Below are 193,104 nucleotides of genomic sequence, written 5' to 3' on the forward strand. Positions count from 1 at the left end.
CAAGCAATACAAAAGTTTGTTACAGGGAAATCTTTTGTGATAACTACGAATTCTCAAGAATTGCTTAATTTGAGACAAAGGATGGATGAGACTTTAGGCAAGGGTAAATACAAAGTGATAAAAATAATACCACCTGCAGGACCAAAAGGAGCAGTTTTAGCGGGAAGTCGCCTTGAAAATGGTATAATGATTTCATCTAACGCATTAAAAGATCCTAACTTTCACCAGATGCTGAAATTTATAGATTGGCTGTGGTACAGTAAAGAGGGGCAAACTTTAACTAAATGGGGTGTGGAAGGAACAACGTATAAAGTCGTTAATGGAAAGATAGAATTAATGCCTGATGTCACAGCCGGTTTTTTAGGATTAAATCCTAATGGTACAAAAGATTTAAGAAAAGATTTTGGGTTTGGCAGTGGTGTATTTATGTTAATGTACGGCGGACCTAAAGAGTTGGCATATTCTTATATGAGAGACGAGGATAAAAAATTTACAGAAGAGGTAAATAAGACCAGGGAGCTACTTCCTCAAGCACCACCTATTTTGTATGATGAAAGTCAGAGAGAGCGGGCTAATATGATAAGCCAGCCATTAATGGATTATGTTCAGCAGATGACGTTGAAATTTATAATGGGTCAGGCATCACTGGATAAGGATTGGGATAAATTTGTGCAGCAGTGTAAGGCCAAAGGCAGTGACGAGCTTACAAAGCTTGCAAATCAAGTCTACAACAGCACTAAGAATCAACTTAAATAACCAGATTTTATATGATTATACCATTGGGTGGCTTTGCGCCACCCAATGGTATAAATGACGATATAGCATGGGATGTGGTAAATGAAGCGGTAGAGGATAAAGAAGATCATCTATCTGTTTAGGGATAACTTCCCGATTAAAAACAGGAAAGATTGGCCGTTGTTATTTGATGAAGAACAAAAGCCGATTTGTTAATTCTGAAAGCGAAAGTAATCAAAATATCGAATTTACTAAGTCCGATGAATATGAAATATTTTACCGCAGGCATTGTTTTAGAAGCGTAAAGGAATAATTATATGTTCATTGCCTATAAAAATTGGGAATTAAGTACATATTGTAAGGAATATCTGAATTTGACCGTTAGGAAGGGGATGCTTTATATGTTTTATGGAGTAGATTATTATCCTGAACATTGGTCGGAGGAAAGATGGGAAATTGATGCTAAATTAATGAGAGAAGCGAATATGAATATAGTTCGATTAGCAGAATTTGCGTGGGCAAAAATAGAGCCGGAAGAAGGAAAGTTTGATTTTTCGTGGCTAGACAAAGTTGTAGAAATTTTAGAAAAAAACGGAATAAAAGTTATACTAGGTACTCCAACAGCTGCACCGCCAAAATGGTTAATGGATAAGTGTCCTGACATATATCCAGTGGATTATATGGGACATACTTATGGGTTTGGATTAAGAAAACATACCTGTTATAATAGTGAGAATCTTTATAGATATACTGAAATTATTGTTTCAAAAATGGCTGAACACTATAAAGATTGTTCTGCTGTTTTTGGTTGGCAAATTGATAATGAATTTGGAGGTAGGTGCTACTGTGATAAATGTCAAAAAGCTTTTAGAAAATGGCTAAAGAAAAAATATATTACTATAGATCAATTGAATAAAGAATGGGGAACTATTTTTTGGAGCCAAGTATATCGCAATTGGGATGAAATAATAAGTCCACGTTACTCTATGTCAGCTGATATTACAACTCATAACCCTGGGCTTGTTTTAGATTATTACCGTTTTTATTCAGATACTATAGTGGCATTTCAGAAATTTCAAATAGATATTTTACGTAAAATAGTTCCTCATCATGTGATTACTCATAATTTTATGAAGCTTTATAATGGATTGAATTATTTTGATTTAGCAAAAGATTTGGATTTCGTTTCGTGGGATAATTATCCGGGGACTTCTGACAATATTATAGAGCCCGCGCTTGCTCATGATGTTGCTAGAGGATTAAAAAATACGACTTTCTGGGTAATGGAGCAGCAAAGTGGTCCTAGAGGTTGGCAAATTATCTCTGAAAATCCTGAGCCAGGACAAATGAGGCTTTTTGCTTACCAATCGATTGCTCATGGAGCAGACGCTATAATTTATTTTCGGTGGAGGACTTGTCCGTTCGGGACAGAGCAATATTGGCATGGGATTTTGGGACACGATGGTGTGCCAAGGAGAAGGTATTTTGAAGCTAAACAAATGGGGGAAGAGCTAAAGAGGATTTCTTCAATGTTTGAAAAGGGAAATATACCGGCACAAGTTGCTATAATCAGGTGTTATGACAATGAATGGGTATTTGAAATTCAGCCTCATGTCAAAAAGTTTCGTTATATAGATCATATTAGGCGGTATTATGAAGCTTTGTTTCGTAACAATATACAAGTAGATGTTGTTAGCCCTGTTGCTGATCTCGGTAAATATAAACTGGCTATAGCGCCTCAGTTAACATTAACTAATGAAAAAATAATAGAAAATCTTTATAAATATGTAAAAAATGGAGGTATACTTATATCTGGTTTTCGTACTGGAGCACGTGATTGGAACAATAGAATCATTATGGATGTGTTACCTGGAGAACTAAGGGAACTTTTCGGAATTGAAATAGAAGAATATGGGATAATACCAGAAAATAAATTTAATTTATTGAAGTTTGAAAAAGAAAATATGATTATAAATTGTGATACATGGTATGAAATCCTCAGTCCTATAACTGCTCAGGTTATAGCTAGATTTGGAGATAACTTTTTTGAAGGTAGTCCTGCGCTGACAATGAATAATTATGGAAATGGAAGAGCTTACTATATAGGTAGTGTTCCTAGTGAAAAAGATATAGATAAATTTGTGTATTGGCTTGTAAAAGAATCAGAAATACACCCACTTTATGATAAGCCTATTCCTGGTGTTGAATTTAGTTGTAGAGTAAAAGATGGGAAAGAAGTATTGTTTATTTTAAACCATAATTCGAAAGAAGTGAACATTGAACTTATAGGATCTTATGTTGATATTATAAAGAGCAAAAAATGGGAAAACCATATTGAAATACCTTCTAAAGATTTGGTTATATTGCAGAAGATATAAAGAAGGAAAGTTGATCGTGTGAATTACTTGTGCCAGGTACGAAGTGGCCATTTCTTTTTGATGTCGATTATAGGCCTAAAAGTGCTTTTTACAACATAGTCGATTTTTGATAACCAATACATTTCAGCAAAATCTAAAAATTTAAATTATAATGTTAGTTGGTTGATGGGGGATTTTATTATGATTAATGTAGCCATAGTCGGCGCTGGAAATATTTCTCCTGCTCATATAAAAGGTTTTTTAGAATTTCCACAAAGATGTAAGATCGTTGCGATATGTGATATCTACAAAGAAAAGGCGGCAGAGAAGAAGAAGCGGTTCGGCTTAAATGATGCTATTGTATATGAAAATTATAAAGAGATATTAAAAATGGAAGATGTCGACGTTGTGGATATATGTACACCGCCATATACCCACGCCAATATTGCAGTAGATAGTTTGAATGCTGGAAAGAATGTAATCGTGGAAAAGCCAATGGCAGCATCACTAGAAGAATGTGACAAAATGTTAGAAGCGTCAAGGAAAAACAAAAAACTCTTGTCGGTAATATCGCAAAACCGTTTTAGAACCCAATTTATGAAATTAAAAAAGGTAGTTGAGTCAGGTCTAGCCGGTGATATAGTACATGCACAAGTAGACTCATTTTGGTGGAGGGATCATTCCTACTACGATCTTTGGTGGAGAGGTACATGGGAAAAAGAAGGCGGGGGATGCACACTGAATCATGCGATACACCATATTGACATGCTTATATGGCTTTTAGGCATGCCTGAAGAAGTGCAGGCTGTTATGAACAACGTAGCCCACGACAACGCCGAAGTTGAAGATATATCGATAGCGATACTTAAGTATAAAAACGGTGCTCTAGCTCAGATAACTAGCTCAGTTGTGCATCACGGAGAAGAGCAACAGATAGTACTTCAGGGGAAAAAGGCGAGAATATCCGTTCCTTGGAGAGTGTATGCGTCTGTTGCATCAAATAATGGTTTTCCGGCAGGGAGAGACGAAAAATTAGAGAAAGAGATTCAAGATTATTATGATAGCATTGATGAGACCAGATATGAAGGACATACTCCCCAGCTTGATGATGTTCTAAAGGCGCTGGAATTAAACCGTGATGTCTTAGTAAAGGGTGAGGACGGGAGAAATGCTCTAGAGCTTATAACGGCCATTTACAAAGCAGCTTCCACAAGGCAAGTTGTTAAGCTTCCGATCGAGAAATATGACCCATTTTACACGGTTAGCGGCATAATGGCCTCCGTACCGCATTTTTATGAGAAAAAAACATTTGTTGAAAATTTTTCTGATGAGCGCATAACATTTGGAAGAGATATAAAGTAAATGGTGGGGGGATAGCAATGAACAAAGAAAGCGGCATGTACTATATGCCAGAAAGCAAGGCTAAAAAAGTTTGCAGTGAAGGAGATTTTGCATTTGCAGCCATTGGACTCGATCATGGCCATATATATGGCATGACAAAAGGACTAGTAGAAGCCGGCGGAGAAATAAAATGGGTTTACGATAAAGATCCGAAAAAAGTCGAAGCATTTTTAAAGGCATTCCCAAATGCCAAGAAAGCCCGCAGTGAAGATGAGATACTTATGGATAACTCAGTTAAACTAGTAGCAAGTGCAGCCATACCATCGGAAAGATGCAGCATAGGGCTAAAAGTTATGGATGCAGGAAAAGACTATTTTGCAGACAAGCCACCTATGACCACAAGAGAGCAACTAGAGCAAGCTAAAGACAAAGTAAAAAAGACAAAGAAGAAATATGCCGTCTATTATGGTGAAAGACTCCACAATGAAGCATCAGTGTATGCAGGGCAGCTAGTAGAAAATGGAGTAATAGGACGAGTAATACAAGTTATTGGAATGGGGCCACATAGAGTGGGAAAAGGAAGGCCAGATTGGTTCTATGAAAAGGACAAGTTTGGAGGAATATTGTGCGATATAGGAAGTCATCAGATAGAGCAGTTTTTATTTTTCACAGGTGCAAAAGATGCAAAGGTCCAATCAGCAAAAGTAGCAAATTACAACCATAAGCAGTATCCCACTTTTGAGGACTTCGGAGATGTGACACTAGTTGGTGACAATGGCGCAACGGGTTACTTTAGAGTAGATTGGTTTACCCCAGATGGCCTTAGAACATGGGGCGATGGAAGGCTATTCATATTAGGTACAGATGGATATATAGAACTTAGAAAGTACATCGATGTTGCTAGAGAAAATACGACAGATCATGTGTATCTAGCAAATAAAGATGGCGAGTTTTATATGGATGTAAAAGGCAAAGTAGGGTTTCCTTTCTTTGGTGAATTGATACTTGACTGCTTAAATAGAACAGAAAATGCCATGACACAAGAGCACATATTTAAAGCTATAGAGCTAGCGTTAGATGCCCAGTATAGTGCTACTAAAGTGGAATAAAAAGGAGAGGACCCATTATGTCAGAGGCTTATAATAGCATATTGTGATAAATTTCACTTAATATGAATTCGGAGGTATTGGCATGATAAAAATAAAAATACCAAAAAAATCCAATAGCATAAAGTTTAATAATAGATGGAGATATTGCGTTGGCACAGGGAGGTTAGGATTGGCTCTTCAAAAGGAGTATATTGATACATTAAAATACGTAAAGGAAAACATCGATTTTAAATACATCCGCGGGCATGGACTTTTGTGCGATGATATAGGCATTTATCGTGAAGATGCAATAGGCAATGATGTAAGGCCGTTTTACAATTTTACGTATATAGATAGAATCTTTGATTCATTTTTGGAATTGGGTATACGACCTTTTGTTGAAGTTGGTTTTATGCCGAAAAAGTTGGCGTCTGGAGATCAGACAGTATTTTATTGGGAAGGGAATGTAACCCCACCTAAAGATTATGATAAGTGGAGCAACCTTGTAAAAGCGGTTGTAGAGCACTTTATCTCTAGATATGGAATAGAGGAAGTTTTGAAGTGGCCGTTTGAGATATGGAATGAGCCAAACTTAAAAGAATTTTGGAAAGATGCTGATCAAAAGGAGTATTTTAAGCTTTACAAGGTTACTGCAAAGGCGATTAAAGAAGTAAATGAAAATATAAAGGTTGGAGGCCCCGCCATATGCGGTGGAGCTGATTACTGGATAGAAGACTTCTTAAATTTCTGTCATGAGGAAAATGTTCCTGTTGATTTTGTGTCGCGCCATGCATATACTTCTAAACAGGGTGAGTATACTCCGCATCTTATATATCAAGAGATCATGCCACCGACGCACATGCTGGATGAATTTAAGAAAGTAAGAGATATGATAAAGAATTCGCCTTTTCCAAATCTTCCGTTTCACATAACGGAGTACAATACATCTTATAGCCCATTAAATCCTGTACACGATACGCCTTTTAATGCAGCGTATCTTGCAAGGATTTTAAGCGAAGGAGGAGACTATGTTGATTCCTTTTCATATTGGACATTCAGCGATGTGTTTGAAGAGAAAGACGTACCAAGGTCGCAGTTTCATGGAGGGTTTGGACTAGTTGCGCTGAATAATATACCGAAGCCGACTTTTCATATGTTTACATTTTTCAATGCTATGGGAGAGGAAATTCTCTATAGAGACGATCATTTGCTTGTAACTAGAAGGGATGATGGATCAGTTGCGCTGATTGCGTGGAACGAAATAATGGAAAAGACAGAAAATCCAGATAAAGAATACGAACTGGAGATACCTGTGGATTTTAAAGATGTCTTAATAAAGATGAAGTTAATCGACGAAGAATACGGTAATCCTTGGGGTACATGGAGACATATGGGTAGACCTAGATTTCCAAGCAAAGAGCAAATTAATACTTTAAGAGATATTGCAAGGCCTAGAATCAAGACAGATAGAGTTACATCAAATAATGGATATGTTAATCTAAAATTTAAATTAGGTAAAAATGCAGTGGTATTGTTTGAACTGATTGAAGTAGTAGATGAGTCAAGCACTTATATTGGGCTTGATGATAGCAAAATGAATGGATATTGATTATAATTTGCGATTTAGGAGGATGAAAATGGGACTTTTTGACATGCCATTAGAAAAACTTCGGGAATACACTGGTACAAATCCGTGCCCGGAAGATTTTGATGAATACTGGGATAGAGCGCTAAAAGAAATGAGGTCAGTTGATCCGAAAGTTGAGCTTAAGCCCAGCAACTTTCAAGTGCCATTTGCAGAATGCTACGACTTGTACTTTACAGGCGTGCGTGGCGCAAGGATACATGCCAAGTATATAAGGCCTAAAATAGATAAGAAGCATCCTGCACTAATAAGGTTTCATGGGTATTCATCAAATTCAGGAGACTGGAGTGATAAATTAAATTATGTGGCGGCAGGCTTTACAGTTGTGGCTATGGACGCAAGAGGCCAAGGTGGTCTATCTGAAGATGTAGGCGGTGTAAAGGGAAATACGCTCAATGGCCACATTATAAGGGGATTAGACGACGATGTAGACAACTTGTTGTTCAGGCATATTTTTCTAGATACCGCACAATTGGCCGGAATAGTGATGAATATGCCTGAAGTAGATGAAAATAGAGTGGGAGTGATGGGACCTTCTCAGGGCGGAGGCTTAGCATTGGCCTGTGCTTCACTGGAGCCTCGCATACGTAAAGTGGTATCTGAATATCCTTTTTTATCTGATTATAAAAGGGTATGGGATTTAGACCTTGCAAAAAATGCCTACCAAGAGATTACAGATTATTTCAGGCTTTTTGATCCCAGGCACGAACGAGAAAATGAAGTGTTTACTAAGCTTGGTTATATAGATGTGAAAAATCTAGTAAAAAAGATAAAAGGCGATGTGCTTATGTGTGTTGGACTTATGGACCAAGTCTGTCCGCCATCGACTGTATTTGCAGCATACAACAATATAAGGTCAAAGAAGGATATAAAAGTATATCCTGATTACGGCCATGAGCCTATGAGAGGATTTAGCGATTTGGCTATGCAGTTTTTACTGGAGCTTTAAATGTACAGAGATGAGGAGATCTGACTACGTCAAATCTCCTCACACTTTGGTCAAATTTTTGATACCAAGAATTTACGAAGTTATTAAAAACTGCCGGTCTTGATAAACATATATAGAAATTGGAATCATGTTAGTTGTTTATATAAATGCTATTAACGATCAAAACCGGTTTTGCTACACGTTGAACCTAAAGACTATTACATCTCCGTCTTTGACTACATAGTCCTTTCCCTCCAGCCGCATTAGCCCTTTTTCCTTAGCGGCTGCCGGAGAGCCTGCTGATATGAGGTCTTCATATCCTATGACTTCAGCCCGTATAAACCCTTTTTCAAAATCTGAGTGGATTTTTCCTGCAGCCTCTGGGGCTTTTGTGCCGTTTTTTATAGTCCACGCGCGAACTTCCTTGGGACCTGCTGTGAAGTAATTAATCAGGCCGAGAATTCTATATCCGATTCTTATCAGCTTGTTTAGACTGGGCTCTGATAGCCCCAGCTCTTTGAGAAATTCCTGCTTTTCGTCGTCGGAGAGGTCGGCCAACTCAGCTTCGATTTTGGCGCATATAACTATGACCTCTGAGTTTTCACCTTTGGCGTATTCTCTAAGCCTCCTGACGTACTGATTTTCTTCTAGTAGATCCTCTTCTGATACATTGGCTACGTATATGACGGGTTTGCTGGTCAATAGCTGCAGTTGCTTGACGAAATCTTTCTCTTCTTCTTTAAAATTCATAGATCTAACGGGCTTTTCTGACTCTAACTGATCTTTTATCCTTTCTATAATTTCTACCTCTGCCGCGTATTGCTTGTCACCTGATTTAGACATTTTTTTAGCTTTTTCCAGGCGCCTTTCTATAACCTCTAAATCTGCCAGTATGAGCTCTAGATTTATCGTCTCTACGTCCCTGATGGGATCTATGCTTCCCTCTACGTGAACCACATCGGGATCTTCAAAGCACCTAACTACGTGGGCGATCGCTTCTACCTCTCTTATATGGGAAAGGAATTTATTGCCTAGTCCCTCTCCTTTGCTGGCACCTTTGACCAAACCGGCGATGTCTACAAATTCTACGGTAGCCGGAGTGATTTTAGCAGGATTAACCATTTTTGCCAGCTCATTTAACCGATTATCAGGTACTGCTACCACACCTACATTGGGCTCAATGGTACAAAAAGGATAATTGGCGCACTCAGCACCTGCTTTTGTTATGGCGTTAAAAAGCGTGCTTTTTCCAACATTAGGTAATCCTACAATTCCAATCTGCATGGCTTTCTTCCTTTCAATAGTATTTCCATCTCGTGCAAAAATCAGTATAGCACTTAGGCGTATAATATTCAATACCGTATAAATAGAAGTTAATAAGTTAAAATAAACTTGGAGGTGATTGATAAGTGAAAAAATTGAAAGTTCTCAGTGTCGTTTTAATTATATTGTTCGCGCTTACGGCTGTTTTTACAGGTTGTAAAGCGCCTGCTAGAAAACCCACCACACCTACAAAGACTACTAGGGTTGTGCCCAGAACTACTACACCCCGGACTACACCTTCCAGGATGGTGCCCACTCCTACCAGGACGGTACCCACGCCTACCAGGACTACCAATTCTCAGACAGCTAGGGCCAACAGGATAGCTGCAGCTGTAGCTAAGCTCCCTGATGTCAACAGGGCCACAGTGGTGATCAGCGGAAATACGGCTTTAGTGGGCATAGACATGAAAGGCAATGTGGAAAAGACAAAAGAGGCCAAAGTAAAGAAAAGCGTGGAAAAAACAGTGAGGTCTACGGATAAAGCCATAAATAATGTTAGCGTAACGGCAGATCCTGACCTTTATAACAGGATAAATAGCATAGCCGCTGATGTGGCAAGGGGTAAACCTATATCAGGTTTTGCCAGGGAAATTAGCGAGATATTAAAGCGCATAACTCCTTCTAGATAATAATCAAAAATCCTATCACTTCTGTGATAGGATTTTTGCAGCTTGAATTGTTTGAATTCGATGAAGCGTGGAAGGATGGGTATATGAGAACCATTCGATAAAAGACGGGGGGTCTACATCCAGCAGGTCTTTTTTAGATAGATCTACTTGTAGTTTGATCGCGGAATTTTTGTCGTGTAAGTAACTTACAGATAGTATATCGGCTTGTCGTTCCATCTGCCTGGATATGTAGTTTTGCAGTGGGCTTGCATCAAAGCTTATTAAAAACGCAAATAAATACACCACTGCCAGTGCGGCTATAGGTAAATTTTTTCCATAAGGCCATGTAATTGTGGTTTTTAAAAGCTGATGAAGTAAAAATAAAGCGATAAAAATACTCACCGATCCTAATAACAAGCTTTTTAGAACGTGATTTTCTTTCCAGTGAGCGGCTTCGTGGGCGATTACGGCTTTTATTTCGTCTTGTGGGTATTTTTTAAGCAATGTGTCGTACAGTACTATTTTATTGTTTTTGCCTATTCCATAAAAATATGCATTAGCTTGTGTTGTTCGCCTGCTGGCGTCCATTACCTGTACGTTGTCTATATGTATACCTGCGTTTTTCGAAATATCCTCTACCATTTGCAATATTGAAGGGTCTTCTACAGGAGTGAATTTATTGAATAAAGGCGCTATAAGGTAAGGCCAGATTAAATTTTGAACAAATAGCATAATAGATAAGAATATCCAGGCAGCCACCCACCACCAGTTTCGCCACCGATTTATCGCGTAAAAAAACAGTAGGGTACTTGCTCCTGATATTGCTATCTCTAACAGAGAGCTTTTTAAATAATCCTGCCACCACGATGTCATGTTCTGGATGGAGAAACCCCATTTTACATCGATAATATGGCTGTAAAGGGCAAAAGGCAGCGATAAGGCATTTAGCATAAGCCAGAAAAATATAAAAAACAATACGGCGCTTATGTAATACCGCCCTGATGAAATCTTTTCGGTAAAGCGGGACAGCTTGATGGCACCGCTGCCTAATGTAAACCATAAGAGAAAAAGACTGGTGGATAAAAACGAGGATATGTATATCAGTCTGCTAGTTCTATGGTATTCCCTTGATTTGTCGATTTCTGCAGGTGTAAAATATTTAAAAGCCTCAGGGGAAACTTTACCAGGGTATAGCGTGTAGTAAAGGTACAGAGCCGAAAACGCAAGAGCAATTCCCACAAGCAACAACCATATTTTGGAGAGTTTTATAAGGTTCATATATTATCACCTCTGTTTAAGCGTTGCAATGTAATATTATAGATATTATATCAAAATATGTAATGGGAATCAATTGTTTACTACTGGGAGGAGGATGGGTATGCAGGTAGAGATATTAAAAGCTATACAATCCATACATAATCCTTTTTTTGATATGCTGTTTATTTCAATTACCTATCTTGGAAGTGAATTTTTTTATTTTGTCTTTATTCCATATTTTTACTGGAATGTCGATAAAAGATTTGGCTTAAAGCTAAGTATTATGTTTCTTATCTCCGTATACTTAAACACCGCAATAAAGGAGCTTACGTCGATAAATAGGCCGATAGGATATCCGGGTATTCGCTCTCTGGCTTTGTCAACTGCAGGTGGGTATTCTTTTCCCAGCGGACACGCTCAGCATTCTACGGTTGTCTGGGGTATAGTTGCAAGCCGTTTTAGATCTGTGAAATGGTATGTAATAGCGGGAATTTTTATCGTATCGGTTTCTTTTTCACGATTATACCTGGGAGTTCATTGGCCGCTGGATGTTATAGGAGGTATTGTAGTGGGCTTTGCTCTGGTGTACCTTTCATCCAAGACAAAATGGCTATCTGCGTTGCGTCTTTCTCATGAGTGGTTGTTATGGCTGGGTTCTGTAGCTGTTTCGCTCTTGTTGCTCTTGATATTCCCCCAACACGACATATGGCGCGTCTCGGGCATGATGTCGGGTTTGCTTTTAGGGTATTTTATAGAAAGCAAACACGTAAAGTATGAGGTCGGTGTGAGCAAAGGGCATAAAAAAATCGCCCTGCACTTGATAGGAATTTCGGGCCTTTTGATTATATACATTGGGTTAGGCTACGTCTTGCCTGCGGAGTTGGCTTTTACATGGATAAAACACTTTGCGATGGGCGTGTATATAACCCTGATCGTGCCTTATTTCTATAAAGTTGTAGTATAAGTCTTAAGCAAAAGGTTAAATCCTCTTTGCTCAGACTTATACTATAGTGCAATGGCTTTATTGGTCCTCAAATCGCTTTTTGATTTCCATGAGGAATTGTTCTGTATTTACTACTTTTTTATCCGGCAGATCGCAGAGCAAGGCCAGGTCTTTGGTCATTGTGCCTTCTTCTATCGTCTGAATCGCTGCTTTCTCCATTTTATCGGCGAATTCCGTCAGGCCTTTAATGCCGTCCAGCTCTCCACGCTTTCTCAGCGCACCTGTCCAGGCGAACAATGTGGCCATGGAGTTGGTGGACGTCTCTTCGCCTTTTATGTACCTATAATAATGCCTTGTAACTGTTCCATGGGCAGCTTCGTACTCATAACAGCCGTCTGGCGATACCAGCACAGATGTCATCATGGCGAGGCTGCCGAAAGCTGTTGCTACCATGTCAGACATCACATCGCCGTCGTAGTTTTTGCACGCCCAGATCATGCCGCCTTCGGATCTTACCACGCGGGCTACAGCGTCGTCGATCAGCGTGTAAAAGTATTCAATCCCTGCATCTTGGAATTTTTCCCTGTATTCGCTATCGTATATCTCCTGAAATATGTCTTTAAACCTGTGGTCATAGGTTTTAGATATGGTGTCTTTTGTGGCAAACCAGAGGTCCTGTTTTAGATCCAGTGCGTAATTAAAGCAGGCCCTGGCAAAGCTTTTTATCGAGTCGTCCAGATTGTGCATAGCGGCTACCACACCTGGGGTTTCAAATTCGTGTATGGTTTGTCGCGCTTCGCTGCCGTCTTCAAAGGTAAATACCAGCTCAGCTTTTGCCGGTTTTTGAATGCGATACTCCACGTCTTTGTACACGTCGCCGTATGCATGCCTGGCCACGGTTATTGGCTTTTTCCACGTCTTCACAAGGGGCTTTATGCAATTTACGATAATAGGGGTGCGAAAAACCGTTCCGTCCAATATGGCTCTTATAGTACCATTAGGACTTTTCCACATGGATTTAAGGTTGTACTCCTCTACCCTCTGAGCGTTTGGAGTAATTGTGGCGCATTTAACCCCCACTTTGTACTTTTTAATGGCATTGGCGGCATCCACGGTTACACGGTCCTCTGTCTCATCTCTGTTTTTAAGCCCAAGGTCGTAGTACTCTGTTTTTAAATCTATGTACGGTTGCAGTAAAATCTCCTTTATGAGCTTCCAGAGTATTCTGGTCATTTCGTCTCCATCCATTTCCACTAAAGGGATGTTCATTTTTATTTTTTCTGCCATGGTTTTTCCTCTCCTTTTTTCAATTTGAGGTGTGATGCAAAAATATACATTGTTATTATAATGTATATTTATTGTATAGACAAGTGAAAAGATTGAGTCTGTTCTTACAAAGCCTTTAGCTTTATAAATATATTATAGGTGAAAAGACTATGGAGAGGTCTAAGTTAAAACTGGCAATAGGCAATCTGGGAGTTTCAATGGGAACCAATGCACTGGCTACTTATATGACCCCTTTTTTGCACTACAAGACTGGTAGCGCCGCACTGGGCGGTTTTATGTTGAGCCTTGGCATGCTGTCAGGGGTCATAATACAGCCTTTGATGGGAATGATCAGCGATGCCACGTCTACCCCCTGCGGAAGGCGAAAACCCTATGTGCTCCTTTTTGGAATGATGTGCTTTGCCTTCGCGTTGCTTTTAAGTGCCGCTAAAGGGATTAGAGACGTTCTTTTATGGTTTTTCTTATTTTTTATGTCGTTTCATGCGTACCAGATACCCCTTAATTCCATGATACCTGATAATGCCTGTAAAGGAGAAAGGGGGATTATCTCTGGTTACTGGAATTTACTAGGTGGTATTGGAGCCTTTTCGGTGCCCATGCTTGGAGGGATTTTATGGGATTCTAATAACTCCTTATTTTTTCAAATCGTGGGGTTAACCATAGCGTTAACATCGATTATCCCAGTGGTATCTGTGAAGGAGAAAAAGCAGATTAGGAGCAAGGTATCTGTGGAGTTAATCAAAAGGTACTTTAAAAGCGACGAGACTTTAAGGTTTTATGGAGCGAAAACCCTATGGTGGATGGCTGTGGCCTCTGAAATGCCTTATCTCGTCATGTACTTTAACCAGCACATGGCCATGGGCATGGACGTATCCAGCTTGATGGTCAGTGTACTCATGTTTTTTAACATCATATCATCGCCATTTCTGGGTAGGTTGGCTGACAGATATGATCGTAAGTACCTTTTAATTGCCTCTTTGGCGTGTTTTGTGTTGCTAAATGCCTTTTTGCAAAGGATTACGTATTTGCCTTTGCTGGTTTTGACGATGGCATTTATAGGAATTTGTTATGCGTCTTTGTCCGTTTTTCCTTTTGCCATACTTATAGATATCATGCAAAAGGGCCATGAAGGGTTTTACCTGGGCATGGATAATGTATTTTTGTATTTGCCTAGTGGAATTTCCACAGCAATAAGCGGATACATGATCGCAATGTACGGTTACAGCATAATATTTATAATCGCTGCTGCATTGGCTTTATGTGCTGCTGCGTTTATCATTTTGTTCTGGAGAGATTAATGTGGATTTGTTGAATGAAAATCCTGTTTGATGTAGAATATAGTACTACAGTTGATGTAAAAAAGGAGGGTTTTTGTTGAAAATAGCAGAAGGTGTTAACCTGTACGTAGATAGGATAAACAAGTTTAAGACCACGTCTATAAACGTGTACGTTCACGAAGAGCTAGGGGATAATGCTTCTAAATTTGCCCTTATTCCATCAGTGCTAAAAAGGGGTTGTAACGGATACCCTACGTATAGAGATATAACCAGATATCTGGAAGGGCTTTACGGTGCCAGCTTGAGGGTTGGCGTGGGCAAAAAAGGTGAGAGGCAATTTATACAGTTTAATATGGAAGTGGTAGACGGCCGATACGCAGGGGAAGACACGTTTACAAAAGCAGTGGATTTCATCTGCAGGATTTTGACGCAGCCTGTGCTGGAAAACGGACATTTTAAAAAGAGCTATGTGGATATAGAAAAGCAGAATCAAGTAAACCAGATAAAATCCAGGATAAATGATAAAACCGCTTACGCCGTAGAGAGATGCTTTGAGGAGATGTGTAAAGGTGAAAAATTTGCTATTGACCGCCTGGGTACCCAGGAAATGACACAAGCTATTGATGAAAAAAATCTATACGATTACTACAGAGATGTGCTGGCGTCAAACCCTATTGATATTATCGTAACAGGGGATGTGGGCGAAGACGAGGTGGAAGCTATCGTAAGGAACGCATTTAATTTTGCCAGGGAGGGCGTTAAACCTATTGCTCCAACCGCTGTGGTCCATTATGTAGATCGCGTAAAGGAAGTCGTAGACAGGTTAGATGTAACCCAGGGAAAACTTTCTTTAGGTTTTAGGACCAACGTGTTGCCGGACAGCCCTGATTATTTTAAGCTTGTCGTCTATACCGGCATATTAGGTGGTGGCCCTCATTCTAAATTGTTTGCCAATGTGAGGGAGAAGGCAAGCCTTGCGTATTATGCCTTTGCCAGGCTGGAACGGTACAAAGGGCTTATGGTCATTTCGTCAGGTATTGATGTGGATAATTACCACAAAGCCTTGGACATCATAAATCAGCAACTTGAGGACATAAAAGCTGGCAGGATATCAAATTACGAATACGAAAGCACTATAAAGGCCATAGAAAACAGTGTAAAATCTATGACAGATAGCGCTTTTCAGAGAGCCGATTTTGTATTAAGCGAATCCATTGTAGGTACTAATTATAGCTTTGACGAATACCTGCAAAGAGTGAGAAGCGTAACCATAAGCGATGTGGTTGATGTGGCTAGGAGAATTCAATTGGATACCATTTATTTCATGAGAAATAAGGAAGGGGCAAAGTGATATGCATGATATTATAAAGGATGCTGTTATAAAAGAAGAACTGGTGCACCATGTGACTCCCAGTGGTTTGAACGTGTTTGTAATGCCCAAAAAAGGCTACACAAAGCAGTACGCCATATACGCTACCCATTATGGATCTAATGACAGCGAGTTCGTCGTTCCAGGAGAAAGTCAGCCTACTAAGGTACCTGAAGGTATAGCCCATTTTCTAGAGCACAAGATGTTTGAAGAAGAGCATGGAAGCATATTTGACGAGTATAGCAAATTAGGGGCATCTGCTAATGCCTTTACCGAATTTAACATGACGGCCTATTTGTTTAGCAGTACTGATAAATTTTACGATTGCTTGAAAATCCTGCTGGGCTTTGTGCAGAGGCCGTATTTCACCGATGAAAATGTAGAAAAAGAAAAGGGCATAATAGCTCAGGAAATCAGGATGTACCAGGATGATCCCAATTGGAGAGTTTACTTTAACGCTCTGAATGGCCTCTACAGCGTGCACCCGGTTAGGTTGGATATAGCGGGGACTGTTGAAAGCATAACTAAAATAGATAAAGATTTGCTCTACAAATGTTATTATGCATTTTACACGCCTCAAAATATGGTGCTTTTTGTAGCAGGGGACGTGGACTGTAAGCAGGTGTTTAGCATAGCGGATGAAATGGTAAAACCGGGTAAGGTAAGCGGCAACGTGACTAGGATTTATCCCGTTGAGCCTAAAGGGATAAATAAGGCTCAGGTAGTACAGGAAATGATGGTCTCCATGCCCATGTTTGACATCGGCTATAAAGATGTGGATACAGGTTATGACGGTTACAGGCTGTTGAAAAAAGGAGTAGAGATGGAAATCGCATTAAGTGTGCTCGCCGGTAAGAGTTCAAGGCTTTACAACGACTTATATGATAGGGGTCTGATAGACAATGACTTTGGATTTGATTTTGAAGGTCAGAAGGACTACGGGCACTCTATTATAGGGGGCGAGTCAAAAGACCCCATGGCGGTTATGGAAGCTGTCACTAAAGAGGTGGAAAGAATAAAGAAGGAAGGGGTTGGCCAGGAAGACTTTGAAAGAATAAAAAGGTATATCAAGGGAAGGTACATAAGAATGTTCAATTCTGTAGAGAGTATTGCTCACGCCTTTATCTCATATTATATGAAGGGAATAAACATACTAGATGTCCACAAGGCCATAGATGAGGTAAAGGCAGAGGATGTCAACAGGAGGTTTGAAGAGCAATTCAATAACCCTGTCATTTCTATTGTAAAACCTATAAGTGCCAGATAAGGCACTTTTTTATTTTTATTGAAGGATTTTTGGATTTGGTATAGAATAATACTATAAAAGTGGTTTGAAGTGGTGTAAAGTGGGGCAAAGGTGAAGGGTTTGTGATGGTTTATGTTTTTTGGCGAGTATCAACACACCATGGACTCTAAAGGCCGCGTGATTATGCCGTCTAAGTTTAGAGAGGGACTGGGAGATACATTTATAATCACAAAAGGGCTTGATGAGTGCCTTTTTGTATACTCTTTGTCGGAGTGGGAGAGAATAGAACACAAGTTGAAAGAATTGCCCCTTAACAAAAAAGATGCTAGGGCTTTTATGAGGTTTTTCTTTGCAGGTGCTTCTCAATGTGAGGTGGATAAACAAGGAAGGGTGTTGATACCGCAGAATTTAAGGGAATATGCTTCTTTAAAGAAGGATTTAATGATAATAGGGGTTTCTACAAGGGTGGAGATATGGAGTCTGGACAAATGGCAGAAGTATGTAGATGATACTGATGTCTCGTTTGAAGAGATAGCAGAAAACCTTGAAAATTTGGAGATATAGGTGATCCCATGGAGTTTAAACACGTGCCTATAATGGTAAGAGAAGTCATAGATATGCTAAATCTAAAGCCAGGAGATGTGGTAGTAGATGCCACGATAGGCGGGGCTGGCCATTCGCTGGAGATGGTAAAGCGCATATTGCCTGGTGGTTTGCTTATAGGAATTGATCAGGACGATGAAGCGATTGAAGCGTCTAAGGTTAGGCTTGAACCGTTTGGAGAAAGTGTGATACTTAAGAGGACAAATTTTTCTTGTATAAAAGAGGTATTGAAGGACTCGGGTGTAAATGCGGTAGATGCAATACTGGCCGATATAGGCGTTTCATCTTATCAACTGGACGAAGCCCAGAGGGGTTTTTCTTATATGCACGATGCACCTCTGGATATGAGGATGGACAGGCGTTCGGAAATAACGGCAGAGTTTCTGGTTAACTCTCTGAGCAAAGATGAACTAGAAGAAATCATAAGGGACTATGGGGAAGAGCGCTGGGCGAGGAGAATCTCTGAGTTCATCGTCAGGGAAAGGCAAAAAAAGCCTATAAAGACCACTGCCCACTTGGTGGAGATAATAAAATCAGCCATTCCAGCGAGGAGCAGACGTGGAGGTCATCATCCTGCCAAGAGGACCTTTCAGGCGCTTAGAATAGCCGTAAACAATGAACTTGCCATTCTAGAGAAGGCCATAACCGATTTTATAGATGTGCTTAAACCTGGAGGAAGACTTGCTATAATAACATTTCATTCCCTGGAAGATAGGATTGTAAAAAACGCGTTTAAAAGGGAGGAAAATGCCTGTGGCTGCGATGGGAAGCCGCGTACCAGGATAATTACGAAAAAACCCTTGGTGCCATCCGCTGAAGAGCGTGAGCGCAATCCACGGTGTCGCAGTGCCAAGCTTCGCGTCGCAGAGAAGCTGTAATAATTCACATAAGAGGTGAATAGATTTGTTTATAGAACAGCGCTCTTATTACGAGCTTTTGGAGCAAGAAAGGCGAGAGAAGCGGCATAAAAGACTTAAACCGCGCAGAAAATTAAAGCAACTGGTTTGCATCTTTTTTGCTCTCTGCGCTGGTATAACCATAATATCCCGTTACGTAGTGATCGTGAGAATGAGCTATGCCAATGAAGAATTATCCAGGCAGTACAGCCAGATAGTATCTCAAAACAAGGAACTGGAGGCCAACCTGGCCAGAGCAAAAGATTTGCAGCGGATAGAATCTATAGCGGTAAATCGATTGGGTATGGTAAAGCCTGATGAAACACAGATCGTATACGTAAAGGTTCCTAAGGCTCGTAAAGGTAAATGAGGTGATATATTAGTGAAAGTCGGCATGTTAACCAGGAGACGCCTTTTGCTGATGCTGTTGGCCGTCATTTTTGCCACATCAGCATTGAGCGTAAGACTTGGTTACATACAGATGATAAAAGGGCCGACTTACATGAAGATGGCTGAGGATCAATGGACGCTGGATGTAATGGTGGCGCCCAAACGCGGGACCATATACGATAGAAACGGGCATGAACTGGCTGTTAGCGCTACAGCGGGCAAGGTATCGGCGATACCTAGAGAGGTAAAGAATCCTCGCCAGACTGCGAGGGTTTTGTCTCAGCTCCTGAATTTAGATGAAGGTGATGTATATAAAAAAATAACGCAAAACGTACAGGAGGTGCTTTTAAAGCGCAGGGTATCCGAGGATGTGGTAAAAAGATTGAGGGAGTTGAATATCGCGGGGGTAGAAATATCCAACGATACTAAAAGGTATTACCCAGAAGGCAACCTTTTGTCTCACGTATTGGGTTTTACGGGAACAGATAATCAGGGCCTTGATGGCATTGAATTGATGTACGATAAATACTTGAAAGGAGTTCCCGGGTATATTTTATCCCCTATCGATGCTTTGGGCAGAAAACTTGATAATCAATCCACGCAATACAATAAGCCTAAAAATGGCTTTAATGTGGTATTAACCATTGATGAGAACATACAAAAGTTCACAGAAAAAGCATTAGAAGATGCCTATGCCGTAAACAAACCAGAAAAGGGTGTAACGGCTATTGTCATGGATCCTCGTACAGGGGAGATATTGGCACTGGCCAACAAACCCGATTATGACCCCAATAATCCTTTTGAGGGCGATCAAAGTAGTTTGTTTAAAAAGTGGAGGAATAAGGCGATTTCAGATACATATGAGCCCGGTTCTGTTTTTAAAACTATAACCGCTGCTGCCGCTTTGGATTCAGGAAATGTAAGACCTGACGACAGATTTTACGATAGAGGGTTTGTTACTGTAGCGGGGCACCAGATAAAGTGCTGGGCATGGTACGATCCCCATGGTTCTGAGACTTTTGTGGAAGGGGTACAGAATTCCTGCAATGTGGTGTTTGTGGAGACTGCCCAAAAAATGGGTGCGTCGGTGTTTTACAAGTATATAGAATCCTTTGGATTTGGTGAACCTACGGGCATAGAATTGCCCGGTGAAGCCAGCGGTATAGTAACTCCCCTGTCAAAGGTTGGGCCTGTGGAGCTTGCTACCATTTCCTTTGGCCAGGGTATATCGGTTACGCCCCTTCAAATGATAGATGCGCTTTCCGCTATTGCCAATGGGGGAAACCTCATGGAACCGATGCTGGTCAAGTACATATTGGATCCTGATAATGGGAAAATTGTAAAAGAATTTAAACCAAAGGTCATAAGAAGGGTCATCTCGCCGCAGACCTCGAAGGAGATGAGGGACATACTGGAATCCGTGGTATCCAAGGGAACAGGTAAAAAGTCTTATATACCAGGTTATAGGATTGCGGGTAAAACGGGTACGACGGAAAAATACGCACCAGGCAAGTATGTGGCTTCCTTTGCAGGGTTTGCGCCGGCGGATGATCCCAGGATAGCTGTCATCGTGATGATAGATGAACCCACAGGTTCAGGACATATGGGAGGCGCTATAGCGGCACCGGTAGTTAAAAGCATTATGGAGGATTCGCTGAAATATCTGGGAGTCAAACCTATATATACGCCAGAGGAGAGCAAAGAGCTGGAAAAGAGAAATGTGATAACTCCCGACTTTACTGGCATGAAGGTAGATGATGCCAAGGTTAAGGTCATAGACTCAAAGCTCACGTATAATGTAGAGGGAAACGGCGATGTAGTGTTAGACCAGTCGCCTAAGCCTGGTGCTTCTGTAAAAGAAGGCTCAACCGTATTTCTGTACGCGTCAAAGGACGAAAGTTCGGTACTGGTATCAGTACCTGACCTTACAGGCAAGACACTTAGGGAAGCTATGGACCAACTTAATGCGTACGGAATAAAGGTCAGTATAAGCGGTGATGGCATTGTAATAGGCCAGACTCCACCTGCTGGCACCAAGGTAAAAAGGGGTACAGTGGTACATTTGATATTAAGTCAGCAGAGGCAGCCTGCTGGTCCTTGACGGCAAGTGACAAATTGTACCATGTATTTATACTCCGTAAAATATATGATATACTGTATGTAGCGGTTTTTAACGATGTCAATTGATAGAGGAGATAGTTATGTTGTTGAGGGATTTGCTCAATGGCGTTGACGTTGTATCTGATTGCGAAGGCAGCATTGATGTAAAAGGCATAAAGTACGATTCAAGGCAAGTCGTAGACGGAGATGCATTTTTATGTATTAAAGGGTTTAACACAGACGGCCATAGATACGCCCAAGAGGCTGTAGACAAGGGCGCCTTGGTGGTAATCGCCGAGGACGAGGTGAATGTAAAAGGCGCAGAAGTAGTGATAGTGAAAGATACCAGGGTGGCCATGGCCAGGATGGCGGCTAATTTTTACGGCCATCCGTCAAGGGATTTTACATTGATAGGCGTTACGGGCACCAATGGCAAGACCACTGTGGCCAGTGCGATTAGATGGGTTTTAAAGGATATGGGATACAAGACAGGCCTTATAGGCACTATTAATACGGTTATTGGGGAAAAGGAGACTCCATCCGCTCACACTACCCCGGAATCAGTGGATTTGCAGCGCATTTTCAAAGAGATGAGAGATCAAGGCGTTCAATACGCAGTTATGGAAGTATCATCTCATTCCCTGGCCCTTCACAGGGTGGACCAGTGTGAATTCGATGTAGGAGTATTTACCAATTTAACTCAAGACCACCTGGACTTTCATAAGACCATGGAAAACTACATGAAAGCCAAGTTGAAGCTGTTTAAGATGGCTAAGAAGAGCGTAATAAACGTTGACGACAGCTATAGCGAATTTTTTGTACAACAGGCCAATAGGCCTTTGTGTACGTACGGCATCAACGGCGGGGATTTTATGGCAAAGGATATCGTGCTGGGCGATAGCGCGAGATTTACTCTTTGCCATAATGGGCTTACCGTGCCGGTTAAGTTTCCGGTACCCGGAAGGTTTAGCGTCTATAATGCGCTAGCTGCTGTCGCAGCTATATGGTCACTAGGTTTTCCAGTGAAGTCTATAGTGGAATCGCTGGAAAAATTCCCTGGCGTAAAAGGCAGATGTGAACTGGTGGACTGCGCTGCACCTTATAAAGTTGTAATCGATTATGCCCATACTCCTGATGGGCTTGAAAATATACTGAGGTCTGTAAGGGAATTCACGGCCAACAGGCTTATATTGGTATTTGGCTGTGGAGGAAATAGGGACAGATCAAAAAGGCCTAAAATGGGTGAGATAGCGATTAAATACGCCGATTACGTTGTGGTTACTTCAGACAATCCTCGTTCCGAAGATCCTGAAGCTATTATATCTGACATACTTAAAGGCATAGACGGCGTAGCAGAAAATAGGTACGAGGTCATAGTGGATAGAAAAGAAGCTATAAGGCGTGCGCTGAGCATAGCGAGGAAAGGCGACGTGGTGTTGTTGGCGGGAAAAGGCCATGAGACATACCAGATTTTAGGAGACAGGACTATACCTTTTGACGAAAGAAAAATAGTAAAGGAGATACTTGGAGGAAAAGATGCTTAGTATTGAAGATATCATAATGGCTACTGGTGGAAAACTTATAAGTGGTACAGAAAAAGTGGATATAACCGGTGTAAGCACGGATTCGAGGACAGTGAAAAAAGGGGATTTGTTTGTGCCCTTAAAAGGCCAGACATTTGACGGCCACGATTTTATAGGGCATGCGTTAAACAGCGGGGCGGTAGCGGCTTTAACCGCCAAGGAATTGACTTTTCATACCGATAAAGCGATCGTGCTTGTAGACGATACACTTTCGGCCCTTCAAAATGTTGCCAAATATCACAGGGAGAGATTTGATCATTTAAAAGTTATAGGTGTTACGGGCAGTACAGGTAAGACCACTACGAAAGAGATGATATATGCGGTATTGCGCAAAAGGTTTAACGTCTTAAAGACCGTGGGCAATTTTAATAATCAGATAGGGTTGCCGTTGACCTTGCTGAACTTAAACGAATCTCACGATATAGCGGTTGTGGAAATGGGAATGAGTTCTTTCGGTGAAATAAGGGCGTTAAAAGACATCGCAAAACCTGATATAGCTGTGTACACCAACATAGGGATTTCTCACATTGAGAAATTGGGTTCCAGAGAAAACATATTAAAAGCCAAGCTGGAGATGGTGGAGGATTTTAACAAAGACAACTGGGTGGTGTTAAACGCTGATGACGATATGCTTTTCAATGCTTTGAAAGGTATACCCGGTACCATTGTAACCTATGGCGTAAACAGAGGGGATATAAAGGCGACGGATATTAAACAGGCGGATAAATTGTGCTTTAAGGTTGCGCATGGTAATGAATCTGTAAAAGATGTTGTAGTGGAGTTAAGCGCATACGGTATGCACAACGTGTACAATGCCCTGGCCGCTATAGCGGTGGGCCTCATTTTTGATATAAGCCTTTCTGAAATAGCCGCAGGTCTTAAAGACTACACTCCTGAAAAAATGAGATTAAATGTGGTAAAAGCCAATGGCATTGTGATAATAGACGATTGCTATAACGCCAGCCCCGACTCGATGAGAGCTGCTGTGGACGTTTTAAGTGGTATAAGCAAAGGGGATTTAAGGACTATTGCTGTACTGGGTGATATGAAGGAATTGGGGGACTATTCCGTTGCGGCCCATAGGGATGTGGGAGAATATGTACATAAAAAAGGTATTGATATTCTTTTATGCGTCGGAACATTGGCTGAGTATATAGGCCAGGGGGCGGTAACCAGCGGGATGGAGGTATCTAATATATACAAGGTTAGAGATAACAGGGAGGCTATAGGGCTTTTAAAGAGGTTGTTGAAAAGAGATGATGTGGTACTGGTAAAAGGGTCCAGGGCAATGAAGATGGAAGAGATTGTTAATTTTTTAAGGGGAGAAGAGATATGCAGCTATTTGTGCAGTTGATAGCAGCGACCATAGTATCGTTTATTATAAGCATGTTACTTGGACCTTTGATAATACCTACGCTAAGGGCGTTAAAGTTTGGGCAGACAGAAAGGTTAGACGGTCCGCGATCCCATTTATCCAAGAGCGGAACGCCTACCATGGGCGGTATTATATTCATGGTGAGCACGGTAATAACCGGCCTCATATTTATCCCTGCTGGCTCTGATAAACTGGTTTTATTGCTTGTCACCATAGGGTTTGGGATGATCGGCTTTATCGATGATTTGCTTAAAGTGGTGTTTAAGAGATCTTTAGGCTTAAAAGCGCGCTTAAAATTACTACTTCAATTTGTTGTAGCTGCGATTTTAGCGTATTACGCTTACAGTCAGCCTGGGATAGGTACAAAACTCTACCTTCCTTACGGAGGAACGACGATAGACTTAGGTAAGATGTTCATACCCTTCACGGTATTTGTGGTAGTGGGGACGGTGAACAGCGTTAATATAACCGATGGGCTTGATGGCCTAGCCAGTGGCATCACGTTTATAATATCTACATTCTTTGCGGTGGTATCCATGAGCATGGGCAATTTACCGGCGGCTCTTTTTTCAGGGAGTATAACAGGTGCTACGCTGGGTTTTCTGCGCTACAATTTATATCCTGCCCAGGTGTTTATGGGAGATACCGGTTCATTAATGCTGGGTGGTGCGCTCGCTGCTATAGCGGTTTTGACCAGGTTGCAGCTTATATTGCCTATAGTTGGTTTGATATTTGTAGTGGAAGCACTTTCAGTTATAATCCAAGTGGTCTGCTTCAGGCTGACGGGTAAAAGGGTGTTTAAGATGAGCCCTATTCATCATCACTTTGAGCTTTGCGGTTGGCCTGAGACCAGAGTAGTTCACGCATTTTGGCTGATTACGCTTTTGCTGGTGGTGTTATCTTTTGTGGTGGTGTCGCTGTGATATTTCAAAAGAGAAGGTGAAAAAATGAAAATAAAAGGTAAAAAGGTACTGGTGGTAGGCATGGCGAAGAGCGGCATTGCCGTTGCCAAGGTATTGTGTGGCCTGGGTGCCCATGTGATTGCAAATGATGTCAAATCCCATGAAAAACTAGGAGAGTCGTTGAAGCCGCTGGAAGGTCTGGACATAGAATATCAACTGGGCAAACCAGCGGAGGAATTGGTGGACGATGCGGACTTGATAGTGGTGAGCCCGGGGGTTCCTCTGGATCAGCCTTTTTACTACAGAGCCTTAGATTTGGGCAAGGAGTTAATCGGGGAGGTAGAACTGGCGTATAGGTTGAGCAGTTCGCCCTTTGTGGCTATAACGGGAACTAACGGAAAGACGACGACCACATCGTTGACTTACGAGATCTTCAAAACTGCGGGAGTTAAGGCTAGGTTGGCGGGTAATATAGGGTTTCCTATGATAGAGCAGGTGCTGGATGCCGGATGCGACACGGTTGTTGTTGCTGAAGTGAGTAGCTTTCAGTTAGAGACAATTGACAGCTTCAGACCCAGGGTATCCGCAATACTTAATATAACGCCAGACCACTTAAACAGGCATAAGAGTTTTGAGAATTATGTAAATGCAAAAGCGCGGGTATTTATGAATCAAAGAGATGGGGATTATGTGGTCTTAAACTACGACAACGATGTTACTAGAAGGCTGGCGGAAAAAGCCCCATGTGAGGTGGTATTTTTCAGCAGGAGTAGTATCCTGGGGAAAGGAGTATATGTCAAAGAAGATTGGATAGTGGAAAACATATACGGGGCAGAAAATAAGGTTATTCCGGTAAAAGATGTGTATATCCCTGGAAAGCACAATCTGGAAAATGCGCTGGCAGCTTGCGCTGTGGCCAGGTTGTGGGGTATAGAAACCGAGGTTATAGCTGATACGTTGAGGTCATTTAAAGGGGTGGAGCATCGTATCGAATACGTAGCTACCATCGATGGGGTAAGGTATTATAACGACTCCAAGGGAACTAATACGGATGCTGCCATAAAGGCCATTGAAGCGCTGGATTACCCTATTATCCTTATAGCAGGAGGGTATGATAAAGGAGAGGATTTTACACCTTTCGTCAGATCTTTTAACGGGAAAGTAAAAGCGCTTATATTGATGGGAGTAACTGCTGACAGGATTGAAAAGTGTGCCAGGGAACAGAATTTTCACAACGTGTATAGGGCAGCGGACATGAGAGAGGCGGTAATGAAAGCAAAGAACTTGGCAAAGGAAGGATACGCGGTTTTGCTGTCACCTGCATGTGCCAGCTGGGACATGTACGATAATTACGAACAAAGGGGGAAAATCTTTAAAGATGTTGTAATGTCATTAGGAGGATAAAAAGTATGAAAAACAGACCCGTTGATTTCAATCTTATGCTTTTTACCATGTTGCTGGTGGCTATTGGGCTGGTAATGGTTTTTAGCGCCAGTTCTGTTATAGCTATGTTCAGGATGAACGACTCTTACTATTTTCTGAAGAGACAATTCCTGTGGGCGGCAATCGGCTTTTTCGCTATGGTGTACATGATGAATTTTGACTACCATCGATTGGAAAAATACAAGAGGCACTTGTTTGTAATAAGCGTGGTATTGCTGGTGCTGGTTTTTGTCCCTGGGGTTGGCATAAATATAAAAGGTGCTAGCAGATGGATAGGATACGGCAATTTAAGTGTACAGCCATCGGAAATAGCTAAAATAGCTATGATAGTATATCTGTCCAGCAACATATCATCTAAACAGGATAGGATAAAGTCATTTTTCAGAGGGGTATTGCCAAATTTAATAATTATTGGGGTGTTTTTCATATTGATAGCGCTGGAACCAAATATGAGCACAGCTGGCATTATCGCTATAGTGGGGTTGATAATAATTTATATAGGAGGAGCAAAGCTTTTTGATATTCTGGGCTTAATAAGTTTAGGCGGTTTATTAGGAGTTGTGATGGTCTTAATGGAACCATATAGGATCAACAGGGTTCTGGCTTTTTTAGATCCCTGGAAGGATATGCAGGGTAAAGGGTATCAGGTCGTTCAATCATTGTATGCTTTAGGATCTGGAGGTATATTCGGAGTAGGTTTGGGTAGGAGCAGGCAAAAGCTCTTTTACATCCCTGAACCTCAAAACGACTTTATATTCTCTATATTAGGAGAGGAATTAGGTTTTATCGGAGCCCTTTTTGTCATCGTGCTTTTCCTGTTGTTCGTAATTAGGGGTTTAAGGATAGCAGCCAAAGCCCCTGACCTTTTCGGATGCCTTTTGGCTATAGGCATAACTTCATTGATAGGTGTGCAATTTTTGTTGAACTTGGCTGTGGTAACGGCCAGTATGCCTCCTACTGGTGTGCCCTTGCCTTTTATAAGTTATGGTGGATCGTCACTTATTTTTACCATGGCGCTGGTGGGTGTGCTTTTGAATATATCCAGATATACCAGCGATGCAAAAACTTAATCAGAGGTCAGGTGGCTGTCGATGCACAGAAGGGTATTAACGCTTTTAATTATTATCGCTCTGTTATCTTCACTAGCGTACGCTGTAGCTAATTCCGGCTATTTTAGAATAAGAGATGTGAAAGTGGCTGGAAATAAAGAAGTACCCACGGCGGAAATCATTAAGCTCTGCGGTGTTAAGGTTGGCGATTTGATTTTTAGGGTAGATAAAAAGGATATTATTGCAAGGCTAAAGAGCAATAGCTATATAAAAAGCGTCAATGTAAATGTAAAGATGCCCGATGAGTTGATACTGCGCGTTTATGAAAGGGTTCCTGTAGGGCTTGTTCCTTATTATGGGTCTTATCTCAAAATTGATGATGACGGTATTGTACTGGAGGAAGGAAAAGCTAAAGGCTCTAATTTACCTGTACTGTACGGTGTGGAATTGGGACAATGGTCTTTAGGGCATAGGTTAAAACCCAAGGATGAGGATCTATTTAAGCAGGCACTAATGGTATTAAAGGCTATCAACGATACCCACATGAACGGCGTGATAGAAGGGGTAGAAATCAACGGATCTGAATTGATTATGAAAGCTCTCCCCGATATAAAGGTCAAAGTGGGACAAGCAGGCGATTTTGAGTACAAGTTAAACTTTCTAAAGCTGATATTAAAAGACATAAAGGATAAAGGCTATAGCAGCGGTACTGTGGACTTAAGCGTGGCCAATCCTACATTTAGCCCTAGCTCTTAATTGTGATAAAGGAGTGGTTATTATGTTTAGAAAAGCTGCAGGACAGGTTTCGGTTGCTGTAGTATTGTTTCTTCTCGGACTAATGATATCGCTTCAGTACAAGACGATTCAATATGGTGGTAACAACGTAAATGTAAAAAGGGTTGAAGAACTTACCGCGCAGATAAAGAAATTGGAAAGCGACAAAGAAGGGCTTATAAACCAGGTGAATTCCCTTCAAAACAAGTTGACAGAATACGAAAATGCCGCTTCAAAGGTCAATGCTGTTACAGATGCGCTTAAAAAGGACAACGAGAAGTACAAGATCATGGCCGGTCTGGAGGCTGTGCGGGGCCCTGGAATTATAGTGACATTAAATGACAGCACAAAGGAAATACAGCCTGGAGACAATGCTAATAATTACATTATACACGATGACGATTTGCTGCAGGTGCTCAACGAGCTAAGAGCTGCAGGAGCAGAAGCTTTATCTTTAAATGGAGAACGGATAATAGCCACTTCTGAGGTGAGGTGCGTTGGTCCTACTGTTGTCGTCAACAACAACAGGTTTGCTGCTCCTTTTGTCATACAAGCTATAGGCGATCCTCAAACTTTGCAGGCAGCATTGGAATTAAAAGGTGGTATTGTAGATGCTTTACGATATTGGGGAATACATGTAAACATAAAGACATCCAACGACATCGATATCCCGGCGTACGGCGGAGTTGTACAGTTTAAGTACGCTAAACCGGTGCCAAGTGGTAAAGGGGGTGGCCAATGATGTGGGGCATAGTAGGAATATTGATAGGGATCATCGCAGGTGTATTCCTCCCGTACAAAATACCCGTGGCCTATTCATCGTATACCGCTGTGGCTATACTGGCTGCACTGGATACAGTTTTTGGAGGCCTGAGGGCGTATCTTGAGAGAAAATTCGACACAAAGGTATTTATTTCAGGTTTTTTTGGAAATGCACTTCTTGCAGGTTTTTTGGCGTATATAGGCGATTTACTGGGCGTGCCAATATACCTTGCGGCTATATTTGCTTTTGGCACCAGGTTGTTTAACAATTTTGCTACAATAAGAAGATATATTATCAGTAAGGGGCATTAAAAAAGAGGAAATCAGCTTTTCTTGTTGAATATTATTATTATAGCTTGGGGGGTAATAGCCATGCGTGAGAGTGATTCCAATGTAGTCCTGGGTTTAGACGTAGGAACGTCCAAGGTCTGTGCCGTTGCGGGTCAGAGGAATAAACACGGAGAGACGCGCATCATTGGCGTTGGCCTGAGTTCATGCAAGGGCATAAAAAGAGGTGTTGTCGTCGATATAGATTCCACTGTAAAAAGCATCCGCGAGGCTGTAGAACAGGTAAAACAGATGTCTAATTTAGATTTCGAAGATGTGACCATAAGTATTCCCGGTGGACATGCATCGTTAATGGACAGTAGAGGTGTAATCGCGGTCTCCAGAGAGGACAGGGAGATAACTGAAGAAGATGTAAATAGGGTGTTGCAAGCAGCCAGGGTGGTTGCATTGCCTTCAGATAGGGAAATAATAGATATAATTCCTCAACAGTATATAGTAGATGGTTACGACGGCATAAAAGACCCCGTAGGAATGATAGGCGTCAGATTGGAAGTAGAGGCTAAGATAATCACAGGCAATATAACCTCTGTGGAAAATCTCTTAAGGAGTATAAACAAAGCGGGTTTAAAGGTAAAAAAGATAATACTGGAGCCATTGGCCACTGCTGAGGTTTTGCTGGAACGCGACGAGAAAGAGCTGGGCGTTGCACTGGTAGACGTAGGTGCAGGTAAAACCAGCGTTTCAATTTTTAAAGAGGGGCATCTTGTAGACACGTATATGTTGCCTGTAGGTGGTGAACATATAACCAACGATATAGCGCAGGGTTTTAAGATATCAACCCAGGAAGCCGAGCAGTTGAAGATAAAATATGGATGCGCAGGCGTGTTTTGCGTAAGAGAAGATGATACAGTGAAACTGCCGTCTACAGGTAGCGGTGTCCAAAAGGATATATCTAGGGCTGACCTGGCTTACATAATGGAGGCTAGGATACAGGAAATACTTTTGATGATAAACAAGGTTATTACGGAGGCAGGTTACAGAGATCAACTCACCTCAGGTATGGTGTTGACAGGTGGCGGTATGGCGCCTATTCACGGTTGTGTGGAATACGCTGAAGAGATATTAAAAATGCCTGTGAGAGCCGATTACCCTAAAATAATAGGGGTTGCTTCCCCTATATATTCTGTAGCTACAGGTGTTGTAGAGTATGTTTTTAAAAACGCAAAACTAAAGGCAGAGCCTACAGAACAAGTTAGTAACAGGAATATCAGACGTAATTATTTTATAGACAAGCTCAAAGAAATACTCAGCGATTTCTTTTAATATTTAAGAGGAGAAAGGGGTTTTTTATGATAGAGTTTGATGTGGATATGGAACAATTTGCACATATAAAAGTGATAGGGGTAGGGGGTGGAGGGAATAACGCTGTAAACAGGATGATCTCCGAAGGGCTTAAAGGGGTTGAATTTATCGCGATTAACACAGATAAACAGGCTTTATACCTTTCAAAGGCAACCCATAAAATACAAATAGGAGAAAAATTGACAAAAGGTCTTGGAGCAGGTGCTAATCCTGAAATAGGTCGAAAAGCCGCTGAGGAGAGCTCTGAGGAGATCTCACAAGCTATTAAAGGCGCCGATATGGTCTTTGTAACGGCTGGCATGGGAGGAGGTACTGGCACAGGTGCTGCTCCCATCGTGGCGCAGATAGCCAAGGAAATGGGGATACTCACCGTAGGTGTGGTGACCAAACCCTTTACTTTTGAAGGCAGGAAGCGGATGAAGCACGCAGAAGAGGGAATAAACGCATTAAAGCAAAAAGTAGACACCTTGGTAACCATTCCTAATGATCGCCTGCTTCAAATCGTGGAAAAGAAAACCAGTATGATTGAGGCGTTTAAAATCGCTGACGATGTGTTGAGGCAAGGGGTGCAGGGTATTTCCGACTTGATAGCGGTGCCTGGTCTTGTAAATCTGGATTTTGCTGACGTGAAGACGATTATGATGGAAACAGGTTTGGCTCATATGGGCATAGGTATAGCTAATGGGGAAAACAGGGCTAAAGAAGCTGCAAAGCAAGCTATACAGAGTCCTTTGCTAGAGACGTCTATAGAGGGAGCTAAAGGAGTTCTTCTGAATATCACAGGAGGAGCCAACTTAAGCCTTTTTGAGGTCAATGAGGCCGCTGAATTTATATATGAAGCCGCGGATCCTGACGCCAATATCATATTTGGTGCGGTGATAGACGAAAATCTACAGGACGAGATAAAGATAACCGTTATAGCTACAGGCTTTGAAAAGAAAGAGTCGGAAAATGTAAACAGAAAAGTAGAAAACCAGCAAGGCATTGCTAATAAGCAGAATGTGCATTTGGACATAGAAAACATAGATCTAGACAGACTAGACATACCCGCGTTTTTGAGAACTCATAAAAAAAGGTAAGCAGTTTGCGTAGGGAAACTGCTATTTTTTTTAATCTCATTATGCCAATATTTTACAAAAATTTTAAGATAAATATGTTAAAATATCAGTAATAAAAGACAAAGCTGCGGCATAAATAAGAGTATGGGCTACTACTACATAAGGTGTTTGGAGGCATGGGATGTACGCCGATGTGCTGTTTATGGAAAATGTAATCTTAAATTACGTTATACTGTCGCTTACGGCGAGATGGGGTAAGTTTAGTTATAAATGGTACAAACTGTTATCAGCTTCTGCCGTGGGTTCGCTGTACGCCGTGGTGATGTACTTACCCTCCATGAGCTTTATGCGAGGTTTTACGCCCAAGATACTGCTTTCCATGTTAATCATAGTTGTCGCTTTTACGCCATCAAGGCTTATCGATTTTTTTCGGCAAATGACTGTATTTTATATGATTACCTTTGCTTTTGGAGGATGCTCAATCGCCCTATACTACCTGGCAGGCAATAACCAGGCGGTAGTCGATGGAGTGTATTATTCTATTGTAGGTGCGTTTTTCGCCGCTATAGTGGTTAAAGCAAGTTTAAACTATATAAATACTAAAATACACAAAGACAGGTTGAGCTTGATTCTGAAAATAGTGGTTGATGGAAAGTCCAATGAGATGACAGCGCTGGTGGACACAGGCAACAGCCTCTATGAGCCTTTGTCGCGCTGGCCTGTAGTGGTGGTGGAATTTAAGAGGGTAGAAAAGCTGTTACCCGAGAGCATAAAGGAATTATACCTAAAGGGGCTGGAAAAGGATTTGACTTCTCTTACTCTGGCATTGGCTGATACCGATTGGATGTCAAGGGTGAGGATCGTGCCTTTTTCTTCATTGGGCAGAGAAAACGGGGTGCTTTTAGGGTTTAAACCTGATAGCATTTTTATAAAGGGTCCTGAGGAAAAAGAGATAAAAAACGTGGTGGTGGCTATTTACAATAATACGCTGTCTAAAAACCAGGAGTACGGGGCACTTCTTCACCCTGATATATTATAGCAGGAGGTATTTTTTATGAAGAGCTGGTGCAAAATCAAATGGAGTGCGCGACTTTTTGTGATCAGGGTGCTGGAACGACTAAAAATAAGGGGAGAATCTGTATTCTACATAGGCGGCAGCGAAGCTCTTCCACCTCCCTTGAGTAGCGATGAAGAGGAATACCTCATGATGAAGTTGCAAAAAGGCGACAACACAGCGAGGACTGTTTTAATAGAACGCAATCTACGCCTTGTGGTATATATTGCTAGAAAATTTGAAAATACCGGAGTGGGAGTGGAAGACCTTATATCCATAGGTACTATAGGGCTTATCAAGGCTGTAAATACCTTTGATCCTTTTAAAAATATAAAATTGGCCACTTATGCTTCAAGGTGTATTGAGAATGAAATATTGATGTATCTCAGGAGGAATAATAAGACAAAAATGGAAGTATCTTTTGATGAGCCGTTAAACGTGGATTGGGATGGGAATGAATTGCTGCTATCAGATGTGTTGGGTACTGACAACGAGGTGGTTTCCAGGAACGTGGAAGAAGATGTGGATAGACAGCTATTGAATGTGGCGATAAAAAGGCTGTCGGATAGGGAAAAAAAGATTATAACGCTGAGGTTTGGCATTAACGGAGAAGTAGAGAGGACGCAAAAAGAGGTTGCAGATATGCTGGGTATATCGCAATCTTATATATCAAGGTTGGAAAAGCGCATAATAAAAAGGCTTAGAAAGGAAATGAATAAGATGGCATAACGGGAATAAATAAGCCCTCCCAAGGCAATAATTTTTTATAGATGAGACGGGAGGGAAACTATATGCTCAATAATAAAGTAGAGATATGCGGTGTTAACACGTCAAAACTTCCTGTGTTAAAGACCAGCGAGATGAAGGATTTGCTCATGAGGCTAAAAAACGGCGATAAAGAAGCCAGGGAAAAGTTTATATACGGCAATTTAAGGTTGGTGCTGAGCGTTATACAAAGGTTCAATAATAGAGGCGAACACGTAGATGACCTGTTTCAGGTGGGATGTATAGGCCTTATAAAAGCCATTGACAATTTTGACTTATCTCAGAACGTCAGGTTTTCTACTTATGCGGTGCCTATGATTATAGGAGAAATAAGGAGGTATCTGAGAGATAATAATTCCATAAGGGTGAGCAGGTCGTTAAGGGATATCGCTTACAGAGCACTACAGGCGAGAGATAAGCTCATCGCTGAAAACGGCAGAGAGCCTAATATTTCCGAGGTAGCTAAAGAATTAGATCTTCCCAGGGAAGAAGTCGTGTTTGCATTAGATGCCATTCAGGAACCTGTTTCCCTTTTTGAGCCCATATACCACGATGGCGGAGACGCCATTTACGTCATGGATCAGGTGGGCGATAGCAAAAACAACGATGAGATGTGGCTGGAGAGCATATCTTTAAGTGAGGCTTTGAATAAATTAAACGAAAGGGAAAGGCATATACTCAACCTGAGGTTTTTTCAAGGTAAAACCCAGATGGAAGTAGCTGAAGAGATAGGGATATCTCAGGCGCAGGTATCTAGGTTGGAGAAATCCGCGCTAGCTCACCTGAGAAAGTATATATAAGAGTGCGTTTAATGCTATAATAATATCGGGGGGAGATATGAGTGGTAAGTACTACTGATCTGGCACAAAAAGAGGTTATAAATGTTGTGGATGGCAGGCGATTGGGTTTTATAAGCGACATAGAAATAAATTTAGAAGAAGGGCGGGTAGAAGCCCTTATATTGCCAGGACAAGGAAAATTTTTGGGTATTTTTGGAAGAGAGAGCGAAAAGGTCATACCGTGGTCCCATGTTAAAAAAATAGGCCACGATGTGATATTGGTCCAGTATGAAGGTGTAGATATAATAGAAAAGGATAATGATTCAGAGCGTTAGTTGTGCTTAGCACGACTTTTATTATATAATTAAATAGGACAAGGGGGATGTAAAGTGAAGTGCCCATATTGCGGCTGTATAGATACAAAGGTAATTGACTCGCGGCCAGTGGAAGACAATACAGCGATAAGGAGAAGGCGTGAATGCGCCCGGTGCCAAAAGCGGTTTACCACCTACGAAAAAATTGAAGACATGCCTGTTATGGTCATTAAAAAAGACGGCTCGAGGCAGACTTTTGACAAAACCAAGATACTGGCAGGCATACTTAAAGCCTGTGAAAAGCGACCGGTATCCATTGAGACTTTAAGGGAATTCGTAGACGATGTGGAGAGGAGGGTATATGAGAGCGTAGATAAGGAGATAACCACCTCGCAGATAGGTGAGATGGTCATGGAAAAATTGATTGACTTAGACCAGGTGGCATATGTCAGGTTTGCGTCGGTTTACAAAGACTTTAAGGACATCCACAGTTTTATGAATGAGCTGCAAAAGCTCATGGATAAACGGGAAGGAGAAAGCCTTAATGCAACAAAAGATACTTGTGGTTGAAGATGAGGTGCACATAATAGAGCTTCTTAAGTACAACATAGAACTGGCCGGATATCAAATGATTTATGCGGATAATGGCAAAGAGGGCATAAACCTTTGCGTAGAGCAGCATCCTGACCTTGTAATACTGGACCTTATGCTACCCGATATAGACGGCTTTGATGTGTGCAAAATATTGAAAAAGGATGAGCGGACAAAGGATATACCTGTGATAATGTTGACAGCAAGAGGGGAAGAAGTGGATAAGGTATTGGGTTTAGAATTGGGAGCGGATGACTACATCACAAAGCCCTTTAGTATAAGGGAATTGATGGCCAGGATAAAAGTGGTTTTAAGGCGCTTTAGAGCCGAAGATAGAAAGGAGCAGAAGGGCGCTGATGAACCTATCGTCATAAGGGATATAACGATTTTACCTGATAAGTTTCAGGTACTCAAAGGTGGCGTACCTGTGGAGCTTACTTTAAAGGAGTTTGAGCTTTTAAAGCTTTTAGCGGAAAACAAGGACAAGGTAATGGCGAGAAACCTTTTGCTTGATAAAGTGTGGGGTTATGAATACATGGGTGAGACAAGGACGGTGGATGTTCACATACGGCATTTGAGAAAAAAGCTGGGAGATGAAAATACCTATCCACCGTATATAGAGACCGTAAGGGGAATTGGATATAAATTGAACAGCAAAGGTGAATAAAAATGCGCAAAAAGCTCTTTATAACTTATTCTGTATTGCTTCTCCTGGGCGTGAGTTGTACGAGCTTTTTTTTTCTCAGCGCCATATCAAAGGGCGATATAAAGCACATAATAATGTATATAACGCTATCTGTTCTCCTAGGCTCTTCTATAGCTGTTTTGCTAGGCATAAGGTTTTTAAAACACATAACTCAGCCGATTTATGAGATAACGAAAATCGCCGAGGACATCTCCAATGGCAAGTTAACACAGCCTATAAACGACGATTACGAAGACGAGATAGGCATGCTGGCCAGGGCCATTAAAAAAATGACAGAGAGGCTAAACCTCACGATCAGCGAGCTGTACGACAGAAATGCTAAATTAGAGGCGGTGTTGACTAGCATCGTCAATGGGGTTGTGGCTATAGATAATGAAGAGAAGGTATTGCTGATTAACAACGCTGCAGCGAAGATACTGGGGTTAAATGCAGATGATGTTATTGGCAGACACATATTGGAGTTGATGAGAAGCAGCAAAATGCATGACATCATAGAGGATATATTGAAGAATAAGAGGTATTATGAAAGCGAAATAGAATTGTTTTACCCTGAGTACAGGTATCTTAAGATTTACACCAATCCCATTAGGACACCTGTAGTATCCGGTTATCAACTTTATGGGGAAAATGCAGAAGCAGGTCTTGTCATAGTCCTGAACGATGTAACGGAGATAAAAAAACTGGAAAAGATGAGATCTGAATTTGCTGCAAATGTTTCCCACGAACTCAGAACCCCTTTGACATCTATAAAAGGCTTTGTAGAGACGCTGAGGGAGGGCGCTCTGGAAGACAAAAACACAGCCGATAAATTTTTAGAGATTATAGACCTGGAGACAGAGAGATTGACGAGGCTTATTAACGATATACTGACGTTATCAGAGATCGAAGGGCTAAAAGGTGATATTAAACTTGTGCCTGAAAAGGTAAAAGACATCGTGGAAGAGGTTATATATATGTTAAAAAATCAAGCTGAAGAGAAAAACATCACTGTAACCTATGATATTAAGCCGCCAGAATTGGTAATGAATACTAATAGAGACAGGATGAAACAAATGCTGCTTAACCTGGTTGAAAATGGTATAAAGTATACGGGTGTCAGGGGTCACGTGGACATTAAAGTCAATGCTGAAGGCGAGAAAGTGGTATTCTCTGTAAAAGACGACGGCATAGGGATACCTAAAGAGCATATTCCGCGATTGTTTGAAAGGTTTTATCGCGTGGACAAAAGCAGGTCAAGAAAATTAGGGGGGACAGGTCTTGGGCTAGCCATCGTAAAACACATCGTAAACTCCTTTAACGGAACTATAACTGTAAAAAGCGAGGTAAAAAAGGGTACGGAATTTATAATACAGTTGCCTCTGTCAAAGGCAGACAGTTAACATATATTTAACATATACTTAACTTTGATTTAACATAAAGGATGTTGAATACTGTTAATATTATTTGGGATGCAATATAAAAACAAAAAGGGGTAAAGTTATGAAAAGCGATAAGGTAAAAAACGTTTTGGGAAAGTATTTTACTTTTATCTGCGCCGGTCTCATGATTATTACTACGGTCTTTATAGTTTACTTTATAGCCTCTCAAGGGCTTATGACGTTTGTAAAGGACAAAGTATCTCTTTCGGAATTTTTATTTTCTTCCAAGTGGAATCCTGGTGCGCCTAAATCTGAAGGAGGTCCTTATGTGGGAGCGTTAGCCTTTATACTTGGCTCCCTGGCGGTGTCTTTATCCTCTCTGGTATTAAGCACTCCTTTAAGCATATCTGTGGCGATTTTTATGGTGGAGATATCTCCTCATTCTATGCGCAATTTTTTGCAGTCGGTAGTGGAGCTATTTGCAGGTATACCGTCAGTGGTATATGGGTGGATAGGCTTGAGCGTCTTGGTGCCTTTTATAAGGCATAGGATTGGGGGCATGGGTTTTAGCTTGCTGGCGGGCACTATAGTGTTGGCCATTATGATCTTTCCTACCATAACCACTGTATCAGTAGATAGCCTTAGGTCTTTGCGCAGTGAGCTCAAAGAAGCCTCGTACGCCTTGGGTGCTACGAGATGGCAGACCTTGAGAAAAGTGCTATTGCCTGCTGCGCTGCCAGGTATACTCACAGGGGTCGTCCTAGGGCTGGCCAGGGCTTTTGGTGAAGCTTTGGCGGTGCAGATGGTCATAGGGAACGCTGTGCGCATACCGACTTCTTACCTTGAACCCATACACACCATGACGAGCATCTTGACGATGGACATGGGTAATACCGTTGCTGGATCCTTGTGGAATAACGCTTTGTGGTCTATCGCGCTGCTGTTGCTCATGTTTTCTTTTACGTTTATCCTCATAATAAGGGTTATAGGGAAAAGGAGGCAATATAGATGAATGCCAAAATCGGCGATAAGGTGGCCACGGTCTTCTTCAGTGCGGTGGCGGCCTTTGTGATTTTGCTGTTATTTGCTATAATAGGTTATATACTGTTCAACGGCCTGGAGGTCGTCAATTGGCATTTTATATCCACTCCACCGACATTTATGAAAGCAGGGGGAGGTATTGCGCCACAGCTTTTTAATTCTATACTCCTTTTGGTAGTTTCCATGATTATAACCGTACCTATAGGGTTGGGAGCAGGCATCTACCTGTCGGAATTTGCTAAACCTGGTCCTTTAACCGATACCATAAGGGTGAGTATAGAGTCTCTGGCCTCATTGCCTTCTATAGTAGTAGGGCTTTTTGGCTTGATAGTGTTTGTGAAGGCGATGGGATGGGGATTTTCCATAGTAGCGGGAGCTATGGCTCTGGCGGTGTTAAATCTTCCTGTAATGACCAGGGTTTCGGAAGATGCTATAAGAAGTGTTAGCAACGAACTAAGAGAAGCCAGTTTTGCGCTGGGTGCCACCGAGTGGCAGACCATTACGAGAGTGCTTATAAAAGCAGCTCTTCCCTCACTCATCACAGGTATAATACTCACGGCAGCAAGGGTTTTTGGAGAAGCAGCAGCATTGCTTTACACTGCAGGTATGAGCACACCTATACTCGATTTCCAAAATTGGAATCCTGCTGCAGTTAACTCGCCTTTGAGGCTTTTTAGGCCTGGAGAGACGTTAGCTGTTTATATATGGAAAGTTAATTCAGAGGGGTTAGTTCCTGATGCTGCGCGGATCGCCAATGGCGCTTCAGCTGTTTTAGTCATTTGCGTTTTGCTCTTTAATCTGATATCTAGATGGCTGGGAAAAATCATATACAGAAAAATAACTGGTGATTAATTTGTAAATTTATGTTATAATGTATATATGTACTGAAAGGAGAAAACGGGTTGAATAAGGTACATGTAGAAAATCTAAATCTCTATTATGGAGATTTTCATGCTTTAAAAAACGTAAATATTGAAGTTAAGGCAAACACGGTTATGGCGCTTATAGGGCCTTCGGGATGCGGTAAGTCTACTTTTCTCCGGGTAATAAACAGGATGAACGACCTTATTCCAGGAGTGAAGATAACAGGTACCGTAAAATTAGATGGCGTAGATATATACAACGACTTTGATGTCTTGGAACTGAGAAAGCGCGTGGGTATGGTGTTCCAAAAACCTAATCCCTTTCCCATGTCGGTTTACGATAATGTGGCGTACGGTCCACGAATTCACGGAATAAAAAACAAGAAGAAATTAGACGAAATCGTTGAAAGAAGCCTAAAGGCAGCTGCATTATGGGATGAGGTTAAGGATAGGTTAGGCAGGTCTGCTATGGGGTTATCGGGGGGACAGCAACAGAGATTGTGCATTGCCCGCACGCTGGCTATTGAGCCGGATGTCATTTTGATGGATGAGCCTACGTCTGCATTGGATCCTATATCCACAGCGAAAATTGAGGACTTAATAGATATTTTAAAGAAAAAGTATACTATTATCATCGTGACCCATAATATGCAACAGGCAGGCAGGATTTCTGATTTTACATCTTTCTTTTTAAACGGAGAAGTAGTAGAAAGCGGTCCGACTGATGAGGTGTTCTACAGGCCCAAAGACAAGCGTACCGAGGACTATATAACAGGTCGATTTGGATGATGGCGATGGATCAAGGAGGGAAGGGCTTTGGCGGCGAGAACTCATTTTGATCAAGAATTGGAAAAAGTGCACTTACACATACTCAAAATGGGAAGTATGGTAGAAGAATCGATAGATAAAGCCATTGAAGCGTTAATAAAGCAGGACGGACAGATGGCTGATGCCGTTATAAACGGCGATGACAAGATAGACGACATGGAGGTTTTCATCGAAAACGAATGCGTCAGGTTGATTGCCACTCAACAACCTATGGCAAGGGATTTGAGAACTATCTTTACAGCGATAAAACTCATAACAGACCTGGAGCGCATAGCAGATCACGCGGTGGATATAGCCAAGAATACCAAAAGGCTTGTCAACGAAGTGTATATCAAGCCTTTGATAGATATACCCAGGATAGCCGATATAGTGAAGCGTATGTTAAGGGATGCGCTTACGTCTTACATCAATACTGATGTGGATCTGGCTGTGCGCACGTGTAAACTAGACGATGAAGTGGATGGCTTACATTCCCAGATTTACAGGGAACTAATAACCCTTATGCTGGAAGATCCCAAAAATATAAAGCAAGCTACCAGTTTTTTGTTTATAAGTAGTTACCTGGAGCGCGTTGCGGATCACGCTACAAATATATGCGAATGGGTTATATTTGTGGAAACAGGTGAGCATAAAGATTTAAACGATTGATTTTCACTGCAAAAAGAGCCCGCTATTACGGCAGGCTCTTTTTGCATATAATGAACTTTCCCAGGGCAACATATTCGTAGAAAAGAAAATGCGAGGTGTGTGCTAATGCCGCTGGGATACGTTCTGCTTATGATTGTAGGGGTTCTGGTGGTTTTCGGATTTGCCCATAGGGTTTTGGATCGCATGGGTTTATCCGACAAGATAGCTTTGGTAGTTATAATCGCTATGATTATAGGTTCGTTTATGCCAGATATATCTTTAGGTAGGTTGATAGCTTTAAATGTAGGAGGCGCCCTGATACCTTTAGCCTTATGTGTGTATTTGATCGTAAAGTGCGATACATCTGCTGAAAAGGTACGGGCTATAACGTCAGCGCTGTTGACAGGCATAGCGATTTTTGCCGTTGCAAAAATTATACCCAATGAGCCTGAAGCTATGATAATCGAGCCCATGTTGGTCTACGGCGTAACTGGGGGTATAATAGCGTATCTTTCAGGCCGATCCCGAAGATCTTCGTTTATCGGCGGCGTAATGGGTATAATCATAAATGACATTATTCAGATGGCAGTAAATGCGGCGCGAGGCGTGTCACAGCCTGTAGTGTTGGGAGGCGCTGGCTTTTTAGACGCGATAGTCTTATCAGGTATAATCGCCGTTATCCTTGCTGAATTTGTAGGAGAAATCAGGGAAAGACTGCAAGGAGGTACTGAAAAAAAAGAGTTGCATTATGAAAACGGTGCCTTTACCAGCAGCATAGGACTTAAAGATGAAAACAAAGCGACCATTCAGGGAAGAGGTGAGGGCGATGAACAAGAGCCAATGGCTAACAGCGATAAATAAGGCTTTTGCTTTTTTACTAATTGTTACATGCTTTATACCTTATGGAAAAGCTTTTGCAGATAACATGGAAAAAGAAGGCTATTACACCGTGTACGAAGAAGGCACCGACAAAGTTGTATTCAGGATATCATGGGATCTTACAAAAGGGGATAATTATTTAAGCAGCGATAATAGTTACTATGAGATAACGAGGGTCGATAAAAAGTCCAAAAAAGCGTTTGCAAAATTTATCAAAAAGGTGGATTTACCTCAAATAGAAGAAAAGTTATCCCAGGTCAATGTGGCTAATGTGCCTAGGGTGGTAGGGATATACTCAACTCACAGCGACGAATCATATATACCATCAGACGGTGCAGCTAGTATTTACGGCCACGGTGGGATTTACGATGTGGATGCGGCGTTGGCTTCTTCGCTGAGAAAGAAAGGTATAAAGGTTATATTCGATAGGACACTGCACCTTCCCCACGATGCCTATGCTTATGCCAGGTCTAGAAGGACGGCACTGAGGCTATTAAAAGAAGGGGCAGGGGCTATTTTAGATATACACAGGGACGCTGCTCCCAAAGAGGATTATATAAGGACAATAAACGGCACGCCTGCCACTGGCGTAAGACTTGTAGTGGGAAAGGCCAGTACCAATATGGCCGCCAACCAGCAGCTGGCCTATAAAATGAAAGCGATAGCTGATAAAAAAAGTCCTGGCCTAGTAAAAGACATTTTCTTTGGATCAGGAGATTACAACCAGGGCCTTACACCTCGATCTATATTGATAGAATTTGGCACAGATACCCATACAAAGGAGAGGGCCATTAAGGCTGCAGATATGTACGCTGATGTAATATCCGCTGTTTTTTTTGGAGATACTTCTAAAAAACCCACAGCTTTAGGGGGGATAACCAGAACCACTCCATCTGAGAGGCGGGCAGCAGGTACCGGTATATTTGCAGCAGTTATCGTAGCGGTTGTGGCCGTGGTAGGATTTGTGTTAATAAGTATGGGTTATGGAAAAGAGTTGGGCTCTAAATTGTCCAAATTTGTAAGAGAGGAATTTTCCAGCTATATGGGAAAAATTAAAAAAAGAGAAGGCAAGAGGAAGAACGACCATTGAAGATCGTGTATACAAGTTATTGGGGTACCTATTCAGCGCTGTTAAAAGCTATGATTCGAGTTTGCGCATGGACGTCTCTACCGCCATATGAAGACAAGCGAATTCCCATATCTCTCTTTTGCAAAGCGAGTTATGGGGATTTGCTGTATATAGGTGTTGATGAAAAATTAAATGAAGTCTATATACTAGGCCATAGGGGGTTGTCAGATGTTATCGAGAACGCGCTGTGGGGATTGCAAAAAATTTTTGACTTACGCGACGATGATGTAATATTTATAGATACCCAGGGCTATGAAGACCCGTGGGATAGCTTATTTATAAGGCTTATAAACCATGGTATATGCAGTGATATGTTAAAGCGCGCATTGTATAAAAAATTCCAAATAAAGTTAGAAAGAGGTGAAATACCCTGGTAATAATCTACACTTGTTACGGAGGCGCCCATAGCTCTGTGGTAGCTGCTGCTATTCACGTGGGAATGCTTCCTTCAGACAGGATTCCATCTTACATCGAAATTGCGTCAGTTCCTTATTACGACCGCACTGATTCAAAATTCATAGGTATTCCGCTTTTTATGGGTATGGACTTACAGGAAAATCGGGTGTATGCCATGGGCATGAAAAACGGTGAAGCAATGATAGAGCGTATTATGTACCAATATCTCAGCAGCTACGGCATAGCAAAAAGCGAATTGATATTTGCAGACGCCTTTAGCACTCTCAGCGTCATCACCAAGCTTGGAGGCTTTATATCTCGTAGATTGCAGCTTGTGAGCCTGGGGAGACCCCTGACAATATGGGGGATAATGAAAAATTATGGCAAACTTGTTAAATTGGTCGATGATACAAAAAATAAAGTCTTGACTTAATCGAATTAATACCTGATAATAATTGATAGGTGAGGTATATTGAGTGAAAAGCTGATCGTAGGGGTAGAGAGGGACAGCATTGCCGAAAGCCTGGGAATAAATCCCGGGGACAAGCTTGTGGCTATAAATGGTGTGTCTGTCCGCGACGTTTTAGATTATATTTTTTATACCACTGACGAAGATGTTGTAATTGATATAAAAAAAGCCGATGGCCACATCGCCAGGTACAGGGTGTCCAAGGAGTACGATGAAGACATAGGGCTGGTATTTGAGGATGGCCTTATGGACAAACCGCGGGTGTGCGCCAATAAATGTGTTTTTTGCTTTGTGGATCAGATGCCTAAAAACATGAGAAAAACCCTGTATTTTAAGGACGACGATTACAGGCTTTCTTTTTTGCATGGCAATTTCATCACATTGACCAATGTCGACTATAATGATATCCAGCGCATTGTGGAGATGAGATTAAGCCCGCTTTATATCTCGGTGCACGCTACAGATGACGACGTAAGGGCAACCCTTATGAGAAATCCTAAAGCAAGGGGCATTATGCAAAAATTGAGAGTGTTGGTCAGTGGAGGTATAAGCCTGCACTGCCAGCTGGTGATAGCAAGGGGTATTAACGACGGCGAAATACTGGATAAGAGCATAGGCGACCTTGCAAGCCTTCACCCTGGTGTCTTATCCATAGCTGTGGTACCGGTGGGGTTGACTGCACATAGGGAAAACCTGATGAATATAACGCCATGGGATAGTTCATCATCGCAAGAAATAGTCAAACAGGTAGAAAGATGGGGAAAGGAATTTAAAAAGAGATTGGGTACGCCTGTAGTATACGCAGCAGACGAATTTTACGTAATGGCTGGCGTAGATGTCCCGGAGGCTAGTTATTACTGTGGTTTTCCTCAGATTGAAAATGGCGTAGGTTTAATGGCCAAGTTTAAAAGTGAATTTCACGATGCATTAAAGCGTTACGCTCATAGGACTTCTAGGGTTAAAAAGGTATCTATAGCCACCGGAATTTCTGCTTGTGATTTTATAAAGAGGTTGTCGGAGGAATTGATGGAGTGCATTGATGTGGATGTGCAAGTTTACGGTATAAAAAATGATTTTTTTGGCCACAGCGTTACAGTGGCTGGCCTTGTTACGGGGAAAGATCTTATAGGTCAATTAAAAGGCAAAGGTCTGGGTCAAAGGCTTATAATTCCAGATGTCATGTTGAAATCAGGAGAAAAAGTTTTTTTGGATGACACCACTGTCGACGATGTAAAGAGGCAGTTGAACGTAGATGTGGTGGTATCGCCTGTTGACGGTGAAGAATTTATAAAAAATGTAATAGGGGAGATGTAAATGCCAGGTTCAATTGTCGCTATTGTAGGCAGACCCAATGTAGGTAAATCCACGTTGTTTAACAGGCTTGCAGGCAAGAGAATAGCTATAATAGAGGATAAACCGGGCGTTACCAGGGATAGGCTGTATCATACTTGCGAATGGGCCGGAAAGGTTTTTACCATTGTAGACACAGGCGGTATAGATGTGGGTTCGACGGATACATTGTTTCAGCAGATTAGGAAGCAAGCGCAAATAGCTATAGATACAGCAGACGTGGTGGTATTTGTGGTGGATGCTAAGGAAGGGCTTTTGCCTGCGGATTGGCAGATCGCGGATATCTTGAGAAAATCCAATAAGCCTGTTATTGTGGCGTGTAATAAAGTAGACAGCGCTAAGATGCGAGAGAGCTCCTATGAATTTTACGGGTTAGGATTTGATCACGTTCACATGATTTCTTCTGTAAACGGAACAGGTACAGGGGACCTACTGGATACTATAGTTAAACTTTTGCCTGATAGTCATCATGAAGAATATGATGAGGATACGGTTAAAGTAGCTGTTATAGGCAGGCCCAATGCAGGCAAATCTTCTATAATAAATAAGGTGTTAGGCGAAGAGAGGGTAATAGTCAGCGATATACCGGGTACTACCAGGGATGCTATAGATACTCCTTTTGAGATAGACGGAAAAAAGTATGTCTTTATAGACACAGCCGGGATAAGGCGAAAGAGCAAAATAGAGGAATCGGTGGAATACTACAGCGTGCTTAGGGCTATGTCGGCAATTGATAGGTCAGATGTATGCCTTATGGTGATTGACAGCTATGAAGGCATAGTGGAGCAGGATACAAAGATAGCTGGTTACGCTCATGAGCAAGGCAAAGGGATGATAATCCTCATGAATAAATGGGATAAAGTGGAGAAAGATACCAGGACCGCAATAGAGTATACCAAGATTATAAGGAACAGGCTGGATTTTATATCTTATGCGCCGATTTTGTTCGTATCAGCCAAAACCGGCCAGAGGATACCTCGCATAATCGAGACTATAGATGAAGTAGCAGCTGAGAGGTCCAAGAGGCTTGCCACAGGTGTGTTAAATGATATGTTAAATGAGGTCCTTGCTACCAACCCGTTGCCCTCTGCTGGCGGCAAACACGTCAAGTTGTATTACGGAACACAAGTAGCGGTAAAGCCTCCTACCTTTGTTTTCTTTTCCAATTATCCGGAGGAGGTACATTTTTCATATGTGCGCTTTCTGGAAAATCATATAAGAAAGTTATTTGGATTCGAGGGAACGCCTATAAGGATCAAAATAAAAAAGCGCGGAGAAGTGTAAAAGAGGGGAGAATTTATGCATATTTTGTGGTCGATTCTGGTTATTTTGGCATCTTATCTTATAGGGGGATTTAATTCTGCGTATTACATCGGAAGGCTATGGGGAGTAGACGATATAAGAAAATACGGCAGCGGCAATCCAGGGACTACTAATGTACTGAGGATCGTAGGTAAAAGAGCGGCTTTTTTTACGTTACTGTTTGATGTGGCAAAGGGTTTAGTGGCTGTATCGTTAGGTCTTCTTTTAGTTAAAAGCTCAGGAGTCGCTATTTTATGCGGGTTGGCTGTAATAATAGGGCATAATTACCCCGTGCAGCTAGGGTTTAAAGGAGGAAAAGGCATCGCCACGAGTATAGGAGTTATATTTCTTCTTAGCCCTCTAGCAGCGCTTTGCTCTCTTTTAATTGGCCTTGTAGTAATTGCTATAACTAAATACGTATCCCTGGGGTCCATTATAGGTTCTGTGCTCTTTCCTGTATTTGTAGCTGTATTCAATGGTTCATGGCAGTATATCCTTTTTGGCGTTGTTATGGCGTTGATGGCTGTATACAGGCATCGAGCAAACATCAGCCGATTGGCCAGTGGAACTGAGTCCAGAATAAAATTGTATTAATATAAGATGTAATAATTCCTGACCTCCTCTAATATATATGTATTGTTAGAATGTTGCGTATTATAGATGGGATATCATATATCGGGGAGGTCGGGTCGATGGAGTTTGACGTATACAAAGACATTGCTGAGCGCACCGAGGGAGATATATATATCGGCGTCATAGGGCCTATCAGGACAGGAAAGTCTACCTTTGTCAAAAGGTTTATGGAACAGCTAGTTATACCACATATAGATAATGCTTATAAGAGAGAAAGGGCGAAAGACGAATTGCCTCAAAGCGCTGCGGGTAAGACCGTTATGACGGTGGAACCCAAGTTCGTCCCTAATGAAGCTATAGAGATAAGTATAGCGGAAAATATAAGGTTTAGAGTGAGAATGATTGACAGCGTAGGTTACCTTGTGAGAGGAGCCTTGGGGTATACCGAGGGTGAAAAGCCCAGAATGGTAAAAACCCCTTGGTCTGACGAAGATATGCCTTTTGAAAAAGCAGCTGAATTGGGAACTCGAAAGATCATCACGGAGCACTCTACCATAGGAATCCTCGTTACCACCGATGGCAGTATCACCGATATACCCAGAGAAAATTACGTGGAAGCGGAAGAAAGGGTGGTAAAGGAGTTAAAAGAGATCAATAAACCTTTTATCATCGTCTTAAATACGGCAAAGCCTGACGAACAGGATACCAAAAACCTAAGGGATATACTGGAGGAAAAATACGATGTTCCTGTGATGATCCTCGATGTCATGAAAATGGATTCTGACGATATAAAAGATATTTTGCAGAAAGTTCTTTTTGAATTTCCAATAAGAGAAATAAACTTCAATATGCCCAAATGGGTTGATGTACTGGAAAGCGAACACTGGCTTAAAAGCGGAATAATCTCCGCAGTTAAAGATGCAGTTAAGGATATGTTTAAAATTCGAGATGTGGATGAATGCATCGGCGTATTGGGCGAATGCGAATACATTGAAAGCTGGGCTGTGGATAGGATAAATTTAGGCGAAGGGATAATCTCTGTTATAATAAAACCTGTGGAGAATCTGTATTTTAGGGTGCTAAGCGAAGTCTCAGGGTGTGAGATTAAAGGCGATTATCAGCTTATAAATCTCCTGAAAGAGCTGGCATATACCAAAAAAGAATACGACAGGCTGTCTAATGCCCTTGAAGAGGTTAGAAACAGGGGCTATGGCGTCGTGATGCCCTCTCCTGAGGAGATAAAGCTGGAAGAGCCTGAAATCATAAAGCAAGGAGGCAGGTTTGGGGTACGGTTAAAAGCCAGTGCTCCATCGCTGCACATCATGAGGGTTGATATACAGACGGAGGTATCTCCAATAGTAGGCACGGAAAGGCAAAGCGAGGAATTTGCTAACTACCTTATGCAGCAATTCGAGAGCGATCCTGCAAAGATATGGGAGGCAAACCTCTTCGGAAAATCCCTTGACGATCTGGTGAAAGAGGAGATGCAGAACAAGCTCACCAATATGCCTGAAGAGGTTCAGGAAAAGTTGAAAATGACGTTGCAGAGAATAGTAAACGATGGCGGCGGTGGGATACTTTTCGTGATATTGTAAAACAGGTATCGGAATCGTGAGTGGTGGGGAGCAAGAATACAAAGACCGGGCGGGAAAGCTCACGGGTTTACTAGTGGGATGAAAGCCCGGCTATTTTTGTCAATGCCGCAAACAGGGAGGAGGGAATACGCTTGAGTTATATAAGGTTAGCTAAAATTGAAGATGTAGCTAGTATGAGTAGAATACACGCTTTAACGTGGAAAGAAGCTTATAAAGGTTTGATACCGCAAGAATATCTAAATGGGATTTCGGAAGATAAATGGATCAAGCCATTTACCGATGCGTTATCTAATAAATTGCATGAAGCGGCGATAATAAATAATGGAGAAACTGATACTGGATGTGTTTGCTTTGGCAAATCGCGTGATGGAGAAACTGGATATGGAGAGATCATATCTATATATGTTTTACCGGCATATTGGTCAACTAAGCAAGGTTATGAGTTAATGAATTTTGCTTTAAATAGATTGAAAAAGCAAAATTTTGATTATTGTCACCTTTGGGTTTTGGAAGGTAAATTACAATTTTTTCCTTTAAAATAAACACTTGATTTTTTTTTATTTATGTTTTATAATACTTTCTGTAATTGTTCTGGGTGTAGCGCAGGTGGTAGCGCGCCATCTTGGGGTGGTGGAGGTCGCGAGTTCGAGTCTCGCCACTCAGACAGAAATAAAGAACTACCTTCGAAGTGAAGGTAGTTTTTTATTTTACATTTTCCCTTTTTTTTGTTAAAATGATATTGTGGTGTGGGGTATGAATAAAAAATTCTGGGCGTTTGCTTTGTGTGCCGTTGTTTCTGTGGCTTTTTACGGCGTATTAAGATTTCAGCTGAACGCTCCTGAGATTGCAGTGGTTACTTATGGGACATTGGAGGAACATTTTTATACTGAAGCTCGGGTATTTTACGATCAGCGAGTTATAAATTCGCCTATAAACGGAAGGCTTGTAAGAATTGCAGAAGAAGGCCAGAGGGTGAGCAAAGGAGATGTAATAGCCCGTATAGATGGCAGCGAAGCTAACGTGTATATGGAAAAATTGAAGGATATCGATGATCAGATCAGCAAAATCAAGGAGGCTGGCAATGGCATTTTTTCAAGAGACATAGCCAGCATTAACAAGATGATTGATGAAGACATGAAAAAACTCCAGGAAGCCGTAAACCGTGGAGATTCCGCCAGCGTGGAAAAATACCGCCAAGACATAAAAAAGCTCAATGACGAGAGAAAAAGGATAGCTAAGGTTTCGGGCTTTAATGTGGACGAGATAATCTCCCTATTAAAGCAAAGAAAAGAGATTTTATCTAAGTTAAGTAAAAACTCCATTCAGCTGATGGCACCACAACCAGGTCTTTTACATTATATATCCAACAAGCAAGCTGTTTCGGCAGGACAGGTGGTTGTCAGCCTTATAGATAATTATCAGTGGTATATACAGTTTCACACTGGTGTAGGCGATTTAAAACAAGGTCAGCTGGTTGATATAGAATTTTCCGATTACAGTGTTCCTGTTAAGTTTTACGTGTCCAGCGTTAAAAAAACCAATTCTGGTTACGATGTGGTGTTGTCCACTACGTATTATGTCAAAGACTTTTATAAAAAACGAAATGAAAAGGTCAAAGTGGTGTTAAAAAATGTAGAGGGATTGAAAATTCCTCGATCCGCGTTATCGAAAAAGGGCGATATTACGGGGGTTTACGTGTTAAAAGAGAAGCCGGTCTTTTACCCTGTTAAAGTGGTATCCGCTTATGGGAAATACGCTATAGTGGAGAACGAGAATGCGGGCGGTGGCATCAAAGTCTACGATGAAATCATTATAGATAGGCGAGGTGAGGGCGGTGGACGTAAGGACTAACATAGAGGCTATCAAGTCCAACATCCAGCGAGCGTGTAAAAAGGCAGGCAGAGATCCCTCTGAAGTAACTATTATGGCGGTTACTAAAACCATCCCAGTGGAAAGAATAAAGGAAGCAATAGCGTGTGGCATAAAAGTTATAGGAGAAAACAGGGTCCAGGAGCTGGTAAAGAAATATCCTCTTATTGGTGGCGATGTAAAGTGGCATATGATAGGGCACCTGCAAGTGAATAAGGTTAAGTACATAGTAGATAAGGTGGAGCTCATACATTCGTTGGATTCTGTAAAACTTGCTCAGGAGATAGACAAAAGGGCAAAGGCCATAGGTAAAAGACAAAATGTGCTTATAGAGATTAACATTGGCGGGGAAGATACTAAATACGGGATAAAACCAGAGGAACTGGGGGATTTTATAAAACAGATAGAGGGATTTGAAAATCTATGCGTTCAGGGGTTGATGACCGTTGCGCCTATAGTCACTGCACCTGAGGATGTGAGACCGTATTTTAAAAAGATGAAGCAGCTTTACGACGAATTAAAGGACATGAAATCCCGTATTATAGATGCAAGATATCTTTCCATGGGAATGACATCTGATTATGTGGTTGCGGTGGAGGAAGGTGCCAATATAGTGAGGATCGGCACCGGTATTTTCGGGCCGAGAAACTATGATAAGTGAAAAGGGGGATTAATGTGAACGTCATTGAGCGCATAATGTCGTATCTTGGCCTTGAAGAAGATGCAGAGGATGGAGAAGAAGGCTATGAGGTTTATCAGCCTGATAGGTATGGAAATCCGGCCAAGCAAAAGCCTAAAGTGGTGAATATACACGCTAATTCTCATGTGAAGATGATTGTAACAAAACCGGCAAGTTACGATGAAGTGACCAAGATATGCGATGAATTAAAATCCCGCAAACCTGTTATTTTAAACCTGCAGAACGTGGATGCAAAAGAAGCTGAGAGAATATTGGATTTTCTCGCGGGAGCGGTATATGCTGTTGAAGGTGTGATGCAGAAAGTTTCAAAGGGCGTATTTTTGATTGCACCAAACAATGTGGACATAGAAGGCATTTTAGAGGACGAAAATTAGGTGGTTTTGAACGTTATTAGGGATTTTGCAAGAATGGAGGAAGTGCTTTGGTTAACTGGGTATTATTGCAGACGATATCTATTTTTTTTGAAGTTTTAAATTGGGCTATTATTATAAGAGTATTTTTATCATGGGTGAGAGTGGATTATCGAAATCCTTTTGTGAGATTTATATACAATTTTACGGAACCTGTATTGGCACCTTTCAGAAATATGCTTATGCGCTCATCCATAGGCAGAAATATGATGGTGGACTTTTCGCCGATTATAGCCCTTCTTGTTATACAGTATATTGTAAGGCCTATTGTAATACATTTATTGCTGTTGATTTAAGGGGATAGCAGCCATGGATGAGATGAGGTTTTATGATATGATCCAATGGGTAAAGAGAAGAAAGAGGCCAAAATCCACTGACTTTTTGGAGCCTCCTGTGCTGAACAGGTTAAAGGCTATAGCTGACAAGGAAAGGGATATACTGTTCAAGGTATCAGGCGGATATGAAGGGGCGGAAAGACAGGTATTTGTGCTGTATCCTGATTTTATGCCAGAAAATGAAGTAGAGGTACCTGTGGGTGCCATTGAAATCACAGCAGGTAATGCTCAAGACAAGATCGGCCACAGGGACGTGCTAGGTGCTATAGTCGGGTTGGGTATAAAACGAGAAAAGATAGGGGACATTCTCATTGGCAGTAGTTGTCAGGTCATAGTGAAAAGCGACATATTAAATTTCCTGGAATATAACTTGACGAGGGTAGGAAAAGTTAACGTGCGAACTATCGGTATAGATTTAAAGCAGGTGATCAGCCCTGAGAGAAAACTTAAAGAAATACCGGCTGTGGTGGCTTCATTGAGATTGGACAGCGTGGCCAGTGCTGCTTTTTCTGTATCCAGGACAAAGATGCAGGATTATATAAAATCTGGTCTGGTTAAAGTAAATTGGGAAGAAGCGTTAAATCCTTCCCAGTCGTTAAAAGAAGGAGATGTAATATCTTTTAAGGGACACGGGAGAGCGGTGTTTGATAGCATCATGGGCTTTACAAAAAAGGATAGAATATCTATATTGCTAAAAAAATACATATGAGGACAGGAGGCAATGGGAGATATGCTGACCCCTATGGACATACATAACAAGGAGTTTAAAAGGTCTTTTAGAGGTTATAATGAACTGGAAGTCAATGAGTTTTTAGATGAAGTAATAGAGGATTACGAGAAGCTGTACAAAGAGAATACGGAGCTTAAAGACCGCATAAGCCTTTTAAACGATAAGTTGCAGAATTATGTTGGGTTAGAGCAAACGTTGAACAACACCTTGCTCATGGCTCAGAAGACAGCTGATGAGATGGTAGCTAGTGCGAAAGAAAAATCCGAAAATCTCATAAAAGAGGCAGAAGAAACAGCGAGAAGGATTATTGAGAAAGCCAATCAGGAAGTCATAGGGATCAAGAAAGAATACGAGAATGTGAGAAAGCAGGTACTGGAGTTTAAATTGAGGTTCAAGACGCTGCTGGAAGCGGAGCTCAAGGTATTGACAGATGAGATAAATTTTGATAAAAGTAATAGTGAAGAAGGTGGGGATGAAAATTCCCTTGAAGCCAATTTAGAATAGCGTTCAACGGCGATGAAGGAGAAGAGTAAGCTGTATTCGGCGCCTCAAGAGAAATGGCGGTAGGTGCGAGCCATTGCGGGGTATGGCTGAAAATCACTCCGGAGCTGAGGGCTGAAAAAAGAGTAAGCCTTTCCGGTTTTGCCGTTATTTCAGATGAGCGATCATTTTTATGGTAAAATGGGTGGTACCGCGAAACTTTCGCCCCAGGTGGCGAAAGTTTTTTTAGTATAAATATATACTGAGAAAGGAGAGCATTGATGGACTACAACAAGACGTTGAACCTTCCAATAACTGATTTTCCCATGAAGGCGAATTTATCAAAAAAAGAACCGGAAATACTTAAATACTGGGAAGAGATAGACCTCTATAGAAAGGTGCAGGAGAGGAGGGCAGGAGCAGAAAAGTTTATACTTCACGATGGACCTCCGTATGCCAATGGCGACATACATTTAGGACATACGCTGAACAAGGTCTTAAAAGACATTATAGTAAAATACATGACGATGAAAGGTTACGATTCACCGTATGTACCTGGGTGGGATACCCATGGATTGCCTATTGAACAGCAGGCTATAAAAAAATTGGGGATAAAAAGGCATGAGACGTCACCGGTGGAGTTTAGAAAGCTATGCAAGGATTACGCTTTGAGCCAGGTAGAAAAACAAAAGGGGCAATTTAAGAGATTGGGCGTAAGAGGCGATTGGGATCATCCTTATCTGACCCTAAACCATAAATTTGAAGCAGAACAGATAAGGGTATTTGGCGAAATGGCGAAAAGGGGTTATATATACAAGGGTTTAAAGCCTGTGTACTGGTGCCCTACCTGTGAAACAGCGTTGGCTGAAGCCGAGATAGAATATGCTGATCATAAGTCCGACGCTATTTACGTAAAATTCATGGTTGTTGACGATAAAGGCCTGTTTAAGCCCTATGTAGAAGATTTAAATAAGGTCTATTTTGTCATATGGACGACTACTACGTGGACGCTTCCCGCAAATCTGGCAATATGTTTAAACCCTGAGTTTGATTATTCCTTGACCAGGTTTGGAGACGAGGTCTACGTACTGGCTGCTGACATGATAGACATGGTGGTAAAAGATGCAAAATTACCTCAGCAATATCAAATACTGGCGAAATTTAAAGGTAGAGATTTAGAAGGTATACAGACAAAACATCCGTTGATTGACAGAACTTCGGTTATAATATTGGGCGAGCATGTTACCAACGACGCTGGTACAGGTTGCGTTCACACCGCACCAGGCCATGGCGAAGAGGACTTTATAGTGGGTATGAAGTATGGGCTGGAGGTGCTAAATCCCGTAGACGATAGAGGTTACTTTACCGAAAAAGCTGGCAAGTATAAGGGATTGTACTACGAAAAAGCTAATCCGGTTATCCAGGAAGACCTCAAAGAAAAAAATGCTCTTTTGGCGAAAAATACTTTAAAGCATTCGTACCCCCATTGCTGGAGGTGTAAGAATCCGATCATATTCAGGGCAACCGAACAGTGGTTTGCGTCGATAGATGGATTCCGAGAAAAAGCGCTAAAGGCCATAGACGAGGTAAAGTGGATACCCGAATGGGGCAAAGAGCGCATATCCAATATGGTAAGAGACAGGCGAGATTGGTGCATATCCAGACAGAGGATATGGGGTGTTCCTATCCCTATTTTCTACTGCAAAAACTGCGGCAAGCCCCTTATCAACGATCGCACCATAGAGTTGGTGGCAAAGTTGTTTGAAGAAAGAGGCTCTGATGCTTGGTTTGAAATGGAACCCGAGGACATCCTGCCCGGTGATATAAAGTGCGAGTGCGGCCATAGGGAATTTAAAAAAGAGACCGACATCATGGACGTATGGTTTGACTCAGGATCCAGCCATAGAGCGGTGCTGGAGCATACCTCGCAGCTCAAGTGGCCTGCTGATCTGTATCTAGAAGGCAGCGACCAACACAGGGGTTGGTTTCAGTCTTCTCTTTTGACGTCGGTGGCCACTAAAGGGGTAGCACCTTACAAAAGCGTGTTGACCCATGGCTTTGTGGTAGACGGGCAGGGGCGAAAAATGTCTAAATCCCTGGGCAACGGCATAGACCCGATGGAGATTGTGGATAAATACGGTGCCGATGTTTTAAGGCTGTGGACTGTATCTGCCGATTATACCGCGGACATGAGGATATCTGACAAAATATTAAAGCAGATGACCGAAGTCTATAGAAAAATTAGAAACACCGCCAGGTTTATACTGGGCAATCTGTACGATTTCAATTACGGCGAAAACAGAGTAGAGTATGATCACATGTACGAAATAGATAAATGGGCATTGTTAAGGGTGAATGAGCTGGTAAAAAAGGTTACGGCTTTTTACGACGACTACGAGTTTTACTCCATATTCCACGCGATTCACAATTTCTGCGTCGTAGACATGAGCAATTTTTACCTGGATGTGATAAAGGACCGCCTTTACACCTATAGGCCAAATTCCTTAGGCAGGCGGTCGGCTCAGACGGCAATGTACATCGTCTTGGATAGGCTGGTCAAGATGATAGCGCCTATACTCACGTTTACATCTGAGGAGATATGGAGTTATATGAAAGACAAAGGAGGAGAAAAATTCGAGAGCGTTCAAATGTGCGATTGGCCAGTCTACGAAGATAAATATTGCGATTCGGAGCTGGAAAAGAGATGGGATTTCCTTATAGGCTTTAGAGATGAGGTTACCAAAGCGCTAGAGGAGGCCAGGGTTAATAAGGTAATAGGGCATTCCCTTAACGCTCAGGTAGATATATACCCTGATGAAAGCGAATACGGGATATTAAAGCAATACGAAGACCAGCTTTCTACTATATTTATAGTGTCGAAGGTGGTGCTGCATCAGCCGTCAGAAAGCAGCGATAGAAAAGTGGTTGTATCCAGTGCTCCTGGTGAGAAATGTGAGAGGTGCTGGATGTACAGCGAGACGGTAGGGCAGGATCCCCAACATCCCACTTTATGCGCACGGTGTGTTGAGAATATAAGGTAGATATGTAGATATAAGGGGTGATTAACGTGATAGGGATTATAGGGGCCATGAGCGTTGAGGTTAAGTTGCTGATAAAACAGATGAGCGATGTAAAAAGGGTTTCAAAGGCGAAAATGACTTTTTATCAGGGCAAGCTGGAAGATAAAGATGTAGTTGTGGTCAGGTGTGGCGTTGGCAAAGTCAACGCCGCCATCTGTACCCAGCTTCTAATAGATCAATTCAATGTAAGTGCTGTTATAAACACTGGAGTAGCCGGAGGGCTTATGCCGGAGTTAGAGGTAGGGGATGTAGTGGTTTCCAGTGAGCTCATGGAGCACGACATGGATGTTACGGCATTAGGTTTTCGGTTTGGGCAAATCCCTGATATGGATAAAAGCGTGTTTAAGGCCGATAGGCAATTGATAGATCTTGCCGTGAAATGCAGCAAAGAGGTGCTGGAAGGTAAGAAAGTGGTGGTGGGGCCGATAGTGTCGGGAGACCAATTTATAAGCCGCACCGAAAAGGTTGAATTCTTAAAAAATGTATTTAACGGGTATGCTGTGGAAATGGAAGGGGCTGCTATTGCTCACTGTGCTTATCTCAACGGGGTACCTTTTGTGGTTATAAGGGGCATATCGGATAAGGCCGACGAAAAGTCCGGTATGTCTTTTGAGGAATTTACCCAAATGGCGGCTCGCAACTCCAGTGAAATTGTGCGTAGAATGTTGCGATACTGGAAATAATACTATAAGGTGGGACAAGTGGATAACGATGAACTGGCTAAATTCATTGAGAAGAAATTCAGCGATTTGGGGATAACCATGGAAAAGTTGAAATTAGTAGAATACATGGAATTGCTTCAAAATCCCTGGCGCCTTTTTTGGCTAAATTTTATAGGCGGCCTTTACAGAGGCCTTGGAATGGCCGTGGGATTTACCATTCTAGGGGCAATTGTCATATATTTCTTGCAGAGGCTTGTGGCGCTGAATATACCGGTGATAGGTAATATGATCGCTCAGATAGTAAAGATAGTACAACAAAACCTATAACCTTCAGCGTCCTTTTTTTGCTTAAAACTTTGTCAGGGGAGTATAATATAGCTTTTAAAAGACAATATAAAAACAGAGGTGATGTAGTTGAACTTGGAGTATTATAAGAATAAGCTTTTAAAAATAAAAAAAGACATTGAAGATAGAATAAATCGAATGGACGTTTACGATGTAAACAAAGGGCAAAGGGATGCTATAGAAGAGCTTTCACTATACGACAATCATCCTGCTGATATAGGTACGGAAACTTATGAGCAGGAAAAAAATTATGCGTTGCTGGCTCATGAAAATCGCATTTTAAAAGAAGTGAATGACGCATTAAAGAGAATAGAAGAAGGGAGTTACGGTATATGCAATCATTGCGGCAAGCCCATTGAGGAGGAGAGGCTTAAGGCTATACCTTACGCGTCTTTGTGCATTGAATGCGAAAAACAAAATGAGGTTCACTTAAATGAGCTGGATTTGTCGGGGAGGCCCGTAGAGGAATACGCCCTATCTCCTGGTTATGGCTTCAATGACAGGTCTAAGCAAAACAAAGTGGAGTTTGATGCGGAGGATTCATGGCAAGCTGTGGCCAGGTATTCCATACCTGATGGCGATCCCAGTAAAGGAACCGGGGATTATATAGGCGTTATAGATGACGAGGAGATAGGCGTGGTAGAGCCCGTAGATAAAATAAGCGAAGATGAGATTATGGAAGACGGCGAGTAATCAGTAACTGGTTTTTGCCATTCGCTTTTCGCTTTTATAGCGCAGATAAAATATATAAGTTCCTGTAAACCTGAGAAGGCCCACAAAGTCCATGGCAAAGTAGATATTCGTCTTTTTGTAAAGCCATACACCTATAATGGGTGACAGAAAACCCGATACACTCATTAAGGTATTATAGTAGGCTATGTACATGGTCTTTGACTCATTAGGTACGACCTCCAGCAGGTTGTTGAACAGTGTCAACGTCAGCGCTGCGCCAAAGATCCCTATAAACGCGTTGAATGCCGTCAATATCGTGAGGGAATGGGCGAAGACAAAAAGTATAGGGTTTAAAGCTATTCCCGCAGCGGCGATGATAAGTACAAAACTATTTCCGTACTTTGATATAATCTTATTCCATATGGTAAAGGATAACACCGACGTGATGGCACCCGATACGTTTATTATCGCCAGCCATAGCTCATTGGCGTGAAGGTAATCCACCTGGAAGAGAAAAAACAAAGGCCATCCCATCTGCCATGATACGTAATATATAAACGATGTTATGGTGTATACAATAAAGCGCCTGTTAGCCTTTACCTCAGCCCATTTTGGCAAGATTGATTTCTCGCTTTTGCCTTCTTTTGGCACGGGAGAATCGATTTTTGATAAAAAATATACCTCTAAAATTAAAAACAAGAACGCCAGTATGCTGAAGACTTGGTAAACGTATAACCTCTGTTCGTCAGTTTTAGGGAAATTCGTAAGGATCTGGCCTGCAAGCAATGTCGTCACAAGGCCTATCAGCGTGGCGTATTTATTCCTTATGGCAAAGGCGTAGTTGCGTACTTTGCCTTTAAATACATCTGAGAAAAAAGATTGCCAGGATGTATTAAATATAGATCCTGGGACGCTCATAAGACCTATAAGTATTACGTAGATCCACGATTTGACTTGGCTGTTTATAAAAGGCACTAACGCTATAAAAACATAGAACAGGCTTGTTATAAAGACCAGCTTAATGGTTATTGCCTTCTTTGATTTAGCCGATTCAATGAAATAGGCACCAGGTATCAACACAAATATACTGGCTAAAGCTGGCAGAGAATTTATGAGAGCTACCTGAAAATCACTGGCGCCCAAATGTTTTCCAAACATCTGAAAAAAAGGCTGAATGATGTTAAAAGCTGCAATAGCAGCAATGCCGTCTAGCGCTATGTAGAATATGTTTTTATGCTTAAATTGCAACTTTATCGGTCTGATAGCTTTTAGCATAAATACACCCCTTTTAGTGATATTATATTACTTATTTTTTTCTTTATCAATTTAAATCTTAATGGACGGGACAAAGGGTTATTTGGTGGCAGACAGGACCGGCTGCAGATGCGTACACATAAAAAGAGGGAAGACGTACTGTCTTCCCTCTTACCTCTGTATCCATTACTGCAGGGGAAGCAGGACTCGAACCCGCAACCAACGGTTTTGGAGACCGCTACTCTACCAATTGAGCTATTCCCCTGTGACGAGAATTATTATATCAGATCACCTTATCACTGTCAATAGCTTTTGCACAGCATCTTTTTGTTTTAAGCCGTAGGAGTATAAATACTAGTAAGGACATCATAAAGGTCAACGCAAATATCAGCACAAATAGCATTAAGGGGTTTATAGTGTATATATATCCTCCTATGGTCCCTGCAGGTATGCTTATGACGGTGATAAATATTGTAGAGAAAGATATCACGTTTGCCCTCTTATCGTCTTCTATGGAGTTAGCCCAACAGGTATCTATATAAGGTCCCATTATGGCGGTTCCTGCTGCCCCTAATAGAATGCTCGAGATTAAAATCCCATAACCTTGTGGAGGTGTAAACACAAATATTAAATTTGATGCAGAAACCAGCATAAGCCCGTATAAAAGCGCCTTTTTTTCGTCTTGATTTGACAGCTTGGGTAGCACGATGTACAGCGCTATTAATGAGACTAAACCGCTTAAACCAGGAAAGATGGAAACCAGTTTGTAGCTTATCTTAAGTTTTTCTGTTAGGTAAAGATTGTAATATGTGGACTTTAATATATATTGAAAGTTGTTAAGCACCACGACTATAAGCAGTATGAAGTTTTCGGTGTGGTTTGCTATGTATTTTATAGCGTCTGCCATGTCTTTTAGAGGTTTGTGGTTTTTGCTGTTTGATTTTTTCATCATTTTTAATCCTACAGATGTCTCAGTAAGATAAAAGTGCCTTATAATTATAGCGATGATCATAGCAATACAGCCTGATATAAGCATAATCCTGGTAGCAGTCACGACACCGTAAACGGATACCAGCAGGCCACCTACAGGGACTACCATTCCTCCTAACACAAATACCACGTTTTGAAAGGCAAATACTTTTATTCTTTCCTCCGGCGGTGAATCATCTACAAGCACACATCTCCAAGCTACTTCTGCTACTTTGACAAAGGAGTTTAATATTGCGGCGATTAAAAAAGTAGTAAAGTCTTTTGCCAAAGCCCACGCCACAAAAGCCATGCACCATGATACGATGTCAAAAACAAATAGCGTCAGCTTTCTGCCAAATTTATTGGTGATAACTCCTGCGTAGAAAGAATTTAACAGCTGGCCTAACAGACCTATTGATGTTATATATCCTATTTCTTCCGCGCTTAGACCCAATTGGCTCATGTAAATCGATTGGTAAGCCGTAAACATGGTTATAGGTATGGTAAAAAGGGGATCTACGGCTATGCTGATCCTCGCGTTGCGGTTGATAGAAATAAAACTTTTGTAGATTTCCCTCAGGTTAAACATATATCACCTCCTGACAGTCAGACGTGACAGCAAGGTAATTATACCAGATTAACCCCACTGAGTTCAATGATATTAAAAAACAAAGAAAGACAGAGTAATCGTGAGAAAAATCCAGAAAAAGCTATAAAAATTCGTGGAATTTGGACGAATTTGAGCTTTGAAAGTGTTTTAGCTAAGATATATGATAATTTTAAGAAACATTACAAAAATATGGCTGTTAGCTGGTATAACTGCGAAAAAATGCACAGAGGAAAACGTAAAACAAAGCGAATATGTTTGCGTGAAATTTTAAGTTAAAAAAATTAAAAAAGGGGGTTACATTTAAGGTGCAATGTCTATAAGAAATAAATTGCTTATTACGGTGCTGATATTTCTGACCATACCGATGTTTTTTATGCCTATCTTGGTATATCGTACATACGAGAACATATTGAAAGAGAAAGTAAATGCGTCCCTTCAGCAAACGCTGGTTCAGATAGCCAATAGCGTAAATATAGTGATAGATAATATGATAGCGGTTTCTAATATGATTTTCTTGGATAAGGGCATCATAGATGTTTTACAAAACAATGCATATGATAGCGAATGGGATGAATACATTGATCAGTCAAAGGTTTTAGATAGGCTAGACAATGCGAGAAATGCGGTGTTGTATCCTTATAATGCTGATTTGATGATAATAGGGTTTAATGGCAATATTTATTCTTCGTCTGTTTATGATACATCACTTAAAGATTATAACGAGATTTCCAAACAGAATTGGTTTAAGCAAGCGATGGAAAAGAATGGCCGCATATTATGGATGGCACCAGCGGGAAATTATATGAAAGACATCAGCCAAGCCAGCAAAGGCAACATAGCAATGGCGCGCCTTATTAAGGGGAACGAAAATATCAGTTATGGAGTACTATTGATCAGCCTATACCCGGAAGGGAGCCTGGAATCATTGCTAAAGTCGAGTAAAAAATTGGAGGGCAGCCATCTGCTTTTAATAAACGACAAAGGTTCAATTATTACGTCCAGCGATTCTTCTATTAAGGAACGGGATTTGATTAAGGCGGGGTTTTTTAAAGCTATAAAAAATGGCAGTGAAGGGTCTTTTACCTCATATTTTAAAGGGCAGAAGGCTCTTATTAATTACAATACAATACCTGAAACTAATTGGAAGATATTACAGTTAATTCCCTACAATGTAATAATGAAAGAAATTGAACAGCTTACAGTGTACAATCTCACCATCAATTTGATATTTTTATTAGGCTTACTGGGTATATTTGTTTTTATATCTTGGAACATCACAAAGCCTTTATCTCGTTTGAGGACACTAATGAAAGAGGTTACCAAAGGGAACTTTGATGTTAGCGTGGAGATTAAAGGGAATGACGAGGTATCTCAATTGGAGGCCAGTTTTAATAGCATGGTCAGACAAATCGATGCTCTTATAAAACAGTTAAATGAGGAACATCGGATACGTGAAAGGACACACCTGGAAGTTTTGCAGGCTCAAATAAACCCTCACTTTCTCTTCAACACTTTAAACGCGATAAAATGGATGGCTAAAATGAACGGTGCCGACAATGTGAGCAAGATGATCGCGGATTTGGGCAAATTATTGGAAACAACATTGAGCAATACCGAGGAGATGATACCGCTGTCAGAGGAAATTGACTGCGTTGAAAGGTATGTATCTTTACAAAAAATGCGTTATGGGGATAAATTTGACGTCAGATACGAGATCGCCGATGATATTTTGCAATACAAAGTGCCGTGCCTTATACTTCAGCCACTGGTTGAAAATGCCATAATACATGCCTTTGAAGATGTAGATCGCGGAGGGCTTATTGTCATAAAAGGATACGTACAAGGCGATGATATTTTGATTGAGGTTATTGACAACGGAAAGGGCATACCTGAAGGCAGGTTAAAAGAACTGCTAGACAATAATTACGATCGCAAAAGCCGGTTTAACAATATAGGGCTGAAAAATGTAAACGAGCGAATTTCGTTGTACTATGGCAGCAATTATGGGTTGACAATGGACAGCAAGCAAGGCATTGGCACTACTATTAAATTGAGGTTGCCGGTTAAGGAGGAGATACTTAATGGTAAAAGTGGTAATAGTTGATGACGAGGTATTGGTAAGGTTGGGAATAAGGACTACTATTGATTGGAATAAGTACGGCTTTGATATCGTAGGAGAAGCTGACAACGGCTTAAAAGCGCTGGAAGTTGTAAAGGAGACCAAGCCTGATGTGGTATTGGTTGATATACGCATGCCTAAAATGGACGGCCTGACCTTTATAAAAAAATTAAAATCGGAATTTCCGCAGGTAAAAACGGTCATATTAAGCTGCTATAATGACTTTGAATACGTGCGAGAGGCCATGCGCCTGGGTGCGTTGGACTACATACCTAAGTTGTCCATGGATGCTGAGGATTTAATAAAGGTCATGGAATCAGTAAAGGCCAAAATCGAGGAAGAGAGGTTAAGGCGCGATGAGGTTGTAAGATTGCAGCAACTGGTAAAGACCAATATCCACGATATACGCAGCAAGTATTTTAACGATTTGATTGATTCTGACTCGTCTATTGGCATTTCAGATAATGAAATGAAGGCTTTACAATTAAGGCTAACGGGTGATAAATACGTAGTTCTGTGCATGAAAGTGGATGGATGTGATTCTCCCCATAAAATGATTGCTGCTGAGGGACACCTGTTCAAACTATCTGTTATAAATCTGCTTGATGAAATGACAAATAAGGAAGATTTATGTGGCAACACCTTTGCCAGGGATGATAAGGAGTTTGCTGTCTTAATGTGTTTTAACGGTGAAAAAGTTGATACTATTTTAAAAAGTGTAAAAGAGTTGGCCCAGCATATAGTAGATATGTTTAAGCTGTATATGGGAATGTCTATATCTGTTGGCATAAGCGATGTCTTTGAGGATATTAAAGATGTAAAAAATAGATATAAAGAGGCTTCATTAGCTGTGGAGTCAAGGATTTATACAGGCGAAGGTAGCATTGTCTATTGCGGTGATGTACTCCCGTACGAAGAAGCTATGGTTTACAGTGGTGATAAAGAGAAAAGGCTCAGAGATGCACTGGAAGAAAACCGAATAGATGAGGCCTATAAAATTATATATAATCTGCTGGATCAGGTGCGAGCAAGTCATAGGATATCACCTTCAAGGGTTAAAAAAGAGGTAAAGGATATTATCCACACCTTTGCCAGCGTAATAAAACAGGTAGGAGGAGATATAGAAAACATAAAAGATGACAGCGGGAATAATCCTGAGAAGTCTATTGAATGCTGCGTTACGTTAGATGAGATGATGTCGTGGTTTTACGATTTTATAGGCAGATACTCTTTATATATGGATGAACTGAAAAAACAAAGGTACGGTAAGGATGTAAGCCGCGCCATTGATTATATAAGCTCACACTATATGGAGGGTATAACTCTTGAAGACGTGGCCAATTATGTAAAAATGAATGAATCTTATTTTTGCCATTTATTTAAAAAGGAGACAGGAAGAAATTTTACAGAATTTCTTAACTCTTTGAGGGTGGAAAAGGCCAAAGAATTTTTCAGGACAGATGATTTAAGCGTGTATGAGGTCGCTGAAAAAGTGGGCTTTGCCAATGTCAGTTATTTCAGCAAGGTGTTCAAGACTTTTGTAGGTGTCAGTCCGCTGGAATACAAAAAGTTATATAAAAAAAGTTCATAAAAATCTAAAAAAATTTTTATTCATGTAATATCGTTTTCATATCTATGTAAAAGCGCCATAATTATTTCCAAATATATTGTGATTTTTAATAAAAAGCGTTTATTTATAATACGCTTCTACGGTCTTAAAATAAATAGTGAAAACGTTCAGGGAATTCTTTTAAAATAATATGAAAAAAGTAAAGAAAGAAAGGAGGTATCAGTAGGGTGAGGTAGGCGTTTTGATTTATGTGCAACTTATATTTATACAAGGGGGAATTTAAGTGAAGGGTAAAAAGATAGTGACTTTTTTTATCTTGGGTTTGTTTTTGATTACCATACTCTTATCAGGTTGCAAGAGCTCCAATAAACAGGCTAATGCTACTAAAAGCAGCGCTAAGAGTGAAAGCAGCAAGGAGATAAAAACGTTTACGCTATATGTAGGAGATTCAAACCAGAAGCCCATTGACCTTTCTGCTACGCCTGTGGGGAAAAAGCTCACAGAGTTAACTGGAGTCAAACTGAAAACCAGCTACATTGTAGGCAGCGATGAAAAGACAAAGGCAAATCTCATGATAACAGGAGGAGACCTGCCTGATCTGATAGATCCCCACAACGAGTATCAAACCTTTAGGGATGCAGGGGTTTTGGTACCTCTTGATGACTACATAGAGAAGTACGGTAAAAACATAAAAAAGTGGTACAGCCCGCAAGATCTCAACAAGATGAAAGATCCTAAAGACGGGCACATTTACTACTTAACTCCTTTCAGGAAAAGCACTACGCTTCTTTACCCCAATTCTGGTTTTTACTTACCAATGGCGGTGCTAAAGGAAGCTGGATGGCCTAAGGTAACCTCACTGGATCAGTATTTTAACATAATCGAAGATTACGTTAAAAAACATCCCACGTACAATGGCCAGCCCACTATAGGGTTTACGGCCGATACGGATAACTGGCGAATTTACGTGCTTATCAATGTACCCAGTTACCTGGCAGGCAACCCCAATACTGGCGGCGTATGGGTAGATGACAATTACAACGCTCATTCATTTGCGTTAACCCAGTGGGCCCACGATTACTACAAAAAGCTCAACGAGGAGTGGAATAAGGGCATTGTTGACAAGCAGATGTTTACCAGAAATTATGACTCTTACAAATCGCTGATCGCCTCAGGAAGGCTCATAGGCTTTTACGATGAGAGATGGCAGATACAGGATGCTATCAACGCTTTAGAGCAGCAAAAGATGTATGACAGAGTGCCTTTTGCTATGCCGGTGGTATTTGACGGCGTAACCAAGGAGGCTTATAACGGTATAAATATAACGGGCACAGGTGCTGGAGTATGCATAACCAAGAGCTGCAAGGACCCTGTGGCTGCGTTTAAATTCCTTGATGCAATGGCCAGTGAAGAGGTATTGAAGTTGGTCAATTGGGGCTTTGAAGGGCAGGACTACACGGTTAAGGACGGCAAGATGTACATGACGCCTGAGCAATTAGCCAGGTTTAAAGATGCCAATTATACCCAGAAAGAAGGTATTGGATCGTTCTGGATATTCCCACACCCCGATGGAGGATCTAAGTTCTCAGACGGCAACTATGTATTCCCGCAGGATACTCCTGAATATATAAGCAGCGTATATAAGCCTTATGAGAAAGAAGTGCTACAAGCTTATAACCTGAAAAACTTAGCAGATCTGATGGCTCCGCCGCTGGACACACCTTACGGCTATGTGTGGGATATAACCATACCCGACAGCGAACAGGAGATCAAGATCGCCCAGCAGAAGGCCTCTGATCTGACGAGAAAGTACGTGGCCAAGCTGATAATGGCAAAGCCAGGACAGTTTGAGTCCATATGGAAAGAGTATGTGGCTGAGATGAAAAAAGCGAAATACGACATAGGTGATGCGTACATTACCCAGCAGATTAAGAAGAGGGTACAGGAGTGGGGAAGTAAATAATTGCCTTATGTATAATGAAGTACATCGTCGCGATGTACTTCATTATACATGAAATTAATATATGGAGGAGAGAATATGGCTGACATTTCCAGTAACTTAAACACAAATGCACAGATAGGAATTCCTGCCAATAAGGAGGACAGCAGAAAGATCTTTTATAAAAAGTTAAGGGAGCAGAAGGAACTGGTTTTTATCGTGCTTCCATTCTTGATATTGTTGCTCATATTCAGTTACATCCCATTGTGGGGTTGGATAATGGCATTTCAGGATTACAAGCCTGCATTGGGGATAAGGGGTTCTCAGTGGGTAGGCCTGCAGAACTTTAAAATGCTATTTGAGGATGCCACCTTTTATCAGGCTATAAGAAATACGCTGGGCATAAGCCTGTTAAAATACGTTATAGGTTTTGTGTCTTCTATTACACTGGCAGTGCTTATAAACGAGGTGAGAAATATAAAATTTAAAAAGACCGTGCAGACCATATCTTATCTTCCCCACTTCGTCTCATGGGTTGTAGCTGCCAGTATAGTCCTTAATGTGCTATCGCCAGAGGGCATAATAAATGATATCCTCCTCAAGCTACACGTGGTCAAGGAATCTATAAACTTTATGGGCATACCACAGCTTTTCTGGCCTATCATGGCTATTTCTGATATGTGGAAGGAAGTTGGATGGAACTCCATCATATACCTCGCTGCTATGACCGCTATAGACAACGAACTGTATGAGGCGGCGAGCATAGATGGAGCGGGAAGATTAAGGAAGATATTCTCTATCACGTTGCCTTCTATTGTGCCTACTATAAAAATACTGTTGATACTAAGCGCAGGATGGATATTAAACGCAGGGTTTGAACAGGTATTTTTGCTTTCAAACCCGATGGTAATAGACTATTCGCAGACCCTGGAGCTGTACGTGTACAATTACGGTATACCTATGGGGAGATTCTCTTTCGCCACGGCTGCTGGCATATTTAATTCGGTGGTTTCTCTTGTGTTAGTTACATTTGCCAACAGGTTGTCAAAAGCCGTCAGCGGTGAAAGCGCGTTTTGAGGCTTATTAGCCTCTAGATTGAGATTTCAGGAGGTTTTATAAATGGCTGTAAAGACAAGAAAGATAAGCGGCAAGGCTGAGGATATAATTTTTGATACGGTCAATTACATCGTCCTTACAATCGTGATAATTGTGACATTGTATCCGTTTTTGAACGTACTGGCAGTGTCCTTTAACGACGCCATAGACTCTGTAAGGGGTGGAATCTACCTCTTTCCCAGGAAATTTACAACGTTCAATTATAAATCCATATTAACAGACCCACAGATATACAACGCCACCGTGATATCCGCGTTAAGAGCTATTATAGGTTCTGCGCTAAATGTTTTGTGTAGCATCGTCGTAGCCTACGCCATAAGCAGAAAGGACTTTGTGCTGAGGGGTATCATATCTAGGATATTCATATATTCCATGTACTTCAGCAGCGGTTTGATACCTTACTACCTGCTCATCAAAAACCTGCACCTTATGAACAATTTTCTGGTGTACATATTGCCCAGTATAGTAAGCGCGTGGAACATCATGGTAGTGAGAAGTTATATTGACGGGCTTCCGGTAAGTTTGATAGAATCGGCAAAATTGGATGGCGCCAGCGAATTGAGGATCATATTTTCCATAATCTTTCCCTTGAGTGTTCCTGTTTTAGCCACTATTACGCTCTTTGTAGCGGTAGGCCAATGGAACTCGTGGTTTGACACCATGCTGTTTTGCTCGACCAATCCTCATTTGAGCACTTTACAGTACGAGCTTCAAAAGGTTTTACAATCGACCCAGCAGTTTTCCATGCAGGCTTCTTTTGACCAGGCTGTGGGGAATAAGTCCAGTGCTGTTACGCCTGAGAGCATAAGGGCCGCTATGACGATTGTGGCCATAACCCCCATATTGTTTGTCTACCCGTTTTTACAGAAGTACTTTGTAAAAGGTCTAACCATTGGGGGAGTAAAAGGATGATATTTTATAATCAATAGGAAGGAGCGACGATGTATGAGCAAACAGTTGATAGTCGGGGAGGCATTGCCCAATATACCGTGGCAGGATAGGCCAGCAGGGTGTAATGACGTAGTGTGGCGTTACCAGCAAAACCCGGTGATACCCAGAGACCTTATACCTTCATCCAACAGCATTTTTAACAGCGCTGTGGTGCCCTTTAACGGAGAATTCGCAGGGGTGTTCAGATGCGACACAAAAAGCCGCCAGATGGAGATACACAGCGGAAGGAGCAAGGACGGCCTTAACTGGGAGATAGACCATGAACGTATAAAATTTATATGCGACGATGAAGAGGTAAGCAGGTTTGTTTACGCCTACGATCCCAGGGTTTGCAAGATAGAGGACAGGTATTACATCACGTGGTGCAACGGATACCATGGCTATCCCACCATAGGCGTTGCGTATACCTACGACTTTAAAGAATTCTACCAGATGGAAAACGCCTTTTTGCCCTTTAACAGGAATGGTGTGCTGTTTCCGCGTAAGATAAAGGGTAAGTACGCGATGTTGAGCCGGCCTAGCGACAACGGGCATACGCCTTTTGGCGATATATTCTACAGCGAGAGCCCGGATATGGTGCACTGGGGGCACCACAGGCACGTGATGTCGCCCAACAAGCCGTGGGAGAGCACCAAGATAGGAGCAGGTCCTGTGCCTATAGAGACGACGGAAGGCTGGTTGCTGTTCTACCATGGGGTTTTGACATCGTGCAACGGGTTTGTGTACAGCTTTGGAGCCGCTTTACTGGACTTAGATGAGCCGTGGAAGGTGATATACAGGGCATCGGATTACCTGCTGTCACCGCAAAAGCTGTACGAGTGCGTAGGGGATGTGCCCAATGTGGTATTTCCCACAGCGGCGTTGTACGATGCGCCCACGGGAAGGATAGCGATCTACTACGGAGCTGCGGATACGGTTACATGTCTTGCCTTCGCCAAAGTAGACGAAGTGATAGATTTTGTAAAATCCAATAACTCTCTGTGATTTAAGGCGGTGTTTGAAAAAATGAAAAAAGTTTTGTCCAAGTTGATGGTTTTTGTAATGGTATTGACTGTTGCTTTAGGCAACGGTGTATTTATCGGTGACAAGCAGGCAAAAGCTGCCGGGACTTCCGGTGATGGGCGCTTTCACGTAGTGGGCAATAAAATCGTTGACCCCGATGGAAATGATTTTGTAATCAAAGGCGTGAACATCCAGGGATACCGCTCCTGGGAGAAGAGAAGCGTCCTTCAGGATGTTCATCTGATCGCTGATGTATGGAAATTTAATACAGTGAGGCTTAACTGCTTTATCGGGCAAAACAACTGGGGGGAGGGGACTGGCGCCAATAACGATATTGACGCCATCATTAAGGCCTTTACGGCTAAAAAAGTGGTAGTAGAAATTGACCTTCACGACACCACGGGGTATCCGCCATTGAGCAATCCTCCTCCAGCGCCAGGACAGCCCAGTTTAGATCAGGCTATTGCGTGGTTTAAGGAATTGGCCGCTAAATACAAAGACAACCCTTATGTCTGGTTTAACACCATGAATGAGCCTGGCTCGTCTACCGCTCCGCTAGACCCACAGTGGAAAGTGGCTAATGAAGAGATCATTAAAGCCATAAGGTCTACAGGGGCAGACAATATTATAGTGGTGGATGGTTGGAGCTATGCCAACGAAGGCATTGAGCAAAACACACCTACGGTAGATGAAAAGAGAAGCGCGGTTTTGACCTACGGTCAGGATCTGTTAAACGCGGACAGTGCTAAAAACACGATTTTTGCCTTTCACAACTATAACGAAGGCGATATCCAGAAAAAAGTTGAAGATTACATAGACAGAGCTAATGCGAAGGGCTTGTACGTGTTCATGGAGGAATACGGCAAGGATTACAGCGATGCCGCGAAAGAAGGCGTAAAGTCTGGCTTACAGGCAGTGATGAACAAAGGTGCCGGAAGGATATATTGGAACTGGGATGGTTACGATTTATACGATCTGACTTCAGGTACCGGAAGGGGAAGCGGTTGGGAGATCAATAAAACCGATGGGTCCAAGCCCACTAATCTGAGCTGGGTAGGGGATAAGATATGGGATGACAATCATGGGATTACGCCGACCTTTGATGATCAAAATCCCAAGGTGGATCTTGCTCTGGAGAGATTGATCGCCAATAACAACGGGTTTAAAGCAGGCGATAAAGTCCAGTTTACCACGTTTTTACGCAATTCAGGGGATTTGCCCATTGGAAAAGATAGCAAAGTCGTTGTCAAATTTTACGTAGATGGCGTGCAGCTGGGAGATCCTGTGGAAATCAGCGGGGGAATAGCTGTAGGCCAGAGGATACCTGTAACGTCTCCCGAACTCACTGTTTCTAAGACCGATTTTACGGTAAAAGCTGTTATAGATAGTTCAAGTACCTATGCTGATGGTGCAGAGGATGCGGTTATTGAAAACAATTGGATTGAAGCCGCGTTTAATAGCACTGCTCCTTCTTCTGGCTATGAACTGGTTGTAACCGGGATAAAAATAACTCCTGATACGGTAAAGGAAAGAGATTATGTGCAGGCTCAGGTCACGGTTGCCAATCAGGGCCCTGAGGCCACACCTGTCACAAATATAATAGGATGGTTCTACGTCAACGGCTACTATTATACGTTAGATGACGCCGCTAAATCCTGTGCAGAACAGGACAATGTGACCTTAAAACCGGGTGAGTCAATAACTTTAAGCACAAAGGTTAAATATAGGGCGGCGGCTCCTTTTAACTTTAGTTTTGTGCTGGAAAATTTATACGCTGATGATCAGAACCAATCTAATAACTCCATTACAGTAAACGTGCCGGTTAAGATGGGCGAAGGCGGCGTAAACATGGTGAGCAACCCGGGCTTTGAAGACGGTCTGGACAGCTGGCAAGACTGGCAGCAGGACATGAGCGCAGTGCCAGAGGCGGCTCATAATGGCGCTTTGGGGCTTAAAATAGGTGGTGGAAAGGCAGCAGGCGGTGGGCAGGATATACCGTTAAAGCCCAATACCACTTATATCTTAGGGGCATGGGCTAAATTTGACAGCAAGCCTGCAGGGACGTTTGATGTGGTGGTACAGTATCACTTAAAGGATGCAAACAATACCTATGTCCAGCACATTTTGAATTTTAACGAGACGGATTGGACATATAAGCAGCTGCTGTTTACTACACCCGACGTATTCGGATCAACGCCGCAGCTGGCCCTTTGGAAAGGGGATACGTCAAAAGCCAACCTGTACGTGGATGATGTATATCTCGTGGAAGTTTCCAATTTAATAGTGAACGGAACAGCAGAGAACGGGATGGACGGATGGCCTGATTGGGGTTATCCGGTTAGCGCTGTACCTGAGGCCGCTTATGGGGGCACTAAGGGGTTTAAGCTGTCAGGCGGAAAACAGGCAGGAATGGGCCAGAAAGTCGCTTTAAAGCCCAATACCACTTATATCTTAGGGGCATGGGGTAAATTTACCGCTAAACCTGGTACTTACTGCGATGTCATAGTTCAGTATCACCTGAAGGACGCCAATAATACCTATGTGCAAAACATATTGAGGTTTACTGAAACGGACTGGACTTATAAGCAGGTCGTATTTACCACCCCTGATGCATTTGGATCAGATCCAGAATTTGTGCTGTGGAAAGATGATGCGTCAAACGCCGATTTTTACGCCGATAATATCACGCTCGTTGAAGTACCTTCCTCTATGGTCAATAAAGGCAGTATAGCGCCGAAATTTACTGATATATCAAGCAGTTGGGCAAAAAACGAGATACAGGTTCTCGCATCTAAAAACATAATATCGGGTTATCCTGACGGTACATTTAAGCCTGACAAGAGAATAACGAGAGCTGAATTCGTATCCATGCTTGTAAAGGCCCTGGGGATAAAGCAAAGCATACCTGATGTCCCCACCTTCAGCGATGTCAACAAGGGAGATTGGTATTATGGTTTGGTGGAAGCCGCTAAGAGTACAGGGATCGCATCAGGATATGGAAAGCAGTTTAAGCCTGATATGCAAATTACAAGGCAGGAAATGATGGTAATGGTTGTAAACGCCTTGAGGGTTAACAAAGTAGAAAAATTTGTATCCAAAGGCGATGTGTCGGTACTGGGCAAATTCAAAGATGGCGGCAAGGTGCAAAATTGGGCAAAAGACGCGATGGCTATAGGCGTGAGTAATGGCTTGATTAAAGGCACTGGCGATGAGTATCTGTCTCCTGACGGGAGGGCTACTAGGGCTCAAGCTGCTGCAGTGATATACAGGATGTTGTTGCAGCTTGGTAGGATATAGCGTTGATAGTTAGGAGGTATACTATGAGTTACGATAACTTCGAGTTAGCCATATATTGCACCGTACACTACCTTGAAAGTATAAACGATATTTCTCAACTGGCGCAGGATTTTAAGCAATTTGAGAAGCACTTAAAGTGCAGCAAAGTATACCTGGAGACCTTTCGCGCGGATTTGCAAATTGGCAGGGAGAAGATGGTTAAAATAAAAGAATTTTTTAAGAACAAAGGCATAAAGGTTTCAGGCGGGATTACTACTGTAGCCCAGAAAGGATTATCGGGTTTTGCTGCATTTTGCTACACAAATTCAAAAAACAGGGAGAAGTTAAGGGATATTGTCCGGTTTACCGCCGAGTTATTTGATGAAATCATATTAGATGACTTTTTCTTTACCAATTGCAAATGCCAATCGTGCATACAAGCTAAAGGCGACAAAACGTGGAGTGAGTTCAGGACGCAGTTATTAAAAGAGGTATCCTGTGAGCTGGTAGACGCAGCCAAAGAGGTTAACCCTGATGTAAGGCTGATTATCAAATACCCCAATTGGTATGACCATTATCAGAATACAGGGTATAACTTAAAGGATCAACCGCAGATATTTGATATGATATATACAGGAACGGAGACCAGGGATCCCAGGTACACTCAACAACATATACAGGGGTATTTGAGTTATTTTTTGATGAGGTACATGGAAAATGCGAGCAAAGGCAGAAATGGCGGTGGATGGTTTGACAATTTGGACTGTCTCCACAACCTGGGGTATTATATGGAGCAAATTTACCTTACGCTGTTCTCTAAAGCCAGAGAGGTCACTTTGTTTTCAATGGGATCGTTAAAGGACAGTGTTTACGTTCCTATGGCAGGATATGGTCTGGAAAAAATTGATGAGTTTTTAGGTGAATTGGGAGACCCCGTAGGTGTTGCTTGCTATAAACCGTACCATTCTTCAGGAGAAGACAATCTGTACGATTACCTGGGCATGTTGGGTATACCTTTTGAGCCGGTTGCTGAATTTCCGCAGGATAGCGACGTGGTCTTTCTTTCGGCCAGTGCGGCACATGATTCTAATATCGTAGACAAGATAAAAAGCATGCTTTTGAGAGGAAAAACGGTATTTATGACATCAGGTCTCTTAGCAGAATTGCAGGATAGAGGGTTTGAGGATGTTGCCTTGATCAAACGCACTGATAGAAAAGCGGTAGTGGATTTATTTGCTTGCGATACAAAGTCATGCGCTTTTCGGGTTTACAGCAGAGCGACTAAAAAGGTGTTGCTCTCTCAACTGGAATACAGTACCAACGATTCATGGCCTGTTATCGTGGCGATAGATGAGAATAACAATTTCCCTGTGCTTTTAGAAACGCAGTATGGAAGAGGTTTGCTGTACGTGCTGAATATACCTGATAATTACAGCGATTTGTATCATTATCCTAGAGAGGTATTGCTTACAGTGCGGCAGCTATTAATGGAAAATATATTCGTTAAATTGGACTGTGAGAGCAGAGTAGGGTTGTTTGTGTACAACAACGATGCGTTTGTGGTTGAATCCTTTTTGCCGTATAATACAGACGTTAACATTATTATTAATGGACCCCACGTTGGCCTGTTGAATATAATTTCGGGTAAAAAGGTAAAGGGAAATACCGTAGGTGACAAAACAATTTTTACGGTAAATATAGAACCTACTGCGTATTGCGTGTACAAGTGCATAAAATAAAAAAGGAAATAAAATTTAAAAATTGGGGCCTTGCTCTATGAAGAGCAGGGCTTTTATATTTGCACAACACTTAAAATTTTTATATAATTTTATAGTAATAAATATTTAAAAAGGAGTAGTGATAGTAAGATATGTCAAATAGTCGCGAAAACTGGGGATCAAAAATCGGCCTTATATTAGCAATGGCAGGAAATGCAGTAGGGCTGGGAAACTTTTGGAGGTATCCTTATCTGGCTGCCTCTAATGGCGGCGGGGCTTTTATGATTCCGTACATAGCTGCCATAATTGTTTTGGGTATACCTATTTTACTGGTTGAATGGAATCTAGGAAGGTATGGAAGCAAATACGGCTATGGCACTATAGGACCATTGATATACCTTCAGGCCAGGGAAAGCGTCAAGCCTAGATATGCCCTTATATTTGGCTCGGTTTGCGGTATGCTCGCATTTGTAGTGACAATATTGATAAATTCCTATTATAATCATATAATAGGTTGGACGCTAGGTTACAGTTACCTTTCAGCTATCGGTACTTACATAAACAACGATATATCTACAGGGGAATTGTTTGCAAGGTATATACAGTCTCCCAGCTTAGAACTTACGTTCTGGATTATTGCCGTGGCAGCATTAGGCCTTGCTGTAATGAAGGGTATCCAGCACGGTATTGAGGTATGGTCAAAGATAATGATGCCTGTTCTTTACGTTTTTGGAATAATACTTGCCATAAGGTCTCTGACCATAGGAAGTCCTGTAAGGCCGGATTGGTCAGCAATAAAAGGGCTAAATTACTTATGGAATCCGGATTGGAGCAAGTTGACATGGCAGACAGCTCTAAAGGCATCGGGACAGGTATTTTACACCCTCTCATTAGGCATGGGTATAATACCTAATTATGCGTCGTACCTTAAGTCGGATGATGATATAGTTTTGTCAGGTATTACTACGGCATCTTTAAACGAGTTTGCCGAAGTTATATTGGGAGGTTCTATAGTCATTCCTATAGCTTACGCATTCTTGGGTCCTAAGGGCTTAGGATCAGGTATAGGCCTGTCGTTTATATCCCTTCCCAACATCTTCAGGAATATGAGCGGTGGGCAGATATTTGGAACTTTATGGTTTTTGCTGTTATTCTTTGCCGGGTTTACATCAGCTGTTGCCATGTACAATTACCTTACCACTCTACTGGATGAAGACCTTGGAATTGGTAGGAGATTTGCATCTTTCGTGGTATTTATGCTGTATATAATAAGTGGTCTACCGGTAGGGCTGGAGCCTATTTTGACCGGCACATCAAATCTCGTTTACTTTACTGAGCTGGACAACTGGGTAGGGAGCTATGTTATACTCGTTTTGGGGATGTTGGAAATGATAGCAGGTGCATGGTTTTTCGGGAAGAGGTGGCTTGACGAGACTAATAAAGGATCTTACTGGAAAGTAAAACCATGGTTTTTCAATATATTTGTAAGGGTTGCCTCTCCATTGCTTTTGATAACCTTGATAGTGTTTTCTACAATGGATTATATACGGCAAGGGTATTTTAAATGGGTGCCTTCATTTGTGGAAAGTACACCTCAACTTATTCCATGGGTTCAGGCTGCGAGAATTGTTCTGTTGCTTGTAGGCGTAATAGGGTTTGTAGAATCTTATATGTCGATTAAGCAAAAGTATTATAGGGAAATAGCCAAGAACAAAAAACTGGATGAATTGGCTGCGTGATCAAAAATATACAGGAGGGAGAATATGACACCGGAAGCGATTGGTTTTATGGTTGGAACATGGACGCTGATTATAAGTTGTGTATATATCACTTTTTCATCACTTTTAAAGCATAGCAACGGTAAATTATAATTGTGCTTATACCGTATCCCCGTTTTATGGGGATATTGTAATTTTATTTTTATAAAATGGAGGAATTGCTTTGATTGATAAGAGAAATTTATCAGAAGTCGTTCATAAATTAAAGCAAAAAATATCTGCTTTTCCTGACGGGGTTGTTGTAAAAAGATTATATCGCAGGATTGATGAAATAGAAAAATTATACGAGAAAATAGAAATTCCAGAACAGATGGAGGATGTGTACAAATTTCTTGTCAGCAGAGGCGATAAATTGTTGAAGATGTGTAAAAAAGACTATGGAAGAGATATGGTAAAAAGCATAGAATATTACATCAGGTATCTAAAAGCGGCGTCTTATGATTTTAAAGGAGAAGGAGCGAAACTCAATAATTATGTGCGAGCTTTTTTGATTATGTCTATGCTATTTTTTGCTCTATCTCCTCAATATTTTGGCTTTTTATTGCCTCTTATGTTTATAATACCTGCTTATATAAGCCTTAAAGGTATTAAAAAGAGATCTAAGTATGCTTTTCGGGTATCTTTAACCTTTGTACCTGTGGGTATTATGGTAGGCTCTACCTGGACTAGATTTTTAGTATACGCTTTACAAAACTATGACAGGGTGATTTTGGACACGGCAAAGGAAATAAATGCTACTGTGGCTGTTGCGAAGCTTTTTGTGTTTGTCCCGGGGATATTGGGTATTATTCTGATAGCGGTATCTTTTTTAGCTAGTTATTGGGGTTACAAATGCAGGGATTATTTTATATAATCCTGTACAATATATAAGAGGTGAAGGGTGTATGTACAATAAAAGTGAAGTGGAAAGCTGTAGCTGCACCATAATTCATGAAAATGTAGTAGAAAAGATTAGAGAACACATGCCTCAGGATGAAGTTTTGTACGATCTTGCAGAGCTTTTTAAGGTCTTTGGCGATACCACGAGGATAAAAATACTGTACGCATTGTTTGAGTCTGAAATGTGCGTGTGCGACTTAGCGGCACTACTGGGTGTAAGTCAGTCGGCTGTATCTCATCAACTGCGGGTGTTGAAGCAATCCAGGCTTGTAAAGTATAGAAAAGAGGGTAAGGTTGTCTATTATTCCCTTGACGACGAGCATGTAAAGAGAATATTTGATCAAGGGTTTAGCCATATAAAAGAGAGTTAATTTGGATGTAGTATTGAATTCCGCAAAAGCGTTGAAATACAGAAGTCCGCTTGACATCGTATATTCAAAAAAGTATTATTAAAATGTATAGCTAAAATGCAATTGTCTAGTTATCTGTTAATGGGAGAGGTAAACGCGTATGTTGTACGATAAAGAGATAGAATGCCCTTTATGCAAATCTAAATTTATAACAAAGAAAGTGGCTATGAGTCATCTTACCATGGAGTTTCGCGATACTGATTTTCTGGAGCGCTATAGCGGGATGTACCCGTTTTTGTACGATGTAAATGTATGTCCTGATTGCGGTTATGCGGCATTGGATAAGCAGTTTGCTAAATTGTCTCCGGTACAAAGAGAAATCGTGAGCAATCAAGTGCAAAAAAAATGGGTTAAAAAGGATTTTGGCGGAGAGCGTTCGCTTAAGAAAGCCTTGAACGCTTATAAGCTGGCGTTGTACGTATCTGACCTAAAAAAAGACCCGGCGTACGTTAAGGCTAGCATTTTGCACAGGATAGCGTGGATATACAGGATTATGGAAGATAAGAACAATGAACGTAAATTTCTTGATTATGCTGTAAAGTACTATACCATGGCATATGAACAGGACAATGTAAATCAAATAAAGGTAGCATATCTGATTGGGGATCTATGTAGGAGATTGGAGAATAAAAGCGAAGCCGTTAAATGGTATAGTATTGTGGTAAATAATCCTGCAAAGGCCGGAAATAGCTTTATAGTAAATATGGCCCGCGAAGGCTGGCAGGCTTGTAGAAATGGCTGAAAGGCCATATTTTTGTGTGCGCGACATACGCTCATGTGGTAAAATAAAATGGAATATCCTGATATTTTAAAGGGGGATAATAGCATTGCCGAAAGAAACTATGACTCCGAGGGAGAGATGGGAAGCGGTATTGAAAAGGCAGAAACCTGATAGACTGCCCATGGATTATTGGGCTACTGCCGAAGCCAATGAAAAACTGATGAAATATTTAAATTGCAGCAGTCAGGAAGAACTTTATAAAAAACTACATATCGACAAACCTGTTGCAGTGGGCCCAGCGTATATTGGTCCAAAACTAGAAAAAGATACTGATATGTACGGTTGTCGTTACAGGAACGTTGAGTATAGTGGGGGAGTTTATGCTGAATGTGTTTATCATCCCCTCGCTCAGTACGAGACGGTAGAAGAGATAGAGAAAAATTATGTATGGCCAACGGTGGATTGGTTTGATTATAGCGTCATTCCATCTCAAATAAAAGGAAAAGAGGAATATCCGGTACAGGGTGGCGGTTCTGAGCCATTTCTCATATATAAAAATCTTCGAGGTCAGGAGCAGGCTTTTATAGATTTAATATTATATCCTGATATAGTAGAATACTGCCTGGATAAATTATTCGATTTTTGCTATGAAAATACTTTAAGAATATATGAACAAATACCTGGTAAGATTACGTTTTCATATATTGCTGAAGATATGGGAGCGGAAATCGATCTCATGTATTCTCCAGACCAGATCAGACGGTTTTTATTGCCGCGCATGAAGCGAATGATCGATCTAGCCCATGAGGCAGGAGTATATGCATTCCACCACAACGATGGGGCGATACGAAAGATCGTGCCGGATTTAATAGATATAGGTATAGACATATTAAACCCTGTACAATGGAGGTGCAATGGTATGGATCGAGAGGGTTTAAAGCGTGATTTTGGCGATAAATTGATATTCCACGGTGGTGTAGATAATCAATACACGCTGGCGTTTGGTTCGGTTGAAGAAGTGAAAAATGAAGTTATAGATAACATACGCATACTTGGAGCTGGTGGAGGCTATATTATCGCACCGTGCCACAATATCCAATCTGTAAGCCCTCCAGAGAATATTGTGGCGATGTACGAAACCGGTTATGAATACGGATGGACATTTGTGGACTCTGGTGCATTTTGATGGAGAGGTGTTAAGGCAAAGGCATGGTAACAGATCTGACGCCATTAATGAAAAAGTACAATTTTGACCCTGTATCTGTTGGTATACCCCAGAAAGAAATGGACTCTTACAACATTGACGGAAAATAATATGGCATTCCAATTTACGCTTACGTTTCAGTTTTGGCTTATAATAAAGACTTATTTGACAAAGCGGGATTGCCCTATCCGCCATCCAGTTATGAGGATAAAAGCTGGACCTTTGACAAAATGGTCGATTACGCTAAAAAACTTACGATTCATTCAAAGGATCCGTCAAAAGCTCAATACGGTTTAAACTGGGCGTGGGGTAGCAATGATATGAACCCTATATATTTTGGAGCAAAAGTCTACTCGGATGACACGTGGACAAATGGGGGTAAACCGTCTCAGAACTTTTTTGCCTCTCCTGATGTTACTAACGCCATCCAAAAAGTTGCAGACTTGATATGGAAAGACAAGGTGATGCCTTCACCGGCAACCTCACAGGCCCTGGCGAGTGGAAGCGATGTTTTTCTGACAGGTAAAGTTGCCATGGAAGCCCAGGGCGGATGGATACTGTCCAATGCTGGCAGTGTCAAATTTAAGATGGGGGTTGCGGCAATTCCTGTTGGCAACAATCCTAATGTAAGGGATGTTACATACGTAGATCCGTTGATAATTGTAAAAGGCAGCAAGCATCCTGATGAGGCATTCCAATGGATAATGTACCTGCTGCAAAAGGATGTGCAGGAGAAATCCATAAAACTCAGCGGTGGTACACCTCCTGCTAATACCAATGCTTTGGATGCTTATTATGCCAATTTCCCAACAATAAATAAGGATGACCTCAAAAACGTGGTAGAAGGTGGCTTGAAATACGGCATGGAATCTTATAATCATCTTATTGCAAATTATTCTCAGATTATGACTATCGTAAATAATGAACTTAATCTAGTGTTAAACGGCAAAAAGAAAGCATCTGAGGTTACGCCAACTTTGCAGCAGAAACTAAACGATTTCTTTAGCAAAAATAAATAATAAAAAATTGTCGTGTATAGTGAATATGCATAAACTCGTACTTGATACGAGTTTATGCATATTCTTTGAATTATATAGTGTGGTATAATAATATTAGATATTTGGAAGAGGGGAGGATAAAACAATGTTTAAATTTCCAGAAGATTTTATATGGGGTACGGCTACGGCAGCGTACCAGATAGAAGGGGCGGCTAATGAAGATGGCAGGGGTGAGTCTATTTGGGATAGGTTTTCCCATATACCGGGTAACGTATGGAACAATCAAAACGGCGATGTGGCGTGTGATCACTACCACAGGTACAAAGAGGATGTGCAGATATTAAAAGATATGGGCGTCAAAGGTTACCGTTTTTCTATATCCTGGCCGCGAGTTATACCCGAAGGAACAGGCAAGATAAACCAGAAGGGTGTTGATTTCTACAACGGTTTAATAGACGAATTGTTGAAATATAACATACAGCCTTTTGTCACATTGTACCATTGGGATCTACCTCAGGCTCTGCAGTACAAAGGAGGTTGGGCCAATCGCGACACCGCGGAGTATTTTGCCGACTACGCCAGTGAGATGTTTAGGCTGTTCGGCGATAGGGTTAAACACTGGATAACACATAATGAGCCGTGGTGTACATCGTTTTTAGGCCATGCAATCGGCGTCCATGCGCCTGGTATAAAAGATTTTTCTACTGCATTACAGGTAGCACATAATGTGCTTTTATCTCATGGAAAGGCCGTGCAATATTTCAGGCAGGCTGGCAGAGGAGGGAAAATAGGTATAACATTGAATCTTACTCCGGTGTACGCTGCCAGTGATAGAGAAGAAGATGTCAGGGCGGCTACAGTAGCCGACGGGTATTCTAACAGATGGTTTTTAGATCCGGTATTTAAAGGACAGTATCCTGAAGATATGCTGAAGAATTTTGGGTCTTTTGCGAAGATACCTGACGTACAAGTGGGCGATATGAAGATCATATCTTCGCCTATGGATTTCTTGGGCGTTAACTACTACACGAGAAGCTTTGTCAAGTACAATCCTGATGCTCAGTTTGGCACTGAGTCGTTGAGACCTGATGGTCAGTACACAGAGATGGATTGGGAAGTATATCCTCAGGGGTTGTATGATTTACTCATGAGACTAAAGAAAGACTATGGCGATATAGACATTTACATAACAGAAAACGGTGCGGCATTCAAAGATGTGGTGGAGAACAATAGCGTTGACGACAGCGATAGGTTAAATTATTTAAAGATGCACTTTGAAAAAGCGGCTGAGGCTATAAGGGATGGCGTTAAGCTAAAAGGTTATTTTGTATGGTCTTTAATGGACAATTTTGAATGGGCTCATGGGTACAGCAAGAGATTTGGCCTCATATACGTTGATTATGAGACTCAAAAGAGGATATGGAAGAAAAGCGCTTTGTGGTATAAGGATGTAATCGCAAATAATTCACTGTGATTTGTTTAATCGGCTTAGAGAAACCGTCTTCGATAAGAAGACGGTTTCTCTATTGGCAAACTCCATTTGTGCTTATGATTGATTTTCATAATTGTTTATGCTACTATATAAAGTGGATAATGCGCCTGTAGCTCAGTGGATAGAGCGTTTGGCTCCGGACCAAAAGGCCGCGGGTTCAACTCCTGCCAGGCGCACTGAATCCAGTATCACTTGCCGAGGGAAGGCAGGTGATTTTTTTATATAAAGACTTAGAGCGCAACGTCCATGACTTATGGTATAATATTCGTGGTGCGCAGAAAAGGAGATGATACGCATGCACATCAAGAAATGGTTGGCGTTGTTGGCAGCGATATTGATGTTGGGGTTGTCTGGTTGTACATCTTCTGTAGAGCAAAGCCCTGAAGTCCTCGCTAAGAAAGAGCTGGTGGTAAGCTATATAGATGTGGGGCAGGGTGACAGCATATTGGTTCAGGGACCATCAGGTAAGAACATGCTTATAGATGCGGGGATACCGGAAGAAGGGAGTAAAGTTGTCTCCTATTTGAAGAGCAGGGGCGTAAAAAAAATTGATGTTCTTGTAGCCACCCACCCTCATAGCGATCACATAGGAGGTATGCCTGATGTCATTTACGCTTTTCCTGTAAACAAGGTTTACATGCCAAAGGTGGGCAATAATACATATTCGTATGAAAAATTGCTGGTAGCGATTAAGCGAAAAGGACTTAAAGTGACCACAGCCAGGGCGGGTGTCAGCTTGGACTTGGGTAGTGGCGTGCAGGTGACGATTTTGGCTCCCAATAGTTCTCATTACGATGATCTTAATGAATACAGCGCTGTTATAAAGTTACGATACGGAGATACTTCTTTTTTGTTTGAAGGAGATGCCGGCGCTATATCAGAAAAGGAGATGTTGAAGCTGGGGTACGATCTCAAAGCTGATGTCTTGAAAGTAGGGCACCATGGAAGCGCTTATTCTACTTCTATGGCGTTTTTAGAAGCGGTAAGCCCTAGGTATGCTGTTATATCGGTAGGCAGGTACAATGACTATGGGCACCCTGCTAGGGTTACATTGAACAGACTAAGGAGCCAGGGTGTGGCTATCTATCGAACAGATGAAAAAGGGACAATTATAGCCTTTAGTGACGGAAAGGATATTTCTTTCACTTTTGAGAAATAATTGTTGTGTTGAACAAATGCTAGTTTTGTGGTAAGATTATGCTAAATGTAGTATGAGTGGGGGCATTTTATGTTAGAACTGCTTATAGTGGTATCTATTGTAGTGCTGGATCAGCTGACGAAGTATTTTGCACAGGTGTATTTAAAACCTATTAATACATTTCCTCTCATTAAAAATTTTTTTCACCTTACATACGTGGAAAACCGCGGAGCGGCTTTTGGAATACTGCAAAATCAACTATGGTTTTTTATAATCATAACGATTATGGCGGGTTTTGCCCTTATGTACTTGATGATTTCGGTGCCTGAAAGAAACAGGCATATAAGATTGATTTTAGCAATGATACTGGGCGGGGCTATAGGTAATTTTATCGACCGCATAAGGTTAGGCTACGTGGTGGATTTTCTGGATTTTAAAGTGTGGTCTTACATTTTCAATATAGCTGATTCATTTATCGTAATCGGTGCCATACTATTATGTACTATGATACTGTTTGGGAAGGAAAATCAATGATTAAGAATGAAATAGCTGGGATATACGATATAAAAGCTGATGCGGATGGTGTAAGGCTGGATAATTTTTTAGCTCAAAAAATTGATGGCGTATCTCGCTCTTATATAAAAAAATTAATAGATGAAGGCCGCGTTAAAGTAAATGGCCTTGTAACCAAACCTAGTTATAGGATTAAAAAATGCGATCAAATCATGGTCGATATACCTGAACCTCAAGAATTGAGAATTGATCCTGAAGCCATACCGCTGGATATACTCTACGAAGATGATCATATTATCGCAATTAATAAACCCCAGGGAATGGTGGTACATCCTGCTCCGGGAAACTACAGCGGCACAGTGGTCAATGCGCTACTTTACCATTGTGGCAATAGCTTATCGGGTATAAACGGGATCATAAGACCTGGTATTGTGCATAGATTAGATAAAGATACCTCTGGTGTTATGCTGGTGGCTAAAAGCAATGAGGCCCATGTGGAATTGGCTCAACAGATAAAAAGAAGGGAGATAAAAAAGATATACAACGCCATCGTGCTGGGAAACGTAAAAGAAGAAAAAGGTGTCATTGATGCGCCTATAGGGAGGCATCCTATTGATAGGAAAAAGATGGCGGTTGTAGAGGGTGGAAGAAATGCTATAACGCACTTTACTGTGCTGGAGCGATTTGGCGACTATACTTATGTGGAAGCCCGAATTGAAACAGGGAGGACTCATCAAATAAGGGTGCACTTTGCTTATATAAAGCACCCTGTGCTGGGCGATGCTGTCTATGGACCAAAGAGACAGCCGTTTAATTTAAAGGGACAAGTATTACATGCCAAGCTTGTGGGTTTTGTGCATCCTATCAATAAAGTGTACATGGAAATTGAAGCTCCGCTGCCGCCTTATTTTGAACAGCTGTTGCAAAAACTAAGGAGGACAAGTGGATTCCATAATATGTAAATGGGGGTAATACAGTGAAGGTATACAAAGGTATTGGTGTTTCCCCGGGAATTGCCATTGGTAAGGTTTATGTGTATTCTCATAAATACGTAAATGCGCGTCCTGAGAAGATTTCGAGTGTAAAAGCAGAACTTAAGAAATTTGAAGCGGCATTGAAGACGTCAAAAAGGCAGATAAAAAAGCTGAGCGCAAAGATATCCAGGCATTTAAAAAAAGAAGATTCCAAGATAATAGCCATACAGATGCATTTTTTAGAAGACGAAGTATTTGTAGAGAAAGTGACGCGCGCTATAAACGGCGGTAAATCAGCGGTGGAATCGGTAAGAGAAGTCCTGCAAGAGTACGAAGAGATGCTTTTGAAAAGCGAAGACGAGTATTTTAAAGACCGTTCACTGGATATTAAAGATGTAGGTTATAGGATAATAAGCAATATATTGGGGATTAAAAATGAGCTGGAGTTTATAGATAAGGACGTCATTCTTGTGGCCAATGATCTTACGCCTTCGGATACCGCTCTTTTAGACAAATCAAAAGTGCTGGGTATAGTTACGGATTCTGGAGGTCTTACATCTCATACGGCAATACTGGCTAGGGCATTGGGCATTCCTGCAATTATCGGTCTAAAAGATTTTTCTTTAAATGTGCGTGAAGGTGATGAAGTGATCATCGACTCTGAAAACGCAACTGTTATATTAAACCCTGACGACACTACAAAGGCTTATTACTTGGGGAAAAAGCAAGAGTACGAGGACAGAAAGAAGGAAATATTGGCCTTAAAAGACATAAAAGCCATCACCAGAGACGGGGTATCGGTAACCATTGACGCCAATATAGGTGCTCCGGAGGAGGTAACAAAAGCTATTGAATATGGTGCAGAAGGGATAGGGCTTTTCAGGACTGAATTTCTGTATATAAATAGATTTGAGTTACCTTCGGAGGAAGAGCAGTTTGAGGCGTACAGTTATGTGGTAAAGGCTATGAAAGGTAAGCCTGTCGTCATAAGGACTTTTGACATAGGTGGTGACAAAGATTTCCCTTATCTGGGCTTAAAAAAAGAGAGCAATCCTTATTTAGGCATGAGGGGTTTGAGGTTTAGCCTGGCGAATATCCCCATGTTTATAACCCAGCTAAAGGCTATATTGAGGGCCAGCGCTTATGGGCCTGTGAGTATACTTTTTCCCATGGTTTCAGATGTGAAAGAAGTCATAAAATCTAAAGACATTCTTCAGCAGGTAAAGGATGAGTTGATTCAAGAGAGAAGAGATTTTGATAAAGATGTAAAGATAGGTATAATGATAGAAGTGCCATCTACGGCACTGACTGTAGAAAATTTTATAGGTATCGCGGATTTTTTCAGCATAGGTACTAATGACCTGACTCAGTATACCCTGGCTGTTGACCGTTCCAATGAAAATGTGGCTGATTACTATATTCCGCTCCACCCATCGGTTATCAAGTTGATAGGTATGGTACAGGAGGTTGCGAAAAAAAACGGCAAGAAATTGAGCTTGTGCGGTGAGCTGGCTGCTTTTAAAGAAGGCATACCTGTGCTTTTAAAACAGGGAATCAGGGTATACAGCATGAGTCCTGCCAGTATACCTGAGGTAAAAAAGTATATAAGAGAAATAACCCTGGAGGGGAAAAACATCCCCGATGGCTTTCACCAAGGTGAGGTTGACGGTGGGTTATAATTCCAGGGTCGAGGCTATCTCTTTTAAGGTCATAGCGGATTTATTTAGTAATGCTATCTCGTCGTCTTTTAGAGGCATTTCCAGTACCCTTTTGATGCCTGTGTTTCCCACTACAGAGGGCAAGCTAAGGCATATATCATCTATACCGTACTGGCCTTTTATGAGGCTTGAAACGGTGAGGATAGAATTTTCGTCTCTAAGGATGCACTCCACAATCCTCCTTACGGCAAGGGCTACGGCATAGTAGGTAGCGGTTTTGCGCTCAATGATCTTATACGCTGCGTTTCTTACCTCGTCAACAATTGCCTCTTTCTCTTTGCGGTCACAACCTTTGGCGCATAAATTGCAGTATTCAGTAAAAGGAGATCCTGCCACGTTGGTAAGACTCCACGCAGCCACTTCGGTATCCCCGTGTTCTCCGACTATGTATGCGTGGACGTTTCGTGGGTCTATGCCGCATAGCTTTCCCAAAAGGAATCTAAACCTGGAGCTGTCCAGGACGGTACCTGATCCTATGACCTGGTTTGAAGGTAGACCTGAAACCTTTAATGTCACATAAGTCAATATGTCTACAGGGTTGGTGACGATGAGGTAAATGGCTTTATCGTTGTATTTCACCAACTGCGGTACCATTTCTTTAAATATGGCCGTGTTTTTCTTGACCAGATCTAATCTAGTCTCTCCTGGTTTTTGATTTGCCCCTGCTGTTATTATGATAATTTCTGCTCCACTGCATGCCGAATAGTCGCCGTTGTATACCTCTGCAGGCGGTATAAACGCCATGCCGTGATTTATGTCCATTGCCTCTCCTTCCGCCTTTTTAGCATTTACATCTATGAGGGCTATTTCAGGGGCGATCCCACTTAGTGCCAGGGCAAAGGCTGTGGTTGAACCCACAAATCCAGTTCCTACTATAGCTATTTTGTGCGATACTATTGCTTCCATTTTTTCACTCCTTTTGAATTTAGTTTTACTTATAGTATACCACAACGAACCGCCGATTCCATCATCTTCTTGACAGGGGTGTGTACATCTGTTATGATAAAATTTAATTAATATTTTTTATATTTTGGAGGGGAGATAATTGAAGGTATATTTAAACGGCGAATTTGTGGAGAAACAGGATGCTAAAGTATCGGTTTTTGATCACGGTTATCTTTATGGCGATGGAGTTTTTGAGGGCATTAGGGCTTACAATGGCGTGATTTTCAGGCTGGATGAGCATATTGATAGATTGTATTATGGCGCAAAGGCCATAATGTTGAACATACCTTTGAGCAAAGAAGAGATGAAAGCGGCAGTGGTGGAGACCGTGAGGCGCAACAACCTTTACGACGCGTACATAAGGTTGGTGGTGTCAAGGGGTGAAGGGGATCTGGGATTGGACCCCCGCAAGTGTCCTAAACCTACTATTGTTATAATAGCTGATTCTATACAGCTTTACTCCAAAGAACTTTATGAAAAAGGCATGAAAGCGATGACCACTTATATGAGGAGAAATTCACCTGCTGCACTGGACCCTCAGATAAAATCCCTCAATTATCTCAACAACATACTGGCGAAATTGGAAGCTAATATGTGCGGTTACGCTGAGGCCATACTTTTAAACGATAGAGGTTATGTAGCGGAATGCACAGGGGATAACATCTTTATAGTGAAAGATGGCGTGTTGATAACCCCTCCGGTGACTATAGCGGCATTGGGAGGTATAACTCGAAAGACGGTTATAGAAATAGCTGAGCAGCAAGGAATAAAAGTAGAAGAAAGGGAATTCACGCTGTACAACCTGTATAACGCCGACGAGTGCTTCTTGACAGGTACGGCAGCGGAAGCCATACCTGTGGTGGAGATAGATGGAAGGGTCATAGGAGACGGCAAGCCTGGTCCCATTACGAAGCAGATTTTAAAGGCCTTTGCTGAAATAGTTGATAAAAAGGGTACAAGAGTATACGATTGATAGCCTTTGAAAAGAGCACATACAAAGACAGAAAATGTGCTCTTTTTTTAATTTTCAAAAAATACATATTTATTTTTTGGCCTGTGTATGTTATAATATATGCAACAGCAAGTTTAACGTTTTCTCTTAGAGGAGGAACCTACTTTATGAAAACGTTGGTGTCTTATTTTAACTCGGTTTTTAACGCCCAGCGGGCTATGGGTGCACTTAAGAGGGCAGGATTTGATATGGTTCACATAGATATCATCGATTTTGAATCGAACTCGTGGGGAAGCGTATCTCAATTGGTCTTAAAATCCGCATTTAAAAACAGCGTAGACGTGGAGGTTTTTGCGGTATCAGATCCGATGGAGCAACTGGTCTCGGGCATGTACGGGGAAGTAAGCGATTCCAGTATAAAGCTTATGGTGACATGTGACGAACGAGATGAATTATTGGTAAAAAGACATATAAGAGATAATGGTGGCATATTATAGGTAAGAAGGAAAAATATGTTTTATGTAGAATTTTTTATTATATAACAAAAGAGGGGGATCAATATGGTTGCACCTGGAGACGAAGTGGTTATAAAGGAGATACATGCAGTACTGGATAAGGTTAATGAAGTTATAAAAGAGGATAGATATTTGTTGGAAAATTACAGAGAATTGCTCAAGAATGACGGCAATGTAGGGGAATTAGTGAAAGAGACTGCAGATCCAGTGAGGGAAAGCATTGCTAAAGATATAGCATATATTTATAAAAAATTATCAGAAGCGACATTATATGACAAAATTATTTATTGAAATTAATAGGTAATATTGCTATTATTTATAATTAGTTATAATTAGTTTGATATTTATATATCAATACAAAAATTAGAAGCTATGAAGGAGTTATCTCGATGGATGAATTACAGCTTAAAAGAGAAATTTCGAAATTAAGAGAAGAGCTGGATAGATACTTGTCCACACCTAAATGCAAAGAGCATACAAAAAGGTTATTGCAGCTAAGTCAGAGATTAGACGTATTAGTCGTAGCGTATTATAAGTATTACAGCGAAAAACAGTATAACTAGTAATGGGGTGAAGGAGGAAGCTTTGGACTGTGATTTGCTGTATTCCCGACCTCTCCTTATTCCTTCTCTGCTTTTATGTGCGGGTATTGCTATAAGCAGATATTTGCCTTATCCTATTGCCTTTTTGATCTGTATATTTATATTGATCTTTTTGTACTCTCTCTATAGCCATCGCCACATCATGCTAGCTGTTGTACTGGCTTTGGGCGCTTATGTAGGTGCAAGGGCTTTTTCTGTTAATTCTGATTACGTGGCCATGGAAGGGAAGACGGCGAGTATAGAAGGGTATGTGATATCGCAACCCGTATACGATAATCAACGGGTGTCCTTTGATTTTGTGCCCTACAATTTAAATACCAAGCAACGCATAAGGATAAGTGTATACGGCAAGCGGGATTTACCGCACTTGGAATACGGAGATGTGATGTTGGTTAATGCGAAGATAAAGCTTCCTCCGGCAAGGACCAACCCATACGGCTTTGATTACAGCTTTTATTTGCGCAAAAGGGGAGTTTATGCGCTGGGAACAGCCAGTGCTGAGCAATGCAGGGTAGTAGGCAAAAGGGATATGGGGGTTTTAGGGCTGGCATTTAAGGCAAAGGAAATTGCAAGCCGTGCAATCCACAGGAATTTGGATAACCCATATTCCGATTTGCTTTCCAGTATGTTACTTGGTTACAGGTTTGACGAAGATGATATTATAGCTGACTTTTCTGATACAGGGGTTATTCATATAATGGCCATATCGGGTTTGAACGTAGGTGTTATAGTTGGCGCAATGCTTTTGTTAATGAAACCGTTGCGCAACATATACGTTAAAAACACCGTGGTCATGTTTATACTGGCTTTTTACGTGTTTATTGTGGGCTTTTCACCACCTATACTGAGAGCTGTGATAATGGCATGGATATACCTGTCCAGCTGTTTTTTTGACAGAAAAGGAGATCCCCTGAATTCACTGGCGGCTTCTGCTATTGTATTGCTTCTGTTCAATCCCTTGAACCTTTTTGATGTGAGTTTTCAGCTTTCCTTTGTAGCCACGGCGTCTTTGATACTGCTTTATCCGCCGGTTCGACGGTGCGTGCAATGGTTGCCGGTACCGGAAGCAGTGGGCTCTCTGGTGGCTATTACCATTTCTGCTCAACTGGGTATAATTCCTTTTGTCATATACTACTTTCACAAGATATCCCTCATATCTATAGTAGCTAATATCGCAGTGGTTCCATCTACAGCGCTTTTAACGCCTTTGGGTTTTTTGCTGATAATTACGGGCTTTATACCGTTTTTTTCTGATACGTTGGTTATGCCCCTTACAGGCATAATATCTTACATATTAGGAGTTACGGATCTTCTATCCCGTTTGCCTTTTGCCTCCATTACGGTGCCCTTTCCTGGGTTTATCTTGATAGTCTTATACTACTTGTTTTTATTGATATTTGCTGATATGATAATATTCGATAAAAAGTACGCTCTGGCCGGGGCAGGGGTGGCAACGGTTTTATTGATGTTGCAACATTTTTTGCCAGGGCCGCTTACAGTCACATTTATTGACGTAGGACAAGGGGATAGCGCGTTAATCGTCACACCACACAAGCACACCGTGCTCGTAGATGGTGGCAGGCTTGATGTAAATTCGGGTTTTGATGCGGGCAAGGATATTGTGGTGCCTTATCTTTTGATGAGCGGTATACGTAAAGTAGATGTGGTCGTCGCTACGCACCCTGACTCGGATCACATGGGTGGACTTATTTCAGTGGTGGACAGTATACCTGTTAGAAATGTTTTTGTTTCAGCATTATACGATGATCCTCTTTCAAAATCTTTTTTTAAGTTATTAAAGGCAAAAGGCGTTACTTTACAGCCTTTGTACAGAGGGGATAAGGTGTACATCGATGGAGTTAAAATAGAGGTGTTAAACCCACCGAAAGGTTTGCCGTTTGAAGGCGATAATGACAATTCTCTGGCGATAAAGCTGATTTATAAAAAGGCGGCGATTCTGTTTACAGGGGATATGGGGGTTGATGCGGAAAAAGACCTTTTATCGAGAGGAATGGATTTAAGGGCGGACGTCTTAAAAGTATCGCACCATGGGAGCGCTACGGCTACTTGTCAGGAATTTGTAAATGCGGTAAATCCTGCAGTTTCTGTGATTTCGGTAGGCGAAAACATTTACGGACATCCTTCAAAGGACGTGTTGCAGAGGCTGCGAAATACCCGTGTGTTGAGGACGGATTTAAACGGAGCAATCACTGTAAAGACCGATGGCGAGCGGTATTATATTAGGCCATTTTTAAAGTGACAGGGGGTAAGAAAGTGTTTTTGGATCAGTTGGATCGAGCAGCTAAAAGCACTAATAGCGGTTTTTATATGCTGACAGGGGAGGAAGAGTACCTTATAGACCTGTTTTTACACCGTATATCTGAAAAATACGATGAGGTAAATATCACCGTCTTTGGGGAAAAAGCCGCTGTACAGGATGTCATAGATACGTGTGAAAATGTGCCTTTTTTTTCGGAGGGCAAGCTGGTGGTGGTAAAAGGTTCTGTGGATGATGAACAGGCGCTGGCCGATTACGTGAAAGAGCTGCCGTCTTTTACATGCCTTATATGCGCGCAAAAAGATGTGGATAAAAGAAAGGCATTGTACAAAGCAGCTAAAAAATGGGGAACTGTATACGAGTTTGAAAAATTGAAACCTTACGAGGTGGAGAGGTGGTTGGTGGATTATGCAGCCAGGAAAGGAGTGCGCCTTGAAGCGGCGGCAGCTTCTTATCTGGTTCAGATGGCCCACGACTTGAGAAGCGGTGTTAATTGTGTAGATGTACTGATTTCCTTTGTTTACCCTAACAAATCGATAGGCCTTGGCGATGTAAGGAATTTTTACGGCAGGCTTGTCGACGATAACATATTTGACTTTATCGATAGCGTTCAAAGGGGAAGTGGAAGTTCTGCTAAGATCCTTACGGACCTTATTGGCAGCGGCGTCAATTCCATCTACATACTGTCTATGCTGGAATGGCAGTACAGGTTGCTCATTAAGGCAAAACTCCTTTTGATACAAGGTGTTTCAGGTGCCGAGGAAAGGTTGGGCGTACACAAGTACGCCGCTAAAAAAGCTCTGGATATAGCCAGGCGGTATAACCTTAGGTATTTTATCAAGGGAATGAGGCTATGCCTGGCTGTAGAGCATGACGTAAAGACAGGGGCCATAAAAGACGAATGGGCTTTAGAGGTGCTATTGGCCAAGCTCATTAGCGACGACCAAAAATAAAAAAGCGTACACTGTACGCTTTTTTCATGCACTGGCATTTGACATTTTGTTTAACTTTAAAGCCAGTTTTGATTTCTTATTGGCGGCGTTGTTTTTATGTAAAACGCCCTTTGTAACAGCTTTATCTAAAACTTTTACGGCATTTTTATATGCTTCTGTAGCTGAAGCTACATCGCCAGAATTTAGCTTGTTCATAAAGTCTTTTATTGCTATTTTCACTAAGTTTTTAACCCTTCTATTCCTCAACGTCTTAACTTTGGTTACTTTAATTCTCTTTTTTGCTGATTTAGTGTTTGCCAAAAATTTCACCTCCTTGCCGACCAAGCAAGTGTATTTTATCATTTTAGAGCTTTTTTTGCAATAGGAATGAATAAAAATAATATATTTGTCAAATATACCATTAGGGAGGTGAAGTCACGTGTTAGGCGCTATTGTGAGGTTTATTGTCTCTGCATTGGTGTTGCTGGTGATTTCATATATTTTGCCTGGGTTTAAAGTCGCAGGCTTTTGGGGTGCACTGATAGCAGCTGTTGTGATATCGGTTTTAGGATGGGTTGTTGAAAGCATATTTGGCGATAAGATATCTCCTCAGAGAAGGGGGATAGTGGGTTTTATAGTAGCGGCAGTTGTTATCTACGCATCACAGTTTATCGTGCCTGGTTCTATAAGTGTTTCATTGTTAGGTGCTTTAATAGCGTCATTGATAATAGGCGTAGTAGATGCTTTTGTCCCCACTGAGCTGAGGTGATCGCATTGGATTTGAGGAGAACCGATCTGGCTATTGAAACCCGGGAGTTATACAGGAAGGACTCGGGGAGAGAAGTACCGGGTGTAGAGGTAAAGCAGGAAAAACTAGGTAGCATCACTATAACCCGCGTGAACATCTTAGATTACCAAGGAAGCATGGCAATGGGAAAACCTATAGGCAATTATATAACGTTAGAAATGCCCGATATCAGGACAGGGACGCCGGAGCTCAACCACTCTGTAGCTGCAGTTCTATCCGATGAATTAAAAAAGCTCATAGACAGATTGCAATCTCAGAGCGTATTGGTTGTGGGGCTTGGCAATTGGAATGTGACCCCAGATGCGCTGGGGCCTAAGGTTGTCTCCAGGATTTTTGTCACAAGGCAGATATTTGAATTTGCACCGCAAGAGGTCAGGCCAGGTATGAGGCCTGTGAGCGCAATTGCCCCGGGTGTCTTGGGCATTACAGGAATTGAGACGGCAGACATAATAAAAGGAGTTGTGAGCCGCATAAAACCAGACTTGATAATAGCTGTGGACGCTTTAGCTTCAAAAAGCACCAGCAGGCTGGCGTCTACCATTCAGATTTCTGATACCGGTGTAAGTCCAGGTGCGGGAATTGGCAATAGACGCGCTGCCCTGGATCAGAGCACGTTGGGTATACCTGTAATAGCCCTAGGGGTGCCTACTGTAGTGGATGCGGCGACCATGGCCAGCGATACCATAGACCTTTTAGTAGATTCCCTGATGAAGGCTACACCCCAGGACAGCCCTTTTTACCAGGTGTTAAAGGATTTAAACAGGGAGGAAAGGTACGATCTTATACGAGAAGTCATCTCGCCGTATGATAACCTTATGGTTACTCCCAAAGAAGTCGACGAAATGATAAACGACATGGCCGCAATACTGGCAGAAGGTATTAATATAGCCCTTCAAGATAACTTATATCGATAAAACAAGTCATAATGTGCCCTTCTTTTTAATATACTAGAGTAAATCAAAAGAAAAAGAGGGGTGCATTTTGTTGTTTATAGTGAAATACCGCACGGTTTATGTATTTTTTGCCTTAGTCCTGGCTTTAATGGTACTAAGTTCCAAGTTATTTTTTAGCGCCAAGGCCGAAGCAAAGAATAATGTTAAATTGGACAAGGTGGCTCAAGTAAATTTGACTGAGGTCCTGCTTAACATGGGTATGCCTTTGATCCAGGCTCAATTCAACCGAGGTTCTCACGGTGTAATAGATTGGTCATTTCTTAATAAAATAACCGCCATAAAACTGGACCCTAAGCTTATATTGTCTTCTCAATTGCCGCCTTTTAACGCCCCTAGTAAAGGTGTGTTTAATGCAAATGCAAAAAGTACGATCACGCCTAGTGCAAAGCCTAAAAAGGAAATCGTAGCGGAAGGCAAAGCTTTTAATCAATCTGCCGATGTAAACACCGGTTTAAACTTAGACGATTCAAAACCGCAGGTATTGATATATCATACTCATACCCATGAGTCTTTTATAGCCACCGCTGAGCACAGGTATATTCCCACCGATAGTGATAGAAGCGATGACCCCAATGTAAACGTAATTAGATTGGGCAAAGAACTCAAAGGGGTTTTGAATAAAAACGGCATAAGCGTTTTGCACGATACCACAGTGCACGATAACCCTTACGACGGCGCATATGAAAGATCTGTGCTTACGTTGAAAAACGATTTAAAAAAGTATCCGTCCATAAAATTTGCCATTGACTTGCACAGAGACGCATACGGAGAAGTAATGAAAAAGGGTATGGATCAAACACCTGATTTAAATAAATTGCCTAACCCGGACTTTAGAAAAAAATACCTTTTGGTGCGCGGTGGCGAGAACTATGCCAGGATCATGTTTGTCATAGGCAGCAGGCGAAGCTCCTCTGACAAAGAGGACTGGCATAAAAATTACGAGTTCGCGAAAAAGATAAGCGATAAGGTGAATCAGCTGGTACCCGGTTTAAGCCTGGGTATTGACGTAAAGACTTATGCCAGTTATAACCAACAGATTTTAGAAAACTCTGTCCTCGTTGAAGTGGGCAGCAATTACAATACGCTGGAAGAAGCTGTGGCTTCTGCAAAGGTACTGGGAGAGGCCCTATCTGATGTGATAAATTCCACGGGCCGGTAGGAGGTTTTTATGAAAAGAGTACAGAGGTATATTTTAGAAAGGCGAATGAGAAGAAAATGGTACGCTCTTTTTTTTCTATGCGCGCTGGTATTTCTTGCGGGTTTTTTGATCGTAGATTACAACACCAGCTGGTTGGTATACGGTTACGGAAAAATAAACGCCTTTTCTGTGGCAGCGACCAGACACTACATTGACATGAATTTTCTGGGGAATGATATAAAAATTTCTGACAGAGCTATAAGAACGATGCTGAATTGGTTCAATAGGTAAGGGCGATATTGCAAAATTCATTGCGATGTTATAGTATTTAAAGTGTGAAAGAATATAAAACGTGTTGTAGGAGGATTGAATTTGGATAAGGAGCACATCAGGAATTTCTGCATTATCGCCCATATAGATCACGGTAAATCCACCCTTGCCGACAGGTTGATAGAAAAAACAGGTACCCTCACCCAGAGGGAAATGGAAGATCAGGTTTTAGACACCATGGATTTGGAAAGAGAGAGGGGTATTACTATAAAGCTCCAGCCTGTCAGGCTTGTGTACCGCAGTGAGGATGGCGAGGAGTACGTATTAAATCTCATAGATACCCCTGGACACGTAGATTTCAATTACGAGGTGTCCAGAAGCCTGGCAGCCTGTGAAGGAGCTTTGCTGGTAATCGATGCATCTCAAGGCATAGAAGCGCAGACGCTAGCCAACCTGTACTTAGCCCTGGACCACGATCTGGAGATAATACCCGTTATAAACAAGATAGATCTTCCCAGCGCTCGCCCTGACGCGGTTAAGCAGGAAATTGAGGAGGTAATAGGAATGGATGCCAGCGAAGCTTTGCTGGTATCTGCCAAAGAGGGTACAGGCATTGAAAACGTCCTTAAAGCCATTGTGGATAAAATACCTCCTCCTGAAGGCGATAAGGATAAGCCCCTTAAGGCTTTAGTCTTTGACTCCTATTACGACAATTACAAAGGGGTTATCGCCTTTGTAAGGATAAAGGATGGCGTCGTAAAGCCGGGAACGAGGATAAAAATGATGTCTACAGGCTTGGAATTTGAGGTCACAGAAGTAGGTACTTTTACCCCTGGACTGAAGCCATTGGACCAATTGCAGGCGGGAGAAGTAGGATATATAGCTGCCAGCATGAAAGACGTAAGGGACTGCCGCGTGGGCGATACCATAACAGATGCGGAAAATCCCGCTCTGGTGCCGTTGCCGGGTTATAGGAAGGTCACGCCCATGGTCTACAGCGGCATTTACCCTGCGGATACCACCCATTATGAAGATCTTAAAGATGCACTTGAAAAGCTGCAGCTAAACGACGCTGCGCTGGTATTTGAACCGGAAACATCGGTAGCTTTGGGATTCGGGTTCAGGTGCGGTTTTCTAGGGCTTCTTCACATGGAAATCGTGCAAGAGAGGCTGGAAAGGGAATACAATCTCAGCTTGGTGACTACAGCGCCCAGCGTCATATACAGGGTCACAAAGACCAATGGAGAGGTATTGGAGATTTCCAATCCAGTAAATTTGCCCAAGCCTCAGGAGATTGAGTACATTGAGGAACCGGTGGTGAATGCGTCTATCATCGTGTCGTCAGATTTCGTAGGCCCTGTGATGGATTTGTGTCAAGAAAAAAGAGGGACGTACGTAAACATGACGTACATCGACACCAGCAGGGTCATGTTGGAGTACAAGCTGCCGTTAAACGAGATCATATTTGATTTTTTCAATGCTTTAAAATCCAGGACGAGGGGCTATGCGTCGCTGGATTACCACATGGCGGGCTATCAGGTATCTGATCTCATAAAGCTGGATATTCTCATAAACGGGGAAGTGGTGGATGCCCTCTCTGTGATAGTGCACAGGGATAAGGCCTATGAAAGAGGCAGAAAAATTGTAGAAAAGCTTAAAGAGTCCATACCCAGGCAGTTGTTTGAGATACCCATTCAGGCGGCTATAGGCAACAGGGTAATCGCCAGAGAGACTGTAAAGGCCATGAGAAAAGATGTGCTTGCTAAGTGTTACGGGGGCGATGTCACCAGGAAGAAAAAGCTTCTAGAAAAGCAGAAAGAAGGGAAAAAGCGCATGAGGCAGATAGGCAAGGTGGAAATACCTCAAGAGGCCTTCATGTCAGTGCTGAAGTTGGAGGACGAAAATTGAGGTTGAAAGACATAAGCATTTACGTGCACATCCCTTTTTGCGTAAAAAAGTGCTTTTACTGCGATTTTAATTCTTTTGCAGGAATGGAGAAATTAAAACCCTATTATCTAGATGCACTAATTGGCGAACTGAAGATGTACGCGTGTAAATTAAAAGGCTATAAAGTCAGGACGTTGTTTATAGGAGGAGGTACCCCTACCACTTTTACGCTATCTCAGCTTTCCCTTATTCTGGATACTATTAGCAGCCTTTACGATGTTGACGATGGGGCAGAAGTGACGGTAGAAGCAAATCCAGGCACTGTTTCTGATCTCATGCTCAGAGGCCTGTCTCTAAGGGGAGTCAACCGCTTGAGCCTGGGCTTACAGGCTAGGCAGGATCATTTGCTCAAATTGCTGGGAAGGGTGCATACATACGAGCAGTTTTTGTCCAGTTATTACAGTGCTTTAAAGTACTTTGGCAATGTAAATGTAGACATCATGTTTGGCTTGCCAGGACAGACTATGGACATGTGGACACAGACCCTTGATGCCGTCATCGGGCTTAAACCCCATCATGTGTCCTGTTATAGCCTTACGATAGAAAACAACACCCCTTTGGGAGATATGGTCAAAAGAGGAATACTCGATTTGCCCGATGAGGACACGGAGCGCCAGATGTATTATGAAGCCAAAAGGAGATTGCTGGCAGCGGGGTACAGGCATTACGAGATATCCAATTTCGCCTTACCCGGATACCAGTGTAAACACAACACCGCATACTGGACGGACAGCGAATACGTGGGCATAGGAGCTGGAGCCAGTTCTTATTATGACAATATAAGGTATAAAAACGCGGATGATATAACGGATTACATCAAAAAAGTGCATAAAGGGCTGCTTCCTATAGAGGAATTTGAGTACGTAAGCGAAAGAGAGAAGGTCATTTACGCCATTATTACAGGTTTAAGGCTTATTACAGGTATAAATTTGAAGGAATTCCGGGAACGATATCATGTGGATTTGCTAAAGGAGTACGGCGACGTCGTTGAAAAATACGGCGATATGGGATTTTTAGAAGTAAAAAGCGGATTTCTCAGGTTTACTGAAAGAGGAATAGATGTTTCCAATACCGTATTGAGTGATTTTTTAAGATAAATATTGACATTTTACACGTTAAGTGATATTTTATAAGCATGAATTAGCACTCTATAAGTGAGAGTGCTAACAATGAGAGGTGAGGCCAGGATGCAATTGGATGAGAGAAAGGATAAGATCTTAAAAGCTGTAGTTGACGGATATATAAAGACAGCCGACCCTGTGGGTTCGAGGACAATTGCAAAAAAGTATAAGATAGGCCTGAGTTCAGCCACGATACGGAATGAAATGGCTGACCTTGAAGATATGGGTTATCTTGAGCAGCCTCACACGTCTGCAGGTAGGATACCATCCATTAAAGGTTACAGATATTATGTGGACAGTATTATGCAGGATTTAATAAGTTTGACTTCGGAATTAGATGAAAGGGAAAAGTATATACTGGAAAAATACCTGTTTGAGGAAATATCTTCTGACGCAGAAGATAGGATTGAGGAGATAATCAAGAAGATCGCCAAATTGCTCTCCAATGTAACCAGGTATACGTCGTTGGTATTAGCCCCTCAGCTCAACCTAAGCAAGCTCAAGGCGATAAAGCTGGTGCCAATTGACGATAGCAATATCCTGCTGGCTATACTCACTAATACAGGTCTTGTCAGAAATGCGGTTTTGAAGATGAATAAACCTATGGATTCTATTGAAGTGGATAGGGTAAACAACCTCATAAACCATAAACTATCATATCTTACCATCGAGGAAATCGACGACGATTTGATCAACAGCATTAAAGTGGAGTTTAACGACGATGTTTTGTTGGATAACGTAATAAACTCGATAAAAAAGACCTTGAGAAGAGCCGACGATGGCGATATATTTATGGATGGTACCACCAACATATTCAATTACCCTGAGTATCAGGATATAAAAAAGGTGAAGAATTTTATGTCTTTGCTGGAAGAGAAGGAATTGCTGTACGAGGTGCTGCAGCCCAACCGCGATAACGATATAGATATTACCATAGGCAGCGAAAATAAGTTCGACGAAACAAAGGACATGAGCATCATCATAGCAGCGTATAGATTAAACGGCAGGTCTATAGGCAGCATTGGTATAATAGGACCTACCAGAATGGATTATCGGAAAGCCATAGCAACAGTTAACCTGGTAAAGGAAGACCTGGGAAAATTAATGGAATACCTTTACGGAATATAAAACAAGGGGTGGATAGGTGTTGGAAAAGAAAGAAGAGAAGATGGCTGAAGAGATTAATTGCGATAAGGCCGATGAGCCTCAGGAGGCACGGCAGGTTGAAAACGGCGGTGAAGGCGGTGAAAATGGGTGCCAGTGCGAAGACGAACAAGAGCAGGCTGCTGAAGAGGTGAAAAAGCTTAAAGAGGCGCTGGAGGCAAAAACAAAGGAGGCTGATGAGTATTTAAATCTGGCCAAAAGAATTCAAGCTGAGTTTGACAATTTTAGAAAGCGGACTCAGAAAGAAAAAGAGGATTTGGTGAAGTACGGCAATGAGCAGCTTATACTGGCGATGTTACCTGTTCTCGATAACCTTGAGAGGGCGGCGGCGGTAGAGGTCAATGACGCCAATAGGGCTATAATAGATGGTGTTAATATGGTGATAAATCAATTCAAGAAGGTATTGTCGGATTTTAATGTAAAAGAGATCCAGGCAGAGGGAAAGCCCTTTGATCCATATAAGCACCATGCTGTGATGCAGGTAGAAGATAGCGGCTGCGAGCCTAATACCGTGGTAGAAGTACTTCAAAAAGGTTATGAATTAAATGATCGCGTGATAAGGCCAAGTCTTGTAAAAGTTGCAAAATAAAATCAGGAGTTTAAGGAGGAGTGCTTAAATGGGAAAAATTATTGGAATTGACCTTGGCACCACATTTTCATGTGTGGCAGTGATGGAAGGTGGCCAACCGGTGGTAATACCTAACGCAGAAGGAGCTAGGACTACGCCTTCTGTGGTGGCCTTTACAGATACAGGAGAGAGATTAGTGGGCCAGGTGGCAAAGCGGCAGGCTATAACCAATCCCGAGAGAACCGTCATGTCTATAAAAAGACATATGGGTACAAATTACAAAGTAAACATAGATGGCAAAGAGTATACCCCGCAGGAGATATCTGCGTTTATTCTGCAGAAGCTCAAAAGAGATGCAGAAGCGTATCTGGGAGAACCAGTTACGCAAGCGGTTATAACGGTTCCAGCGTACTTTAACGACAGCCAGAGGCAAGCCACAAAAGACGCAGGCAGGATTGCGGGCCTTGAGGTATTGAGGATTATCAATGAGCCTACGGCGGCCTCACTGGCCTACGGACTGGACAAAGAAGAGAACCAGAAGATAATGGTGTACGACTTAGGAGGAGGTACCTTTGACGTATCCATCCTTGAATTAGGCGATGGAGTCTTTGAAGTGTTAGCTACCAGTGGAAATAACCATCTGGGCGGCGATGACTTCGACCAGAGGATAATGGATTGGCTGATAGATGGATTTAAAAAGGAGCACGGCATAGACCTCAGCAAGGACAAGATGGCTTTGCAGAGGTTGAAAGAGGCTGCAGAAAAGGCGAAGATAGAGCTTTCCTCTGCCACTTCTTCTCTGATAAGCCTTCCATTTATCACGGCGGATGCGACGGGGCCAAAGCACCTGGAAGTTACGTTGACGAGGGCCAAGTTTGAGGAGCTCATATCAGACCTGGTGGCGTCTACAGAAGGTCCGGTAAGACAGGCGTTGAGCGATGCCAATTTAACGCCGGATAAAATCGATAAAGTTATACTGGTAGGAGGTTCTACCAGAATACCCCTGGTTCAGGAGACGGTTAGGAGACTTACGGGGAAAGAGCCTCATAAAGGGATTAACCCCGATGAGTGCGTGGCTATAGGAGCTGCTATACAGGCAGGAGTTTTGGGCGGTGAGGTAAAAGATATACTGCTGTTGGATGTAACGCCCCTTTCCCTGGGCATTGAGACACTGGGCGGCGTGTTTACAAAGCTCATTGAGCGCAACACCACCATACCTACTAAAAAGAGTCAGATATTCTCCACAGCAGCTGATAACCAGACTTCGGTGGAAATTCACGTCCTCCAGGGCGAGAGGCCCATGGCTAAGGACAATAAGACACTGGGCCGCTTTACCCTTACAGGTATTCCTCCTGCGCCTAGAGGGGTGCCGCAGATTGAAGTAACTTTTGACATCGACGCTAACGGAATTGTACATGTCTCGGCTAAAGACCTGGGTACTGGTAAAGAGCAAAGCATAACGATTACGTCTACCACCAATCTCAGCGAAGAGGAAATCGAGAGGATGAGAAAAGAGGCTGAGAAGTACGCTGAAGAGGATAAAAAGAGGAAAGAAGAGGCCGATATAAGGAACAACGCGGACTCGGCTATATACCAGGCCGAAAAGACATTAAAAGACCTGGGCGATAAGGTGACGCCACAGGAAAGGGAGAAGATCAATGCGGAAATAGAGAAGGTGAGAAAGGCCTTAAGCGGCAGCGATATTCAGGCTATAAAAGATGCCACAGAGTCGTTGTCCCAGGCTTTCTATGAAGTCTCTACCAGGATATATCAGCAGGCCGGAGCCAGTGGAAACGCTGGTGGGAATACAGGAGCCGGTTCCAACAATTCAGGCCGTGACGATAACGGCAACACTTACAATGCGGATTACAAAGTCGACTGAAACAAAACCTGCCCTGTCAGGGCAGGTTTTAGACTGAGGTGGTGATTGGATTGGCGAGAGACTATTACGAGATATTAGGGGTGGATAGAAATGCGTCACAGGACGAGATAAAAAAAGCGTATAGAAAGCTGGCAAAGAAGTACCACCCTGACATGAATCCAGGTGACAAAGAAGCTGAGCAGAAGTTTAAGGAGATCAACGAGGCTTATGAGGTGTTGAGCGACCCTGAAAAGAAAGCCAGATACGACCAGTTTGGCCATGCCGGCGTCAATGGCCAGGGTGGATTTAACACGGGAGGATTTGGCGGCGGCTTTGGTGACTTTGGCGATTTTGGAGATTTTGGCGGCTTTGGAGATATATTTGATATGTTTTTTGGCGAAGGCTTTACAGGCCGCAGGAGAAATAGCCCACAAAAAGGCGCTGACATAAGGTATCATATGACCATAACCTTTGAGGAAGCGGCTTTTGGCGCAGAAAAAGAGTTTAGGGTAGAGCGCACCGAGATGTGTAGCACCTGCAATGGCACAGGTGCAAAGCCCGGTACAAAGCCGGTTACCTGTGGGTACTGCGGGGGAACAGGTCAGATAAGGCAGACCCAGCGAACTCCTTTGGGTAGCTTCACACAGGTGAGAACTTGTGAGCATTGCCGTGGTACAGGCAAGATCATAAAGGAGCTCTGTCCTGATTGCAGAGGGACTGGAAGGATGAGAAGGTCACGAAGGGTAAAAGTGAAGATACCCGCTGGGGTAGATAACGGCTCCGTCATATCTCTAAGGGGAGAAGGTGAGCTGGGGGTCAACGGAGGCCCTCCAGGGGACCTGTTTATTGAGATAAAGGTAAAGCCCCATGAGATTTTCAAAAGAGAGGGGCAAAACATTATATGCGAAATCCCAATTTCCTTTGTTCAGGCTGCACTGGGAGCTGAAATAGAAGTTCCCACGTTGGAAGGGAAAATAAAGTACACCATACCTGAAGGCACCCAGAGCGGGACTGTGTTCAGGTTAAAGGGCAAAGGTATACCCAGTGTAAGAGGATATGGCAGAGGGGATGAGTTAATAAAGGTGTACGTAGAAGTTCCTAAAAAACTTACGGAAAAGCAGAAAGAGCTGTTGAGGAAGTTTGCGGAGATAAGCGGTGAGGATGTGAACGAGCAGAGCAAGTCTTTTTTTGAGAAGATGAGAAACGTATTTGGAGGTTAAAAATTATGAGTTGGATAGAAGTCCAGGTCAAGACAACCCGGGATGCGGTAGACGCTGTTTCCAATATCCTCTACGATGTAGGCGCTGGAGGTGTGGTAATAGAGGATTTTCATATAGCTTCAGAAGCAACAGAATGGGATGAAGAGGATGTAGATAAATTAATCGTAGAAGACAACATAGCGGTGGTAAAAGGGTATTTGCCAGAGGGACCTGATTTGCCCGATAAGCTGAACACGGTAAGAAATCGCGTAAAAGAACTGGGCAACTACATCAACACAGGGGAGAGCACTATAAGCACTGCGGAGGTATACGAAGAAGATTGGGCTAACTCGTGGAAAAAATATTATAAACCTGTAAAAATTGGGCCAAAGATCGTCATCAAACCCGAGTGGGAACAATACCAGGCTGATAAAGGTGAGCTGGTTGTCCAGATAGATCCTGGCATGGCTTTTGGAACAGGTACCCACGAAACCACCAGGATGTGCATAGTGATGTTACAAAAATACCTAAAGCCAGGCATGAGCTTGCTGGATGTAGGATGCGGTTCGGGAATACTGTCGGTGACAGCGGCAAAATTAGGGGCATCCAGGGTCTTGGCTTTGGATATAGACGATGTAGCAGTTAATGTGGCGCGGGACAACGTGTTGAAAAACGGCGTAAATAATGTGGTAGAGGTTAGGAAAAACGATGGGCTGAAGGGTTTAAAGAATGAGGACATAAAGGCCGATATGGTCGTGGCCAATATAATAGCTGATGTGATAATAAAGATAACCCGCGACGTCAGAGAAAATTTAAAAAAAGGCGGCATATACATCGCCAGTGGTATTATAAAGGAGAGAGAAAAGGACGTGGTGCAAGAGCTTAAAGTCCATGGTTTTTCCATTGTGGAGAGCATGTATGACGGCGAGTGGGTTGCGATGGGTTGTGTATTAAATGCATAAGTTCTTTGTATCCCCTGAAAATGTATTTGATAAAAAAGTTATGATAACAGACAGGGATGAGCTCAATCACTTCAAGGTCCTGCATATAAAAAAGGGAGAAAACATCGTGGTATCCGATGGCATAGGAAATGACTACAGAGTAGAAGTCGTAGAGATAAATGAAAAGTACGTGACGGCCAGTATATTAAGCGTCCTTCAGCCAGTAAAAGCCAGTGTGGACATCACCCTTTATCAGGCGCTTCCTAAGTCTGCTAAGATGGACTTGATCGTCCAAAAGTGTACTGAGCTGGGTATTAACAGCATTGTGCCTGTCATCACTGAGAGGGTCGTCGTAAAGTGGGATGACAGCAGCGGCAAGCTGGTGCGGTGGAGGAGAATTGCTTATGAATCCTCTAAACAATGCCGACGCTCTACAGTTCCCTATATACACGAACCTATGGCCTTTGAAGATGTGCTGGAGTCCATAAAGTCCTACGATATTTTTTTTCTCCCTCATGAGGCGGAAAATATCGTCCACTTAAAAGACATTATGCGAAAGGGTAAGAGCTTTAAAAAGGTGGGAATACTCATAGGTCCCGAGGGCGGATTTAGCGATGGAGAAGTGACCAGGGCGGTGCAAAGCGGGGCCTGTCCGGTGACACTTGGGCCAAGGGTTTTGAGGACTGAGACAGCGGGTTTTGTTACCGTTTCGCTGATCATGTACGAGATGGGGGATATCGGTTGATGCAAAAAAAGGCTGCGTTTTACACACTGGGTTGCAAGGTTAATCAGTATGAAACAGAGGCGATGCAAGAGCTGTTTGAAAAAGCTGGATATGCTGTTGTGGATTTCGATCAGGTGGCCGATGTGTACATCATAAATACGTGCACGGTAACAGCAAGGAGTGACAGCAAGTCCCGCAGTCTCATTCACAAAGCATCAAAGCTCAATCCGGATGCGGTTATAGGAGTAGTGGGCTGTTATGCACAGGTAGCTTCTGATGAGATAATGAATATCCCCGGCGTGGATCTCGTGGTAGGAACCAATCGCAAACAGGAGATAGTGCACCTGGTAGAAGAAGCTATGAAAGGGAAAAGAGTTAAAGCTGTAGGGAACATATGGAATGAGAGGGATTTTGAGCAACTGGCTGTGTCAAGCCATAAGGGGAGGACCAGGGCTTACGTCAAGATCCAGGAGGGATGTAACCAGTTTTGCACCTATTGCATAATACCCTATGCCAGAGGACCTATCAGGAGCAGGCCTGTGAGAGATGTCATAGAGGAAATAAACCGTTTAGCCCATGCGGGATTTAAAGAAGTGGTGCTTACGGGTATACATGTGGCGTCGTATGGTAAAGATCTGGAAGGGGAAAAGCTCATCGATCTGATAGAAGATGTAAGCAAGGTAGAAGGCATTGAGAGAATTCGCATGAGTTCTGTGGAGCCGTCCCTCTTGACAGAGGAATTTGTGAACCGCGTGGCTCATATGCCCAAGTTTTGCAGGCATTTTCACATATCTCTGCAAAGTGGGTGTGATGAGACTTTAAAGAGGATGCGGCGAAGTTACACCACGTCGGACTACAGGGATGTGGTAAACATGATAAGGGATTTGATTCCCGATGTAGCTATAACCACCGATATAATGGTGGGTTTTCCCGGTGAGACAGAGGAGGAATTTGAAAAGAGCTATGATTTTGTGAGAGAAATGAGGTTCAGCCACATGCACGTTTTCAAATACTCAAAGCGCAAAGGTACGCCGGCTGCCCGGTATCCGGATCAGGTTAAAAACAGCGTAAAAGAGCAGCGCAGTAAAAAGATGATACAGTTGGGCTATGAGTTAAAACAGGAGTACATGTCGCGTTTTTTAGGTACTGTACAGCACGTCCTCTTTGAGCAGGTATCAGATGACAACCAAGGTTATGTAGAAGGGCTTACCGATACGTATATAAGGGTGTTGGCAGCAGGTGACAAGTCTTTATGCAACGAGATTTTACCCGTTGAGTTTATAGCCATAGAGGGTGACCACGTGATAGGAAAATTGGTTAAATAAGAAGGATTTTTTAAATTTGTATGGAATATAAATATACAGCAGAGGTGATAATATGTCTGATTGCATATTCTGTAAAATAGTAAAAAAAGAGGTTCCATCACAGGTCGTATACGAAGACGATAGAGTAATGGCTTTTAAGGATATAAATCCTGTAGCACCGGTGCACGTGCTCATCATACCAAAGGTACACGTAGAGTCCATAATGGAGTTGGACCCGGCTTCTGATGTACTTAAAGGGATCGTGCAGACAGTGCAGAAGCTGTCTAAGGAGCAGGGCATTGCCCAGGATGGATTTAGAGTAGTGGTCAATTGTGGCCCTGCAGCAGGTCAGACGGTAAACCACCTTCATTTTCACCTTATAGGAGGCAGGAATATGGGGTGGCCGCCCGGTTGACGGACAGCTTGACTTTGAAAGGCCGGCAGTATATAATGGTAATGTGCTTCGCCCAATGGATCGGGAAGGGGGGAGAATACAAATGCCAGAGGTCAGAGTTGGAGAAAATGAGTCCCTGGATAGCGCGCTCCGCAGGTTTAAAAGAGAATGTGCTATGGCGGGTATCCTTTCTGAGATGAGGAAAAGGGAACATTACGAGAGCCCCAGTGTAAGGCGTAAGAAAAAGTCTGAAGCTGCGAGGAAGAGAAAGCACAGGTAACGTAGTGAGTAGAAAAAAATCCGGTTAACACCGGGTTTTTTTATTTTGCCCACCAGCATAGTATTATTATATAAAAGAGAATAGGGGAAGTGAAGGGTATGAAAGAGGATGTGAGCAAGGTAAAAAAAGCTTTTGCCGATATGCTGGATTACCCCAGGGACGTCATGCTGGACTTGCCAAAAGTGACCATGATAGGCAATGTAGAGCTGATAATAGATAATCATAAAGGTATCATCGAATACAAGAGCGACCTCATAAGGCTGAATTCTAAGTGCGGGGTGATAAAGCTGGTGGGCGACGACCTGGTGATTAAGGAGATACAGCCAGAGGAGATGTACGTAACAGGCAACATCAAGTCCATCGAGTTTTTCCAATAAGGTGATAAAAGTGCAGGACAATTTGTGGAACTACCTCAAAGGGTATGTCAATATAAAGATTGAAGGGATCTCTGTAGAAAAGTTCATAAACATGGCCGTTACCAGAAATGTATCCCTTAAAAACGTCAAAAGGTTATCCGGCACCAAGATAATGGCTACAGTGAGCTTGAGGGGTTTTTTTGCTTTAAGGCCTGTGGCTAGAAGACTTAAATTAAAGATGACTGTGGTGGATAAAAACGGGTACCCTTTTATCCTGGGCAAGGTAAAAAGGCGAAAGGTGTTTGTGCTGGGAATGGTCTTTTGCATGGCCTTTGTCTTTTACGTCTCCTCATTTATATGGGTGATAGAGGTTCACGGCAACAAAACTGTAAGCACCAAGAGTATAGAAAAAGTGCTGGCAAAGTACGGCGTGAGACCTGGAGCATTTAAGTACAGCGTAAATCCATCAGAGGTAGAAAGGAAACTTCTCATCGACATAGGCGATCTGGCATGGGCTGGAGTGACTATACGGGGTACCCACATGGATGTGTCTGTGGTAGAGAAAGAAAAGCCTCCTAAAGTGAGTGACGATGGCGTTCCAACTAATATCGTTTCAAGCAAGGATGCTGTTATTGATAGGATCATCACCTTTCAAGGGGACCCTGTGGTTAAGGACGGAGATACCGTAAAGGCAGGGCAGATGTTGGTCACAGGGGTGATTCAGAGGGAAGGGGTACCTACCAGATATGTGCACTCAAAGGCCATAATAGACGCTAGGACGTGGTATCAGGAAGAAGCCGTCGTGACTTTAAAAGATGCGCATTTTGTCAATACGGGCAGGAGCATGACCAATATATGGCTTGATGTAAATGGCAGGCCGTTGCCTTTGTGGGTTAGAAAGGTACCCTATCGTTACTATAAAAAGAGCTTGACCAAGACCTATGTGCTGGAGTATGGCAATAAGAGATTTCCCCTCTGGATTGTAAGGGAAAATTATGAAGAGAGGAAGCTCGTAGAAAACAATATACCTGCGGACAAGGCGATTGAAAAGGCCGTACAGGTTGCTTACGAAAAAGTCTACAAAAAGTTGCCCCATAATGCTATAATAATAAATAAGAGAGTAGTAAGCTCGGGGGTTTATTACGGAACTGCCAGGGCGAAGGTTTTGGTGGAGGTTAAGGAGGATATTTCAAAGCAGGAGAAAATTGTGGTGAAGGAGGAAAAGCTTGAAAGAATCAACGATTCAAATAGATAAGTTGGAGTTTGCGATGGCCCTGTTCGGCAAATTTGATGAAAACATAAAGATGATAGAAGAGAGCTTAAATGTACAGGTAACCGCGAGGGGCAATGAGCTCAAGGTAAAAGGCCAGGACGAAGCAGTGGATGCGGCGTGTAAACTCATATACAGGTTGCTGGAGATGCTAGAGCACGGCGAGATGATTACGCCTCAAAATATAATGTACGTTATGAATCTGATAAATGTAGGTGAGGAGGAAAAGATAAAGAGCATATTGTCCGATGTAGTGCTTATAACCTTTAGGGGTAAGCACATAAAGTGTAAGACTATAGGGCAGAAAAATTATGTAAATGCGATAAAAAACAACGACATCGTGTTTGGCATAGGTCCTGCTGGGACAGGTAAGACGTATCTGGCTATGGCGATGGCCATCGCTGCGTTTAAAAATAGAGAAGTCAACAGGATAATATTGACAAGACCTGCTGTAGAGGCGGGCGAAAAACTGGGCTTTTTGCCAGGCGACCTTCAGGATAAAGTAGACCCGTACCTTAGGCCGTTGTACGATGCCCTCCACGATATGTTGGGTTACGATACCTTTAACAAGTACATTGAAAAAGGGCTTATAGAGGTAGCGCCCCTCGCTTACATGCGCGGTAGGACTTTGGATGATGCCTTTATCATTTTAGACGAGGCTCAAAATACTACGCCTGAACAGATGAAGATGTTTTTGACCCGTATAGGCTTTGGCTCTAAAGCGGTTATAACAGGGGATGTAACTCAGATAGATTTGCCTAAAGATAAGGAGTCCGGGTTAGTAACGGTTATGGATATACTGGAAGGCATAAAAGGCATATCCTTTGTGTACCTTACAGAGCGCGATGTGGTAAGGCACCCGCTGGTGCAAAAGATAATACAGGCTTACAACGAGTATGACAAGAGGAATAAGGGCAATTACTCTGTAAAAGCTAACAGGTGAGGCGCCATGCTCAGCGTACAAAGACGCTTTAATTCCCTGCGGGGGGTTTACGGGAGGACCATTTCGCCCAAGGGCATTGAAAAATTGATTTTGCTGGCGGCTGTGTATATAATCGTATTTCTTGTGCTGCTCAATGGCGTTTCTCCTAAAAAATATGAGTTAAAAGTGGGGGATATATCCTACACCGACATAAAAGCGCCCAGGGATTTCATAGACGAATACGCCACCAAGCGCAAGGTTGACGCTGCTGTCAATGCTGTAAAGCCTAAATACGATCTAGACGACAGCGTGCTCCAGCAGTCTCAAAGCAAAGTAGAGGGTTTTTTTAATGAATTTATAAGCAGAGGTAGCGACAAACTTAACATATCTGCCGTAAAGTCTTATATAGACATGGACGATAAACTGATAGAATACCTCCAGAGCTTGAAGGTTGATCAGTTGACCCAGCTAAAAACGATTGCCATAAAGACAGTAGACGACGTCCTTTCAAAGCCTGTGCCTATTGACAGCATTGACAGTGCCAGGTTAACTGCCAAGAACCAGATATTGACACTGGATATTCCTGATAAGTCCAGAAGTGTGTTGATGCAGATAATCGATGCAGTGATTAAACCCAATATGATATATAACGAAGAAGAAACTAGGATGGCTAAAATGCAAGCAGCCCAGAGCGTGGAAAAAGTGATGTACAAAAAAGGGCAGAGCATAATAAAGAGCGGGGATATAGTGACACCGGACCAGTACAGGATTTTAAAGGCAATGGGCCTTTTAAAAGACCAAAGTCACACTGACTTGTGGCTTTACGCAGGTGTTGCATCCTTTTCCTCTTTGTTAATAGGGATTTTGACTGCGTATATCGTGCTGTTTAAGAAGGATTTAAAGGAAGATATAAGCAAGCTGCTCTTGCTGAGCATTTTATTTATTCTTCCTTTGCTTTTCCTTTTGGCTTTTAAAGATGTATCTGTGTACTATATACCTATAAGCAGCTTTGCTATGCTATCCACGGTTATTTTTGACTTTATCACAGCCCTTATAGGGGTATTGGCGCTGCTTATTATAGGCAGCTCTATAATAGGCTTTACCCCTGCACTTATATCCATAGGCTTTGTAGGACCTATTGTCGCCATTATGATGCTCCATAGGGCAAACCACCGAAATGCCCTCATGTGGACAGGGCTGGCGGTGAGCGCCGCCAACTCTATCGGCGTTATAAGCCTTGGCCTCATAAACAGCAGCGATATAATGATGGTCTTTAAAGAAAGTCCGTGGGGGATTTTAAACGGATTGGTGTCAACGGTATTTGCTATTGGTACCCTCCCTTTTTGGGAAGCTGCTTTTTGCGTTGTTACCCCTATGAGGCTTATAGAGCTGTCCAATCCTGACCAGCCCCTTTTAAAAAAATTGCTGCTGGATGCTCCTGGCACCTATCACCACAGCGTCATCGTGGCAAATCTGGCGGAAGCTGCTGCCAGCGAGATAGGGGCGGACAGGCTGTTGGCCAGAGTAGGCGCGTATTACCACGATATAGGCAAGACCACGAGACCGTATTTTTTCAAAGAAAACCAGTTGACGATGGACAATCCCCATGACCGCATATCCCCTGACCTGAGTTATCTTGTCATCGTATCCCACGTAAAAGACGGCTCTAATATGGCAAAAAAGTACCGATTGCCCGGAATGATAAGGGATATAATAGAGCAACATCACGGTACAACCCTGGTATCCTATTTTTACAACAAAGCGCTTAACACGGGGTCAGAGTGCGAAGAAAAAGATTACAAGTATCCTGGACCCAAGCCTACCAGCAAAGAAGCGGCTCTGGTTATGCTGGCGGATTCGGTAGAAGCAGCAGTGAGGTCTATGTCCGATCCCACTGAGGAAGGTATAGATAAAATGATAAAGAAGATAATAAGGATGAGAATGGAAGATGGGCAGTTTGACAGCTGTGACCTGACTTTTAAGGACCTGGGAGATATAGCTACCGCTTTTAAAAAAGTCCTTATGGGTATATTCCACGATAGGATAGAATACCCTGAGGTACAGAGCTAATAGAAAGGGAGATGGCGATGGAGGTTTACATTGACGACAGGCAGAAAGATGTAGATATCACCGACGAGCTTAAAGAGCTGCTGGTAAAAGTAGCTGAAAGCGCTGCTAAGTCTGAAGGCTTTGAGGACGTAGAAGTGAGCATTTCTATTGTAGACGACCAAGAGATCAGGAGACTAAACAGGGACTATAGGAGTGTAGATAGACCTACAGATGTACTGTCTTTTCCTATGATGGACTTTGAAGGAGACGATGCTATCATCCAGGAAGCCACAGACGTGGTAATGTTGGGGGATATAGTTATATCCGCGGCAAGGGCTAAATCCCAGGCGACGGATTACGGCCACAGCTTTGAGAGGGAGATGGCTTTTTTAACCGTTCACGGTATGTTGCACCTTATGGGTTATGACCACGAAAGGCCTGAAGATGCCCGTGTGATGAGGGAAAAAGAAGAAAAAATTCTAACAGAATTGGGTATAGAGAGAAAATGAAGTCCAGGAACATCGCAGATAGCTTTAATAACGCCATAAATGGCGTCATATACGCTTTCAAATCTCAAAGGAATATGAAAGTCCATTTTGCTATTGCCGTCATTGTATTGCTGTTAAGCCTTTTTTTTGATTTGAATAAGTGGGAATTCCTTATATTGCTTTTTTCCATTGCGCTGGTCTTTGTAACTGAGCTGTTGAATACAGCCATCGAGGCTGTAGTGGATCTTATAACCGAAAAGCACCACCGCTGTGCGGCGATAGCCAAGGACGTAGCGGCTGGGGCCGTGCTGGTGTCAGCCTTAAATGCGATTGCTGTAGGGTATATACTTTTTATATACAGAGCTAATGGAATAATTAGAAATGTTTTCTACAGAGTTAAACATTCCCCGCCGTACTTGACCTTTGTGGTGCTTATACTCATCATGATGCTCACCATAGTGTTAAAAGCCTATTTTAAAGAGGGAATACCCCTTAGAGGGGGAATGCCCAGCGGTCACAGCGCGTTGGCGTTTGGTATAGCGACGTCCATTTCCTTTCTCACTGAAAACGTGCTGGTGGCTATACTGGCGTTTTTACTGGCCTTTTTAGTGGCCCAGTCTAGAGTAGAGGGCAGGATCCACGATTTGTACCAGGTAATAGCTGGAGCGGCATTGGGCATGGCCGTAAGCGTATTGATATTCCAATTATTAGAATAAACGATTAGGAATGAGGTGTGGTTATGTACCGATCAGGATTTGTGACGATTATAGGTAGGACCAATGTGGGAAAGTCTACGCTTATGAACGCCTTGCTGGGCGAGAAGATCTCAATCATATCCCATAAGCCACAGACGACCCGCAATGAGATAAAGGGCATATTATCAGGAGAAGATTATCAAATTGTGTTTTTAGACACCCCAGGGCTTCATAAGCCCAAGAACAAACTAGGGGAGTTTATGATTAAGACCGCCCTTAATACGCTGGAGGAAGTGGATTGCGTATTGTTTATGGTAGAGGCGGATTCAGAGGTGGGCTCTGGAGATAAATACATAGCAGGGCTTTTAAAGGATGTAAAAACGCCTATAGTACTGGTCTTGAATAAAATTGACATGGTAGATCAGGAGGTTTTAAAGCAGAGAGTTGAGGAGTACAGCAGACTAGGGAATTTTACGGCGGTGGTGTGCATTTCCGCGCATAATGGCGTCAACCTGCAAGAATTGATTGATGTAGTAAAGAAAGTGCTTCCCGAAGGCCCCCGGTATTTTCCTGAAGATATGATTACAGATCAGCCTGAGAGGAATATTGTGTCGGAGTTGATCAGAGAGAAAATGCTTTTGCTCCTTAAAGAGGAGGTGCCTCATGGTATAGCGGTAGACGTGGAGAGCATAACGTATGTGGAGCAAAAAGATTTAGTCGAGATAAGGGCGACCGTGTACTGCGAAAAAGAATCTCACAAAATGATAATTATAGGTAAAAACGGAAGCATGATAAAGAAGATAGGCACGATGGCCAGAGAAGACATAGAGAGGCTTTTAGGTAGCAAGGTTTATTTGGATCTATGGGTTAAGGTCAAAAAAGATTGGAGAAATGACGAAAAAATCTTAAAAATATTAGGGTATCGTTGATTGACATCGCTTATATAATTTGCTAAAGTATATATTAGAAACAATAAGGCCTGCGGGAAACGAGGAACCCGATCAATTGATGCGAGAAGGGGGCCAATAGGTGCTATGAATGAGTTGTTGTGGCAGTTATTCAAGAAAACCGGTGATATACGGGTGTATATATTATATAAGAATCTGGAAAAGATTTATTATTATAAACTGAAGGAAAAGGGTTTTCGAGAAAAGGCAAAGTTATGAAAAAATTTCTAAAAACGCAGGCTGTTGTGGTTAAGTGCCAGGATTTTGGGGAAGCCGACAGATTGATTACGCTGTTGACAGGCCCTTATGGGTTGCTGCGCGCTGTGGTCAAAGGGGCACGCAAGAGCAAAAGCAGGTTGGCTTTTGGAACGCAGCTTTTGTCAAGGGGGTATTATGACCTTTATCGGGGCAAGACCTTTTACACGGTAACTCAATGTGAATCGGTAAAATCCTTTGTGAGCGTTTACAGTGACGTGAATAAATTTCCTTATGCCAGCGCTGTAGTCGAGTTGGTGACGTATGTAGGGACGGAAGGGCAACCTAATTACCCTTTGTACAGGCTGGTGGTAAGCACATTAGAAGAGCTGGACAGGTGTAAAGAAAACCTTGAGAGCTATCTGATCTACTTTGTGATGAAGGCTATAAGCATAGCTGGTTTTATGCCTGAACTGGGCTGTTGCGTCCAATGTAAATCGCCTGTTGAGGTGCCGATTTACTTCAGCATAAGAGAAGGGGGTATAGTTTGCCCCAGATGTGCTTACAATAACTTAGAAGTACAAAAGGTGGCTCCTGAAGTAATAGCGGTGTTGAGGTATGTGCTGGCGTCAAATATGAGGAACGCTAAAAACCTCGCTTTGGATGATAGCGTATCTGTTCAAATAAACAGGCTGTTGGCAGAATTTGTGAGCTATTACTTTGACAGAGAGTTTAAATCGCTAAAATTTATCGAGAAAGTGAGTGTTTGATGTGGATGTGCGTTTGGAGGATATAGATATCATTAGAGAGAGAACAGGTGTTAGCTACAGCAAAGCAAAAGAAGCGCTAGAGAAGACGGGTGGCAATGTGGTGGATGCCATTATATATCTGGAAAACGAAGGTAAAAGCACGTGGTCTGAAAACATAAGTGTAAAAGGTTCTGAATTGCTAAAAAAACTGGAGGATATAATTAAAAAAGGGAATGTGACGAAAATAAGGGTTAAAAAAGGAGATAAAGTGATAGTGGATATACCTGTGACTGTAGGGGTAATAACCACTGTGTTTTTCCCTTACCTTGCGTTGCTGGGTTCTGTTATCGCTCTGGCAGCGGAGTACACGCTTCAGATAGAGCGGCCTAGCGGGGAAATTACCTCAATAATGGTTTCGGAAAAAGACAACAAAGGAAAGATGTGACAAGCGGCTTAAATAATTTAAGCCGCTTGCTATTGTTATATATACCATGTTATAATAAAAAACAACGCACTTTTTAAGGAGGAAAAGTTGTGAGCGCTTTAAATTCAATGGACAGATTGGTGGCTTTGTGCAAATCCAGAGGCTTTGTATTTCCGGGTTCAGAGATATATGGAGGTTTGGCAAACGCGTGGGATTACGGCCCGCTGGGCGTAGAGTTAAAAAACAACATAAAAAAAGCATGGTGGAAAAAATTTATACAGGAGAACCCCTATAATGTAGGGGTGGATACAGCTATACTGATGAACCCCATGGTATGGGTGGCTTCAGGGCATGTGGGAGGATTTAGTGACCCTCTTATCGACTGCAGGAATTGCAAGGTCAGATTCAGAGCTGACAAGCTCATAGAAGACTACCTTAAAGAGCACGGGGTAGAAGGGATCACAGTGGATGGCTGGTCTGATGAGCAGATGGTGAAGTACATAAGAGAGAAAAATATACCGTGCCCCCATTGTGGCTCCAGGGATTTTACAGACATAAGGAAATTTAACCTGATGTTTAAGACGTATCAGGGAGTCACGGAGGACTCAAAAGCGGAGATATACTTAAGGCCAGAGACAGCCCAGGGCATTTTTGTGAACTTCAAAAATGTACAGAGAACGACCAGGAAGAAGATACCTTTTGGCATAGGGCAAATTGGTAAGTCCTTCAGAAACGAGATAACCCCTGGAAATTTTATATTCAGGACCAGGGAGTTTGAGCAGATGGAGCTGGAATTTTTCTGCAAGCCAGGCGAGGATATGGAGTGGTTTGAGTACTGGAAAAAGTTCTGCTACGACTGGCTGTTGTCACTGGGGATGAATGCCGAGAACATAAGGTTGAGAGATCATTCCAAAGAGGAATTATCCCATTACAGCAACGCCACCACGGATATAGAATACCTGTTCCCATTTGGGTGGGGTGAGCTGTGGGGCATAGCCGACAGAACCGATTTTGACCTTAGGCAGCATATGCAACACTCCGGAGAGGATATGTCTTACATGGACCCTGCCACCGGTGAAAAGTACATACCTTATTGTATAGAGCCATCTGTAGGCGTGGACAGGTTGGCTATGGCCTTTTTAGTGGACGCTTACAGGGAAGAGGAGCTAGAAGGGGGAGAGGTGCGCACAGTGCTCAGGTTGCACCATGCTCTAGCGCCGATTAAAGTGGCTGTGTTGCCTTTGGTGAAAAAACTCAGTGGCGAGGCCCTTAGGGTATATGAAGAGCTCAGAAGGTGGTATACAGTAGATTTTGATGAGACGGGGAGTATAGGTAGGAGGTACAGAAGGCAGGATGAGATAGGTACGCCTTATTGTGTAACGCTGGATTTTGATTCGTTAAATGACCAAAGTGTCACCGTGAGGGACAGGGATACCATGCAGCAGGTCAGAGTCCCCATAAGCGGCCTTAAGGAGTACTTTGATGAGAGGTTGACATTTTAAACCCACTGACGTGGGTTTAAATTTTTGCAGGAAAACGGCCACAGGTGTAGAAATAATATAAAAGGGGAAGGTGCTTATGAATATAAGGGAGAGGACAGAACAGATTGAAAAGATGATCCTATCTCCGTATGCTGCGTTGAGTTCTAATACCAAAGGCAGGCTTAGGGATGAGCCTAAGTGCACTATAAGGACAGAGTTTCAAAGGGATAGAGACAGGATAATACACAGCAAGGCTTTCAGGAGGTTAAAACACAAAACCCAAGTATTCATATCACCTTTGGGAGACCATTACAGGACCAGGTTGACCCATACCCTTGAAGTGGCCCAGATCGCGAGGACGATCGCAAGGGGTCTGAAGTTAAATGAGGACCTGACAGAGGCCATAGCTCTTGGCCATGATCTGGGCCATACGCCCTTCGGTCATGCTGGTGAAGCCGTTTTAAACGAGATAATGCCTGATGGTTTCAGGCATAATGAGCAGAGCCTGCGAGTGGTTGACATTCTGGAAGGAGAAAGTGGACTTAATCTTACGTGGGAAGTAAGAGACGGCATACTCAATCACACGAGAAAGGATAAGCCTTCCACGCTGGAAGGCAAGATAATACAATGGGCAGACAGGATTGCGTATATAAACCATGACATAGATGACGCGATAAGAGCTGGAATACTGAAGATAGAAGATCTGCCCGAAGAGACTATTAAGGTATTGGGGTTTTCCCATAGTGAGAGGATAAACAACATAGTGGTGGATATTATAACGCAAAGCCTTGACAAGAATGATATAATATTAAGTGACAGAATGAGGTATGCGTTGGAAGTATCTTGGAATTATATGTACGAAAATATATATATAGGATCAGAGCCGAAGAAAGAAGAAGAGAAGGCGAAAAACCTGTTGAAAGAACTGTTTTTTTATTTTGAAAAGCGACCTGAACTTATGCCTCCCGAGTATATAAAGTTGATTAATAGATATTCACTTAAGAGAGCCGTATGCGATTACATCGCTGGTATGACTGATCAGTACGCTATTCAGATGTTCAAGAAAATTTTTATACCGGATTCATGGAAGAGATGAAGGAATTTTAGAAAATATGTCGAATTATAATTTACTAGGCGCAAAGGTGATAGCCATATGGCTAAATTTTCACAGGACACCATTCAGGAGGTAATGGAGAGCAACGATATAGTTGACGTCGTTTCAAATTACGTCAATCTCAAGAGATCCGGAAGGGAATACAGGGGATTGTGCCCTTTTCACAGCGAAAAGACACCGTCGTTTTATGTCGATGAAGACAAACAGGTGTATTACTGCTTTGGATGTCAAAGCGGTGGAAATGTAATAAGTTTTATCATGAACATAGAGAATTTGAGCTTTGCGGATGCCGTCAAATTCCTTGCGGATAGAGCGGGAATAACAATAGAGGAAGAGCAAAAAGAGGATCCCAAGGCGGTTCTCTACCGCATAAACAGGGAGGCTGCGCGGTTTTACTACGAAAATTTGAAGAGTCGGCAAGGGGCGATTGCTTATAATTATTTAAAGAGCAGGGGGATCAAAGAAAGCACCATTGTAAGGTTTGGGCTTGGGTATTCGCAAAATGCCTGGGATAGCCTGTTCAAATACCTTAAAGCAAAAGGGTACAGCGAGGAGGACATGGTAAGAGCCGGGCTGGTTATAAGAGGAAAAGGCGGTACGTCATACTTTGACAGGTATAGAAACAGGGTTATGTTTCCTATAATAGACGGACGAAATAACGTAGTAGGTTTTGGGGCCAGATCTATCGATGGCAGTGCACCTAAGTACCTTAATTCGCCGGACACTGAGGTGTTTAATAAAAGTTCTGTTCTGTACGCATTGAACATCGCCAAAAGGAGCAGATCTGATCACTTTATCGTCGTGGAAGGATATATGGACGCCATATCCCTCCATCAAGCGGGTATTGATTACGCTGTGGCATCACTGGGAACGGCGTTAACTCAGAGCCACGTAGAGCTGATAAAAAGGTATAAAAACAGCGTAATAGTCGCATATGACGCAGATGCAGCGGGAGAGATGGCTACAGTTCGAGGGCTGTATTTACTGGAGAAGTCCCATCTGGACATCAGGGTATTGGAAATACCGGAGGGCAAAGACCCTGATGAATTTGTCAGGGCGGCGGGAATAGAGGCTTTTAAAAAGGCAGAGGATGCGGCTGTTCCTTTTATACAATACAGGTTAAAGATGGCTCAGAAAGGGCTTAAGTTGGACAACCCTGAAGAAAAGGCCGTATTCGTCCAAAGAGCAGCTGATGTGCTGGCAGATGTAGAAGATGAAGTGAAATTGGACGCTTACGCAAAGTATGTGGCAGAGCTGACGGGTATTGAAGAAAATATTATTAAATCACATATTTTATCAAAAGTCAAGAGCAAATATCAACAAAATAAGAATATTAAGTATATAAATGGGAATTACAGGCATAATATAGATTATGAAAAAGATAATGCTAAGGCCATTGTGCCGTTGGTAGATAAAGTGGAAGAGACGGTATTGAGCATCCTGTTAAACAGGGATGACCTGAGGGAAAAGTATATAGGGGTTATAGAGAAGGATTTGCTCAAACATCCTTTAAGCCAAAAGGTATGGGATCATTTAAAGGCTAAGACGTTGCAAAATGAAAATTTTGATATAGTAAAAATGATGGAAATTTTAAATAAAGATGATGAAATAAAGGAAGTCAGCAGGATTGCGTCCTTGAGGTTACCTGAAAGACCTGAAGATGCCCTGATGGAGGGTATTTATTTGTTAAAAAGGGAAAAGTTAAAAAGATTGATCTCAGAACTTACTGTTAATATAAACCAAAGTAAAGACATAAATATTATAAAAAAGTTACAACAGGAGGTTATGGAAATTAAAAGGGAATTATGTGATTTGGACCTAAAAAAGCTGGAAAGGAGGGGATACAATGGCTAAAAACGAGAACAGCAAAGCCGACAGCAAAATGATGAAGGTTAGAAAGCTGATACAGACAGGCAAAGAAAAGGGTTCTCTGACATATCAGGAGATAATGGATACCCTGGAGGATGTGGATATAGATGCTGATCAAATAGAAAAGTTTTATGAAACCCTGGAAACCATGGGGATAGAGATCGTGGGAGATCATCCTTTGGATGAAGGTGTGAAGGGTTTAAGCGGCGATGTGGACGATGTCATAGATATAAATGGAGTGGAAGAAGATCTGGATCTCGATCTTTCTATTCCAGATAATATAAATATAGATGACCCTGTGAGGATGTACTTAAAAGAGATAGGCAAGATACCTTTGCTGTCCCCTGAAGAAGAGATAGAGCTGGCTAAGAGGATAGAAAAAGGCGATGAAGAAGCCAAAAAGAGGCTTACAGAGGCGAACTTGCGCCTGGTGGTTTCCATTGCTAAAAAGTACGTAGGAAGAGGTATGTTGTTCCTTGACCTGATACAGGAAGGCAATCTAGGCCTTTTAAAGGCGGTGGAGAAATTCGACTATAGAAAGGGCTATAAGTTCAGCACGTACGCTACGTGGTGGATAAGGCAGGCCATAACCAGGGCTATTGCCGATCAAGCCAGGACTATAAGGATACCTGTGCACATGGTGGAGACCATCAACAAGCTCATAAGGGTATCCAGGCAGCTTCTGCAGCAGTTAGGGCGTGAGCCGTCTCCGGAGGAAATCGCAAAGGAAATGGATATGTCTGTGGATAAGGTCAGGGAAATAATGAAAATAGCGCAAGAACCTGTATCCCTGGAGACCCCCATAGGAGAAGAGGAGGACAGCCACTTAGGCGATTTTATACCAGACGAGGACATCCCTGCGCCAGCGGATGCTGCGGCATTTACCCTTTTAAAGGAGCAGCTTATGGACGTGCTGGATACTTTGACGCCTAGAGAAGAAAAGGTGTTGAGGCTGAGATTTGGCCTTGACGACGGAAGGGCGAGGACGCTAGAGGAAGTGGGAAAAGAGTTTAATGTCACCCGTGAAAGGATAAGGCAGATTGAAGCCAAAGCTTTGAGAAAGCTACGCCACCCAAGCAGAAGCAAAAAATTAAAAGATTTTCTAGAGTAGCCGGCACGATCCTCTCCGCTTTAAGGAGGGATTATGCCGGTTTTGCTATGTAAGGCATAAAAAAGTATTGACAATCCCTTGGCGAGCATGTATAATTAATTTTGTCAGTTGAAATTTCCTCAGTAGCTCAATGGTGGAGCGACCGGCTGTTAACCGGTAGGGTGTAGGTTCGAGTCCTACCTGAGGAGCAGAACAGGGCCTTTAGCTCAGTTGGTAGAGCAACCGGCTCATAACCGGTCGGTCCGGGGTTCGAGTCCCTGAAGGCCCACTAATAGGCACGTCCAGTAAAGATGTGCTTTTTTTGTGTCTTTGTGTGCTCTTGTAAAAATGTTTTTGATGTAGTATAATAAAGCATTGGAGTATACGTTTAAAATGTATACATAACTTTGAGGAAAGGGGTTTACATATGACCAAGAAGTACGTGTATTTTTTTAATGAAGGTCGCGCTGATATGCGAAACCTCTTGGGAGGTAAAGGTGCGAACCTGGCAGAAATGACCAATTTAGGTTTGCCTGTGCCTCCAGGGTTTACTGTTACTACAGAAGCATGTACTAGATATTATGAGGACGGCGAAACGATTGCTCCAGAGATCGTGGAACAGATAAATGAGAAGCTGGCTGAATTGGAAAAAGTCATGAACAAGAAATTTGGCGACATTGAAAACCCTCTCTTGGTTTCTGTTCGATCGGGTGCTAGGGTTTCAATGCCTGGTATGATGGACACCATTTTAAACCTTGGCTTAAACGACCAATCTGTGCTGGGCCTGGCCAAGAGCACCAATAACGAGCGCTTTGCTTATGACAGCTACAGAAGGTTTATTCAGATGTTTTCTGATGTGGTTAAGGGCATTGATAAAAACAAATTTGAGGCCATACTGGACGCTGTCAAAGAAGAGAACGGCGCTAAGTACGATACTGACCTAACCGCGGAAAACCTCAAAGAAGTAGTTAAGAGGTACAAAGAGCTGTATAAGAAGGAAATGGGTGTGGAGTTCCCCCAGGATCCCAAAGAGCAGCTGATGGAGGCCGTAAAAGCTGTTTTCAGGTCTTGGAATAACCCCAGGGCAATTGTCTACAGGAAAATGAACGATATACCCAGCGATTGGGGAACAGCGGTTAACGTTCAGGCTATGGTGTTTGGCAACATGGGCAATGATTCAGGAACAGGTGTTGCCTTTACCCGCAATCCGTCTACTGGAGAGAAGGCCTTGTTTGGCGAGTTCCTCATGAATGCCCAGGGTGAAGACGTGGTGGCAGGTATCAGGACGCCTCAGCCTATATCTCAGTTGCAAGAGACCCTTCCTGAAGTTTACAACCAGTTTGTAGAGATAGCTCATAAGTTAGAGAATCACTACAGGGATATGCAGGATATGGAGTTTACTGTAGAGAAGGGTAAGCTCTACATGTTGCAGACGAGAAGCGGTAAGAGGACTGCCGTGGCTGCCCTTAAGATAGCAGTAGATATGGTAAACGAAGGCCTGATAGACGAGGAAGAGGCTGTGTTGAGGGTTGATCCCAAGCAGCTGGATCAGTTGCTGCATCCTACCTTTGATGAGAAGGTGTTGAAAGAGGCTAAGCCTATAGCAAAAGGACTGCCGGCTTCTCCAGGAGCGGCTACAGGTAGGATATACTTTACTGCAGAAGAGGCTGTAAAGCACGCGAAAGCCGGAGAAAAGACCATACTGGTCAGATTGGAGACGTCCCCAGAGGATATCGAAGGTATGTACGCATCTCAAGGTATCCTCACCGGCAGGGGCGGTATGACATCCCATGCTGCGGTGGTGGCTAGGGGTATGGGCCGCTGCTGTGTGGCAGGCTGCGGAGAGCTGAACATAAACGAAGAAGGCAAATACTTTACAGTGGGAGGCAAGACCTACAGGGAAGGCGATTGGATCTCGCTGGACGGCAGTACGGGTTATGTATACGGTGAGCAGCTGCCTACGGTGGAGCCTGCGGTCACAGGTAACTTCGCCATACTTATGGGATGGGCAGACAAGGTAAGGAAGCTTAAAGTAAGGACCAATGCTGATACGCCTAGAGATGCCGCTACAGCAGTGAAATTTGGCGCAGAGGGCATAGGGCTTTGCAGAACCGAGCACATGTTCTTTGATGAAGACAGGATACCTGCCATGAGGGAGATGATAGTCTCCAAGACCGAAGAACAGAGGAGAAAGGCGCTGGCCAAGCTGTTGCCCATGCAGAAAAACGACTTTAAGCAGCTGTACGAGGCTATGGGCAGCCATCCTGTTACCATAAGGCTTATAGATCCGCCTCTGCATGAATTTGTACCCCACGAAGATGAGGACATCGCAGCGCTGGCCAAGGAAATGGGGCTGACATTTGAGGAACTGAAGGCCACAGTGGAGAGCTTAAAAGAGTTCAACCCCATGTTGGGCCACAGGGGATGCCGTCTTTCCATAACCTATCCTGAGATAGCTGAGATGCAGACAAGGGCTATAATGGAGGCAGCTATAGAGGTTAAACAGGAGAAAGGCATTGAAATAGAAGCGGAGATAATGGTACCTCTTGTAGGCGATGTTAAAGAGATCAAGTACCTGAAAGACATAATAGTTAAGGTGGCAGAGGAAGTCATAAAAGAGAAAGGCGTCAGGGTTGAATATCACGTGGGCACCATGATCGAGGTTCCTAGAGCCGCTTTAACCGCCGACAAGATCGCTCAGGAAGCAGAGTTCTTCTCCTTTGGAACCAACGACCTGACCCAGATGACCTTTGGGTTCTCCCGCGACGACGCTGGTAAGTTCTTAAACGACTACTATGATAAGAAGATATACGAGTTTGATCCTTTTGCCAAAGTGGATCAGGAAGGCGTGGGCAAACTCATGAAGATGGCTGTAGAGCTGGGCAAGGCCACAAGGCCTGACATAAGATTGGGCATATGCGGTGAGCACGGCGGAGATCCCAGCACTATTGAGTTCTGCCACAATATAGGTCTTGATTATGTATCCTGCTCACCTTACAGGGTGCCTATTGCAAGGTTGGCAGCAGCCCAGGCAGCGGTAAAAGCCAAGAGAGCTGCAAAATAACAAAGATATTTAAAGATATGGAGAGGTCTCAGACCTCTCCATACGTTTATAAAAAAGAGGACGTGTGTTATGCAGTGTAAGTTGAGCAAGAGATTGACGGCCATAGTTCAGATGGTAGATAGGTGCAAAGTAGTGGCAGAGATAGGAACAGATCACGGTAAAATCCCCGCGTATCTTGTCAGCAACGCTATAGCGCAAAAAGCTGTAGCCAGCGATATAAGCCTTCCTTCCCTTAAAAAGGCCATGGCTCTGGCTAAAAGCATGGGAATTGAGCAGCGGGTGGACTTTCGGTTGGGCGATGGCCTTGAGGTTTTAAAAGTTGGTGAGGCCGATACTATCATAATAGCGGGTATTGGCGGTGACCTTACGGTTAACATGCTGAAGGAAGGAAAAAGTGTAATACAGGATTCTATTTTGATTTTACAGCCTATGAAAGACGACGGCCTGGTGAGAAAATACCTTGTGGATACGGGATACGCTATTATAGGTGAGGATCTTGTAGAGGATCGCCATAAAATATACGCTATAATAAAGGCCCAAAAAGGGCATATGGAGGTTGAGCGCGACATCCTAATGGAGATAGGACCTATTCTTTACGCTATGAGGCATCCTCTGCTGGTACCTTATATGAAAAATAAGGTAAGGATGATAAAGGATATACTTGGTCAAAAAGAGGATGAAAAGCTTTTGCTTAAAATCCAAGAGATGGAGGGGATAATACGTGAGCTTAAGGTGTCGCGATGTGATAGAGGTCATAGAGGAGCTGGCTCCTAAGAAGCTGGCCATAGATGGTGACAATGTAGGCCTGCAAATAGGGGATCCTGATAAAGAGGTAAGGAAGGTGATGGTGGCGCTGGATGCTGTACCGGCAGTGGCACAAGAGGCCATAAAAAGAGGGGCAGATTTACTGGTGACCCATCACCCGCTTTTTTACCGCCCTGCTAAAAATTTAAGGTACGATGGACCTTTGGGTCATACAGCCAATCTTCTCATAAAAAACGACATAGCGCTGTACGCAGCCCATACCAATCTTGATTGCGCTATAGGAGGTGTTAACGACGCGCTGTGCGATGTACTGGGTATTAAAGACAGGCAGATTTTAGACCAAGGCTATACCGAAAAGCTCAAAAAGGTTGTGGTATTTGTCCCTAAAGGTTACGTGGATGCCGTAAGAGAGGCCATGTGTAAAGCCGGTGCCGGACATATAGGCAATTACAGCTATTGCTCTTTCGCAGCAGAAGGAGTGGGGACCTTTAAGCCTTTAGAGGGCACTCATCCTTTTATAGGCGAAGTGGGTAAGCTGGAGAAGGCAGAGGAATACCGCCTTGAAACTGTGGTGCCTGAGGGCAGCTTAAAAAACGTAATTGAGGCCATGCTTTCGGTTCATCCCTATGAAGAAGTGGCTTACGATGTATACCCTGAGGACATACCCTACAGGGTTTATGGCATGGGTAGGATCGGCGAGCTAGATTGCGCTATGGAACTGGGGGAGTTTGCCTGTTACGTGAAATCCAGGCTCTCTGTTCCCTTTGTGAGGGCAGTAGGGGATAAAAGCAAAAGGATAAAAAAGGTAGCTGTCTGCGGAGGCAACGGCACAGGCCTTATATCGTCAGCTATTGCTAAGGGCGCCGATGCCATGGTCACAGGGGATTTAGGATACCATCAGGCGCAGGATGTACTCTCATCGGGGTTTGCGGTAATAGACGCAGGCCATTACGGGACAGAAAAGGTGATAGTTCCGCGCCTTGCGGATTACATAAAAGAAAAATTGCACCACACCGGTTTAGAAGTGGTGCAATCGCAGGTGGACATCCAACCCTTTTCTATTTTCTAGTCAGTATCTCAGGTAGCTCCAGGTGATAAGCGTTGGCTGCTTTTAGTACCGAGATCTTGCAGCCCAAAACCGCCCACAACCCGTATCTTTTGCCGAATTCTTCCAACAGATTATTTAAAACCGATTTGCCATCGCCGACGATAGAGTGTACGTTGCCGTCATCGTCGGCGATTATGTTTAGATCGTTTAATACGGCAAAGGTCTTGTCCTTTCCTAAAATACCTAATTCCCTTTTTACCACCATCTCTATCAGATCTTTGTATGTTCCCATCATACCACGACCTTTCTCAATAATACATATAATCGCCGGGATCTAATTCTTTTAAAGCGTCTATATATTTTTGTATATCCTTGTCTATTATGGAACCGTGCTGTGGGCATATCATCTTGATGTCCAGCTTTTCGATTTTTTCCATGGCTCTGTTAAGTATTTCCTTGGATGGCATGTAATTTTCGTGAAATGCCTTCATCGCCTCTACATAGTACTTATTGGCAAAAAGGTTCCAATCATAAGAGAAAGCGCCAAATATGTCTCCTGAAAAAAGTATTTTGCTTTTTTCATCGTACGTGACGAACATCCCGGGGAAGTGACAGTAAGGGGTGAATATAAACCTCAGCACCCTTCCGCTCTTTAAAGTCAATTTCCAGTCGTTTTGATCCACGTAGTAAAATGGCGCCTTAAACCCGTAGTGGGCCATCAATATGGCAGCTCTGGAGTGGGTTACTACTACCAGGTCTTTTCTGTTTATGACTTCTTCAAATTTGGGTATGGATGCGCATAAGTCCGGATCCTGGTGGGACTCCAGTATGTAATTTATCCTCCTTATGTCGATAACAGAGACTACTTTGTTAAGCACGATTGGATAATGGGGAACAGAACCGGGTTCTATAAATACCACGTCTTCGCCGTCATCGATAATGTAAGGGTTGCAGTGCAGGCTGGCGGATTCGTCGAAATATCCTACCCAATATATACCATCATCTAACTTTACGGCTTTATTTACATCGTAATTTTCCATTTCTACCTCTCCTTTGACCGGATTTTCAAATAAATTATACCATTAAGACATAAAATGTACAATATATATTAATTAAAAATTAATATCCAAACCAAATAGAGGTCTAATGCATAGATTATGTACGACGGTAAATGATATAAAGGGGAGGTATTAATGTGGATCGTGAAAAGATATCTGCCTCTAAGATGACCATGCTGGGCGTTGGAGGCGTTATAGGTGCGGGTTTTTTTCTCGCCAGCGGCATCGCTATAAATGAAGCGGGGCCTGCTATACTAATAAACACATTGATAAGCGCCTTTTTAATGTACACGGTGTTTCAAGCCCTGGTGGAGATGGTTACGGCTCAACCTGTGACAGGATCTTTTAGAGTCTACGCTCAAGAAGTACTTGGCAATAGATACGGTTTTATGAGCGGTTGGCTATACTGGACTGCAGGTGTTTTGGTCATGTCCAGCGAAGTTACGGCATCGGCGATATTTACCAGCTATTGGTTTCCATCCGTTCCATTGTGGGTGTTTACGTTGATTTATTCGCTTATGGTTGTAGGTATAAACTTTTTAGGGGTGGAAGACTTTAGCATTGTTGAGTCGATTTTTTCGGTTGTAAAGGTAATAGCGTTGGTTTTTATCATCGTGGCAGGGATTGCGATAATAGCTGTACTGTCCCGCAGTAGAGTGGACATAGGTTTAGAAAACTATATAAGGCACGGCGGCTTTTTCCCTCACGGTGTAAAAGGCCTATACGACGCCATGTTGATGTCTCTTTTATCCTTTGCGGGTATTGAAGTGATGGCAATGGCAGCCAATCAAGCTGAATCGCCGAATGCCATAAAGAGCGCCTTGAGAAATGTTTTGGTCATGCTGACGGTGCTCTATACAGGTTCTTTTGCGGTGCTTTTAGCGATTACTCCGTGGAAGCTGATAAGCACGAAAGTAAGCCCTTTTGTCAAGCTGTTTGAGTTCGTCAAGGTACCTTATGCGGATTCCATTCTCAACTTTGTCATACTGGTAGCAGCCCTTACCACCATGAACGCTGCTATGTACGGGGTTACCCAGGCTCTATTTTCTCTGGGTCAAGGTGAATTTGCACCTACATTTTTGACGAGAGAAAACAGCCGTGGAGTTCCTGTATACGCCCTAATGGCTACATCCTTGGGGCTTGTCGTCGCGGTAGTGCTTTCCTATATTCTGCCCAGGACGGTCTACGAGTATATAACCAGCTCCGCGGGCATCATACAGTTTAGCAACTGGATTATCATACTTATGACCCACATAAAGTTCAGACGTTACGTGGAGAAAAGCGGCATGAAAAACAAATTGGCTTTTAAAGCCCGGTGTTACCCGTATTTTTCGTGGATTGGCATCTTTGGAGTTGTAGCCACTCTGTTGTCGTCGCTGGTGGTGCCTAAGGAGAGAATTGGATTTATCGCAGGCATGGTCATAATTATTATTTTTACGGTTTTGTACAATGTAGGTGAAAGGACTGGCCTTTTTAAAAAATGGTGATTGACATAAGCTTATATATATGTTAGTATATATAAGCTGGTGAAAATAGACGCAATAGGCGAGTAAGCCGGATGGTCGCGTGCGTTGCACGAGGAAAGTCCGGGCTCCAAAGGGCAGGGTGCTGGGTAACGCCCAGTGGAGGTGACTCCCAGGAAAGTGCAACAGAGATATACCGCCGATGAATGCATCGGTAAGGGTGAAAAGGTGAGGTAAGAGCTCACCGACAGCCAGGTGACTGGTCTGTCCATGTAAACCCCACCTGGAGCAAGGCTAAATATAGAGGCGATGAGGTTGCCCGCTGATGCCTCTGGGTAAGCCGCTGGAGATGCCAGGCAACTGGCATCCTAGATAGATGACCATCCAAGACAGAACCCGGCTTACAGGCTTGCTCGCCTTTCGTGAAAAAGCCATGGTTTATATGCCATGGCTTTTTATGTTATAATAAATAATAGTAGAGAAAGTTTTGCTGGAGGTTTTTATTATAATGAGCGGTATGCCGGAGAAACAAAAAAGGTACACATACGGCGATTATCTGAAATGGGATGAAAAAAATCGCTATGAGATTATAGATGGTTTTCCCCACTTTCTAGCTTCTCCTTCTGTGTTACACCAGATTACTGTCGGAAATATATACTTTAAGTTTAAGGAGTATCTGAACGATAAAATGTGCAAAGTATTTACCGCTCCTCTGGATGTGCTGTTTCCTCAAAGAGAGGATATAAAAGAAGAGGACGTGGATGTAGTTGTTCAGCCTGACGTTTTTATTGTTTGCGATGAAAATAAAATAGAAAACGGTAAAAACTGCAAAGGCCCTCCGGACATGATTGTAGAAGTTTTGTCTCCTGCGACCGCCAGCAGAGATTTCATTACAAAGCGAAATCTGTATGAAAGAGCCGGCGTGAAAGAATACTGGATTGCAAGCCCTGAGGAAAAGAATATTGTGGTATTCAGAATAGATGAGAATATGAAATATAACTTATACGGAATCTACGATGAAGACAGTGTAGTTGATGTGGGAATATTACCGGACCTTTCAATAGCGGTAAGAGAGATATTTGTCTAAAATATGTAGTGAAAAGCGTGAGAGGAGTTGTGTTGATGCCAAAATCATTGAAAGGCATAAAGTGCTTTATATTAGATATGGATGGAACATTTTATATAGGAGATAAGCTGATACCAGGAGCGTTAGAGTTTCTGAAATTTTTAAAAAACACAGATAGGAGGTATCTTTTTTTAACCAACAACTCGTCTAAGGACAGAGGTTATTACGTCAAAAAGCTTATAAATATGGGCGTTTCCGATATAACAGAAGGCGATGTGTTTACGTCAGGCGAAGCTACGGCTATGTATATAAAGAAATTAAATAAAGGCAACAGGGTTTTTTTAGTAGGTACGCCTTATCTGGAAGATGAGTTAAGAAGGTTTGGCATAGATATCGTAGAGGACAAACCCGATCACGTGGTTGTGGGTTTTGATACCACCCTTACGTACGATAAACTGTGGAAGGCCTGTGATTACGTGAGAAATGGGGTAAATTACATAGCTACACATCCCGATTTCAATTGCCCTGTAGAAGGGGGTTATATGCCGGACTGCGGAGCTATCATCGCTTTTATAAAAGCGTCTACGGGGCGAGAACCTTTTATAGTGGGTAAGCCCTATCCAGAGATTATCCGGTCGGTTTTTGAGAGGACAGGACTCGGTTCCGATAGGCTGGCAATTGTGGGAGATAGGCTTTACACGGATATAAAGACAGGTATAAACGCCAAAATAGCGTCGATACTGGTCCTTACAGGGGAAACAAAAAGAGAAGACCTTGAAGCATCCGATATACAGCCTGATTACGTAGTGGATTCCATAGGCGATATAATTTCTCTGCTGGGGTAGCATCTGGCACGAGTTATGAAAAAAGTTTATAAGGGGGTTATATAGTGAAGCTGGAGGAAATAAAGGGGTTATGCGACAACATAAAGGATAATATTTCCAGGGTAATAGTGGGCAAAAGCGATGTGGTAGATCTGGTGTTGACCGCATTGATCGCAGGCGGCCATGTCTTGCTTGAGGATGTGCCAGGCATGGGCAAGACTATGATGGCCAAGAGCTTGGCCTATTCTATCAACGCCACATTTAAGAGAATACAGTTTACACCTGACCTGCTCCCTTCTGATTTGACCGGCATAAATTTTTACAATCAAAAGCTGGGAGAATTTGTGTTCAGACCTGGTCCTATATTTTCTCAGGTTATATTGGCAGATGAGATAAACAGGGCTACTCCCAGGACCCAGTCCAGCCTCCTGGAGTGCATGGAAGAAAGGCAGGTTACCATTGACGGAGAAACCCATTTGTTAAAGAGGCCCTTTTTCGTCATAGCCACTCAAAATCCTGTGGAAATTCAGGGAACGTTTCCATTGCCTGAAGCGCAGCTGGACAGGTTTTTGATGAAGGTGCACATGGGATATCCTACTTTAGAAGAGGGGAAAGTGATGATGAGCCGGTTTAACGACAATAACCCCCTTTTTGATATAAAGCCTGTGGCCGATGCCGAATGTATAGTTGATGCTCAAAACAGTTACAGCGCTGTATTTGTCAGCGATGCGGTTAAAGAATATATATTAAACCTTGCCGATGCCACAAGGCACCATAAAGATATCGAACTGGGCATAAGCCCTAGGGGATGCCTTGCCATTATGAAAGCGTGCCAGGTGTGGGCTGTGTTAAAAGGCCGAGATTATGTGATACCTGACGATGTAAAGGAAATGGCTGTGCCTGTATGGGGTCATCGGATTATATTCAGGGGCAATGCCAGGGTCAGAGGAACTGATTCTCAAAAGGTGATATCGGAGATCCTTCAGGCGGTTCCGGCGCCAACGGAGGACTTTATGGCATTATAAAGGCAGGGGGAGTTTTGGTGGAGTTTATATGGCTTATAATAGCGGTGCTGGTTATCGTTTACGTTCAGGATTTTCTTTTTTCTCGATACGCCTTGAAGAACTTGACTTATGATTGCTGGTTTGAACAGGATGCGGCGTTTGAAGGGGAAAGCGTAAGGTTTATTGAGCGCTTTACGAACAATAAAATATTGCCTGTACTGTGGCTGAGGATAAGGATACAAATGCCTGTAGAGCTAAAGTTTTATAACAGCGCTTTTGTTACCGTAAGCGACAAACAGTATTACCAGCGGATTTTTTCGCTGTGGAGCTATCAACAGGTCGTCTGCAGGCATCTCTTGTCCTGTGCTAAAAGGGGATATTACACGGTGGATCAGGTGGATCTTGTTACAGGGGACATATTTAAAGGTCACCGCTGTTATAGGACGGTAAGTGTAGACAGGCATTTTGCGGTGTATCCCCGTTTAATAGATATCGATCAAGTTTTGATTCCCGCCAGATTGATACAAGGGGACTTTGTGGTAAAGCGATGGATAGTGGAGGATCCCTTTCATGTTACGGGTTACAGGGACTATCAGCCCACCGATAGCTTAAACAAGATAAACTGGCTTGCCACCGCTAAACAGCAGAAGCTGCAGGTGGCAAAACACGACTTTACCGCTTCATCCAGCTTGATAATCGCGCTTAACGTGGAGTACCGGTCGGCGTGGGTGGATTACGAAGTGCTGGAGCTAGGTGTGAGGTTGTGTGCTTCGCTATCTCAGAAAGCCATGGACAACGGCATTCCCGTAGCTGTAGTGAGTAATGGGCTACAGGAAGGCTACGACAGGGCGGTTCACCTGGAGACGCCTTTAGGTTGCAGCCGCGAGCACATGAAAGGCATACTGGAGGGACTGGCAAGATTGTCCTTTGATTACCAGGTTAAGTTTTCGCCTTTTTTGTCGGACTTAGTGGATTCCATACCTTACAACTCTGACCTTATGATATTAACTTCCTACATTGACGACGACATGGCTTCTGTTATCGAGAACATAGATAAAAGCCGTATTTCGGTGAGCATAGCAGCTATGGACGATGAAGGTTGGGACAGGTACCCGTTAAAGGATGTGAACTTTTACGTGATCTCGAAAGAAGGGGAACTGGTTGAGTCAGTACATTAGGAGAGTTGCGTTTAGGCTTGCGGGGTGCATGGCTGAATTCATTCTGTATATGCCATGGATGGCCTATTCCTATTACCTTGTGTACCGCAACAGGGTAGCCGCAACGGAATATTGGCCTGTCTTCTTTGCGTTTATGCTTATGGGGATAGTGATTACAGACCTTTTGCTTCAGAAAAAAAGCGCTGTATACAGTGTGACGTCGTATCTCATAGGGATTTTGCCTTTAGGGATCGCTGCGCCGGTTGTGATGCGCAGGTGGGGTGTGCTTTCCGTGGCTTTGTTTTGCCTGTTTTCGCTAGTGAGTTACGCGCGCGGTGTGAGTTTTGCCCGTTGTAGTTTCAAAAACGTTTACGGCAGGTCTAAGTTTATCGGCGGCCTTGCTGTCCTCTTTATCGCGTATGGGACTTCTGTGCTGTACAGAGATTTTAACTGGTTTGAAGGTACGGTTATAGGGCTTGCCGTGGTTTTCGTCGTATTGTCTATGGCGCTATTGAATCAACTCCAATTGCTCAACATGTTTGAGCTGATGAATGCTGAGTCCATGGCGAGTCACAAGGACGTAAGGCTTAGAAACCTGTTGTTTTCCCTTATGTGCTCTGGCTTTATTGTGCTTATATTTTGGTTTAAGTACGTAGTAAGGCTTTTATCTGCTATAGCGCAATACGCTGGGCATGCCGTAAGGTATATCGTGACACTGGCTTTGCGGTGGTTGATAACATGGCTGAATAAGTCGCATTCCAGCCATGTCGACAATACGCCTCATGTTTCTGAAAGCATAAATATGCTACAGGGTAAAGATCCTTCCCACTGGGTTGCTATAATAAAAGCCATTTTAGAGTATATCCTCTACGCCGTGACGGTGGTGATTATAGCAGCCCTTGTCTACGCTGTAGTCAGGGCAGTATTAAGATGGTTTTTCGCCTTTGTAACTGCTTATATGCACAGGGAAGATGAGGAGCGGAATTTTATATTTTCGTGGGATGATGTATTGGTGGAGCAGGCCAAAAAGTTACGCCATTCGGTAAGCCGCCACATAAAAAGGCTAAGGAGGAGATTTGAAACGCCTGTAGAGTACCTGCGCTTTCTGTACCGCGAGGCTGTGTACCACATGGCTATGAAGGACGGAGACAATCGCTGTGGCATAAACGCTTCCTTTACACCTGATGAAATTCACCGCAACATAAAGCGGGTCTTTCCATGGGTAGATCCCGATTTTGAGAATCTTACGGCCCTGTACAAAAGGGCGCGTTACAGCAATTGCGCTATTACTGATGAAAGCGTAAAAGAGGCAAAGAGGTATAGGGATAAGCTGGTGAAGAGTAGAGATAAATAAAGGCGTAGGAGATGAATGGGCATGAGCAGAAAGATAATCCATGTGGACATGGACGCCTTTTTTGCGTCGGTAGAACAACACGACAAACCTGAGCTGAAAGGGAAGCCTGTGATTGTAGGCGGTATTTCGGGCAGGGGTGTTGTTGCCACATGTTCTTATGAGGCGAGAAAATACGGCGTGCATTCGGCAATGCCCATGTATATGGCAAGGAAGCTGTGCCCCCATGGTGTGTTTTTGCCCACAAGGCACAACCGGTATAAGGAGGTGTCAGACAGAATATTTTCCATACTGTACGGCATAACGGATGTAGTGGAACCTGTATCCATTGATGAGGCGTATCTGGATGTGACCGGGATCGATAGAGATCCGGTTGATGTGGCCCGCGAGATAAAGCGTAAGGTAAAAGAGACTACGGGCCTTACCATATCTGCAGGCGTATCGTACAATAAGTTTCTGGCCAAGCTGGCGTCAGATTGGAACAAGCCCGATGGCCTTATGGTTATAACCCAAGAGATGGTACCCGACATATTGAGGCCTTTGCCTGTCAGCAAAGTATACGGTATAGGGAAAAAGTCCGCCCAAAAGCTTGATGGCATGGGAATAAGGACCATCGATGACCTTTTAGGGCTCTCGCAGGCACAGCTACAGGATATCTTCGGCAAATACGGTATTGACATATACAACCGGGTAAGAGGGATAGATGAAAGGCCCGTTATCGTTACGAGAGATGTAAAATCTATCGGGAAAGAAACGACGCTATTACAGGATACCACCGATAAGTCGCTGTTGTGTGGGTATTTAGAGAGATTTGCCAGAGAGATATTTACAGAATTAGCCGAAAGCGGGTTACTTGCCAGAACAGTTACGGTCAAAATAAAGACGGCGGATTTTGTGACGCATACGAGGAGCAGGACTGTTGGCGACTATATAAGGTCAGAAAGCCAAATATACAGGATTGCTCGTGAGTTAATGGAGGAAGTACATTTTGAAGAAAAAATAAGGCTTATAGGGCTGTCGGTATCAAATTTGAGCGATAAAAGGTGCGAACAATTATCTATTTTTGATGAGAGCATTCAAAGGCGCCTTAAAATAGAGAGGATACTGAACAGTGTAAATAAAAAGTTAGGAGAGGGAATAATAAAGACCGCTAAAGATTTTAAAAATTGGTAAAATAGTATAAAAAGAATTTATCGAAAGGAGGCAAAATCTTAATATGCCATTACCAAGAGAAAACAAGATATATACTTATAAAGATTATCTATCATGGCCGGATAATGAACGCTGGGAGATAATAGACGGGAATGTATATCTTATGGCCCCTCCTTCAAGAATTCATCAAAAAGTTTTAGGGGCAATATTTTATCAGCTTTTTAATTATCTTCAAGGCAAATCCTGTGAAGTATACACTGCACCTTTTGGTGTAAGACTTCCTTCAGGTGATGAAGATACTGATAGAGATATAAAAACTGTGGTAGAACCTGATATAGTGGTGATCTGTGATAAGTCAAAGCTTGATGATGAGGGATGCAAGGGGGCTCCTGATCTAATTGTAGAGATAGTTTCGCCATCAACAGCGAGAAAGGACAGGGTAGAAAAGTTTAATTTATACGAGAAATTCGGTGTAAGAGAATACTGGATAGTAGAACCTGAAAGTAAAATCGTCAGCGTGTTTACTTTGCAGGATAATAAAAGGTACGGCAGGCCTGAAATATACACGGATGAAGATAAGATTAAGGCGTTCATCTTTGACAGTCTTGTGATTGATTTAAAATCTGTATTTGCGTATTGATTATAATGGTGTTATAATGAATATCAAAAATATTGTGAAGAGAGGCGAAAAAGATGGTGTTGAAAAGAGAAAAATGTATATTTAAATTCTCTCCTTTTCAGGATCCTGCTATCAAGGTTTCACCAAACACATCGGTAGAAATTGAAACGTACGATTGCTTTTCGGATCAAATCAAAACAAATGATGATACTCTTGAAAAGCTTGATTGGGATAGGGTTAACCCAGCAACGGGACCTATATTTATCGAAGGTGCAGAACCAGGTGACACATTAAAAGTCATAATTGAAAAAATAGAAATAGAAAATAGGGCTGTGATAGCAACGGGGAAGGAGCTTGGTGTACTAGGCGATTTATTTAATACATTGATATCGAAAGTTGTAAATATTGAAAATAATGAGGTTATATTTTCTGATAAGATTAGGATTCCAATTAAGCCAATGATTGGTGTCATAGGGGTTGCACCTTCTGACAAGGAGATAAATTGTGGGACTCCAGGTGAACATGGAGGAAACATTGACACAAAACTTATTGCTGAAGGGAGTATAGTGTATTTTCCTGTGTTTGTTAAAGGTGCTTTGTTTGCTTTAGGTGATCTCCATGCATGCATGGGAGATGGAGAGGTTTGTGTATCAGGTACAGAGGTGAATGGAAAGGTAACTGTAAGGTTTGAAGTTCTCAAAGGCTTGAAGATAAATTCACCAATTGTAGTAAATAATGAATGTGTTTCATTTATTGCATCGGCCTCAACTCTTGACGAAGCTGCTAATTTGGCAGTGCGCTTTGCTCACAATTTTATAAAAGAAAAAACTGATATGTCATCTGAAGATATCGTTATGCTTTTCAGTTTGATAGGTGATGTAGAAGTATCTCAAATTGTTGATCCTTTAAGAACTGCAAGATTTACTCTGCCATATTGGATTTTTGAAAAACTGAATATTAAACTTTGATTAAGGGGTATGTATATGGAAAATATGAGAAATGAAAATACAATCGAGCAATTTGGTTATAAACAAGAGCTAAATAGGTCTTTGACAATATGGGATTTGATTATATACGGTCTTATTTTCATGGTTCCAATAGCTCCGTTTGGTATTTATGGGTATGTATCAGATATTTCTAAGGGTATGGTTGCTTTGGCATATGCAATTGGTGTTGTTGGCATGATATTTACTGCATTTAGTTACGCAAAACTATCAGAAGACTTTCCGATTTCTGGCTCTGTTTATTCCTATGCAAGCAAAGGAATAAATCCGACGATAGGATTTTTAAGTGGATGGCTTATTATATTAGATTACATATTAGTTCCAGCTCTTTTATATGTTGTTAGTGCAGCAGCACTTCATGGGGTATTTCCTAAGATACCTGTAATCGCATGGGGAATTGCTTTTATATTAATAAACACTGTAATAAATGTTCTTGGTGTAGAGCTTACTGCTAAGTTCAATAAGGTTGTTCTCATTTTAGAATTGATGGTTTTGGGCTTATTCATTGTAGTTGGAATTTATGCGATAGTTAATCATGTGGGGGGAGCTGAATTTTCATTCAATGCTTTTTATAATCCAAAATATTTTAACTTAAATGTTGTTATGAATGCTGTATCAATAGCAGTGTTAAGCTTTCTTGGATTTGATGGTATAAGCACACTTGCCGAAGAAGCGAAGGGTGGAAGAAAAACAATTGGAAGAGCGACTGTATTAGCTCTCTTTTGTGCAGGTTTTTTATTTATATTGCAGACATGGATTGCAGCAATGATTTGGCCGAATTTTAAAGCTTTTAGTAATCTTGATACTGCTTTCTATCAAGTGGCACAGAGAGCAGGGGGAAAATGGCTAATGTTGACTTGTTCATTAGCAACTGCTTTTGCCTGGGGAATTGCGAACTCATTGGCTGCGCAGGCTGCTATATCTAGGGTATTATATAGTATGTCAAGAGATAAGTTTTTACCTGCATTTTTAGCAAAAGTTCATCCTAAATTTAAAACACCATATGTTGCGACTATCTTTATTGCTATCATATCTGCATTTCTTGTAGTTATATACAGCGAAAAGATAGCTTCACTTACTTCGTTGGTCAATTTTGGTGCGTTATCGGCGTTTATGGTTTTGCATCTCACAGTAATTATATATTTTGGGTTCAAGAAGAAAGATAAGAGCATATTGTCATCATTTGTTTCACCTATATTAGGATTTTTAATAATATTTTATGTTTGGATCAATTTAGAATCGCATGCAAAGATAGTTGGAGGTTGGTGGTTTGTAATAGGAGTTATCTACTATTTGATTTTGACACTTATATTTAAGAGAAAACCTACTAATTTAGAGGTTTAATATGGATTAGAGATGAAATAAGAAAGCCATCCCCTCAAAAAATTATCAGGAGGGAATGGCTTTCTTTAAAACAAATTACAATGTCATTTACTAAAAATGCACATCTTTCAATTATCATCTTATATGTTGATCATTCTTCCAGCCTTAACATTTCTTCCACCTCCTCAAAAATTTTCTTTATAACTTTTTGACTGTATACTATACCTGAAAGCAGTTCAGCTTTAAACAAAATATCCTTCTTTTTATTGACGCTTACAGGCGCTTCTTTAATTAAACAACGCACATTTTAAGATATTTTTCTTCTGCTTTAGTCCTTTTCTCCCTGTCAGCAAGGGGCAGTAATGGGTGACTTCTCCCATCCCCTGAAGGGGATAGGCTTCCTACCTTCAGGATCATCGGTTTTCCTGCTGGCAAGCTGCGTATACATGCTGCGTGCCGCATACATCGTGTAGATATCACGCAGGCTACACCGGTACTATCGCGTTTCCGCTCCCGGTGGGGGCCGTCGCTCCGCCACAACTAATCCAGTTACTACAGTTTACGCTGCCTCACTCGGAGATACTTTCTTAAGCACGTTATACCGTCTATCCCACCTGTACACCTCTACCGGTTCATCCTCAAAAGCCAACCTAAATCGCATCTGCCAAACAGGTAGTTCTTCAGTATGTTCGTGTTCCCGTTTATGTCGGCGTGTATTGTTTCTCCACATTCTTCACACTTCCACAAGCCTCTTTCGATACGGTATTCCTTGTTCCTCGCTCCGCACCGGCTGCACGTCTGCGAACTGTATCTCTCATTTGCCTTCTTGCTCTGTATCTGCTTCATCAAACTCTTGTAGCTGTGCTGATTTTCTATCTTTGAATACGGCATCTGGTTTATCTTATGACTCGCTACCTTGTTCTTATCTCCGGTCTCTGCACTGCGCCTTAAATCAGTCAAATCACCTAACAGCGATACTGATATATTTTCTTCTTTATCAAGTACGCCCATCAATTTCGTCAATGAGTTTACCAGCTGATTTATCCGCCTCTCCAATTTCTTCAATATCCTACCCTTTGCTTTGGAGAGCTTCTTCATCTTCTTTGAACCGTCCTTGAGCTTGCTCATCCTGCTCTGAAATTCCGCTATCACCTTATTTCGATACTGCACAAGAGACAGGATTTCTCCGCACATTATTAACTGCCTGTTTCCTTCCGTCGATGTCCTGGCCACTACCGCAGAGTTAATATCGTATGCAGATACCTTCACGTTTACCGATACGGGTACGATGCCGTAATCCCACGTGACGTGCAGCTGAAGATGCGATACCTCCTTTTTGCGGTACACCGCCTTTACCTTTACCTCAATGGGAGTTCCATTGAGCTTCGTGCCATCGGGCAGCATCAGCATATTTGCTCCTTCCGGCAACGGTATCGTCACGCTCTCCATCTTTCGTGAAAATTTCAGCGTTATAGCGTTGTTTTTATACTCGAAAGCTTTGTTCCCGTTCTTCCACTTTATCGTACGCCACAGGTATTTGGATTTATAGTTTGGTGGCCTTATCTCATCATGCCCGTTCTCTTTATGCTTATTATACGATCGTACCGCTTCAAAGTAGTTTTCCACGACATTCTGGGCGCTCTGGGAATGAAGCTTCTTCCACGACTGGTAGTGTTTAAATTTTGCCTTGAGTTCGCTCTAGGTTGGATACTCCCTTCCTTCTTTTGCTGCCTGCTTGCTTTCCCATACGCATGAGTTCCATATTTTCGTTGCGGCAAGCATGGGTTCTTTGAATTTGTCAAGCCACCCTTCACCCTCGAGCGGTATTACCTTCGTTAGGTACAGCCTCCCTTCCTGCTGCTTGCCCTTCTTTTTCGCCCAGCCCATTCTTCCTTTACCTCTCTTTCTTGAGTTAAATTATATTACATTCTTAATGAATATAGTAGAAAACTCAATTCTGACATTCTTCAATATAGTGCCGTAGATTAGTTGCGATGGTGAATATCTCAGTGGTGTGTATATGAAAAGATGTACATGGTCGTGTTGAAAGGACAAATCCAGTATTTTCACCTCCATACGTTCACATTTTTCTAGAAGCAACCGCTCAAACTCCTTTGCGACGTCACCTTTCAAAATTTTCCTTCTGTATTTCGGTATCTACACAAAGTGGTAGTTGATATTGTAGTGAGAATATCTCGTCTTATTCCTATCTATAGCTTAATCGTAGCAAAAACTAAAAATCGCTGCTCTCATCCCATCCCCTAAAGGAGATAGGCCTTCACGCAGCGACTTCTATAATTTGTGTTTTTCCATTATCTCTACTGCATACCGCAACATTCTATACGGCATTGTTTGGTCATTTTCTGATTGAAATTCTATATGGACAGCAACTTCTCCTATATCTGTGTCACATTTAAATATCATATCGCTATTTCTACGCTCTACCCTCGTAATCTCTATATTAAGTTCATCTGGTTTTTTAATGTTAAATCCTGTTAAGTACACGAATATATCATCTGCCATGTCTGAAAACATGTTTTTTACGGTCAAATCGTACGTTTGAGACATTTTATCCCCCTCTTCTTCCACTCTTATAGTATTATATCACATGTGTTCAGAAAAGAATATGTTGTATTGATCTATAAAAATATCAAAGTAATGTACTGAAAAAAATACAAAAATTTTTTATAAAAAAGAAGGATTTTTAGGATAAATGTAGAATTATAAAAACAAAAGTTGGTGAGAGTTGAATTTTGTAAGTGTAAGTGCGGTGACAGGATCCGCTAGATTCTTGAGGTTGTTTCGGCGCCCAAGGATCGATGCGGTGGTCATATTTGGTAAAAAAGATTGGCAGGGGCAGAATATGCTTGTCATGCCAAAAGGCGGTATATTGCCTAAATTCAAAAAGCGAATATAATGTGGACGTTAGCAAGGTTGTGTTTCAGAAAGTAGAAGGTGAAAAGCACCTTTTATTTTTTTTACGACCATCTGCCGAGAACGCTCTCCAATTTATTGGAGAGATGAAAAGCGGTAAAAATTTGATAAAATAAAGTAGATCTAAAACAGGAAGTAAGTGAGGAAAAATGGAAATAAAAAGGGTAATAGTATTTCAACTTTCTCACTGCAACATAGAACACAGAATAATATTGGGACATTTAACATACGCAGCATCAAAACTGTGGAACGTTGCAAACTATGCTATTCAGAACAGAGAAGTATTAGTAAATCAGTTAGAAAAGTGCTTAAAGGATAATTTCTGGTATAAAAACTTGCATTCACAATCTGCGCAAGCAGTACTGCAAAAACTACAGATAGCTTGGAAGAATTTTTTCGATGGATATACTAAAAAACCGAAGTATCAACCCAAAAACAGACATATTCCTGTCAAATGGAAAAAAGACGGTTTTAAAATAATGAAAAATAAAATTAGATTGTCGCTGTCCAGTCAAACAAAAAAATATCTAAAAGAGAAGTACAGTATTGAGTCCAACTACCTATGGATAGATTTGCCAAAAAATCTATTGCTCAATACTGTACAGGAAGTAGAAATTGTACCAAAAATTTTATATGGACATACTACATATTTTGTTCACATCATCTACAAAAAAGAAATACCAGAAATCAAGCTTGAAAGAGATAAACTAATGGGAATAGATTTTGGAGTAAAGAATCTCGCTTCAATCGTTATAGAAGAAAATACAGAAACATTTATCATCGATGGCAGTTATCTTATCTCAAGATTAAGATTATTATCCAAAGAAAAAGCGAAGATCCAATCTGTAATTTCAAAACAAGGATACAAAACATCGCAAAAGTTTCACAATTTAATAATCAAAGAGAATAATTTTATAAAAGACTATATACATAAAGTTTCAAGACATATAGTAGAATTAGCAAAAGAAAAAGGAGTAAGCAAGATAGTAATAGGTGGAATGAGCGATGGAATAACAAATATGGATATAGGACATAAAAATAACGAGAAACTACACAAAATACCGTTTGGTAGATTATTTGATATGATAAAATACAAAGCTAAAGAATATGGAATAGAGGTAGAAAAGGTAGATGAAGCGTACACATCACAGACCTGCAGTGTATGCGGTATAGTGAAGAAGAATAATCGCATATACAGAGGATTATACGTATGTAGCAAATGCGGTGCAGTAATGAATGCAGATATAAATGGTGCAATAAATATATTAAAGAGAGTAGCTCCAAATCCAGTACTGGATAGGAGTAGGGGATTTGGCAGTCCCAAGCGAATAAGGGTAGCATAGACTACCAAACTTCGCTTAAAGAACCTCTCCACTTCAGTGGAGAGAGAATGCCAGCAGATGATTTGAGTGAAAAAATAATGAAATTAAATGAAGAGACATTGGAACGAATAGCTGATGATATATTTGACATAAAGAGCATAGAAGATTTGACCAAATATCTTAAGCAATAAAGGTATATATTACCTTTTATTTTTATGGTAGAAGAAGTTGATTAGACGAAATCATAATTTAGGATAATTGGAGATGGAATAGTTGAATGAATTTTAAAAGAGTATTACCCGAGTTTTTAAAACTTAAAATTAAACAAATTATTTTTATAAAAAATATAATGAAAAATTTATTCTATTGATGTTGATATAAAATGCAAGTTGTCAAAGAATGTAAGAATTAATAAAGGGGCATATATTGGTGGAAAAGTTATTATTGGTGAAAATTCTTATGTAAATTATAATTCTATCATTGAGACTGGCGTAATCGGAAAATATTGTTCTATTAGTCCAGATGTAATAATAGGAATGGATGAACATCCTTATAATTTAGTTTCGACTCATCCCTAGATGTAGAACCATATTCGATAGTGGGAGGGGTACCAGCACGGTTAATTAAATGGAGATTTTCTAAGGAAATTAGGGAAAAATTATTAGAGTTAAAGTGGTGGGTTGGTCTGAAGAAAAGATAAGAAAAAATATTCAGCTGTTTTATGATGTAGAAAGATTTTGTGGTAATAACCACGATGGTAACTGAAAGTTCTATGTATATTAATGATAATGTAACGGATGGTGATATGTTAAATGCAAAATAAAATACCAAAAATAATTCATTATTGCTGGTTTGGAAAGAATAAAATGCCAAAATTAAATCAAAGGTGTATAGAAAGCTGGAAAAAAGTATTACCAGATTATGAATTAAAATTATGGAATGAAGATAATTTTGACATTAATATAAATCAATTTGTTAAAGAAGCATATGAAATGAAAAAATGGGCTTTTGTTACTGATTATGTTCGATTATATGTACTTTATAATTACGGTGGTATATATATGGATACAGATGTTGAAGTTTTAAAAAGATTAGATCCATTTTTAACGCATTCGGCTTTTTCTGGTTTTGAAAACCAATATTATATTTCCACAGGAATAATGGGTTCAGAAAAAGGAAATAAATGGATCAGTTATTTGCTTGATTATTATAATGATAAAAGATTTATTTTAGAAAATGGTTTAAATACTATTCCAAATACAAAAATCATAACAGAACTATCGAAAAAATATGGTTTAAAAACAAATAACAAATATCAAGTATTAAAAGGGGATGTCCATATATATCCAAGTGAATATTTCTGTCCTGTAATGTTCAATAGCTTTAAGAAGAATATTACCAGAAATACCTATACGTTACATCACTTTTCAGGGTCATGGTTGGATAGTAGATCTAAAATGAAGGTAATGATTAAAAGATTATTATCTTTATTGGAATTTTAAAGAGAAAGGATTTTTAGGTATGGAGATTGTTTTCATATATTTATCGATAGGAATGATATTCTTCTTTTCGTTGTTGTATATTATTAAAAATGTTTTTAGTATAAAACGGCTGAATTTTTTTAGCTGGTATCTTTTGGGTATTATTATTTCGTTTGTTTTTCCGTATTTTTATCTTTCAATAAAGAACGAGGATTTTAGTTATTTTCCAAAAGATTGGAGTACAATCGTTTTTGGCTTTTTAATATTGCTAGGCTCAATAATTTTAACATATATAGGCTATGTAAGCGGTCGTTCAATAAAAAAGATAAAAAATAATTACACTAATAATAAACATCATTTATTTTTATATTTTATTTCTAAATTGTTTCAATGCTATGCAATATTTATCTTTGTATATTCATTTGAATTGTTAATTCAAAATAGAAGTTTAATTAAAAATAACATGCTTTTAAGGGAGATCATTTTTTCTAAAATTGATGTTATTACTTTACATGGTGTATTGGTGCTTTTGCCAATGGCTGTTTCTATTTATTATCTATATATCTATATCCATGAAAAAAATAAATCTGCCCTTTATTATTTTATTTTTTATTTTATTTTGTCTCTGAACCCAGCATTTATCACAGGAGAAAGAACAGCTTTAATAAAAGTGTTATTACTATCTTTACTGGTGATATATGAGAGATATCCGAGGAGTAAGTATTTGATTTATTCATTTTCTTTTATAGTTCTTATTTTATATCTTTATTCTAGCTTTAAAGTAACTTTATTAAATTCAAAAAACCTTTTTTTGGATATAATAAAAAAAGATTTCGACATGAATTGGAGTCTATGGTATATTATAGAAAATACTAATTTATTTTATTCAAAAATAATTTCATTCCCTGGTTCTGGTTATTTATATACTTTTCTGGTATTTTTACCACGAAATATTGCGCCATTTAAAGGATATAGTTCTACCATGCAATTTACTTACTATTATGGAATTCAAAACAATATACCACTAGGGGCAAGCACTATTGGTCAATTAAATTGGCAATATAAATTTGGAGTGATGCCAGAGGCACTGATTAATTTTGGATATTTGGGAGTAATAACCATTTCTATTTTACTAGGCATAATTTTATGGTATATGGAAGTTGTATACAACAAATATAAGATAACGTATGGCATTTTTGCCTATATATCTTTAGCCTTTACTTTTCTGCCTTTTTTTACAATAATTACGCTTTCTCTTCCAATAGCAATAGAAGAAATAATAATGATTAAAGGGCTGAAATATAAAAAAAATGCTGGCCTTTTAGAAAAGGTTAGGAAAACGAAGATTCGCACAGAGGGTACCTAAATTATTATAATATATTATTTGCTTTACAAACTTATTAAAAATGTTTTTAAAGTATTTTGGTAATATATTAGAGATGATTGAGTAGTTGCATAATTAAACTTTAACTTTTTAAACTAAAAAAACAATAGTAAAGCTAAGCATATCAATACCTATAGATAACTTGTGAATTTTGAAAATTTAATTATATCGTTTATATTAAAATAAAAAGAAGGTGTAAGGAAAACATGAGTAAACTAGTGACAATTGCTATTCCTTTCCACAATCCAGGTCATATATTTGAAGATGCTGTTAAATCAGTATTTGCTCAAACGTATCCTAATTGGGAACTTCTTTTGGTAAATGATGGCTCTACAGACGGTTCACTAGAACGAGCAATGGCTATTAATGATACACGTGTACGAATAATTAACGATGGGAAAAATCTTGGTTTGGTGGCACGATTAAATCAAATTGCTCATTTAGCTTCTGGTGCATACCTAGCAAGAATGGATGCAGACGACATTATGCATCCAGAACGTATTGAGCGACAAATTGCATTTCTGGAAGACAATCCAGATGTAGATGTGGTTGATACAGGTACCATAATATTGGATCGTGATGGACAGCCTGTAGGGATGCGAGGACTCGAACCGAAACTACCAACAGCCTTTGAGATACTAAAAAGTGGAGGCTTTTTACATGCATCCATCATGGCTAGAAAGTCTTGGTTTCTGAGCCATCTTTATGACTCTGAGTATCCCCGGGCAGAAGATCGTGAATTATGGGCCCGCACTTTTTTTGAAACCACATTTGCTCACTTACCAGAACCTCTTTTTTTCTACCGTTTTGCAGGCAATGTAAGGCTAAGAGCTTATTTAACCAGTTATTCTTCTGAAAGAAAAGTAATAAAGCGGTATGGTCCCAAAATGATTGGAATAGGTCCTTCTATTTATCTTTATTTACGGTCACTATCAAAAAGTATTGTTTTAACAGGTTTAGCACTGTTTAGAATGGAGCAATTGGCAACACGACATACTTATCTTCCTATATCAAAGACATTCTGTGAAGAGGCTAGTGGATTGTTGGCTCAGATTAGAGCGCAGAAAGTTCCTGGGTGGTAAATAAACCTGGGTTTAAGAAATGAAATTTGAGATTTAAGTTGGTGATATTTTATGAAAAAAGTTCTTTTTATAGCAACTGTTGAATGTCACATATTAAATTTTCACATTCCTTTTATACAGTATTTTCAAAACAAAGGATATGAAGTTCATGTAGCGACAAAGTTGGGAAATAGACAGGACGAACTAAAAAAATTAGGAGTTGGATGTCATAACGTTGATTTTGTAAGATCGCCGTATTCATTTTCTAATGTAAAGGCATTAAAACAGTTGATAAGTATCATGAAAAAAAATAAATATTCGCTAGTTCATGTTCATACTCCTGTTGGAGCTTTTTTAGGACGATTGGCTGCAAAAATCACTGGCACAAAGCCAGTACTTTATACAGCTCATGGTTTTCATTTTTATAAAGGAGCTCCGATTAAAAACTGGCTTGTGTATTATACTATAGAGCGATTAGCCGCTCGTTGGACAGACGGACTGATTACGATGAATAGTGAAGACTATAATGCCGCTAGGAAGTTAAGGCTGAGGGTAAAAGACGCTGTTTTTTATGTTCATGGGGTGGGGCTTGATATCGATAAATATTTCATAAATGATGAAAATAGAAGAAAAGAGCTAAAGGAAGAATTTGGTTTTGGTGACAGGGATATAGTAATATTAACTGTTGCAGAGTTAAATGCGAATAAGAATCATAAACAGATTATAGATTCATTGGGAATTTTGAAGAGTTATGATAATATATATTATTTAGTTGTGGGTTTAGGAGAATATGAAAGTTATTTAAAAGAATATATACATGATAAAGGATTAGACAATAAAGTTAAATTATTAGGTTTTAGACGTGATATACCTGAGTTATTATGTATTTCAGATGTATTTGCTTTGACATCAATGAGGGAGGGCTTACCTCGATGTATTATGGAGGCAATGGCGGCAGGGAAACCAGTTATAGCCACAGATGTACGAGGCAATAGAGATCTGGTCAAAGATGGTATTAACGGATATTTAGTACCTATTAATGATGTGAATACCACCGTTGAAGCTATTAAAAAATTAGTTCAAGATAAAGATTTGAGAATAAAAATGGGAGATGAAGGGAGAAAAATCATAAAGGATTATTCCATTGACAAGGTGTTAAAGGAAATGGATGAGATTTATAGGATATATTTATCTGAAGGTGGTATTATTGGTTGAAGAAAACAATAAATTAGACTCGATTGATTTTGATTATTACGCACGTTATTCATATGAGCGACTTTTATTAAGTCAACCACATACCTAAGGATTTCCCTTTTATTTACCTTCGATATAATAAAGATCAAGCAATAGAAATAGTAGTAAATGAGCCGTTAACAAAGAAAGAAAATTTGTTATTAAAAGATATTATTAAAAAGCTTGGAATACCATTAAATTATAAATTGGTTGTGGATAGCAAAGTAAAGGAAAAAGCAAAATTTCGTATATTCAGTCAAGGTGATATTGAAATCATACCAAGTAAATTTGTGTCAGATAAATATTCTAAGAGTTTGAGAACTTTACTTGAGGATGATGAATATTTTTGGGTGGAGAATCGTGAATCTATATTAAAAGGAGAAATAAAAAATTCAACAGGTATATTGCCAAATTCATGGGATAAATTGCAATCCCGCTGTTTTTTAGATGCTACTGTTTTTCCGCAAGAAAATATAAGAAATTTTATACCGATTTATGAGAATATAATCATTGCATTACCGATAAGGGGTTATGAAGATAATTTTTTATCTTCATTAAGAATTGATTTAAATGATCTTATTGATCTGGCAAATATGGGAAAAGTAAGTTTTGTTTTACCACAATCAATTGATAGATATTCTTTAAATATGATTGAACCTTTAGTTGAGGCTGCGCCAAATAGCTTTATATTAACCAGAAAGTTAGCAGCTTTATCTATTATAGATAGTAGAATAAGATTTCCTTTTTTATATCTTCCTTTTGGAGTTAAAGAAAGAGCTTGTTTATTAAGAATTTTGTATTCTTCGGTAAATTATATCAAAAATGATAATATTAGAAAAGCCCTAGAAGATTTTATATGTGAATTAGGCCGTATTTGGTCTATAGAAGAAGATATGGTTAATTTAAGAGGCTCAATGGCAATAGGTTCTATTGGTATGGGTTCAATTGCATCATCAATATTGAGGTCTATGCATGGAATTGATAGAGCTATAGAATTCTATTCAGCAGCAAGATTGGTAGGATTAGCAGCTCCTTTTTCAGCAAATGTGGTTCCACAACAATTTGAAGAAAATTATGTACAGATATTAGCAAATATATACTCGGGATTAAGAACCGAAGAATATCCCCAGTTTATTAAAAATTCATCAGTTATACTAAATGGATTGTTAACAATAAATTCAGATGCGCCCGTTATAGATCTCGCTAAATCATTTAAAGGTAAAGACATTGAGAGGTTAAGAAAAATTATAAGTGAAATCGCAGATAATACAATAAGTGCAGACGAGATAAATGAAGCTGTATGTAAGTTTAATAAAGAAGTAATTAACTACGAAAACCGCAAATCACGACTTTCAAAAATGAATATTATAGGACTAATTTGCATTATATTGGAATTATCCGGTAAAGCCCGAGGTATTTCATTAGTTAAATGGCTATTAGAATTTTTATATAATCATAGAAACGACAATGACATAATAGGTGTAGTATGTGACTATATAGAATCAATAATAACTGGTACTAAACCAAAAATTGTGTTTGTCTCTAGGCTTAGAAATAAATTATCTTAAATGCGATGTTATTATCATTTAAAGTATTTGTTAAGGCGATATATAGTAATAGTATAAAAATAGGGAAGGAAAAAAGTTGATTAAAAATGGGGGGATTAAATGAATTCAAGCATTATTAAAAGGATTTTAGATATAATCATATCATCACTTCTTTTAATTGTATTATCTCCATTATTATTAATAATTGCAGTTATTGTTTATATAACAATGGGTTCCCCAATCTTATATCGTCAGACTCGGCCCGGATTAAAAGGCAAGCCATTTAAGATTTATAAGTTCAGAACTATGAACAATAAAAGAGATAAAGATGGTAACCTGTTACCCGATGAAGAGAGATTGACAAAGATAGGTAGATTGCTTAGGAGTACAAGCCTTGATGAATTACCAGAACTATTTAATGTGTTAAAAGGAGATATGAGTCTTGTTGGTCCAAGGCCATTGCTTATGGAGTACTTAAATTATTATACAGAAGAGCAGATGAGGCGCCATGATGTTAGACCGGGTATAACTGGCTGGGCACAGATTAATGGACGAAATAATTTATCATGGGAAGAGAAATTTAAATTGGATGTATGGTATGTTGATCACTGGAACTTGTTACTCGATTTTAAGATTTTGTTTATTACGATAAAAAAAGTTATAACAAGAGAAGGCATATCAGCGGAAGGATATGCCACGATGCCTAAGTTTACTGGAAGTATTAACAATAACTGTGGGGGATGATTGAGATATTAAAGCAAATAGCTATTATAGGTGCAGGTGGAGTAGGTAAAGAAGTCGCGTTGCTTATTGAGGAAATAAATAATATTAAACCAACATGGGATTTAATTGGATTTATAGACGATAATGAAGAGTTACATGGTAAATACATTAATGGAATAAAAATATTGGGTGGGATTGACTATTTAAGTAATAATGTCGACAAGATATTTGTTGTATGTGCTATTGCTGATTATAAAATTAAAAAAAGTATTATATCTAAATTAGAAAATTATAATGTGGAATATGCAAATATAATACATCCATCGGTTTATATATCAAAAACTAATCTAATTGGAAAAGATGTTATAATATATCCCGGATGTATATTAACAACCAATATCAAAATAGGTAATCATGTGATTATAAGTCCAAAGTGTGGAATTGGACATGAAGCTTATATTGATGATTATGTATCATTATTGTGGGATGTAAATGTGGCAGGAAATGTTAAGATAAATGAAGGTTGTTTAATAGGTTCAAATGCCACGATAATACAAAATAAAGAAATTGGTAAAGGTACGATTATTGGAGCAGGTGCAGTGGTGGTCGATAATATACCATCTTATTGTACTGCCGTAGGAGTACCGGCTAAGCCAATTAAATTTCACGAGGGGGCTAAATAAATGAATGTACCTTTAGCGAGGCCAGATATCACGCAGAGGGAGATAGATGCAGTAGTTGAGGTTTTGAAATCTGATATACTAAGCATAGGACCTAAAATTGTAGAATTCGAGGAGAAAGTAGCCAAGTATGTAGGTAAAAAGTATGCAATTGCAGTTAATAGTGGCACAAGCGCATTGCACTTGATAGTGAGGTCGTTAGGTATTAAAGATGGGGATGAAGTTATAACAACGCCATTTACTTTTGTGGCTACAGTAAACTGCTTTTTGTATGAAAGGGCAAAGCCTGTATTTGTTGATATAGATCCTGATACGCTTAATATGGATATTGATAAAATCGAAGAAAAAATTACAGAAAGAACAAAGGCGATAATGGCTGTTGATGTTTTTGGCCAACCGATGGATATGGTGAAGATAAATGAGATAGCAAAAAAATACAATTTAAAGGTTATCGAAGATTCGTGTGAAGCACTGGGATCGGAGTACAATGGGATTAAGGCTGGGACATTATGTGATGCAGGTGCTTTTGCTTTTTATCCTAATAAACAAATAACAACAGCCGAAGGCGGTGTGATTGTTACTGATGATGAAGATATTGCACAATTAAGCAGAAGTATGAGGAGTCAAGGTAGACCGATTACAGGTTTATGGCTTGAACATGAAAGGCTTGGATTTAATTACCGTTTTAGTGAATTAAATGCTGCGCTGGGTATTGTTCAAATGGATAGGATAGAGGAAATAATTGAAAAAAGAGCCAGAGTGGCCGAAAAATATAACGAAAGGTTAAAAAATCTAGATGGAGTTAAAATCCCTTACATAGCTCCACAAGTTAATAAAATGAGCTGGTTTATTTATGTTATAAGATTAGACAAAAATATAGATAGAAATAAGGTGATGCAACATTTGATAAATAATGGAATAGGTTGTAGACCTTATTTTACTCCTGTTCACTTGCAGCCGTATATAAAAGAAATGACGGGCTATAAAGAAGGAGATTTCCCAGTAACGGAATCAGTGGCAAACTCAACAATTGCACTTCCGTTTTTTAATAAAATAACAGATGAGCAGATAGATTATGTGGTGGAGAAGTTAAGAGAGGCTATAAATCTCTTTGGTAGATAATAGGGAGATGTTTATATGTGGAAAAATAAGAGAAAAGTTTCACTGTTAATAATAGATACGTTATTATTGAATATAGCGTACTTTTTCTCTTTTTATTTACGATTTGATTACAATATTCCATACCAATATTTCATCCTATATAAAAAGTCCTTTTATTTGGTTACTCTCATTAGTATTATTACATTTATATTTTTTAAGCAATATAATAAGATATGGAGATATGCAAATTTAAGGGATATCATGGATTTGATGGTAGTTACGACTATAAGCAGCGGCATGTCATCATTGGCATTATTTTTGCTGGAGATACATTTGCCTCGCTCTATTTATCCGTTATATTGGTTTTTAAGTATTATATTGATAACTAGTAGTCGTATTTTATATGGAAATTACATGAATTATAACAATAATGCGCTAAAAAATGTTGCACACAAGAAAGTCTTGATTATTGGTGCTGGAAGTGCAGGTCGAATGCTCATAAGGGAGTTAAAAAACCACCCTGAAATCGGTTTGAAACCGATAGCAATACTTGATGACGATAAATCTAAATTGTATAGAAGCATTGATGGGGTACCCGTTATGGGCAAAATTGATGACATACAGGATATTGTTAATGAAAAGGAAATTAGCGAGGTTATATTTGCTATTCCTTCTGCTCCGAAATCTTTATTAAAAAAAGTTATTGAAAAGTGTAGCGAAATACATATAAAAGTTAAAACATTACCTGGGATATATGAACTGGTAGACGGAACTGTATCGGTGAATAATATAAGGGATGTGGACATAAACGATTTATTGAGGCGAGAACCAGTTAAGGTAAATTTAGATGAGATGAGTAGTTACATCAAAGGTAAAAAAGTAATGATTACAGGTGGGGGAGGCTCTATTGGATCCGAACTTTGCAGACAGGTAGCGAGGTTTTCACCATCACATTTGATTATTTTAGATATATATGAAAATAATATGTACGACGTACAACAGGAATTAAAAAGAAAATATCCAGACCTTAATATGAGCTGTATTATAGCGAGCATCAGAGATGAAAGAAGGATTAGCAATATCTTTAAAAAGTACAGACCTGATATAGTTTTTCATGCTGCTGCTCATAAACACGTCCCTCTTATGGAAGATAACCCTCAAGAAGCGATAAAAAACAATGTCTACGGTACGCTTAATCTTGTAAAATACGCTGATTTACATAATGTGAAGAAGTTTGTGATGATATCCACAGACAAGGCTGTAAATCCTACGAGCATCATGGGAGCGACAAAGAGAATATGTGAAATGATAATTCAGTCCTTTGACAAGAAAAGCAATACAGAATTTGTGGCGGTGAGATTTGGCAACGTATTGGGCAGTAATGGCAGTGTAATACCCTTGTTTAAAAAGCAGATAGCCGAAGGTGGGCCGGTGACTGTAACTCATGAAGAAGTTAAAAGGTACTTTATGACAATACCCGAGGCTGTACAACTGGTAATCCAGGCGGGTGCTCTTGCCAAAGGTGGAGAGATATTTGTGCTGGATATGGGTGAACCGGTCAAAATAATAGATCTAGCCAGGGATTTAATACGCTTGTCAGGTTTTGAACCCGATGTGGATATTCCCATAGTAATAACAGGCTTAAGGCCGGGAGAAAAGTTATTTGAAGAACTGCTTTTATCGGAAGATAAGTATGCTTCCACAAAGCACGATAAAATTTTTATTGAAAAACCAATTTTTGATGATTACGATGGGTTGATGCTTTTATTAGAGAAATATAGGGCTACGATAGATGATATGAGTATAGATGAGGTTAAAGCTTTTATAAAAAAACTTGTACCTGAATATAACCCGTTGCATGTTGAAGTTAGGGAAGAGATCGCAGCAACGGAAGATATAGTTGACAATTTAACAAATAATGTATGAAAATTATGGAAAGATTTAGTTTGTATAAACTTAATGTATTAAAGCAAGTATTACAAGCCAAAGCAAACCACTTAATAATAGGCCGTTGATCAAACCAACAAAAAATTTATTGTCCTGCATGTTATCGCTCCTAATTCTGTAAAATTAATATATATTATAACCATTTTAAATATAGATATACACGGAAGACAAAAAAGGTTATATTCCAGAGACGAGATTAAGAATATAAAGAATATGAATAATATTAATCTGGTTGTGAGGAATGTTTATTATGAAAAAATATTTTAGAGATCCAATCTATAATTTCATAATAATAGATGATAAGTGGATTTTAGATTTGATAAACAGTAAAGAATTTCAGAGATTACGACAAATTAGGCAACTTGGTACATCGGAAGTTACATATTATGGCGCAAACCATACCAGATTTTCACATTCTATAGGTACTATGTATTTAATGGACAGAGCACTATCTCAATTAAAAAATGTAATTAATATAGATGACGAAATGAGGAAGATAGGATTAGCTGCAGCCTTATTACATGATATCGGACATGGACCATTTTCCCATGTATTTGAAAAAATAATAGGCACAAAACATGAACAATGGACAATTAACATTATTCTTGGCGATACTGAGGTAAATAGGATTTTAAGAGGTATTGATGAAACCTTTCCCCAAAAAGTTGCTAACGTGATTAAGAAAGAGTATGAACATAAGTATCTGAGTTATTTGTTATCAAGTCAACTCGATGTAGATAGAATGGATTATTTACTAAGAGATAGCTATTATGTAGGTGTAAAATATGGGCTATTTGATGTAGATATGCTTATAAAGTCTTTGTTGGTAAACAATGATAATATAGTTGTGGATTATAAAGGATTATATGCTGTGGAGCAATATGTATATGCCAGGCATTATATGTATTGGCAAGTATACTATCACAAAACTACTAGAGGATATGAATTGTTGCTTCAAAATATTTTGAAGAGAGCGAAATACTTATATGAACAGAATTCCTTGGATATAAAAATAGATGTATTGACTCCTATATTTAAGAATGAGAATATAGACGTAAAAGACTATATACGTTTAAATGACAGTGTAATTTTATATGCGGTTCTACTGTGGAAGGATTCAACTGATAAGATATTAAGTGATTTATGCTGCAAATATTTGTATAGGGATTTATATAAAGCCTATGAATTAAAACAAAGTGTACCTATAAGCTTAGATGAAATAAAGGAAAAACTGAATAGTCAAGGAATGGATGATGAATATTATCTCGTTCTTGATAGACCTAGTAATGTGACATATGATTATTATGTCGAAGGTGAAGAAGGGGAAAAACCACCGATTTTAATTAACAACAAAGGTAAAATCAAATCTATTACTAGATTTTCTGACTCGATAAGAGCTATATCTGGGAACCAGGGAATTAAGTACTATTTATATTTTCCAAGAAATAATTATGAAGGTATCAATATATGTGATGATATAATAAAGTATCTAGATAAATATTTGGAGGGATTGGAGTGAACGGTATATTAAATGATTATTCCAATATTATTGAACTATTGCGTATTGCCGGAGAGATAGATGGACGTAAAAAATTGCAAAAAATAGTATACATATTAAAAAGTTTAGGAGCAAATTTTATGGAGGACTTTTATTTTCATTATTATGGTCCGTATTCAGATACTTTAACAGTTGAACTTGAAGAGCTCAAACTAATGAATATAATTGAAGAAAAAAAAGATGATAGTGGGCTATTTCCTAAGTATACTTATAGATTAAAAATTAAAAATGATGTTATAAGGGATAACCTAAAAGATTATAGTAATTTAATTAATATTCTTAATGGCCAAAATGCTAGGTTTTTAGAACTAGTGGCCACAGTTATATACTTCAAACAAGAGGGGTATTCTCGGAAGGAAATTAATAACAAGGTAAAAATAGTAAAGTCAGAGAGAAAATATACTGATGAGGAAATAGATTCTGCATTTGACTTTTTAGAAAAAATACGTGAGGATTATGGGTTTGATATTATATAATACAAGCCGGTTATCTATCACAGTACTTATTTTTTTGACGAAATATGTCGAAATATTTAAAAATCTGGAGTCATCTCTTCCGCGCGAAGAACAATTAGGCAATTAGTTCTATCTTAATTTATAACTGATTACCATGCTAGAGAAAATTAAAATAACAAAGAGATATATCAGTTATAGCCATCATAGATATAAGATTCAATAGGAGATCTTATTAAGGATGCCGTTAAAAGTGAAAAGGATTATGTTTTGGATATTAAGGGAATAGATAAGATATATAGTAGGTATTTGAAATAGATTTTGGGGGATTATAAAAATTATGAATTATGATCTATTAAAAGAAATTAATGGATATGTGGGTGAGAATTTACCGTCACTAAAAGGAAAGAAGCTAGCAATTTATAATGGCGATTTAGAGATAAAAGACAAGGATAAAACTACATTATATACATTAAATAATGGAAGTGTTTATTTATCATTATTACCTAAGCCTAAAATGCATTTTAAAGGAAATGTCGTGAAAGGTGAATTAGATCTAGGTTTGGATTCACAAGAGTTATACTTGTATTTACCAGATTTCAATCCTGCTAAAATTTTAATAACAAACTTCAAATTTTCATCCGATAGTGGTTTATCGCTAAGTGGTATAATTACAAATACCATTGAAAAGCCTGAACGAGAAATTGATAGATTATATTTTTATATATTGAATTTTGATGATACATTGGGCAGAATAGTCTTAAATTATGATATGTGGAAAATAACTATTGATAAAAAAACAGATTATAAATCCATATTTGATTGGCTAAAAAATACAGGTTTGTATGAGGTAACCCATGTAGGGGTGATTGAACGTACTGATAAACAGCTATTCAAGCCACAGGATGTTGATTTTTTGTTTTATGCGTTGTTCTGGTTACTTTCATTTGCTAGGGGCAGATATGTAGGTTTGGATGTTATGTTGGGTTTCAGAGATGGATCATGTGTATGGAAAAAAATCCAGGATTGTAGGGTTTCAAATTGGAAAAGAGGAAAAATTACTTGGTTTTCAAGACAACATCCAGAGATGCTGGAAAAAATATTTCCATTATTTATGGATAAACTAAAAAATCCTCTATGGGAAGAATCTTTAATAATGGCATTAGAATGGTATATAGAAAGCTTAGAAGCTGATTTAATGGAAGAAACGTTTATATGGGTTAGCACTGCTCTGGAATTAATATCATGGGTAAGATTTACTCAAGAAGAACTTATAATATCAAAGGATAAATATGATAAGTTATATGAATCGGATAAAATTCGCTTATTATTGCATGATTTTGAAATACCATTTAAGATCCCCTTTAGTATTAGTCCCGGATATGAAGATGGGCCGCATTTGTTTACGGAGATCAGAAATAGTATTGTTCATCCGGTAAAAAAAGAAAAAGTCAAAGCTTTATCTTTTGAAGATAGGTGGAAAGCCCATGAATTAGGGTTATGGTATTTAGAATTAACAATATTACGTTTATTAGGGTACGATGGTGATTATGTAAACAGACTCAAGTCAATTGATCATGGTTTATGGGAAGGAAGCGTTGAAAAAGTGCCGTGGAGCAGGGAAGAGGGTGCAATGCATGTACATCGGTAAATATGAAAGCTAAGCAATTTGTGATTTTTATAGGACCTGTTTTTGGTTCATATAGGCTATATAGCTGCATTTTTGCCTAAGTTTAGTTATCATTCGCCCTGTAGAAAAATTTCTAAGGTAGATGAAAATTTGAAGCTAAATTTTAATATATACAAATTCAGGACCATGTATAAAGATGCGGAAAAAATGACGGGCCCGGTACTGGCTACAGATGACGATCCTCGCATAACAAAGGTTGGTAAAATCTTGAGAGCAGCGCGGTTGGATGAACTGCCCCAGCTTTTTAATGTTTTAAAGGGCGAGATGAGTTTTGTGGGTCCCCGACCGGAAAGACCATTTTTTGTTGCCCAATTTGAGAAGCAATATCCGACTTATACTTACAGGCATAACGTTAAAGCGGGCATAACAGGACTGGCCCAGGTACTGGGTAAATATACCACAGACTTTGATGATAAGTTGAGATTTGACCTTATGTACATAACCAATTACTCTATATGGTTGGATATAAAGATAATACTGCTGACGATAAAAACAGCTTTGATGAAGGAGGCTTCATCAGGCGTAAAGGATGATATGACATTAAATCAGCTTTTGGAATCGTTGAATTATAACGTCTATCGAGAAGTAGGGGTTACTAAACTGGATAAATGATAATGGCAAAATATCTGGAAGTTTACATTGCGGTGACTAGGTTTTAAGAGTTGGATAATTGAACAATACATATGCGAAAGGTGATGAAATGAAGGTATTAGTGACAGGTGGAGCGGGTTTTATAGGTAGCAACTTTATTAAATACATGTTAAAAAAACATAGCGATTATTAATGCACTGCACGATAGGGAATTGCCGGTATACGGAGACGGGTTAAATATAAGGGATTGGCTGTACGTAGAATATCATTGCAGGGCCATAGATATGGTGCTGCATGATGGAAAAATAGGTGAGGTTTACAATATAGGCGGCAACAATGAGAAAAGGAATATCGAAATAGTAAAGCTTATATTAAAAGAACTAGGCAAACCTGAATCATTGATAAGGTACGTAAAAGACAGGCCTGGACACGACAGGAGGTATGCTATAGATTCCTCGAAGATTCAGAAAGAGCTGGGCTGGAAGCCTATTTACAGTTTTGAAGATGGCATGAGAAAGACTATACAATGGTATTTAAAGAATAAAGAATGGTGGGAAAAGTTGATATAGTAAATACATCGTCATTATTATGACACTTAAGTGAATTTTATGCTATAATTGTAATAGAAGAAAAATTTGTAAAGTTGGCAATTGATATTACAAACTTTACAATAATCAATTCAAAAGAGGGTGATGCGTATGATAACAGGTGTTATCATGGCAGGGGGCAAAGGCGAGAGGTTTTGGCCCAAAAGCAGGATAAAGATGCCCAAGCAGTTTTTAAAGCTGTACGGCGACAGGACGATGATACAGCAGACGGTGGACAGGCTTAAAAAGGTTATGCCCATCAAGAATATATTTGTGGTGACAAACATTGACTACGCCGAGATCATAAGCGATCAGATACCGGATTTGCCCACGGGCAACATACTTATAGAACCTATGGGTAAAAACACAGCCGCGTGTATAGGCCTTGCAGCCCTTCACACCCAAAGACTTGGTGAAGATTCTATCATGGTGGTTGTTCCTTCTGATCACGTGATAAAAGACGAAGAAACGTACATAAGTGTGCTAAAATCGGCTATAGAGAAGGCGAAAGCAGGGGACAACCTGGTTACGATAGGCATAAAGCCATCACATCCTGAAACGGGTTACGGATATATAAAGTTTAGAAAGCTGACCAAAGAGATAATAAATAAAAATCCGGTTCATAAGGTAGAGCAATTTGTAGAAAAGCCTGATTACGACACAGCGGTAAGATACGTGGAAAGCGGAAATTACCTCTGGAATAGCGGTATGTTCATATGGAAAACATCGGCTATATTGAATGCCATATACAGATACATGCCGGAATTAAATAAGGCACTGAACACCATAAGGGAATATTTTGATACGGATAAAATAGAACAGGTATTATACGAAGAGTATTCAAAGCTTGAGAGCATATCCATAGATTATGGCGTGATGGAGAAGGCTCAAAATGTCTATGTGGTGCCTGGCGATTTTGGCTGGGACGATGTCGGAAGCTGGACATCTATAGAGAGGCTTTACGAAAAAGACGAAAACGGCAACGTCATAAGAGGCAATGTGGTGAGCGTAGATACAAAGAAGTGTATCATAACAGGCAGTGAGAAGCTCATTGCTACATTGGGTATAGAAGATGTCATAATCGTTGATACGGAAGATGCTTTGTTGATATGTTCAAAGGATAAAGCCCAGGATGTAAAGGAGGTATTGAAGGAGCTTAAAAAGAGAAAAGCTGAGTATTTATGAAATATTTTTTTGACGAAATATGTCGGAATATTTTGTAAACGACAGATGAATAATATGTGAGTTTTAATTTAGGGATGAGGTAGATGAACAACTTTGCCGAAGAATTGACATACTGGTATCTTCGATTTAATGGATTTTTCTTATTGCAAAACTTTGTTTTACATAATTTAGAAGAAGAGGAGCAAAGAGGTACTGCAGATTCTGACTTGTTGGCAATTAGATTTTCTGGTGTTTATGAAAAAATTGGTGGACAAAACCAAGATTGGGATAAAGAGAAATTTTTTGATTGGGGTATAGATATTGATAAATGGAACTTAGCTTTTATCATTGAGGTGAAGTCAGGGAGGACACGTAAAAGCGAATTAGAAAAAGCTTTTTCTTCTAAAAGGCTTGAAAGTGCACTTTATCGTTTTGGGATCTTCCCTAAAAGAAAAGTTTGTTGTATGATTAAAAAACTTGAAAGTGAAAAATATGCAGAGTTTCATCCGTGGATTGTAGCTAAGTTAGCGGTGACAGAGAAATTGGTTGATGGTCTTTGGTTAAATTTAACTCTTAGCGAAATAGATGAATTTATACAGAAACGAATCCAATCTTATTCTGATGATAAGTACCCAGATCGAATATATTTTACAAGTGTTCTTATGCAATATTTAATTTGGAAATATACTAGAAATTAAATGTTGTTTAGTAAAGTTTCTTTGTATGTAACTTTTCCATTAGAGAATTTTAAAAAGGGAGAAATTTGCTATGGAATTAAAGTTAACTACTCTTACTCCTTTATGGACCGGTGGAGTTCATCCTGGTGAGATGGACCATATTCAGGAAGCTGGAATTATTGGCAGTATGCGTTGGTGGTTTGAGGTTTTTGTTCGTGGTGTAGGTGGAAAAGTTTGCAATCTAACTGAACGTGATAAATGTAGTTTTAGTGACAAAGACTATTACGATTCCACTGCTGTAACTTTGCACCAGAGGTTGCGGGATGCTGGCTTGTGCGATGTTTGTCAAGTATTTGGAGCGACTAAATGGGGAAGAAGGTTTAGATTAGAAATTATTGAAGATGATGTTATTTCTGTTGATAACAATAATCTTGTGCGAAAAATTAAGCTTTACGAGAGAGCTTATACAAGTAATAATGGAAAGAAAAAGATTCCTACGTGGTGGCTGTGGTCAAAAAGCGCTGTAGAGGATCAAAAGCCGAGAATTGGCAATTTTAGAATTCAGATAAAAAGCCTGTACCCTGATTTTGATCCATATATTATTACAGGGTTGATTCGCTTTATGAGTGAATGGACAGCAATTGGAGCCAGACCTCAGTTAGGCTTCGGTGTGGTAAAAATAGATGACGCGTATAAAATCGATACCGCGCCTTTATACAACTGGCTTAGGACAGTCAAAGGCAATTGCCAGTATTCGGGGGTACCTTCTTTAAAGAACATTTTTCTCGCTCGTGTCCGAGTACCTAATGCTACATTCAAAACACCTTTTCTTATAAAATATGATTTGCGCAGATTATTCGCTAATGATGAAGATGTACGACACTTTATTATGGGTACGGTGGAAGGTGATCGCATTGGTGCAAAGATTAAGATGTCAATGCCTTACAATGACGGCATATTACGCATATGGGGATGGGTACCAGAGGAAGCTAGTGTGTACAACAATGAGTGGGATAGAAATAAGGTTTTAGACGCTATATATAACTATTTATATAAGCATTATAATTTATTAGAATGGCGCGAAATGAATTCCAGCCGTGATACTTTAACACCCTTAAATAACGATTCTTTGTATTTTATACGAGGCTTATTGGGATTGGGGGACGATATAAGTGAGTTATGAGTATCATGCTTTTTGTATGGAAAATCTCAAAACGGTTCTAGACGAATTGGAGCAAGCTTCTAGGGATTATGGGCAAGCAGCGAAAAAGCAAAGATACGAAGAATCACAGAGACAAGCTAAATATGATATGATAGAGAAAATGAAACAAAGCAATAAATCTATTCATCTTAGTTATATGTGGTTTTTGGCAAAAAAAGAATTTGCAGATAGTATAGACAATAACAAAGAATCCAGAATATTTTCAACGGTACTTAATGATATGCGCAGTGTGTGGCAACAAGATTTATCAGGTAGTTTGTTTCCGGATGCTTTTCATTTTATACCTGATGAGCGTTCATTAACATTTTTACCGTATTTGAGTTTCATATTAAGTGTTCCATTTGTTCTTCGCAAGCCCTATATCAGCAGAGATGACAATTATTTTTACATTATCGACAACCCAGTAAAAAAGGAGTGGGTCTTTAAATCACCTTATGTGGCACCCAGCCAGTGGAAAGGTGCACTGCGATCGGCTATGATGCGAAAAATTGTGGAAGAGCTACATCGAGTGGGTGATGAAGATGCTTTCATGAAAAAACGACTTCAGCTTTATCGCCTTTTTGGCAATGAGAAAGATGGTACAGAAGATTACTTAAACAAAATGCTTGCGCTCAAACGAATTGGACCTTCGCCCGAAAATACAGATAAAAAACAACAGGAAGAGTGGTTTAAGCTTTTTAACAATGAAATACAAAGGGTTCAAAACGAATTCAATACAATTCTTCGAAAAAACAGGTACCAAGCTAGCGATATTGAAGGTTTCCAGGGACGCCTATATTTTTACCCTACTTTCTTTAATGAGATTGGGATAGAGGTAATAAATCCCCATGATAGAAAAAGTGGTGCGGGTTCTCAGCCAATTTACTTTGAATGTGTCCCTGCTGGAGGGAAGGGTATATTTTCGTTAATTTATACGCCTTTGAGTTTTTGTTTACTAAATGATGCTGAACATTTTCAAGAAGTTGCAAAAGACCTGGAAATTTTGGCACAAGGTATATATGCTATGTTAACCACTTTTGGCTTTGGTGCAAAGACGACAAACGGTTATGGGGTGATAGAGGAGATCCTTGAAAGTCCAGGTATGTTAGCTATCAAGTTGCCATGGCAAAATGAACTTTGTGAAACTTTCGATAGTTTAGTGCAGCTTCAAGTTATAGTGAAAGAAATTGCGGAAACTTTACGAAAGGAGGGACAGCATGAGTGAGTTTGATATATTAGTAAGGTATCGAGATGATGTTTTACGGGCGGAAATCGCTGGGTGGTTACACAATATAGGCAAGCTGGACCCTAACTTTCTTGTTCAAAGGACTAGAGAACATTCAGAAGAAGTTGATTTATATATTATACCTGTACCGGCTTCATTTGAAAGGTATACCAGATTCTCTGGACGATATTTATTTAAAAAGTTTGCTAAGCCTTCGATACTACAAAGTGGTTTTTCATGGGACGATACTAAAGGGCCTCTTTATTTTCAAGACATTGAGAAACGCAGAAAAGTATATGAGATAGAAAATGAAATTAAGGAACTTCAAAGCAAGTTGAGAGGGAATTATCCTAATAAGGACAAAATAGGACAGCGGCTACAGCAGAAAACTAACGAAGTTAAAAAAATAGTGCAAGAGTTACTGGATGATGAAAGAAAAATTTGGAAAAATTATGAACAAAGGATTGAAAACTTAAAATTTGCTTCCAATATATTGGGTAATTGGCCTTTGGGGTCGTTGCTTACATTGTTTTGGGATGATTGGTTTGACAAGCAATGGAAAAACAACTATAAACCAGGGTCTGATGATGATCCTGACTACCACAGGAAGCCGAAACAAGGTATTATCCTTCAACGGGGTTTTTCAATGGACTTTCCATTATTGCTTATACTTGCTCACGGCGAAATATCGGGTCAAGAAAAAAAAGGATTTGACTTAAATGAATGTTATGTCAAAATAGATTTTGAAGGCTCAGCTGAGGGAAATAGAAAAAACAAAGAAGACGAAAATGACAAAAAAGATGAAGAAGATGGAAATAAAGAAGATAAAGTAAAAATATCTGTCGATAAACTAATGATAAGTACGGCGTTTGGATATGAAAGAAACGAAAACCTTAATTGGAAAGATTGGCCTCAAGAAAGAAAAAAAATAATTGATACCACCTTTTCAATTTGGGATAATCCTCTACAAAAATGGGATGATTTCTTAAGTGAATTAAAATGCCTTCAAAATGCTCTAGGTGAAACTCGAAGACCCGTAAACGAAATTACACTTTGGGATTATTCCCAGGCGATTGCCGCACTTTTTAAAACGTCTGTGGTGCAAGCAATTTTAAATGGTAAAATTCCTACTCCTTTCGACATGCGATGGCGTTTAGTTTCAATTCGCCTTAATGCGTTTGACTTTCTTTTTGAGGTTAATCAGTTGTCTGATCTATTGGCAAGACAAAACATCTTACAAAGCTTTTGGAAAGCTATCCGGTTTGCTTTTGAGATAGACATTCCTATAGGTTCTGTTGTTTATCGTGATGAACATGGTTTGGTATTTGTAATCCCTGGATTGCTTGGTGAAGATGAAGGTGAAATTCACCAGTTCATTGAGGCTCAAATAATTAAAGAAATAAAAAAACAAGAAAATAACCTTCTTGGGATATCGCATTTACGCCCTGTTGTAAGCATTGGAAAACCGAAGCGAGGCAAGAAACTTCTTTTGGGCAACATATTAAAAGATGCTCAATTGACCAATGTATACGATCCAGATGTAGTACAGCAATATTGGTCAAATTACCAGAATCAAGAGCGCTGCTATGTTTGTGGCCTTCGACCTGTTGGTTATATGGAGGATGGTTTACCTTCCTATGTTACGGCGGAAAAAGCAAGAGAACGTAACATGTGTGGAATTTGCTTGGCTCAGCGGGGGCGTAGGTCGGAAGAATGGGCGACGAAAGGAAAATTTAAAGAAACCATTTGGATTGACGAAGTTGCTGACAATAACGGACGAGTGGCGCTCGTTGTAGGTAAATTTGCCCTGGACAACTGGTTAAACGGTACTTTAATACGATCACTAGCGATTGGTAAAAACAATGAAAAAAGTGATAAATATTTAGCTAAACCTCCAACTTTTGCTCGAATTCAACGAGTATGGCGTACAACTGATGAATTCTGGAGTGAAATAAAAGAAAAAGTTTTAGACGATTTGAGAGATGATCGTCGCCGTATTCGCCTCTATCTTGAACGACAGCCAGATCTGGGGGCTTATCATGCGTATGAGCTCGATTTAGGCAAGACAACCATGAGTGTTGTTTGGATTCCCAAAAAAAATGTACAAGGAAGAACAGATGGCGGTTATCTTATTAGTATAGAAAATCTTTGCTATGTTGCCAAACGGTTATCTGAAAATGGAAAGAAGGAAGAAAAAGATATTTATAAAGATCCGGCGTCAGCGGCTATTTTTGTAGAAGACTTTATACAAGAGAAATTTGTCAAAAACATGCATGAACCAGTCCTGACAAATCCGGAAGGTTCAAAAAGAGAAAGCCTGCACAATTTTCTTGCTGGTAATCGTATTGTAGATACTGATCATCAAGAAGTTGCTTATTCTACGGCTATACCGATTTTTACTGACCCCCAAATATTTATGGCACTAGTACCTGCTGAGAGAGCTCTAGAAGTTGTGAGAGAGATAAAAATTAAGTATGAACGAGAAATGGGTAAGGTGCGCAATCGACTGCCATTGTATCTAGGAGTAGTTTTCGCTCACCGACGTACACCGCTGCGAGCCATTTTGGATGCTGGAAGGCAAATGTTAAAACAAAAACCTTTTACAAGTTGCGAAACTTGGACTGTAAAATCGGTTTTCAAAGGAGAATTGCCATCTAAGAAAATTGATTTGGAAAAAGAAAGTAAACAGTTTAATTGTGCTTTAGCTGTTGAGTTAGAGCAGAATGGACGTTCTTTTATCTGGTATGTACCTTTGATGATGGGTGATGGTGAAACGAAGGATGTATGGTACCCTTACGTTTTCTGGAAAGAAGATGCAAGTGGAAATACAGATCCCTTAAAAGTCGGTCGTAAAAGGGTTTTTGAAGGACCTTGTCCAAGTTATATAAATTCAGAGAAATGCTGGTTGGTGCATGCAAAGGACTTGCAAAAGGGAGACAAAATTTATTTTACTCCAGCGACCTTTGATTTTGAGTGGTTAGATACCAATGCTAGGCGTTTTGATATTGCTTACGATATTTTAGGTAAGCGCTGTGGAAGATTAAGCCGACCGTATTTTCTAGACGATTTCGATCGATTGGAGAGACTTTGGGATTTAATTAAAAAGTTATCCATTTCTCAACTTCGCCAGTTGATTCGTGCTATTGAAAATACCCGAGAAGCTTGGTATGGATATCAACCTGAACGATCTTTATCGGATAATGTGTTCCGACAATTTGTTGCTGATATGTTGGCTGGAGCGTATTGGCCTAAAAGCTTTCAATGGAATGATGTTCCATCCAAGGAACAAAAGGAACTTATTGAAGCTGCAGTGCGCGGCGAACTGGCTGATTGGTTTGAACTACATATGGAAATTTTGAGAGAATATTAAGGAGGGAAACTGATGAGTGAATTTAAGAAACAGCATTATCTTCTTGTAACTTTGGATCCTGTTCATATTGGTACAGGCGGTTATCGTTTGGGTCGCGTTGATCTCAGCATCGTTCGAGAACCGGGAACGAGAATTCCCAAAATACCTGGTACAAGCATTCATGGGGCTATTCGCTCTTATGCTGCTTATTTATATGAAAACCCGGCTGCAGCAGGACAAAGCCAGGACAATGTAGAAAAGCCTGATAAAGACCCTATTTGCTACACTTTTGGCTATATCAAAAAGACAGAACAGGGAGAAGTAAAAGCTTACTCTGGCGTGGTAAACGTGTTTGATGCTCAAGTAGTTCTTTTTCCAGTGTATTCAACGGTGGGGCCTGTTTGGGTGAGCACTAAAATGCGTTTAGAAGAAGCTGGATTTACTATTAATAATATATCAAATGCGGAACATCCAGATAGAGTTTTTTTAACCTGGAGCAGGACTGAACCTATTAATCTTGGCTGGTTAATGGTAGGGGTCGAGGGTAGCATAAGTGTGACCGCACCCCCAAATTGGGAAAAAGATAAATATTGGACAAATATCAAAGATCGAATAGTTGTAGTATCAGATTATCTTTTCAGCCATATTGTAAACAGCAATCTTGAGGTTCGCACCTCGGTGAGCATTAACCCTGAAACTGGTGCAGCGGAGGAGAAAGCTCTTTTTACATATGAAGCTATTCCACGTTCCACTTTTTTAACAATGGATATAGTTTTAGACGATTATAGAGCTGGTTCAACTGATTCAAAAGACTGGCCATTTCCTGTGAAACAAACTGCAAAAAATAATTCCCTGCCTGGGGGTACATGGAAAGGACCTTTAGATGTAGTTAAAGCGGGGTTACAGATGATGAAATTGTTAGGTGTTGGTGGCATGGGTACTCGTGGATTTGGACGTGTATCTATGGTTGGTGAGCCAGTGGAAGAGTAACTCTTCATTGGGAGGGAGTAAGATGATTAATTATACTGAGTGCAATCTTGATTGGTTAGCAGCTCAACATGCGCAAAAAATTATTAGTCGTACAAATCCTAGTGAGATTGAAAACACAGTGACAAAAGCTCTAGGTGTGCTTCAGGAAAATGGAGTATATGCCTGTATTCTCTATTTACTGGCAAAGGAAAAAGGAAACGGCATTAAGGTTGTCGAGGAAATGCTCAACTTATTAGAGGAACTACCTTTTGGTTTGGGTAGGCCCTCTTCATTAGAGCCGACGGCAGTTTTAAAATTTATTAGCGATAAGGTGACAAAAGAGCTTGAGAGGCAGTTGTTAGCAAAAGAGTTGTTGGAGCAAATGCTAATTTATGCACGATATATTGCTAAAGCTCACAATGGCCAAGGTAGTGATAACAACCAAGCGGGTGAACACGAATGAAATGGGAAGTCTATCGTGTGATTTTTCGCGTGCGTTCTCCTTTGCATATTGGTTTTAATAAAGTAGGAAATCTACAGCGCACTCGCCATTATGTGACGGGTAGGGTGATGTGGGGAGCTTTAACCGCGCGCCTTACTCGGATGAAATTTTTAGGTAAAGGCCCTGTTGTTAGTTCCGAGGAGTATCAATGTATTGGTAGAGACTTAGATGAAAATATTGCATTTACTTATTTTTATCCGGCAATAAGGCGAAACAGTGACTATCAGATACTTTGGCCGTGGGAAAACGAAGATGATTTTCGACGACGTTTACTGGGTAGTTATGTTAGCACTGCCTTAGATTATTCCCAGCAAGCTGCTGCAAATGAGGCATTGCATGAAATAGAATTTATTTCTCCGAATACCCAGGATACTGGCGAACCGATTTATCTTATGGGTTATATATTTGAAAAAAAGGATACTGAATTGGAATGGAAAAAAGCTTGTGAGTATATACAATTGGGAGGAGAGCGCGGTTACGGCTTTGGGAAACTGGAGTTAGCGGATATGACAAAAATTCAAACATCGGAAATTGAGTTATTTAATGGAGCTATTAAGTTTAAGAATTTTCAAGATCGGCCACTGATTCATCTTCATGTCGCTGATTCGCCACAGTCCTATGCGCGACTATTGGCGCATACAAAAGCTATTAATATGGAAAGAATCGAAGGAATAATTGAACCTTTAGTGGTACGTGAATGGCGATCAAATGCTAAACAATATAGATACGCAGGGCAATACGTTGATTTAATAGGTGTATGTTTTGCTCCAGGGAGCAAGATTTCCAAAAGTGCAGATTTTGCAATTGGGCGATTTGGTATCTGGTATCCGGCACTTGCGAAATCATAATTTAGCTGGAATATTTTGATACAGGTAAAATAGAACAGGTATTGTACGAAGAGTATTCAAAGCTTGAGAGCATATCCATAGATTATGGCGTGATGGAGAAGGCTCAAAATGTTTACGTGGTGCCTGGCGATTTTGGCTGGGACGACGTGGGAAGCTGGACATCCATAGAGAGGCTTTACGAAAAAGACGAAAACGGCAACGTCATAAAAGGCAATGTGGTGAGCGTAGATACAAAGAAGTGTATCATAACAGGCAGTGAGAAGCTCATCGCTACATTGGGTATAGAAGATGTCATAATCGTTGATACAGAAGATGCTTTGTTGATATGTTCAAAGGATAAAGCCCAGGATGTAAAGGAGGTATTGAAGGAGCTTAAAAAGAAAAAAGCGGAGTATTTATAATATATTTTTTTTGACGAAATATGTCGAAATATTTAAATAATTGAAGCTGGGGTAATTAAAATGAACAAGGAATATATAATAAATAAAGTTAGGCCGTTCTTAAATAATAAAGGGATGCTTACAGAAGAGAACTTTAATAAGTTATTTTCCAAGCTTACTTTACGGCAACAATATGAAGTAATTAATATTTTGATAGAAGAAAACATTGAAATAGATTATGAAAGCGAAGGGGAAATTGATCAAAAGAACGTTGAAGTGTATAAGGGTAATTTGTATGCAAAGAAAATAAAAAATCTTACTAATGAGCAATTATGTGCGATATATCAGCAGGGAAATAGATTAGCATTAGAAGCTCTTATTATTAGAAATGCTAATCTCGTAAGGAGTAGGGCATTTAAATATTTTAAAAAATATAACCATAGGCTTGACGAAGAAGATTTAGTTCAGTGTGGATTTATGGGGTTGATGAAGGCTGCAGAGCGTTTTGATTTTAAAAAAGAGGTCAAATTTGTAACTTATGCTACGTGGTGGATAGATCAATATATATTGAGAAATATAATAGAGTATGGATTCATTATTAGGATTCCTGTCCATTATTTTGAAAAAGTAAATAAAATAATGGGAATTTTATATCTATATCCAGATTATTCGAAAGATCAAATATTAGAGCTAGTGAAAAAAGATGGGATAGATAAAGATAAGTTTGAAGAAATTATTTTTATAGTGGAAAATATCTTATCTACTGCATCGCTTAACAGTTTTGTTGGAGAGGAAAAAGATACTGAATTAGGAGAACTTATTATCGATGAAAATAATCTTTCAGTTGAAGAAGAAGTTGAAAATAAAATATTAAAGGAAACTATTGATTGTGTTTTGGACACATTGACGGAAAGGGAAAAAGATATTCTTGGATTGAGATTCGGATTAAAGGATGGTATAGAGAGAACTTTAGAACAAATAGGCTTGAAATATGGTCTTACCAGGGAGAGAATAAGGCAATTAGAGGCTAAAGCTATTAAAAAATTGGGGAAGCCGGAAATATCGGCAAAATTGAAAGACTTTTTATGGGGATGATATCATTGATAGATATAAATAGTCATATAAGGAAAAGGATTCAGAGCTATCTATATAGGGATGTTAAAACTATTGTAGTATTAAAGGGCGTGAATATAGGTATTTACGATGAAGATTTTGTTATTGATATTGGTAAAATACTGGAGAATAAATTTGGTTATTTTTCTGAGATAGTACAAAGTGGTCGTAAGGTAATTACCTATGATGAATATATGTTACTGTATGATTTTGTGTTAGCCCAATACAACAAGATAGTAATTTTAGAAAACAATTTATTTATCAATTATTATCCATTGGAAGTTAAAATGTCTGACGATATGAAAAAATCATTGCTTGTTCATTACGATGAAGAAAAGATGTTGGATAATGAAATCAATGACGTAACTGATTTAACATCGGTATATGCAAATTTCAAGTGTATTAATGGTAGGTATTATGTAGTATACAATAATATAGTATCCCATGAGAAAGAATTTAAGATTCAGATGTTTGAAAATATTTCTGAAAACATTGAAAGAGAAATAGTTGAACCATCTAGTCTGTGTTACAAAATAATTGATGAAGAAGATTATATTTCGATGATAGATGATGTAATGAATAACATGCCTGATAAAATTTACATATTAGAAAAAAACACTGCCTTGAGTAAGGTATTAATAGAAAAAATTAAAATATTAAAGTACATCTTTAAAGATAGCATAGAAATAAAAATCGGTATAGTTAAGGAAGATAGAAGTGAAACCAATATAAGGAAGGAATTTTTAGACATCTTGAAAACTTACTGGGGGTATGATAGTTTTAGAAAAATAAAAGTGTATGATATCAGTCGACTGAACAATAAAGAAAAAGCAATTGAAGAAGTATCTCAGGGTGAGATTATCGCTAAGATAGTAGAACAAGTTGAAAAGTGTTATCATCAAGAAAATTATAGAGATGTCTTTGTGACAGCGCCCACAGGAGCAGGAAAGTCAGTTATGTTCCAAATTCCTGCGATTTATCTTACAAATGAATATGAACTTTTCACCATTGTCATATCCCCGTTAATTGGATTAATGAAGGACCAGGTTAATAACTTGGAAAATCTTAATTACAGTTATGCACGTACTATAAATTCAGATATTTCTCCTATTCAAAGACAAAAAATAATCAATGATATTGCGGATAAAAAATGCCATATTCTATATATATCGCCGGAATCGTTGCTTAGCAAAAGTGATTTAGAACAAATTATAGGAGATAGGACTTTAGGACTGTTGGTTGTTGATGAAGCCCATATTGTCACAACATGGGGGAAGCAATTTAGACCGGATTATTGGTATTTAGGGGATCATTTAAATAAGATTAAAAAAGCTCAGATCAAGAAAAAAGGCATGGGGTTTGTGATAGCGACATTTACGGCTACCGCTATCTATGGTGGTATTGAAAATATGTATGAAGAGACGGTACAAAGTCTTAAAATGGTAGATCCAATAACATATCTTGGCTTTGTAAAGAGAGACGATATTAAAATTAACGTTAAAAGGGTAGAAACAATTACCGGGAGAACAGAATACGAGTTAAACAAATTTGATCAATTATTTGACAAGATAGATTACGCGTTGATGTTTAATAAAAAAATGCTAATATATTTTCCCACTATAGCGTTAATTGAGAGATTTTGGGATTACTGTACAATGAAGAATATTATTAAATACATTTCAAAATATCATGGCAATTTGAGTGCATACGAAAAAGAGGAGAATTATCAAAAATTTAAAAATTCTGAAACACTCATTATGCTAGCAACTAAAGCGTTTGGCATGGGCATAGATATAAATGATATTGAAATTGTAGCGCATTTTGCACCTACAGGGAATGTATGTGATTATATACAAGAAATAGGTAGGGCTGCCAGAAGACCAGACCTTAATGGTGAGGCATATTACAGGTTTATGAAAAATGACTTTAAACATATTAATAGATTACATGGATTATCTATAGTAAAAGAATATCAATTAATAGAAGTAATTCGAAAAGTTCATGAGCTATACCAGGAGAACATAAAAAATGAAGGGAAATTTACGAAGAGGAGAAATGGAATGCTGGTGGATGCAGAAAGTTTCTCACATATTTTTGAAACACCTTTCTTTAATGAAGACGATGGCATAAACAAGGTCAAGACAGCCATGTTATTAATACAGAAGGATTTTGAAAGACGATTTGGATTTTCACCATTTTATACAAGGCCTATACCTATTTTTGAAATTGGATACTTTAAAATAGATCCGGTGACACAAAAAAATATTGTGAGCGAATATGGCGAGATAGTAGAAGAACTAGATCATTCTTTACACATTTGTTCTGTAAATTTGAAGAAAATTTGGGAACAAGATTTCAATGTAAAATATTCGTTTCCTAAATTTAAATATTTGCTTTATACGAAAGATAATGAATTAATGTTTGGATATAAAGAAGATATGAAACCTGCGCTTAGTGTTAACATCAAATTTCAAAATAATTATTTACAGCGATATGATGAGTGTATGAATGCGATAAAAACGATAATAAATAAATCTATAAGAGAAGAAAAGTTTTATGATATAGATGGAAAAGATGGGTTAGTAAAAGAGTTAATGAGCTTGATTTATGTAAATGAGTATAAAGCAAGGAGCATAATAGAAACAATAATTTCGGCTATGTCTGTATATCAAAGGGACTATAATAGGAATATTCATGGAAAAGTTTTAGCTGTTAAACCTTTGAAATCCGGCGATTATAAATATAAGTTTATGAATGGATCGTCTGGATTTTTTAGATGGATTGAAAATGGTTTTAATAATATATGTGACAATACGAAAGATGGGACGTTGTATTTGATAGATGAAGAAGGAGATATAGATTTTAAAGAAAAAATACTCATTTTAGGAGTATTAGAGACGTTTGGTGTATTGGTCTTTAAAGCATTGGGTGGAAGAAACAGTCAGATTTATATTTATGTGAACCAAACTAAAACCATGAGAGAAATAATAAACAAGCCGTGGAGCTATAAAAATAAATTACTAGAACTTATAAGTGAAAGACATAAAATGTCAGTAGAGATGTTAACTTATCTTTTTCAAGGTGGCTTTAGTAATGAAGAATTTTGGAGTCTCATAGAAGATTATTTTTTAGGTATCATACCTGATAAGGTAATAAAAGCTTATGAAAAAAGCACAGGTAAAAAGGTGAATTATTAGAAAGTATTGAGGAGGAAGCATTTATGGGTGTTGTTACAATTAAGATTAAAACCCTGACACCCTTATGGACTGGCGATGAAAATGGGAAAAATACGATTTTAAGAGAAACAGGACTTATTGGAAGTCTTAGGTGGTGGTACGAAATAGTTGTGAAAGGTCTGGGCGGAAAAGCTTGCGATCCGACTGATACAGAATCTGAGGTAAAATGCAAAGACGAAAAACATTGTGACGTGTGTAAATTGTTTGGATGTACTGGATGGGCGAGAAAGTTCAGGCTAGAAGTGGAGTTTAGTGGAGGTCAGCTGTTGCCTTTAGAACCAAATGTGAAAATCGGCACACGAAGAGGAGGAACACACCTTAGCAGAAAGGTTTCGGGTTTTATATCTGATAAACCAATTGTTTTTAAATTTATTCCTCTGAGAGAAATAACCGATAATGAGTGGGCTTTGCTAAATAAGACTTTGAAAGTTATATCAGAATACGGGGCATTAGGCGCACATACTTCCCAAGGTAATGGAGTTATACAGATTGTTGAAAATGGATTATCACAAAGGGATTCTGTTGAAATTATAGGAGAAAAGAACAAAACTGGAGTAGCGAATTTATTAGAAGACTTTTTTGTTTATAAAATAAATATAACTTTTAATAAAGATATATCAGAGTTGATAAAAAATAAAGCTTTTTGGAGACAAAATAAGAGCTATGGAGATTTGGAAGATAAAAGGGATGACGGATGGAACCAACTGTGGAATGATTACCACTTTATACCTATAGCATACCATATTAGAGATGCTTTAAGAAGGACTGAGGGTGATGAAGGTAAGAGACACGAGATATTTGGGGAATTAGGTCGAGGTTCGAAAGTTTTTGTGTCCCATGGATACAGGATTGATGATAAAACGGTTCAGGTAAGGGTATTCGGATGGCTAACAGGAAATAGAGAAAAGATAAAAAATAAATTGGTAAATGGATTAGGTGAATATTTATTTTCTGATAACAGCCATAGTAGTCAAGATAACAATTTAAATGTAAAGATAATAGAAGAAAAAAGTGGTATCGAGATCCTGAATTAATGTTTGGGGGTGAGGGATAATTGATCTATGATTATTATCTTGATCGATGGGATAAAGAAGAAAAAGAATCATGTAAGGTTCTGCTTGGTAAGTTGAAAAAAGAAGTGAGAAATAAAATCAAGAAAAGTAAAGACGAGATAAAAGATTTTTATCCTTCTGTTGATGATTTTTGCTGCTTTCCTCAGTACTCTGTGCTTATAAAAATTCTCTTTACACTGAAAAAACCGTACACGAGTAAAGATGAAGAGGAGTTTTATTTGCCAGAATGGGTGGAGAAAAAGAGTAATGATAAAGGAACAAAAGTGTTGGAAAACCCAATTGTCAGAGACATGTTTACAGGGCTTCCTATTGTTAGGCCTTCGACATGGAAGGGACATTTAAGATTTGCAGCAGAAAAAGTGAAATGGAGTGATGACGCTGAAAAGAAAAGTATTATTGAACGCCTTTTTGGATCTGAGCCAAGAAAAAAGCAAGAAATGCTGAAAGGCAGGCTTTATTTTTTTACAACATTTTTTGAAGATGAAGCAGAAAAAGATATTATTACACCGTTAAAAAGAGATACGAGGACACCTACTAGCAAAGGGCCGATACCTCTCGAGGTAATGAAACCTGAAAAAGATGGATACTTTTATCTTCTTTATTTCCCATATCCTAACAAAGACAAGCGGTGTAATGTCAAGTAGTATTTTTTGGAACCTTGAAAAATAAAGACCTCAAAAACTCTAAAAAAGGCAACACTTAATAAGCCCACCATATATTGGATAATAATGGAAGGAAACTTAGCTGATATTCAGTTAAATGTATTTGCTAAATCTATCCATTACCTCCCGGTTGGTAGATTTGGCCTTTGCTCAGCAAGGCAAAGACCAGTCTTACAAGCTTACGTGCCGTTAAGACGAGGGCTCTCTTATGCTGATGCTTGGTAACCTCATTGTACTTCTTGCAGTAAAAATCAGCATACTCTTTTGCGTGTATCCTTACGCAATTGGCTGCTTCTACAAGATAGTACCTCAAATATTGGTTGCCGCACTTAGCTAAAGAGGTGTCTTCAGCACTAAAGTTGCCAGATTGGTATTTATTCCACACGAGGCCTGCAAATTTGGCTACAGCGCATTCGCTTTTAAACCGCTTAACATCGCCAATCTCAGCCACAAGGCCTGCGGCTAATACATCGCCGATGCCTGGAATAGTAGTCAGAGTTTGGCGAAAAGCATTAAGCTGTTTAGAGATTTCTTTATCCAGTTTTTTAAGTTGAGATTCAAGAAATCTGATATTTTCAAGAGTCATGGTCAAAGTCATGCTAACAGTATCGCACATATCAGGATTAAGTCGATATGCCCTGTTAGCAGCGGATTTAAGTGTTTTAGCAATTTCCTCGGGATTGCTCAATCTATTGTTGCCATGACTCAAGACAAAATCAACAAGATCCTCCATAGGCATAACAGCGATCTCATCAGGAGTAAAAGAATCAAAAACAGAAGTAGATGCTGAGCCAAAGACGTCGCTAAAAGGACAGTCTTCCTTGTATGAAGAGAACTTGAGATAAAGCAGGTTCAAAGCTCTGCTCTTTTCACTGGATATAGTCTGTACCAAATGGTATCTAAAGCGAGTAAGGCGCTGTAGTGCAACATATTTAAAGTCAGGCATGGGAGTAGGGTTTACCCTACCTAATCTGACACAATCAGCAATGACTCTGGCATCAAAATCGTCAGTTTTAGGCAAATGGGTATAAGCCTTTTTAAAACCACTGACGACAGCTGGATTCATGACAAAGAATTTAGGGTTAAAAGGTGCCAGGTCAGGAGAAGAAGCCAGGTGAAGATGGAGGTGCCATGCATAATGAGAAGTAGCTTCCATACCAATTTTGACACAGGAAGCATCAATAGCTTTAGCATGGGAGATCACCTCAGAGATGATAGAATCAGCACCTGGGATATCATTAGAAACCGAAAAAGGCTTCTTAATGAGGTTATTGCCATCTTGATCAATAAAGAAAACAGAATTAGATTGACTGCTGACGTCGATACCGACGAATAAAGTACTGGGCACGTAAATTCCTCCTTTCATTAAAAATTTGAGACCAGTACCAGGTTAATCCCTGACAGATTACCGAGAAACAGCCTCGCGATACCAGAGCTATGTCAATACTCATAGGATACACCGTATGGCTGCTGAGACATACGGAAGAGTAAGACATGGACAGCAAGCGAGTAAGAACCAAACGAGTAATCCCAGGGGTGCAGTCTTTGACGAGAAGTACCCTAAAGAAGGGTCTTCGGGAGAGATCCAGAGCGACCCTGAAACCAAATCCTAGAGATAGTTTAACAGAGACAACCTGAAGAAGAAAGAGGGAATACGTGTAGTACAATACAAAATGCAGCAATCGAGCATACATCGCAGAGAGGATTATATGTTTGGTCGATGTGTAGTCAAGCCTAAAATGAACTCACTGCGTTCGAGCTTGACAACCCATCTTCCCAAACATAGATAGTGGCTATGCGATGTATGCATAAGTATCAAGTGGCACTTGATAGATTTAATCATAGTGAAATTTAATGAAACAATATTTAAATATCAAGGTTCTTTATTAATCTTGTTAAAGGTCGACCTTTTTGGTTGATTACAAATCATATTATACGAGGAGAATCTGAGATAGATAAAGAGGTTAAAAAGGATTTAACGTTTCTGGGAGAGGCATTGAAATTAATGTTTTATACATATGGTTTTTCAGCAAAGAAAACGTCCGGTTTTGGCGTAATAGAAAAAGAAATCAAAGAAGGAGAAATTTTATTAAAATTTGGTGGTGGATTTAGAACTAAAAAAATTGAGAATTTAGATGAGTTAAATAGCGAAATCATATCTTTGTTTGGAGAGACAGGAGGTCCAAATAATGAGCGATGTCCTTGATCCTTTGAAGAAAAATAGAGATTCTATTTTAAAAGGTGAAATAGGTGCTTTACTTCACGATATTGGCAAATGCCATCCTAATTTTATTCAAAGCCAATCCTTAAGAGGAGAACAAAAATTTTATCATGGAAATATTGATGGATTTTTAGAACCAGAATTAGTAGATAAAATTAAGTCTAAGTATTTTGAGTTTCAGGTAAATGGTAAAAATTCAAGTGTCTATAACGTTATTACAGAGCACCATAATCTGAATACAAATGACAATATTGTTAAGTATTTACAAAGTTGCGATAAAATTGATAGCGCTGACGATAAAGGAATTGTGAGAGTGAAGCAATCAGTTGAAAATACACTTATTGTTTCTCCATTTGGCTATCCTAAAGAAAAAATAGATTTGCAAGTTCTCAAGAGTAGGCTGGAAGTTTTACAAAACAATCTTATAACTCAATTTGAAAATTACATATGTGGAAAATTGGATATAAAAGGTTTTAGAAGATCATTAATTAACAATCTAAGACCGGTATTTTTACACGCTCTTGGAGAAACGAGGATCCCCGCAAATGACGTTACTTTATGGGACCATTCTTATTCTACGGCATCTTTGTTTAAATCTGTTTTGGCTGCACTGGCATTTAAAGAAGATTCAAGTGAAAATGATTTAAATGAAAAAAATTTAAAGTGGAGAATATTTGGTATATCATGGAACGGCCTTGAATTTATTAATAAAGGGAAAAAAATTGGCGATATTTTAGCGAGAAGAAAAATTATTGAAGATATAAAAGAAGAACTCAAGGATTTATGTGAGATTAAATATCCTATAGGCAACGCTATGTATGAGGACATAAACGGGATATATTTCACATTTCCGAGTCTAGAAAATAATAAAGCGGCTGAAATCGCTAAGGAGCTTTCAAGTGAAGCATTGAAAATCATAACCCAAGGAAGTGAAAGTGAGCTTTGGCCTGTTTTTAAACTAAGTAGTGAATCACGGGGTTTGATAATTATTGCCAAGGAGTTAGATTTTGCGGAAAGAAAGAGAAAAATTCCCCGACGAACGCCTGTTTTATATATCGAGGAGAAGTCAAATAAAGAATACATTGGAAACCCATGCCTTTCTAATTTACAGGAGGATAATAAAGATATTTGTCCTGTTTGCAGATTAAGATCTAAAGATATAGATAAAGAAATGTGTGCTATTTGCGAAGATAGAAAAAGAGATAGGTTGTCAACATGGATATCGGACAGGCAAAGTACAATATGGGTAGATGAAGTAGCGGATGTAAATAATCGCATAGCTTTGGTGTCTATAAATTTTGGTCTTGATAAATGGCTTGACGGCACAATGATAGGTACAATTTATTCCCAAACATTTGAGGATTGGATAAGTGCAAAAAAGAAAAGAATAGATTGGAAATAATAGTAAAAGAAGATTTGGTAAAGATATTAGCAGGATTTAAAGATTTACTAAAAAAGCAAATTGAAAAAATTGATAATGTGATTAGTAGCATGAAACAAGCAAAAGATCAAAGTAAAATTCAGGAGAGAATAAATGAAAAAGTGGAAAATAGATACAATTTAGTACAAAAAATAAAAGAGTACAGTTTTACTCTTAATGCTGATATAAAAACTGTTTATAAATTCTTAAATGTTTTCTTAGAAAAGAGTTGCGATGGAGAAATTGCTGCTAAAATATTAAATACCTTTTTTCAAGACATAAATATTGAAAAAGAAAATATTAATGATCATATTCAAAATATAAAGCAAAGAATGGAACCTCTTCAATTTAATAAAGAAAATCTAGCAGCTTATTTATTTACGCAAAATCCGTCTCCTGCGCGTTTGTACAGGATATGGAGAGAAACCGAGGAGTTTTCTGAGATTGTTATCAGGGACATTAAAGAGAGGATATATTATTATGGCTGGAAAAGAATCAGATTTAAAGTAGATTATGAGAAACTGAAGAAAAAGGTAGGAAAAAATATAAAGGTGAGGACTCCCTATGTAATTAAAATAAAGAATTTAAAGCCCGAGAGTATACTTGTATTTCACATGGGTAACGGCGAATTTTATACGATAGAATCCCTTGAAAAATTTAAGTTTAACGATAAAGAGGGGGAGCTGGCAGTACGGCAGGCACTAGAGGAAGGCTTCTATTATTTAGCTGATGAGGAAGATGTAGATGAAATTTTATTATCAAATGAAAATGAAGTTATAAAGGCTGATAGCAATAGTTTGCAATCTGAAAGTTATTATCCATTTATAGAAATAACTAAAACACCACTTTCTCTTCGCTTGATAGTACCTGCAGAGGATTCAATAAAAATAATTGAGTTAGTAACAAAACTGTTTAATGAGAGATTTGAAAAAGTTCTCGGGAAATTACCTTTAAATATTAAATTGCTTGCTGCGAATAGAAAATTTCCACTTTATGTTCTTCTGGATTCAGAAAGGAGGATGTTGGAAGGAAAAGAATTTAAAGAGGCAAAGGAAATGAAACCCTGGTGGAACACCATAGGTATAAGGAATGATAAGTATTATAGCTTTTACCCTATAAAACGATTAAGTGAAAATGAAAAATATACACTTGATGATTTGGACAGGCTTTCTAAAGCAAAAAGCTATTTTCTGTATCCCGGTTATTTTGATTTTGACTTTCTTGTGGGAACGTCTGACAGGTACAGGATATATTATGAGCGTGGCAAGAGAGGAAATTCAGAATATAAACTATATGCATCAAGGCCGTATTATTTTTATCAGATATCAGAGATGATTGAACTATGGGAAATACTTAAAAATAATCTTTCAAATTCACAGATAAATTTTATCGAAGAAATGCTTATAAGAAAATTAAAAGAATGGAGAGAGATAAAGGATAAAGATAAAGTGTTTAAAGAGTTTGCAAAAGCCACATTAGCGGATGCTTTTGGAGATAAATGGAGTGGTTTAGAAGGTAAAACAAAATATTTTCTTGTGGAGTCCGCTTGCAATAAATTTTTGCTTGATACAATATGTTTGTTTAAGCATGTTATAAAGGTAAGGGAGGTTCGTTAACATGAGTAATTTTGTAGAGATTAAAAAGGTTTATGCAAGGACCCTTGATCCTGTACATATCGGCGAAGGGGGATACAGGCTAGGAAGAGTAGATAATACAATTGTTAGAGATCCTGCTACAGATGTACCCAAAATACCGGGTACTTCTATGGCAGGGGTTACAAAGGAATTTTATATAATATATTTAATGGAAACTGATAAGAGTTGCAAAAATAGTAGGGATAATGCAGAAGAGGAAGTAAAATCCTACTTTGGCGATGAGCAAAAACAAGGAATGATTAGGTTTTACGATGGCCAGATAATATTCTTTCCTGTTTCATCATCCCAGGGAACTGTATGGATCACCACAAGAGAACTGCTTGAATACTGGTTTGAAGATAATGAAGAAATAAAAATCATACTGAATAATATTAAAGATGATAATGTTAAGGATAGTGCCTGCGCCATAAAAGGGATTGAATCTGATGGTCTTTTAAATCTTGGATGGATTTTATTGGAGGTTAGAAAGGATTTAATAGGGAGCGATGTAACTTTACCTGATGTAGATAACTGGGTTAAGAAGGTAGTTGTGGTTTCGGATAAATTGTTTTCACATATAGTAAATGATAATCTTGAGATCAGAACTTCCGTGAGGATTGATCCCGAAACAGGTACTGCAGAGGAGGGAGCGCTTTTTACCTATGAGGCAATACCAAGGGGCACGGTTTTAGGTTTTGAGATTGGGATAGATAAACGTAAAAATGTTAAAAAAGATGTTAAAAATTTAGAAGAGATAATAAGTATAATAGATCACGTTTCTCCATACTTTAAACTTCTTGGTATAGGAGGAATGGGAACGAGGGGTTTTGGCAGAATCGAGTTAAAAATATCAGAAGTAGATTCAAAGAGCAAGGGGGAAAAGGCCGATGCTTAATCTCGACTATGTTTGTATTGAAGTTGGTCAGAATATGCCAAAAGGGAAGGATGCTCAAAACAATATACGGAAAGCCCTTGGAATATTACAGGAAGACGGCGTTTATGCGATGTTTTTATGGCTTGAAGACAAAGGAAAAGATATAAAAGAAAAATTAGTTGAATTATTAAACAAACGAGAGATAAAAAAATACCTTCTGGATAGCGATGAAGATTCGTTCCTTAATGATGATTTCTATAAGTTTTGTGAAAAATTAAAAGTTGTTGCTGAAAATCTTGACAAGCTTCTTTTTCTCAAAAAAATTATCGCGCATACTTTAACTTATGCTTTATACCATGCAAAAGTTGGTGAGTGATATGAACAAAAACAGATGGGAAAGACTTGATGTTGTGTATAGATTAAAAAGTCCTCTTCACATTGGTTATATACCTTTTAAAGGTTCTGTAGTTTCGCCTACAAGGTATTATGTGCCTGGTAGAAATTTTTGGGGTGCTGTTACAAAAAGAATTACGGAGCATTTATATAAAGATCCTGATTCAGAAATATATAAAAAGATCGGAAAACAAATTATGGATAATTTTAGATTTTCATATTTCTATATTTACGATGAAGAAAATGTATATATCCCAGAGTACACCGACGATGGTTTGAAATTTGGATATAAAAATAAAATATCTCTATATGAGTTTGAACACAAGTTTATAGGTAGTAGAATTTTGACAGCAATAGATTTTTCTTCTGGAACGGCTAAAAATGAAAGCTTACATGAAATTGAATTCATAAACAATAAGTTTAAGGATGGAAATGGGAATTCAAAAGATACGAAAATTATAGGATGTATCTGGATAAAAAAAGACGCTAAGATTGAAGGCAATTATATTAAAAGTAATGATTCTGATGTTAACCCGGGAATTTTTATTGGTGATTTTAATATAATCGAAGAGTTGATCCTTGGCGGTGAATCAAAGTATGGTTTTGGCCACGTTTTACTTGAATCAATAAATAAGTGCAATTTTCAATTAAAATCAGAAGAATCAGAAGAAAATGTAAAGATAGAAATAGAGAAATCCTTACCGGCTCACTTAAAATACGATGAAAATATAAAATTTAAAGGTGACGTAGAGCTTTTAAGTGGAAGAGGTTATTTTGATCCAAAAAAAGAGTCTAATAGCTCAATTAAACCGGGCTATGTAGTTTCACAACCTGAATATTATTTTTCACCTGGAACCGTAATTGATTCATTTGTTGGAGAAATAAATTGGGACGGAACTATTGGAAAGTAAGTTTACCTCATCATAAACACAGATTATGGTATAATAAAATCGAAGAGAATTGAAGGAGATTATTATGGATGAGATAACCAATGATTGGCATAGTGATTTTTATGCAGCTATCAGAGAGATTTTTAAAAATGAAAAAGATAAAATTGATATAATACAAGAACAGTACCTGTCAAAGGAACCGCTGCGGATAGATGTGATAATAGTCAAGAAGAATGACGACTATGGAATCAATAAACAAATAGCGAGGATCTTTAAAAAGTATAACATCATAGAATATAAATCCCCAGAAGATTATATATCGATAGACGATTATTTTAAAGGATTAGGTTACGCATATATTTACAAATCCACGATGAATGGTTATGAGAAGACCAATAAAAAGGTTAATGACATAAGAATAGAAGAAGTGACATTAAGTTTTGTAAGTAATTCTTATCCGCGGAGATTAACTAAATTTCTGAAAGAGTACGATAGAAATATAGAAAAAGCTGAGGATGGTATATACTATGTAAAAGGCGAATGGATATCAATACAGTTAGTGGTATTAAAAGAGCTGAAGAATGTAAAAGAGAATTATCCTGTAATATTATTGAGCGATAATGTATATTTTGGAGAAGCATTCGAAGAATTACTAAAAAGCATAAATGACGTAAAAGATAAGGATGAGAAGATAAGGTTATTGGAAGCGGCTTTTAGGGTAAATATAAAGAAAGCTGTGGAGGTGTTTAAAATGTACAGCGATAGAGTGAATGAAGAGACCCAGGAGTATATAATAAAGACATTAAAAGAGGCTAATCTCAAAATATATACAGAAGAGGAATTAAAAGAAAGAGAAGAAAAAGGTATTGAAAAGGGCATTGAGAAGGGCATAGGCAAAACCTTAATAAGGCTTTTAACAAGAAAGTTTGGAGACATTTCTTCTGATTACAAAAAGAAGATAGAAAATGCCAATGAACGTACCTTAACTGAAATAGTTGATCACATATTTGAGATCAATAAAATAGAAGATTTGGATGAGTATTTGAAGTAATGTGTATTCCACCTTAATTTTATGGTGGTTATTTTTTATTTATTAATTGATTATCGTGCCTTTTACAAACTACAGTGGGAAAACAAGCGATGTATGTCAAGTAGTATTTCTTGAAACCTTGAAAAATAAAGACCTCATAAATTCCCAAAAGGACAACCCACCATGTATTGGATAATAATGAAAGAAAACTTCTTAGCTAAAGAGGTGTCTTCAGCACTAAAGTTGCCAGATTGATATTTATTCCACACAAGGCCTGCAAATTTGGCTACAGCGCATTCATTTTTAAACCGCTTAACATCACCAATCTCAGCCACAAGGCCTGCGGCTAATACATCGCCGATGCCTGGAATAGTAGTCAGAGTTTGGCGAAAAGCATTAAGCTGTTATTTTCAAGAGTCATAGTCAAAGTCATACTAACAGTATCGCACATGTCGGGATTAAGCCGATATGCCCTGTTAGCAGCGGATTTAAGTGTTTTAGCAATTTCTTGGGGATTGCTCAAAATGACTCAAGACAAAATCAACAAGATCCTCCATAGGCATAACAGCGATCTCATCAGGAGTATATGAGAAGATATAAATTAAACTTTGAAAATAGTATGTCTTAGATGTAGAATAAAAATATAAGTAAAAATTTAAAAATAAGTGAAAGGAATTTTGAACAATGGGTAAAAAAGCAACTTTAGATGAGTGGCGAGAACTTTATAAAGTAGCTTCTGAAGTTAAAGAATTAAGGCCATGGGAGCATTTGTGGGATATGGATTTAATAACTATACTTCACCCTGCTATGAGTGAACCTGTTTATTGTAGTGTAATGGGAAAGAGCGGAGAGTGTTTTTGTATTGCAAGTTATTATGGCTTTGAAGCGTTTAATAGGCTTATGGCAATGATTCAAAGAGATGATATTCCACCTGAGCAGGTAATAAGGTTTCAAGAGGATAATGTTATTATCTGTTTTTTTGGTGACAGGGAAGAATTGTTTAAGGAAGAACTACAGATTATCAAAGATTTGGGGTTAAAATTTAGAGGGAAAAATAACTGGATTTACTTTCGCTCATTTAAAAAAGGTTATTCGCCATATATTTTAGATGAAGATGAAGTATTAAAAGAAACAGAAATTTTGAAAAATTTATACATGGCTCTTCAGGCATATATAGAAGGTAAAATTAAAGTGAACTTTGGAAAAGGCATGACATTGCTTCGTAGATATGATGAGGAAACGAAGCAATGGCTTAATTGTGAAGCGCCGCTTTTCTCAGTACCTCCTGCCTATAAAAAAGTGTTTTTAAAAGACGAGGTGTCAATTTCTAGGCTTAATAAACAGCAAACTATAAATAGCATATTGGAATTAGATATAGCTTATGTGCAAGGGAGCATAAAAGATAAAAAATATGAAAGGCCACTATCTATTAGAATATGTGTTTTGGCTGACTCTAGAACGGGAATTGTGCTTGATCAAAAGTTACTTTCTCCAAAAGATGATGAGATATCTGAAATTTTGAGAATGATTATTGACTATATTTTACAAACTGGAAAACCCAAAAGGGTTTATGTAAGAGATGAATACATAAGGAGCATAATAGAAGATATATGCAATAATATCAATATAGAGTTGAAAATTAGGGGACGTTTAAATGCCATTGATAACTTTATAAAAATTTTAGAGCAGAGAGGATTTTAAGAATTTTTAATCAAAAATAACTTGAAGTGAAAAGTAGATATACAAAATAGTATAAAAATAGAGAAGTCCTTATCAGCTCACTTAAAATACGATGAAAATATAAATATTAAATATATAAACTAGGAAACCAAAAACAGCGATGAGCTTATCGCCACATTGGGTATAGAAGGGATTGTAGTATCATGCAAAGAAAAAGAATGAATATTGAAAGTGAAATCCTTAAAAGGTTTGTGGAGGTAGCACATAAATATGGTTATAATGTATTTAAAGGACAAGGAAAAGACAACCGGATAATTATTGATGGTAACACCTACTTTCAGTTTGGTGACCTAAGGGTTAATACTGAAACTTATCACATTGTGATTGAAGCAGAAAGCGCTGGTGGTGTTACGAACCTAGTTAAATATTGGTATTGTTTAGAAAAAAATCTAGATATTATAAAAAAGCCTATTGTCCTTTTTCATGTGTTTCATCAAAGTAGCGAAGCGGATTATGGATCCCATTTATCTCTTTGGCGTTTCCTTCGGGATAAAATGCAAACGGCAGTTGGTGATAAAATAAAAGCTGCTTGTTATACTTATAAAAATTATGAGGATATAGAAGCGATAGTTAATGATTTTGAAAAATATTTAGTATAGCAACGGCTTAGTATTGTTTACGATAGTTATAAAGAGTTTGTTTTAGTAAAAAACAGGATTGTTCCTGTTTTTATTTTGTCGAGATATGTCGAAATATTTTTAATGTTTGTGTTGTTATTTACAGGATAAAATGATAAGATAAATAAGCTGAGATTCAAGAAATCTGATGTTTTCAAGAGTCATGGTCAAAGTCATGTTGACAGTATCATACAAGTGTTTTAGCAATTTCTTGGGGATTGTTCAGTCTATTGTTGCCATGATTTTGATCTGCGACTAGAGAAATTAAGTCATAGAGTGTCACCATTGGGCTAAATAAGTAAAACGTACAATTTAATAGTCGCTAATGAGAAGTTTGGACAAAATGGCAGGGAGGAGGTATCGGGATATATAGTCCCGATGTGTGATAAGATGGTCGCGAAAAGAGAACCCAAAACTACATTTGACCGATTGCTCACAAGATTGCTCGAGGGAATGGTTGTGCCGTTTATCGGTGCGGGTGTTTCTTACGAAGCTAAACATCGTGGAGGAATCACTGGCCTCACGAAAACGAATAAAATGCAAAATCGCGTTTTTGAAGCTTTGAAAGAAAAATGCGCAAGTCAAAAATGTTGTAAATCATGTGTAGTTAAAAAAGAAGTGTGTAATGAGGAGAGTAGGGACAAACACAATATATCCTTTGATAAAGTCTGTGAGCTTTGGGAGTGGTCCTGCTCAGAAAATCATCAGATCGAGACATGTAGGAGATTTGAGCTAATCTACGACATTTTAAAGATCCCTGAATTTGCAAATGTAGAGCCTACCGATGCTCACTATTACATTGCATTTCTTGCGAGGGAAGGACTTATAGACGAAGTAATTACCACCAATTACGATACGTGTATGGAACAAGCTTATTGTAATACTTTTGGATTGAAATATCCCTTGACGGGAGATGATTCTCCGGCTTTGGTGATAGATACACTCTCAGAATATCGTGACAAGGCAGGAAGAAAATTTACAAGTGGGCCAAAACCACGGCGGTGTCTTAAGGTTTATAAAATAAACGGATGTGCCGGAAAGCTGCCTTCGAAGCAAGATCATGCTCAGAATGGACAATGTAAATGTAAAAGTATTCTTTTGACCGAAAGAGATCTGCAGCACTGGCGACATCGCAGCTGGGCAAGGGATCTTTTCCGCGATCGAATGCGTTCGCGCACCCTTCTTTTCTCCGGTTTTGGCAGTGATGAACCGCAGGTACGCTTTACAGTTATGCAGGTCTGTGAGGAGTTTGCTTTGCAAGAGCAGGATAGTACCCAGTCAGGTACAAATAGTAATGACGAAGTTTGGACCAAGCCGAATGCACCTTTTATAGCTGCTTATGAAAATGAGCTTACCTTCAGTCAAACACAAATATTGCACGCCTTTGCTCACTACTCTAATGCATCGATCAGCCCGAAAGACCTCAATGCAAATTCCTTTCTCGGTTCAGATATTGAGTTTTTTGATTCAAAGGATAGTTCAGGTACACAGGTACTGGAAGCCGATATATTCTGGAAGCGCGTTTTCCAGGCAGCTTTTTGGCGACTTTTGAGGAAAGAATGCAGGCGCGATGGTGCTGCTGCGTCCTTTCTCTCGTTGTCATTACCCTGTGCTAGCGCACTTATGGTCGAAGTTCTCGATTGGTTAGCTCCCGAAAATAACTCGGGGTTCAGTTTCGGACGTTTTCCAGAAATGCTTGACTTAAAAGAAGGTGAAAGAAGAGTTATTCCTCTGATGAGATGGGTAGAACGGGTACGTGGAATTCAACCTGAGGTAAAGGAGGGCTTGTACAGCAATCTTATTGAAAATTCAGTGTTAATAATGATTGTGTTAATGTTAATCTATTTATTATTATTAAATGATTCATATGAACCTAATAGTGATATTACCTGGCAGCTACTGAATAACATGATCGGCGATAAGGATGGCCCCTTGGGGCTATATATTGATACGTCCCATATATTTAGTGGTGCAAATATTAGGCTCTACATTATCCATAGAGATGCAGCAAGCTACTTACCTCAAAGAATATTGTGGAGTGAAGACAAGAAAATTAGCACAGCTATACAGATAGTGGTCGGTGATTGGCAGGCAAGTACTCGCAGAATATGGTTGGTTAATAAGAAGAATGATGATATAAAGGTAGTTACGGTTCGCCAGATCTCATTTTTACAGTTGTTAGGACATGCCCATAATGTTCGAGAGGCCAAGAAGACATTTCACGATAATCTTAGGAAGACTTTTCTATTAACTGATGAGGGACGTCGCCGTGTGCGTCTCAGGACGGAATCATTATAGTTTAAGGAGGTGAGGAACATGGTGGATAAATCTTTCCAATTAAATGAATGGAAGCTCGATTTAGATATAGAATCGCTAATGGACTATACAGGTTGTAAAGATCTTGGTCTTATTGTAAAGGGTATTTATATATCAGAGGTAGCTCTGGCTGTACACCTTTCTTGGGAACGTGGAGTTTCTGAAACTAACAGAACCAAAGAGTGTCTCGGTCGCCTCCTGCGTTTTTTATCCAGTTATGCCGAAGAATTGGAGCTGGTAGTCCCGGTATTGTGTTTGATTCATGTTCCAGAAGGGGTCGATGCTGAAATCAAAAATAAGCTGAATCAGTGGGCTGCCGATCAGGATTGGCATCGAGGAGACTTTTCCATTGTTGTTTTAAGCGAAGATAAGGATAAAAATAAAGATGTCGAGGATATTATTCGGAAGATATTAGGAACAGCCTCTACAGCCTGGCCACAGATAGAACTGAAACCTCGAGATATTAAAGCTATCATTAATAGTTTTCAAAGCGAGATGCGGTCTAGGCGAATTTCGGAGGAACACGCAAGCCTACTGGCCGCTATAGCCCAAACTTTGGATGAAGGAACCGATAAGCCTATTCAAAATTGGTTAAATGGGAGGATGGAAGACATATATAAGCTCATGGAGGGGAGAAAGGGCAGTGAACGATAAACATGTATCGCGTGTAAAGTCGATAAAACTTTGCAGGTTTAGGGGGTTTGTAAATGACACCCCGATTGAATTAAATACCGACGCTGATATTGTGTTGCTGACGGGCCCCAATGGTTTCGGCAAAACGAGTTTTGTCGATGCGCTTTGCCTTTTATTGAATCGTCATTATTATTCAGAAAGGTTACCATTATCTTCGTGCAATGGGGAAAATCATGGTGAAACTTATATTGAGGCAGTTGTTAAATATGCTGAAAACGAAAGCGATACTGTGAAGGTGACTGTCGGGGAAAATTCGAAAAAACAACCTGAGATTGTACCTTTGGAAAACTCATGGATCGGCGGTATTTCAAAGGAATTGGCTGCACGTTGCAGTTTTTTTTACCAGGACCTCTTGAGCAAACTTTTTGAAGAGGAGGATGCTCAGGTTGGACTTTTAGAATTTCTCAGCCCAAAACCTGAAAATGTACAGAAAGCCCAGGATGCGGTGAGACAAGCGCTGAAACAATGGAAGGCTGATTCTGACAATATATTGAAAAGTTTTGCTCAAAAGGATTTTCCCAGTGAAGGTGATATCAATGAAAAGAGAAAAAAGGCGGTGGTTGCTTTCAGAGACGCATGGAATGAAATGGTAAAAGCAGCACGGACGGAAATGCAGATTACACTTCCTGAAAGGGATAGGAATTGGTTATTTTTGATAAATTCAGAGAATCTGCGAGCAGGATGGCAGAATGAGTTGAGAAGTTGGGGTGCGGAATGTTTGGATTTGCTTATGCCTAATGGAAAGCAGCTTGGTACAGATGAAAAGCCTTCTGTAGTCTTACATTTTATAGAAGAAGCTATGTCTCAATTACGGTATAAAGTAATAAATCAAATGGCTGGATCTAGAGAGAAGCTCAAGTTGCTTCTAGATGATATACCTAACGATGCTCAGGTGTTTCCACCTAGTAATTGGCCTGAAAAGGAAAAGGAAATAAGCGGGTTATCGAAGGAAGTCCGTAAGCTGGAGATGCAACTAACATTGTTTGAAAAACTGGAACGGCACTTTGATAACCCAAAAGGACCGAATCTGGTGGAAGTTTTGACGGCTCTGCGAGATCAAGGTAAAATGTGGCTTGAAGTGCCCGAAGTCAGTCCGGATATTAGTCCGCCTTTATCTATTATCGAATGGCTCCGAAAGATTGGGATAGATGATCTTGACAGGCTAATTGATCGGCTTGAGGAATGGCAGTCGCGTATCGGTCAAAAACGCTTTGAACTTCAACAAAGGGTTTTTGACAAGCAGAAGGAAATGCAAAATCAGAGTATGCTTTTAGAGAAATCAAAAAAAATCTTTTATTTGTTGGAGCAAACCGGATTAAATTCCGAATTAAAGGACTTTAAAAATAGCGATACACCTATACCTTCTTCTATCTTAAAAGAAAGAATGTCATCTTTTACAGTTCAACCGAGCTAACTTCATTCCGCGATAGATCGCGTTCAAGAGGCAATATCGCAATGGATCCAGGTAGAGGAACTCGACGAACGCCGAATATCTGCTTTACAGCAAAAAGAAAGTTATATCAGGGTAAAGAAGTATATAGACATAGTTTCAGAAGCATTGAAGAAGGAAACAGGAAAAAATTCGGTGTTAAACGCGGCACTTCTTCCGCCGAAGAATGTTCTTAAGGAACTAGAAAAAAATATAAACGAGATTTTGGAACGTTTTCGTATTGTAGAAGGTATCTGCCCTGTTTGCTTGGAAATTAAACGAGGCAAAGGCGCAAAATCTGGTGATACGTTGCAGGTTTATGCGGCAGATGGTCGACCACTCAAGGCCTTTTCAATTGGTCAAAAAGCTCAGTTAGGCCTTGCTCTACTACTTGGTCTTAACTATTCTCTTAATAAATATATCGGACATAACATTATAGCCTTAGATGACGTAACTACTGTCTTCGATATGGCTCAGCTGCCGCGAACTGCTGCACTAATCAGGCAGATTGCTTATGCACCCAGAGAAGTTTCTGCCAGACGTCAGGTCTTTATTGTCAGCCACCACGAGGATCTGACAAACCGTCTCCTTGATTTTCTTATTCCTCCGGAGGGTAGGGAACTGCGAATTTTGAATTTTGTTGACTGGAGTCAGTCTGATGGGCCGAAAATTGAGCAGAGAAAAGCTGTTCCCGGGCTTGAAGTGTCCAAAGATAGCAGAAAAAAATTGGCACATGTACTTGATACTATATGTAAGAGGAATTATTAAGGGGAGATAGAATAACTTCTTTATTGTCCATTAAAACTCCTGAGTTTCTGTTGTGTTGATATGAAACGTTATACGTCAATGGCATGAGCACTCGGGATATTCAAGAAACACTTTGCAGAGAATATATGGCTTTGAGGCTTTTATACAACGAATACTGAAAGCTTGAGAGCATATCGATAGATTATGGCGTGATGGAGAAGTCTCAAAATGCCTATGTAGTACCTGACGATTTTGGCTGGGACGACGTCGGAAGCTGGACGTCTATAGAAAGGCTTTACGAAAAGGACGAAAACGGCCAATGTCATAAAAGGCAATGTGGTGAGCGTAGATACAAAGAAGTGCATCATCACAGGCAGTGAGAAGCTCATCGCTACGTTGGGTATAGAAGATGTCATAATCGTGGACACGGAAGATGCTTTGTTGATATGTTCAAAGGATAAGGATGTGAAAGAGGGTATTAAAGGAGCTTAAAAAAAAGCGGAGTATTTATGAGGGAAAAATTAGTTGATGAACACTTCCCTTTCATAATTTTAAAAGTATATGAATACAATATATGGAAATAATTATTATAAAGTGCTATAGACTTAGAAAGGGAAGTATGATAATATGGTAATAAAGGAACAACATGGCTTTGTTATAAAAGAGGGTGATAACATGTTTGATAAAGGATTTGGTAGTGACATTAGGTTTATTTTTGATGTTAATATTGGCTTTGATGAAAATAAGGCTATTGATTATTTTGGTAAAAAATATATTAGTGGAACAAGTTTGAAATCAACTCTTCGTAGTTTTTTGTTGGAATATGAACAACGTGGTATTGTTGATGATATTAAAGAGTTTTTTAATTGGCTATTGGATAATTTAAGGAATGATATAAAAACGATAAAGGAAAACAATTATGAATGCTTGTATGATGAATACCACCGAGTAGAGAAATTATTGAAAAATAAGAGTGGCTATATAAGTAACTATGATTATTTAAATTTGCTGAACTATGATTCACTGCAAAGATTAAAGAAAATACTTTTAAGTTATAAAGAGGAATATGCAGTTTTTCAGAAATGTAGAAAAGATATTGTTTTTTATAACGACTTGTTAGCTTGGTATGAAGATATACCTGAAGATTTAATTATGTTTATAAAAAATTTATATGAAAAGCAATTTGAGGATTATTTAAATGCTTATATACTAAAAGATACACTGGAAATACAGGAATGCAGTGATGAGTGTAATTTTGCTGCATAAAAGGGGTGTTGAGATGGAAGATAAATACAAAGAAATCATAAAAAATGTAGAGCTGCTTAACATATATCTATCTGAGTTAAAGTGTAAAAGATCGAGTGATAGCACTAAATTTCAAAAGGGAGTAAATGTGAATTTTGATTATAATTTTCAAGTAGAGGGAATAAGGGAAAAAGGCTTTGATTGTAAAGCAATCTTTAAAATAACTGGTATTGAAGAAAACATAAGTGTATTAGAAATATATGCTGAATTTATTGTTATGTATGAACTATTATGGGATACAAAATCGAAAAAAGGAAAATAAATTACCAAGCGGATCATATAATCAGGAAGCTTGGTGATTTTTTATTGAAGAATGAAAAGTTTTTTAATTTATTTATAAAAATTATAATTGATGAAAAACACAATTTGACAAAAGCACATTTAAAAATTTTAGTTGATAGATTTGTAATTGGAAAAGTTATAAAAGATGAGGATGCTAATGTTTTTTTGGAATTATGTTTTAATTTTCTATCTTATAACAACAAAGGTAGCTTATTGGAATACGTATCTCAGAAGTTAGGGCCTTTTGGATTGGAAGCGAAAAATTATGATTGTTCTTGTAGGACTATATTTGTTTATAATGAAAACCAGGTAGGAAATGCTAATTTTGATTTGGTGTTTTTTAATAAGGAGTTTGCAGAGTATAGCGATAATTACGTCTATGTTAAAAAAGATGAAGACAAGCGGTGTAATGTCAAGTAGTATTTTTTGGAACCTTGAAAAATAAAGACCTCAAAAACTCTAAAAAAGGCAACACTTAATAAGCCCACCATATATTGGATAATAATGGAAGGAAACTTAGCTGATATTCAGTTAAATGTATTTGCTAAATCTATCCATTACCTCCCGGTTGGTAGATTTGGCCTTTGCTCAGCAAGGCAAAGACCAGTCTCACAAGCTTACGTGCCGTTAAGACGAGGGCTCTCTTATGCTGGTGTTTGGTAACCTCATTGTACTTCTTGCAGTAAAAATCAGCATACTCTTTTGCGTGTATCCTTACGCAATTGGCTGCTTCTACAAGATAGTACCTCAAATATTGGTTGCCGCACTTAGCTAAAGAGGTGTCTTCAGCACTAAAGTTGCCAGATTGATATTTATTCCACACGAGGCCTGCAAATTTGGCTACAGCGCATTCATTTTTAAACCGCTTAACATCACCAATCTCAGCCACAAGGCCTGCGGCTAATACATCGCCGATGCCTGGAATAGTAGTCAGAGTTTGGCGAAAAGCATTAAGCTGTTTAGAGATTTCTTTATCCAGTTTTTAAGCTGAGATTCAAGAAATCTAATATTTTCAAGAGTCATGGTCAGAGTCATGCTAACAGTATCGCACATGTCGGGATTAAGACGATATGCCCTATTAGCAGCGGATTTAAGTGTTTTAGCAATTTCTTCAGGATTGCTCAATCTATTGTTACCATG

At 40.1% G+C, this 193,104-nt stretch carries 181 protein-coding genes, 5 tRNA genes, 1 other RNA gene, 6 pseudogenes and 1 other annotated feature; of the genes and pseudogenes, 175 read left to right on the forward strand and 18 right to left on the reverse strand.

Annotated elements, in window-relative coordinates; translation table 11 throughout:
• From CALPO_RS0100035 to CALPO_RS0100065, 6 genes and pseudogenes are all read left to right on the forward strand, one after another.
• Nucleotides 1–756: pseudogene (locus CALPO_RS0100035) on the forward strand (extracellular solute-binding protein); the annotation flags it as partial.
• Nucleotides 757–1,136: 380 nt separating this feature from the next.
• Nucleotides 1,137–3,113 carry a beta-galactosidase gene (locus tag CALPO_RS12785; RefSeq protein ID WP_035171794.1) on the forward strand — a complete coding sequence of 659 codons (1,977 nt, stop codon included), beginning with the start codon at nucleotides 1,137–1,139 and terminating at the stop codon, nucleotides 3,111–3,113.
• A gap of 180 nt (nucleotides 3,114–3,293) precedes the next feature.
• Entirely contained in the window at nucleotides 3,294–4,454 is a 1,161-nt protein-coding gene (locus CALPO_RS0100050) for a Gfo/Idh/MocA family protein (protein ID WP_026485513.1), read from the forward strand.
• A 17-nt stretch (nucleotides 4,455–4,471) separates the two neighbouring features.
• Nucleotides 4,472–5,542 (forward strand): Gfo/Idh/MocA family protein, encoded by a 1,071-nt coding sequence (locus CALPO_RS0100055; protein ID WP_026485514.1) that lies wholly within the window; start codon nucleotides 4,472–4,474, stop codon nucleotides 5,540–5,542.
• 82 nt (nucleotides 5,543–5,624) lie between these two features.
• A complete protein-coding gene (locus tag CALPO_RS0100060) occupies nucleotides 5,625–7,130 on the forward strand; it encodes a GH39 family glycosyl hydrolase (protein WP_026485515.1) in 1,506 nt (501 codons plus the stop codon).
• Nucleotides 7,131–7,158: 28 nt separating this feature from the next.
• Nucleotides 7,159–8,115: an acetylxylan esterase gene (locus tag CALPO_RS0100065; RefSeq protein ID WP_026485516.1), complete on the forward strand. Its 957-nt coding sequence runs from the start codon at nucleotides 7,159–7,161 to the stop codon at nucleotides 8,113–8,115.
• Nucleotides 8,116–8,289: 174 nt separating this feature from the next.
• Here the strand turns inward: CALPO_RS0100065 and ychF are convergent, their stop codons facing one another.
• Nucleotides 8,290–9,378 (reverse strand): redox-regulated ATPase YchF, encoded by a 1,089-nt coding sequence (gene ychF / locus CALPO_RS0100070; RefSeq protein ID WP_026485517.1) that lies wholly within the window; start codon nucleotides 9,376–9,378, stop codon nucleotides 8,290–8,292.
• Between the two features lie 125 nt (nucleotides 9,379–9,503).
• On the opposite strand from ychF, the gene CALPO_RS0100075 reads away from it, so the two are divergent.
• Nucleotides 9,504–10,046 carry a YhcN/YlaJ family sporulation lipoprotein gene (locus tag CALPO_RS0100075; RefSeq protein ID WP_026485518.1) on the forward strand — a complete coding sequence of 181 codons (543 nt, stop codon included), beginning with the start codon at nucleotides 9,504–9,506 and terminating at the stop codon, nucleotides 10,044–10,046.
• 15 nt (nucleotides 10,047–10,061) lie between these two features.
• On the opposite strand, the gene CALPO_RS0100080 is transcribed toward CALPO_RS0100075, so the two are convergent.
• The gene (locus CALPO_RS0100080) at nucleotides 10,062–11,303 is read right to left on the reverse strand and encodes a M48 family metallopeptidase (RefSeq protein WP_026485519.1); all 1,242 of its coding nucleotides are present in this window, start codon (nucleotides 11,301–11,303) and stop codon (nucleotides 10,062–10,064) included.
• Nucleotides 11,304–11,403: 100 nt separating this feature from the next.
• Between CALPO_RS0100080 and CALPO_RS0100085 the strand changes: the two genes are divergently transcribed.
• Complete coding sequence (locus CALPO_RS0100085) at nucleotides 11,404–12,246, forward strand: phosphatase PAP2 family protein (RefSeq protein WP_026485520.1); 843 nt, start codon at nucleotides 11,404–11,406, stop codon at nucleotides 12,244–12,246.
• A gap of 57 nt (nucleotides 12,247–12,303) precedes the next feature.
• On the opposite strand, the gene CALPO_RS0100090 is transcribed toward CALPO_RS0100085, so the two are convergent.
• On the reverse strand, nucleotides 12,304–13,512 hold the full coding sequence (locus tag CALPO_RS0100090) for an NADP-dependent isocitrate dehydrogenase (protein WP_026485521.1): 1,209 nt from the start codon (nucleotides 13,510–13,512) through the stop codon (nucleotides 12,304–12,306).
• 149 nt (nucleotides 13,513–13,661) lie between these two features.
• Between CALPO_RS0100090 and CALPO_RS0100095 the strand changes: the two genes are divergently transcribed.
• The 48 genes from CALPO_RS0100095 (at nucleotide 13,662) to CALPO_RS0100335 (ending at nucleotide 57,912) form a co-directional block, all read left to right on the forward strand.
• On the forward strand, nucleotides 13,662–14,810 hold the full coding sequence (locus tag CALPO_RS0100095; protein WP_026485522.1) for an MFS transporter: 1,149 nt from the start codon (nucleotides 13,662–13,664) through the stop codon (nucleotides 14,808–14,810).
• Nucleotides 14,811–14,886: 76 nt separating this feature from the next.
• On the forward strand, nucleotides 14,887–16,140 hold the full coding sequence (gene yfmF, locus CALPO_RS0100100; RefSeq protein WP_245589858.1) for an EF-P 5-aminopentanol modification-associated protein YfmF: 1,254 nt from the start codon (nucleotides 14,887–14,889) through the stop codon (nucleotides 16,138–16,140).
• A 1-nt stretch (nucleotide 16,141) separates the two neighbouring features.
• Complete coding sequence (gene yfmH / locus CALPO_RS0100105) at nucleotides 16,142–17,425, forward strand: EF-P 5-aminopentanol modification-associated protein YfmH (protein ID WP_026485524.1); 1,284 nt, start codon at nucleotides 16,142–16,144, stop codon at nucleotides 17,423–17,425.
• A gap of 111 nt (nucleotides 17,426–17,536) precedes the next feature.
• Nucleotides 17,537–17,968, forward strand: a complete 432-nt coding sequence (gene mraZ / locus CALPO_RS0100110; RefSeq protein ID WP_026485525.1) for a division/cell wall cluster transcriptional repressor MraZ — start codon at nucleotides 17,537–17,539, stop codon at nucleotides 17,966–17,968.
• 8 nt (nucleotides 17,969–17,976) lie between these two features.
• Nucleotides 17,977–18,885: a 16S rRNA (cytosine(1402)-N(4))-methyltransferase RsmH gene (gene rsmH, locus CALPO_RS0100115; RefSeq protein WP_026485526.1), complete on the forward strand. Its 909-nt coding sequence runs from the start codon at nucleotides 17,977–17,979 to the stop codon at nucleotides 18,883–18,885.
• Nucleotides 18,886–18,910: 25 nt separating this feature from the next.
• The gene (locus CALPO_RS0100120) at nucleotides 18,911–19,273 is read left to right on the forward strand and encodes a septum formation initiator family protein (RefSeq protein WP_026485527.1); all 363 of its coding nucleotides are present in this window, start codon (nucleotides 18,911–18,913) and stop codon (nucleotides 19,271–19,273) included.
• Nucleotides 19,274–19,324: 51 nt separating this feature from the next.
• On the forward strand, nucleotides 19,325–21,394 hold the full coding sequence (locus tag CALPO_RS0100125) for a stage V sporulation protein D (protein ID WP_051585757.1): 2,070 nt from the start codon (nucleotides 19,325–19,327) through the stop codon (nucleotides 21,392–21,394).
• Between the two features lie 100 nt (nucleotides 21,395–21,494).
• Entirely contained in the window at nucleotides 21,495–22,937 is a 1,443-nt protein-coding gene (locus tag CALPO_RS0100130) for a UDP-N-acetylmuramoyl-L-alanyl-D-glutamate--2,6-diaminopimelate ligase (RefSeq protein WP_026485529.1), read from the forward strand.
• Complete coding sequence (locus CALPO_RS0100135) at nucleotides 22,930–24,330, forward strand: UDP-N-acetylmuramoyl-tripeptide--D-alanyl-D-alanine ligase (RefSeq protein ID WP_026485530.1); 1,401 nt, start codon at nucleotides 22,930–22,932, stop codon at nucleotides 24,328–24,330. Before CALPO_RS0100130 ends, CALPO_RS0100135 begins: the two co-directional genes overlap by 8 nt.
• Complete coding sequence (mraY, locus tag CALPO_RS0100140) at nucleotides 24,309–25,274, forward strand: phospho-N-acetylmuramoyl-pentapeptide-transferase (protein WP_026485531.1); 966 nt, start codon at nucleotides 24,309–24,311, stop codon at nucleotides 25,272–25,274. Before CALPO_RS0100135 ends, mraY begins: the two co-directional genes overlap by 22 nt.
• A 24-nt stretch (nucleotides 25,275–25,298) precedes the next feature.
• A complete protein-coding gene (gene murD, locus CALPO_RS0100145) occupies nucleotides 25,299–26,657 on the forward strand; it encodes a UDP-N-acetylmuramoyl-L-alanine--D-glutamate ligase (RefSeq protein WP_026485532.1) in 1,359 nt (452 codons plus the stop codon).
• A gap of 5 nt (nucleotides 26,658–26,662) precedes the next feature.
• A complete protein-coding gene (gene spoVE, locus CALPO_RS0100150; RefSeq protein ID WP_026485533.1) occupies nucleotides 26,663–27,766 on the forward strand; it encodes a stage V sporulation protein E in 1,104 nt (367 codons plus the stop codon).
• 21 nt (nucleotides 27,767–27,787) lie between these two features.
• Nucleotides 27,788–28,501 carry a cell division protein FtsQ/DivIB gene (locus CALPO_RS0100155; protein WP_026485534.1) on the forward strand — a complete coding sequence of 238 codons (714 nt, stop codon included), beginning with the start codon at nucleotides 27,788–27,790 and terminating at the stop codon, nucleotides 28,499–28,501.
• 22 nt (nucleotides 28,502–28,523) lie between these two features.
• Nucleotides 28,524–29,261 carry a DUF881 domain-containing protein gene (locus tag CALPO_RS0100160; protein WP_026485535.1) on the forward strand — a complete coding sequence of 246 codons (738 nt, stop codon included), beginning with the start codon at nucleotides 28,524–28,526 and terminating at the stop codon, nucleotides 29,259–29,261.
• On the forward strand, nucleotides 29,258–29,593 hold the full coding sequence (locus CALPO_RS0100165; protein ID WP_026485536.1) for a small basic family protein: 336 nt from the start codon (nucleotides 29,258–29,260) through the stop codon (nucleotides 29,591–29,593). Before CALPO_RS0100160 ends, CALPO_RS0100165 begins: the two co-directional genes overlap by 4 nt.
• A 60-nt stretch (nucleotides 29,594–29,653) precedes the next feature.
• Nucleotides 29,654–30,892 carry a cell division protein FtsA gene (ftsA, locus tag CALPO_RS0100170; RefSeq protein WP_035171797.1) on the forward strand — a complete coding sequence of 413 codons (1,239 nt, stop codon included), beginning with the start codon at nucleotides 29,654–29,656 and terminating at the stop codon, nucleotides 30,890–30,892.
• Between the two features lie 26 nt (nucleotides 30,893–30,918).
• Nucleotides 30,919–32,010, forward strand: a complete 1,092-nt coding sequence (ftsZ, locus tag CALPO_RS0100175; RefSeq protein ID WP_026485538.1) for a cell division protein FtsZ — start codon at nucleotides 30,919–30,921, stop codon at nucleotides 32,008–32,010.
• A 160-nt stretch (nucleotides 32,011–32,170) separates the two neighbouring features.
• A complete protein-coding gene (gene spoIIGA / locus CALPO_RS0100180) occupies nucleotides 32,171–33,028 on the forward strand; it encodes a sigma-E processing peptidase SpoIIGA (RefSeq protein WP_026485539.1) in 858 nt (285 codons plus the stop codon).
• 15 nt (nucleotides 33,029–33,043) lie between these two features.
• Nucleotides 33,044–33,772, forward strand: a complete 729-nt coding sequence (sigE, locus tag CALPO_RS0100185; RefSeq protein WP_026485540.1) for an RNA polymerase sporulation sigma factor SigE — start codon at nucleotides 33,044–33,046, stop codon at nucleotides 33,770–33,772.
• 62 nt (nucleotides 33,773–33,834) lie between these two features.
• On the forward strand, nucleotides 33,835–34,608 hold the full coding sequence (gene sigG / locus CALPO_RS0100190) for an RNA polymerase sporulation sigma factor SigG (protein ID WP_026485541.1): 774 nt from the start codon (nucleotides 33,835–33,837) through the stop codon (nucleotides 34,606–34,608).
• Nucleotides 34,609–34,649: 41 nt separating this feature from the next.
• A complete protein-coding gene (locus CALPO_RS12790; RefSeq protein WP_035171799.1) occupies nucleotides 34,650–34,922 on the forward strand; it encodes a YlmC/YmxH family sporulation protein in 273 nt (90 codons plus the stop codon).
• A gap of 54 nt (nucleotides 34,923–34,976) precedes the next feature.
• Nucleotides 34,977–35,471 (forward strand): transcriptional regulator NrdR, encoded by a 495-nt coding sequence (nrdR, locus tag CALPO_RS0100200; protein ID WP_026485542.1) that lies wholly within the window; start codon nucleotides 34,977–34,979, stop codon nucleotides 35,469–35,471.
• Entirely contained in the window at nucleotides 35,446–36,159 is a 714-nt protein-coding gene (locus tag CALPO_RS0100205; RefSeq protein WP_026485543.1) for a response regulator, read from the forward strand. Before nrdR ends, CALPO_RS0100205 begins: the two co-directional genes overlap by 26 nt.
• Before the next feature lie 2 nt (nucleotides 36,160–36,161).
• The gene (pnpS, locus tag CALPO_RS0100210; protein WP_026485544.1) at nucleotides 36,162–37,577 is read left to right on the forward strand and encodes a two-component system histidine kinase PnpS; all 1,416 of its coding nucleotides are present in this window, start codon (nucleotides 36,162–36,164) and stop codon (nucleotides 37,575–37,577) included.
• Between the two features lie 100 nt (nucleotides 37,578–37,677).
• Complete coding sequence (pstC, locus tag CALPO_RS0100215) at nucleotides 37,678–38,568, forward strand: phosphate ABC transporter permease subunit PstC (RefSeq protein ID WP_026485545.1); 891 nt, start codon at nucleotides 37,678–37,680, stop codon at nucleotides 38,566–38,568.
• Nucleotides 38,565–39,449, forward strand: a complete 885-nt coding sequence (gene pstA, locus CALPO_RS0100220) for a phosphate ABC transporter permease PstA (RefSeq protein WP_026485546.1) — start codon at nucleotides 38,565–38,567, stop codon at nucleotides 39,447–39,449. The genes pstC and pstA overlap by 4 nt, the downstream gene beginning before the upstream one ends.
• A 50-nt stretch (nucleotides 39,450–39,499) precedes the next feature.
• The gene (gene pstB, locus CALPO_RS0100225; protein ID WP_026485547.1) at nucleotides 39,500–40,249 is read left to right on the forward strand and encodes a phosphate ABC transporter ATP-binding protein PstB; all 750 of its coding nucleotides are present in this window, start codon (nucleotides 39,500–39,502) and stop codon (nucleotides 40,247–40,249) included.
• Nucleotides 40,250–40,276: 27 nt separating this feature from the next.
• The gene (gene phoU / locus CALPO_RS0100230) at nucleotides 40,277–40,936 is read left to right on the forward strand and encodes a phosphate signaling complex protein PhoU (protein ID WP_026485548.1); all 660 of its coding nucleotides are present in this window, start codon (nucleotides 40,277–40,279) and stop codon (nucleotides 40,934–40,936) included.
• Nucleotides 40,937–41,041: 105 nt separating this feature from the next.
• On the forward strand, nucleotides 41,042–41,776 hold the full coding sequence (locus CALPO_RS0100235; protein ID WP_026485549.1) for a DUF1614 domain-containing protein: 735 nt from the start codon (nucleotides 41,042–41,044) through the stop codon (nucleotides 41,774–41,776).
• Nucleotides 41,742–42,884, forward strand: coding sequence for a stage II sporulation protein P (spoIIP, locus tag CALPO_RS0100240; RefSeq protein ID WP_026485550.1), 1,143 nt, complete (start codon nucleotides 41,742–41,744; stop codon nucleotides 42,882–42,884). Before CALPO_RS0100235 ends, spoIIP (CALPO_RS0100240) begins: the two co-directional genes overlap by 35 nt.
• Nucleotides 42,885–42,889: 5 nt before the next feature.
• On the forward strand, nucleotides 42,890–43,300 hold the full coding sequence (locus CALPO_RS0100245; RefSeq protein WP_245589866.1) for a DUF3189 family protein: 411 nt from the start codon (nucleotides 42,890–42,892) through the stop codon (nucleotides 43,298–43,300).
• Nucleotides 43,301–43,302: 2 nt separating this feature from the next.
• Entirely contained in the window at nucleotides 43,303–43,752 is a 450-nt protein-coding gene (locus tag CALPO_RS0100250) for a DUF3189 family protein (protein WP_281172704.1), read from the forward strand.
• Nucleotides 43,753–43,791: 39 nt separating this feature from the next.
• Nucleotides 43,792–45,102: a DUF512 domain-containing protein gene (locus CALPO_RS0100255; protein WP_026485553.1), complete on the forward strand. Its 1,311-nt coding sequence runs from the start codon at nucleotides 43,792–43,794 to the stop codon at nucleotides 45,100–45,102.
• Complete coding sequence (gene der / locus CALPO_RS0100260; protein ID WP_026485554.1) at nucleotides 45,103–46,422, forward strand: ribosome biogenesis GTPase Der; 1,320 nt, start codon at nucleotides 45,103–45,105, stop codon at nucleotides 46,420–46,422.
• Nucleotides 46,423–46,437: 15 nt separating this feature from the next.
• Nucleotides 46,438–47,034 (forward strand): glycerol-3-phosphate 1-O-acyltransferase PlsY, encoded by a 597-nt coding sequence (gene plsY, locus CALPO_RS0100265; RefSeq protein ID WP_051585737.1) that lies wholly within the window; start codon nucleotides 46,438–46,440, stop codon nucleotides 47,032–47,034.
• A gap of 98 nt (nucleotides 47,035–47,132) precedes the next feature.
• Nucleotides 47,133–48,608, forward strand: a complete 1,476-nt coding sequence (spoIVA, locus tag CALPO_RS0100270) for a stage IV sporulation protein A (protein ID WP_026485556.1) — start codon at nucleotides 47,133–47,135, stop codon at nucleotides 48,606–48,608.
• A 131-nt stretch (nucleotides 48,609–48,739) separates the two neighbouring features.
• On the forward strand, nucleotides 48,740–49,150 hold the full coding sequence (locus CALPO_RS12795) for a GNAT family N-acetyltransferase (protein ID WP_245589860.1): 411 nt from the start codon (nucleotides 48,740–48,742) through the stop codon (nucleotides 49,148–49,150).
• 49 nt (nucleotides 49,151–49,199) lie between these two features.
• Nucleotides 49,200–49,272, forward strand: a tRNA-Pro gene (locus CALPO_RS0100280).
• Between the two features lie 89 nt (nucleotides 49,273–49,361).
• Nucleotides 49,362–50,459 carry an HlyD family efflux transporter periplasmic adaptor subunit gene (locus tag CALPO_RS0100285; RefSeq protein ID WP_026485557.1) on the forward strand — a complete coding sequence of 366 codons (1,098 nt, stop codon included), beginning with the start codon at nucleotides 49,362–49,364 and terminating at the stop codon, nucleotides 50,457–50,459.
• Entirely contained in the window at nucleotides 50,443–51,138 is a 696-nt protein-coding gene (locus CALPO_RS0100290) for a YggS family pyridoxal phosphate-dependent enzyme (protein ID WP_084295079.1), read from the forward strand. Before CALPO_RS0100285 ends, CALPO_RS0100290 begins: the two co-directional genes overlap by 17 nt.
• Nucleotides 51,139–51,152: 14 nt before the next feature.
• Entirely contained in the window at nucleotides 51,153–51,551 is a 399-nt protein-coding gene (locus CALPO_RS0100295) for a cell division protein SepF (RefSeq protein ID WP_084295081.1), read from the forward strand.
• Between the two features lie 47 nt (nucleotides 51,552–51,598).
• Nucleotides 51,599–51,883 carry a YggT family protein gene (locus CALPO_RS0100300; RefSeq protein ID WP_035171801.1) on the forward strand — a complete coding sequence of 95 codons (285 nt, stop codon included), beginning with the start codon at nucleotides 51,599–51,601 and terminating at the stop codon, nucleotides 51,881–51,883.
• A 13-nt stretch (nucleotides 51,884–51,896) separates the two neighbouring features.
• Entirely contained in the window at nucleotides 51,897–52,631 is a 735-nt protein-coding gene (locus CALPO_RS0100305; protein ID WP_026485561.1) for a YlmH family RNA-binding protein, read from the forward strand.
• Nucleotides 52,632–52,643: 12 nt separating this feature from the next.
• Nucleotides 52,644–53,156, forward strand: coding sequence for a DivIVA domain-containing protein (locus CALPO_RS0100310; RefSeq protein WP_245589861.1), 513 nt, complete (start codon nucleotides 52,644–52,646; stop codon nucleotides 53,154–53,156).
• Nucleotides 53,157–53,159: 3 nt separating this feature from the next.
• Nucleotides 53,160–53,365: a binding site (T-box leader), on the forward strand.
• A gap of 48 nt (nucleotides 53,366–53,413) precedes the next feature.
• Nucleotides 53,414–56,173 (forward strand): isoleucine--tRNA ligase, encoded by a 2,760-nt coding sequence (ileS, locus tag CALPO_RS0100320; RefSeq protein ID WP_026485563.1) that lies wholly within the window; start codon nucleotides 53,414–53,416, stop codon nucleotides 56,171–56,173.
• Nucleotides 56,174–56,199: 26 nt separating this feature from the next.
• A complete protein-coding gene (locus CALPO_RS0100325) occupies nucleotides 56,200–56,895 on the forward strand; it encodes a 5'-methylthioadenosine/adenosylhomocysteine nucleosidase (protein WP_026485564.1) in 696 nt (231 codons plus the stop codon).
• A 78-nt stretch (nucleotides 56,896–56,973) separates the two neighbouring features.
• The gene (locus CALPO_RS0100330; protein WP_407638197.1) at nucleotides 56,974–57,201 is read left to right on the forward strand and encodes a DUF5665 domain-containing protein; all 228 of its coding nucleotides are present in this window, start codon (nucleotides 56,974–56,976) and stop codon (nucleotides 57,199–57,201) included.
• An 87-nt stretch (nucleotides 57,202–57,288) separates the two neighbouring features.
• Nucleotides 57,289–57,912 (forward strand): TraR/DksA C4-type zinc finger protein, encoded by a 624-nt coding sequence (locus CALPO_RS0100335; protein WP_035171802.1) that lies wholly within the window; start codon nucleotides 57,289–57,291, stop codon nucleotides 57,910–57,912.
• Here CALPO_RS0100335 and CALPO_RS0100340 read toward each other — a convergent pair whose 3' ends face one another.
• From CALPO_RS0100340 to CALPO_RS0100350, 3 genes are all read right to left on the reverse strand, one after another.
• Nucleotides 57,913–59,166, reverse strand: a complete 1,254-nt coding sequence (locus CALPO_RS0100340) for an MFS transporter (RefSeq protein WP_026485567.1) — start codon at nucleotides 59,164–59,166, stop codon at nucleotides 57,913–57,915. It abuts the gene before it with no gap.
• 171 nt (nucleotides 59,167–59,337) lie between these two features.
• Nucleotides 59,338–59,410 (reverse strand) — tRNA-Trp (locus tag CALPO_RS0100345).
• Nucleotides 59,411–59,428: 18 nt separating this feature from the next.
• Nucleotides 59,429–60,703 carry an MFS transporter gene (locus CALPO_RS0100350; RefSeq protein ID WP_026485568.1) on the reverse strand — a complete coding sequence of 425 codons (1,275 nt, stop codon included), beginning with the start codon at nucleotides 60,701–60,703 and terminating at the stop codon, nucleotides 59,429–59,431.
• 331 nt (nucleotides 60,704–61,034) lie between these two features.
• Here CALPO_RS0100350 and CALPO_RS0100355 point away from each other — a divergent pair, with 331 nt between their 5' ends.
• From CALPO_RS0100355 to ptsP, 20 genes are all read left to right on the forward strand, one after another.
• On the forward strand, nucleotides 61,035–62,828 hold the full coding sequence (locus CALPO_RS0100355; RefSeq protein WP_026485569.1) for a sensor histidine kinase: 1,794 nt from the start codon (nucleotides 61,035–61,037) through the stop codon (nucleotides 62,826–62,828).
• A complete protein-coding gene (locus tag CALPO_RS0100360; protein WP_026485570.1) occupies nucleotides 62,806–64,434 on the forward strand; it encodes a response regulator in 1,629 nt (542 codons plus the stop codon). Before CALPO_RS0100355 ends, CALPO_RS0100360 begins: the two co-directional genes overlap by 23 nt.
• Nucleotides 64,435–64,696: 262 nt before the next feature.
• Nucleotides 64,697–66,376 (forward strand): ABC transporter substrate-binding protein, encoded by a 1,680-nt coding sequence (locus CALPO_RS0100365; RefSeq protein WP_084295083.1) that lies wholly within the window; start codon nucleotides 64,697–64,699, stop codon nucleotides 66,374–66,376.
• A 75-nt stretch (nucleotides 66,377–66,451) separates the two neighbouring features.
• On the forward strand, nucleotides 66,452–67,429 hold the full coding sequence (locus tag CALPO_RS0100370; protein WP_084295086.1) for an ABC transporter permease: 978 nt from the start codon (nucleotides 66,452–66,454) through the stop codon (nucleotides 67,427–67,429).
• Between the two features lie 42 nt (nucleotides 67,430–67,471).
• Complete coding sequence (locus tag CALPO_RS0100375) at nucleotides 67,472–68,380, forward strand: carbohydrate ABC transporter permease (RefSeq protein ID WP_051585738.1); 909 nt, start codon at nucleotides 67,472–67,474, stop codon at nucleotides 68,378–68,380.
• Nucleotides 68,381–68,413: 33 nt separating this feature from the next.
• Nucleotides 68,414–69,403, forward strand: coding sequence for a glycoside hydrolase family 130 protein (locus CALPO_RS0100380; RefSeq protein WP_026485574.1), 990 nt, complete (start codon nucleotides 68,414–68,416; stop codon nucleotides 69,401–69,403).
• A gap of 21 nt (nucleotides 69,404–69,424) precedes the next feature.
• Nucleotides 69,425–72,718, forward strand: coding sequence for a carbohydrate binding domain-containing protein (locus CALPO_RS0100385; protein ID WP_026485575.1), 3,294 nt, complete (start codon nucleotides 69,425–69,427; stop codon nucleotides 72,716–72,718).
• A gap of 23 nt (nucleotides 72,719–72,741) precedes the next feature.
• Nucleotides 72,742–74,436 carry a hypothetical protein gene (locus CALPO_RS0100390; RefSeq protein WP_026485576.1) on the forward strand — a complete coding sequence of 565 codons (1,695 nt, stop codon included), beginning with the start codon at nucleotides 72,742–72,744 and terminating at the stop codon, nucleotides 74,434–74,436.
• A 131-nt stretch (nucleotides 74,437–74,567) separates the two neighbouring features.
• Nucleotides 74,568–76,154, forward strand: a complete 1,587-nt coding sequence (locus tag CALPO_RS0100395) for a sodium-dependent transporter (protein WP_026485577.1) — start codon at nucleotides 74,568–74,570, stop codon at nucleotides 76,152–76,154.
• A gap of 202 nt (nucleotides 76,155–76,356) precedes the next feature.
• The gene (locus tag CALPO_RS0100405; protein ID WP_026485578.1) at nucleotides 76,357–77,046 is read left to right on the forward strand and encodes a hypothetical protein; all 690 of its coding nucleotides are present in this window, start codon (nucleotides 76,357–76,359) and stop codon (nucleotides 77,044–77,046) included.
• Nucleotides 77,047–77,077: 31 nt separating this feature from the next.
• Nucleotides 77,078–77,443 (forward strand): ArsR/SmtB family transcription factor, encoded by a 366-nt coding sequence (locus CALPO_RS0100410; protein WP_026485579.1) that lies wholly within the window; start codon nucleotides 77,078–77,080, stop codon nucleotides 77,441–77,443.
• Nucleotides 77,444–77,582: 139 nt separating this feature from the next.
• Nucleotides 77,583–78,224, forward strand: a complete 642-nt coding sequence (locus CALPO_RS0100415; RefSeq protein ID WP_026485580.1) for a DUF2225 domain-containing protein — start codon at nucleotides 77,583–77,585, stop codon at nucleotides 78,222–78,224.
• An 85-nt stretch (nucleotides 78,225–78,309) separates the two neighbouring features.
• The gene (locus CALPO_RS0100420; protein ID WP_026485581.1) at nucleotides 78,310–79,389 is read left to right on the forward strand and encodes a uroporphyrinogen decarboxylase family protein; all 1,080 of its coding nucleotides are present in this window, start codon (nucleotides 78,310–78,312) and stop codon (nucleotides 79,387–79,389) included.
• Between the two features lie 140 nt (nucleotides 79,390–79,529).
• Complete coding sequence (locus CALPO_RS12800) at nucleotides 79,530–80,426, forward strand: extracellular solute-binding protein (protein ID WP_281172705.1); 897 nt, start codon at nucleotides 79,530–79,532, stop codon at nucleotides 80,424–80,426.
• Nucleotides 80,427–80,550: 124 nt separating this feature from the next.
• Nucleotides 80,551–81,879, forward strand: a complete 1,329-nt coding sequence (locus CALPO_RS0100430; protein WP_026485582.1) for a GH1 family beta-glucosidase — start codon at nucleotides 80,551–80,553, stop codon at nucleotides 81,877–81,879.
• A gap of 121 nt (nucleotides 81,880–82,000) precedes the next feature.
• A tRNA-Arg gene (locus CALPO_RS0100435) sits at nucleotides 82,001–82,073 on the forward strand.
• Between the two features lie 161 nt (nucleotides 82,074–82,234).
• Nucleotides 82,235–83,056, forward strand: coding sequence for a ComEC/Rec2 family competence protein (locus tag CALPO_RS12805; protein WP_407638198.1), 822 nt, complete (start codon nucleotides 82,235–82,237; stop codon nucleotides 83,054–83,056).
• 69 nt (nucleotides 83,057–83,125) lie between these two features.
• Entirely contained in the window at nucleotides 83,126–83,569 is a 444-nt protein-coding gene (lspA, locus tag CALPO_RS0100445; protein ID WP_026485583.1) for a signal peptidase II, read from the forward strand.
• A complete protein-coding gene (locus CALPO_RS0100450) occupies nucleotides 83,566–84,510 on the forward strand; it encodes an RluA family pseudouridine synthase (RefSeq protein ID WP_035171803.1) in 945 nt (314 codons plus the stop codon). The genes lspA and CALPO_RS0100450 overlap by 4 nt, the downstream gene beginning before the upstream one ends.
• 14 nt (nucleotides 84,511–84,524) lie before the next feature.
• Nucleotides 84,525–86,201 (forward strand): phosphoenolpyruvate--protein phosphotransferase, encoded by a 1,677-nt coding sequence (ptsP, locus tag CALPO_RS12810; RefSeq protein ID WP_051585741.1) that lies wholly within the window; start codon nucleotides 84,525–84,527, stop codon nucleotides 86,199–86,201.
• Here the strand turns inward: ptsP and CALPO_RS0100460 are convergent.
• Nucleotides 86,196–87,146, reverse strand: a complete 951-nt coding sequence (locus CALPO_RS0100460; protein ID WP_026485585.1) for an L-lactate dehydrogenase — start codon at nucleotides 87,144–87,146, stop codon at nucleotides 86,196–86,198. The two genes, ptsP and CALPO_RS0100460, sit on opposite strands and share 6 nt — an antisense overlap.
• Nucleotides 87,147–87,285: 139 nt before the next feature.
• On the opposite strand from CALPO_RS0100460, the gene ilvE reads away from it, so the two are divergent.
• From ilvE to holA, 6 genes are all read left to right on the forward strand, one after another.
• Nucleotides 87,286–88,158 (forward strand): branched-chain-amino-acid transaminase, encoded by an 873-nt coding sequence (ilvE, locus tag CALPO_RS0100465; RefSeq protein WP_026485586.1) that lies wholly within the window; start codon nucleotides 87,286–87,288, stop codon nucleotides 88,156–88,158.
• 146 nt (nucleotides 88,159–88,304) lie between these two features.
• Complete coding sequence (locus tag CALPO_RS0100470) at nucleotides 88,305–88,634, forward strand: hypothetical protein (protein ID WP_156940105.1); 330 nt, start codon at nucleotides 88,305–88,307, stop codon at nucleotides 88,632–88,634.
• A gap of 63 nt (nucleotides 88,635–88,697) precedes the next feature.
• On the forward strand, nucleotides 88,698–88,943 hold the full coding sequence (locus CALPO_RS0100475) for a hypothetical protein (protein WP_026485588.1): 246 nt from the start codon (nucleotides 88,698–88,700) through the stop codon (nucleotides 88,941–88,943).
• 98 nt (nucleotides 88,944–89,041) lie between these two features.
• Nucleotides 89,042–89,215: a Spo0E family sporulation regulatory protein-aspartic acid phosphatase gene (locus CALPO_RS14325; RefSeq protein WP_084295090.1), complete on the forward strand. Its 174-nt coding sequence runs from the start codon at nucleotides 89,042–89,044 to the stop codon at nucleotides 89,213–89,215.
• A gap of 22 nt (nucleotides 89,216–89,237) precedes the next feature.
• Nucleotides 89,238–91,514: a DNA internalization-related competence protein ComEC/Rec2 gene (locus CALPO_RS0100485; protein WP_026485589.1), complete on the forward strand. Its 2,277-nt coding sequence runs from the start codon at nucleotides 89,238–89,240 to the stop codon at nucleotides 91,512–91,514.
• A 14-nt stretch (nucleotides 91,515–91,528) separates the two neighbouring features.
• A complete protein-coding gene (gene holA, locus CALPO_RS0100490; RefSeq protein ID WP_026485590.1) occupies nucleotides 91,529–92,485 on the forward strand; it encodes a DNA polymerase III subunit delta in 957 nt (318 codons plus the stop codon).
• A gap of 24 nt (nucleotides 92,486–92,509) precedes the next feature.
• On the opposite strand, the gene rpsT is transcribed toward holA, so the two are convergent.
• Nucleotides 92,510–92,794 carry a 30S ribosomal protein S20 gene (gene rpsT / locus CALPO_RS0100495; protein ID WP_245589862.1) on the reverse strand — a complete coding sequence of 95 codons (285 nt, stop codon included), beginning with the start codon at nucleotides 92,792–92,794 and terminating at the stop codon, nucleotides 92,510–92,512.
• 109 nt (nucleotides 92,795–92,903) lie between these two features.
• On the opposite strand from rpsT, the gene CALPO_RS0100500 reads away from it, so the two are divergent.
• The 34 genes from CALPO_RS0100500 to CALPO_RS0100665 all read left to right on the forward strand — a co-directional run bounded on the left by CALPO_RS0100500 (nucleotide 92,904) and on the right by CALPO_RS0100665 (nucleotide 125,683).
• The gene (locus tag CALPO_RS0100500) at nucleotides 92,904–93,233 is read left to right on the forward strand and encodes a phage holin family protein (RefSeq protein ID WP_026485592.1); all 330 of its coding nucleotides are present in this window, start codon (nucleotides 92,904–92,906) and stop codon (nucleotides 93,231–93,233) included.
• Nucleotides 93,234–93,238: 5 nt separating this feature from the next.
• Nucleotides 93,239–94,186 carry a GPR endopeptidase gene (gene gpr, locus CALPO_RS0100505; protein WP_026485593.1) on the forward strand — a complete coding sequence of 316 codons (948 nt, stop codon included), beginning with the start codon at nucleotides 93,239–93,241 and terminating at the stop codon, nucleotides 94,184–94,186.
• Between the two features lie 67 nt (nucleotides 94,187–94,253).
• On the forward strand, nucleotides 94,254–95,384 hold the full coding sequence (spoIIP, locus tag CALPO_RS14045; RefSeq protein ID WP_156940106.1) for a stage II sporulation protein P: 1,131 nt from the start codon (nucleotides 94,254–94,256) through the stop codon (nucleotides 95,382–95,384).
• Between the two features lie 9 nt (nucleotides 95,385–95,393).
• Nucleotides 95,394–95,654 (forward strand): hypothetical protein, encoded by a 261-nt coding sequence (locus CALPO_RS0100515; RefSeq protein ID WP_026485594.1) that lies wholly within the window; start codon nucleotides 95,394–95,396, stop codon nucleotides 95,652–95,654.
• A 75-nt stretch (nucleotides 95,655–95,729) separates the two neighbouring features.
• Complete coding sequence (lepA, locus tag CALPO_RS0100520; protein ID WP_026485595.1) at nucleotides 95,730–97,541, forward strand: translation elongation factor 4; 1,812 nt, start codon at nucleotides 95,730–95,732, stop codon at nucleotides 97,539–97,541.
• Nucleotides 97,538–98,677: a radical SAM family heme chaperone HemW gene (gene hemW, locus CALPO_RS0100525; RefSeq protein WP_051585743.1), complete on the forward strand. Its 1,140-nt coding sequence runs from the start codon at nucleotides 97,538–97,540 to the stop codon at nucleotides 98,675–98,677. The genes lepA and hemW overlap by 4 nt, the downstream gene beginning before the upstream one ends.
• A gap of 90 nt (nucleotides 98,678–98,767) precedes the next feature.
• Entirely contained in the window at nucleotides 98,768–99,829 is a 1,062-nt protein-coding gene (gene hrcA / locus CALPO_RS0100530; protein ID WP_026485597.1) for a heat-inducible transcriptional repressor HrcA, read from the forward strand.
• Nucleotides 99,830–99,845: 16 nt separating this feature from the next.
• Nucleotides 99,846–100,454, forward strand: a complete 609-nt coding sequence (gene grpE, locus CALPO_RS0100535) for a nucleotide exchange factor GrpE (RefSeq protein ID WP_026485598.1) — start codon at nucleotides 99,846–99,848, stop codon at nucleotides 100,452–100,454.
• Nucleotides 100,455–100,482: 28 nt separating this feature from the next.
• A complete protein-coding gene (gene dnaK, locus CALPO_RS0100540) occupies nucleotides 100,483–102,315 on the forward strand; it encodes a molecular chaperone DnaK (protein WP_026485599.1) in 1,833 nt (610 codons plus the stop codon).
• 50 nt (nucleotides 102,316–102,365) lie between these two features.
• Entirely contained in the window at nucleotides 102,366–103,514 is a 1,149-nt protein-coding gene (gene dnaJ / locus CALPO_RS0100545; RefSeq protein WP_035171806.1) for a molecular chaperone DnaJ, read from the forward strand.
• A gap of 5 nt (nucleotides 103,515–103,519) precedes the next feature.
• Nucleotides 103,520–104,455: a 50S ribosomal protein L11 methyltransferase gene (gene prmA / locus CALPO_RS0100550; protein WP_026485601.1), complete on the forward strand. Its 936-nt coding sequence runs from the start codon at nucleotides 103,520–103,522 to the stop codon at nucleotides 104,453–104,455.
• Complete coding sequence (locus CALPO_RS0100555; protein ID WP_026485602.1) at nucleotides 104,448–105,179, forward strand: RsmE family RNA methyltransferase; 732 nt, start codon at nucleotides 104,448–104,450, stop codon at nucleotides 105,177–105,179. The genes prmA and CALPO_RS0100555 overlap by 8 nt, the downstream gene beginning before the upstream one ends.
• Nucleotides 105,179–106,483, forward strand: coding sequence for a tRNA (N(6)-L-threonylcarbamoyladenosine(37)-C(2))-methylthiotransferase MtaB (gene mtaB, locus CALPO_RS0100560; protein ID WP_035171809.1), 1,305 nt, complete (start codon nucleotides 105,179–105,181; stop codon nucleotides 106,481–106,483). The genes CALPO_RS0100555 and mtaB overlap by 1 nt, the downstream gene beginning before the upstream one ends.
• 52 nt (nucleotides 106,484–106,535) lie before the next feature.
• Nucleotides 106,536–106,877 (forward strand): histidine triad nucleotide-binding protein, encoded by a 342-nt coding sequence (locus CALPO_RS0100565; protein ID WP_026485604.1) that lies wholly within the window; start codon nucleotides 106,536–106,538, stop codon nucleotides 106,875–106,877.
• An 82-nt stretch (nucleotides 106,878–106,959) separates the two neighbouring features.
• Nucleotides 106,960–107,136 carry a 30S ribosomal protein S21 gene (gene rpsU / locus CALPO_RS0100570; RefSeq protein ID WP_026485605.1) on the forward strand — a complete coding sequence of 59 codons (177 nt, stop codon included), beginning with the start codon at nucleotides 106,960–106,962 and terminating at the stop codon, nucleotides 107,134–107,136.
• A 98-nt stretch (nucleotides 107,137–107,234) separates the two neighbouring features.
• Complete coding sequence (gene yqfC, locus CALPO_RS0100575; protein ID WP_026485606.1) at nucleotides 107,235–107,513, forward strand: sporulation protein YqfC; 279 nt, start codon at nucleotides 107,235–107,237, stop codon at nucleotides 107,511–107,513.
• Nucleotides 107,514–107,523: 10 nt separating this feature from the next.
• Nucleotides 107,524–108,747, forward strand: a complete 1,224-nt coding sequence (yqfD, locus tag CALPO_RS0100580; RefSeq protein WP_026485607.1) for a sporulation protein YqfD — start codon at nucleotides 107,524–107,526, stop codon at nucleotides 108,745–108,747.
• Nucleotides 108,748–108,760: 13 nt separating this feature from the next.
• Entirely contained in the window at nucleotides 108,761–109,705 is a 945-nt protein-coding gene (locus CALPO_RS0100585; protein ID WP_051585759.1) for a PhoH family protein, read from the forward strand.
• Between the two features lie 6 nt (nucleotides 109,706–109,711).
• On the forward strand, nucleotides 109,712–111,754 hold the full coding sequence (locus tag CALPO_RS0100590) for an HD family phosphohydrolase (protein ID WP_051585744.1): 2,043 nt from the start codon (nucleotides 109,712–109,714) through the stop codon (nucleotides 111,752–111,754).
• 17 nt (nucleotides 111,755–111,771) lie between these two features.
• A complete protein-coding gene (ybeY, locus tag CALPO_RS0100595; protein ID WP_026485610.1) occupies nucleotides 111,772–112,242 on the forward strand; it encodes an rRNA maturation RNase YbeY in 471 nt (156 codons plus the stop codon).
• The gene (locus tag CALPO_RS0100600; protein ID WP_026485611.1) at nucleotides 112,239–112,937 is read left to right on the forward strand and encodes a diacylglycerol kinase; all 699 of its coding nucleotides are present in this window, start codon (nucleotides 112,239–112,241) and stop codon (nucleotides 112,935–112,937) included. Before ybeY ends, CALPO_RS0100600 begins: the two co-directional genes overlap by 4 nt.
• 23 nt (nucleotides 112,938–112,960) lie before the next feature.
• A complete protein-coding gene (gene era / locus CALPO_RS0100605; protein ID WP_026485612.1) occupies nucleotides 112,961–113,845 on the forward strand; it encodes a GTPase Era in 885 nt (294 codons plus the stop codon).
• A 105-nt stretch (nucleotides 113,846–113,950) separates the two neighbouring features.
• Nucleotides 113,951–114,082: a YqzL family protein gene (locus tag CALPO_RS14535; RefSeq protein ID WP_156940107.1), complete on the forward strand. Its 132-nt coding sequence runs from the start codon at nucleotides 113,951–113,953 to the stop codon at nucleotides 114,080–114,082.
• Nucleotides 114,079–114,828, forward strand: coding sequence for a DNA repair protein RecO (gene recO, locus CALPO_RS0100615; protein ID WP_026485613.1), 750 nt, complete (start codon nucleotides 114,079–114,081; stop codon nucleotides 114,826–114,828). Before CALPO_RS14535 ends, recO begins: the two co-directional genes overlap by 4 nt.
• A 1-nt stretch (nucleotide 114,829) precedes the next feature.
• Nucleotides 114,830–115,252 carry a DUF4342 domain-containing protein gene (locus CALPO_RS0100620; RefSeq protein WP_026485614.1) on the forward strand — a complete coding sequence of 141 codons (423 nt, stop codon included), beginning with the start codon at nucleotides 114,830–114,832 and terminating at the stop codon, nucleotides 115,250–115,252.
• A gap of 107 nt (nucleotides 115,253–115,359) precedes the next feature.
• Nucleotides 115,360–116,733 (forward strand): glycine--tRNA ligase, encoded by a 1,374-nt coding sequence (locus tag CALPO_RS0100625; protein ID WP_084295112.1) that lies wholly within the window; start codon nucleotides 115,360–115,362, stop codon nucleotides 116,731–116,733.
• A gap of 76 nt (nucleotides 116,734–116,809) precedes the next feature.
• On the forward strand, nucleotides 116,810–117,808 hold the full coding sequence (locus CALPO_RS0100630) for a deoxyguanosinetriphosphate triphosphohydrolase (protein ID WP_026485616.1): 999 nt from the start codon (nucleotides 116,810–116,812) through the stop codon (nucleotides 117,806–117,808).
• Between the two features lie 57 nt (nucleotides 117,809–117,865).
• Nucleotides 117,866–119,680 (forward strand): DNA primase, encoded by a 1,815-nt coding sequence (dnaG, locus tag CALPO_RS12820; RefSeq protein ID WP_035171813.1) that lies wholly within the window; start codon nucleotides 117,866–117,868, stop codon nucleotides 119,678–119,680.
• A complete protein-coding gene (rpoD, locus tag CALPO_RS0100640) occupies nucleotides 119,673–120,806 on the forward strand; it encodes an RNA polymerase sigma factor RpoD (RefSeq protein WP_026485617.1) in 1,134 nt (377 codons plus the stop codon). The genes dnaG and rpoD overlap by 8 nt, the downstream gene beginning before the upstream one ends.
• Before the next feature lie 116 nt (nucleotides 120,807–120,922).
• Nucleotides 120,923–120,994, forward strand: a tRNA-Asn gene (locus CALPO_RS0100645).
• A 7-nt stretch (nucleotides 120,995–121,001) separates the two neighbouring features.
• Nucleotides 121,002–121,074 (forward strand) — tRNA-Ile (locus tag CALPO_RS0100650).
• A gap of 138 nt (nucleotides 121,075–121,212) precedes the next feature.
• A complete protein-coding gene (ppdK, locus tag CALPO_RS0100655; RefSeq protein WP_026485618.1) occupies nucleotides 121,213–123,849 on the forward strand; it encodes a pyruvate, phosphate dikinase in 2,637 nt (878 codons plus the stop codon).
• A gap of 69 nt (nucleotides 123,850–123,918) precedes the next feature.
• Nucleotides 123,919–124,623 carry a tRNA (adenine(22)-N(1))-methyltransferase gene (locus tag CALPO_RS0100660; RefSeq protein ID WP_035171815.1) on the forward strand — a complete coding sequence of 235 codons (705 nt, stop codon included), beginning with the start codon at nucleotides 123,919–123,921 and terminating at the stop codon, nucleotides 124,621–124,623.
• Nucleotides 124,571–125,683 carry a Nif3-like dinuclear metal center hexameric protein gene (locus CALPO_RS0100665; protein WP_026485620.1) on the forward strand — a complete coding sequence of 371 codons (1,113 nt, stop codon included), beginning with the start codon at nucleotides 124,571–124,573 and terminating at the stop codon, nucleotides 125,681–125,683. Before CALPO_RS0100660 ends, CALPO_RS0100665 begins: the two co-directional genes overlap by 53 nt.
• Here the strand turns inward: CALPO_RS0100665 and CALPO_RS0100670 are convergent.
• Nucleotides 125,673–125,957 carry a hypothetical protein gene (locus tag CALPO_RS0100670; protein ID WP_156940108.1) on the reverse strand — a complete coding sequence of 95 codons (285 nt, stop codon included), beginning with the start codon at nucleotides 125,955–125,957 and terminating at the stop codon, nucleotides 125,673–125,675. The two genes, CALPO_RS0100665 and CALPO_RS0100670, sit on opposite strands and share 11 nt — an antisense overlap.
• Before the next feature lie 13 nt (nucleotides 125,958–125,970).
• A complete protein-coding gene (locus tag CALPO_RS12825) occupies nucleotides 125,971–126,702 on the reverse strand; it encodes an oxygen-binding di-iron domain-containing protein (protein WP_051585745.1) in 732 nt (243 codons plus the stop codon).
• 155 nt (nucleotides 126,703–126,857) lie between these two features.
• Between CALPO_RS12825 and CALPO_RS0100680 the strand changes: the two genes are divergently transcribed.
• The 11 genes from CALPO_RS0100680 (at nucleotide 126,858) to CALPO_RS0100725 (ending at nucleotide 137,704) form a co-directional block, all read left to right on the forward strand.
• Nucleotides 126,858–128,207, forward strand: a complete 1,350-nt coding sequence (locus CALPO_RS0100680) for an amino acid permease (RefSeq protein ID WP_026485622.1) — start codon at nucleotides 126,858–126,860, stop codon at nucleotides 128,205–128,207.
• Between the two features lie 59 nt (nucleotides 128,208–128,266).
• Nucleotides 128,267–128,603: RNase P RNA component class A (gene rnpB / locus CALPO_RS14065), an RNA gene on the forward strand.
• Nucleotides 128,604–128,691: 88 nt separating this feature from the next.
• Nucleotides 128,692–129,270 (forward strand): Uma2 family endonuclease, encoded by a 579-nt coding sequence (locus CALPO_RS0100685; RefSeq protein ID WP_051585746.1) that lies wholly within the window; start codon nucleotides 128,692–128,694, stop codon nucleotides 129,268–129,270.
• Nucleotides 129,271–129,305: 35 nt separating this feature from the next.
• Nucleotides 129,306–130,094: an HAD-IIA family hydrolase gene (locus CALPO_RS0100690; protein WP_035171818.1), complete on the forward strand. Its 789-nt coding sequence runs from the start codon at nucleotides 129,306–129,308 to the stop codon at nucleotides 130,092–130,094.
• Between the two features lie 44 nt (nucleotides 130,095–130,138).
• The gene (locus CALPO_RS0100695) at nucleotides 130,139–131,098 is read left to right on the forward strand and encodes an AAA family ATPase (RefSeq protein WP_026485625.1); all 960 of its coding nucleotides are present in this window, start codon (nucleotides 130,139–130,141) and stop codon (nucleotides 131,096–131,098) included.
• Between the two features lie 17 nt (nucleotides 131,099–131,115).
• A complete protein-coding gene (locus CALPO_RS0100700; RefSeq protein WP_026485626.1) occupies nucleotides 131,116–132,255 on the forward strand; it encodes a DUF58 domain-containing protein in 1,140 nt (379 codons plus the stop codon).
• Nucleotides 132,239–133,588 carry a DUF4129 domain-containing protein gene (locus tag CALPO_RS0100705; protein ID WP_026485627.1) on the forward strand — a complete coding sequence of 450 codons (1,350 nt, stop codon included), beginning with the start codon at nucleotides 132,239–132,241 and terminating at the stop codon, nucleotides 133,586–133,588. Before CALPO_RS0100700 ends, CALPO_RS0100705 begins: the two co-directional genes overlap by 17 nt.
• Nucleotides 133,589–133,609: 21 nt before the next feature.
• Nucleotides 133,610–134,758 (forward strand): DNA polymerase IV, encoded by a 1,149-nt coding sequence (locus CALPO_RS0100710; RefSeq protein WP_026485628.1) that lies wholly within the window; start codon nucleotides 133,610–133,612, stop codon nucleotides 134,756–134,758.
• A gap of 43 nt (nucleotides 134,759–134,801) precedes the next feature.
• Nucleotides 134,802–135,377, forward strand: coding sequence for a Uma2 family endonuclease (locus CALPO_RS0100715; RefSeq protein WP_026485629.1), 576 nt, complete (start codon nucleotides 134,802–134,804; stop codon nucleotides 135,375–135,377).
• 53 nt (nucleotides 135,378–135,430) lie between these two features.
• Entirely contained in the window at nucleotides 135,431–136,324 is an 894-nt protein-coding gene (locus CALPO_RS0100720; protein WP_026485630.1) for an acetamidase/formamidase family protein, read from the forward strand.
• Nucleotides 136,325–136,339: 15 nt separating this feature from the next.
• The gene (locus CALPO_RS0100725; protein WP_026485631.1) at nucleotides 136,340–137,704 is read left to right on the forward strand and encodes an APC family permease; all 1,365 of its coding nucleotides are present in this window, start codon (nucleotides 136,340–136,342) and stop codon (nucleotides 137,702–137,704) included.
• A 270-nt stretch (nucleotides 137,705–137,974) separates the two neighbouring features.
• Here CALPO_RS0100725 and CALPO_RS14990 read toward each other — a convergent pair whose 3' ends face one another.
• From CALPO_RS14990 to CALPO_RS0100750, 5 genes and pseudogenes are all read right to left on the reverse strand, one after another.
• A complete protein-coding gene (locus tag CALPO_RS14990) occupies nucleotides 137,975–138,100 on the reverse strand; it encodes a hypothetical protein (RefSeq protein ID WP_281172702.1) in 126 nt (41 codons plus the stop codon).
• 207 nt (nucleotides 138,101–138,307) lie between these two features.
• Nucleotides 138,308–139,312 (reverse strand): annotated as a pseudogene (locus CALPO_RS12830) (RNA-guided endonuclease TnpB family protein); the annotation flags it as partial.
• A gap of 69 nt (nucleotides 139,313–139,381) precedes the next feature.
• Nucleotides 139,382–139,570, reverse strand: coding sequence for a hypothetical protein (locus CALPO_RS14855; RefSeq protein WP_245589863.1), 189 nt, complete (start codon nucleotides 139,568–139,570; stop codon nucleotides 139,382–139,384).
• Between the two features lie 30 nt (nucleotides 139,571–139,600).
• Nucleotides 139,601–139,840, reverse strand: a complete 240-nt coding sequence (locus CALPO_RS15170; RefSeq protein WP_084295098.1) for a transposase — start codon at nucleotides 139,838–139,840, stop codon at nucleotides 139,601–139,603.
• Between the two features lie 138 nt (nucleotides 139,841–139,978).
• Nucleotides 139,979–140,251 (reverse strand): annotated as a pseudogene (locus CALPO_RS0100750) (Rpn family recombination-promoting nuclease/putative transposase); the annotation flags it as partial.
• A 515-nt stretch (nucleotides 140,252–140,766) separates the two neighbouring features.
• Between CALPO_RS0100750 and CALPO_RS0100760 the strand changes: the two are divergent.
• The 31 genes and pseudogenes from CALPO_RS0100760 (at nucleotide 140,767) to CALPO_RS12875 (ending at nucleotide 174,355) form a co-directional block, all read left to right on the forward strand.
• Nucleotides 140,767–141,960, forward strand: coding sequence for an RNA-guided endonuclease InsQ/TnpB family protein (locus CALPO_RS0100760; RefSeq protein ID WP_026485634.1), 1,194 nt, complete (start codon nucleotides 140,767–140,769; stop codon nucleotides 141,958–141,960).
• 47 nt (nucleotides 141,961–142,007) lie between these two features.
• Nucleotides 142,008–142,130, forward strand: a complete 123-nt coding sequence (locus CALPO_RS14540; RefSeq protein ID WP_156940109.1) for a DUF4351 domain-containing protein — start codon at nucleotides 142,008–142,010, stop codon at nucleotides 142,128–142,130.
• Between the two features lie 198 nt (nucleotides 142,131–142,328).
• Entirely contained in the window at nucleotides 142,329–142,517 is a 189-nt protein-coding gene (locus CALPO_RS15175) for an acyltransferase (RefSeq protein WP_169736172.1), read from the forward strand.
• 234 nt (nucleotides 142,518–142,751) lie between these two features.
• Nucleotides 142,752–143,441: a glycosyltransferase family 32 protein gene (locus CALPO_RS0100770; protein ID WP_026485635.1), complete on the forward strand. Its 690-nt coding sequence runs from the start codon at nucleotides 142,752–142,754 to the stop codon at nucleotides 143,439–143,441.
• Between the two features lie 19 nt (nucleotides 143,442–143,460).
• Entirely contained in the window at nucleotides 143,461–144,786 is a 1,326-nt protein-coding gene (locus CALPO_RS0100775; protein ID WP_026485636.1) for an O-antigen polymerase, read from the forward strand.
• A 224-nt stretch (nucleotides 144,787–145,010) separates the two neighbouring features.
• Nucleotides 145,011–145,886, forward strand: a complete 876-nt coding sequence (locus CALPO_RS0100780; RefSeq protein WP_035171823.1) for a glycosyltransferase family 2 protein — start codon at nucleotides 145,011–145,013, stop codon at nucleotides 145,884–145,886.
• Between the two features lie 51 nt (nucleotides 145,887–145,937).
• Nucleotides 145,938–147,080, forward strand: a complete 1,143-nt coding sequence (locus tag CALPO_RS0100785) for a glycosyltransferase family 4 protein (protein ID WP_026485638.1) — start codon at nucleotides 145,938–145,940, stop codon at nucleotides 147,078–147,080.
• Nucleotides 147,081–147,253: 173 nt separating this feature from the next.
• On the forward strand, nucleotides 147,254–148,666 hold the full coding sequence (locus tag CALPO_RS0100790) for a hypothetical protein (protein WP_026485639.1): 1,413 nt from the start codon (nucleotides 147,254–147,256) through the stop codon (nucleotides 148,664–148,666).
• A gap of 99 nt (nucleotides 148,667–148,765) precedes the next feature.
• Nucleotides 148,766–149,389: a sugar transferase gene (locus CALPO_RS0100795; RefSeq protein ID WP_035171826.1), complete on the forward strand. Its 624-nt coding sequence runs from the start codon at nucleotides 148,766–148,768 to the stop codon at nucleotides 149,387–149,389.
• The gene (locus tag CALPO_RS0100800; protein WP_035171829.1) at nucleotides 149,386–150,051 is read left to right on the forward strand and encodes an acetyltransferase; all 666 of its coding nucleotides are present in this window, start codon (nucleotides 149,386–149,388) and stop codon (nucleotides 150,049–150,051) included. Before CALPO_RS0100795 ends, CALPO_RS0100800 begins: the two co-directional genes overlap by 4 nt.
• Complete coding sequence (locus tag CALPO_RS0100805) at nucleotides 150,052–151,170, forward strand: DegT/DnrJ/EryC1/StrS family aminotransferase (RefSeq protein WP_026485642.1); 1,119 nt, start codon at nucleotides 150,052–150,054, stop codon at nucleotides 151,168–151,170.
• Nucleotides 151,171–151,185: 15 nt separating this feature from the next.
• Nucleotides 151,186–153,075 (forward strand): polysaccharide biosynthesis protein, encoded by a 1,890-nt coding sequence (locus CALPO_RS12840; RefSeq protein ID WP_035171831.1) that lies wholly within the window; start codon nucleotides 151,186–151,188, stop codon nucleotides 153,073–153,075.
• Between the two features lie 271 nt (nucleotides 153,076–153,346).
• Nucleotides 153,347–154,615 carry an HD domain-containing protein gene (locus tag CALPO_RS12845; protein ID WP_051585748.1) on the forward strand — a complete coding sequence of 423 codons (1,269 nt, stop codon included), beginning with the start codon at nucleotides 153,347–153,349 and terminating at the stop codon, nucleotides 154,613–154,615.
• Entirely contained in the window at nucleotides 154,612–155,130 is a 519-nt protein-coding gene (locus CALPO_RS0100820) for a YwgA family protein (protein ID WP_051585749.1), read from the forward strand. The genes CALPO_RS12845 and CALPO_RS0100820 overlap by 4 nt, the downstream gene beginning before the upstream one ends.
• Nucleotides 155,131–155,446: 316 nt before the next feature.
• Nucleotides 155,447–156,757, forward strand: a complete 1,311-nt coding sequence (locus CALPO_RS12850) for a hypothetical protein (RefSeq protein WP_035171837.1) — start codon at nucleotides 155,447–155,449, stop codon at nucleotides 156,755–156,757.
• Between the two features lie 129 nt (nucleotides 156,758–156,886).
• Nucleotides 156,887–157,408 (forward strand): sugar transferase, encoded by a 522-nt coding sequence (locus CALPO_RS12855; RefSeq protein WP_322786084.1) that lies wholly within the window; start codon nucleotides 156,887–156,889, stop codon nucleotides 157,406–157,408.
• 88 nt (nucleotides 157,409–157,496) lie between these two features.
• The gene (locus CALPO_RS15185; protein WP_407638199.1) at nucleotides 157,497–157,580 is read left to right on the forward strand and encodes an NAD-dependent epimerase/dehydratase family protein; all 84 of its coding nucleotides are present in this window, start codon (nucleotides 157,497–157,499) and stop codon (nucleotides 157,578–157,580) included.
• A gap of 4 nt (nucleotides 157,581–157,584) precedes the next feature.
• Nucleotides 157,585–157,956, forward strand: coding sequence for a GDP-mannose 4,6-dehydratase (locus CALPO_RS0100835; protein ID WP_281172706.1), 372 nt, complete (start codon nucleotides 157,585–157,587; stop codon nucleotides 157,954–157,956).
• A 129-nt stretch (nucleotides 157,957–158,085) separates the two neighbouring features.
• Entirely contained in the window at nucleotides 158,086–159,159 is a 1,074-nt protein-coding gene (locus CALPO_RS0100840) for a mannose-1-phosphate guanylyltransferase (RefSeq protein ID WP_026485645.1), read from the forward strand.
• Nucleotides 159,160–159,242: 83 nt separating this feature from the next.
• Entirely contained in the window at nucleotides 159,243–159,836 is a 594-nt protein-coding gene (locus tag CALPO_RS0100845; protein WP_026485646.1) for a hypothetical protein, read from the forward strand.
• Nucleotides 159,837–159,906: 70 nt separating this feature from the next.
• Complete coding sequence (gene cmr1 / locus CALPO_RS0100850) at nucleotides 159,907–160,998, forward strand: type III-B CRISPR module RAMP protein Cmr1 (RefSeq protein WP_026485647.1); 1,092 nt, start codon at nucleotides 159,907–159,909, stop codon at nucleotides 160,996–160,998.
• Nucleotides 160,988–162,241: an RAMP superfamily CRISPR-associated protein gene (locus tag CALPO_RS12860; protein WP_051585750.1), complete on the forward strand. Its 1,254-nt coding sequence runs from the start codon at nucleotides 160,988–160,990 to the stop codon at nucleotides 162,239–162,241. The genes cmr1 (CALPO_RS0100850) and CALPO_RS12860 overlap by 11 nt, the downstream gene beginning before the upstream one ends.
• A complete protein-coding gene (locus tag CALPO_RS14055; RefSeq protein ID WP_051585751.1) occupies nucleotides 162,234–165,611 on the forward strand; it encodes a hypothetical protein in 3,378 nt (1,125 codons plus the stop codon). The genes CALPO_RS12860 and CALPO_RS14055 overlap by 8 nt, the downstream gene beginning before the upstream one ends.
• A gap of 12 nt (nucleotides 165,612–165,623) precedes the next feature.
• A complete protein-coding gene (cmr4, locus tag CALPO_RS0100865; RefSeq protein ID WP_026485648.1) occupies nucleotides 165,624–166,580 on the forward strand; it encodes a type III-B CRISPR module RAMP protein Cmr4 in 957 nt (318 codons plus the stop codon).
• A 22-nt stretch (nucleotides 166,581–166,602) separates the two neighbouring features.
• Nucleotides 166,603–167,022, forward strand: a complete 420-nt coding sequence (locus tag CALPO_RS0100870; RefSeq protein ID WP_026485649.1) for a hypothetical protein — start codon at nucleotides 166,603–166,605, stop codon at nucleotides 167,020–167,022.
• Nucleotides 167,019–167,909: a hypothetical protein gene (locus CALPO_RS0100875; protein WP_026485650.1), complete on the forward strand. Its 891-nt coding sequence runs from the start codon at nucleotides 167,019–167,021 to the stop codon at nucleotides 167,907–167,909. The genes CALPO_RS0100870 and CALPO_RS0100875 overlap by 4 nt, the downstream gene beginning before the upstream one ends.
• A gap of 8 nt (nucleotides 167,910–167,917) precedes the next feature.
• Nucleotides 167,918–168,310 (forward strand): annotated as a pseudogene (locus tag CALPO_RS0100880) (mannose-1-phosphate guanylyltransferase); the annotation flags it as partial.
• 60 nt (nucleotides 168,311–168,370) lie between these two features.
• Entirely contained in the window at nucleotides 168,371–169,384 is a 1,014-nt protein-coding gene (locus CALPO_RS12870) for a sigma-70 family RNA polymerase sigma factor (protein ID WP_051585752.1), read from the forward strand.
• 5 nt (nucleotides 169,385–169,389) lie between these two features.
• The gene (locus CALPO_RS0100890) at nucleotides 169,390–172,599 is read left to right on the forward strand and encodes a DEAD/DEAH box helicase (RefSeq protein ID WP_026485652.1); all 3,210 of its coding nucleotides are present in this window, start codon (nucleotides 169,390–169,392) and stop codon (nucleotides 172,597–172,599) included.
• A gap of 23 nt (nucleotides 172,600–172,622) precedes the next feature.
• Nucleotides 172,623–173,672, forward strand: coding sequence for a type III-B CRISPR module RAMP protein Cmr1 (cmr1, locus tag CALPO_RS0100895; protein ID WP_026485653.1), 1,050 nt, complete (start codon nucleotides 172,623–172,625; stop codon nucleotides 173,670–173,672).
• A gap of 20 nt (nucleotides 173,673–173,692) precedes the next feature.
• Nucleotides 173,693–174,355, forward strand: coding sequence for an RAMP superfamily CRISPR-associated protein (locus CALPO_RS12875; protein WP_051585753.1), 663 nt, complete (start codon nucleotides 173,693–173,695; stop codon nucleotides 174,353–174,355).
• A 130-nt stretch (nucleotides 174,356–174,485) separates the two neighbouring features.
• Here the strand turns inward: CALPO_RS12875 and CALPO_RS0100905 are convergent, their stop codons facing one another.
• Nucleotides 174,486–175,721 carry an IS110 family RNA-guided transposase gene (locus CALPO_RS0100905; protein WP_026485654.1) on the reverse strand — a complete coding sequence of 412 codons (1,236 nt, stop codon included), beginning with the start codon at nucleotides 175,719–175,721 and terminating at the stop codon, nucleotides 174,486–174,488.
• A 567-nt stretch (nucleotides 175,722–176,288) separates the two neighbouring features.
• Here CALPO_RS0100905 and CALPO_RS0100915 point away from each other — a divergent pair.
• From CALPO_RS0100915 to CALPO_RS12890, 7 genes are all read left to right on the forward strand, one after another.
• The gene (locus tag CALPO_RS0100915) at nucleotides 176,289–176,579 is read left to right on the forward strand and encodes a hypothetical protein (RefSeq protein WP_026485655.1); all 291 of its coding nucleotides are present in this window, start codon (nucleotides 176,289–176,291) and stop codon (nucleotides 176,577–176,579) included.
• The gene (locus tag CALPO_RS12880; protein ID WP_051585754.1) at nucleotides 176,563–177,996 is read left to right on the forward strand and encodes a CRISPR-associated protein Csx11; all 1,434 of its coding nucleotides are present in this window, start codon (nucleotides 176,563–176,565) and stop codon (nucleotides 177,994–177,996) included. Before CALPO_RS0100915 ends, CALPO_RS12880 begins: the two co-directional genes overlap by 17 nt.
• On the forward strand, nucleotides 177,957–179,630 hold the full coding sequence (locus CALPO_RS12885; RefSeq protein ID WP_051585755.1) for a CRISPR-associated protein Csx11: 1,674 nt from the start codon (nucleotides 177,957–177,959) through the stop codon (nucleotides 179,628–179,630). Before CALPO_RS12880 ends, CALPO_RS12885 begins: the two co-directional genes overlap by 40 nt.
• Nucleotide 179,631: 1 nt before the next feature.
• Entirely contained in the window at nucleotides 179,632–180,543 is a 912-nt protein-coding gene (cmr4, locus tag CALPO_RS0100925) for a type III-B CRISPR module RAMP protein Cmr4 (protein ID WP_026485656.1), read from the forward strand.
• Complete coding sequence (locus CALPO_RS0100930; protein ID WP_035171840.1) at nucleotides 180,536–180,898, forward strand: hypothetical protein; 363 nt, start codon at nucleotides 180,536–180,538, stop codon at nucleotides 180,896–180,898. The genes cmr4 (CALPO_RS0100925) and CALPO_RS0100930 overlap by 8 nt, the downstream gene beginning before the upstream one ends.
• Nucleotide 180,899: 1 nt before the next feature.
• Nucleotides 180,900–181,826, forward strand: coding sequence for a hypothetical protein (locus CALPO_RS0100935; RefSeq protein ID WP_035171843.1), 927 nt, complete (start codon nucleotides 180,900–180,902; stop codon nucleotides 181,824–181,826).
• Nucleotides 181,827–181,890: 64 nt separating this feature from the next.
• Nucleotides 181,891–182,856 carry a DUF4351 domain-containing protein gene (locus CALPO_RS12890; protein WP_035171846.1) on the forward strand — a complete coding sequence of 322 codons (966 nt, stop codon included), beginning with the start codon at nucleotides 181,891–181,893 and terminating at the stop codon, nucleotides 182,854–182,856.
• 134 nt (nucleotides 182,857–182,990) lie between these two features.
• Here CALPO_RS12890 and CALPO_RS14060 read toward each other — a convergent pair whose 3' ends face one another.
• Nucleotides 182,991–183,215: a transposase gene (locus CALPO_RS14060; RefSeq protein WP_084295107.1), complete on the reverse strand. Its 225-nt coding sequence runs from the start codon at nucleotides 183,213–183,215 to the stop codon at nucleotides 182,991–182,993.
• 304 nt (nucleotides 183,216–183,519) lie between these two features.
• Here CALPO_RS14060 and CALPO_RS0100950 point away from each other — a divergent pair, with 304 nt between their 5' ends.
• The 10 genes and pseudogenes from CALPO_RS0100950 (at nucleotide 183,520) to CALPO_RS12910 (ending at nucleotide 192,384) form a co-directional block, all read left to right on the forward strand.
• Nucleotides 183,520–184,536, forward strand: coding sequence for a DUF7309 domain-containing protein (locus CALPO_RS0100950; RefSeq protein WP_026485660.1), 1,017 nt, complete (start codon nucleotides 183,520–183,522; stop codon nucleotides 184,534–184,536).
• Between the two features lie 182 nt (nucleotides 184,537–184,718).
• Entirely contained in the window at nucleotides 184,719–185,174 is a 456-nt protein-coding gene (locus tag CALPO_RS0100955; RefSeq protein ID WP_026485661.1) for a hypothetical protein, read from the forward strand.
• A gap of 477 nt (nucleotides 185,175–185,651) precedes the next feature.
• Entirely contained in the window at nucleotides 185,652–187,490 is a 1,839-nt protein-coding gene (locus CALPO_RS0100960; protein ID WP_169736173.1) for an SIR2 family NAD-dependent protein deacylase, read from the forward strand.
• 18 nt (nucleotides 187,491–187,508) lie between these two features.
• Nucleotides 187,509–188,162, forward strand: coding sequence for a hypothetical protein (locus CALPO_RS0100965; protein WP_026485663.1), 654 nt, complete (start codon nucleotides 187,509–187,511; stop codon nucleotides 188,160–188,162).
• A complete protein-coding gene (locus CALPO_RS0100970; protein ID WP_026485664.1) occupies nucleotides 188,152–189,615 on the forward strand; it encodes an AAA family ATPase in 1,464 nt (487 codons plus the stop codon). Before CALPO_RS0100965 ends, CALPO_RS0100970 begins: the two co-directional genes overlap by 11 nt.
• Before the next feature lie 171 nt (nucleotides 189,616–189,786).
• Nucleotides 189,787–190,398 (forward strand): P-loop NTPase family protein, encoded by a 612-nt coding sequence (locus CALPO_RS0100975; RefSeq protein WP_026485665.1) that lies wholly within the window; start codon nucleotides 189,787–189,789, stop codon nucleotides 190,396–190,398.
• 134 nt (nucleotides 190,399–190,532) lie between these two features.
• Nucleotides 190,533–190,906 (forward strand): annotated as a pseudogene (locus tag CALPO_RS15155) (mannose-1-phosphate guanylyltransferase); the annotation flags it as partial.
• Nucleotides 190,907–191,004: 98 nt separating this feature from the next.
• Nucleotides 191,005–191,643, forward strand: a complete 639-nt coding sequence (locus CALPO_RS0100985) for a hypothetical protein (protein WP_026485666.1) — start codon at nucleotides 191,005–191,007, stop codon at nucleotides 191,641–191,643.
• 13 nt (nucleotides 191,644–191,656) lie between these two features.
• Nucleotides 191,657–191,944: a hypothetical protein gene (locus tag CALPO_RS12905; protein ID WP_174391318.1), complete on the forward strand. Its 288-nt coding sequence runs from the start codon at nucleotides 191,657–191,659 to the stop codon at nucleotides 191,942–191,944.
• 44 nt (nucleotides 191,945–191,988) lie between these two features.
• A complete protein-coding gene (locus CALPO_RS12910) occupies nucleotides 191,989–192,384 on the forward strand; it encodes a hypothetical protein (protein ID WP_156940112.1) in 396 nt (131 codons plus the stop codon).
• 130 nt (nucleotides 192,385–192,514) lie between these two features.
• On the opposite strand, the pseudogene CALPO_RS12915 reads toward CALPO_RS12910, so the two are convergent.
• Nucleotides 192,515–193,104: pseudogene (locus CALPO_RS12915) on the reverse strand (IS110 family RNA-guided transposase); the annotation flags it as partial.

Source organism: Caldanaerobius polysaccharolyticus DSM 13641 (assembly GCF_000427425.1).
In the GTDB taxonomy this organism is placed as follows: domain Bacteria; phylum Bacillota; class Thermoanaerobacteria; order Thermoanaerobacterales; family Caldanaerobiaceae; genus Caldanaerobius; species Caldanaerobius polysaccharolyticus.

What these genes read in the sequence shown, in the direction of transcription:
- CALPO_RS12785 (WP_035171794.1), top strand. Translation starts at nt 1,137, where the DNA reads ATGTTTTATGGAGTAGATTATTATCCTGAACATTGGTCGGAGGAAAGA.
- CALPO_RS0100050 (WP_026485513.1), top strand. Translation starts at nt 3,294, where the DNA reads ATGATTAATGTAGCCATAGTCGGCGCTGGAAATATTTCTCCTGCTCAT.
- CALPO_RS0100055 (WP_026485514.1), top strand. Translation starts at nt 4,472, where the DNA reads ATGAACAAAGAAAGCGGCATGTACTATATGCCAGAAAGCAAGGCTAAA.
- CALPO_RS0100060 (WP_026485515.1), top strand. Translation starts at nt 5,625, where the DNA reads ATGATAAAAATAAAAATACCAAAAAAATCCAATAGCATAAAGTTTAAT.
- CALPO_RS0100065 (WP_026485516.1), top strand. Translation starts at nt 7,159, where the DNA reads ATGGGACTTTTTGACATGCCATTAGAAAAACTTCGGGAATACACTGGT.
- ychF (WP_026485517.1), bottom strand. Translation starts at nt 9,378, where the DNA reads ATGCAGATTGGAATTGTAGGATTACCTAATGTTGGAAAAAGCACGCTT.
- CALPO_RS0100080 (WP_026485519.1), bottom strand. Translation starts at nt 11,303, where the DNA reads ATGAACCTTATAAAACTCTCCAAAATATGGTTGTTGCTTGTGGGAATT.
- CALPO_RS0100085 (WP_026485520.1), top strand. Translation starts at nt 11,404, where the DNA reads ATGCAGGTAGAGATATTAAAAGCTATACAATCCATACATAATCCTTTT.
- CALPO_RS0100090 (WP_026485521.1), bottom strand. Translation starts at nt 13,512, where the DNA reads ATGGCAGAAAAAATAAAAATGAACATCCCTTTAGTGGAAATGGATGGA.
- CALPO_RS0100095 (WP_026485522.1), top strand. Translation starts at nt 13,662, where the DNA reads ATGGAGAGGTCTAAGTTAAAACTGGCAATAGGCAATCTGGGAGTTTCA.
- yfmH (WP_026485524.1), top strand. Translation starts at nt 16,142, where the DNA reads ATGCATGATATTATAAAGGATGCTGTTATAAAAGAAGAACTGGTGCAC.
- mraZ (WP_026485525.1), top strand. Translation starts at nt 17,537, where the DNA reads ATGTTTTTTGGCGAGTATCAACACACCATGGACTCTAAAGGCCGCGTG.
- rsmH (WP_026485526.1), top strand. Translation starts at nt 17,977, where the DNA reads ATGGAGTTTAAACACGTGCCTATAATGGTAAGAGAAGTCATAGATATG.
- CALPO_RS0100125 (WP_051585757.1), top strand. Translation starts at nt 19,325, where the DNA reads ATGCTGTTGGCCGTCATTTTTGCCACATCAGCATTGAGCGTAAGACTT.
- CALPO_RS0100130 (WP_026485529.1), top strand. Translation starts at nt 21,495, where the DNA reads ATGTTGTTGAGGGATTTGCTCAATGGCGTTGACGTTGTATCTGATTGC.
- CALPO_RS0100135 (WP_026485530.1), top strand. Translation starts at nt 22,930, where the DNA reads ATGCTTAGTATTGAAGATATCATAATGGCTACTGGTGGAAAACTTATA.
- mraY (WP_026485531.1), top strand. Translation starts at nt 24,309, where the DNA reads ATGCAGCTATTTGTGCAGTTGATAGCAGCGACCATAGTATCGTTTATT.
- murD (WP_026485532.1), top strand. Translation starts at nt 25,299, where the DNA reads ATGAAAATAAAAGGTAAAAAGGTACTGGTGGTAGGCATGGCGAAGAGC.
- spoVE (WP_026485533.1), top strand. Translation starts at nt 26,663, where the DNA reads ATGAAAAACAGACCCGTTGATTTCAATCTTATGCTTTTTACCATGTTG.
- CALPO_RS0100155 (WP_026485534.1), top strand. Translation starts at nt 27,788, where the DNA reads ATGCACAGAAGGGTATTAACGCTTTTAATTATTATCGCTCTGTTATCT.
- CALPO_RS0100160 (WP_026485535.1), top strand. Translation starts at nt 28,524, where the DNA reads ATGTTTAGAAAAGCTGCAGGACAGGTTTCGGTTGCTGTAGTATTGTTT.
- CALPO_RS0100165 (WP_026485536.1), top strand. Translation starts at nt 29,258, where the DNA reads ATGATGTGGGGCATAGTAGGAATATTGATAGGGATCATCGCAGGTGTA.
- ftsA (WP_035171797.1), top strand. Translation starts at nt 29,654, where the DNA reads ATGCGTGAGAGTGATTCCAATGTAGTCCTGGGTTTAGACGTAGGAACG.
- ftsZ (WP_026485538.1), top strand. Translation starts at nt 30,919, where the DNA reads ATGATAGAGTTTGATGTGGATATGGAACAATTTGCACATATAAAAGTG.
- spoIIGA (WP_026485539.1), top strand. Translation starts at nt 32,171, where the DNA reads ATGTACGCCGATGTGCTGTTTATGGAAAATGTAATCTTAAATTACGTT.
- sigE (WP_026485540.1), top strand. Translation starts at nt 33,044, where the DNA reads ATGAAGAGCTGGTGCAAAATCAAATGGAGTGCGCGACTTTTTGTGATC.
- sigG (WP_026485541.1), top strand. Translation starts at nt 33,835, where the DNA reads ATGCTCAATAATAAAGTAGAGATATGCGGTGTTAACACGTCAAAACTT.
- CALPO_RS0100205 (WP_026485543.1), top strand. Translation starts at nt 35,446, where the DNA reads ATGCAACAAAAGATACTTGTGGTTGAAGATGAGGTGCACATAATAGAG.
- pnpS (WP_026485544.1), top strand. Translation starts at nt 36,162, where the DNA reads ATGCGCAAAAAGCTCTTTATAACTTATTCTGTATTGCTTCTCCTGGGC.
- pstC (WP_026485545.1), top strand. Translation starts at nt 37,678, where the DNA reads ATGAAAAGCGATAAGGTAAAAAACGTTTTGGGAAAGTATTTTACTTTT.
- pstA (WP_026485546.1), top strand. Translation starts at nt 38,565, where the DNA reads ATGAATGCCAAAATCGGCGATAAGGTGGCCACGGTCTTCTTCAGTGCG.
- CALPO_RS0100235 (WP_026485549.1), top strand. Translation starts at nt 41,042, where the DNA reads ATGCCGCTGGGATACGTTCTGCTTATGATTGTAGGGGTTCTGGTGGTT.
- spoIIP (WP_026485550.1), top strand. Translation starts at nt 41,742, where the DNA reads ATGAACAAGAGCCAATGGCTAACAGCGATAAATAAGGCTTTTGCTTTT.
- der (WP_026485554.1), top strand. Translation starts at nt 45,103, where the DNA reads ATGCCAGGTTCAATTGTCGCTATTGTAGGCAGACCCAATGTAGGTAAA.
- plsY (WP_051585737.1), top strand. Translation starts at nt 46,438, where the DNA reads ATGCATATTTTGTGGTCGATTCTGGTTATTTTGGCATCTTATCTTATA.
- spoIVA (WP_026485556.1), top strand. Translation starts at nt 47,133, where the DNA reads ATGGAGTTTGACGTATACAAAGACATTGCTGAGCGCACCGAGGGAGAT.
- CALPO_RS0100285 (WP_026485557.1), top strand. Translation starts at nt 49,362, where the DNA reads ATGAATAAAAAATTCTGGGCGTTTGCTTTGTGTGCCGTTGTTTCTGTG.
- CALPO_RS0100305 (WP_026485561.1), top strand. Translation starts at nt 51,897, where the DNA reads ATGGATGAGATGAGGTTTTATGATATGATCCAATGGGTAAAGAGAAGA.
- CALPO_RS0100310 (WP_245589861.1), top strand. Translation starts at nt 52,644, where the DNA reads ATGGGAGATATGCTGACCCCTATGGACATACATAACAAGGAGTTTAAA.
- ileS (WP_026485563.1), top strand. Translation starts at nt 53,414, where the DNA reads ATGGACTACAACAAGACGTTGAACCTTCCAATAACTGATTTTCCCATG.
- CALPO_RS0100330 (WP_407638197.1), top strand. Translation starts at nt 56,974, where the DNA reads ATGGAAAAGTTGAAATTAGTAGAATACATGGAATTGCTTCAAAATCCC.
- CALPO_RS0100340 (WP_026485567.1), bottom strand. Translation starts at nt 59,166, where the DNA reads ATGCTAAAAGCTATCAGACCGATAAAGTTGCAATTTAAGCATAAAAAC.
- CALPO_RS0100350 (WP_026485568.1), bottom strand. Translation starts at nt 60,703, where the DNA reads ATGTTTAACCTGAGGGAAATCTACAAAAGTTTTATTTCTATCAACCGC.
- CALPO_RS0100355 (WP_026485569.1), top strand. Translation starts at nt 61,035, where the DNA reads ATGTCTATAAGAAATAAATTGCTTATTACGGTGCTGATATTTCTGACC.
- CALPO_RS0100360 (WP_026485570.1), top strand. Translation starts at nt 62,806, where the DNA reads ATGGTAAAAGTGGTAATAGTTGATGACGAGGTATTGGTAAGGTTGGGA.
- CALPO_RS0100370 (WP_084295086.1), top strand. Translation starts at nt 66,452, where the DNA reads ATGGCTGACATTTCCAGTAACTTAAACACAAATGCACAGATAGGAATT.
- CALPO_RS0100375 (WP_051585738.1), top strand. Translation starts at nt 67,472, where the DNA reads ATGGCTGTAAAGACAAGAAAGATAAGCGGCAAGGCTGAGGATATAATT.
- CALPO_RS0100380 (WP_026485574.1), top strand. Translation starts at nt 68,414, where the DNA reads ATGAGCAAACAGTTGATAGTCGGGGAGGCATTGCCCAATATACCGTGG.
- CALPO_RS0100385 (WP_026485575.1), top strand. Translation starts at nt 69,425, where the DNA reads ATGAAAAAAGTTTTGTCCAAGTTGATGGTTTTTGTAATGGTATTGACT.
- CALPO_RS0100390 (WP_026485576.1), top strand. Translation starts at nt 72,742, where the DNA reads ATGAGTTACGATAACTTCGAGTTAGCCATATATTGCACCGTACACTAC.
- CALPO_RS0100395 (WP_026485577.1), top strand. Translation starts at nt 74,568, where the DNA reads ATGTCAAATAGTCGCGAAAACTGGGGATCAAAAATCGGCCTTATATTA.
- CALPO_RS0100410 (WP_026485579.1), top strand. Translation starts at nt 77,078, where the DNA reads ATGTACAATAAAAGTGAAGTGGAAAGCTGTAGCTGCACCATAATTCAT.
- CALPO_RS0100415 (WP_026485580.1), top strand. Translation starts at nt 77,583, where the DNA reads ATGTTGTACGATAAAGAGATAGAATGCCCTTTATGCAAATCTAAATTT.
- CALPO_RS0100430 (WP_026485582.1), top strand. Translation starts at nt 80,551, where the DNA reads ATGTTTAAATTTCCAGAAGATTTTATATGGGGTACGGCTACGGCAGCG.
- CALPO_RS12805 (WP_407638198.1), top strand. Translation starts at nt 82,235, where the DNA reads ATGTTGGGGTTGTCTGGTTGTACATCTTCTGTAGAGCAAAGCCCTGAA.
- lspA (WP_026485583.1), top strand. Translation starts at nt 83,126, where the DNA reads ATGTTAGAACTGCTTATAGTGGTATCTATTGTAGTGCTGGATCAGCTG.
- CALPO_RS0100450 (WP_035171803.1), top strand. Translation starts at nt 83,566, where the DNA reads ATGATTAAGAATGAAATAGCTGGGATATACGATATAAAAGCTGATGCG.
- CALPO_RS0100460 (WP_026485585.1), bottom strand. Translation starts at nt 87,146, where the DNA reads ATGGAAGCAATAGTATCGCACAAAATAGCTATAGTAGGAACTGGATTT.
- CALPO_RS0100470 (WP_156940105.1), top strand. Translation starts at nt 88,305, where the DNA reads ATGAAAACGTTGGTGTCTTATTTTAACTCGGTTTTTAACGCCCAGCGG.
- CALPO_RS0100475 (WP_026485588.1), top strand. Translation starts at nt 88,698, where the DNA reads ATGGTTGCACCTGGAGACGAAGTGGTTATAAAGGAGATACATGCAGTA.
- CALPO_RS14325 (WP_084295090.1), top strand. Translation starts at nt 89,042, where the DNA reads ATGGATGAATTACAGCTTAAAAGAGAAATTTCGAAATTAAGAGAAGAG.
- CALPO_RS0100515 (WP_026485594.1), top strand. Translation starts at nt 95,394, where the DNA reads ATGAAAAGAGTACAGAGGTATATTTTAGAAAGGCGAATGAGAAGAAAA.
- hrcA (WP_026485597.1), top strand. Translation starts at nt 98,768, where the DNA reads ATGCAATTGGATGAGAGAAAGGATAAGATCTTAAAAGCTGTAGTTGAC.
- dnaK (WP_026485599.1), top strand. Translation starts at nt 100,483, where the DNA reads ATGGGAAAAATTATTGGAATTGACCTTGGCACCACATTTTCATGTGTG.
- prmA (WP_026485601.1), top strand. Translation starts at nt 103,520, where the DNA reads ATGAGTTGGATAGAAGTCCAGGTCAAGACAACCCGGGATGCGGTAGAC.
- CALPO_RS0100555 (WP_026485602.1), top strand. Translation starts at nt 104,448, where the DNA reads ATGCATAAGTTCTTTGTATCCCCTGAAAATGTATTTGATAAAAAAGTT.
- mtaB (WP_035171809.1), top strand. Translation starts at nt 105,179, where the DNA reads ATGCAAAAAAAGGCTGCGTTTTACACACTGGGTTGCAAGGTTAATCAG.
- CALPO_RS0100565 (WP_026485604.1), top strand. Translation starts at nt 106,536, where the DNA reads ATGTCTGATTGCATATTCTGTAAAATAGTAAAAAAAGAGGTTCCATCA.
- rpsU (WP_026485605.1), top strand. Translation starts at nt 106,960, where the DNA reads ATGCCAGAGGTCAGAGTTGGAGAAAATGAGTCCCTGGATAGCGCGCTC.
- yqfC (WP_026485606.1), top strand. Translation starts at nt 107,235, where the DNA reads ATGAAAGAGGATGTGAGCAAGGTAAAAAAAGCTTTTGCCGATATGCTG.
- CALPO_RS0100585 (WP_051585759.1), top strand. Translation starts at nt 108,761, where the DNA reads ATGGCCCTGTTCGGCAAATTTGATGAAAACATAAAGATGATAGAAGAG.
- CALPO_RS0100590 (WP_051585744.1), top strand. Translation starts at nt 109,712, where the DNA reads ATGCTCAGCGTACAAAGACGCTTTAATTCCCTGCGGGGGGTTTACGGG.
- ybeY (WP_026485610.1), top strand. Translation starts at nt 111,772, where the DNA reads ATGGAGGTTTACATTGACGACAGGCAGAAAGATGTAGATATCACCGAC.
- CALPO_RS0100600 (WP_026485611.1), top strand. Translation starts at nt 112,239, where the DNA reads ATGAAGTCCAGGAACATCGCAGATAGCTTTAATAACGCCATAAATGGC.
- era (WP_026485612.1), top strand. Translation starts at nt 112,961, where the DNA reads ATGTACCGATCAGGATTTGTGACGATTATAGGTAGGACCAATGTGGGA.
- CALPO_RS14535 (WP_156940107.1), top strand. Translation starts at nt 113,951, where the DNA reads ATGAATGAGTTGTTGTGGCAGTTATTCAAGAAAACCGGTGATATACGG.
- recO (WP_026485613.1), top strand. Translation starts at nt 114,079, where the DNA reads ATGAAAAAATTTCTAAAAACGCAGGCTGTTGTGGTTAAGTGCCAGGAT.
- CALPO_RS0100625 (WP_084295112.1), top strand. Translation starts at nt 115,360, where the DNA reads ATGGACAGATTGGTGGCTTTGTGCAAATCCAGAGGCTTTGTATTTCCG.
- CALPO_RS0100630 (WP_026485616.1), top strand. Translation starts at nt 116,810, where the DNA reads ATGAATATAAGGGAGAGGACAGAACAGATTGAAAAGATGATCCTATCT.
- dnaG (WP_035171813.1), top strand. Translation starts at nt 117,866, where the DNA reads ATGGCTAAATTTTCACAGGACACCATTCAGGAGGTAATGGAGAGCAAC.
- rpoD (WP_026485617.1), top strand. Translation starts at nt 119,673, where the DNA reads ATGGCTAAAAACGAGAACAGCAAAGCCGACAGCAAAATGATGAAGGTT.
- ppdK (WP_026485618.1), top strand. Translation starts at nt 121,213, where the DNA reads ATGACCAAGAAGTACGTGTATTTTTTTAATGAAGGTCGCGCTGATATG.
- CALPO_RS0100660 (WP_035171815.1), top strand. Translation starts at nt 123,919, where the DNA reads ATGCAGTGTAAGTTGAGCAAGAGATTGACGGCCATAGTTCAGATGGTA.
- CALPO_RS0100670 (WP_156940108.1), bottom strand. Translation starts at nt 125,957, where the DNA reads ATGATGGGAACATACAAAGATCTGATAGAGATGGTGGTAAAAAGGGAA.
- CALPO_RS12825 (WP_051585745.1), bottom strand. Translation starts at nt 126,702, where the DNA reads ATGGAAAATTACGATGTAAATAAAGCCGTAAAGTTAGATGATGGTATA.
- CALPO_RS0100685 (WP_051585746.1), top strand. Translation starts at nt 128,692, where the DNA reads ATGAGCGGTATGCCGGAGAAACAAAAAAGGTACACATACGGCGATTAT.
- CALPO_RS0100690 (WP_035171818.1), top strand. Translation starts at nt 129,306, where the DNA reads ATGCCAAAATCATTGAAAGGCATAAAGTGCTTTATATTAGATATGGAT.
- CALPO_RS0100710 (WP_026485628.1), top strand. Translation starts at nt 133,610, where the DNA reads ATGAGCAGAAAGATAATCCATGTGGACATGGACGCCTTTTTTGCGTCG.
- CALPO_RS0100715 (WP_026485629.1), top strand. Translation starts at nt 134,802, where the DNA reads ATGCCATTACCAAGAGAAAACAAGATATATACTTATAAAGATTATCTA.
- CALPO_RS0100720 (WP_026485630.1), top strand. Translation starts at nt 135,431, where the DNA reads ATGGTGTTGAAAAGAGAAAAATGTATATTTAAATTCTCTCCTTTTCAG.
- CALPO_RS0100725 (WP_026485631.1), top strand. Translation starts at nt 136,340, where the DNA reads ATGGAAAATATGAGAAATGAAAATACAATCGAGCAATTTGGTTATAAA.
- CALPO_RS14990 (WP_281172702.1), bottom strand. Translation starts at nt 138,100, where the DNA reads ATGATCCTGAAGGTAGGAAGCCTATCCCCTTCAGGGGATGGGAGAAGT.
- CALPO_RS14855 (WP_245589863.1), bottom strand. Translation starts at nt 139,570, where the DNA reads ATGGGCTGGGCGAAAAAGAAGGGCAAGCAGCAGGAAGGGAGGCTGTAC.
- CALPO_RS0100760 (WP_026485634.1), top strand. Translation starts at nt 140,767, where the DNA reads ATGGAAATAAAAAGGGTAATAGTATTTCAACTTTCTCACTGCAACATA.
- CALPO_RS14540 (WP_156940109.1), top strand. Translation starts at nt 142,008, where the DNA reads ATGCCAGCAGATGATTTGAGTGAAAAAATAATGAAATTAAATGAAGAG.
- CALPO_RS0100770 (WP_026485635.1), top strand. Translation starts at nt 142,752, where the DNA reads ATGCAAAATAAAATACCAAAAATAATTCATTATTGCTGGTTTGGAAAG.
- CALPO_RS0100775 (WP_026485636.1), top strand. Translation starts at nt 143,461, where the DNA reads ATGGAGATTGTTTTCATATATTTATCGATAGGAATGATATTCTTCTTT.
- CALPO_RS0100780 (WP_035171823.1), top strand. Translation starts at nt 145,011, where the DNA reads ATGAGTAAACTAGTGACAATTGCTATTCCTTTCCACAATCCAGGTCAT.
- CALPO_RS0100785 (WP_026485638.1), top strand. Translation starts at nt 145,938, where the DNA reads ATGAAAAAAGTTCTTTTTATAGCAACTGTTGAATGTCACATATTAAAT.
- CALPO_RS0100795 (WP_035171826.1), top strand. Translation starts at nt 148,766, where the DNA reads ATGAATTCAAGCATTATTAAAAGGATTTTAGATATAATCATATCATCA.
- CALPO_RS0100800 (WP_035171829.1), top strand. Translation starts at nt 149,386, where the DNA reads ATGATTGAGATATTAAAGCAAATAGCTATTATAGGTGCAGGTGGAGTA.
- CALPO_RS0100805 (WP_026485642.1), top strand. Translation starts at nt 150,052, where the DNA reads ATGAATGTACCTTTAGCGAGGCCAGATATCACGCAGAGGGAGATAGAT.
- CALPO_RS12840 (WP_035171831.1), top strand. Translation starts at nt 151,186, where the DNA reads ATGTGGAAAAATAAGAGAAAAGTTTCACTGTTAATAATAGATACGTTA.
- CALPO_RS12845 (WP_051585748.1), top strand. Translation starts at nt 153,347, where the DNA reads ATGAAAAAATATTTTAGAGATCCAATCTATAATTTCATAATAATAGAT.
- CALPO_RS12850 (WP_035171837.1), top strand. Translation starts at nt 155,447, where the DNA reads ATGAATTATGATCTATTAAAAGAAATTAATGGATATGTGGGTGAGAAT.
- CALPO_RS15185 (WP_407638199.1), top strand. Translation starts at nt 157,497, where the DNA reads ATGAAGGTATTAGTGACAGGTGGAGCGGGTTTTATAGGTAGCAACTTT.
- CALPO_RS0100840 (WP_026485645.1), top strand. Translation starts at nt 158,086, where the DNA reads ATGATAACAGGTGTTATCATGGCAGGGGGCAAAGGCGAGAGGTTTTGG.
- CALPO_RS0100845 (WP_026485646.1), top strand. Translation starts at nt 159,243, where the DNA reads ATGAACAACTTTGCCGAAGAATTGACATACTGGTATCTTCGATTTAAT.
- cmr1 (WP_026485647.1), top strand. Translation starts at nt 159,907, where the DNA reads ATGGAATTAAAGTTAACTACTCTTACTCCTTTATGGACCGGTGGAGTT.
- CALPO_RS14055 (WP_051585751.1), top strand. Translation starts at nt 162,234, where the DNA reads ATGAGTGAGTTTGATATATTAGTAAGGTATCGAGATGATGTTTTACGG.
- cmr4 (WP_026485648.1), top strand. Translation starts at nt 165,624, where the DNA reads ATGAGTGAATTTAAGAAACAGCATTATCTTCTTGTAACTTTGGATCCT.
- CALPO_RS0100870 (WP_026485649.1), top strand. Translation starts at nt 166,603, where the DNA reads ATGATTAATTATACTGAGTGCAATCTTGATTGGTTAGCAGCTCAACAT.
- CALPO_RS0100875 (WP_026485650.1), top strand. Translation starts at nt 167,019, where the DNA reads ATGAAATGGGAAGTCTATCGTGTGATTTTTCGCGTGCGTTCTCCTTTG.
- CALPO_RS12870 (WP_051585752.1), top strand. Translation starts at nt 168,371, where the DNA reads ATGAACAAGGAATATATAATAAATAAAGTTAGGCCGTTCTTAAATAAT.
- cmr1 (WP_026485653.1), top strand. Translation starts at nt 172,623, where the DNA reads ATGGGTGTTGTTACAATTAAGATTAAAACCCTGACACCCTTATGGACT.
- CALPO_RS12880 (WP_051585754.1), top strand. Translation starts at nt 176,563, where the DNA reads ATGAGCGATGTCCTTGATCCTTTGAAGAAAAATAGAGATTCTATTTTA.
- cmr4 (WP_026485656.1), top strand. Translation starts at nt 179,632, where the DNA reads ATGAGTAATTTTGTAGAGATTAAAAAGGTTTATGCAAGGACCCTTGAT.
- CALPO_RS0100930 (WP_035171840.1), top strand. Translation starts at nt 180,536, where the DNA reads ATGCTTAATCTCGACTATGTTTGTATTGAAGTTGGTCAGAATATGCCA.
- CALPO_RS0100935 (WP_035171843.1), top strand. Translation starts at nt 180,900, where the DNA reads ATGAACAAAAACAGATGGGAAAGACTTGATGTTGTGTATAGATTAAAA.
- CALPO_RS12890 (WP_035171846.1), top strand. Translation starts at nt 181,891, where the DNA reads ATGGATGAGATAACCAATGATTGGCATAGTGATTTTTATGCAGCTATC.
- CALPO_RS0100950 (WP_026485660.1), top strand. Translation starts at nt 183,520, where the DNA reads ATGGGTAAAAAAGCAACTTTAGATGAGTGGCGAGAACTTTATAAAGTA.
- CALPO_RS0100955 (WP_026485661.1), top strand. Translation starts at nt 184,719, where the DNA reads ATGCAAAGAAAAAGAATGAATATTGAAAGTGAAATCCTTAAAAGGTTT.
- CALPO_RS0100965 (WP_026485663.1), top strand. Translation starts at nt 187,509, where the DNA reads ATGGTGGATAAATCTTTCCAATTAAATGAATGGAAGCTCGATTTAGAT.
- CALPO_RS0100985 (WP_026485666.1), top strand. Translation starts at nt 191,005, where the DNA reads ATGGTAATAAAGGAACAACATGGCTTTGTTATAAAAGAGGGTGATAAC.
- CALPO_RS12905 (WP_174391318.1), top strand. Translation starts at nt 191,657, where the DNA reads ATGGAAGATAAATACAAAGAAATCATAAAAAATGTAGAGCTGCTTAAC.